This window comes from Sphingopyxis sp. JAI128 (assembly GCF_014207235.1).
In the GTDB taxonomy this organism is placed as follows: Bacteria; Pseudomonadota; Alphaproteobacteria; order Sphingomonadales; family Sphingomonadaceae; genus Sphingopyxis.
The window spans coordinates 228,808-453,971 of record NZ_JACHDA010000001.1; the positions used below are offsets into that span (position 1 = coordinate 228,808).

Consider the following 225,164-nt stretch of genomic DNA (forward strand, 5'->3'; position numbering starts at 1 on the left):
GCGCCGACTGTATCCGCCTGATGCCCTTTGGCCTCGCGATGGTCGGTCCGGTCATCTACACTTTCGGCACGCCCGAGCAGAAAGCCCATTTCCTGCCGCGCATCCTGTCGGGCGAGGACTGGTGGTGCCAGGGCTATTCGGAACCGGGTTCGGGGTCGGATCTTGCCAGCCTGCGCACCACGGCCGTTTCGGATGGCGACGATTATATCGTCAACGGGCAGAAAACCTGGACGACGCTGGCGCAGCACGCCGACTGGGGCTTCTTCCTCGTCCGCACCGACAAGGACGCCAAGCAACAGGAAGGCATTTCCTTCCTGCTTATCGATATGAAATCGCCCGGCATCACCGTGCGCCCGATCATCACGCTGGGCGGCGAGCATGAAGTCAACGAAGTGTGGCTGGAGGACGTCCGCGTTCCCAAGTCGCAGCGCGTCTATGAAGAAAACAAGGGCTGGACCTGCGCCAAGTTCCTACTCGCGCACGAACGCACCGGCATCGCCGGCGTCGCCGCGTCGAAGCGCGGGATCGAGAAGGTGAAGCAAATCGCGCGCACCGAACTCGACGGCGACAAGCCGCTGATCGCCAACGCTTTCTTCAAGCGCAAGCTCGCCGACCTCGAGGTCGACCTGACCGCGCTCGAATTTACCGAACTGCGCAGCCTTGCCGGCGCCAATGCGGGCAAGGGACCGGGACCCGAATCGAGCCTGCTCAAGATCAAGGGGTCGGAAATCCAGCAGCGGTTGACAGAACTGACGCTCGAAGCCGTCGGCCATTATGGCGCCCCCTATTTCCGCGGATTCGGAGAGGGCGACAACGAGCATCCGATCGGGCCCGATTATGCGCACCGCGCCGCGCCGACCTATTTCAACATGCGCAAGACGACGATCTATGGCGGATCGAACGAGATCCAGCGCAACATCATCGCGAAGATGGTTTTGGGGCTCTGACCCGAAACCACCCCGGACCCGGTCCGGGGTCTCCATCGGCCCTGAGGGCCGTGTGCGGCAATGGGCCCCGGCTTGCGCCCGGGAACACGGAAAAGAGATAGACGAAATGGATTTCACCTACACCGAAACGCAGGACATGATCCGCGACACGCTCGCCCGCTTTCTGGGCGACACCTATGATTTCGAAATGCGCCAGAAGTTCATCAATTCCGACAGCGGTCGCGATCCGGCGATCTGGACCGCGCTGGCGCAGGAACTCGGCATGCTGGGTGCCTCCTTTGCCGAGGAGCATGGCGGGCTGGGCGGCGGCGCGCTCGAAAATGCCATCGTGATGGAAGAACTGGGCAAGGTTATCGGGATCGAGCCCTACCTGCCGACCGTGGTGATAGCGGGCGGCGCGCTGAAGGCCGTCGGCGGCGCGCAGGCCGACGCGATGATCCCCGAGATTATCGCGGGCAATGCGATTATCGCCTTTGCCTATGCCGAGCCGCAGGGGCGCTACGACCTCGGGAATTTGCGCACCACGGCGAAAAAGGACGGCGCCGGTTATGTGCTGAACGGCCACAAGGGCGTCGTTTATGCCGCGCCTTGGGCGACGCACCTGCTCGTCACCGCGCGCACCGGCGGAGACCAGCGTGATCGCGACGGCGTTTCGCTGTTCCTGATCGACGCCAACCTGCCGGGTATCGTTCGCCGCGACTATCCGACTGTCGACGGGAACCGCGCGTCCGAAATCTATTTCGAGAATGTCGCGATCCCCGGCGACGCGTTGCTGGGCGGCGAGGGTGCCGGCCTCCCCATCATTGAACAGACCGTCGACGAGGCAACCGTCGCGGTGTGCGCCGAAGCGACCGGCGTGATGCAGAAACTGCACGAAGGCACGCTGGAATATACGCAGCAGCGCAAGCAGTTCGGCGTGCCGATCGCGAAATTCCAGGTGTTGCAGCACCGCATGGTCGATATGTTCATGGAGGTCGAGCAGGCGCGGTCGATGACGATCATGGGCACGCTGAAGCTGGGCCTGCCCGCGAACGAACGCATGGCGGCGGTTTCGGCGGCCAAGGCAAAGGTCGGACGCGGCGCCAATTTCGTCGGACAGAATGCCATCCAGACGCACGGCGGCATCGGCATCACGCAGGAACTGGCGATCGGCCATTATTTCAAGCGCGCCACGATAATCGAAGGCCAGTTCGGCAGCGTCGATCATCATATGGACCGGTACGAACGGATCGTGCTGGCGGACTGACGGCGCGCGCGATCGGGTGGCGTGCTCGGATCGCGTTGCGACGCGGTATCCGTTGACGACGGCACACGATCGATAGTTGCCATAAATCCTCCCTGTGGCGAAGCCATGGGGAGGTGGCAGCGCGAAGCGCTGACGGAGGGGCAAATGGCGCGACGTTGCAGCCCCTCCACCACGCCCTGGGGGCGCGGTCCCCCTCCCCACCGCGTCGCGACATGGAGGACTTTATCGTCCGCTAACCACCCCAAAGCCGGCGCCGGCAAAAAGGCCTTTCCTACAATATTCGGCTATGCCAGCGTTCATACCGGCTCTTTCAAGCGGTAGATAAAGGCGGTTGCTGGCTCGCTTGCGCATGCGGTCGCGGCTGACGCGTCCCGTACCCCTGCGACGTCAAATCGGGCGGCGCACAAGGCTGACCTTTACTGACCTTTGGATCGAGATGCGGTCCTCACGCCGCACCGATCCTGGACAAATCCCGCTGACGCGTGTCGGCTCCGCAGTCACCAGCCGTGCTATTGCCCCGCCAGTCGCACGAAGCGCATTGCGCCTTCGGCGCGGTGGAGCGTCAGGCCATGGTCCGTTCTTTCGGCGCAGGCGTCGGAAAAATCGACCACGCCGATATCATTGGGCTCGATGATCACGCGCAGCTTGCCGCCGTCGGCCTCGGTCAGTTCGTAGCGCGGAGCGGTGATGCCATAGATCGGCTCGCGCAGTTCGGCCCAGCGCGGGATTCGCTTGTCGCCCTCGGGCATCGTCCAGCCATCGTCCTGCGTATAGCCTTCGGCCGTTTCGCCGCTGTCGAAGCCGATCACGAAATCGACGCCGGCGACGCCGCGGCCGTTGGGCCAGGTGACAAGCAAGGTGGGAACGGCGCCGTCGATTGCGAGCGGCATCCCCTTGCGCATCGCGGGCGGCACCGGCCTGGGATCGGTGGTCAGGCAAATCATTTCGCCGCGCGCTTGCCAGCGGCCCTCGGCGCGCTCGTCGAGCGCGCCCGCGGCGAGGACATATTGGAAGCGTCCGTCGGTCCGGATCAGCAGGCCGCCGCCGACATCGGGCCCCTCCGCCAGCGCATATTCGCCGACAAAGGGCGAGTCCTGCGCGGCGGCGGGTGTCGTGATCAGCGCGAGGGCGAAAAGGAGCGTTCGCATTCGGCGACCATGCGGCGGCGAGCGCGCAGATGCCAGCCCCTTTCCACAATTGCCGCCACCTGCTAGGCGCCCGCGCCATGTCCAAGCATTCCGACCGCCGCACCTTTGCCATCATCTCGCACCCCGACGCGGGCAAGACGACGCTGACCGAGAAATTGCTCGTCGCGGGCGGCGCTATTCATATGGCGGGCGAGGTGAAGGCGCGCGGGGCCGCGCGGCGCGCGCGTTCGGACTGGATGAAGATCGAGCAGCAGCGCGGCATTTCGGTGACGTCGTCGGTGATGACATTCGAACATGCGGGGCTGGTGTTCAACCTGCTCGACACGCCGGGGCACGAAGATTTCTCGGAAGACACCTACCGCACACTGACCGCCGTCGACAGTGCAGTGATGGTGATCGACGCCGCGAAGGGCATCGAGCCGCAGACGCTGAAGCTGTTCGAGGTGTGCCGCCTGCGCTCGGTGCCGATCATCACCTTTATCAACAAGGTCGATCGCGAGGGCCTGCCGCCGTTCGAGCTGCTCGACGAGGTGGCCGACCGGCTCGCGCTCGACGTTTGCCCGATGAACTGGCCCGCGGGCATGGGCGGGCAGTTCGAAGGGATTTACGACCTGGTCGATCCGGCGATCATGAAGCCCGGCGGCGATGCCTCGCGCATGTATGAGGGCGATCGTTTCAGCGTGTCGGGTCTCGACGACGACGCGCTCGCGGCACGGCTCAGCGCCGACGCGCTTTCGCAGCTCAGGGAAGAAACCGAACTCGCCTCGGCCTGCTATGCGTCTTTCGATGCGGCGGCCTACCGCAGCGGCGACCTGACGCCGGTCTATTTCGGCTCGGCGCTCAAGGAGTTCGGCGTCGTCGACCTGCTCAATGCCCTTGCGTCGCATGCTCCGGGCCCGCAGCCGCAGCCCGCCGAACCGGCGCCCGTCCAGCCGGATGACGAGGCCGTGACCGGCTTCGTGTTCAAGGTGCAGGCAAATATGAATCCCGCGCACCGCGACCGCATCGCCTTCATGCGCCTCTGTTCGGGCAAGTTCGAACGCGGGATGCGGCTGATGCAGGGCGGCACGGGCAAGGCGATCGCGATCAGCCGCCCGATGCTGTTCCTGGCGCAGGACCGCGAAATGGCCGAAGAGGCCTATCCCGGCGATATCATCGGCATCCCGAACCACGGCACGCTGCGCGTCGGCGATACACTGTCGGAGCGGAGCTATGTGACGATCACCGGCCTGCCGAATTTCGCGCCCGAAATCCTGCGCCGCGTCGCGCTGGTCGACCCGACCAAGACCAAGCAGTTGAGAAAAGCGCTCGACGACATGGCGGAGGAGGGGATCATTCAGGTCTTCTATCCAGAAATCGGCGCGAACATGATCGTCGGAGTCGTCGGCCAGTTACAATTGGAGGTGCTGATCAGCCGGTTGGAGGCCGAATATAAGGTCGAGGCCAAGCTGGAACAGTCGCCGTGGGACACCGCGCGCTGGATCGCGAGCGACGATCCGGCGGCGCTGAAAGCCTTCCAGGCCGACCATCGCGGGGCCTCGGCGACCGACCGCGACGGCGCGCCGGTGTTCATGGCGAAGGACGCATGGGAAGTCGGCTATGTAACGCAGCGCCACCCCGCGATCCGCTTTACAGCGACGAAAGAGCGGGTGTTCGCCGACGCGGGTTGATCGATCCGGCCAGTTCCGCCACCATGCTCCCACTGTCGGCAGAGGTGGGGGTATCGATGCACAGAGGGATTTTGACGCTTGCACTGGCGGCGCTGGGGGCGCCGGCGGGGGCCCAGGCGCCCGTCGAACTGCCGATCGCGCCGGGTTTCTGGACCAACGACGATCAGGCGTGCGCCACGGCGCGCTATGGCTATATTTTCGACGGCACGCGCTGGGGCTCGGTCTATTATTACGGGCCGACCGGCAATCTGGGACCGGCGGCTGAATTGCAGCCGATCACGCAGACGCGCGCCGTAGGCGATGGTTTTATCCAGATGCAGTTTGGCGGCTTCGACGGAGCGGGCTATTTCCGGCTGAAAGCGACAGGGAAAGGCCGAGCGCTCTATCGCGTCGGTGCACCCTTTCGCGAAGAGATACAGGTTTCGGACGAGGCGCTGATTCACTGCTCCTATCAGGCGATGTCGCCGAAGATGAAGGCGGCAATGCGCCGCTTCGCGCCCGCGCTCGCTAAATAAGGCTGAGCAGGTCGGTGGGGGGCGGGGCCGCGCCCTCCGCCTCTTCCTCCTCGCCCTCAAACTTGCTGAGGGTAATGCCGAGCAGACGGATGCCCTGTCCGGTCGGAAGCAGCGGAGCGAGGATCGCTTCGCCCGCCGCGAGCAGCGAAGTGCCGTCGGCGATGGGGAAGGGGACGGTCCTTGCACGGGTGATCGTCTGGAAATCGGCGTAGCGCAGCTTCAGCGTCACGGTACGGCCGCGCGCGCCCTTTTTTGCTGCGCGGTCCCACACCACCGTACAGACATGCGCGAGCGCCTCGCGGATTTCGGCGTCGGCAATCAGGTCGTTGAAGAAGGTGCGCTCGCCCCCCAGCGATTTGAGCGGGCGGTTCGACTTGACCCGGCGATGGTCGATCCCGCGCGCGAGATTATAGAGCCATTCGGCGCTGTTGCCGAAATGCGTCGCGAGCCACAATGCGTCCTTCGCCGCGAGGTCGGCGCCCGAAAAGACGCCGAGCCCCTCCATCTTTGCCGCGGTGACCGGGCCAATGCCGTGAAAGCGGCGGATCGATAGTGTCTGGACGAAGGCGGCCCCCTTGCCGGGCGGAATCACGGTCAGCCCGTCGGGCTTGTTCTGGTCCGACGCGAGCTTGGCGATGAACTTGTTATAGGACACGCCGGCCGAGGCGGTGAGGCCCGTTTCCTGGGCAATGCGCCGGCGGATCAGCCGCGCGGTGGCGGTGGCGCTGCCGAGTCCCGCCTTGTCGGCGCTGACGTCGAGATAGGCTTCGTCGAGCGACAGCGGCTCGACCTCGTCGGCATAGTCGCGAAAGATCGCGCGGATCCGGTGCGAAACCTCGCGATAGACCTCGAACCGCGGCGGCACGAAGATTAGAGCGGGGCATTGGCGCTTCGCGGTGATGCTGGGCATTGCCGAGCGGACGCCGAACTTGCGCGCCTCGTAACTCGCCGCCGCGACGACGCCGCGCCGTGACGAGCCGCCGACCGCGACGGGCTGCCCCCGCAGCGCCGGATCGTCTCGCTGCTCGACCGAGGCGTAAAAGGCATCCATGTCGACATGGATGATCTTGCGGACCGGGGCGTCCGCACCGTCGCCGGGGTTCTGATCGTCGCTGTCGTGCACGGCGCATCTTTTAACATGTTGCCAACATGTTCTCAATGCCACGCTTGACGCGAGCCGATCAAAATGGCAATCGCCGCCGACCTTGGCAATGCGGGTATAGCATAGTGGTAATGCTCTAGCCTTCCAAGCTAGCTAGGCGGGTTCGATTCCCGCTACCCGCTCCAAGCCCCCTTTCATCGCTACCGCCGACTTCAGGCTACCGGCCGCGCGTTAATAGGCGACGTCGACGGCGATGCGCAGGGTGCGCGGGCGCAGAGGGGTAAGGAAGCCTTCGTTACCCTCGACGAACGGCGTTCCCAGCGAGAAGCGGTTGCCGCGCGAGTCGAAAAGATTGGTCAGCGTCAGCGACAGGCCGCGACGTTCGTTGCCGACACGCATCGCGATGCCCGTATCGACATAGTCGCCCTGGCTTTCGCCCAGCACGGGGCCGATGCCGAGGCGCGACGGCCCGATGTAGCTCGCCCAGCCGTTGACGCGAAAACCCTCGTTGCCGAGCATCGTCGCATAATTGACCGAGCCGCGGACGGCATGTTTCGCAACGTTCGGAATACGGCCAAGCCGGATCGGCGCGGTGTCGTAGACCGGCAGGATCTGCGGCGCGAAATCGTCGACGCGGCTATGGTTGTAGACCGCGCCCAGTTCGAAAGTCAGCGCGTCGGTCGGCCGCATCGCTATCGTGCCCGACAGGCTGGTGATCCGCCCGTCGCCGATATTGGCCGTGGTCGGAAAGCCGTTGCTATCGATGAAATCGGCCTGGATGTTGCGCCAGCGGCTGTAAGAGAGCGCGAGGCTCGCATCGAGCAGGCTGTGCCCCTTGTCGCCGAACCGCATCCCGGCCTCCCACGTTCGCACCTGGTCGTTAAGGAAGCGGCGAACGAAATTGCCGTCGACCGCGAGCCCGCCGGGTCGGAAGCCCTCCTGATAACGGGCGTAGAGCCGGACATTGTCGAGCGGGGTAGCGAGCAGCGAGAAGGAGGGGAGCAGGTCGGTTTCGTTGCGCGAAGCGGTGGTCGCACGCTGCGCCGGATCGAGCGCAAGGAAGAAGCCTTCCGCCGTGCCGCCGAGCCGTGCGTGCGACAAACGAAGCCCGCCCGTCGCGACGAGATTCGGCATCAATTCGACCGTCGCCTCGGCATAGCCGGTGACTTCGGTGATCCGGTTGGTGACGCCCGGCAGGATCGCGCTGATCCCCCTGAGAGTCACCTCTGTCGGCGCCAATTCGGCTGGCGGCGCCGCCTCGGCCCGGGCGGGCAGGTTGGCGCTGAACCCTGCCGTCCCGAAACCGGCGATCCCGAAATCGCGCGTCTGCCGCGCACGATTGTCGATGAAACTGACGCCTACTACCCAACCAAGCCCATCGTGATAAGGCCGCGAAAGGCGGTTTTCGCTGACGAACATGCGCGTTGCATTGCGCTGGTCGAGCACGCGCGGCCGGTTGCTGATCAGGCTGACGTCATAAGGCGAGAACAGGCGCTCGATATCGACTGCACCCGCCTGCACGCCGTCGGGGACGGTGGCGTCGAACCGTTCGAACAGCCGGTGTTCGATATAGGCGTTCGACGACTGGAAACGGAGGTCGCCCCAATCCTTCATCACAACAACCGTGCCGAGCCCATAGCGCGCCTTCGCATTCTGCTGAACGAGCGAATTGCGTACGAGCGGCGGCGCGTCCTTATCGGCATATTGCGCGTCGTCCGATGTAATGACCTGATAAATGCCACCCAGATCGATCGTCCAGCCGTCGCCGGCCTCGAACCGGAAAGTGCCGCGACCCCCGCGAACATGGACGCGATTGACGTCATTCTGCCCCAGCATCGGGTTGTCGATATAGCCGCCATCGGTCAGCATATAGCCGACAAGGCGCAGCGCATGGCCATTTTCGCCGACGGGCAGGTTCGCGATCGCTGCGATATCGCCGCCGGGGTCGCCATGCTGTGTAACCGAGACGCCGGCGATCGCCTGTACCGACATGGCGCGCGGATCGGGCGCCTTCGGCACGACGCGAATGATCCCACCGAGCGAGCCGGCGCCGTAGAGGGTGCCCTGCGGCCCTTCCAGGATTTCGACATTATCGACGTCGTAGAGCCTGAGGTCGGGATCGGGCGCATTATAGCTGAGACGGATATCGCCGAGATATTGGCCTACGGTGGATTGCGTCGGACCGGTAAAGCTCGAGTCGGCGATGCCGCGAATGAACAGCTTGTTGCGCCCCGAACCCAGATGGGTCGAGGATACGGTCGCGGTGCGCGACAGGATCGAATCCATCCCGCGCTCGCCGCCAAACGCCAAATCGCCGCCATCCAGCTGGGTGGCGACGCCCGCGAAGTGCGAATAGGGAAGGTCGGTCTTGGACGCGGTGACGATGATCTCGTCGTGCGCCGCCGCGACCATGTCGTTCGACGGCTCTCGCGCACGCGGCTGCGGCGCCTGCCGCGGCGGCGGCGTGGCGCGATGGGCAGCGCGGGGCGGTGGCGGGCGGCGTTCGATCCGCCAACTCGTCGCACTGACACGCACGGCCCGCGCATCGGACCCCGCCAGCAGGCGACGGATCGCTTCGTCGACGCTCATCCGCCCGCGAACCGGTTTGACGCGCGCGCCCCACAGTTTCGCATCGACGACGCTGATACTGACCCCCGCCTGCCGGCTCACGACGGGCAGCACGCTCGACAAATTGCCCTTGGGGATATCGAACGCACGTTCCTCAGCCGCCTGCGCCTGTACAGGCAAGGCCAGCAGGATCGCCATCGTGGCAGCGAAGAGGCAAGGGCAAAGGCGCGACGTCATGGTCAGCGGGTCAAAATCCAGCCATCGCCCTGCCGCTCGGCCTTCGTCCCCGACAGCGCGGCGAGATCGGCGATCGTGCGGCCGCGGTCGTTGTCGACGATCAGCGCGCCGCGGAACGACAGATCGGCCGCTTCGGGCGCGATGCTGACCTGCATCCCGGCGGTGCGTTTCAGATCCTCCGCCACCACCGACAGCGGCGTACCGTTATAGACGAGCAGGCCGGTGCGCCAGCCGCCGACGCTGGCGATATCGACGTCCTTGACTGCGGGGGCGTTGTTGTCGTCGTCGCGCGCGTCGAGTCCCTTGCCCGCGACCACGCGCACATTGTCGCGATCGGGGTTGTAGAGGACGACGCCTTCGGACACCGCAACGCTCGTCTGGCGGGCGCGCCGGACGACGTTGAACGCGGTGCCGAGGTCGACGATCCGATTGGCGCCCGCCTCTACGACGAAGGGATCGCCTTCGCGGTGGACGACGTGGAACATCGCTTCGCCCGATTCGAGCCGGGCGAAACGCGGACGATCCTTGTCGACCTCCACCACGGAACCGCCGTTGATCTCGATCCTCGACCCGTCGGCGAGCGTCACGGTGCGATGTTCGCCCGCCGCGGTTTCGATCCGGTTCGGGTCGCCGAACAGCCCCAGGCTCGAGACGCCGATCACGCCGACAAAGGCGGCTGCGATCGCGCCGCCGAACCAGGCGCGGCGCGACGGGCGGCGCGGCTGTTCGCCCCGCAGAGGCATCCCCGGCGCAGCGGGCGTCCGCGGCAGGGCGTCCAGATCCTGATCGAAGCTCGCAATCGCATCGTAGATCGCGGCATGACCGGAATCCTCGGACAGCCAGTCGGAGAAGCCGTCCCAATCGGCAAAGTCCGGGTCGCGCTGCCGGATCAGCCAGTCGATCGCGCGGGCTTCCGCGGCGGCGTTGGTCGCGTCAGCCTGCATCGAACTGCCTCCGTATCGCGGTGAGCGTGGCATATACTTTCCGCAGATCGGCTTCGACCGTACTCAGGCTGACCCCCAATTCGTTCGCGATATCGCGCTGGTGGATGCCGTCGACACGAAAACGGCGAAAGATACGCGCTGGACGCTCGCCGATGGCGGCGATCGCGGTTTCGACGAGCGCGAGCTGCTCGCGCGAGATCAGCGACGCCTCGGTCGAAGGGCTGTGCTGGGCGGAGGCTTCGCCCCAAGCCTTGTCGCGGAGTTCGCTCTGACGCGCCGAACGGTAGCGATCGAGCATCAGATTGTTCGCGGCGCGCATGACATAGGATAAGGGCTCGGCGATCGGGCCCGTGCGCCGGTCAGTCAGGCGCATCCACAGATCCTGGAACAGGTCCTCGGCAGCATCGCCTGCCCCGCGCACCTCGAGGAAACGGATGATCCGGTCCCGATTGGCGAGCAAGACGCCTTCGATGCCCTGGGCGGCGTCGGTTCGATCGTGCGAACTGGTCATGGATTGCTTGCTTTGGAACGCCATCTCTTGCCGGTCGGCGCCATCCCGCTGTGCGCCATACGTCCCCCTGACCACGCAATCATATAGCGCCAACGCCCCACTGCGCAACTGCGGTGAAGGAGAGGAAGAGATGGCAAGTGCAAACATCGGTTTCTGCGTTCGTTGCTGAGCAAGGGGGAAGCGAGGGTAGGGGAAGCCGCTTCCCCCTTGCATGCGGGTCGGGCCGGGGGGCTAGAGGCCGACCCGCAAACTGGCACGGAACGCCCAGCCGACATGGCTCTGCTGTTCTTCCGCGGACACTTCTCCGGCGACCTGGAACGCCGAGTTGCCGGCGATGCCGCGGAAACGGCCGACCCAGCCACTGGTGCGATCATCGGGCGTGAGCGTGAACGGCGTGCCGTCCTTGAACGAGGCGGTTGTCGCGCCCAGCGTCCCGCTCACGATCTGGCGGCGCCCGCCTTCGATCTCGAAGCGCGTCCAGCCGTCATATTCGTCGGCTCCGCCAAATTCCATCCCGAGGGCGACCGTACCTGAAACGGCAAGTTCGTCGCTGTCGCGGCTGAGCACATTCAGGTCGAGCGCGTCGCCGCCGCCGGTTTCCTGATAGCCGTCTTCCTTCAGCTTGTAATAATCGACCGCGACCATCGGGCGGATGGTCAGCCCGCCGGCGTGCGCGTCATAGGCGAGTGAGCCCGACGCCGACCACAAGGTGCCGTCCCATTTGCCCTTCATCGTCTTTTCGATGTCCTCGGCGCCCGCTTCGGCGCGGAAGATGCGGGTGCCCTTGAAGCTGATGGGCGCGCCCGAAACACGGGCGTTTGCCATGAAGCCGTCCGAACGCAGGCGCCAGTGCAGCGCACCTTCGAACTGGCTGCTGCTCACTTCGTTGGCGTTGCTGCCGTTTCCGTCCTTGCCGCTGAGATAGGCGATCGAACCGCCGAAATTGCCGAGATCGCTCTCGATTTCGGCACCGAGCGAAATACCCCAACCGCTGACGTCGTAACTCGCAGTCTCGCCGACGCTCTTCGAGGTGCCCCAGACGGCCTGGTTGACCCAATAGCCCCATTTGCCCTCGTCCTGGAACGGGGCGTTAGGGTCTTGCAGGTAGCGCGCCAGCGCGCGCGAACCGGAAGTCACGGTTTCGAAAACGCCGCCTTCATGTTCGGGCAACATCTGGCCGAGCTGCGCCTTGAACTGTTCGCCGTCGCGGATGCCAAGGAATACATCCTCGATCTTCTGGTCGGCGACCACCGCGTCGATGACAGCATTAAACGCGCCCGATTCTGAGCGGTTGAGCCCGAGCTCGCTCGTGCTCTTGCGCGACACATCGACGATGAGCTGCGTCGCGTTCGACGACAGCGTGCCCTTGTAGAGGAAAGGCAGCAGCGCCTGCGACGCCGTGAGGTTGCTTGCGCCGGTCAGCGAACCCGCGCTCAGCACGACATGCTGGCCCTCGGCCTCTTCGATGCTCGACAGTTTGAGCAGCAGATTGGATTCGGCGCCGAAGCTGGCGTTGCCGGTGACCTGAAGCGCGGTGCCCGTGTCGCCACTGTCGAGCATGACGCCAAGGGTACCCTTGTCGGTGACCGCCAGCGACGCGATGGTCGCCGCGCCGCCGATGTCGAAGATGCCGCCGGCGACCGTTACGGCAGTGCCTTGCGAATTGCGCAGACTGCCCGAGAAGATCGACGTGCCGCCGATGCTGAGCGTGTCGCTGCCGCCGCCGAAATCGATCACGCCGCCGAATTTCGAGGTGCCGACGAGCGTCACGCTGTCGCTGCCCGCGCCGAACTGAGCCGTGCCGTCATAGGTAGCGTCCCCCGACAGGGCGAGCTTGTTATCGCCTGCGCCAAAGAAGCTGTCGCCCTTTACCGAACCGTCGGCGATGTCGAAGGTGTCGTTGCCGCCGCCGAAGCGAACGTCGCCAACGATGCTGGGAGCGGTGACGCCCGACGCCACGGCTGTCTGTTTGACCGTCGTGCCGGCACCGTTCGCCGACAGGTCAATTGCAATATTGCGATCCGACGCAGCGGCGGCGCCAGTCGCGCTGATCGCGCCGCTGTTCTCGACCGTCGTCACTTTGCCCGACAGGTCGACGACGGCGCGTGCCGTGCCATTGTCCCCGCCCGTTTTCGCGATGATGGAACCGCTGTTGCGGATCATTCCGACATCGCCGCCAGCATCTATCAGCACCGCGGTTGCGATCGACCCGGCCGCGTTGCCGCCGGTGATCGCCTCGACCTTGCCCGCATTGCGGATTTCGGGGGTCGTCGCGCCGTTGCCGAAGCGGATAGCCGTCGCCGCGCTGTCCTTCGACTGCGCCGATACGCTGCCCGTGCTGCCGATGCCGAGCCCGCCGGCGATCGTCACCGCGCCGCCGAGACCGCCGACCTGGATCGCATTGCCGTCCTTGCCGGCGTAGACGCCGTTCCCGAGAACCGACCCGTCGATGATCATGCCGAAGCCGGTTCCGGTGCCCGCGACCGGACCGATCGTCACGGCCTGTGTCGCCGATCCGATGCGGATCGCGGCGGCCGAACCGAAGGAGCGAACCGAAGCGGCCCCTTCCTTCGAATCCTCGATGCCGTCCTTGTCTTCGTCATTATCGGTCGTGCTGCTGTCCTTGGGCGGCACGGCTAGGACGATGCCGCCGCCGACATTGCCCTCGATCGACAGCGCCGGACCGCCGATCAGCAGGTCGTCGGCGTCGAGCTTCGACGGGTCGGCGGGCGGAGTGACGGTGCGATAGCCCGTCGCAGTGAGGTTGCCCTGAACGACGAGCGCGCCGGAGATATTGCCCGAAAGCCGCGCGGCCATCGCATCGACGCCGGTTCCGCTGATCTCGCCCGCGAGGCGGACGTTGCCGGTCACGTCCTGAAGCCCGATGCCGAGCGCGCGGTCGCCGAGGACCTGCACCGTGCCATTGTTGACGAAATTGCCCGTGAGCGGCCCTCCGAGGCGGATACCCGCCGAATCATTGCCCTTGACGGTGATCACGCCGCCATTCGTGATATTGCCGGTGAAGGCGCCGCCAGTCGCGATCCCGACGCGATTGCTGCCCACCGCAAACGGGCCGTCGAGGTCGCCGTCCTTGTCGATGTCGGTCGGTGCATAGGTTTCGCCGAGGTTGATCTTGCCGCCGGTCGCGACCGTGATGCCGCTCGTCACGCCGTCGTTCGCGAAGATGCCCGTTGCGCCGTCGATATTAATGAACTCGATCGTGCCTTCGTTGACGACCTTGTGATTGCTGTCGATCGTGATCGCCGGACCAGAGGTGGTGGGCTTGATCGAACCCGAGGCGGCAAGGCGCGCATCGTCCGCGGCAGTGCCGCCCTTGACCGTCGAAGTGCGGATCGGCGCGGTCAACGCGTTGCCGATCACGGTTTCGGCGGCGGCGGGCGCCGCCAACATGGCGGCCAGGCTGGTGGACGCTAGCAAAATCTTACGCATCGGATTCCTCTTGTGATCTGGGGCCGGATTTTTTCCGGCGACAACCACAAGACGGAGCCGGCGCGGCGCGGCCTTGGAAAAAATTTTCCGACCGGACGGATCAGTGCCGCCCCGGCAACTCGATCAGCTTCAGGCCGAGCGTCGAGGCATTTTGCACGGCCTCTTCGCGGCTGTTTGCGCGCAATTTGCGCATCACATTCTTGAGGTGCCACTTTACCGTTTCGGGCGCCAGTTGCAGCGTCCGCGCGATTTCCTTGTTCGATTCGCCCGCGTTCAGCGCGCTCAATATTTCGATCTCGCGCTCGGTAAGGAAAGAAAAGGCCTCGCCCGGTGCGGCGGGACGGGCCCCCTCCAGCGCCGGGTTGCGGCGCGACGGTTCGGCGAGTTTCAGGAGCGCGAGGAAGGATCCCGACGAATAGGCCTCGCTGCAGAAATTCTGGACCGCGCGAACACCGGTGACGTCGAGGATATCGACGATCGTTCGGCGAAATCCGGCGCTGGCGGCGTGGTTGAGGAAGCGCACGATCTCGAGCTCAACCATCTTGTCGCAGCGGCCGCTGAGCTGGGGCAGGATGTTGAGTAGTGTCGCGGTCGCGCGCAGTTCGGCGTCGTCGGCATTGGACGCGAGGCGCAGCAGCCGTTCGGCCGCCGCCGTCAGGCGGGGGCGGTCGCCACTGGCAATCGCCTCATAGGCGCGCATTTCGGATAGAATGGCAAAGGCGCGCGCGGGTGCCGACAGCGGATCGAGCACCGCGGCCTCTTCGTCACCCATGGCGACGATCGATTCGGCGTCGATCGTTGGCGGCAGGCGGAGCCGCGCGCGCTCGACGACGCACATTGCCTTCATCGGAATCCAGTCGCGTGCGAACGCCAGGGCTTCCGCCCGGTCGATGAGGGACGCCGCCGTACGCGCCTGTTCCAGATGGACCGCGGCACGGATCGCAACGAGGAACGCCGGAATCGTCGCATCCTGAAATGCGCTGCCTTCCAGCGCGGGCAGCGCATTTGCCGCCAGTCCGGCCGCCGCCGCCATGTCGTCGCGTTCATAATGGCAGCGTGCCAACGCGGCGTCGACCAGCGCCGGCGCGAGGCCAACCCCCGCGGTAAGCTGCCGGGCGTCGAAAAGCAGGCGTTCGGCATCGTCGAGCTGCCCCTGCGCGCGCGACAGCGAGGCCTTGGCACATATGGCGAGCGCCAGGGGCAGGTCGAGCGAACAGTCGGCATTGTGCGGCGTCAAGGGGCGAAGCACATCGTGAACGAGGCCGAATAGCCCTCGTTTGAGCGCGCCATGCGCCAGGAGGGTGCGGATCATGGCGACAGCGAAGTCGGATAGTCCGTGCGGCGCCGCGAGCAGTTGGTCGCACGTCTCGACGATTTCGGCGAGCCCGTCGCCCGCATAGGCACGGTGGACGAGCCCGATCGCGCGCGCCTCCGGAACGACATCCTTCGCTTCGAGCGCGGCAATCGCCGCTTGCGCCGCCGGATGCGCGGTCAGGGCGTATAGCCAGGCTCGGGCCTCGCGCAGCGCCGGGACCGCCGCCACTTCGGCAGGCGGCAACCGATCGATCCACCCAGAAAGCGCTGAAAGATCGCCCTGTCGCAGCATCGGCATGGCGATTCGGGCGAGCAGCGCCGCCGCCCGTCCAGTGTCGCCTGCAAGCATCGCCTGTTCCGCGGCGGGCTCCTCCATGCCCTGCGTCGCGAAATAGCGCGCGGCAGCGCGGTGCAATTCTACGCGCGTATCGGCCTCCGGAGCGCCCGGATACCGCGCAAGCGCCGTGCGAAAGGCCGAATGGATGCGATACCAGCCCCCGCGTCCCGCGAGCGGTTCGACGAAGAGCCCCCGCGCCGCAAAGTCGCGCAGCATGGCGGCTCCATTCTCTTCGCCGCCGAGCAACCGCGCGAGGTCGCCGCAGAGGTGCGGGACCGCCGCGCAGCGTTGTGCAAAGCGTCGCTCTGCGTCGGTCAGGCTGCCGATCACGGGGGCGAGGTGAAGGTCGATCTGCTGCGGAAGCGCGGCGCCGCCGTGACGCGCGGTCAGCCGCAGTCCCGCCGGCCAGCCTTGCAGCACCGCATTGATTGCGGCCGCTTCTTGAGGCGACAGGGCTTTGCCCGTGGCGCGCAGGAAGGACCGAACTTCATCGTCGGTCAAGCCGACATCGGCGCCGTCCATGGCGAGTGCCATGCCGCGCCGTTCGACGTCGCCCGTGTCGGTCGCGGGGACGGCCCGGCTCGTCAGGACCAGCCGCAACTGAGCAGGGGGATGGCGGAGCAGTCCGTTCAAAACATCGATCACGCGCGCATCGGACAGGCGGTCGATATCGTCGAGGACGAGCAGAAGCGGCCGGTCGGCATCGTCGATCAGGTCGGCAAGCGCTGCCGACAGGATGGCCGCGGGCACCGAGGCCGCCGAAATGTCGCGCGAACCAGCGCTGCGGAGCCCGCCGCTCGCCAGCCGCACCGCTTCGAACAGATGGCCGATCGCGGCCGGTTCATTGTCGTCGCGCTCGAACGAGACCCAGCCGGCGAACCAGCCCGCAGCACGCGCTGCAGCGAACAGCGTCGCCGCAAAGGCCGTCTTGCCGTAGCCTGCGGGCGCGCGCACGAGGCAGATTTCATGATCTGCAAGGGCCGCGAGCGTGGCTTGCCAGCGCTTGGTCCCGACCAGGTCGGCGGGGAAGCGAGGCGGGGCGAATTTGCCCCTGGCAACCACCCGCGTGCGGCCCGTCGTCGTTGCGCGATCCTGCGCGCTTGCCTCGATCCTCAAACCCGGCTGGATGGTCATATCGTCGCCCTCCATGTGTCCGTCATGGCTATAGCCATGCGAGCCCCGCGGCAAGCGTCCCCCCCATCGGTCCCCCCGCCGCGCGGCCTGTGCATGGCAGGATCGGCGCCATAGCCTCGCCAACTATCGAAGGGCCCACACAGAATGGTCCGAACCATGGGAGAAGAGGCGTGACGAATAGAGCGATTCTGGCTGGTTTCCTGTCCACAACCATGTTCGGATGGCAGGGCGTGGCCTTTGCGCAGGGGGCGGAAGCCGCTTCCGAAGCCGACAGCGGCGGCATCGCCGAAATCGTCGTCACCGCGCAGAAACGCGCGCAGAATTTGCAGGACGTTCCCGCCGCGGTGTCGGCGATCGGCGGCGATGCGCTCGCGGCGCGGGGAATCAACGAAACCTCCGACCTGATGGGCGCGGTGCCGAGTCTCCAGATCTCGACCCCCTATGGCAAGACCCAGCCCAATTTTTCGCTGCGCGGGATTTCGGTCGCGAATGAATTTTCGGCGTCCACGGCATCGCCGGTCGGCGTCTATGTCGACGAAGTCTATCAGAGCTTCCGCGCCAGCCACGGCGGACAGTTATACGATATCGACCGCGTCGAGGTGCTGCGCGGCCCGCAGGGCACGCTGTACGGACGCAACACGACCGGCGGTGCGATCAGTTTCTTCACCCGCAAGCCGGAGCTGGGCGCGGACGAAGGCTATTTCACGATCGGTTACGCCAATTACGACACCAAGACGGTAGAGGGCGGTTTCGAAAAGACGCTGATCCCCGACGTTCTCGGCATTCGCATGGCGGGGACGGTCGCGAAAGGGGACGGCTGGCAGTATAATCCGGTGCAAGGCCGGGACGCCGCCACGACCGACTCGATGGCCGGCCGCATTTCGCTCCGCTGGAAGCCGAGCGACACGCTCGACATCAACTTGAAGGTCTATGCCGCAAAGGACGATCCTTGGACCGCCAACGCCTATTCGATCGGCCAGTTCGCGAACGGCGAGGATATCGTCGGCTATTCACGCTTCAATCCCGCCCAGAACGGCGGCCGCGCGCTGGGCAAGAACGAGGTGTCCGCCGATCAGGGCGGCAAGTCGCTTTCCTCGTCGAAGGGCGTCGCGCTCAACATCGCGCTTGAACTGAACGATTATTTCACGCTGACCTCGATCACCGGCTATGACACGGGCAAGTACAGCATTTCGCCTAACGACTGCGACGGATCGCCGCTCAATGTCTGCTCGATCCGGTTCAACAGCCGCAGCAAGAATTTCAACCAGGATCTGCGCCTGAACTATTCCGACGACAATATCGATTTCGTCGGCGGCCTCTATTACGGCAAGGATACCATCAAGACGCGCAACGAGCCCGACTTCTTCGGCGAATTGCGACCGCTGCTGCTGGGGCTGGGTGTCCCCGGCAGTTACAACAACGCCCCGATCGGAACGCCCGATTCCATCCGCGTGCTGCCGGCGTTCGCGCTCGATCCGACGCTGACGCCGGGCTCGGCGGGCTTTTGCGACCCCGTCGTCGTCAACCCCAACGGCTTTTTCGATGCGCGGACGCTGGTCGCGTACCAGACCGATGCCGCGATCAACAACAGTGGCAATTTCCCGGCGGGCGGCGCCTATTATCAGGGGTGCCTTGCCGCCGGTGCGGGCCCGTTCGGCCCGATCATGGGCGAGCAAAGGTTCGACATCCAGCGGCCGTCGAAAGCGATCTACGGCGACCTTACATGGAAGGCCACAGACAAGCTCACTTTGGCTGTCGGCCTCCGCTACACGATGGACAAGGTAAAGTTCCGCAATGGCAGCACGATCATTTACGCGCTTGATGGGGTGACGCCGGTGGTCAATTTGATTCCCTATGCCTTCCCCTATGATCCCGACCTGCCGACGATGAATCTGCAGGAGAAGGCAAACCGCCTGACCGGTCGGGCCAATATCAGCTATCAGCTCGCCGACGATGTCATGGCCTATCTGCAATATAGCCGCGGCTATCGCAGCGGCAGCTACAACGGCCTCGCCTATCAAGGCACGAACCAGGTCTATTATATCAAGCCCGAAAAGGTGAACGCCTATGAAGGCGGCCTGAAAACCCAGTTCCTCGATCGTCGCGTCCAGCTTAACCTCGCCGGTTTCTATTACGATTATTCGAACCAGCAGACGACACAGGTCGTCGGCGCCACCACCTTCACCCGCAGCGCCAACGGCCGCGTGTGGGGCGGCGAGGCCGAACTGACCGTCGCGCCGGTCAATGGGCTGCAACTCAATGCCTCGTTCGGCTATCTCAACAGCAAATATAAGGGCAATGTCGTCGACCCGAACGATCCGGCGACGCAGTTCACGCGCAACGTCAACGGCAATCCCTTCCCCAACGCGCCGAAGGTCACTTTCAACGCCGGGTTCGACTGGGATATCTTCGACAAGGGCGACAGCAAGCTGACGCTGCGCGGCGACGCCAGCTATATGGGCAAATATTATTTCGATGCGTTCGGGGATTACGGGCTCGATCCGTGCGACAAGCCCGGCGCGCCCGGCGCGGTCCGGCCCGCGGGCGTTGCCTTCACCTGCGGCAATCCGGGTTACTGGCTGCTCAACAGCCGCCTGACTTACAAGGCCAACGACAATCTGTCGGTCAGCGCGTGGGTCAAGAACCTGACCAACAAATATTATTACACCTACGGTCTCAACATCGACGTCTTCGGGCTCGATTATCTGAACCGCGGGACACCGCGCACCTACGGCGTCGAAGCGACGTTCAGCTTCTGAACCTCCCGAGCAGGGAACGGCGGCTCCCCCGCCCGTCCCTCGTTTCCCGAAATTAGACAGAGGAGCGTCGTATGATGCGATTTAAGGGCAAGAGCGTATTGATCACGGGGGCGGCGAGAGGCATCGGGCTCGCCGCCGCACGGGAATTTGCGCGCGAAGGCGCTTCGGTGACGATCACCGATATCGACGGTGACGAAGCCGAAGTTGCCGCCGCAGCAATCCGAGCGGACGGACTGAAAGCCGCAGCGCGGCGGCAGGACGTCGCCGACGAAGCGGGATGGACGGGGCTGATCGCCGACGTCGTGGCGCGCGAGGGCAAGCTCGACATCCTCGTCAACAATGCCGGCATGGGTTTCCTGAAATCGGTCGTCGATACCAACCTTGCCGAATGGCAACGGCTGATGGCGGTCAATCTGGAGAGCGTCTTCCTCGGCGTGCGCGCCGGCATCGGGGCGATGAAGGAGAGGGGCGGGGTGATCGTCAACGTCGCCTCGATCGCCGCGAACGTCGCCGAGCCGCTCTTCCCCGCATATAATGCCAGCAAGGCGGGGGTTGCGATGCTGACCAAGGCGGTCGCGGTCGATTGCGCGCGCAAGGGCTGGCCGGTGCGGATCAATTCGCTGCATCCCGGCTATTGCGAGACCAAACTGGTCGCCGATGCAGTCGGCGCGCTGGGCGACGAAGCGGCGGGTTTTGCCGCCGCGACCGCCGCCGCCATTCCATTGGGCCGGATGGCGACGACGCGCGAGATCGCGCGTCCGCTGCTGTTCCTCGCCAGCGACGACGCCGCCTACATGTGCGGCAGCGAGTTGATCGTCGACGGCGGCTACACCGCGGTCTGACTGAACACATTATCCAGAGAAGGATTGGGGTATCATGAGCAAGAAACCGGTTATCGTCTATGGTGCCTCCGGCTACACCGGCCGCCTCGTCTGCGAATATCTGCGCGAGCTGGGCATTCCCTTCATCGCCGCCGGACGCGACAAGAAACGCGTGCAGGAGGTAATGGACAAGGTCCCCGGCATCGAGACCGCCGACTATGAGGTCGCCGAAGTCGAACATGGCGTCGAGGCGCTGACCAAACTGTTCAAGGGAGCGAAGGTCGTGTGCAACATGGTCGGCCCCTTCATCAAATATGGTCCCGAAACGGTCGAGGCGTGCCTGGCCGCCGGCGTCCATTATCTCGACACGACCGGCGAGCAGGACTGGATGCTGGCGGCTCAAGAGAAATGGAGCGAGGCCTTTGCGAAGAAGGGACTGCTGCTGTCGCCGTGCATCGCGCAAATGTATACGACAGGCGAGATCGCGGCGAACATCGCGCTCGAACAGGCGCCAGGGCTCGACACGCTCGACATGCTCGTTTTGTGGAAGGGGTTTCCGACCTATGCCTCGGTCCAGACGATCTTCACGATCCTGAAGGCCGACTGGTACTATCTTGAAAATAATCAATATGTCCAATGGCCGACGATGACCGCGACCGAGTGCCATGTCCCTGGCCAGCACGCGACTGCGCTGACGCTGCCGTGGGGCGGGACGTCGCACCCGATCTGGTTCAAGCAGGATCCGCGCGTGTCGACGGTGAAAGTTTATGGCGGCGTCTTCGCCCGCGAGGTGATGGACAATGTCGTCAATATGACGAAGATGATCGATACCGACATCAAGCCGCTGCCCTTTGCCGAGCAGGAGGCGGCGCTGTCGAAGATGGCGGAGACCGTGCAGGGCGACATGCCGCCGCGCGAAAATCCGCGGCTCAACACCAGCATCGATTCGGTCCACGCATCGGGCCCGCTCGGCCGCGCGCATGTACTGATCCACGGCAATTGCAATTACAAGCAGACGGGGTTGATGCAGGCCTGGTGCGCGATGAACCTGCTCCAGCAACCCCCGCGCCGCACCGGCTTCGCCTCCGCCTGTCAGGCGTTCGGGCATCACGAGCTGCTCGGCGTGCTGCGCCAGTTCGGTCTGGTGCTGAAACCGATCGTCACGGTCCACGACTGAGGGGGGGGGCAATGCGGCTCGTTGACTGGCTCGACAAGGGGGCCTCGCTGGGGCCTGACGCACCCTGCCTGACGATGGACGGCAAGAGCCTGTCCTACGCCGAGGTACGGGCGCTGACGCACCGCGTCGCACGCGGGCTGAACGGCGCCGGGATTACACCCGGCAAGCATGTCGCGATCCTGTCGGGCAACGATCCAATTGCTTTCGCCTGCGTCTTCGCCATCTCGCGCGCCGCCGCCGTGTGGTGCCCGATCAACCCGCGCAACGAGGCGGCCGAGAACGCCTATGTGCTCGACAATTTCGACTGCGCAGCGCTGCTTTTTCACAGCAAATTTGCAGATCTTGTCGATGCGCTGCGCAAGGAACTGCCGAAGCTCGAGCAACTCGTCTGCCTCGATGCCGAGCAGAGCTTCGCCCCTTCGCTCGACCAGTGGCTGGCGGGCGTTGCCGAAGTCCCGTTCGCCGCGACGCCCGTCAGCGACCTTGCGATGCTGCCCGGCACCGGCGGCACGACGGGGCACCCCAAGGGGGTGATGCTAACCAATCGCAACCTCGAGGCGATGACCGCACTGACGCTGATGGGCTATCCGTTCGAGGGGCGGCCGGTCTATCTTGCGATGGCCCCGCTCACCCATGCTGCGGGGGTGCTGGCCTTTCCGATCATGGCGCATGGCGGCGAGATCGTGATCATGCCCACTCCCGACATCGGCGAATTCCTGACATTGGCGTCAAGGCACCGCGCGACGCACGCCTTCCTGCCGCCTACGCTGGTCTATATGCTGCTCGACCATCCGGCGCTGCCCGCGACCGATCTGTCGGCTTTGCAATGTTTCTGGTACGGAGCGGCGCCGATTTCGGCGGCGCGGCTCGAAGAGGCGATCGGCAAGATCGGGCCCGTTATGGCGCAATTGTTCGGCCAGACCGAGGCGCCGATGATGATATCGATGATGGCGCCCAGGGATCATTTCAACCCCGACGGATCGGTCGCGCGCCATCGCCTGTCGTCGGCGGGCAAGCCCGGCCCGCTCGTCCGCGTGGCGATTGTCGACGCCGAGGGCGAGGAATTGCCACACGGCGAGCGCGGCGAGATCGTCGTGCGCGGCAGCCTCGTCATGGAAGGCTATTACAAAAATCCCGAGGCGACCGCCGAGGCGACGGTGAACGGATGGCACCGCACCGGCGACATCGGCTATCTCGACCCCGACAATTTCCTCTTCATCGTCGACCGCGCCAAAGACATGATCATCACCGGTGGCTTCAACGTCTATTCGGCCGAAGTCGAACAGGCGCTGCTCGCGCAGCCCGCCGTGCAGGACGGCGCAGTGTTCGGCCTGCCCGACGACAAATGGGGCGAACGCGTGTGCGCGGTGGTGCAATTACGGGCAGGGCATCGGGCCGACCCCGACGAACTAATCGCCGCGGTCAAGGCTACGATCGGCAGCGTCAAGGCGCCGAAAGAGCTCGAAATCTGGGACGACCTGCCGCGATCGAAGGTAGGAAAGGTGCTGAAGAAGGATATCCGGGCGGCGAAGTTGGCGGAGATGTCTTGAACCATCGAGAAAAGGCGGCCGATGCCACTCACCAGTTTTTCCATACCACACAGAGCACCACCGCTAGCGCTGACCCCAATAGCAATTTGACAATAACATAGGTGATGACTTCTCGGCTTTGGGTTGGGTTGGCTCCCATCCATTATTCTTTTTCCCGGAAGATCAAAAATGAGGCTATTTGGCGGACAGGGTGGGATTCGAACCCACGGTGAGCTTGCGCCCACGGCGGTTTTCAAGACCGCTGCCTTAAACCACTCGGCCACCTGTCCTATGCCCGCCGCCATAGCGGCCGCGCGCCGGGCGGCAAGCAAAAGATGACGGCATTCCGTCCATCGCGCGAATGACTCCGCCCGTCTCGCGCCGGGGTGGCCAAGCCGCTCGCATCTGTGCGAGACACGCCTTATGGGTGGGGACATCATGCACGCTATCATTTTCAGAATCAGACGCCTTTTTGCCTTTGCCATCGCCTTTCTTTCGGCGTGGCTGCTCACCGCGTCGGTACCGCTGCACGCGCAGGGCGGCGACAGCGGCTTCGACGCCTATGTCCAATCGCTGTGGCCGAAGGCGCAGGCGCGCGGCGTGTCGCGCGCGACATTCGACCGGGTGACCGCGGGACTGAGCTACAACGCCCGCGTCGTTGCGCTCGACCGTGACAATTTGGGCAGTCCGCCGAGCCCGAATACGCCGATCCCGGCCTTTACGCCGTACCGGATCAAACATGTCGATGCCGCGCGCATCGGCGGCGGACGCCGTGTCCACGACCGGCTGCTCCCGCTCTTGTCGCGCATCGAGCAACGCACCGGCGTGCCGACGAGCATCATGATCGCGATTTACGGCCATGAAACCGCCTATGGGCAGGTAACGGGCAATTTCGACCTGCCCGAGGCGCTGGCGACGCTTGCCTATGAAGGGCGCCGCCGGTCGCTGTTCGAACCCGAATTGATCGCGACGATGGTGATGGTCGAACGCGGCGTGCCGCGCAGCGCGCTAAAAGGCAGCTGGGCGGGAGCGTTCGGCTATCCGCAATTCTTGCCGTCGGTCTATCTGCGCGTCGCCGAGGACGGCGACGGCGACGGCGTCGCGCGCATCTGGTCGAGCGAGGCCGACGCGATCGAATCGATCGGATCCTATCTCCGCAACGCCGGCTGGCGCGCCGGCCAGCCGTGGGGCGTCGCGGTGACCGTTCCCGCGGGCTTCGATCGCGCGCGCTATGCCAACCGGTTGACGCCCACGCGCTGCCCGCGCGTTTTCGAACGCCACAGCCGCTGGCGCTCGATGGCCGAATGGCGCGCGGCGGGCATCCAGCCGGTGACCGGACGCTGGCCAGACGGCCAAATCCAGGCAACCTTGCTCGAACCCGACGGCCCGGGCCGGACCGCTTATTTGCTCACTGGTAATTATCGTGCGATATTGGACTATAATTGTTCCAATTTTTACGCACTATCTGTGGGGTTGCTGGCGGATGAAATCGATCGTTAGGGGCGGGGGCCTTTTGGCCGGAGCGATGTTGACGCTCGCGGGCTGTGGCAGTTTCGATGGCAAGCGCGAAGGCGGACTGGCGCCGGTATCGAGCGCGCCGGGCGTCGTCGACGGGCCGGTCAAGATCGGCGATCCGTACAAGGTCGGCGACAAGACCTATACCCCCGCCGACATCGCCGATTATGACGAGGTCGGCTATGCGGGCTGGTATGGCGAGGAGCTTGCCGGGCAGCCGACCGCGAATGGCGAGACTTTCGATCCCGCCGGAGTCAGTGCGGCGCACAAGACGCTGCCGTTACCGAGCTATGTCGAGGTCACTGCGCTCGATACCGGACGTACGATCCTGGTACGCGTCAACGACCGGGGACCGATGGCGAACGACCGGCTGATCGACCTGTCGCGCGGCGCCGCCGAACAGTTGGGCCTCAGCGAAGGTGTGAGCGCGGTGCGCGTGCGCCGGACCAGCCCACCCGCCGCCGAACGTGCGCAGCTTCGCGCCGGACAGCCGGCTCGCGAGCGCATCGCGACGCCCGGCTCGCTGCTGGCGATCCTCCGCGGCAAGATGAAGGACCTGCCCGTTCCCAAGGGCGTGGCGGCCCCCGCAACACCCGTCGCGACGCAGCCCGCGGCGCCGATCGCCTCGGGCAAAGCCAAGCCTGGCGACGACCGGTTCATTGTCGAGGGGCCCGGAGCAAAGAAGCCAGACACCAGGCCCGCGCCGGCCAAGCCCGCAGACGCCAAAGCCGCCCCCGGTGGCTTTTACGTCCAGGTCGGCGCCTTCAGCAACGAAGCGCGCGCCAATAGCGCGGCCAAGTCGGTTGGCGGATCCGTATCGAAGGCCGGCAGATACTGGCGCGTGCGTATGGGCCCCTTTGCCGGAGAAGCCGAAGCGCAGGGTGCGCTCGGCAAGGCGAAGGCCAAGGGTTTTCGCGACGCAGTGGTCCAGCGCGACCGGTGACGCGCCGACCGATGCGGCAACGGCGATTACGGACGAAAGGCGGGAAGGCGGTGCTGACACTCGCCGCGCTGGCGGTCGCCCTTCCGGCGGCGTCGGCTGGCGACGCGCGGTCCGAAAATGGCCCGGTCCATAACGCCCCTGCCAAAAATGGTCCGGTCAGCCGGCCGCTTTACGTCACGCAGGCGCCGATCGTGATGCTGAAGGATCTCGATTCAGGCGCGATCCTCTTTTCGCGCGGCGCCGACAAGCGCTTTGCCCCCGCGTCGATGGCGAAGGTGATGACCGCTTATGTCGTGCTCGACCTGATCAAGAAGGGCGAACTCGACCGCGACCGGCAATTCACGGTCAGCGAGGCGACGTGGAAGAAATGGAACGGCAGCAACGGCGGATCGACGATGTTCCTGCGGCCCAACGAAAAAATCTCGGTCGATGCGTTGCTGAAGGGGCTAATCACCGTTTCGGGTAATGACGCCGCGGCGGCGCTGGCGGTCGGGATCGACGGAAGCGAAGAAGAATTCGTAAAAAGAATGAACGTAGTAGCGACCGAAATTGGAATGAAGTCGAGTCGGTTCGGGACGCCTAATGGCTGGCCTGATGGCGGCGTAACCAAGGTCAGTGCCGCCGACCTGATCACGCTCGCCGACCGGCTGATCCGCGACCATCCGGGCGGCTATGCACGCTATTTTTCGCTGCCGAAGCTCCAGCATGGCACGTCGCCCGACGGCAAGCCGATCGTCCAGCCCAACCGCAACCCGATCCTCGGCCGCTTCGAGGGCGCCGACGGGCTGAAAACGGGGCATACGAGTGAGGCGGGCTATTGCTTCCTCGGCTCGGCGAAGCGCGGCGGCCGGCGGCTGATCATGGTCGTCGCTGGAATGCGCAGCGAAAAGGCGCGACGCGACGAAGCCGAACGGCTGATGACATGGGGTTTCGAAGCGTGGGAGGGCAGGGAATTGCTCCCCGCCGGCGCAAGCGTCGGGCGCCTCGATGTCGGCAGCGGCGCCAAGCCCGCGGTCGCAACCGAAACCGGCATGGCAGTGCGGATGACGGTTCCCAAAGGCTATGCGGGCGGCTACCGCGCGATCATGCGCTCCCATGCTCCCCTGACCGCGCCCGTCGCGCGCGGCGCGCGGGTGGCCGACCTTGTCGTCCGGCCCGATGGCCTGCCGCCGCAGACGACACCGCTGCTCGCCGCCGCGGACGTTGGCGAAGGCGGCGGATGGTGGGCGCGCGCGCGGACGGGATTCTACCGGCTGACCGGGCTGTGACCGGGCGTTTCATCACGCTGGAGGGCGGCGAGGGGGTCGGCAAATCGACGCAGATCGATGCGCTCACCGCCGAAATCGAAGCGCACGGGATCGAGGTCGTGGCGACTCGCGAGCCGGGTGGCAGCGCAGGCGCCGAAGCGATCCGGTCGCTGCTGATGGAAGGCGCCGACGACCGCTGGGACGCGCGGAGCGAGGCGCTGCTCTTCGCCGCAGCGCGGGCCGACCATGTCGCGCGGTCGATCCGCCCGGCGTTGGCACGCGGCGCGTGGGTCTTGTGCGACCGCTTCGTCGATTCGAGCCGCGCCTATCAGGGCGGCGGCGGCGGGATCACCGACGCCGACCTGATGATGCTGCACCGCTTCGGATCCGAAGGACTGATGCCTGACCGCACTTTCCTGCTCACCGTGAGCGCGGACGAGGCGGCGCGGCGGCTGGCCGAACGTGGCGGCAACGATCGTATGGGGAGCAAGCCCGCCGATTATCAAGCACGCCTTGCCGCGCGTTTCGTCGACATGGCGCACGCCGAACCCGCGCGCTGGCGGATAATCGATGCCGACGCGCCCGCGCGGCAGGTAACGGCGGCAATCCTCGCTCAACTGGCCGGGTGGCTGCCATGATCGGGCACGGCGACGCCCAAAAGGCATTCCTCGAAGCGTGGCAGAGCGGCCGGCTGCACCACGCTTGGCTTCTTGCCGGTCCACAGGGGATGGGCAAAGGCGCCTTTGCCGATCACGTCGCACGGTTCCTCGTAACGCATGGCGCCTCGGGCGAGGCGGACTCGCTCGACGACCGCGGCGACGAAGCGGCGGCGCGGTTGGTCGATGCGGGAAACCATCCCGAAATTCTGCGTCTCGTTCGGCAGGCGAAAGAGAAAGCGAAGGATCTCGCACGCAACATCACGATCGAGCAGGTTCGCGAACTCAAGGCGCGGCTTCATTTTTCGCTCTCGCTTGGCGAATGGCGCGTGATCATCGTCGATGCGATCGACGATCTCGAAGCCTCGGCATCGAACGCGCTGCTCAAGACGCTCGAGGAGCCACCGGCCAAGACGCTGTTTCTACTTGTCAGCCATTCCCCCGGACGCTTGCTGCCGACCATCCGATCGCGGTGTAGAAACCTTCGTTTTCAACCGGTTGATCATGACGTCATGACGGCGTGGCTGCACGAAATACGGCCGATGCTCGAAATGGCCGAGGTGCGCGCGATCGTCGCTGCGTCGGGCGGGGTCCCAGGCAAGGCGCTGGCGCTGATCGACAGCGACGTGGCGACGATGGAAAAGAAGCTGCTGGCTATTGCCAATTCGGGAGATCCCGAAAACCGGCTTCGCGAAGCGCTCGCCCGCGAAGTCGGCGGAACGAGCAATCGTGCGCGGCTCGAACTGGTGATCGATATCGTTCCCGGGCTTCTCGCGCGTCTCGCGCGCGAGAAGCCCGTTGCCGAGCTCTCGCCGGTCCTTGCGCAATGGGACCGCGTCCAGCGCACCGTGCGCGATGCGATCCGTGGCTCCTACGACGGATCGATGGTGGGGTTCGAAATCGGCAATTGCCTTGCCGAACTCGCACCGCGGCACGCGCGCCCGCCGCAGTAGCCGGCACGCTGACGCTTTCCCTCACGCGCGCCAGCGGCTAAGGCGCGCGCATGTCCGAAAACAACGCCCCCTTCTATATCACCACCGCGATCAGCTATCCCAATGGCCGTCCGCATATCGGCCACGCCTATGAAGCAATTGCTACCGATGTCATGGCGCGGTTCGAGCGCGCGCGCGGCCGCGACGTGCGGTTGACCACCGGCACCGACGAACATGGCCTCAAAATGTATCAGACGGCGCGCGACCAGGGCCGCGCCACCATCGAACTCGCCGATGAAATGTCGGGATATTTCCGTGAGATGTACGGCAAGCTGAATATCAGTTTCGATCATTTCATGCGCACGTCGGACCCCGCGCATCATGCCGCATCGCAGGCGCTGTGGCGCGCGATGGAGGCCAATGGCGATCTGTATCTCGACCGCTACGAAGGCTGGTATTCGGTTCGCGACGAGGCTTTCTACGACGAAAGCGAACTGGTGCAGGGGGAAGGGGAGGCCAAGCTCTCGCCGCAGGGCACGCCCGTCGAATGGACCGTCGAGGAAAGCTGGTTCTTCCGCTTGTCAGCCTACCAGGACAGGCTGCTCGCGCTCTACAACGAGAACCCCGATTTCATCCGCCCCGAAAGCCGCCGGAACGAGGTGATGCGCTTCGTCGAGGGCGGGCTCAAGGACCTCAGCGTCTCGCGCACCAGTTTCGACTGGGGGGTGCCGGTGCCGGACTCGCCCGGCCATGTCATGTATGTTTGGGTCGACGCGCTCACCACCTATATGTCGGCGCTCGGTTTTCCCGATCAGGACGGCGAATGGGGCCAGTTCTGGCCTGCAGACATCCACATGATCGGCAAGGATATCGTTCGTTTTCATGCCGTTTACTGGCCAGCTTTCCTGATGAGCGCGAAGCTTCCGCTGCCCAAGCAGGTGTTCGGCCACGGCTTCCTGCTCAACCGCGGCGAAAAAATGTCGAAGTCGCTCGGCAATGTCGTCGATCCAATGGAACTCGCGGAGCGTTTCGGCGTCGATGCGTTGCGCTATTATCTTCTCCGCGAAGTGAGCTTCGGACAGGACGGCAGCTATTCCGCCGAGGCGATCGTGCGCACCGCCAACGCCGATCTTGCGAACAGCTTCGGCAATCTAGCCCAGCGCAGTTTGTCTATGATTTTCAAGAATTTAGATGGTAATCTTTCGGCAGATCATGCGCCTGCGCAGGCGGACAGCGACCTCCTCGCCGATCTCGCCGCAATGGCGACCGAACGCCTGCCGCGCGAATTCGAACAGCTCGCTTTCTCGGTGGGGATAGAGGACTGGATCCGCGCCGTTTTCGCGTGCAACCAATATGTCGACACGCAAGCACCCTGGGCGCTGCGAAAGACCGATCCCGACCGCATGCGCGCGGTGCTGATGACGCTGTTCCAGGCGGTGCGCACGCTGGCAATCGCGATCCGTCCGGTCGTGCCGGCCGCCGCCGACAAGTTACTCGACCAGATGGGCATCGCAGAAAATGCGCGCGATTTTGCAGCGCTCGCCGACGCCGACTGGTTTGCGAATCTCGCCGCCAGCGGCTTCACCGTCGGCCAGCCGGTTCCGGTCTTCCCGCGCCTCGAACTTCCCGAAGGAGAGGGGGAGGCGTAATGCTCGTCGATTCGCACTGCCACCTCAATTACAAAGGGCTCGCCGAACAGCAGGGCGACGTGCTGGCGCGCGCGCGCGCCAGAGGCGTCACCGCGATGCTCAACATCGCGACGCGCGAAAGCGAGTGGGACGACGTGCTCGCCGCCGCCGAAGCCAATGCCGATGTCTGGGCCAGCGTCGGCATCCATCCACACGATGCCGACAATCATCCCGATATCGACACCGCGAAGCTGGTCGAGCGCGCCGCGCATCCCCGGGTCATCGGGATCGGCGAGACCGGGCTCGATTATTATTACGACAAGAGCGATCGCGTGCGGCAGCAGGACAGTTTCCGCCGCCATATCCGCGCATCGCAGGCAACCGGATTGCCGGTCATCGTCCACACCCGCGACGCCGAGGCCGACACGCTAGCGCTGCTGGGCGAGGAGATGGGCAGGGCGATCTTCCCCGGCGTGATTCACTGCTTCACCGCCAGCGACGATTTCGCGCGCAAGGCGCTCGACCTCGGCCTGTTCATTTCGATCTCGGGCATCGTGACCTTCAAAAATGCCGCGGAGCTTCAGGCGACCGCCAAATGGCTGCCGCAGGATCGGCTGCTCATCGAAACCGATTCCCCTTTCCTTGCTCCCGTCCCGCACCGCGGCAAGACTGGCGAGCCGGCGTTCGTCGCCGACACGCTCGCCTTCCTCGCCGACCTGCGCGGCGATGACGAGGAGGCGCTTTCGGCGGCAACAAGCGCCAATTTCTATGCGCTTTTCAACAAGGCGGCGCCATGACGCCAGGCGCGATATGAAGGTCCGGATCCTGGGCTGTGGCACGTCTTCGGGCGTCCCGCGCATTGGTAATGATTGGGGGCAGTGCGACTCCGACAATGTGCGCAACCTGCGTAGCCGCGCGTCGATCATGGTCTCGCTCGGCGGCTTTCGTATCCTCGTCGACACTAGCCCCGACATGCGGCTCCAACTGCTCGACGCCGGGGTCGGCGAACTCGACGCCGTCATCTGGACGCACGAACATGCCGATCACACGCACGGTCTCGACGACCTGCGGCAGGTCATGCACCTGCGCCGCTCGCCGGTCCCGGTTTATGCCCGCAACCATGTTCTCGACATCCTCAAATGGCGCTTCACTTATGCCTTTGCGGGAAATGCGGGTTATCCCGCGTCGGTCGATCCGATCGATCTGCACGATCACCAGTCGATCGGCCCGATCGAAGTGTCGGCGATCGAAATGCCGCATGGTCCGATCAAGGCAACCGGCCTGATCTTCAGCGACGGCGCGCACAAGGTCGCCTATGCTACTGATTTCTCTAAATTTACTGACGAGATGGTCGAATTTTTCCAGGGCGTGGACCTGTTCGTGATCGACGCGCTGCGCCGCTATCCGCATCCGACGCATCCGCATCTCGCCATGACGCTCGAAGGGCTTGCGAAGGTCGGTCATCCACGCGCGATCATCACGCATATGGACAACACGATGGATTATGACGACCTTGCGGCCGAATTGCCGCCGGGCGTCGAGCCCGGGTACGACGGATTGGAGGTGCAGCTATGACCGGTGACACGACCGTCCAGATCCTGTGGTTCGCCGGCGCGTTCGCGCTGGTGCTGAGTTCGCTGCTCGCGCGGCGCTTGCCGATGGCCGACTGGGTCAAAATGGCGCTCGCGTGGGTCGCGATCTTTGGACTGGTATTCCTCGTCATCCGGGCGTGGCAGGCGGCGACGTAACGCTTGAGGGCCTCCTCCCTCGTTCACCATTCAATTTAACATAATATATATTATCGGATAATTATATGGCCGACGCCGAAATGCTGCCCCCCGTCGATCGCCTCCTCGCGATCATGCGCCAACTGCGCAATCCCGAGGGCGGATGCGAATGGGATCTGGCGCAAAGCTTCGCGACGATCGCGCCTTATACGATCGAGGAAGCCTATGAGGTTTCCGACGCGATTGCCGACGGCGATCCGGCGGCGATTTGCGACGAGCTTGGCGACTTGTTGTTGCAGGTCGTCTTTCACAGCCAGATCGCAACCGACGAAGGCCTGTTCGGTTTCGACGACGTCGCCAACGCGATCAGCGACAAGATGGAGCGCCGCCACCCGCATATTTTCGGCGATGGCAAGACCGACGATGTTCGCCAGCAATGGGAACAGATCAAGGCGGCCGAGCGATCGGCCGATGGTGCTGCGGGCGCGCTCGCGGGCGTCGCGTCATCCCTGCCCGCGCTGCTGCGCGCGCAAAAACTCCAGGGCCGCGCCGCGCGCGTCGGCTTCGACTGGCCCGACACCGACGGACCGCGCGCGAAGATCGACGAGGAACTCGCCGAGGTCGCCAAGGCCGCCGACGATGCCGAGCGTCATGAGGAGATCGGCGACCTGCTGTTCGCGGTGGTCAACTATGCCCGCAAACTCGGCATCGACGCCGAAGGTGCGCTGCGCGATGCCAATCTGAAATTCGCGCGGCGCTTTGCCGCCATGGAAGATCGCGCCGGCGGAAGCATCGCCGGACTATCGCTCGACGATCAGGAAGAGCATTGGGTTGCGGTCAAGGCCGCGGAGCGTCCTTAGCCGGCCATAGCCGCTCGAACCGTGCGCTGTCGGCGGGATCGAGGCGGACGGTCAGGACATGACCTTCGCCCTGCTGTTCATCGGCGAGAACTTCGCCGCGTGCGTGAAGCCACGCCGCCGCCTCGCCCTCGCCATAGCCCAGATAAATGCGGCGTAGCTGATGCTGCGCGGTCAGTTGCGACGCCATCAGAACGCGCGCGGCTTCGACGCCTTCTCCCGTTACCGCAGAGATGACCGCGACGTCGGGCCGCCGCGCCGCCATCTCCTCGATCGCCGCGCGCTCATCGGCACCGGCGGTGTCGATCTTGTTCCAGATTTCGATCTGCGGAACCGCGACGGGGGCATCCCCCTCCCCGTCGTCCTGCGGGCCGTTTACGCCGAGCGAGTCAAGAATGGCGCGCACATCGTCATATTGTGCCTCGCTGTCGGGATGGACGATGTCGCGGACGTGGACGATCAGATCTGCGGTCGTCACCTCTTCTAGCGTCGCGCGGAAAGCGGCAACCAGCTGCGTGGGCAGGTCGGACACGAAACCGACCGTGTCCGACAGGATCGCCTTTTCGATGCCGGGCAGCCCGATTTCGCGCATCGTCGGGTCAAGCGTGGCAAAGAGCATGTCTTCCGCCATGACGTCACTTCCCGTCAAGCGGTTGAAGAAGGTCGATTTTCCGGCATTGGTATATCCGACCAGCGCGACGACGGGCCAAGGTGCGCGCTGGCGTTTCGATCGCTGCAGTTGGCGGGTGCGCCGTGCATCATCGAGACTGCGGCGGATACGCGCCATGCGGTTTCGGATCATCCGCCGGTCGGCCTCGATCTGCGTTTCGCCGGGGCCGCCGAGGAAACCGAAGCCGCCGCGCTGGCGTTCGAGGTGCGTCCAACTACGCACGAGCCGCCCCGCCTGATAGTCGAGATGCGCCAGTTCAACCTGCAACCGTCCTTCGGCCGTCGCAGCGCGCTCACCGAAGATTTCGAGGATCAGTCCGGTGCGGTCGATGACCTTGGTACCGAAGGCGGTCTCGAGATTGCGCTGCTGGATCGGGGTAAGCGCAGCATCGACGACGACAAGTTGGACGCCCTTCGCCGCAATTTCGGGCGCGATCGCATCGATCTGGCCGACGCCGAGCAGCGTCGCGGCGCGCGTCTGGCGCAATCGCAGCGTATGAACCGCAACGACATCGAGCCCGATCGCTAGCGCCAGTCCCCGCGCCTCCTCGGCGCGCGCGTCAAGGTCGCGCGCCAGGCGCTGGCTATGCCATTCGGGCACCACGACGAGTGCGGCAGCGCCGCGGGTTACCTCGTCTTCATTGTCGATTGTCGGGTCGATCAGGCGTCGTCCGCTTCGCCGTCAGCCTCGCCGCTGTCGGTCAGGTTGATCGGACCGTTCGGCTGAACCGTCGAAATCGCGTGTTTGTAGACGAGCTGAACCTGCCGCTCGCGCTCGAGCAGCATGCAGAACAGGTCGAACGCCACGATATCGCCTTGCAGCATCACGCCGTTGACGAGGAACATCGTCACCGATTCGTCGGACCTGCGCACGGCGTTCAGGAAAACATCCTGAAGTGCCTTGCCCTTGCCGGCGGGCGCATCGCGCAGATTGTCGCCGAGCAGCGCAAGATCGAAGTCGTGCGACGGCATCACGGTCGAGATCGCATGCTTGTAAACAAGCTGCGACTGCCCGTCGCGACGAAGCAGCAACGAAAAATTGTCAAACCAGGTGATGATGCCCTGCAATTTGACGCCCTTGACCAGGAACATGGTCACCGGCGTCTTGCTGCGACGCACCGCATTGAGGAAGAGATCCTGGAGATTCTGATTCTTATCGGACATATTTGCCTCCTGTTCTTGGCGGCGGAGCCGCGTTTCGATGCTCGGTAGCCCCGGCATCTTTGACCTTCTTTGCCGCGTCACTATGCGGCAAACCATAAAGGACGTCTAGCGCAAAGCCGTCAGCCTTCACCGTCCGAACTCTCGGTAAGCCCCAAAAGTTTCAGTTTTCGGTGCAGCGCGGATCTTTCCATCCCGATGAAGCTCGCGGTGCGCGAGATATTGCCCGAAAAGCGGTTGATCTGGATGCGTAGATATTCGCGCTCGAAATTCTCGCGCGCCTCCTTGAGCGGGATGGCCGTGATCGATTCCGAATTAGGAAGGATATCGGCCCCTCCGCGCACCAGTTCGGCGGGCAGCATGTCGGCGTCGATCCGGTTCAGTCGGTCGCTGGGTGCAAGGATCATCACGCGTTCGATGACGTTTCTGAGTTCGCGGACGTTACCAGGCCATTCATGCGCCTGGAGCGCTGCCATTGCTTCCGAGCTGATCTCGGGTGGCGGGACGCGGCGATCGGCAGCGTAGCGGCGAATATAATGGTCGCAAAGACTCGCGATATCATCGCGCCGTTCGCGCAACGGCGGAATATGCACCGGGACGACGTTGAGCCGGTAATAAAGATCCTCGCGAAACCGGCTTTCGGCGATTTCGGTCATCAAGTCGCGCGCCGACCCCGAAATGATGCGTACATCGACGCGGATCATCGTGCGCCCCCCGACGCGCGTGAAGCTCTGATCGGTGAGGACACGCAGGACCTTTCCCTGCGTCGTGAGGGGCATGTCGGCAACCTCGTCGAGGAACAGCGTGCCGCCGTGCGCCTGTTCGAGCAACCCGACGCGGATCGAGCCGTCCTCAGCCTCCGACCCGAATAATTCGATCTCGACCGTTTCAGGGTCCATGCGCGCCGAGGAAATGACGCGGAATGGCGCATTCTGCCGCCCGCTCCAGCCGTGCAGGACGCGCGCGGCGACCTCCTTGCCGACGCCGGGCGCGCCGGTGATCAGCACGCGGCTACCCGTCCCCGCCACGCGCTTTAGCGTCGCGCGGACATTGTTGATCGCGGCGCTCGTCCCGGTGAGTTCGTCCGACGGCCCCGCTTTTTCGCGGAGTTGCTCATATTCGAATTTCAGCCGTTCGCTTTCGGTAGCGCGTGCGACGAGATGGAGCAGACGCGACGCCTCGAACGGCTTTTCGATAAAGTCGAACGCGCCGCGGCGGATCGCCGCCACCGCGGTGTCGAGCCCGCCGTGCCCTGAGATGACGATGATCGGCAGCGTCGGATCGAACGCCTTGATCGCCTCGACAAGACCCAGCCCGTCGAGTCGCGACCCCTGCAGCCAGACGTCGATCAGCGCCAGCGAGGGACGTCGCTGGCGGATCGCTTCGAGCGCCGAATCGCTGTCGGAGGCGGTGCGCGCCTCATAGCCTTCGTCTTCCATGACCCCGGCGACGAGGTCGCAGATGTCGCGTTCGTCGTCGACGATCAGAATATCAAGCGCCATGTTCTTCTCTGTCCTGCCGGTTCCGGATGCGTCCGGGAACCGATTCACCCTGTCCCATGCCAGCCTCGCCGCCGCTTCCGGCCAGCGGTCGCAGGCGATCGGGATGGAGCGTCAGCGTAACGCGCGTTCCCTGCCCCGCCGGATTGTCGGAAAATTCGAGTTCGCCATAATGTTGCTCGACAATCTTCTTCACGATCGCCAGGCCGAGCCCGGTACCACCCTGCCGCGTCGTCATATAAGGTTCGGCGATGGCATCGCGCGCCTCGGGAAGACCGATGCCGTCGTCGCTGATCCGGATGACCAACGCGCCGCTCGCGGAGATAGCCAATTCGGCATCGACATGACCCATGGGTATCTCGTCTGAGTTTTTCGATTTTTCTTCAATTGCTTCCACCGCATTTTTTACGATATTCGTCAGCGCTTGCGAGAGGAGGCGGCGGTCGCAGACGAGCGGTTCGATTTCGTCAGGGATGCGGATCGCGAAAAGAATGTCCGGCTTGGCGACTTCGAACAGGAACACCGCCTGGCGCAGGATATCGCGGACATCCTCTACGCCGAACGTCGGTTTCGGCATCCGCGCGAAGCTCGAAAATTCGTCGACCATCCGGCGCATGTCGTGCACCTGGCGGATCACCGTGTCGGTGAGCTTGCGAAAGGTCGCGGCGTCGCCCTCAAGCTTGTCGCCAAAGCGGCGTTGGAGCCGCTCGGCAGCGAGCTGGATCGGGGTGAGCGGGTTCTTGATCTCATGCGCGATGCGGCGCGCGACATCGGACCAGGCGGCGCGGCGCTGGTCGAGCAATTGCTGCGTAATATCTTCGAAACTCAGCACGAAACCATCGCCCTGCGCCACTGCCTTGGCCGCCAGTGTCGCGGGTTCGGCATCCTTGCGCGCGAGTTGGACGATTGCCTCGCGCTCGTCGCTAATCAGCAGTTGCGCCAGTTCGGGCGCGACATCGGCCAGCGGACGTCCAGTGAGGCATTCGGCCGACTGGCAGATCAGACGCTCGGCCGCGGAATTGGCGAGCAGGATGCGGTGATCGGCATCGACCGAAACCACGGCCGACGACACACCGCTCAGCACCGCTTCGATAAAGCTGCGCCGCGCCTCCAGCTGTTCGTTGACGTTAACGAGCGCGCCGGTCTGCCCTTCCAACTGCTCGGTCATCCGGTTGAAGGCGCGCGTCAGCACCGAAATCTCGTCGTCCCGCGCCGGCGGCGTTACGCGGACCGACAAGTCGCCCCCCGCCGCGGTTTGCGTCGCACCGATCAATGTTCCAAGCGGCCGAACGATCCGGTCCGCCACGACGATCGCGGCGATGACAGCGAGCGCAAGCAACAGCAGCGAACCGAGGTAGAGTGCGCCATTGAACTGCAATTGCAAAAGCTGCGAACGCTGGAACAGGGCATTATAATCGGCAAGCACCGCGCCTGCACGGATCGATTGTTGAAAGCCCGGAACATTGAAGTCGCGCGCAGCATAAAGATAAGCGCGAGGGACGCCTGGCAATCGCGTCACCGCTTCGATACGATCGGCTTCCCGCACGACCACGACATCTTCGCCATCTTCCAGTCGCGCCATCATCGTCGGAGTGAGGCGCTTCTCCACCGACCGCCCATCGGGATCGATGGCGGCGGCCGTTCGTCCCACGCCGTCAGCGCCAATTTCGATGATCGCCGTTTCGTTCAGGCTTCGAACTACGACTTGCTGGAAATAATAGTTCGAGAAAGACGGATCATTTATCGGCACACGGCGGAGGAAGCTCGCGAGATCAGAGGCCATTGCGATCGTGTTGTCGCCGACATTGCGTTGATTTTCCTGGTAATAGCCCTCGGCAAGGTTTGCCGCATTCTCGAACATGCCACGCGAGCGATCGGAGAACCAGAAATCGACCCCGAACTGGAACAGCAATGAGGCGAAGATCACGACAAGTAGCGTCGGCGCCGCAGCGATCAGTGAAAAGAGCGCGACAAGCCGGACGTGGAGACGACCATTGCCGCCTGACATCGACCGGACCGCGCGGGCACGGGCAATACGGCTGCCAATGAGTACGATCAGCGCCATCGCCGGCACGAGATTGGCGACCATGATCGCCGCAACGAGCGCAGGGGTCAGCAGTCGTTCGCTCTGCGCATCGCCGGTGACGAATATATAGGTCGCGATTGCAACGCTGATGATGAGCGCAAGCGTATAATATTCGGGGGCGGCAAAGCGCCAAAAGCCCGTGCGCACGTCGCCGCTCTCTGAATCCGCTTCGAAAGTCAGGGAAGACGATTGCGCCATTGTTGCTGCGTTACGACAATCCTGTTGCATAGAAAACACACAACTTGCGCATGTGTCGCCCAAATGCCCCGATTTTGCGGTCAGGGATGTGCCGGGTCGATATCGAGCTGTCCCAACCGCTTGCGGAGCGTATTGCGATTGATCCCAAGACGCCGCGCGGCTTCGAGCTGGTTCCCGCGCACATCGCGCAGTACGCGCCGGAAAAGCGCCGCCTCGACGATCGCTTCCAACTTCTCGTGGATCGCTCCGTCGATTGCCGCGCTCGCCATTTCTTCGCGCGTCCAATCGTCCACCGCGCGGGCGATGAGCGCCGCCGGCTCCACCGCGCCGCCGTCCCCTCCGCCTTCCTGCAGGACCGTTTCGACGTCGCGCACGGTAACGACCGTGTCGCGCGACAGCACCGCGAGCCGCTGCACGACATTACCCAGTTCGCGCACATTGCCCGGCCAGTCATATCGTTCGAGCCATTGCATCGCGGCGGGGGCGAATTGCCGGTCGGGAAGCCCCGAACGGCGCCCGGCATCGACGAAATGGCGGACGAGCGCAGCGATGTCGCTGCGCCGGTCGCGAAGCGGCGGCAAGGTGACCGGGATGACGTTGAGCCGGTAGAACAGATCCTCGCGGAAGCGCCCGTCGGCGACGAGCGTGCGCATGTCGCGATGCGTCGCCGCGATGACGCGCACATCGGCGCGTAGCGCCTGGCTGCCGCCGACGGTCGAATATTCGTTACTTTGCAGCACGCGGAGCAGGCGCGTCTGCGCCTCGAGCGGCATGTCGCCGATCTCGTCGAGGAACAGCGTCCCGCCCGCCGCCTGTTCGAAGCGTCCGGCATTACGGCTGTGCGCGCCGGTAAAGGCGCCCTTTTCGTGACCGAATAATTCGGCCTCAATCAATTCGCGCGGGATCGCGGCCATGTTGATCGCGACGAAAGGCCCCGCACGGCGCAGCCCGGTCGCGTGGATCGCGCGCGCGACCACCTCCTTGCCGGTGCCCGATTCGCCGAGGATCAGCACGGCAAGATCGTTCGATGCAAGTCGCGCGATCGTGCGATAGACGGCCTGCATTGCGGGCGCCCGCCCGACGAGGCCGTGGCTGTCAGCCTGCCCCGGATCAGTGCGGATCGCCGGTTCGGCCTGCCGCTGAAGCGCCGCACGGACGCTCGCGGTCAGTTCGTCGAGGTCGAACGGCTTGGGCAGATAATCATAGCTGCCGATCCCTGTCGCGCGCACAGCGGTGTCGAGCGTATTCTGCGCCGACAGGACGATCACCGGTGTGTCCGCATCGACGCCCGCCCCGGGCAAGGAATCGATGCCGTCGCCGTCGGGCAGGACGACGTCCGAAATGACAAGGTCGGGCCGATTGTCGGCAAGCCACGCATTACGCTCGGCGATACTGGCGACCGATGCGAAATGCGCGCATTCGCCAACCAGCGTTTCGCGGATGATCATCGCGATCGCGGGATCGTCCTCGACCAGCAGGATGGTCTTGCCCTTGCTCATTCCGATCGTCCCTTTTGCGCGACGGGAAGGTGGACGCGAAAGCGCGTCCAGTCGCCGTCGCGGATATGCTGGACCGTGCCGCCCATGTCGCGCGCCAGCTTGGCGACGAGCGCGAGGCCAAGCCCCCGCCCTTCGCGCTTCGTCGTGACGAACGGGTCGAACAGGTCGCCGCGAATATCGGCTGGAACGCCGGGACCATTGTCGCTGACGCTGACTTCGATCGGCAGCGCGATCCGCCCGCGGCCGTCGCCATTGTCGATCGACAGGCCATGCCGATAGGCTGTCGTCAGGCGTACGACGCCATCGTCGCGTCCGGTCAGCGCTTCGCAGCCATTGGTCACGAGATTGAGCAGGATCTGCACCAAGGCGTCATGGTTTCCATAGACCAGCGGCAATGACGGGTCGAAATCTTCGGCAAAGCGCACGCCGGGGAACTGGCGCGCGCGCGCCGTCTCCATCGCCTGATGGATCGGTTGATAGAGGTTGATCGGGCCGCAAGCGATCGGCTGTCCACGCGAAAAATGCTCCATCTGGTCGATCAGCGTCGCGATCCGGTCGACTTCGGCGCAAATCAGTGTCGTAAAGCGTTCGCCCGCGGCGTCGGTCTTGCGCGCGAGCAACTGCGCCGCGCCCTTGATTCCGGCGAGCGGATTCTTGATTTCGTGCGCCAGCATCGACGCCGCCGCCCCTGCAGCGCGCCCCGAGCGCCCGATTGCGCCGCCCATCAGTTCGGAATCGCTATGCGACGCCACCAGCGCGAGGATGCGATGCCCACTATTCCCAAAGGGGACCATCTGCATATCGACGAAGATCGACTTGCGTCCGCCCGCCGAAATCTCGGTCCGATGCGCAAACAGCGCCGACGTCGACGCGTCGCTCATCCGTTGACGATAGCTCCGGTCCATCCGGATCACGTCATAGATGACGCGTCCGACCATGGCCGACCGGCTGATATTGCACAGTTGTTCGGCAGCCGCATTCACGAACAGCACCACCCCGCCGCCGTCGATCAGCAGCGTGGGAACGGGGTGCGACTGGATCAGTTCGTCATGGTCGAAGCTCGGGATGCTCGAAGTGAGCGCGGTCACGCGGCCGCCCTGACCAGATGCCCCTCGCGAAGATGCGGGCCGTAAAAGGCTTCGAGCGCGTCGAGCACGCCCTTGCTGTCGGGGATCTGGTTGACCTTGTTGCGGAACTCGGCTGACCCGTGAAGCCCTTTGACATACCAGCCGAGATGCTTGCGCGCCATATTGACCCCGGTCACCTCGCCATAATGATCGATCATCGCGCGGTAATGCGATGTAATGACGTCATATTGTTCGTCGAGGTCGGGGTCGGGCCGTTCGGCCTCGCCGCGCAATGCAGCCATCACCTGCCCGAGCAGCCAGGGCCGGCCATAGGCACCGCGCCCGATCATCACGCCGTCGGCACCGCTCTGTGCGAGCGCGGTCCGGGCGTCGTCAGCCGAACAAATGTCGCCGTTCACGATCACCGGGATCGAAACCGCATCCTTGACCTTGCGCACGAAGCTCCAGTCGGCCTCGCCACGATACATCTGGTTGCGCGTGCGGCCATGAACGGTGACCAGCTTTGCTCCCAGGTCCTCGGCGATATGCGCCAGTTCGGGAGCGTTGAGGCTGTCGTGGCACCATCCCATGCGCATCTTGACCGTCACCGGCACCGAAACTGCCTTCACGCAGCTATCGATCAGCGCGGCAGCGAGCTTCAGATCGCGCATCAGCGCCGAACCCGCGTCGCCGTTCGTCACCTTGCGCACGGGGCAGCCCATGTTGATGTCGATGATCGATGCGCCGCGATCTTCGTTGAGTTTCGCCGCCTCGCCCATTTCATAGGGGGTGCAGCCGACGAGTTGCATCGACACGGGCTCTTCGACCGGATCCCACGCAGCCTTCTGAATCGACTGGCGCGTTTCGCGGATCGCCGCCTGACTCGCGATCATCTCGGTCACATTGAGCCCCGACCCGTAATAGCGCACGAGTTTGCGGAACGGCAGGTCGGTGACGCCCGTCATCGGCGCGAGGATCACGGGATCCGCGATGGTGATGTTACCGATCTGGATGGGCCGGAGCGGCGCCATGGCGGGGAGCTTTCGTCGAAATTGCCTAAATTTTGAGCAGCCCCTACACGCTAAGCCGCTTTCCCGCAAGGCGCCGCTGCGCTAACCGGCGCGGCTGATGACCGATTCCGCGCCTTCCCCCGCCCCACGCGTCGCGTCGATCCTGCTGGCCGGCGGCCGGGGAACCCGCGCCGGTTTCGCGCAGCCGAAGCAGCTGGCGCGGCTCGGCGACCGGCCGGTGCTGCGCTGGAGCCTCGATGCGCTGGCCGGGCATCGCGCCATCTCGGGCGGGGTGCTGGTGGCGGACCATGACGTCATGGCGGCGATCGCGCCCCTGCCCGACGGGTGGATTTCCGCCGATCCCGGCGCGGAACGACAGCAGTCGGTGAGCAATGCGCTCGCCGTCCTCGTCGGCTGGGAGGACGACGCCCTCGTCTTGGTCCACGACGCCGCCCGTCCTGGCTTGACCCCGGAGGTTATCGACCGCTTGCTCGCGGCGCTGACGGATTCCGATGCCGCAATCCCGACCCTGCCGGTGCCGGACACTCTCGTCGAGCAGTCGGACGATTGCGCGGGCGGGGCCGTCGACCGCGCCGCGCTCGCCCGCGTCCAGACGCCGCAGGCCTTCCGCCTCGGCACGCTGCGGCGCGCGCATGCCGAAGCTGCGGAATCGGCGGTCACCGACGATGCGCAGCTCGTGCGGCGACTGGGGGTTGCCGTGACGACGGTTGCGGGCGACGCGCGTCTCCACAAACTGACATATGCCGAGGATATGGCGATCCTTCGGGGACTATTGGGAATGGACACGATGACACGAACCGCGGTTGGCATGGGATATGACGTCCATCGCCTCGTGGCGGGCAAGCCGCTGTGGATCGGCGGGATAGAAATCGCGCATAGTCATGGGCTTGAAGGCCATAGCGACGCCGACGTCGCACTTCATGCGCTGACCGACGCGATCCTCGGTGCGCTTGCCGATGGCGACATCGGCGATCATTTCCCGCCCAGTGATCCGCAATGGCGCGGCGCCGCCTCGCACCGCTTCCTGGCATTTGCCGGGGATCGTGTTGCGGCGCGTGGCGGTCGGATCGACCATGTCGACCTGACGATCATCGCCGAGGCGCCCAAAATCGGTCCGCATCGGCCGGCTATCCGGGCGCGTATTGCCGAAATCCTTGCCATTCCGATCGAACGGATTAGTGTGAAGGCGACAACGACAGAGCGGCTGGGCTTTACCGGTCGCCGTGAGGGGATAGCGGCCCAGGCCCTCGCGACCTTGCAACTTCCGGAGAATTGAACCTTGCAGTCTGTCGAACAAACGCGCCTCGCGGCGCGCGACGATCTCGCTACGAGCGTGCTCGCTAACAATCGCACCGCAGGGCGGCGAGTCGCCGTGGCCGAAAGCTGCACGGGCGGCATGGTCAGTGCCGCGCTGACCGACATTGCGGGCAGCTCGGATGTTTTCTCGGCCGGGTTCATCACCTATTCGGGACACGCCAAGCAGACACAGCTCGACGTCAGCAGCGAGATTATCGAAACCTTCGGCGAAGTCTCGCTTGCGACCGCGTGGGCCATGGCGGCAGGTGCGCTGGCAAACAGCGATGCCGACGTCGCGGTCGCGATCACCGGCATCGCGGGCCCGGGCGGCGGCTCCGAAAAGAAACCCGTTGGCTTGGTCGTTTTCGCGCGCGCCCTGCGCGGACAGGATCCCGACGATTATTTCACCCAGCGCATCCAGTTCGATTCGACCGACCGCGCCACGATCCGCCATCACGCGACGCTCTTTGCGCTCAGCCTGCTTCAGCCCGAAAAGGACGGACTGCGGCCGTCGGAGGATGTCGTGTTGCCGGCCCCGTAGAGATCGTCGGCGCGCGTTTCGAACGCCGCGATCATCTTTCTGAGCGCCTTGTCGAACATCTGCCCGGCGAGCGCCTCGAACATCCGGCTGCGGAACGAGAAATCGACCATGAAGTCGACACGGCAACCGCCACCCTCGACAGGCCGGAAGTGCCATTCATTACCGAGATGCTTCATCGGGCCGTCGATGTAGCTGACGATGACCTCGTGCGGGCGCTGTTTGTGGACGCGGCACGAGAAGCTTTCGCGCAGCCCCTTGAAGCCGACGATCATGTCGGCGACCGTCTCATGCTCGCTGTCGTCGCGGATGCGCAGCGCGACGACCCACGGCAGGAATTCGGGATAGCGCGCGATGTCGGTGACGAGCGCGAACATCTGTTCGTCGCTATACGGCAGCTCGCGCGTTTCGTGATGCCTTGGCAACGGGCGCTCAGTCCGCCTTGACGCGCGCCAACTGCGCCTCGCGCGCGGCGCGCATCCGTTCGAAATCGTCGCCGGCGTGATAGCTCGACCGGGTCAGGGGCGACGAAGCGACCTGCAGGAACCCCTTGGCGCGCGCGATCTGCGCATAGGCGTCGAAGGCCTGCGGCGTAACGAATTCGGCGACCTTCGCATGTTTCGGCGTCGGCTGGAGATATTGGCCCATCGTCATGAAATCGATGTCGGCGCTGCGCATGTCGTCCATCACCTGATGGACCTCCATCCGTTCCTCGCCAAGGCCGAGCATGATACCCGACTTGGTGAAAATCGACGGATCGCGACGCTTGACGCTTTCGAGCAAGCGCAACGACGCATAATAGCGCGCGCCGGGGCGGATCGTCGGATAGAGCCGCGGGACGGTTTCGAGATTATGGTTATAAACGTCGGGGCGCGCATCGACGATCGCGGCGACCGCGCTTTCGGGCTTGTTGCGAAAATCGGGGGTCAGGATCTCGATCGTCGTCTGCGGCGTTTCGCGGCGCAGCGCGTTGATGACTTTCACGAACTGGCTGGCGCCGCCGTCGGGCAGATCGTCGCGATCGACCGAGGTGATGACGATATGCGTCAGCCCCATCTTCGCCGCCGCGATCGCCGTATGTTCGGGCTCGAGCAGGTCGACCGGGCGCGGCATCCCGGTCTTGACGTTGCAGAAGGCGCAGGCGCGCGTGCAGGTGTCGCCGAGGATCATCACCGTGGCATGCTTTTTGGTCCAGCATTCGCCGATGTTCGGACACGCCGCTTCCTCGCACACCGTATGCAGGTTCAGCTCGCGCATCAGCTTGCGCGTTTCGGCGTAGCCGGGGCTCGTCGGCGCCTTGACGCGGATCCAGTCGGGCTTGCGCGCGCGCTGGCTGGGAGTCGACGCGGGCTGTACGGGCGATGCGGGAGCGTTCATGGCGCCCACATAGTCTTGCACGCGCCTCTTCTCAACCTCTCTACCTATGCTAAGGCGCGTCCATGACTCACTTTACCGACATGATCGACGGCTACCGGCGTTTCCGTAACGGCGGCTGGCAACAGCAACGCGAACGCTGGGACGAACTCGCCGTGGGCCAATCGCCCAAGGTGATGGTCATCGCCTGCTCCGACAGCCGCGTCGAACCCTCGCAGATCTTCGACACCAATCCGGGCGAAATCTTTGTCGTGCGCAACGTCGCGGCGCTGGTGCCGCCGTTCGAAACCACACCGGGCCGTCACGGCGTGTCGGCGGCGCTCGAATTCGCCGTCCAGTTCCTGAAGGTCGAGGAAATCGTCGTGATGGGCCACGGCCTGTGCGGCGGTTGCCACGCCGCGCTTCACAAGTCGATGGAGGGCGCCGAACCGGGCCGCGGCGGCTTCATCGCCGACTGGATCGCGATGCTCGACGAGGCAAGCGAAGAGGTGCGGAATACCCATGCCGACCTCGACACCCGCGACGCCGGCCGCGCCATGGAAATGGCAGCGGTGCGGGTAAGTATTGACAACCTAAGAACTTTTCCCTGCATTCAGGAAAAGGAACGGCGCGGGACGCTGACGCTGCGTGGAGCGTTTTTCGCGATCAGCGACGGCGTCTTGCATCTGATGGACGACGCGACGGGAGATTTTTCTCCCGCCTGATCAGGAGGGCGATATGAGCAAGAATGCATTTTGGGTTGCGGTCATCATTGTCGCGGCGATCGTCGGCGCGCTTCTGGGGCCCACTCTTGCGCAATCGCTCTCGCCCGGCGCGATGTTGATTTTTTCGATAGTGACGCTGGTCGCGATCGTCGGGCTGATCGCCTGGTCGCTGTCGGCCAATAAATCGGGAATAAAGGCGGGCCCCGAGGCGCTCGCCGATGCGCGCGCGATGCGGGTGCCCGACGGCAAGGCGCGCATCTATGTCACGCGCCGCGGTTTCGTCGCCGCTTTGCAAGGAATGAATATCGTCCTCGACGATAGCGCAAGGGCCCAGATCAAGTCGGGCCAGATGTTGATGGCCGACGTGGCGCCGGGCACCCACCGGCTGCACGCCGCGATGGCGAAAGGCATCATGGCGCACGCCGGCGCGATGGAGATCGAGGTTGCCGCCGGCGACGTCGTCGTCGTCGACGCGATGTTCGAAATGAGCGCGCTCAAGGGCGATGCGAAGCTGACCCGGCTCGACGGCGCGAAAGCGCGCGAAAATGTCCATGCGACCAAACTGGTCCTGTGGGAAGTCGCGCCGGACTGAAATCGGCCCGCGGGGTTGCGCCGCGCGGCGCCGCGGTCCATGCGGCCCCATGCCCATCAAACCGACTCTCCCCCGCTGGGTCCGGCTCTGGCGGTTGCGGATCAACCGCCGCGCGCGCAGCGAGGTTGTCGATATTCGCCGGCGCGTGGCGATGGTCGGCGGCGCCGTGTTGCTTGGCCTCGTCGCGCTCGCCTTTGCGACGGCGGGCGACCATGCACAGCGGTTGATCTTTCGCGTCACCGACCGGGTCTGGTGGCTGCCGCTCCTGATCACGCCGACGGCCTTTGCCTTGATCGTCTGGACCGCGGCACGCTTTTTTCCCGAATCGCGCGGGTCGGGGATTCCGCAGATCATCGCCGCCGGACGCCGCCCCGACGAGTCCGTAAAAGGCCCGCTCGTCTCGTTGCGCACTGCGATCGCCAAGCTGGGCCTGACGCTGGCGACGCTTGCGGCGGGCGGTTCGGTCGGGCGCGAGGGGCCGACGGTCCAGGTCAGCGCCGCGATCATGGTCGCGGTCCACCGGTTGCTGAAGGTGCGCATCACCGCGGGCGTGTTCATTGCCGGCGGCGCCGCGGGCGTGGCGGCCGCGTTTAACACCCCGCTCGCCGGCATTGCCTTTGCCATCGAGGAACTCGCCTCGGCCTATGAACAGCGCGTCGCTGTGCTGACGATGGGCGCGGTCATGATCGCCGGCCTCGTCAGCCTCGCCATCGCGGGCGACTATGTCTATTTTGGTGTGATGCGTGAGACGTTGCCGGTGGCGGACGTGCTGATCATCGCGCCGGTCGCGGGGGTCGGCGGCGGGCTCGCGGGCGGCCTGTTCGCGCGGATCGTCCTTGCAGCGAGCGCGCGGACCGCGGGTTGGGCGCGCTATGCCGCGCGGCGCCCCGTCGTGTTCGCGGCGGGATGCGGCCTCGTCGTCGCCATGGTCGGGGTCGCGACGAGCGGCGGCACCTGGGGCACGGGCTATGACGTCACCAAATTCCTCGTCGAAGGCAATCAGGGCAAGCTGTGGTTCTTCCCCGCCAAATTTGCCGCGGCGCTCGCCTCGACGCTGAGCGGCGCCCCCGGCGGCATCTTCGCCCCGTCGCTCGCCGTCGGCGCGGGCTTCGGCAATCTCCTTACCCCCGCCTTTCCCGAGAGCCCGGCGGGCGCGGTCGTGATGATGGGGATGGTCGCCTATTTTGTCGGAGTCGTGCGGGCGCCGCTCACCGCCGTCATCATTCTGATCGAAGCGACCGCGGCGCGCGGCGTGATCCTGCCGCTGTTCATGACCGCGCTGATCGCCGACTGGACGAGTGCGCAAATTTGCCCGACGCGCCTCTATCACGGGCTCGCGATGCGGATGCTGCCGGGGAAGACCTCTGCGGCCTAAGGAATAGCGTAGGTGACGTTCGCCTGACCGACGGGCTTATCGGCGGCGTCGGTCCAGATGCGGATATCCATTACCGCCAGCCGCTTGCCGAGGCGCAGCATATGCGCGTCGGCGAACAGCGGGCCCGGGCGGCACGGACGCAGAAATTGATAATTGAGCGCGCTCGTCACCGCCATCGCGACGGGGCCGATATGGGCCAGGACGAGCGCATAGGCCGCCATGTCGGCAAAGCCCATCTGCGTCGGCCCCGAAATCAGCCCGCCAGGGCGGAGCGCCTGTTCATTGGGAACGAGGCGCGCCTGAACATGGCCCGGAACCGCCGAGACCACGCGCCCGCGCGAGCCCGGCTGCGAATGCGGGAAGGCCTCCGCCATGAAGGCGTTGAGCGCGTCCGCGTCCATGCGGATCGCGCCCGACGAGATCGGAGCCGCCGCCTCCGCCATCGCCTTTAGCGCGACAGCTTCTTGTACGTCGTCGCGTGCGGGCGCGTCGCGCCTTCGCCGAGGCGACGGATCTTGTCTTCCTCATAGGATTCGAAGTTTCCTTCGAACCATTCGACGTGGCTGTCGCCTTCAAACGCCAGGATATGCGTCGCAAGGCGATCGAGGAAGAAGCGGTCGTGGCTGATGACCACGGCGCAGCCGGCGAAATTTTCGAGCGCTTCTTCGAGCGCGGCGAGCGTTTCGGTGTCGAGGTCGTTGGTCGGTTCGTCGAGCAGCAGGACGTTGCCGCCCTGCTTCAGCATCTTCGCCATATGGACGCGGTTGCGTTCGCCGCCCGACAACTGGCCAACCTTTTTCTGCTGGTCGGTGCCCTTGAAATTGAATGCGCCGACATAGGCACGCGTCTGCATCTCGTGCTTGCCGATATTCATCAGATCGTGGCCGCCCGAAATTTCTTCCCAGACATTCTTGTTCGGGTCGAGCGCGTCGCGGCTCTGGTCGACATAGCCCAGGCGGACGGTGTCGCCGATGCTGACGCTCCCGCTGTCGGGCTGTTCCTGCCCGGTGATCAGCTTGAACAGCGTCGACTTGCCCGCGCCGTTCGGGCCGATCACGCCGACGATGCCGCCCGGCGGCAGCGTGAAGGACAGGTCCTCGAACAACAGCTTGTCGCCATAAGCCTTAGATATATTGTTGACCTCGATCACCTTGCCGCCGAGGCGTTCGGGGACTTGGATGACGATCTGCGCCTTGCCCGGCGCACGGTTTTCCTGCGCCTCGACGAGCTGGTCGAACGATTTGATACGCGCTTTCGACTTGGCCTGCCGTGCCTTTGGCGACTGCCGGATCCACTCGAGCTCGTCCTTGATCGCCTTCTGGCGACCCTGGTCTTCGCGCGCTTCCTGTTCGAGGCGCTTACCCTTCTTTTCAAGATAGGTCGAATAATTGCCCTCGTAGACGAAATAGCGGCCGCGATCGAGTTCGAGGATCCAGTTCACGACATTGTCGAGGAAATAGCGGTCGTGGGTGACGAGGATAACGTTGCCAGGATAGTCGACGAGATGTTTTTCCAGCCACGCGACGCTTTCGGCGTCCAAATGGTTGGTCGGTTCGTCGAGCAGCAGAATCGATGGCTTTTCGAGCAACAGACGCGTCAGCGCGATGCGGCGCTTTTCACCGCCCGACAGATTCTCGACGCTCCAGTCGCCCGGCGGACAGCGCAGCGCCTCCATTGCGATTTCGAGCTGGTTGTCGAGCGTCCAGCCGTCGACCGCGTCGATCTTTTCCTGGAGCGTGCCCATTTCCTCCATCAGCGCGTCGAAATCGGCGTCAGCGGGCGGGTCCGCCATCAGCGCGCTGATCTCGTTGAAACGGTCCATCATGTCGGCGACGGGGCGCACGCCGTCCATGACATTTTCCTTGACCGTCTTGGTCGGGTCGAGCTGCGGCTCCTGCGCCAGATAGCCGACGGTGATGCCTTCGCCGGGCCAGGCTTCGCCAGTAAAATCCTTGTCGATGCCGCCCATGATCTTCATCAGCGTCGATTTACCCGTGCCGTTCGGGCCGACGATGCCGATCTTGGCGTCAGGATAGAATTGCAGGCTCAGATTGTTGAGCGTCGGCTTTTGTGCGCCAGGATAGGTCTTGGTCAGACCCTTCATCACGAAACTATATTGGGCGGCCATGAAATGCTCCGGTATGGGCTGGGCCGCGGTGCGCGGCCGGGAGAGATGTTGCGCGCCGGTTAGCGAATGGGGGCGCGATTGGCAATCGACGCTTGCGCGGGCGAGGCGCGGCGTTACGACGACGGCATGCCCCTTTTCCTTCCCCTGCCCCGCCTTGCCGGGATCGCCGCCCTCATCCTTTCGACCACCGGCGCGTCGGCGTCGATTCCACCGCCGCCGGGCGCGGCCGAACTGGCCCAGCGCGGCGACGATATCGCCTGGACGATCACCGAAGGCCTGACCACGGAAGTGGGGCCGCGCATGGCGGGGACCGAAGCCGAGGCGGCGGCGCGGCGCTGGGCTGTGGCGCGGCTGCAATCGATGGGTTTTGCCAATGTGCGCGAAGAACCGTTCGACATGCCCGTCTGGGTACGCGGCGAGGAAGCGGCTTGGCTGACGAGCCCGTTCCAGCCGCAAAAGCTGGCGATCGCCGCGCTCGGCAATTCGGCATCGACGGGTACGAAAGGCATCGAGGGCGATATCGCCTATTTCAACAGCTTCGACGCGCTCGCCGCGGCGCCCGACCATCGCGTGAAGGGCCGGATCGTCTTTATCGACCACAAGATGCAGCCGACACAGGACGGCAGCGGATACGGCTATTATGGCCGCGGGCGCTTCACCGGGCCCAATGTCGCGGCAAAGAAGGGCGCCGCCGGGATCGTCATCCGCTCGATCGGCACTGACGCGCACCGCAATCCGCATACCGGCGTGACCAATTTCGAGGCGGGGGTAAAGCCGATCCCGGCGGGCGCGATCTCGAATCCGGACGCCGATCAGCTGGTGCGCCAGTGGAAGCGCGCGCAGCAGATGCGCGCGAAGGAAACGCCGCTCGGCTATATCGCCGAACCGCTGCGGATGAAGCTGGTCCTGACGCCGCAGGACACAGGAATCCGCAAATCGGGCAACGTCATTGCCGAAGTGCCGGGTAGCGATCCGGCCGCCAGCCCCATTATCGTCGCCTGCCACCTCGACAGCTGGGACCTCGGCACCGGCGCCATCGACGATGCGGCGGGCTGCGGCATCGTCACCGCCGCCGCGAAACATGTCATGAGCGCGGGCCAGCCGCGTCGCACGATCCGCATTCTGTGGGCCGGCGCCGAAGAGGTCGGCGTGTTCGGCGGCGAGGCCTATTTTGAAAAACATGGGACGGAAAAACATGCCGTTGCGCTCGAATCCGATTTCGGCGCCGACCGCGTGTGGCGGATCGATTTCAAACTGCCCGACAGCGCGAAAGCGCTTGCCGACCAGCTGGCGGCGGCGGTGATGCCGCTCGGAGTCGTGCGCGGAAAACAGCCGGCAAACGGCGGCGCCGATATCGGCGCGCTGGTGCAAGCGGGGGTCCCCGCGATCGACCTTGTGCAAGATGGCACACGCTATTTTGACATCCACCACACGCCCGACGATACGCTGGACAAGATCGATCCCGCGCAGTTGCGGCAAAATGTTGTCGTTTGGTCGGCGGTGCTGGCGATTCTCGCGAACAGCGGAGCGGCCGAACTTCCATAATCGTTACGGGGAAATGACAGATTTCGGAGCACCGCCCCTCCATCTCAATTATTTTTGTTGACGATTCACGCGGAACAGCTAAATCCCGCCGCTCGCGGAACGGGAAAGTTTCCGGGACGCGAAAGGCATTTTAGGGAGCCCACACATCATGAAGAAGTTTGCTGCTATCGCCGTTGCTGCCAGCATGTTCGCCCTCGCCGCTTGCGGTGAAAAGGCTGCTGAAGAAGCTACCACCGAAGCTCCGGCCGCTGAAGCGGTTGCCGAAGAAGGCGCCGACGCCGCTGCTGCTGGCGCCGAAGCCGCTGCCGCTGGTGCCGACGCTGCCGCTGCTGGCGCCGAAGCCGCTGCTCCGGCCGACGCCGCTGCCGCTCCGGCCGCTGCTGCTCCGGCCGACGCCGCTGCCGCTCCGGCTGAAGAAAAGAAGTAAGTCTCAGCCCTTCGGGGCGATGACTGAAACGAAAAGGGCGGCCTTCCCTCGGGAAGGCCGCTTTTTTTGTGTCCGCTTCCGGTATAGGCCGATCCCCCGTCTTGCAGGCCGCGCCGGGCTGTGAGACACCGCCGCGAAGCGATCGGAGTGCGCCGCGCGATGGGAAAAAGGCCTGAAACCGCTCGCGGAAAACGCCTCATTCTGTTGCTCGACGGCACCTGGAACAGTTCGGCGGACAACACCAGCGTGTGGCGCCTCAGCCAGCTCGTCGCGCCGAGGGACGGCGCAGGGATCGAACAGCTTTGCTATTATACCGCCGGGGTCGGCACGCCGCGGGGCGAAGCAATCCGCGGCGGCATCTTCGGTCATGGGCTCGATCGCGATGTCATCGGCGCCTATCGCTGGCTGATGGGCCATTACGACCGGGGCGACCAGATCTTTCTCTTCGGTTTCAGCCGGGGCGCCTTCACAGCGCGCAGCGTCGCGGGGATGATTGCCAGGTGCGGATTGCTGCGCCCCGGCTCGCCACTGTCGGTCGAGGAGCTTTACCAACGATATCGTCTCGATGCGAAGGCCGCCTCTTTCGTCGAGCTTCACCAGACGAAGGACCTGCCCCCGCAGGAAAAGCGCTTGCTGCGCCATTCGCGCCGTGTGCCGTTCAAAATGATCGGCGTATGGGATACCGTCGGGGCGCTCGGCGTCCCGTTCGGCAATATCCGCGGTATCAGCCGGCGGCGCTTCGGCTTCCACAATACGCGGCTTTCGGCGATTTTCGAACATGCCTATCACGCGCTCGCGCTCGACGAGCATCGCGCCGCCTTTGCCCCGACGCTGTGGACGCGTTTCACCCCCGCGCGTCCCGATCCGCCCGGCAAACGCCGCATTCGCCAGACGATCGTCGAACAACGGTGGTTCGCGGGCGCCCACGCCAACGTTGGCGGCGGCATCGCCGGCGACGACATGCCGCAATTGCCGCTGGCCTGGCTGATGGCAAAGGCCGGCGCGCTCGGCCTTGCCTACCGCGGCGACGTCGTCCCCACCGGCTATGAAGTCACCGCGCCGATTCACGACAGTTTTCGTCGCTTCCTGCACGGGCTTTACCGGATATTGAAGCTCGGACGGCGGTTCCAGCGCCGTATCGCGGCGCCCGCGACGCCGGGTAACAAGGGATATTGGCTGACCGCCAACGAAACGATCGACGCCAGCGTCTTCGACCGCTGGCGCAAGATCCCCGCCTATCGCCCCGCCGGCCTGATCCGATGGGCGACAGCGCTGGGGATCGATCCCGGGACATTGCACGGTGCCGTCGATGCGCGCACCGGGTCGGCGATCGCACCCCCTGCCCCACCCCAGGCTCGACCACGGCGCGGAAGGGCAGTGACAAAGAAGTTGAATTAGCGGGGAGATGGTCGGGGAGACAGGATTCGAACCTGCGACATCTTGCTCCCAAAGCAAGCGCGCTACCGGGCTGCGCCACTCCCCGACGCTGCGGGCGCCTTAGGTTTGGCCCTGCAAAAGGGCAAGCGGAAACGATGGCGCGGACGCCTTTGTGATGCTTAACGGAAATTTTGCGCTCGCGATCTAAAGTCCCGGCATGGGGGGTCGATTGACAGGGCTGGACGGGCTGCGCGGTGTCGCGGCATTCGCCGTGCTCGGCTATCACCTCCACATACTGGTGTTCGAGGCGTCGCGCGGCACCGCTTTTCTCGCGGTCGATTTCTTCTTCATGCTCAGCGGCTATGTCATGGCGCGCACTTATGAAGCACGTTGGGAAAGCCCTTCTCCGGCGGCGTATTTCATGACGAGCCGCTTGCAACGGCTTTGGCCCACCATGGCGGTTGGCGGCGCGATCGGCGCCGTCGCGGCCTTCATCCAATTGCCCGTCAGCGACGTCCTGCCGATGCTGCTCAACCTCCTGCTTATCCCGTGGTTCGTCGGCATTCTTGCCTTTCCGCTCAACGTACCGGCCTGGTCGATCCTTTTCGAGCTTGCGGCCAATCTGGCCCATGTTTTTGTCCTGCGGCGCTTGCGAATGCGAAGCCTCGTCGCGATCGCGGCGCTCGCGGGTCTCGTCTTTGTAGTCGGTGGCCGGAGTCAGGGCCTCGACGTCGGCTCGCGGCCCGATAACTTCCTGCTCGGTCTGCCGCGTGTCCTGATGTCCTATACGATCGGGATCATCCTGTGGCGCAGCTGGCGCGACAAGCCGGCGATCACCGGCTCGCCCAGCTTCGCATTTCTGGCCATGCCGCTCATTTTCGGGACATCGCTGGTGATCCCCAATGCTTCCTGGATTGCCAATCTCCTCTTCATCACGATCGTCTGTCCGATGATCATGGCCGGCGGCCTCCGCTTTCCGGCCGCTTCGCGCTGGTCGCCGGTCCTGTCGGTCGCGGGCGCGATGTCCTTCCCGCTTTACGCGGTGCATGTTCCCGCGATGGTGCTCGTCAAATATCTCGGCGGGCACTGGACGCTGAGCCTGGCCACTGCGATCGCCACGGCCGCGCTATTCCCGTCGGTCCGCCGTGCGATCAGCGCGGCGATGACCCGACGCCGACCGATCGAAGCGGTCGCCTGACCGGAATATCATCCCGCAGACGTCGCAATCAGCCGCGCATAGAAGACAATCATGCGTCGAAAGCTGTCGATCGTCATATGCTCGTTGGTGCCGTGAATCATCGCCGTCTCTTTCAGCGTGAAATGCATCGGCATGAAACGATAGACGTCGGCCGATACCGGCTCCATGCTGCGGCTGTCGGTCGCCGCGACGACCAGATAGGGGGCGACGACCGCATCGGGCGCGTCGGCGCGCGCGGCAGCCGCGACATATTTCCATCCCAGCGAATTGCTCGACGAGACGTGCGACGGTTCGTTCGGCGGCTTCACCCAGCTCAGCTTGACGGGCGCGTCGCCGACCGCGGCCCTGGCGCGCGCCATCACGTCGGCCGAGCGGTTCCACGGCGCGATGCGATAGTTGATGAGTGCGCTCGCCGATTGCGGGAGGACATTTTCTTTGGGGCTACCCTGCAGCATCGTCGGCGCGATCGTCGTGTGGAAGGCGGCGGCGGCGGACGGCGAAGCCGACAATTGTCCTTGCAGAACCGGGCCGAGAAGCCACTGGTTGGCAACCGCGACCTTGGTCGCCCCGCCCTTGTGCGCGGCCAACGCCTCGACCATCGCCGCGCCGGGACCGCGCATTTCGATCGGAAACGGCTTGTCGGCGATCGCGAGCACCGCGCGCGCGAGCGTGGTGACCCCGGTCTCCGCGGGCGGCATCGAGCTGTGCCCCCCGGGCGCATCGGCGGTGACCTTCAGCGTCGCGTAGCCTTTTTCGGCGACCCCGATCAGGATCGCCGGGCCGTCGATGACCGGCGTGTCGCGCAGCACGACGCTGCCCTCGTCGAGCGTGAACAATGCCTTGACGCCGGCGGCCTTCAGCGTCGCGGCAGCCGCGACCGCGCCCGAGCCGCCAGCCTCTTCGTCGTGGCCCGATACCAGATAGATACCGCGTTTCGGCCGGAATCCCTGCACCGCCAGCGCCTCGATCGCCTCGAACAGTCCGACCAGCGAACCCTTGTCGTCGATCGTACCGCGCCCCCACACCGCCTGCTCCGCGATTGTTCCGGAAAAGGGCGGATATTTCCAGTCGCCTTCGGTACCTTCGGTGACGGGCACGACATCCTGATGCGCCATGAGGATGATCGGCGCCAGCGAAGCATCGCTCCCCGGCCAGTGAAAGACGAGCGTCCGGTTCGGCAGGATGGTCCGCGCCATCGCGCGGTGCGTTGCGGGATAGGTGGCGGCAAGCCAAGCGTGAAGACGATCCCATTCCGCGATGTCATTCTCCGCCGGGTCCTGATGCGATATTGTCCGGAACTGCGCCGCGACGCTCAGATGCGCGGTCGCGGCGTCAAGATCGAACGGCGGCGGCGCAGCGAGGCGGATATCGCTGCCATCGGCGATATCGCCGGGAGCAAAGGTCGCCGTGCGTACTCCCACCACGCCTGCCGCAACCGCCACGATCGCCAAACCGCCCAGCAGGATCGTCCGCCGCTTCCCCATATCCCTCTCCCTTTTCCTGGCGCCGCAATGGATCGTCACCGGTTGCATTTTGCAAGGGAAATCCGGGCCAGCCACGGCCAATCGCAGGCAGGCGGTGGAGCGATGTCGCTACTGTTGAAAATGGTGGGCCCGGCAGGACTCGAACCCGCAACCTAGCCGTTATGAGCGGCCAGCTCTAACCATTGAGCTACAGGCCCCCCGTTGCAATCCCGGCGGGGATGTGCGGGCGATAGCGGAGGCCGAGCCGCATTGGCAAGCCCAACGATCAGGACGCGGCCTTGCGTTCCGCCATCGCCAAAATCGCTTCCGCCGTCGTCGCCTCGACGCCGCGGCGCGCGAGATGATCGAGCACCACGTCCCACCAGCGATAGAAGAGGGCCAGATCGGCATCACTGCGCACATAGGGCGTGTTGCCCGGTTGCAGCGACGATGTGCGGGCGATAGCGGAGGCCGAGCCGCATTGGCAAGCCCAACGATCAGGACGCGGCCTTGCGTTCCGCCATCGCCAAAATCGCTTCCGCCGTCGTCGCCTCGACGCCGCGGCGCGCGAGATGATCGAGCACCACGTCCCACCAGCGATAGAAGAGGGCCAGATCGGCATCACTGCGCACATAGGGCGTGTTGCCCGGTTGCAGCGACGGCGAATGAAAGGAGAAGGTCAGGACGGGCAAGCGCGCCTCGATCGCGATGTCGATCGCTTGGCACGCCTTTTCGGCCGGTATGCCTTCGGGGGTCAGCGCGATCCGCTCGACCAGGCCGAGCCGCGCGAGCGCCGCATGGCTGTTCGACGAGGTGCGATGGTAGAGCCAGCGGCCCGCACGCCCGAAAAGACCGGCAAAGACCGTCGTGACGGGCATTTCGAGCACCGCGCCCTGTCCGGTGCGGACCCACCAGGGGTGTAAAGGAGCATCGCGATAATTGGGACCATGTCCTGCGCGATAATCGAAACCGGCGCGCACCGACGTGTCGCAGCGGAAGCCCAGCTCGGCGAGCATCGTCCCCGTTTCGGGGCCAAGTCCGTAACGCCCGGCGCGATACGCTGTCGGCGCGACGCCGAAGCGATCGCGGATCGCGTCGCGCAGCGCGGTCATTTTCGCGCGCTGCAACGCGATGGGCAGATTGCCGGTATAGCTGTTGCGCGCGTTGACGTCTTCGTCGTGCGGCGGCGTCACCCACGGATGGAGCTGGGCGCCGATTTCGCAATATCCGGCCTGCTGCGCCGCGCCAAGAATTTCCACGGCGCGGTCGTCGGCAACGATCGGCCAGTCGACAAGGTAGATCGGGCGAACCGCAGCGCGTTCGAAATAGCGCTGACAATCGCCGAGCGCCGGGACCGACCCCAACCCATAGCCCGTTTGCGAAAAGGGGGCGTCCCAATCGAAATCCTCTTCGGTATCGATCGTCACCCAGAAACGCGGACGCTCGTCCCCTTCCAGCTGGATCAGGTCCGGTGCAGCCGGATACGCAAAGAAATCGCCCGCAGGCTGCACATGCTCCCCTTCGCCCGCCCCGGGCTATTCGCCTTGCTGGACTTCCAGCTCGACCTCGGCCTTCGAGTTGGCCGACGGCACATGCAAGGTCAAGGCGTTATGCCCGATATCGAGCCGTCCGCCCCCGGCGCGCGCCAGGCTGTCGACGAGCCGCAGCGAAAAACCGAGGCTGAGAACCGCGGCTCCCGGCGCCTCCCCTTCGGGGCTGAAGCCCGGGTCGAGCAGCTCGGAGGCGGTCGCGAAACGAATCGGTGCGGGACGGACGATACGCAGTTGCAGCATGTCGTCATGCGGCGATTCGGTCACCAATTGGCCGACGAGGATTGCACCCGGTTCGGATATATCGACCAGCGCGGTCAGCATGCGGCCGACCATCCGCCGCGCGTTGGCATCGTCGGCCACCGCGACAAAGGGCCCCCCGACGCGCGAAATGCTGAGGTCGATCCGGCGTTCGGCGAGAAGCGCTCCCAGATCGCTTTCGACCTGCGCGACGATGGCGCCGACGTCGACGACGCTGTTCGAGGACGGGTCCGCAGCCACCGCATTGCTGCGTGCTGCGGTTTCCAGATCGTCGATGATCGACTGTACCGAAGCCGCATCGGCGACGATGGTTTCGGCCATCGCGCGGTAATCCTGGCTGACCGGCCCGAACATCTGCCCCGAAATAATCTGTGCAAAGCCCGAAATGGCATTCAGCGGGCTGCGCAATTCATGGATCAGCTGGCGGATTGAGTCACCCGAATCTCCGGACGCCTGCCGCCCATAAGGCGTTTCGTTGCGGTACGGACGGCGCGCGCTGGCGCGATAGCCGCGGAACTGCCCCGTCGCGGGATCGAACCAGGGCAAGGCCGAGAACCGCCACTCGCCCGCGTCTGCCTGTGTTCCTTCGAGGATCATCCGGGCGTTGATGATCTCCGCGCGCTGGCGGAAAGCGCCGGCGGCGACACCGTCGGTCCCCGGTTCGCCGGCAAAAGCCGCCTCGGCGATCGACAGGCCGATGACGGCGCCACGCGTAACGCCCTCGACCCAGTGAATCACCCCGTCGGGCCCGGTTTCGAACAGAAAGGCCGCGCGGGGCGGGCGCCCGGCAGGCGACTGGCCGCGCGAGGACTGATATTTGTCGATCCGGCGGACCAGCTCGCTGATCTGGCTTGGCCCGCTTTCGATCATAGGTTCGGTTTCTGGCTCGCCCCCGGCTTCGGCGGGTGCCAATGGCAAATCCTCCGCAGCGTTCGCGACCTCGGGCTGCGGCAACGCGACCGATGCGCTGCCAAGGCTGGCGAGCGCGCGATACACGCCCTCCGGCAAGTCGCCGCGCCCCGCCAGCACCGATCGCGCCATCGCGTTTGTCGCGGGGAGCAGCGCCAGCCAGTCGGCCTCGCTGAGGCGAGTATCGCGCAGCATGATCGCGGAAACTGCCGGAACATCGTTGGCGTAAAAGGCGACAAGCGGCGCAAACCGGCCGTGCCGCGCCAGCGCACGCGCGCTGTCGCGCCGGACCGATTCGGGCACTTGCGGCCGCAGGACGGCAAGCGCGTGAAGGCTGCGGCGAATATCCTCATCGTCCAGTTGATTGCCGCGCTGCGCCAGAATATCGGAGAGCTGACGCCACGCCGCGATGCTCGCGCGGCGATCCGCGGGCGCCTGGCGCAAGATGGTGGCGATCATCGAGTCAGCAGTCACGCGAAGCCAGCCCCACATCTTCGGTCGTTGGTTACAATATGCTTACCGGCTAGCGTGAATCATCCGGTCATGAAAGTGCCTTAACCATCCGCGTCGCATTGTGGGACAATTGCAATCGGCTGAAATAATATTATGGTCATCGCAGTTTTAGAAAGCGGATGTTTCAACGATGGCTAGTCAGAAATTCGATCAAATCGATTTGCAGATATTGGGCGAACTGCAGAAAAATGGGCGAATGACGAATGTCGAACTGGCGCAGATGGTGGGACTGACCGCGCCGCCCTGCCTCCGCCGCGTCCGCGCCCTCGAGGAAGCCGGCGTCATCCGCTCATACCACGCCGACCTCGACGCGGCGAAGCTCGGCTATGGCATCACCGTCTTCGCGATGGTCAGCCTGCGCAGCCAAGCCGAATCGGATTTGAAAGCATTTGAAGATTATGTCGGCGGACTTCCCGAAGTGCGCGAATGCTACATGCTGAACGGCGAGATCGACTTCCTGCTCAAGGTGGTCGCGCGCGACCTGCAGAGCTTCCAGTCCTTCCTGACCGCGCACCTGACCTCGGCGCCGAATGTGACCAGCGTCAAGACCTCGCTGACGATCCGTACCGCAAAGCAACTGGCGGGAATCCCGGTCGAAACCTGATCATCCCCGCCCCTCCCCATCTTCGTTGACCTGTTTCCATAAAAAGGGCGCCGTTCCAACCGGAACGGCGCCCGGATTATTTATAAGAGCCCGAAAGGCTCAGTTGCTCGTGGCCGGCGCCGCCGCTGCTTCCGTCGTCGGTGCGGTGGGCGCGGCGCCGGCCTTGGCACGAATGGTCCACAGCTGGGCGAGGCGCTGGCGGTTGCCCTGCACCTTCGCGAAGCTGGCGGCCGCGGCGTCGGCCTGCCCTGCGAGCGCCTGGGCGACGCCAAGGCGATACTGGACAAGGCCATCACCCGGAGCAGCGTTCAGCGCCGCTTCGTAAAGCGGGATCGCCTTTGCCGGCTCGCCGTTGCCGACGAGCGCATCGCCGGTCGCGCGCGCGGCCTTCGGATTGGCGAGCGTCGCGGGCTTGCTGGCGTCCGCGGCGACGGCCGACGCGTCCGCGGCGGCCCGCGGTTCCTGCGATTCGAGAATCTTGTCGAAATGCGGGTCTTTCGCGGGGATCACGCCGGCCTTCTGGCCATGTCTGATGACCCCCACGACTTCGCCGGGGAATCCGGCCTCGACCGCCAGCGCCGAATATTCGAGATATTCGGGGCGCTGCAACATCGAATTGGTCGCCTTCATCAGGCGCAGGATGTCGAGCGTCAGATCCTTGTCGCCGGCCGCCTGCTGGAGCACGATGTACAGCGTGTTGCGCCAGGTCGCCGGGGTTGGATAATCCTGCACGCGCATCGCCAGCACATCCAGCATCTCGTTCGTGCGGTTCGCCTTTTGGAAAGCCTGCGCCGGGCGCACATAAAGCTCTTCCGACGGGCGTGTGCCCGCGGCACGCGCCGCATCGATACCGGCCTTGGCGATTTCCCAGCCCTTGTCGATCTGTCCGGCGCTGAGATAGCTGTCCATCAGCATCGCCGACAGGCTCGCTTCGGTCGAACCCGCCGCCTTCGCGGCCTCGAGCCGCTGGATCGCCTTGGCGTAATCCTTGGCGCCATAAGCGAAATTACCCGAGTAGAAATTATAGATGGCTACGCTTTCGGCCGGCGTCTTGCCGCTTTCGAGCATCGCGTCGAGCCCCTGCGCCTGCAATCCTTGGTCCTTGTTCAGCAAACCGAGCTGGAGCTGGTAGAAGCCGACCAGATATTTGTCGTCGGGCGTGGTCGCGGTCGACTGGCCTTCGGCGAGCGCCGCCTGCATCGCCGCGGCGTCTTTCGCCTTGCCCGCATCTTCCAGCTTCTTGGCCGCCGGCATGAAACCCTTGCTGACGGAAATCCCGCCGCCCTTGGCCTCTTCCTTCTTCTTTTCCTTTTTCGGCTTGTCCTGGGCGGCAACCGGGGCCGGCGTCATCAGCGCGCAGCCCAACAGTGCGGCCATCGCCGTCAAGGGCATCGAGCGGAAACGGGTGAACATCGAAATCTCTCCTCAGAATCGGTTGCCTCGCCCCGCCTGCACCAACGCAAAGGGGCTCGGCCGCGCGTCGTAAACGCGGCTAAACCCGTCGCGTTGCCAAGGCAAGACAGCCGGCATCGATATTTCATCTGGCGGAGGACGGCTGAACCGGAATTGAACCCGGCCCGGCCTTCAGATTTCGTCGATCGCCCGGTTGATCTGGCGGAGCACCGCAGGATCGCCGGGTGCTCCCGCCATCGCTTCTTCGGCGAGCTGGATCAGCGATATAATACCGAACGTTGCGGCCAGCCCCTTCAGGCGAAGCGCCGCGACGTCCCAATTGGCGTCGCAGCGCGCGCGCCGCATCAAGTCGGCAAGGTCGCGGGCGCTGCCGGTGAAGGCGCTGCGCAGGTCGAGCGCCATCGCCCGATCGTCGCCGATCGCGGCGCTGAGGTAACGATCGAGAGGACCACTATCGAACGACATTCCACAGCTTTGGCAGCGCGTGGTTAAGTTTCCGTTTCAAGACGGTCATTTGATGCTAAGATGGCCCGATGACGGGGGAAAAGAAAATCGTCGGATTGTGGCGGGATTCCGCGGCAAACCCGGAAACAGACAGCGCCGCACAGACCGATGTCACAGCGGCGGAAACCGCGCGTGCGCCCGATGCGGAGGCCGCCGAACGCGATTGGCTCGACATGTCCCCGTTGACCGAGGCCGAACCGGACGAGGATATCGCGCATCGGTCGCCGACCTGGCGTGACCGCATCGCCCCGACCCTCCTCCTCCTTCTCGCGATCGGCTGGACAGCTTTCGCTCTCTTCGTTGCCACCGGCGGCTTTGCGCGCAGCCCGGTGCTTGCAGACTGGCCGGGGCTGATTGCGACGGTCGCGATGCCGCTGACCCTGCTTGCGGTGCTCTGGATGAGCCTGCTGCGGTCGAGCCGGTCCGAACAGGCGCGCTTCGCCCGCATAACCGACGCTCTTCGCGAGGAAAATCTGGCGCTGAACCAGTCGATGCACTCGCTCGGCCTGCACCTCGCCGATGCGCAAAAGCAGCTCGGCGAACAGGCGCGAATCGTCCAGCAGCTCGGCCTCGACACCGTGCTCAGGCTCAATGAAAGCAGCGACAAGCTCGCCAGCAACGCATCGGTGATCGCCAACGCGCACGACCAGCTCGCGCGGTCGGGCGACGTCGCGATGCAGCGGATGGACGGGCTGCTCGCCGGATTGCCTCGCATCGACGACGTGGCGCAGCGGCTGGCGGTGAACTTCCGTGAAGCCGGGCTTGTCGCGCATCAGCAGGGCGCCAATCTCGAAGCCCGGCTGGCCGCACTCGGCGAAGAAGCGGCAAAGACCGCACAAGCAGGCGAGGCTTCGACCGCGAGCATCCTCGAGGCGATCGTCGCCTTGCAGGGACAGACGAAGGAAACCGAAGCCGATCTTCTGGCGGCATCGGCGCAAGTTGTCGACGCGCATGGCGCGGCGCTGGCACGGATGACCGAAGTTGCCGCGGCGGCGCATAACGACATGACTTCGACCATCGCCGCGGTGACCGGTCAGATGGATCAGAGCTGGCAACAGTTTCGCGACGGGGTCGACAACGCCGCGGCGCAGATGGACCGGAAACTCGCGGCGGCGCGCGAAGCTGGCGATGCGATGGGCGCGCAACTTGCCGCGCACGCCGACGCCAGCGACGCGCTGGCCACGCGCATCACGTCGCATGTCGCCGAAGTCAGCAAGCAACTCGAGATCCTCGACGTCGGCGTCGGTGCCAGCACCGGCGTCATCGGCCGCGCGATCGACGACACCAAGGCCCAGCTCGCCGCCTTCATGCAGGAAGTGCAAAACGGCAATGCTTCGGCGCACCAGCTGATCACCCACGCCGAATCGCTGCTCCTCGCGCTCGACGCGGTGACCCGCGAACTCGACGAAACCCTGCCGCACGCGCTCGACCGCATCGCCGCGCACGGCAAGACGACGCAGGGCTCGTTGTCGCAGCTGCGCCCCCTGCTCGATGCGTCCGAACTCGTTGCGCAGTCAACGGTGTCGCACGTCAACGCCGTCCAGGCGACGCTCAAATCGAATGAGGAGCAGATGGCGGGCCATGCGGCGAGCCAGCAGGAGTTGGTCGACCGCCTCAACGCATCGCTCGCCGCAGCCGAGACAGCACTTGCCAAGCTGCGCAACGGCGCCGACGAATTTGCCGAACAGGGCGGCGCGCGCATGATCGCGACGCTGGACGAAGTCCGCGCCACTGCCGATTCGGCCGCCGACGAAGCGCGGCTGACGCTCGAAAAGCTGGTGTCGGGTGCGCGCGACGCGATGCAGGCGACCGCGACGGGCGCCATCGATGCCGCGTTCAAGAATGAGGTGATGGCGCAGCTGGCGGCGATCGAAGAGGCATCGGCGCGCGCGGTTGCCGCCGCCAATGGCGCCGCCGACCGGCTGATGCGCCAGCTGATCACGATCATGGACACCAGCGCCAGCGTCGAACAGCGCGTAAGCGAAGCCGAGCAGGCGATCGCCGCTTCGGATCGCGATTCGCTCGCGAAACAGGTCGGCCTGCTCACCGAAGCGCTCAAATCGACGGCGATCGACGTCACCAAGATCATGTCGAGCGAAGTCAGCGACACCGCGTGGGATGCTTACCTCAAGGGCGACCGCGGCGTCTTTGCCCGGCGCGCGGTCAAGCTGATCGAGAACAGCGAGGCCAAGGAAATCCTGCGCCTCTATCAGGCCGACGACACCTTCCACGCGTCGGTGAACCAGTTCATCCACGATTTCGAAGCGATGCTGCGTCTGCTCATCGGCGCGCGCGACGGGTCGGCGATCAGCGTCACATTGCTCTCCTCCGATATCGGAAAGCTTTATGTCGCGCTCGCCCAGGCGATCGACCGCCTGCGGAATTGATCGACCAACGACGGTCGAGGCCGTGGACCCGCGTGGCCGGTTGCGGACTCTCCCGCCTCCCTGACCCGTTCGCATCGAGCCCTTCGACTGTCCGCCGGGCGGGCGCTCAGGATAAACTTCGGCTTCGCCCGAAGTCGAGACACCCATCGGGCCAGGCATCGCGTCGATGGGTGTCTCGACTTCGCTCGACACGAACGGGAAAAGGGGTTCGTCGGCTAGCGAGCGGTTGTTGCCGTTCGCTCATCCCTGTCGCGAAGCGATGGGGAGGTGGCAGCGCACAGCGCTGACGGAAGGGCTGGCAGGAAGCCACCGCTAGAGATTGTGCACCAGGCGAAAGTCGGGGCCCAGAATTTCGACACGAACACAACAGGTTGCCACACTGGGCGGTGGCCCGAGTCACGTGCCTCCGGACACCTTTCGCCGGGGTTCAGGAGAAGAGCTCTCCACCCCAAAGTCGGCGCCTGCAAAAAGGCCTTTCCTACATTATCCGGCTATGCCAGCCTTCGTCCCGGCTCTTTCATCCGGTAGATAAATGCGCTTGTCCGCCGATTGGCGCAAGCGATCGCGGACAGACGCGTTCCCGCATCCCCGCCGTCCAAATCGCGCAGCGCACAAGGCTGACTTTTACTGACCTTTGGATAATGTCGCTGGCCGTGGCAGCAGACCGGCGATCGGGCCCGCCCCTACTCAGGCCCGCCCGGTCAGCACGTCGGGATCGGCCCAGCCGGTCACATAGGCGATGTAATAGAGCACGAACGCTACCGTCGCGGCGATCGTCATCTGGAACAATATGCGCCCGGGGCGGAAGGTCGCGGGGGCGCCCGGTTCCTGTCCGCGCACCAACGGCGTTGCGTCATCGCCCGCGCGCCGGCCATGGAAGGGCAGCACGAAAAAGGCGCTGAACGCCCAGAAAAGCAGATAGATGGCGAGCGCCGAAGTCCACTTCATCGCGTTCGTCTCCGGCTCAGATATCGACCAGCATCACGTCGACCACCGGCTTCTTGCCCGTCCAGTCGGTCGCGATGCGGCGCACGCCGAGGCGGATCGCTTCGCGCAGCTTTTCCTCGTCGCGCGCGGGCCCCGTCGCCGCCTGTTCGGCGGCTTCGCGCATCTCGTCGATAAAGGCCTCGCGCTCGTCCTCGACGGGCACGCCGCGATAACTGATCGCGCTTTCGACGAAACGCTTGCCGGAAAAGATGACCGCGACGGTGATATGGCCGTTCAGCGACAGTTTGCGCCGTTCGCCCATCGTCTCTCCGTCGGCGGGCAGGATGACGTCGCCGTCGAGGATCAGGCGTCCCGCGCGGACGCGCTCGACGATCTTCGCAGGGCCGGGTGCGAGCCGCACCAGATCGCCATTTTCCTGCACCAAAATGTCCGGCACACCCTTTTCGAGCGCGAAGCGCGCCTGTTCGTGCATATGGCGGATCTCGCCATGCACCGGGACGACCAGCTTCGGCCGCAGCCAGCCGTAAAGCGCCGCGAGCTCGGGCTGCCCCGGATGGCCGCTGACGTGGATATGCGCCTGCTTTTCGGTGACGGTCAGCACGTCCTTTGCGGCGAGCTGGTTCATGATCCGCCCGATCGCGACTTCGTTGCCGGGGATCTGCTTCGATGAAAAGACGACGGTGTCGCCCGCCTCGAGCTTGATCTGGTGCATGTCGGCCGCCATGCGCGCGAGCGCGGCGCGCGGTTCGCCCTGCCCGCCCGTCGCGATCACCATCACCCTGTCGCGCGGCAGGCGCATCGCCTCGTCGAAATCGACCGTTGGCGGAAAATCCTTGAGGTAGCCCACCGAACGCGCGACGCCGAGGATGCGGTCGAGCGACCGCCCCGCAACGCAAAGCGTGCGCCCGGTCGCCTTCGCCACCGCGCCCAATGTCGCAAGCCGCGCGGCGTTCGAGGCAAAGGTGGTGACGACCACCCTCCCCTTCGCCGCGCCGACGGCTTGCTCGAGTCCCTTGCGCAGTCCGCCTTCGCTGCCCGATGCGTCGGGGTTGAAGGCATTGGTCGAATCGCAAACGAGCACATCGATGCCCTCGTCGCCGATCGCGGTCAGCGCCGCTGCGGTCGCGGGCTGCCCCAGGATCGGCTCCTCGTCGAGTTTCCAGTCGCCGGTGTGAAAAACCCGGCCATAGGGCGTGTCGATCACCACTGCGCTCATTTCGAGGATCGAGTGCGCAAGCGGAACAAGGTGGATGCCGAACGGCCCCAGCTGGAAACTGTCGTCGATATCGACGACCTTGATTTCGACTTCCTTTTCCAGCCCCTCTTCGGCCAGCTTGTGGGCGATCAGCCCCGCGGTGAAGCGGTTGGCATAGAGCGGCACGCCAAGATCGGCGGCGAGATAGGGAATCGCACCGATATGATCCTCATGCCCATGCGTCAGGACGATGCCAAGCAGGTCTCGCTTGCGATCCTCGATGAATTCAAGGTCGGGCATGACGATGTCGATGCCCGGATAATCATGGCTACCGAAGGTCACGCCCAGATCGGCCATGATCCATTTGCCGTCGCAGCCATAGAGATTGGCGTTCATGCCGATCTCGCCCGACCCGCCCAGCGCGAGGAAAAGCAGCTCCTTGCCCGGAGTCGTCATATGTTTCCATTCCGTTGATGATAAAGGTGCATCAGCCCGTTCAACGTCAGGTCGGGCTCGATGCGGTCGAACAGATGCGCCTGTTCCTGGAAAAGCGTTGCAAGGCCGCCCGTTGCGATGACCGTCAGCGGCTTGACTATTTCGGCTTTCATGCGCGCGATCAGCCCCTCGATCATCGCGACATAGCCCCAATAGACCCCGATCAGCATCTGGCTTTCGGTCGTGCGGCCGATGACGCTCGCCGTCGCGGGCGCCTCGATCGCAATACGCGGCAGCTTTGCCGCGGCGGCGACCAGCGCTTCGAGCGACAGGTTGACTCCCGGCGCGATGATGCCGCCCAGATAGGCGCCGTCTGGCCCGATATGGTCGAGCGTCGTCGCGGTACCGAAGCTGATGACCAGCTTGTCCCGGCCTGGTTCGACCGCCTGCGCCGAGATGGCGTTGACCGCGCGATCGGCGCCGACCGATTGCGGCTCTGCGACCTTGAGCGCGATGCCCCAGGTTACCGGATCGCGCCCCGCGACGAGCGCATCGACGCCGAAATAGCGGTGGGCGAGCAGCTGGAGATTATGCAGCGCGCGCGGCACGACCGTCGAAATGATCACCGCTTCGACGTGGGTGCGATCATAGCCCTCGATCCGCATCAGCTGGTCGAGCCAGACGATATATTCGTCGGCAGTGCGGCGGTCGTCGGTTGCGATGCGCCAGCGTGCGAGCAGGTCGGTACCGTGGAACAGGGCGAATTTGGCGTTGGTGTTGCCGACGTCGATGGCGAGCAGCATCTGATTGGACATCCTAAATCCCCTCCTCGACCGGACGCCGCAATTCCACGTCTCCTGCGTGGATTACCATGGTCTCACCGCTCTCGCGGCGCAAGCGCAGCGCGCCATCCTCTGCAAGACCGTCGAAATAACCGTCGATGTCCTGTTCGGACACGCGAAGCGGTGTGCCGAGGGGGTGCGCCTGCGGCAGCCACGCGCGGACGATGCTCGCGACCCCTTCCTGCCGCCAGGTCCAGAGCGCGTCGATCATCGCAATTCCGAGCGCGTTGGCGAAATGGTCGCGGTCGATCGCGGCCCCCTTGCCCGCCAGCGTCGCGGTCGGCCGATCGGGCAATGGGGGGGCCGCGACCAAGTTGACGCCGATGCCGATGACCACCGAATTGCCCGTGCGCTCCATCAATATGCCCGCGCATTTGGCACCATCGACAAGCAGATCGTTCGGCCATTTGAGTTGCGCGCCGACGTTCGGGGCCAGCGCTGCCACGGTCTTTGCGAGCGCAACCCCGGCAACGAGCGCGAGCGTCGCTGCCAGCGGATCGCCGATGGTCAGGTGGACGACGGTCGAGCCCATGAAATTGCCCTGCCCGTCGTTCCAGCCACGCCCCAAGCGACCACGACCCGCCGTCTGGCGGTCGGCGACGAGCCAGTGGCCCTCGCCGACATGCTCGCCGCCTGCCAGCCGCGCCAGCAGGTCGGCGTTGGTCGAACCTGTCTGCGCTATCCGCTCGATCGGCGGTATCAGAACAGCACCGCCGCGGCGCTGGCCGAAAGGACCGCCAGCACGGGGATGAAGAGATAGCCGACCACCGACAGCCACAGCGCGCTTGCGGTAATCACCGCATCTTCCACGATCGCGCGGCCACCCGAAAACTCGGTTTCCGATTTATCGTCGAAGTACATCGTCTTGATGATCGCGATGTAATAGAACGCACCGATCACCGAAGCGACGATACCCGCAACCGCCAGCGGCATGAGGTTCGCATTTACCGCCGCCTCGAACACCAGATATTTCGGCCAGAAGCCGAACAGCGGCGGGATACCGGCCAGGCTGAACAGGAAAACCGACATGGCTGCGGCAAGGCCCGGGCGGCGCTGCGACAGGCCGGCCATGGCGGGAATGCTTTCGACCTGGTTGCCGTCGGCATCGCGCAGCTGGAGCACGACGAGGAAAGCGCCCAATGTGGTCAGCATATAGACGAGCAGATAGGTCAGCACGGCTTCGACGCCCTGCTGCGTGCCTGCAGCAAGACCGACGAGCATGAAGCCGACATTGTTGATCGACGAATAGGCAAGCAGGCGCTTGATATTCTTCTGCCCGATCGCGCCGACCGCGCCGAGGATGATCGAGGCGAGCGACAGGAAGATGACGATCTGCTGCCACGCTCCAATCGCGGGCCCCATCGCGTCGATCACAACGCGCGTCATCAGCGCCATCGCAGCGACTTTCGGCGCGGTTGCGAAAAAGGTCGTTACGGGAGTCGGCGCGCCTTCATAAACGTCGGGCGTCCACATATGGAACGGCACAGCGCTGATCTTGAAGCCAAGCCCCGCAAGCACAAAGACGATCCCGAAGATCAGGCCGATGCCCGGCTCGCCGCCCATGACCTTTGCGATGCCCGCAAAATCGGTGGTGCCCGAAAAGCCGTAGAGCAGCGAAATGCCATAGAGCAGCATGCCCGACGCGAGCGCGCCGAGAACGAAATATTTGAGGCCGGCTTCGCTCGACCGCTCATCGGTGCGCATGAAGCTGGCGAGCACATAGGCGGCAAGGCTGTTGAGCTCGAGCCCGACATAGAGCGTCATCAGATCGCGTGCCGAGGCCATGATCCCCATGCCGAGGGCAGCAAACAGGATCAGCGTCGGATATTCGGCGCGCATCCCGCCGCTGAAGAAGCGCGGCGCGATGACGATGCAGACGAAGCTCGCGGCATAGATCAGCAGTTTGGCGAAGCCGCCGAAGCTGTCGACCGAGAGCGTGCCTGAAAAGACCGTGGTCTCGACCCCGAACAGCGCGACCACGGCAGCCGCCGCCGCAGCGAGCGTCAGCAGAGCGCTGAGCTGATAGATGCCGACCTGCCGGTCACCCATGAAGGTGCCGAGCATCAGGGTGATCAGCCCGCCGATCGTCAGGATCAGTTCGGGCCAGATAAGGGCGAGATCCGCGGTCATTGGGCGCCTCCCGCATGGGCGGAGCCGTGGGCGGCTTCACCATGGGCCCGGGCGGGCTTCGGCTTGCCGGCGGCAAGATGCGCGTCGCCGGCAGGTTTCGCCGGAGCGAGACGCGCAACCACGGTGGTCACGTCGCCGCGCATCGGCGCAAGGAAGCTTTCGGGATAGACGCCCATCCACAGCGCCACAGCGGCGAGCGGCACCATGATCGTCCATTCGCGTGCGTTGAGATCGGGCATCGCCTTCACATCGTCCTTGGTGAGTTCGCCGAACACGACGCGGCGGTAGAGATAGAGCATGTACGCGGCGCCGAGAATGATGCCCGTCGTGCACACGAAGGCGACCCAGCTTGAAGCTTCGTAGATGCCCGCGAGGCTCAGGAACTCGCCGACGAACCCGCTGGTGCCCGGCAGCCCGATCGACGCCATGGTGAACAGCATGAAAAACAGCGCATAGGCCGGCATGTTTACCGCGAGCCCCCCATAACGGTCGATCTCACGCGTGTGGAGCCGATCGTAGATCACGCCGACGCAGAAGAAGAGCGCGGCCGAAACGACGCCATGGCTAAGCATGATGATCAGCGCGCCTTCGATCCCCTGCTGGTTGAACGCGAAGAGGCCCGCGGTGACGATCGCCATATGCGCGACCGACGAGTAAGCAATGAGCTTCTTCATGTCGTTCTGCACCAGCGCGACGAGGCTGGTGTAGACCACCGCGATCATCGACAGCGCGAAGACGATCCACATCAGCTGCCCCGACGCATCGGGGAACATCGGCATCATGAAGCGCAGGAAGCCATAGGCGCCGAGCTTCAGCAGCACGCCCGCAAGAATCATCGAGCCTGCGGTTGGCGCCTGCACGTGCGCGTCGGGAAGCCAGGTGTGAACGGGCCACATCGGCATCTTGACGGCAAGGCTGGCGAAGAAGGCGAGCCAGAGCCACGTCTGCATTGCAGGCGGGAAATTATAGTTGAGCAGCGTGGGGATATCGGTCGTGCCGGCTTCCATGATCATCACGATCATCGCGATCAGCATCAGTACCGAACCAAGCAGCGTGTAGAGGAAGAATTTGAACGCCGCATATTTGCGGTTCGCACCGCCCCAGATGCCGATGATGAAATACATCGGGATGAGGCCCGCCTCGAAGAAGATGTAAAAGAGCAGCAGGTCCTGCGCCATGAAGACGCCGATCATCACGACTTCCATGATCAGGAACATCGCCATGTAGAGGCCGACACGGCTCTTGATCGCGTCCCAGCTCGCAAGGATGCACAGCGGCATCAGGAAGACGCTGAGCATGATCAGCATCAAGGCCATGCCGTCGATCCCGAGTGCCCATTGGAAGCGGCCGAACAGGTCGGCGCGTTCGGTGAACTGCCACTGCGCGCCGCCAATGTCGAAATTGGCCCAGAGGACGACCCCTAGCGCAAAATCGACCAAGGTCGCGACGAGCGCGATGACGCGCGCGTTGCGGTCGCCCGCATAGATACACAGGATGGCAGCGATCAGCGGGACCGCCAGCATCAGCGAAAGAATGGGAAAGCCACTCACAGGAAATTCACCATGGCCCAGCTGGCGAGGCCTACAAGACCGAGCAGCATCACAAACGCATATCCATAAACATAACCCGATTGCAGCCGGACCGCGAGACGGGTCCCCCCAGCGACGAGCGCGGCGGCGCCATCGGGACCGAAGCGGTCGATGGTGCCTTCATCGCCTTTCTTCCAGAAGAAGCGGCCGATCCAAAAGGCGGGCTTCACGAAGAGGACGTTATACAGCTCGTCGAAATACCATTTGTTGTACAGGAACTGGTGGAGCAGCTTGAACTGCGCCACGAAGCGCGCCGGCAACGTCGTGTTGCGAATATAGCTGTTCCACGCGAGGAACAGGCCGATAGCCATCACCGTGAACGGCGTCCATTTCACCCACAACGGCACTTCATGCGCGGCGTGCATCAGATGCTCGTCGAACGCGAGGCTGCCGTTCCAGAACGCCAAACCCTCTTCGGGGTAAATGAACGGATGGTGGAAGGCGATGCCCGCGAACACCGCGCCGATCGACAATATGGCCAGCGGGATCAGCATCGTGATCGGGCTTTCGTGCGGGTGATACCCCGCTGTGCCGTCGCTGGGCGCGTCGTGGCCGTGGTCGGCGTGCGCATGACCATCATGCCCGTGACCATGATCGTCGTGCACCGCATGCTGGATATGCTCGCTCTGTTCCCAGCGCGGCTTGCCGTGGAAGGTCAGGAAGACGAGGCGCCACGAATAGAAGCTGGTGAGGAAGGCGACGAAGACGCCGACCCAGAAAGCGATGACGCCGCCTCCGCCGCTCGCATAAGCCGCCTCGAGGATGCCGTCCTTCGAATAGAAGCCGGCAAAGCCCGCGACGCCTGCGATACCGACGCCGGTGATCGCCAGCGTGCCGAGCATCATCGCCCAATAGGTGATCGGGATCCGCTTCCGCAGCGCGCCATAATAACGCATGTCCTGCTCATGGTGCATGGCATGGATGACCGAACCGGCGCCAAGAAACAGCAGCGCCTTGAAGAAGGCGTGCGTGAACAGGTGGAACATCGCGGCGCCATAAGCGCCCGCACCCGCGGCGAAGAACATGTAGCCGAGCTGCGAACAGGTCGAATAAGCGATGACGCGCTTGATGTCCCACTGCGTCGTCGCGACCGTCGCGGCGAAGAAACAGGTCGCGGCGCCGACAAACATCACGACGCCCTGCGCAACGTCCGAGGTTTCGAACATCGGCGACAGGCGGCACACCATGAACACGCCCGCGGTGACCATCGTCGCGGCGTGGATCAGCGCCGACACGGGGGTCGGGCCTTCCATCGCGTCGGGAAGCCATGTGTGCAGGCCAAGCTGCGCCGACTTGCCCATCGCGCCGATGAACAGCAGTAGGCAGAGGATCGTCATCGTATCGAGACGGAGCCCCAAGAAGCTGATCGTCGAACCCGCCATGCCCGGTGCGGCTGCAAGGATTTCGGGGATCGAGACGGTGCCGAAGACAAGGAAGGTGCCGAAAATGCCAAGCATGAAGCCCAAGTCACCCACACGGTTGACGACGAATGCCTTGATCGCCGCGGCATTGGCGCTCGGCTTCTTATACCAGAAACCGATGAGGAGGTACGACGCGAGACCGACGCCTTCCCAACCGAAGAACATCTGGACGAGATTGTTCGCAGTCACGAGCATCAGCATCGCGAAGGTGAAGAGCGAGAGATAGGCGAAGAAGCGCGGCTGATCCGGGTCTTCCTCCATATAGCCCCAGCTATAGAGGTGGACGAGCGCCGACACCGTCGTGATCACGACGAGCATCACCGCGGTCAGCGTATCGACGCGCAGTTCCCAATTGAATTGGAGCGCGCCCGAACTGACCCAATGCAGCACGGTCATGACTTCCGCCTGCCCCGTCCCGAACACGAACGACAGGAAGATCGGCCAGCTCAGCGCGCAGCTGGTGAACAGCGCGCCCGTGGTGACCAGCTTCGATGCGAAGGGGCCGATGGCGCGCTGGCCAAGCCCTGCAACAAGCGCCGCCAGCAGCGGCAGGAAAACGATCGCCTGGATCACCGGTTTACCCCTTCATCCGGTTGGCATCGTCGACGGCAATGGTGCCGCGGCCGCGGAAGTAAATGACGAGAATGGCAAGACCGATCGCGGCTTCACCCGCGGCGACGGTCAGCACGAACATCGAGAAGACCTGCCCAACAAGATCGTTCAGCGCCGCGCTGAACGCGACGAGGTTGATGTTTACTGCCAGCAGGATCAGCTCGATCGCCATCAGGATGACGATGATATTCTTGCGGTTGATAAAGATGCCAAGCACGCCGAGCGTGAACAGCACCGCCGAAACGGCGAGATAGTGGCCGACCGAAATCACAATTCCATCCCCTGCCCGACGCCCGGATCGACAAGACGCGTCGCGTCCTGCGGACGGCGCTGGTTCTGCTTCGAGATATTCTGGGTGCGCACGCCGCCGCGCTGGCGATGCGTCAGCACGATCGCGCCGATCATCGCGACGAGCAGGACGATACCTGCCGCCTCGAACAGAAAGATATAGCGCGTGTAAAGCAGCTCGCCGATCTGCTGGATATTGCTCTTGTCGCTGACCACCGGCGCGGCGCGCGCGGCGAGGTCGACTCCGCCCGCGCTCCATGCGCCAACCGCGAACACCAGTTCGGCGGCAAGGATGATCGCAACGAGCGCGCCCAGCGGCAGGTAACGCACGAAACCCGCGCGCAATTCGGCGAAATCGATGTCGAGCATCATCACGACGAACAGAAACAGCACCGCGACCGCGCCGACATAGACGATGACGAGCAGCATCGCGATGAACTCGGCGCCCGCGAGCAGCATCAGCCCCGCCGCGTTGAAGAAGGCGAGGATCAGCCACATGACGCTGTGGACCGGATTGCGCGCGAAAATCACCATGGCCGCGGAGGCGATGACGATCGTCGCGAACAGGTAAAAGGCAAAGAGCTGGATCATGTGCGCGCGCCCTTATCGATAGGGCGCGTCGGCGGCAAGATTCGCCGCGATCGCGCGTTCCCATTTGTCGCCATTGGCGAGCAGCTTGGCCTTGTCATAGAGCAGTTCTTCGCGCGTTTCGGTCGCAAACTCGAAGTTCGGCCCCTCGACCACCGCATCGACCGGGCAGGCTTCCTGACAGAAACCGCAATAGATGCATTTGGTCATGTCGATGTCGTAGCGCGTCGTGCGGCGGCTGCCGTCGTCGCGCGGCTCGGCCTCGATCGTGATCGCCTGCGCCGGGCACACCGCTTCGCACAGCTTACACGCGATGCAGCGTTCCTCGCCGTTCGGATAGCGACGCAGCGCATGCTCGCCACGGAAGCGCGGCGACAGCGGGTTCTTCTCGAACGGATAGTTGATCGTCGCCTTGGGCTTGAAGAAATATTTGAGCGTGAGGGCGTGCGCCTTCACAAATTCCCACAAGGTGAAGCTTTTGACGAGATGGGCGATGGTCATTGCACGCTCTCCTGCGGAGTCCTTTCGGATTCCTTCAATTGGCAAGTGCCCTTCGAGGTTTCAGTGAAGGTGTTCAACCCATCATCCTGGACATCGACCCAACCGATACGAATTCCGTACGCGAGCAAATCATCGGACAGACGAGCGATCATGAATCTACTTTCGGATTCCTTCTTCAGCCCCACGACCCATTCAGGCTCCGCATTTGGTTCGCCGACAAATAACATCGTCGGTCGAGACGTAACTCGTGTTGCCAAACTCGTTGTCAACTCGTTGGGGATTGGCACGTTGATCATAGCCACAGAGTCCTGCGGTACTGGAGTGCCATCAGGCGCAGCTGTAAGCCCACACGATAAGATGGCAGCGGCAATCGACAGGCTCATGCCCCATACCTCGTCAGCATCAGCCAGCCGGAAATCAGGAAGATCCAGATCAGCGAGATCGGCAGGAACACCTTCCAACCCAGCCGCATCAGTTGGTCATAGCGGTAGCGCGGGACGGTCGCCTTGACCCAGCTGAAGACGAAGAAGAAGAACAGGATCTTCGCGAACAGCCAGATGATGCCGGGAACGGCATAAAGCGGCGCCCAGTCGATCGGCGGCAGCCAGCCGCCCCAGAACAGCACCGCATTCAGCGTCGCCATCAGCAGCACATTGGCATATTCGCCGAGCCAGAACAGCGCGAAGCTCATCGACGAATATTCGGTCTGATAGCCCGCGACGAGCTCCGATTCCGCTTCGGTCAAGTCGAACGGCGCGCGCGCGGTTTCGGCGAGCGACGAGATCAGGAACATCACCGCGAGCGGGAAAAGCAGCAGGTTGAATCCAAAGGCGTTGACGAAGCCGAGGCCATGGCCCTGCTGCGCTTTCACGATCTCGTTCATGTTGAAGCTGTCGGCGAAGAGCACGACGCCGATCAGGATGAACCCGATCGACACTTCATAGCTGATCATCTGTGCTGAGGCGCGCATCGCCGAAAAGAAGGGATATTTCGAGTTCGACGCCCAGCCCGACAGGATCACGCCATAGACGCCAAGCGACGAGATCGCGAGAATGTAGAGCAATCCGACATTGATGTCGGCGAGCACCGCGCCCGAATTGAACGGGATCACCGCCCAGGCGAGCAGCGCGACGGTGAAGGTGATGATCGGCGCGATCAGAAACAGGCCCCTGTTGGCGCCCGACGGGATGATCGTTTCCTGCAGGAACACCTTCAGACCGTCGGCGAACGACTGCAGCAGGCCAAAGGGGCCGACGACGTTCGGGCCGCGGCGCAGTGCGATCGCCGCCCAGATCTTGCGGTCGGCATAGATGATCATCGCGACCGCGAGCATCAGCGGCAGCGCGATGAGCAGGATGCCTGCAATCGTCGCGACACCCCACGCCCAGTTCGGGTCCATGCCCCACGAGATAAAGGTCTCGGTCATTTCCGCGCCCCGTCCTCGTTGCGCCAGCCATTATGCGGGCCGGGCTTTTCGGACTTGCGCGGATTGAACCCGCGCCACACCGAATAGCCCATCCCGACCAGCAACACGCTGGCAATCGCATGCACCGGGGTCATTCCCCTGCTCCTCTAATTGGCAGTCGAGCGTCGAGAAGCCACAAAAGCGCCGCACCGAAGAAGGGCCAAGCAGCCGACGAAAGACCCGACGCCAGCGCCGTAAGCACCATCAAAATTGCGCTCGGACTATGTGATTCATAGGGCGAAGCAACGCCGCTGGACACCATGTCCCACTGGCTGCCAAGCACGCCAGCGAAGGTCATCACGGCAACGATAATCGCTACCCAAAACAGGATCAGCGACCCATTTTGCATGGATTTTACGTAGAGGCTCATTCCGCGGCCTCCGCAAAATCGACGCCATGGATCAGCTCTTCCGAGCAGCGCTGCATCGTCGGCGACGCGCGGCAGATGGCGTTGGTGAGGTAGAAATCCTTGATCGGCGACGGAATTGCGCGCGCCTCGGGCTTCGCGGGCAGCTTCGGCACCGTCCAGCCATAGTCGGCAATCCCCTCGACACCGAGCGCCGGCACCGCCGCGATCATCGCCGCGCGGCATTCGTCGAAGCTATCGAAGCCGACCGACACGCCGAGCGCATCGGCGAGGGCGCGGAAAATGCTCCAGTCCTCGCGCGCGTCGCCGGGCGCAAACACCGCCTTTTCGCTGCGCTGGACGCGGCCTTCGGTATTGACCGTCGTGAAGTCCTTTTCGGTCCACGCGGCCGCCGGCAGGATGACGTCGGCGGCATGCGCGCCCTTGTCGCCGTGGTGGCCGACATAGACTTTGAACGTATCGGGCAGCGCCGCGAAATCGACTTCGTCGGCGCCGAGGAAGAAGGCGAGCTTCGGCTTCGCTGCGATCACATCCTTGATCCCGCGCGGCAGGCCATAGCCGAGCATCAGCGATCCCATGCGCGCGGCCGAGAAATGCACGACATTGTAGCCGTTCCAGCCGTCCCGGACCGCATTCACGGCCTTGGCGAGCGCGAGGCCCGCGCCATGGACGCCGGGAACCGACAAGGCGCCGCCGCCGAAGACCAGCATCGGCCGCTCGGCGCCCTTCAGCGCGTCGGTCACATGCTGCGGCAACTTCGCGACGAGCGAGGCGTCGTCGCCCAGCCATTCGGTCCTGTAGGTAAGATCGGTTTCAGGGCCGATCGCAAAGACCTTCGCGCCCTTCTTCCACACCGCCTTGCGGACGCGCGTATTGATCAGCGGCGCTTCCCACCGCAGGTTCGTACCGACGAGCAGGATCACGTCGGCATTTTCCGCCTCGGCAATCGTCGTGTTGAAATTGACCGCCGACAGGCTGGTGACGTCATAATCGAGCCCCGTCTGGCGCCCCTCAAGCAGGGTGCCACCGAGCGCGTTGACGAGCGATTTCGCCGCGAACATCGTCTCGCAATCGACCAGATCGCCCGCGATCGCCGCGACCGACGATCCGGCGTTCACCGCCTTGATCGCCTCGAACGCCTCGGCCCATGTCGCTTCGACCATCTGGCCGCTCTTGCGCACATAGGGCCGGTCGAGGCGGCGGCGGACCAGGCCGTCGACATGGTGGCGCGTCTTGTCGCTCGCCCATTCCTCATTCACATCATCGTTGACGCGCGGCAGCACGCGCAGCACCTGCCGCCCGCGGCTGTCGATGCGGACATTGGTGCCGACCGCATCCATCATGTCGATGCCCAGCGTCTTGGTCAGCTCCCACGGACGCGCTTCAAACGCATAGGGCTTCGACGTCAGCGCGCCAACGGGGCAGAGGTCGACGACATTGCCCGAAAGCTCGCTCTGGATGGCATGCTCCAGATACGACGTAATCTGCATATTCTCGCCGCGATAGATCGCGCCGATATCCTCGACGCCCGCGACTTCCTCCGCGAAGCGGACGCAGCGCGTGCACTGGATACAGCGGGTCATCACCGTCTTGACGATCGGTCCCATATATTTTTCGGTGACGGCGCGCTTGTTCTCGTCATAGCGCGTCGCGCCGCGGCCATAGGCGACCGACTGGTCCTGCAGGTCGCACTCGCCGCCCTGATCGCAGATCGGGCAGTCGAGCGGGTGGTTGATGAGCAGAAACTCCATCACCCCTTCGCGCGCCTTTTTGACCATCGGGCTGTCGGTGCGGATCACCTGCCCCTCGGCGGTCGGCAGCGCGCACGACGCTTGCGGTTTCGGCGGGCCCGGTGCGACCTCGACAAGGCACATGCGGCAATTGCCGGCGATCGACAGGCGCTCATGGTAACAGAAGCGCGGAATTTCCTTCCCCGCCATCTCGCACGCCTGCAGGACGGTCGCGCCCTGCGGAACATCGAGTTCTACGCCATCTACGGTTACTTTAGGCATTATTCGGCTGCCTCCAGCGCGCCGCCATTCTCGCGGATGCGGCGTTCGATTTCGGGGCGGAAATGCTTGATCAGGCCCTGGATCGGCCATGCCGCGGCATCGCCGAGCGCGCAGATGGTGTGGCCTTCGACCTGTTTGGTCACGTCGAACAAAGTGTCGATCTCGCTGATGTCGGCGTCGCCGGTGCGCAGCCGTTCCATCACGCGCCACATCCAGCCGGTGCCTTCGCGGCACGGCGTGCACTGGCCGCAGCTTTCATGCTTGTAGAAATAGCTGATGCGGCTGATCGCCTGGACGACGTCGGTCGACTTGTCCATCACGATCGCGGCGGCGGTGCCCAGCCCCGACCCGACGGCCTTCAGCCCGTCGAAGTCCATCGGCGCGTCCATGATCTCGGCTGCGGGCACCAGCGGCACCGACGATCCGCCGGGGATCACCGCGAGCAGATTATCCCAGCCGCCGCGAATCCCGCCGCAATGCGTGTCGATCAGCTCGCGGAAGGTGATGCCCATCTCTTCCTCGACGACGCAGGGCTTGTTCACATGGCCGCTGATCTGGAAGAGCTTGGTGCCCTTGTTATTCTCGCGCCCAAAGCTCGCGAACCACGGCGCGCCGCGGCGCAGGATCGTCGGGACGACCGCGATGCTCTCGACATTGTTCACCGTCGTCGGGCAGCCATAGAGGCCCGCCCCCGCCGGGAACGGCGGTTTCAGGCGCGGCTGGCCCTTCTTGCCCTCGAGGCTTTCGATCATCGCGGTTTCTTCGCCGCAGATATAGGCGCCCGCGCCGCGGTGGACGAAGACGTCGAAATCATAACCCGACTTCGCCGCATTCTTGCCGAGCAGCCCGGCGTCATACGCCTCTTGCACCGCCGCGAACAACGTCTCGGCCTCGCGGATGAACTCGCCGCGGATATAGATATAGGCAGCGCGTGCGCGCATCGCGAAGCCCGCGATCAGTGCGCCTTCGATCAGCTTGTGCGGATCGTGGCGGATGATTTCGCGGTCCTTGCACGAACCGGGTTCGGATTCGTCGGCGTTGATGACGAGGAAGCTCGGGCGGTCGGCGCGCGGCTCCTTCGGCATGAACGACCATTTGAGGCCGGTCGGGAAGCCCGCGCCGCCACGGCCGCGCAGCCCCGACGCCTTGATCTCCTCGATGATCGCGTCCTGGCCGCGGCTCATCAGATCCTTGGTATTGTCCCAATCGCCGCGCGCCTGCGCGCTTTTCAGGTTCCACGGCTGAAAGCCATAGAGATTGGTGAAGATGCGATCCTTGTCGGCGAGGCTCATGCGACCTCTCCCAACTCGTCACCCCGGACTTGATCCGGGGTCCAAGCAACGCACGTGGTCATGGATGCCGGATCAAGTCCGGCATGACGAAGAGTTGGAACATGGATCATGCCTCCCACTCCTTCCGATAGTCGTGGTTGGCCTTCACCATTTCCTTTAACGTCGTCGGGCCGCCCTCGGGCTCGCTCGTATGACGCCCGGCAATCTGCGTCCCCGCCTTCGGCGCATCACCGGCGGCGAGCGCGTCAAGGATGCGCGTCATGCTATCGTAGTCGAGATCTTCGTAATTATCGTCGTTGATCTGGACCATCGGCGCGTTGGTGCAGGTGCCCATGCATTCGACCTCGGTCAGCGTGAACAGGCCGTCGGGCGTCGTCTTGCCCTTGGTCATGCCGCGGTTCTTGCACGCGGCCATGACATCGTCCGACCCGCGCAGCAGGCACGGCGTCGTGCCGCACACCTGCACATGATAACGGCCGACGGGCACGAGATTGTACATCGTGTAGAAGGTCGCGACCTCATAGGCGCGCATGAACGGCATATCGAGCTGCGCCGCGACGAACTCGATAACCGGCACGGGCAGCCAGCCCTGCGTCTGCGTCTCGGCGCCGACCTGGCGCTGCGCGAGGTCGAGCAACGGCATTACCGCCGAACGCTGGCGTCCCGCGGGATAGCGTGCGATCACGGCCTTCGCCTTCTCGGCATTCTCCGCCGTCCACGCAAAATTGCCCCAGCGGGCGCGGGTTTCGGCTTCGTCAGGAATTTGGGGTGCATCAGCCATTCGCTGTAATCTTTCCCGCGTAGAATGTCTTTTCGGCTCTGAGCAAACGCTGCCTCCGCTTACGCAGATAAAAGCCTGCGGCGGTCAGGAACAGGATTGCGGCCGAGTTTTGAAGGGCAGTGTTCATCGGCATCTGACCCAGTGCGTACAATTGCCAAATAGCCGTTGCAGCCACCACGGCAGCGCCGAGGAACAAATAGCGCTCCCAAAAAGCCGAAGGCGCCTGCTTTGGGGCGCGTCCGAATTTCACGTCCTGCGCGTGAACCTGATTCCAGAAGCGGGGGAGATCGCTCACCGATCACACTCCCCGAACACGACGTCGATCGCGCCGATGATTGCAGTGGTATCGGCGAGCATGTGTCCCTTCGACATCATGTCCATCGCCTGAAGATGGCTGAACGCCGTTGGGCGGATCTTGCAACGGTACGGCTTGTTGGTGCCGTCGCTGACCAGATAGACGCCGAATTCGCCCTTCGGGCTTTCAGTCGCCACATAGACTTCGCCCGCGGGGACGTGGAAGCCCTCGGTGTAGAGTTTGAAGTGATGGATCAGCGATTCCATCGACTGCTTCATCTCGCCGCGCTTCGGCGGCACGACCTTGCGGTCGAGGCTGGCGATCGGGCCGGTCGGCATGTCGCGCAGGCACTGCTTGATGATCTTCGCGGACTGATAGACTTCCTCGACGCGCACCATGAAGCGGTCGTAGCAGTCGCCGCGCGTCCCCACAGGAATGTCGAACTCCATCGCGGCATAGGCGTCATAGGGCTGCGACTTGCGCAGATCCCATGCGATGCCGCTGCCGCGGATCATCGGGCCCGAGAAGCCCCACGCCAGCGCGTCTTCCTTGCTCACCGTCGCGATGTCGACGTTGCGCTGTTTGAAGATGCGGTTGTCGATAACGAGGCTCATCGCGTCGCCGAACAGCTTCGGCAGGCGCTTTTCGACCCATTCGCCAATGTCGTAGAGCAGCCGTTCGGGGACATCCTGATGGACACCGCCGGGACGGAAGTATGCACTGTGCATCCGTGCGCCCGAGGCGCGCTCGAAGAAGTTCAGGCAATCCTCGCGCAGCTCGAACACCCACAGGTTCGGCGTCATCGCGCCGACGTCCATGACGTGCGACCCGATGTTGAGCATATGATTGCAGATGCGCGTCAGCTCGGCGAACAGCACGCGAAGATATTGCGCGCGCTCGGGCACCTCGAGGTCGAGCAGCTTTTCGATAGCCAGCACATAGCTGTGCTCCATTCCGAGCGGCGAGCAATAGTCGAGCCGGTCGAAATAAGGCAACGCCTGCAGATAGGTCTTGTACTCGATCAGCTTTTCGGTGCCGCGGTGGAGCAGCCCGACGTGCGGGTCGACGCGCTCGATGATTTCGCCGTCAAGCTCCATCACCATGCGCAGCACGCCGTGCGCCGCGGGGTGCTGCGGGCCGAAGTTGATCGTGTAATTGGTGACGACCTGATCGCCCGCGGTATTGGCGGTATCCACCGGATAGCCTTCGAACATGTCGCTGCCGTGGTGCTTGACCTGAGGAGCGTCGGTCATGCGTCACCTCCTGTTTTCCGCTTGCGCGGCGCGCGCGGCTTGGCCGGGGCTTTTGCGTTGGGGCTCGCCTTTTCTGCCTTCTTGGTCGCAGGCGTTTTGGATTCGCCGTCGGCCTTGGCCTTCGCGCCATCCTCGCTCGGCTTGGCCGCTTCCTTGTTCGCCTTGTTGCCGGCGCCGGTCTCCGCAGGCTTTTCGGTCGTTTTTGGCGTCGGCGGCGGCGGTGCCTTGGCCTTTTCGTCGGCCGCCTTCACTTCTTTCGACGTCATCGGCGTCGGGGCGCCCTTGCCCGGACCTTCACCCGTCCCGCCGGCCTTTTCATCGCCCGGCAGCACATAGTCGGCGCCTTCCCACGGGGACAGGAAATCGAAATTGCGGAAATCCTGCGCGAGCTTGACCGGCTCGTAAACGACGCGCTTGTCCTCTTCCGAATAACGCAACTCGATATAGCCGGTCAGCGGGAAATCCTTGCGCTGCGGATGCCCCTGGAAACCATAATCGGTCAGGATGCGGCGCAGGTCGGGATTGCCCGCGAACAGCACACCATACATGTCGAACACTTCGCGCTCGAGCCAGCCGGCCACGGGCCAGACGGGAACGATGCTAGGCACCGGCGTCGCCTCGTCGGTCGATACCCGCACGCGCAGACGATGGTTCTTCGTCACGCTAAGCAGGTGATAGACGACCTCGAACCGTTCGGCGCGGTCGGGATAGTCCACCCCGGCGATTTCCATCAGCTGCTGATATTCGAGGCTGTCGCGCAGCGCGACCATCACCCCGGCAACGGCTTCGCGGCGCACGGTGATGCTGTCTTCGTCGGCCGCGAAGTCATGCGCGAGCAGGTCGCTGCCGAGCAGCTTTTCGAGTGCCGTCGCAAGCGAGGGCTGCGGCGCGACGAGGGGAGCGGGATGGGCCATCAGCGTTCGATCGTCCCGGTGCGGCGGATTTTCCGCTGCAACTGCATCACGCCGTAAAGCAGGGCTTCAGCGGTCGGAGGGCAACCGGGAACATAGATATCGACCGGCACGATGCGATCGCAGCCGCGCACCACCGAATAACTATAATGATAGTAGCCGCCGCCATTGGCGCAACTGCCCATCGAGATCACATATTTGGGATTCGACATCTGGTCGTACACGCGGCGCAGCGCGGGCGCCATCTTGTTGCACAGCGTGCCCGCGACGATCATCACGTCAGACTGGCGCGGGGACGCGCGTGGCGCGGCGCCGAAACGTTCCATATCGTAACGCGGCATGTTGACGTGAATCATCTCGACCGCACAGCAGGCAAGGCCAAAGGTCATCCACCACAGCGAACCCGTGCGCGCCCAGTTGAACAAATCCTCGGTCGAGGTGACGAGAAAGCCCTTGTCGCCGACCTCCGAGTTGAGATCGTCGAAGAAACCCTGATCGGGGTTCGTCCCGGGGGCGACCGGCATCTGGCCGGGCATGATGATGCTGGAAGTGCTCATTCCCAATCCAACGCGCCTTTTTTCCACGCGTACACAAGGCCGAGCGTGAGTTCGGCGAGGAATACCATCATCGTCGCCCAGCCGGCCCAGCCGATTTCCTCGAGGCTCACCGCCCAGGGAAAGAGAAAGGCCGCTTCGAGGTCGAAGATGATGAAAAGGATGGCGACGAGGTAGAAACGCACGTCGAACTGGCTTCGCGCATCCTCAAAAGCGGGAAAACCGCATTCATACTCGGTCAGCTTCGCCGGATCGGGCTTGTGCGCCCCGGTCAGCCGGGCGACGCCCATCGGAAGGAACACGAAGGCGGATGACAGGCCGAGGGCAATGACCAGAAAGATCAGAATCGGCAAATATTGCGTCAGATCGACCATGGGAGCTCGCAGTTCTGTTGTTTTGGGGCGTCGCGCACCCGTTTATCGGGGGCGCTTTAGGCCAGCGCGACGCGTGTCGCAAGCGCTGCGGGCAGGATTTTCGGTTCGCGTGTGACCAAAAGCATATTGGGCGCTGGCGAGCGGCCCTATCGCTGTGATACCGCAGGCAAAAACGGGTCGCTGGGTCACGCCTTTCATGGGCGCAGGATGACAAAGGGAGCTTATATGGGACCAATCACCGCTCGCGCCGTCGCCGTCGCGCCGCTGGCGCTTTTCCTCGCGACTCCGGCGCATGCCGAGCTAGTCAACGCCGCGAACCCGGAAGCGATCAAGGCGATCGTCGAATCGCAGGGCTGGCCCGCGACGCTCGTCGCCAAGGAAGGCGACGCACCCTATATCGAAAGCAATCGCAACGGCCTGAAATTCCTCGTGCTCTTCATGAACTGCGACGGAAGCGAAAGGTGCAAGACGCTGCAATATTATATGGGGTTCAGCGACGCCAAGGAGGTGACGCTCGACCGGCTCAACCAGTGGAACAAGGAAAAGCGCTTCGCGCGCGCTTATAAGGACGACGCGGGCGACCCGGTGCTCGAAATGGACGTCGACCTCGATTTCGCGGGCATTCCGCGCGAGAATGTCGGCGAAACCTTCAACACCTGGGCGTCACTGATGGACAGCTTTCGCGAATATGTGTTCGAGAAGTGAGCTGACTCTTTCGTCGCCCCGGACTTGATCCGGCGTCCATAGCGTCGCCGCTGGAATGGATGCCGGACCAGTCGGCGTGACGATCAACAAGTGGTACGCGTTACGCGTTACGCAACGCGCCCGCGACCAGTTTTTGCAACTTGGAATGCACCGCGGCACTGCCAGCGATGAATTCGCTGCGCTCAATTGCGCGGTCCCCGCCCCGGAAATCGCTGACGAAGCCGCCGGCTTCGCGCACGAGCAGCATGCCCGCCGCGACGTCCCATACCTGCAAATCGCTTTCCCAGAAGCCGTCGTAGCGGCCCGCGGCGACCCATGCGAGGTCGAGGCTGGCGGCGCCGAAGCGGCGAATGCCGGCTACTTCGGGCGCCACCGCGCCAAAAATTCGGCTCCACTGCGCCATGTTCCCGTGGCCCATGTACGGAATGCCGGTCGAGATCAGGCATTCGTTGAGGTTGCGACGCGACGCGACGCGCAAACGCCGGTCGTGCAGCCAGGCACCGCGACCGCGCTCGGCCCAATAGCTTTCGTCGGTGATCGGCTGGTAGATCAGCGCTGCCGTCACATCGCCCCAGCCGCCGCCCGGCTTCGGTTCCTGTACCGCGATCGAGATCGCGAAATGCGGGACGGCATGGAGAAAGTTCGAGGTGCCGTCGAGCGGGTCGATGATGAAGCGCGGTTTGCCCGGCTCGCCCTCGATGATCCCGCCTTCTTCGAGAACGAAACCCCAGCCAGGACGGTCACGGCCAAGTTCGTCATACAAGGTACGCTCGGCCGCTTGGTCGGCTTTCGACACGAAATCGGCCGGCCCCTTCTGCGAGACCTGCAGATGCTCGATCTCGCCAAAGTCGCGGCGCAACTTTGCACCGGCCTTGCGCGCGGCGCGTTCCATGACGGTGATGATGCCGGATACGGCCATGATATCTACTCCCCCCTCCCGCTTGCGGGAGGGGTCGGGGAGGGAATGCTTCCTATCGAGAAAGGCCCGTCCCTCGACAGGCTCTCCCCCAGCCCCTCCCGCAAGCGGGAGGGGAACTAATCAGTCTGCGCGGCGGACATATTCGCGGTCATACACATGCACGACGATGCGGGTGCCGCTGGTGATGTGCGGCGGCACCATCACGCGCACGCCATTGTCGAGGATCGCGGGCTTGTACGACGACGAGGCGGTCTGCCCCTTCACCACCGCGTCGGCCTCGACGATCGTCGCTTCGATCGTTTCGGGGAGTTCGACCGAGATCGGACGGTCTTCCCAGAGTTCGAGCACGACGTCCATGCCGTCCTGCAGGAATTCATGCGCTTCGCCGACGACTTCCTTCGAGATGTTGATCTGTTCGAAGCTGTCCTTGTCCATGAACACCAAGTCGTCGCCCTCGGCATAGAGGAACTGGAAATCCTTGGTGTCGAGGCGCACCTTTTCAACCGTGTCGGCGCTGCGGAACCGGTTGTTGAGCTTGCGCCCGTCGATCAGATTCTTGGCTTCGACCTGCATATAGGCGCCGCCCTTGCCCGGCTGGGTGTGCTGAATCTTGGTGACCTTCCAGATGCCGCCTTCATATTCGATAATATTGCCGGGACGGATTTCAACGCCGGTGATCTTCATCGCGCACACTCACAGTTCAAGGATGGAAAGAGCAAGGCCGGCGGCCCTTGCGGGCACCGGTATCAGGTGCGCGCCTTTAGCCGCGCCGGCGCCGAAGGGCAAGCGGCGTGTCGGAGCGACGCAGCCACCTTCGCCGCGGAGCAAATCAAAAGGCGACGAACCGAAACCGATTTGACGCATCGATCCAATATGCGGCGCGACATCCATGGCAGATCGGCGGCCATGACGAACATCGACCTTTCCGATTTGAAGCTCCCCCTTGGGCGGGGAACTGCTAAGTCCTTGCGGCGCGGCGCCCCTTGCGCCGGCCTTTTTGGCTGGCGCAAGGACGGCGCGCCGCCGCCCAAATCCCGAAAGGAACCGCCCGCGCCCGGACGCGACTATCCCGCCGGCTGATCGGAAACGATTGCGGTAAAGGCCCGGACTGCCGCCGCCGGCCCTTCGGGATGCGCCCAGATGCCGCTCGATACCGCAAGGAAATCTGCACCCGCGTCGACAAGCACCTTCGCATTATCGATGGTGATCCCGCCGATCGCGACGCACGGCAGTTCGAACAGACCCTGCCACCAGGTCAGGATTTCGGGCTCGGGACGATGCCGGGTTTCCTTGGTAGTCGTCGGGAAAAAAGCCCCGAAGGCGACATAATCGGCACCGGCCTCGCCGGCTTCCATCGCCAGGTGGCGGCTGTCGTGGCAGGTGACGCCGATCTGCGCTTCCGGTCCGAGCTGGCGGCGCGCGTCCTTGGGGTCGCCATCGCCCTGCCCCAAATGAACGCCGTCGGCCGCCAGCCGCTTTGCGAGCGCGATATCGTCGTTGACGATGAACGCGACCTCATGTGCGGCGCAAATCGCCTGCAGCGGCTCGGCGAGCCGCGCCGCCTCATGCTGTTCGACATTCTTCACCCGAAACTGGAAGGCTGCGACCGGCCCGGCGGACAGGGCTTCCTCCAGCCGAGCGGGAAAATCGCCCCCGGCGTCGAGCGGTGAAATGAGGTAAAGCTGGCAGGTGGGTGTTTTCATGGCGCGTTCATAGCGATCCCGCCAGACGCGGGCAAATGCAGAACATCGCTCGTCTCGCCACCATCGCCCTCCCCACGGCGCTCCTCCTTTGCGCCTGCGCGACGACCGCGAGTGCACCGCTTCCCGAGGGCAGCGACGTCGCGTTGGAGCAGAAGGCCTATGTCGACGGCCCGCTGGTCCAGCCGGTTGAGGTGATCGAGGACAGCCGCTGCCCGATGAACGCGCGCTGCGTCTGGGCGGGGCGCGTGCGCCTGAAGATGGTCTGGTTCCGCGGCAATGGCAAAATGCACGCGTTCGAGGCGACGCTGGGCGAGCCGGTTCAGCTTGCCGATGGGCAATTCACGCTCGAATCGGTGCGGCCGGAGAAACACAGCGATGTAATGATCAAACCGTCCGATTACCGCTTTTCGTTTCGTTTCGCGGGCGGCCTCTAAAGCACCCGCGCCAGTAGGAAACCGTCCCACTTTTTCGTGCCAACCGTTTGCACTGCGGTTGCGTCGAGCCGCGGATCAGCGGCGATTCTATCGAACAACGCGCGCGTGCCGATGATGCGTTCATCGTGGCTTTTCGAATCGAGCACCCCGCCTTCGCGTACGACATTATCGACGATGATCGTCGTGCCGGGGCGCCCAAGCCGGATAGCTTCTGCGACATAACGCGCGTTGTTCTGCTTGTCGGCGTCGATGAAGACGAAATCGAATGGCGCTTCGCCCTTGATCGTCGCAAGGCTTTCTGCGGCTGGACCGATGCGGATATCGACCTTATCCGAAAGACCCGCGCGCTCGAGATTTTCGCGTGCCACACGGGCATGATGCGGGTCGAGTTCGAGCGTCACCAACTGGCCGCCCTCGGGCAGCGCCCGCGCCAGCCAAATCGTCGAATATCCGCCGAGCGTGCCGACTTCGAGAATGCGCTTTGCGCCTGCCGTCTGCGCAAGCAGGAACAGCATCTTGCCCTGCGTCGGCGACACATCGATCGGCGGAAGGCCTTGGGCGCTGTTATTTGCGAGGGTGGCGGCAAGCGTGTCGTCGGCGCCGAGCAATTTGCCGACGATATAGTCGTCGACGGCTTGCCACCCCTCTCCCATCACATCAGGCCACGGAGGCCGCGTGAATTTCGTCGATCGCGCCGCCTAGCGAACGGTTGAACTCGTCGTCGCTCATCTGATGGCGCAGATCCTCGAGCAGCGCGCGGCTGAAACTTGCGATGATGCCGGGATTCATTGCCAATTCGACGCACGCCTCGGGACGCGCGAAGCCGCCCGACAGCGCGACGACGCGCAACACCTTGGGATGATCGACCAGCGGTTGGAACAGCCCCGCCTCGGTCGGCAGCGACAGTTTCAGCATAACAGGCGCGCCGGTCCAGGCGTCGAGCGCCGCGAGCGTTTCCTTGAGCAGCAGGCGGTCCGCGGCGTCGCGTTCGGCGCTCTTGATGTTCACTTCGGGTTCGATGATCGGCACCAGGCCGTGCGCGGCGATGCGCGCGGCTTCGGCGAACTGCTGCGCGACGATCGCCTTGATGCCCGCTTCGTTGGCGAGGTTGACGACGCTGCGCATCTTGGTGCCGAACACGCCCTTGGCCACCGCGCGCTCGCACAGGTCGTCGAGGCCGGGGTTCGCCTTCATCAGCTGGACGCCGTCGGCTTCGTCTTCCAGACCCTTGTCGACCTTCAGGAACGGCACCACGCCGCGCTCCCAGAGCAGCGCGGGGACCGACTTGCCGCCCGCTTCGCCGTCCATCGTGCGTTCGAACAGGATTGCGCCGATCACCTTTTCGCCGTTGAAGCAGGGTGCGGTGACGATGCGGCTGCGCATGTCGTGGATCAGCGCGAACATCTCTTCATCGTTGGAAAAGGCGTCCGCTTCGATGCCATAGCCCTTCAATGCCTTGGGCGTCGAACCGCCGCTCTGGTCGAGCGCGGCGATGAAACCCTGCCCCGATTTGATCTGGTCGAGCATGACGGCATTGGCGGTGGTCATAGGATCTCCGGTCATTTGCATACGTATGTGGCGGTGCGCATAGCGACCCCGCGACCGGGATGCAATGCGCGGGAAAAACTAGGCTTTGAGCGCGTCCACGCCGGGAAGCGGCTTGCCTTCCATCCATTCGAGGAAAGCCCCGCCAGCGGTGGAAACGAAGGTGAAGTCCCTTCCGACGCCGGCGTGGTTGAGCGCGGCGACCGTATCGCCCCCGCCCGCGACCGAAATCAGCGAGCCTTCGCGCGTCAACGCCGCAGCCGTCTTCGCCAGCGCAACGGTCGCCGTGTCGAACGGCGGCGTCTCGAACGCGCCGAGCGGGCCGTTCCAGACGAGCGTGCGGCAGTTCTTGAGGACGTCGGCGAGCGCCTCGACCGCGGCGGGGCCGATATCGAGGATCATCTCGTCGGCCGCGACTTCATGGACATTGACGGTGCGCGTGGGCGGGTTGGGCGCGAATTCTTTCGCCACCACGACGTCATACGGCAGATGGATCGTGCAGCCCGCAGCATCGGCGGCGTCGAAGATCGCGTTCGCGGTGTCGATCAGGTCATGCTCGCAAAGCGACCTGCCGACGTCGACCCCGCGCGCGGCAAGGAAGGTGTTCGCCATGCCGCCGCCGATGATCAGATGATCGACCCTGGCGACCAGATTGCGCAGTACGTCGATCTTGCTTGACACCTTTGCGCCGCCAACGACCGCCGCAACGGGGTGCACGGGATTGCCGAGCGCCGCGTCGAGCGCTTTCAGTTCGGCTTCCATCGCGCGGCCGGCATAGGCGGGCAGCCGGTGCGCGACGCCCTCGGTCGAGCCATGCGCGCGGTGCGCCGCCGAAAAAGCGTCGTTGACGTACAGGTCGCCGATCTCCGCAAGCCCGTCGGCGAACACCGGGTCGTTCTTTTCCTCGCCGGGATAGAAACGCGTGTTTTCGAGCACTGCGACGTCGCCCGGCGCAAGTACCGCAATCCCCGCCTTTGCGCCCTCGCCGACGGCTTCGGAAATGAACATCACCGAATGGCCCAGCACATCCTCTACCCCGCCCATCACGAGGCTGAGCGATTGCGTCGGGTTCTTCGCGCCCTTCGGACGCCCGAAATGCGCGAGCAGCAGCACGATCGCGCCCTTGTCGGACAATTCGCGGATCGTCGGCATGGCCGCCTCGATCCGCGTCTTGTCGCCGACCGCGCCGTCGATCATCGGGACATTGAGGTCAACGCGGACCAGCACTTTTTTGCCGGTGACGTCGCCGATATCGTCGAGGGTTTTGAACGCGGTCATCGACATTTCCCTTTGGTTCAGAGGAACTTGGCGATCACACCTGCGGTGTCGATCATGCGGTTCGAGAAGCCCCATTCATTGTCGTACCAGCTGAGCACGCGTACCAGCTTGCCGTCGATCACAGCGGTTTCGAGGCTGTCGATCGTCGAGCTGTGCGCATCATGGTTGAAATCGATCGAGACCAGCGGCTCGTCGGTGAAGCCGAGCACGCCCTTGAGTTCGCCCTCTGCGGCTTCCTTCAGCAGCTTGTTGACCTCTTCTGCGGTCGTGTCGCGGCTCGGCGTGAAGGTCAGGTCGACGACCGAGACGTTCGGGGTCGGGACGCGGATCGACGAGCCGTCGAGCTTGCCCTTGAGTTCGGGCAGGACGAGGCCGACGGCAACCGCAGCGCCGGTGCTGGTCGGGATCATCGACATCGCGGCGGCGCGGGCGCGGCGCGGGTCCGAGTGGATCTGGTCGAGGATCTTCTGGTCGTTGGTGTAAGCGTGGATCGTGGTCATCAGGCCGCGTTCGATGCCGATCTTCTCGTGCAGCACCTTGGCCAGCGGCGCGAGGCAGTTGGTGGTGCACGACGCGTTCGACACGATTACGTGCTCGGCGCCGATCTTGTCGTGGTTGACACCATAAACGACGGTCAGGTCGACTTCTTTGGCGGGGGCCGAGATCAGGACGCGCTTGGCGCCGGCGTCGAGATGCGCTTGGCCGCCCTTGCGGTCGGTGAAAAAGCCCGTGCATTCCAGCGCGATGTCGATGCCATTGGCGGCATGGGGCAGCTTGGCGGGGTCGCGTTCGGCGGTCACCTGGATGCGCTTGCCGTTGATGATCAGGTCGTTGCCATCGACTTCGACGGTGCCGTTGAACGGACCATGGACCGAATCGCGCTGGAACAGGCGGGCGTTCGCCTTGGCGTCCGCCAGATCGTTGATCGACACCAGGTCGAGATCGTGGTCGGTGCGCTCCAATATGGCGCGCGCCACATTGCGGCCGATGCGTCCGAAACCGTTGATTGCGACTTTCACTGCCATGTCGAGGGGTCCTTTCTGCGTGGGGTAAGCCGGTCCTTAATTGCCGAGCTTTGCCAGAATTTGGGGTGCGATTGCGTCGGCGGTAAGGCCGAAATGCATGAATAGGTCTTCGATCGGTGCCGAAGCGCCGAAGCTGTCGATTCCAAAGCGAAGGCCATGGCGGCCGGTATACCGCTCCCACCCAAAGGTCGTGCCAGCCTCGATCGAGACGATCAACGCGTCTTCCGGCAGGACATCGGCCTGATAGGCGGCGCTCTGTTCGTCGAAGAGTTCGGTCGAGACCATCGAGATGACGTCGGCGCCATGACCTGCGGCCTCGAGCTTGTCGGCCACTTCGATCGCGAGCGAGACTTCCGAGCCGGTCGCGACAAGCACGACCTTGCGCGCCGCCGAAGCGCCACGCAGACGATAGCCACCTTTCGCGCAAAGATTTTCGGTGACGTCATGACGCAGCGGCGGGAGGTTCTGACGCGTCAGTGCGAGCAGCGACGGCCGACTTTTTTGGGCAAGCGCGAGCGCCCAGCATTCGGCGGTCTCGACCGCATCGGCGGGGCGCATCACGAGCAGGTTCGGCATCGCGCGCAGCGACTGGAGATGCTCGATCGGCTGGTGCGTCGGACCGTCTTCGCCGAGCCCGATGCTGTCGTGCGTCATCACATATACGACGCGCTGCTGCTGCAGCGCCGACAGGCGGATCGCAGCGCGGCAATAATCGGCGAACACGAGGAAAGTTCCACCATAGGGCACCACGCCGCCATGCAGCGCCATGCCGTTCATCGCCGCGGCCATGCCGAACTCGCGGATGCCATAATAAATATAGCGCCCCGAATAGTCGTTCTTGGTCAGTGGCTTGGTCGACGATGTTTTGGTGTTGTTCGAACCGGTAAGGTCGGCGCTGCCGCCGACGAGCGATGCGATATCGGCGGTGAGCGCGGTCAGCGTATTTTCGGATGCCTTTCGCGTGGCGACCTTCGGCGGCTCTGCAACGAGACCGTCGAGATAGGCCTTGAACGCGTCGCCCGGAACGATCTTGCCGCTCAGGCGCGCTTCGAAATCGCTTTTCTTTTCGCTGGTTGCGAGGCGATGATTCCATTCGGCATGAAGTTTCTTGCCCTTCTCGCCGAAGGCGGCCCAGGCCGAAGCGATGTCGGCGGGAATGACGAAGGGCTCGGCGGTCCAGCCCAGTTCCTTGCGCGCCGCCGCGATCTCGTCGGCGCCCAGCGGGGCGCCGTGCGTTGCCGACGTGCCCTGCTTGTTCGGCGCGCCGAAGCCGATGATCGTCCGGCATGCGATCAGCGACGGGCGATTGTCGGCCAGCGCGGCGTCGATCGCGCGGCGGATATCCGCGGGATCATGGCCGTCGCAGCTTTCGACGTGCCAGCCGGTCGCGGCATAGCGCGCGCCGATATCCTCGCTCGTCGACAGGTCGGTCGATCCGTCGATCGTGATATTGTTGTCGTCCCACAACACGGTTAAACGGCCAAGGCCGAGGTGGCCGGCGAGCCCGATCGCTTCGTGGTTGATGCCTTCCATGAGGCATCCGTCCCCCGCGATCACCCAAGTGCGATGATCGACCAGATCGTCACCATAGATCGCGTTCAGATGCCGCTCGGCGATCGCCATGCCGACTGCGGTCGCAAGCCCCTGCCCCAGCGGTCCGGTCGTCGTCTCGATTCCTTCGAGCTCGAAATTTTCGGGATGACCCGCACAGGGGCTGTGCAACTGACGGAAACTGCGAATGTCATCGATCGTCGGCCGCGCATATCCCGCCAGATGCAGCGTCGCATAGGCAAGCATCGACCCATGACCGGCCGACAGCACAAATCGGTCGCGATCGGCCCATTTCGGGTCCGCCGGGTCGAATTTCAGATAATCCGAATATAGGACTGTCGCGACGTCGGCCATGCCCATCGGCATCCCCGGATGACCGCTGTTCGCGGCCTGTACGGCGTCCATCGCTAGCGCACGGATCGCGTTGGCGAGTTGACGTTCGGGCAGTGTCATAAGTCCCCCGGGAAAGGATGTGAAGGTGACCGGATTCGGTGGGGACAGCCCTTCGCGGGGGTGGGGTCAGGAGTCAACCGCCCGTAACACGAAAGCGGGCATATTCAGGCGTATTTATACTGCGCAGAGGCGATTGCACCCCCCTCGCGGCGCTGCTACCTCTTTGCCATGGAACTCGATCTCGACGAATCCAGCCTGGCCATCGGTCGTATCGAACGCGCGTTGAGTCGTATCGAAAAGGCACTCGCCGATCGCGCCAGCCGACCTGCAACTGCGGTCGCGGCGCCGGCCGCCGATCAAGCGGCCCTCAAAGCGGAGGTCGCGGCGGTCATTGGCGAACTCGACCTTCTGATCGCCGAGGCCACACGTGGCTGACGTTAAGCTGACCATCGCCGGGCGTCCTTACGACGTGCATTGCGCCGATGGTGAGGAAGCGCAACTGATCCGGCTCGCCGCGGTCGTCGACGAAAAAGCGCGCGCCATGCCGGGCGTGACCGAGGTGCGGCAGCTGCTTTTCGCGGCGCTGATGCTGGCCGACGAAACCCAGGAGGCGCGCACCAAGGTCGAAAAGGCCGAACCGCAGTCCGACTCGCTCCGCGCCGCAGTTGCGCTGGCCGAAAGCCGCGAAGCGGCGGCACGCGACGAACTGAAAGCCGCGGTATCTCGCGAGCAGGCCGCATTGAAGGAGTTGGAGATGGCGCGCCGGAATGCTCAGGCCGCCGCGTCCTCCAGCAACCCGGCGCACGATCGCGCACTACTGCAGATCGCCGACCGCATCGAAACGCTGGCGTCGAAAGTCGAGCAACTCCCTTGAGCCGGGCCGCGTACGCTCCTACATAGGGATTGGCGGGTACTGCCCTGCACGAGCCGTTGCGAATATCCCTGAGGCGATACATCATCCAAGGGAGCTGTCCCTGCCCGGACCCTGGTTCGAGGTACATGGTTCCCACCTGACGTTACTGGCGTCAGAGGATTTTCCGGCAAACGACTACGGCGGTCCCGTCAACCCGCCCATTATGTTACCGAGGAGGCGATGACCGACCTGTCCGCCGACCTCGCCCAAGAGAAACGGAAATTGCGCGAAAGGCTGCGCTTTCGACGCCGGCATTTCGTGGCAAATCTTGGCGGCATGGCGCAGCTTGCAGCCTTTCGTGCGCTGCCCGCGCCCCTTTCGGACCGGCTCGCCGGTGATGGCGTCGTCGGCGCTTATGTCGCTTGGGGCGACGAACCCGATATCCTTACGATGTTCGAGGAACTTGCAGCGGCCGGGGGACTCGCGCTGCCCCATCATATCGCACGTTTCGACTCGATGGACTTTCGACGCTGGCGGCCTGCAGATCCGCTTGAAAAGGGACCATGGGGGACGCAGCAACCGTTGGGAGACGCTTCGGCGGCGATTCCCGATATCATTTTCTGCCCCCTCGTGGGATTCGATCGTCGCGGCGGTCGCATCGGCCAAGGCGGCGGCCATTATGACCGCTATTTCGCGGCCCACCCCGACGCGCTTCGCATCGGTATCGGCTGGTCGGTGCAGGAAATCGACGCTACGCCGCGCGAATCGACCGACATCGCGCTCGACGCGATTTTGACCGAACAGGAATTCATCCTTTGCGGAGACCGTCTGTGAACCAAGATCCAGCCAATCCGCAGCCGAGCTGGCGCAAACCTGCGGGAATGTTCCTGATCCTCGTGCTGATCGCCGGCTGGACCGCGATCGTCGTCAGCCTGTCGCCATGGGTTGGAACCTGGCCGGTGCTGGTGCAGGCGATCTTTTATCTTGCCGCCGGAATCGTCTGGATCGCGCCGCTGAAGCCGCTGCTGCGCTGGATGGAACTCGGGCGATGGCGCGCCTGAGGCGCCGCTCGCAATCCCGATTCAAGAGGAGAGAAATGTCCCAAGCGGCGGGGGCCATTCCGTTCGAAAATCGAAGGAATGGCGCGAGTGACGGGGCTCGAACCCGCGACCTCCGGCGTGACAGGCCGGCACTCTAACCAACTGAGCTACACCCGCGTGCGCTTGGGAGCCGCGCCAATATGGCCCCTGTCCCGACCTGTCAACCGTCGCTTTCATCCTGTGTGCGATTTAATCGATCGCGCACCTCGTCGGTGGTCGTCAGCGTGCCATGTTCGAAAAGGAAACCCGCCAGATCCGGCGTACCTGTCGACGCAAGAACGGTCTGCAGGATCAACAGCAGCGGAACGGCGAGCAACGCGCCGGGCGTTCCCCACACCCAGCCCCAGAAGCTCAGCGATACGAGAATCAGCAGCGGATTGATCGTCAGTCGCTTTCCCAACACCAGCGGCGTTATCAGATTCGCCTCGACAAGATGCACGCCGATGAAGATCAGCGCGGGCAGCAGGGCGAGCCCCACCGCGTCGAAGGTCATCAGGCCACCGAGCCCCAACAGCACAGCTGCAACGATCGGCCCCAGATAGGGCACGAAATTGCAGATGCTGACAATCCCACCCCACATGAAGGGCGATGGCATGCCCAGCGCCCACAGCAGCAGGCCGACGGTCAGCCCCAATATCGCGTTGATCATCGTGATCGTCGCGAGATAGTCGGCCGTCGCATCGACGACATTCTGGATCACGCGCGCGGTCTGCATTGCCCCGTCGAAGCTCCCGCGTCGCCGAATCGTCCCCTTACGCAGCCGCGTCCAGCTGGACAGGAAAAAAAAGATCACGAGCACGGCAAAGAAGAGCTGGATCGCGGCGGCCGGCGCCGACGAGATGAAATAGTCGACGACCGAGGTCGGCGTGGTCGCCGCTACTGCCTGTGCCGTTGCTTCGGTCCCGCTCGCCACCGACGTGAGCGTGCGGTCGACGAAACGTTGGAGCGTCGAATAAAAGTCGATCAACGGCGCCAGGTTGCTCTGGATGCGCGGTATCGATTCGGGAACCCGCGCAAACCACCCCGTCGCGGGCACGACGATGATCGCAAGCGCCGCATTGATGATGGCGAGGAACGCCACAAGCGCAAAAAACGCAGCCAGCGCCGACGGCATGCCACGGCGTTCGAGCCATTCGAGCAGCGGAACCAGCGCGATGGCGATCACGATCGCGGCGGTCAGCGGCAGGAAGAATTCCGCCCCCGCCTGCAAGGCGAAGGGAAGTCCGAGACAAAACGCGGCGCCCAGGATGAGCGCGAGGGCCGCGAGCAGTCGATCGCGGCGGAAATCATCGATCTCGATCTGACGCAGCGGGTTCGAGCGTAGCGAACGCGGCTCTTTGCTCCCCCTGTCCTCGGCCACCCCAAATCTCCTCGCTAACCGCCTCGTCTTACGCGAGCTTCGTTTGCCGCGCCAGTCGCCCCGTTTTGCGATGAAACAGACGGGGACCTGTCCCTCTTTGGATCACAACGCTTCTTTCTTCCTGCTTTTTAACCAGAAATTACCCTTTTTCCACGACTGAGGGCTCCAAGGACCAATCTTTCGGAGTATCAGCGATGATGAAAGCGCCTGTGGGGGGCGCGAAGCATCAGCTTCTTCCCTCTTGTTCCATGCTCGCGCTTCTGGCGGCGCTGCCGATGCAGGCCGAGGCCGCCGGTACGCGTGCCGGTTCGACGATCAGCAATACCGCATCGGCCAGCTTCGATACCGGCGGCGGCACGACGACCGTCGATTCTAACCGCGTCGACCTGCTGGTAGATGAGTTGCTCGACGTCACTGTCGATTCGAGCGACCCCGCCGACGTTCCCACGACCCCGGGTGCAACCGCCCAGGTGCTTACCTTTTCGATCACCAATAGCGGCAATGGCGTCGAAGCCTTTGCCCTGACCACGGTCGCCAACGCCGGCGGCGACGATTACGACCCCATCGTCACCCAAATCTATATCGACAATGGCGACGGCGTCTTCGATGCCGGCACCGACACGCTCTATACAGCCGGCGCCAACGATCCCTCGCTCGATCCCGACCAGAGCCGTACCGTCTTCGTCCTCGCGACGACACCCGGAACGGCGGTTGACGGAAATCGCGGGATCGTCAGCCTCGTCGCGGCGGCGAAAACCGGGACGGGCAATCCTGGCGACAGCTTTGCCGGTCAGGGTGAAGGTGGCGGCGATGCCGTTGTCGGGTCGACCGGCGCCGACGGTCAGGATGCTGGCGCATTCGTCGTGTCTGCCGCAACCGTCACGCTCGTCAAGTCGGCCGTGGTGACCAATTCGCTGAATACCGCCGATCCGATCCCCGGCGCGACGATCACTTATACCATCGTGGCGACCGTCGCGGGCAGCGGATCGGTCAGCGGCCTCGCGATCACCGACAATATTCCTGCCGACACAAGCTACGTTCCCGGCTCGATAACGCTCGGCGGTGCCGGGCTATCCGATGCCGCTGACGGCGATGCCGGCGATTATAACGGAACGCGGATCAACGTCGCGCTCGGCACTGTCGCCGGCGGCCAGACCCGCACCGTGACCTTCCGAACCACGATCGACTGATGGAGATGCGCATGCGCACCGCACTTTTGTTCCTGCTCGCCGCGCTGATGCCAGCGCAGGCCCTAGCCGCCAATCAGGTCGCGCTCGACAACAGCGTGTTCGTCGAACGCGTCACGACCGACGCCGCCGGCAAGCAGCGGGTCCTGCTCGAAGAGCCCAAGGTCGTTGTTCCCGGCGACCGGCTTGTCTTCGTGCTCGCCTATCGCAACGCCGGCGCACAGGCGGCCGACAAGTTCGTCGTCACCAATCCGATGCCCGCCGCCGTCCGCTTTGCCGACGCCGGCGACGCCCGCGCACTCGTTTCGATCGATGGCGGAAAGCAGTGGGGACTGCTTTCCGACCTCGCCGTCTCGATGAGCGACGGCACGCGGCGCGCGGCGCAACCCGCCGACGTTACGCACATCCGCTGGGCGTTCCAGAATCCGATCCCGGTCGGCGGGACGGGCAAGCTCATGTTTCGGGGGGTTGTCAAATAACCATTTAGAATAAACCGCTTAACGGTTGCCAGCGGTGGGGAAACGGCAGCCACATAAAGCCTAGGAGCTCAGCTATGACCAGCAAGCTGACTTACATAGGTATCATCGGTCTGGCGGCGTTTTCGAGCGTCGCCGCAGCCCCGGCATTTGCCGCGGGTACGACCGCAGGTACCACGATCACCAATACCGCCACCGTCGACTTTCAGGTCGGGGGCGTCAGCCAGGCTCAGCAAAGCGCGTCGAACAATTTCGTCGTCGACCGCAAGATCAACCTGCTCGTCGAAGAAGTCGGTACCGTTACGACCAATGTCGTGCCGGGCCAGGCGAACGCCGTTACGACCTTCCAGCTGACGAACAGTTCGAACGAGGTGCTCGACTTCGCCCTCGCCGCGACACAGATCGTCGGCGGCACGGCCGCGCACGGCGGGACCGACACCTTCAATGCCAACAATGTCCGGATTTACCGCGACAACACGGTGACGGGCACTGTCGGCAGCTGGGACGCGGGCGATACGCTCGTCACCTATATCGACGAACTGGTGACCGACACGGCGATCCGGCTGTTCGTCGTCGCAGATATCCCGGCCGCCCTCGCCAACAATGCCGTTGCGGGCGTCGCACTGCGCGCGACGGCGCGCGAAGGTGGCCTCGCCGGCACGCAGGGCGGCGCGATCACCGAAACGACCGGCGCAAATACGGCCGGGAAGGATACGGTCTTTGCCGACACGGCGGGCGTGGCCGGGGACATCGCGCGCGATGCCTCGCACAGCGACGACGACGATTATACCGTCCAGACCGCGACGCTCGCCGTCACCAAGACCAGCCGCGTCATTTCGGATCCGTTCAACAATACGTCGAACCCGAAACTGATCCCCGGCGCCGTCGTCGAATATTGCATCGCGGTCGCCAATACCGGCAGCGCCGATGCGACGTCGGTCTTGATCAACGACCCGGTCCCCGGCCAGCTGACGTTCAACGCCGGTACGATCCTGCTGAACGGCACTGTCACCGCGGGCACCTGCAACGCCGACGGCGCCGCGGGTGGCAGCTATGCCGCGCCGAACGTATCGGGCGCGATCGCCACCGTGGCAGCGGGCGCGACGCGCACGCTCCTATTCCGCGCCACCGTCAACTGATCGGGTAACGGACGGGGCGGCGGACGGCCCGGCGAAAGCCGGATCTGCCGCTGCCCCCTTCGGGGCTTGTATGGCACGCATCAGAACATATTTCGGCTTCGTGACCGCCTTGGTCGCGGCAGCACTGCTGCCCGCGACGCCAGCGGCGAACGCGCAAGTCATTACCAACACAGCCGCTGCGCAGTGGACGCGCGAAGGCCAGCTCGGTCAAGCGTTGTCGAATCGCGTCGACGTAACGGTGGCCCCGCGTCCGCCCGAACGACCGACGATTGCAACCTATCGCCTGACCAGCGGCAGTGGCGATAAATCCGTGCCCCTAGCGCCGACCCAATGTGCTCGCACGGTCGGCCGCAGCATCAGCACGACGATCCCGCTTAGCGGCGTCTATGAAGGCATTTCGACGGCGCCCGCCTCACTGCAAGGCACCGACAATTTTCGCGCCGGCGAAGTGCTGGTCGTCGGCGTCACGCTCGCATCGGCAAATGTCGATCCGCAGATGCGTGACACGCTGGCCGTCGTGATAGAGCTGGAAAATGGCGATCGCGAAGCGATCACGTTGACCGAAACGGCCAACAGCAGCGGCGAATTCGTCGGCATCATCAACACGATTGGCGTCCCTCCCGCCGTCGCCCAAGGTGACTGCCGCCTGTCGGTCGATCCGGGGGCGCCACTGACGCTGCGTGTCTCCGACCAGGCGAATGCCAGCCTTCTCGCGCTGGCGACGATCAACTTCCTCGTCGATCCGTTCGGTATCGTCTTCGACAGCGGCGATGGCACGCCCGTTCCGGGCAGCCGCGTAACGATCGTCGATGCCACAACGGGCCAGCCGGCGCAGGTGTTTGGCGATGACGGTGTCTCCACCTATCCATCGAGCGTCGTCACCGGCCAAAGCGTGACCGACGCGGGCGGCAAGACTTATACTTTCCCCACCGGTGACTATCGTTTCCCCTTTGTCGCGCCGGGCAGCTATCGTCTTGTGGTCGAACCGCCGGCACCTTTCACTGCGCCGTCGAAATCGAACTCTGCCGACCTCGCCGGCCTGCGCCGTCCCGACGACGGTTTGCCGTTCGAAATTACCGGGGCAAGCTATGGCGAAATCTTCACGCTGAACAGCCCGGCGCCCGTTCGCGTCGATATCCCGGTCGACCAGCCCGGCCTGCCGCTTCTCCTGCGCAAGACAACGTCGACGCAGGTCGCGGTGCCAGGCGACGTCATCCAGTATCGCATCGAAGTCGCCAACCACGACACCCGCCGCAACACCGGCGTCGTCACCGTGCGCGACGTGCTGCCTGCGGGCATGCGCTTGCGCCCCGACACCGTTCGCGTCGACGGCGTGCGCGTGACCGCCGATGTCGCCGGGAACGGGCGTGAATTTGCCGTCACGATGCCGACCATCGCCGCGTCGCGTTCGGCGCTTCTCACCTATCTTGCCGAAGTCATCGTTTCGGCGCAGCCGGGCAACGCCCTCAATCGCGCAACCGCAACCGACAATCGCGGATCGACGAGCAACGTCGCCGAAGCGACGATTTCGATCAAGCGTGATCAGCTTGGCGACCGGATGACGATCATCGGCCGGATCACCGATGGCGGCTGCCGCGTCGATGCGGGCAAGGCCGACGGCATCATGGGCGTGCGCGTCATGCTGCAGGACGGCAGCTACACCGTCACCGACGAGGATGGGCGCTATCATTTCGAAGGCGTGCGCCCCGGCATCCACGTCGTCCAGATCGATCCGTCGACGCTGCCGCTCGACCGCGAAGCCATCGATTGCGCGCGTTCGACGCAGAGCGCCGGCAGCGCCATCTCGCGCTTCGTCGAAGGCCGCGGCGGGTCGCTGAAGCGCACCGACTTCAGGGCCGTCGGCGCTACGCCGCGCGCCGCGCCCGAAAAGGCGGCCATCGAGGCATCCAAGGTGCTGAGCGATCCCGAAGCCGCCGGCGCCGGCCGCGACTGGCCTGCCGGCCAGGCGCCTGGCATCGCGTGGCTGTTCCCTGAAATCGATCATAATCCGCGCGCCAAGGCGATCCGCGCGGCGGTAAAGCACGCACCGGGGCAGACCGTGTGGCTGCGCGTTAACGACAAGCCCGCCGGCGAGCTCACGTTCGAAGGCACGAGCAAGTCCACCGACGGCCGCGTCGCCGTCAGCCTGTGGCGCGGTCTCGAAATCCGCGAGGGGGAAAACCGGCTGGTCGCCGAAGTTAAGGACGGCAACAGCGTGACGGTCGAAACGCTCGAACGCACCGTCCATTATTCGATCACACCGATGCGCGCGTCGCTGATCCGCGAAAAATCGGTACTCGTCGCCGACGGCGTGACGCGCCCTCTGATAGCGGTGCGCCTGACCGATCGCGACGGCAAACCGGTTCGCTCTGGCCTGACAGGCGAATTCAGCGTCCCCGCACCCTATTACCCGGCGGCCGAGGCCGATGCACAGCAGGCGCGCCAGCTCGTTGGACTCGAGCGCGCGCAGCCGGTGTGGAAGATCGATGGCGACGACGGCGTCGCCTATATCGAGTTGGAGCCGACCACCGCGTCGGGCACATTGTCGGTCGAATTCAATTTCCGCGACGACAAGGTGACGCGCAAGCAGACGATCGAAACCTGGCTCGATCCGGGCAATCGGCCATGGACGGTCGTCGGCTTCGCGGCGGGTACGCTCGGCTACAATACGCTCGACGACCGCATGGAGCCCGTCGCCGAGACGACGGGCGATCTCAACGCCGACGCCCGTCTCGCGCTCTATGCCAAGGGCCGCGTGCGCGGAAAATGGCTGATGACGCTGGCTTATGACAGCGACAAGGACAAGGACGACGCGCGGTTCGGCGGAGTGATCGACCCGCGTGCTTATTATACCATCTATGCCGACCGCAACGAGACGCGCTACGACGCCGCTTCGGTGCGCAAACTCTACCTGCGGCTCGAACGCCCGCAATTCTACGCGATGTTCGGCGATATCGAGACAGGCATTTCGGAACCCGAACTCGCCCGTTACCAGCGCGCGCTCAACGGCGGCAAGGCCGAATATCGCGGCCGCAATGTCGCAGCGACGGCGTTTGCCGCCGACACGCCCTACCGCTTCCGCCGCGACGAGATCCAGGGCAACGGCCTGACCGGGCCTTACCAGCTCGGTGCAAAAGACATCCTGCCGAACAGCGAGCGGATCGTCATCGAGACGCGCGACCGGCTGCACAGCGAGCGCGTCATCGACAGCGTCAGCCTGTCGCGCCATGTCGATTACGACATCGACTATCTGTCGGGCACGATCCGTTTCCGCGAACCCGTGCTCAGCCGCTCGTCGAACCTCGACCCGCAATTCATCGTCGCCGAATATGAAGTCGATGGCGTCGGCCAGCGCGTGCTCAACGCGGGCGGTCGCGTGAGCTATCGCTCGGACGACGAGAAAATTCGCGTCGGCGCGACCTTCATCCATGACGAGGACGGCAACGCCAGAACCAACCTCGGCGGCGTCGACGCCCGCTATCGACCCAATATCGATACCGAAGTCCGGGCGGAACTGGCGATCAGCGATGGCAAGGCTCAGAACAGCAGTGCCGCTGCCTCCACCGGCACCGCAAAGGCATGGCTGATCGAGGCCGAGCATCACAGCGGCAATATCGATTTCCTGGCGTATGTCCGCGAGCGCGAAACTGGCTTTGGCGCCGGGCAGCTCAATCATGGCGAGGACGGTACGCGCAAATTCGGTTTCGACGCGCGGCTGCGGGCCACCCGCACGCTTTCGCTGACAGGCAGCGCGTGGCAGGAAGATTATCTCGACCTCGGATCGCGCCGCCGCGCCGCGCGGATGCTCGCCGAATATGACAATGGAACCTCGGTCGCTCGCGCCGGCCTGACCCATGCCGACGATCGCCTGACCGACGGCACGCGCAACCGGTCAAACATCGTCCAGCTGGGCGCAACGCAGCGCATGTTGGGCAAGCGCCTCGAACTCGACGCGCAGACCGAATTTGCGCTCGGCGGCGAGGATGCCAGCGCCGATTTCCCGACTCGTCATCGTCTCGGAGCGCGCTTTGCGGTCACCCGCGACGTCAATCTTGTCGGCAGCTACGAAATTGCCGAAGGCAACACGATCAAGTCCCGCATCGCGCGGCTCGGGTTCGATCTGACTCCCTGGGCGGGTACGCGCTTCCTCGCCACCGCAAACCGGCAAGAGAACGGGGAATATGGACCGCGCAGCTTTGCCGCCTATGGCCTGTCGCAATCGCTGAAACTGGCCGAACGCTGGTCGGTCGACGTATCGATCGATGGCAACCGCACCATCGGTGGAGTGCGCGCAAAGGACGTGCTCAACGTCGATCATCCGGTCGCGTCGGGCGGCTTCCTCGGCCACGGCGGCACGCTCACCGAAGATTTCTTCGCGATCAGCACCGGCGCGACCTATCGCGCAGACCGCTGGACCCTGACCGGCCGTGCCGAGTATCGCAACGGCGAACTCGCCAACCGGTACGGGCTGACGCTCGGAGGTCTCCGCCAACTCGGCGAAGGCCGCGCGCTGGGCGCGCTCTTCACTTACGCCAAGGCCAGCGGCAGCGGAACGACGCCAACGACCGAGGTGATCAATTTCGAAATGAGCTGGGCGCATCGCCCCGCGGATTCGCGCGTGTCGTGGCTAAACAAGAGCGAGTTCCGTTCGGACAAGGTTCGCGATGCGATCGCCGGTCAGCCCGGCCCGACCGGTGGCGGTGCGCTGACGATCGACGGTGACGCAACGAGCCGCCGCCTGCTCAACAGCCTGTCGATGAACTGGACCCCGCTTGGCGAACGCGGTGTAGACGGCATGGGGTTCGAACGTGCCGAATTCGGCGTCTTCTGGGGAACGCGCTATAACTTCGACCGTTTTGGCGCCGACGACGTCAAGGGCTGGTCGAACCTCATCGGCGCCGACTTTCGCTTCAATTTGGGTGAGCATGTCGACGTCGGTGCGTCGGGCACGGTGCGCGTCGGTACCGACGCCGATACCGTCAGCTGGGCCGGCGGGCCCACGGTGACGCTGGCGCCGATGAAGAATGCCAACTTGACCTTCGGCTATAATTTCGCAGGTTTCCATGACCGCGATTTCGAGCACGCGCGCTTCTCGCGTTCGGGTGTCTATGTGACCTTCAAACTGAAGTTCGACCAAACGAGTTTTGCCGGGTTGGGGCTCTAGCCCCAACCCCATTCCGTTCGGGCCGGCCTTAATCCGCGAACAGCAGGACCGGCGTCTCGATCAGCTTCTTCAGCGCCTGAACATAGCTGGCAGCGTCCCAGCCATCGACGACACGGTGGTCGCAACTGATCGAAAGGTTCATCAGCTTGGCGCGGCGGATGTCGTCGCCATCGAATACCGGGCGCTCGACAATCTTGTTCGGGCCGATGATCGCCACTTCGGGACGGTTGATCACCGGCGTCGTCGCAATGCCGCCGAGCGGGCCGAGCGAGGTGACGGTCAGCGTCCCGCCGGTCAGTTCCTCGACCTTCGCCTTGCCAGTGCGCGCGGCTTCGGCGAGGCGACTGATCTCGCTGGCAAGCTGCCAGACATTCTTGTCCTGCGCGTCGCGGATCACCGGAACCATCAGCCCCGCGTCGGTCTGCGTCGCCATGCCCAGATGCACGGCGCCGTGGCGCGTCACGACGCCGCCCTCGTCGTCGTAGCGCGCGTTGATCATCGGGAACTCAGGGATCGTGCGGCAAATCGCAACGATCAGGAAGGGTAGCATCGTCAGCTTTGGACGGCCGCCGCGGTTGGCGTTCAAATCGGCGCGCATATCTTCCAGCGCGGTGACGTCCATTTCTTCGACATAGGTGAAATGCGGAATTGCGCGCTTCGATGCTGCCATATTCTCCGCGATCTTGCGGCGCATGCCGATGACCTTGACCGGCTCGTCGGCGCGGGCGCGGCTGGCCCCGGGCGCGTGATAGCCCTGTCCGCCGCTGTAGCGGAGGAATGCGTCGAGATCGGCGTGGCGGATGCGGTCGCCTTCGGCCTGGACTTGGCCCAGATCGACGCCGAGATCCTTGGCGCGCGCACGGACCGCGGGCGATGCGAGGACTTGGCGGTCATGCGCCGGAGCAGCCATTCGAGCGGGCGCAGGTGCAGGGGTGGCGACGGGCGCGGGGGCAGCAACCTCGGCCACAGAAACTTCTTCGGCGCCCGGCGTTTCGGCGACGATTTCTTCCTCGACGGGCGTATCGGCGGGCGGCGCTTCGACCTCGCCATCGCCATCCCCGTCTGTCTCGATCACCGCAAGCGTCGATCCGATCGGAATCAAGTCGCCGACCTCGCCCGCCAGTTCGACGACGATGCCCGACACGGGCGATTCCATCTCGACCGTCGCTTTGTCGGTCATCATGTCGGCGAGCTGCGCATCTTCCTCGACGCGCTCGCCGATCTTCACGTGCCAGGCGACAATTTCGGCTTCGGCAATGCCTTCGCCGATGTCGGGCAGACGGAATGAATAGCGGGCCATGGCGTCAGTCCTTCAGGATTTTCGTGAGCGCAGTTGCAATGCGCACCGGGCCGGGAAAATAGGCCCATTCGAGGCTATGCGGATAGGGCGTGTCGAAGCCGGTGACGCGTTCGACCGGCGCTTCGAGGTGATAGAAACAGCGTTCCTGCACAAGCGCCGCGAGTTCCGCGCCGAAGCCCGAGGTCCGCGTCGCTTCGTGAACGATCAGGCAGCGGCCGGTCTTCTTCACCGAGGCTTCGATCGCGTCGATGTCCAGCGGCAGCAGCGTGCGCAGGTCGAGGATTTCGGCGTCGATGCCCATTTCCTCGACGATCGTCTTGGTGACGTGCACCATCGTGCCATAGGCAAGGATCGTGAGCGCCTCGCCCTCGCGCACCGTCGCCGCCTTGCCCAGGTCGATGCGGTAATAGCCTTCGGGCACCGCGCTTGCATCGTGCTTCGACCAGGGCTCGACCGGGCGGTCGTAATAGCCGCTGAACGGGCCGTTGTAGATGCGCTTGGGTTCGAGGAAAACGACGGGGTCGTTATCCTCGATCGCGGCGATCAGCAGGCCTTTGGCATCATAGGGGTTCGACGGAATCACCGTCTTTACGCCGCAGATATGCGTCATGATGCTCTCGGGCGACTGGCTGTGCGTCTGCCCGCCAAAAATGCCGCCCCCGAACGGGGTGCGCACCGTCATCGGGCAGATATAGTCGTTCGCCGAGCGGTAACGCAGCCGCGCCGCTTCGCTGACGAGCTGGTCGAGTCCCGGATAGATATAGTCCGCAAACTGGATCTCGGGGACGGGACGCAGGCCATATGCGCCCATGCCGACCGCGACGCCGATGATGCCGCATTCGTTGATCGGCGTGTCGAACACGCGCGTCTTGCCATGCTTCCTCTGCAACCCCGCCGTCGCGCGGAACACGCCGCCGAAAAAGCCGACGTCCTCGCCCATCACGACGGTTGCGGGATCGCGTTCGAGCATGACGTCCATGGCGCTGTTGATCGCCTCGATCATATTCATGGTTTTCGTGTCGCTGCTCATCATTCGGGCTTCCAATCGGGGCCGAACTTGGCTTCTTGCTCGGCGAGCATCTGCGCGCATTGTTCCTTGAGGTGCCAAGGCATTTCCTCGAACACATCTTGGAACATCGTCTCGAACGGCTGGTGCATACCGTGGCCGAGAATACCCAGCTTTTCTGACTGCTTCTGGGTCGTCTTGACCAGATCGTCGAGCTCCCTCGCCTGCGCATCGTGACGGTCGGCATCCCATTCGCCGAGTATTTCAAGATGCTGGCGAAGACGCGCGATCGGATCGCCAAACGGCCAGGCGGTCGCCTCGTCGGCGGCGCGATAGGCACTTGGATCGTCCGAGGTGCTGTGCCCTTCGCTACGATAGGTGAAATGCTCGATCAGCGTCGGGCCATTGTTCGTGCGGGCGCGATCGGCAGCCCATTGCGTCGCGGCATAGACCGCGAGCGGATCGTTGCCGTCGATGCGAAGCCCCGCGATGCCATAGCCGACCGCGCGTGCGGCAAAGGTCGTGCGTTCGCCCCCGGCGAAGCCCGAAAAGCTCGAGATCGCCCATTGGTTGTTGACGACGTTGAAGATGACCGGCGCATTATAGACGGTCGCAAAGGTCAGCGCCGAATGGAAATCCCCCTCGGCCGACGAGCCCTCGCCGCACCAGACGGTCGCGATGCGGCTGTCGCCCTTCGACGCCGAGGCCATCGCCCAGCCCACCGCTTGGGGATATTGCGTCGCAAGATTGCCCGAAACGCTGAAGAAACCATGCTCGGGCGCCGAATACATGATCGGCAGCTGACGACCGAGCAGATGGTCGCCGCGGTTCGAATAAATCTGGTTCATCATCTGGATCAGCGGATAGTCGCGCGCGATCAGGATGCCCTGCTGGCGGTAGCTGGGAAAGCACATGTCCGCCCGGTCGATCGCCATTGTAGAGGCGACCGAGGTCGCCTCTTCGCCGGTGCACTTCATGTAAAAGCTTGTCTTGCCCTGCCGCTGCGCACGGAACATGCGATCGTCGAACGCCCGCGTCAGCATCATGTAGCGCAGCATCGTGCGCAGCCGTTCGGGCGAGAGCTTCGGATCCCACTGCCCCTTTGCATGCCCGTCGAAATCGAGCACGCGGACAAGACCATAGCAAAGCTCGCGCATCGCGTCGGGTTTGGTTGCTTCGCCCGGCCGCGGTGTCGCGTCGACCGCCGGAACCTCGATGTCGCCGAAATCGGGATTATCGCCCGGGCGGTAACGCGGCTCGGGAATATGCAGCGATAGCGGCGGCAGATTGCTCGCCGGACGCCCCAGATTCATTTCGGGGTCCGTTTCGGCCATGTCCTCGTCCTTCGAGGCGCGAATCGCGCCTAGTTATATTTCAACGTGGCGACATATTATTACTGTCGCCATACGAATGCAACTGCGGTGGTCAGACCGCGACAGGCGCTGAAATATGCGCTTGCGGCGCATAATCCTCCACAGCGAAATCATCGAACCGGTAATCGAAAATGCTCTCTGCCTGGCGAAGGATGCGAAGCTTTGGATCGCCGCCGGGCACCCGCGCCAGTTGCTGTTCGACCAGCGCTGCGTGGTTCAGGTACAAATGAACGTCGCCGCCGGTCCAAACGAGTTCGTGCGCGCGCAAGCCAGTCTGCTCGGCGACCATGCGCGTCAGCAACGCGGCCTCGAAGACATTGAAGGCGAAGCCCAGCCCCAGATCGCACGACCGCTGGAACAACAGGCACGACAGCCCGCCATCGCTGCGAACGTGGAACTGGTAGGTCATGTGGCACGGCGGCAGCGCCATGCGATGAAGATCGGCAACGTTCCAGCCGGTGAAGATATGCCGCCGCGATCCCGGATTGTTCTTCAGCGAATCGATTAGCGCGGCAATCTGATTGTGCCCTTGTTCGGCGCGGCGGAATAGCCCGTCGTCCGCCGGCTCGTAAATTGGCCAGTTGACCCATTGATGACCATAGACCGGGCCCAGGTCACCCCACGCTGCCGCAAAATCATCGTCGGCGATGATCCGTGCCTCAAAAGCTTCGGCGTCGATCGCGTCGCCGGTCTCGCTGCGATATTTGTCGAGCGGCCAATCGGTCCAGATTTTAACGCCCTGCGCGACGAGTGGCTGGATATTGGTGTTGCCGGTCAGGAACCAGAGCAACTCGCGCAGCGCCGTCTTCCAATAAACGCGCTTTGTCGTCAGCAGCGGGATCGCGTCGTCTTTCAACGAGAATCGCATCGTCTCGCCGAACAGCGATCTCGTGCCGACGCCGGTCCGGTCGATGCGCTCGTCGCCCTCGACCCAGATACGCCGCATCAGGTCGAGGTATTGAAGTTCATAATGGATGGAATCAGGCAAGACTCACTCCCGGTTTTCTCGCATCGTTGCTAGGCCTCGCGCCGCATGCGGACAAGGGAGCAGCGGGTGTGACGTCACAATGCGTCCGATGCGGGGCAGTCGTGGATTGGGGATCCTTCGACCAGCGCGCATGCTGCGCCAATGACCAAATTCGAACCCGTCGGCAGAGCGCCGGAGCCGCCGGCGCGCGCCGGTTTTGTACCGTGTCAGTTCGAGGATCCGGTCGCTGCCCAACTGCTGCGGCCCCTGTTCGGCGACGACCGCGAGACATTGGTCCTTGCGGGGTTCGACGCATTCGAACGGCTGGTAGGGCTGATCCGGATCGACGGCGACAGAAGCGGACGCTGCATTATCCCCCCGCAATGCTGGCGCAGCTTTATCGACGACCGGATCGTCACCGTCGTCATGGCCCACAACCACCCGTCGGGCAACCCGGAACCAAGCGCGGCCGATACCGGGACGACGCAGGAGGCCGCAATTTTCCTGCGGACATTGGGCGTCGAACTGGTCGACCATCTGATTTTCGTCGCTGGCGGTCATTTCAGTTTTCGAACTGCCGAAATGCTATAGTTCCAGCAATCATCTTCGTTGTGCCGATTGGCGCTTGAAGTTCGCAGATTGCGCGTCTAGAGGACCGCCCTGCCTTCGCGGCGACCCCGGTCGGCGCGCAGATCGGTCGGGGAGTAGCTCAGCCTGGTAGAGCACTGTCTTCGGGAGGCAGGGGCCGGAGGTTCGAATCCTCTCTCCCCGACCAATTTCTTGCATATGCACATTTTGCACCGTCTCTTCTTGTAAGTCGGCGCACAAACCCCTAAATTCGAATTACGTCGCCATGGTTTTCCCCCTTTCCATCGCGGCGAGTGTCCCGTCGTCATTGACGTGGATGCGTCCTCCCTGGACCCTGGCCACCTCGTACTTCGGTACGAGGTGGTTTTTTATTCAGCGGCTTGCGGGAATATTTCGGATTCCGGTCCATTCGCTCCGACCTCTTGTACCAGATTCGAAAACCAGGCGACCAATCGCGCCACCGACACAGGATCGGGCAAGCGATCGGGGGTAAGATAGAGGCTGCGGTCGATCTCGATCTGGATAGCATGAACTGCCTGCCCCGGCTTGCCATGCGTACGGACGATATGCCCGCCGGCATAGGGCTGGTTTCGCGATACGGCGACACCCAGTTCCTCCGCCAGCGCCATGACCCGGTCGACCACCCCCTCACCCGCCGTCGCGCCGAAATGATCGCCGACGACGATCCGGGCGCCATGACCGGACAGGCCGGGAGGAATCGGCGGCATCGAATGCAGGTCGAGCAATATCGCATGGCCGAATCGGTCGCGCGCGGCGGACAATTCTCCGGCCAATGCGGCATGATAGGGCCGGTGAAAGGATTCGAGCCGCCAGTGCAGTGCCGCATGATCGATCGGCCGCTTCCACAACGGGCCGCAATCGGCAAGCCGCGTTGGCACCACGCCCAGCCCCGCGCGCTCCTTTCGGCCGGGGGCCGAAAATTGCGCGCGCAGCGGTATGGCGACTTCGCCGGGCGCCATCTGCCCTTCCCCGCGATTAAGATCGGCAACGGCGCGCGCCCACATCGCCTGGACGACCGTCGCGCCGGCTTCGGCGGCTTCGGTGGCGATCAGGTCGCACCAGCTGTCTTCAAGCCGTTCAAGAAGCGTACGGTCGACCCGCGTAGCGGCAAGTATCTCGGGCGGGTAGATGCGTCCGGCGTGCGGTATCGATACGACGACCGGGCCCCCCGCCGCGGGGCGGTTGACAGCGATGGCGGCAGGCAGGATGCTGTGCGACAACATGATGGATGGGTGGCAAAAAAAGCCCGATGAATCCAGCGCTGCGTTAATTTGTTAAATCTCTGGCGCTATGACGGACTTCTCGATGAGGGCGCGACGACCGGAACCGCCGCGCCGCGGGACCTGGGGACAGTTTTTCAAAATGATTCGTATCTTGCTGGCAGAAGACGATGACGTAATGCGCGAATATCTCGCGCGGGCGCTGACCAGCGCCGGTTATCATGTCACGGCGGTCGACCGGGGAACCGAAGCGGTGCCTTATATCGATTCGGGTACTTTCGACCTGTTGCTGTCCGATATCGTGATGCCCGAAATGGACGGGATCGAACTCGCGCAGCACACGGCGAAGGCGGCGCCGCAAACACAGGTCATGTTCATCACCGGTTTTGCGGCAGTTTCGCTCCGCGCCGAGGAAAATGTACCGCAGGCGAAGCTGCTGTCCAAACCATTCCACCTCAAGGACCTGGTCCGCGAAGTCGACAATCTGTTCGGCCGCGCCGACCGGTCGAGCCAACAATAACGACGCGACCTCGCGCGAAGGGCTTGCCAAGCCGCGCGGAGGCCTTTAGGGGGCGCGTCACCCCAAGGGATGGGCGTGTAGCTCAGTGGTAGAGCACTGTGTTGACATCGCAGGGGTCGCAAGTTCAATCCTTGCCACGCCCACCATTAAAAACGCCGCCGCCCACCGGGTGGGCGGCGTTTTTGCTTTCAGGCCATTCCGCGCGCCAGGTCCCCGCGCGAGGCATCGCCGATCTGGCTGCCGCCATCGCAGTCGAGAATCGTGCCGGTGATATAGCCCGCCGCGGGGCTACACAGGAACACTGCCGATTCGGCGACCTCCTCGATCCTGCCCCAGCGTTTCATGGCAATCCGGTCGTAATGCGACTGGCGCGTCTCGGCATCGGGAGCGAGCCGCTTCATCCCCTCGGTATCGGCGATCGGACCGGGCGAGATGCCGTTCACGCGCACCTCGGGGCCCCACTCGAGCGCAAGCACACGAATCAGCTGGTTGATCCCCGCTTTGGCGGCGCAGGCGTGCGCCTGCAACGCCGACGCATTGACCGCCTGCCCCGCCGTGATCGCGATCAGCGAGGCTCCCGGGCGGTTCAGCAGATCGTGGCTGCCGCGAAACACGTTAAAGGTGCCGTTGAGGTCGATATCGACCACGGTGCGAAACGCATTTGCAGACATGCCGAGCGCGGGTGCAAGGAAATTTCCCGCCGCGCCCGAAATGACGATGTCCATCGGTCCCAGTTCGCCTGCGACCCGTTCCATCACTCCGCGGATCGCAGCGTAATCGCGAACGTCGCCGGAAAGGCCGAGTGCGCCGCCCCCTATTTCATCAGCCGCACGCGCGGCCTTGTCGGGGTCACGCCCGGCCACTGCGACCTTCGCACCGAGCTGGGCAAAGCGTTTCGCGATACCAAGATTGATGCCGCTCGTTCCGCCGGCGACGAAGGCAGTCTTTCCGGCCAACAGATTATCGCGAAACGTCGACATGGCGGTCATCCTCTCTTTCACTCTGGGCGGCGACCGCGCGATGCGGGGTTGACGTATCGAGACCAGTCGCCTTTTGAAACTGGAACAGACAGCAAGGATGATCCGATGGCAAGTGCCGGCCCGACCTCGAACAGCTTCATCTCGCAGCGGCTGAAGCTGCATTATGTCGATTGGGGCAATCCGGACGCGCCGCCGCTCCTCCTCCTTCACGGGGGCCGCGACCATTGCCGCAATTGGGACTGGGTCGCCGAAAAGCTGCGCGATCGCTATCACATCATCGCCCCCGATCTGCGCGGTCATGGCGACAGCGCCTGGTCACCCGACGGCAATTACGCGATGGACATTTTTGTATATGACCTTGCCCAACTGATCCACCAACTCGATCTCGGCCCGCTGTCGATCGTCGCGCATTCGATGGGCGGCAATATTGCGTTGCGCTATACCGGCCTCTATCCCGAAAATGTGTGCAAACTCGTCGCGATCGAAGGCCTCGGCCCCTCGCCAAAGGTAATAGGCGAGCGCGCGAAGACGGGCTATCCCGAACGTTTCCGCAAATGGATCGAGGATAAGCGCCAGGCGGCCGGGCGCACGCCGCGCCGCTATGCGACGCTGGAAGACGCACTGGCGCGGATGATGGATGAGAACGCCTATCTCACCGAGGCACAGGCCCGCCACCTGACCATCCACGGGATCAGCCGCAACGAGGACGGAACATGGAGTTGGAAGTTCGACAATTATCTCAACGTCTGGCCCGCTTTCGACATGCCGCAGGACGATATCGCCGCGCTGTGGGGCGCGATCACCTGCCCGACCCTGCTCCTTTATGGCGCGAACAGCTGGGCCTCGAACCCCGAACGGGACGGCCGGTTGCAGCATTTCAAGACCGCGAAGGTCATCGAGTTCGAAAATGCCGGCCACTGGCTGCACCACGATCAGTTCGACCGGTTCATGTCCACGCTATACGAATTCCTCTAAACGGTTCGCTGGTTGCGCGTGGCTGCGCGCGATAAGAGGCGGCGCGATGGCCTATACGGGGCAGATATCGACAAAACAGCGAGCCTTTGCCGGCGGCAGCGCCCTGACGATCGCCGCCGTCATCGGTTTCAGCCTCGCGGGCGGACTCGCCCCGGAATTCGTTCGCAAGGCTAGCGAAGCGATTACGGCAATCGCGATCCCTGCGCCGCAGCCGCCCCGCGAGGAAATAGCGCCGTCCAAGGCGCCGAGCGAAAAGGCGAACGGTCCTGCATCGGCCGCCAACAAATTCGCAAAGGCCGCGGCCGTCGCCGCGCCTCCGCCAAAACTTCCGCCCATCGCACCGCCCATGACCGCAGCACCGCGTCCCGGCGAGGGAAGCGCACCCTCGGCCGGCGCCACCCCTGATCCGGGACCGGGATCGGGTGCGGGCGGGCGCGGCGACGGGACCGGTGCGGGCGGCGCGGGAAGCGGGACCGGCGGCGGCACGAAAGCCGTCTGGCGAAGCGGAACCATCGGCGATCGCGACTATCCGCGCGAAGCGAGCCGGGCGAAGATTGGCGGCGACGTCGAGGTGCGGTTTACGATCGAAGCGAGCGGCCGCGTGACCCGCTGCCGCGTCACTCGGTCGAGCGGCGACGCCTCGCTCGACGAGACGACTTGCCGGCTTATCGAACAGCGGTTCCGATTTCGGCCTGCAACCAACGCAATGGGAGAGCCCGTTGCGAGCCAATATGGTTGGCGGCAGGCCTGGTGGCTCGAGAAACGACGATAGGCAACAGGTCAATCCTCAACCCTGCCACCACGAATTCGCGACAGTGTTGCGAATAATTCGCATTATAATTGACATTGCAACCGACTCGCAATAGCGGCGCTCCGTTCACAACAACAGGGGTAAAGCCGTGAAGCCTACGACGTCCGCCACTTTCTTGGCGCTTTCCTGCGTCGGCAGCCTGATCAGCACCGCGGCCATGGCGGCCGACGCAAGTGCAGATACATCGTCCGAACAGCAGTCCGAACGCGAACGCCGCGAAGAACGCGAGCAGATCATCGTCACCGGACAACATTATCAGACGCAGCAGGAATCGCCGAAATCGACGCGCCCCGTGCGCGACACGCCACAGACGGTGACCGTCATCACGGCCGAGACCATCGAACAGCAGAATTTACTGACGCTGCGGGACATGCTCTCGACCGTCCCCGGCATCACCTTCGGCGCCGCGGAAGGCGGCTCGCCTCCGGCCGACTCGATCAACTTTCGCGGCTATTCGGCAAGCAGCGACATCACGCAGGACGGCGTGCGCGACAGCGCGGCTTATAACCGCTCGGATTCGTTCAACCTCGAACAGCTGGAAATCGTCAACGGCGCGAATTCGGTGCAGAGCGGTGCGGGATCGGTCGGCGGATCGATCAACATCGTCACCAAGCGTCCACTCGACGAGACGCGTATCATCGCGACCGGCGGCATCGGCACCGACGAATATTACCGCGGCACCGTCGATGCCAACATCCGTGCGAGCGACCTGATCGCCGTCCGTCTCAACGCCATGATGCATCGGAACGACATTCCCGGCCGCGACGTCGAAAACTATGAACGGTGGGGGGTCGCCCCGTCGGTCAGTATCGGCATGAACGGCCCGAACAAGCTGACGCTGCAATATCTCCATCAGGAGGACGACAATATTCCGCAATATGGCGTGCCCTATTATGACGGGCCGATCCCGGGCGCCCATCGCAGCGACTATTTCGGTTATCGCAACATCGACCGGCAGGAGATTACCGTCGATCAGGCGACTGCGATCTTCGAGCATGATTTCAGCGACAGCTGGTCGATCCGCAACCTCGCGCGCTGGCAAAAGGTCAGCCAGCTGACCGTGGTCGGCCCGCCGCAGGGCACCTATTGCCTGGCGACCGGCGTAACCCCGGCGGGCGGCAGTTGCACGATCACTGTATCGGATGCGCCGTTCACGGTTCCCAACGGCTATTATTATATCGGCGGACCGCGCGGAAACCTGCGTGATTCGACCAACGAACTGATGTACGATCAGATCGACCTGCGCGGCACGTTCAATACGGGCGCGATCGAACATACGCTAGTCATCGGCGCATCCGCCTTGTGGGAAAAATATCTGCTCAACAGCGGCAATGCGCTCCGCAACGCCGACGGAACGCCCTTCTACACCCGCTATCCGCTGGTCAATATCGCCAACCCGAACGAGGTCGTTGTCGGCCCCGCGCTGCCGACGGGCTTCAGCTACGGCAGCAATGTCTACGACGGCCCGGTCAACTTCACCTTCACCAGCCGCCAGCGCGGCGAGGTCGATAATTATGCCGTCTATCTGTTCGACGCGATGAAGCTCGGCAAGGTCGAGATCAACGGCGGCGTCCGCTATGAAAAGAGCAGCGGGTCGCGCCATACCGGGCTGGGTGCGACGATCCCTGCCGAATATAGCGACAATCTCTTCTCCTATCGCATCGGTCTCGTCTACAAGCCCGTAGAGGCCGTTACCCTCTATGCCGCCTACGGGAATTCCAAGACCCCGTCGCAATCGTCAGTCAACGGCGCCTGCTCCGATGCAGCGGTCAACGGCAATTGCAACGTCAAGCCCGAGAGCGCGAAAAACTACGAGATCGGCGTCAAGGCCGAGGTCGCGGGCGGCCGCCTGTTGCTCAGCGCCGCAGCGTTCCGCAACGAACGCGACAGCTATCGCGTCAATTCGGGCGATCCGACGCTCCCCGACCAGGTGCTCGACGGCCACTCGCGCGTCGATGGCATCGCGCTGAGCGCGGTCGGGCAAATCCTGCCCGGCTGGTCGATCACCGCCAACTACACCTATCTCGACAGCGAGATATTGCAGTCGGTGTCCGATTTCTGTCTCGCCAACCCAGGCGAGGGCGATTGCACGAACAGCGTCGCCTTCCCAGACCCCGTCGCGGGCGCGCAGCTCCAGAACACCCCGAAACATTCGGGCAGTCTGTTCACGACCTATGAACTGCCGTTCGGGCTGAAGATCGGATATGGCGCGACCTACCAGGGCAGATTCACGTTCAACCTGCCGACCGCGACCGCCGAACCGATATTGTTCCGGTCCGACGATTACTGGGTTCATAACGCCTATCTGGCCTATGATTTCAACGACCGGATCAGCGCGCAGCTCAATGTGAAGAATTTCACCGACAAGCTGTATTTCACCCGCATTCGCAACAATGGCTGGGCAACCCCCGGCGACGCGCGGTCGGCGGTGCTGACCCTGACGGTCGGCCTCTGATCCCCGATGCCGGGAGCGGCGCGGCGCCGTTCCCGGCATTGATCATGGTTCCGACCTGTGGCAGCGCCGGTCGGTAGCGCCGAAGGACCAGACCGCCGATGTTGATTGCCGTTCCCGATTTGCTGTCCGTTGCCGAGGTGGCAGAGGTCCGAACGATCATCGACGCCGCCGAGTGGATCGACGGCAACGCGACGTCGGGCCACCAGGCGGCGCTGGCCAAGAATAACGAGCAACTGCCCGAAGATGGTAAGGCCGCGCGGCAAGCGGGCCGGTTGATCCTCGAGGCGCTCGGCCGTTCGCCGATCTTCTTTGCCTCGGCGCTGCCGTTGCGCATCTATCCGCCGCTGTTCAATCGATACGGGCCGGGGCAGGAATTCGACACCCATGTCGATAATGCGATCCGCATCAAGCGCGGCAGCGAATTCCGTATCCGCAGCGACCTGTCGATCACCGTCTTTCTCGAAGCGCCGGACGCCTATGACGGCGGCGAATTACTGGTCGAGGATCATTATGGCGTCCAGCGGGTCAAGCTACCCGCGGGGCACGCCGTCGTTTATCCCTCGTCGAGCCTGCACCGCGTCACCCCGATCACGCGCGGGCGGCGCGTCGCATCCTTTTTCTGGCTCCAGTCGATGGTCCGCAACGCCGAAGAACGACGCACCTTGTTCGACCTCGATCGCGCGGTGCAGCGGCTCACCGGCGAGCTGGGCGGCAAGGACCGGTCGGTGATCGAGCTGACCGGCGTGTATCACAATTTGCTGCGGCTCTGGGCAGATAGTTGAGCCCTGTTTACTCTTTGATCTAATCCAACATCGCGCGCCACGCGCGAGAGACATGCTCGCGGTCGCCAGCGACGACGCACGCCGCAAGCCCCTGCGCGTCGGCGAGCGCAACCGCCGCCTGCGGACCGAGCACCGTCAGCGCGGTCGCCCAGCCGTCGGCCATCATGCATCGGCGGTGAAGCACCGTCACCGACGTCACGCCGTTGACGATCGGCCGCCCGGTGCGGGGGTCGAAGCTGTGCGAATAATGCCGTCCGCCGGCAGCGAAGCCGCGCCGGTAGTTGCCCGACGTCGCGACCGACAGGTCGTGGAGCGCGATACGCCAGGGCGCGACCGACGACAGAGGCGGCGGTTCGACATCGACCCACCACGGATGGCCGTCCGGGCGCAATCCCTCGCCGCGTAATTCACCGCCCACTTCGAGCAGGAAATGGCGCACGCCGACACCGAGCAGCCAATCGGCGGCCAGATCGACCGCATAGCCCTTGGCAATACCCGACAGGTCGAGCGCCGCCCCCTCGCCGCGCCGGAGTCGCCGCGCTGCGGCCTCCAATTCGATCGATCGATCGGCGGCGACATCGACATCGCGCGGGACCCGATCGACGGGCCCGGCGCGGCCGAAACCCCATGCGTCCGTCAGGCGGCCCATACCCGCGTCGAACGCGCCATTGCTCGCCTGCGCGATGCCAAGCGCCGCTTCCACAACCTGCGCGAGATCACGGGGCACCTCGTGCCACACGCCCGGCTCGGCGCGGTTGAAGCGCGAAAGGTCGGAGCCGCTTTCCCACTGGCTCATTTGCCGCACGACGCGATCGAACGCCGCCCGAACCTCGCAAGCGGCAGTTGCGGGCGGCGACACTGCCTGCAAAGACCAACTCGTCCCCATCGTCTCGCCAGCGAAGGTTTCGATTGCCCGCGCGGCATCGCGTCCCGCGAACGCCGCAGGGGTCAGCGCGCGGGGAATCAGGATGCGATCGGTCAGGGCGCCAGCACTTCCAGCGTCGTGACGTAGCTTGCCCGGCGCTGCGGCACTGGGGGCGCCGTATCGCCTTCGTCGCGTGCCGCCCGCGGCGTCGTGACATTCAGCCAATAAAGGCCGGGGCCGGTCCAGTTGACCTCGACCTTGCCGTCGGCGCCGGTCTGGAGATCCATCTGGCCCAGCTGGTCGCGATAGCGGATGCCGCCCGGGATCACGGTGACGGGCAGCCCCGCCGCGGGCTTGCCGTCCATTAGGAACTGGAAGGTCGCCGCCTCGCCCGCGATCAGATCATTGGGATGCGTGACAGGAACCAGCTCGATCCCCTTTCCCGTCGGCTGGAACAGGGTCGTTGTCGGCTCGCCGACGGTCACGAAAATCTCGTTGCGATTGCTCGCCTCGGCGGTGCGGACATTGGTCGCGCCGGCGGGGATGCGCTCGGCCAGATTGGCGGTCGTGGTGCCCCGCGGCAGCCGCTCGGTCTTGCCGTTCAGATCATAACTGCCCATCACGCCGTCGGACACCGATGCGATGCGCCAGGTGCCCTTTTTCGTGAGATGGACGTCGAAGGTACTGCGATAGCGCCCCGTGGCCTTGTTTTCGATCGCCGCCTCGCTGCCGTCGGGCGCCCATGCCTTCAGCGCGTCGAGGCGCATCGCATTATGTTCGAAATAGAAAAGATCGTTCGAAATCGCGGCATCGACGGTCACCCAGACATCGTCGCCCGACAGCACGGTCGACGACGGCAGCATCCACTGGCGATGCGCCGAAGCCGGAACGGCAACGACGGCCGCCAGCGCCGCCGCGGCCGCAAAACCCAAAATATGCGTCTTCATATCCCTGTCCTTTCAAGCTTTAACGGAAGGCAACCGAAACGGCGCCCAATTCGCTCGTCCCGGTAACGCGCCCACCCGCCCCCGGTTTTGCCGGCCAGGCGAAGGGAATGCGCAGAAGCTCGCGGCCGCCGACCTCGCGCGCGGCCTCGATCACCAGCACATATTGGCCAGGCGTCGCCGCGCCGAGTTGCGCGCGCGTGAAGGAGATTTTGTGCGCGCCCGGCGCGCGCGTCGCGCCAGTGATGCCGTTGGCGGGAAAGCTCATCGAGCGGCCCGCCGCCCGCCACCATTGGCGAACGTCGCGCAGCCATTTGGTGCCCTCGTTCGCCTTCATATCGTAATCGTACCACACGGCGACCGTCTTTGCCCGCGCCCCGGCCTTTTCCACCCATATCGCGACATAGGGCTTGTGATATTCGGCGACCTTCAATCGCGGAATGGTGACGGTCACGTCCATCGTGCCGGGATTCGCGAGCGCTATCGCGGGCGCGCCGAGGACGGCACCGAGGCCGATCGTGCCGCCGAGGATACGCGCCGGGGTGGAAAGCTGCATGAACGGTCTCCCTAGTGAATGAAGATGACGGCGATCGCGGCGGGAATAGCCAACCCCAGCCCGACGAGCGGCCAAGTGCTTTTTCGCTTCGCCGAATGAAGCTGGAGCAGGAACAGGCCGGTGACCGCGAAAACGACGCAGGCGAAGGCGAAGATGTCGATGAACAAGCTCCACGCGTCCCCCGAGTTCCGCCCTTTATGCAGGTCATTGAGGTAGGATATCCAACCGCGACTGGTGATTTCGCCCGACGCTTCCCCGGTCGCAAGGTCGATCGCGACCCAGGCGTCGCCGCCCGGACGCGGCGCTGGAAGATAGACTTCACCGTCGGACCATTCGGCCTCGTTCGACGCCTTGACCGGAAAGCTGGCCTCGACCCATTCGGCAACGGCCGGCGGCAATGGCGCCTTATCGGCAGCGGGGATCGAACGATTCAGCCGAGCAAGCAACGCCGGCGGCATCTGTACCGTCTTTTGGGTGACGATGGGCGAACCCTCGATATCGGCGGCGTGGTTGAGCGTGAATCCCGTGATCGCAAAGAGCAGGAGGCCGATCAGGCTGATGGCCGAACTCATCCAGTGCCACATGTGCAGCTGTTTCAGCCAAAAGGCTTTCCGGCTCTTCCTGGTCGCCGGTCGTGAAGATGGGGGTGCGTGCATGGATGGATTCTGAGGAGGATGATGCACGCGGCATTATCGAGAACGATTCGCAATTACAATAATGAATCCTGTTTTGAGCCGGTTCGAGGATTAATCGGTTTCGGCCATCGAATTAGCGCCGGTCCGAAGCGGGAAGACGCCACTCCGGATATCCGGCCTGTTGCCGCAAGATGCAGTTCAGCCAACCGTGGCGTTAGGGCTTTTCCTTTCATAATTCGATATTTCTGGAATTATAAATTGACACAGCGATGGATATCGATATTTCGACATCTCTAGAAAGGTCGTCGCAAATGAGCGCAGTTAATATTCAGGTCTGGGCCGTCGACGCGTTGGGAGCCCTCGCGCACGAGACACGGCTCGCCGTTTTCCGTATGTTGGTAACCGCTGGTCCGGACGGGATGATCGCAGGTACGATTGCCGAGCAGGCCAAGGTTCCACCATCGACGATGTCGCATCATCTTGCCACGCTCGAACGGGCGGGTCTGATCCAGGCCGAACGCGAGAGCCGCCTGATCCACTATCGGGCCGACTATGAAGGGATGAGCAAGCTGCTTACCTTTCTCATGAAGGATTGCTGCCAGGGTGCGCCCGATATGTGCGCGGACATATTCACCAACCTCACTTGCAATGGTTGAGAGGCTGTGACCCAACACATTAAGAATGTTCTCTTCCTGTGCACCGGGAACAGCGCGCGCTCGATCCTCGGCGAGGCACTACTGAATCGCCAGGGCGGAGGACGTTTTCGGGCCTTCAGCGCGGGCAGTTTCCCGAAGGGCGACGTCCACCCCGCTGCGCTCGAACTGCTAGGCGACCTTGGGTTCGACACCGTCGGCCTTCGCTCGAAGAGCTGGGGCGAATTCTCGCAGCCCGGCGCTCCGAAGCTCGATTTCATTTTCACCGTTTGCCAAGGTGCTGCAGACGAAACCTGCCCGATCTGGCCGGGAAACCCGGTCACGGCACATTGGGGGATCGAAGACCCCGCCGCAGTGGAAGGCGCAGGCCAGCGCGAGGCGTTCGAACGTGCGCTGCACTATCTGTCGAACCGGGTCGCGCAGTTCCTCGTTCTTCCGCATGAAAGCATCGATGCGATGGCAATGGAGCGCGAGCTCAAGGAAATTGGTCGCGGTCGTGGCGCGACGCAAGCTGGGGAAGCAAACCCGTGATCACCGACATCATCCTCTATCACAATCCCGACTGCGGCACGTCGCGCAACACATTGGCGATGATCCGCAATGCCGGCATCGAACCGCATGTCGTCGAATATCTGAAATCGCCGCCAACGCGCGTCCTGCTCGAACAAATGATCGCACGTGCCGGCATCAGCCCACGCGACTTGCTTCGCGAGAAAGGCACACCTTATGCGGAGCTCGGTCTCGACAACCCGGCGCTCAGCGACGAGGCGCTTATCGACGCGATGATGGAGCATCCGGTACTCATCAACCGGCCGCTCGTCGTTTCTCCGCTCGGCGTAAAACTCTGCCGGCCGTCCGAACTCGTCCTCGACCTGTTGCCCACCCCGCAGCGCGGTGCCTTCACGAAGGAGGACGGCGAGAAGGTCATCGACGCCGCCGGCCAACCCATCGGGAACTGAGAAGATCGGCATGACCGCAACAGCCAAACGCGAACGCCTGTCGTTTCTCGACCGCTATCTCACCCTGTGGATATTCCTTGCGATGGCGCTTGGCGTCCTTCTGGGGACCTTGTTCAAAGGCCTTCCGCGCGCCATCGACGCATTGTCGATAGGTACGACCAACATCCCGATCGCGATCGGGCTCATTTTGATGATGTATCCGCCGCTGGCCCGGGTCCGTTACGACGAGCTGCCGCGGGTATTCGAGGACCGACGCGTCCTGGCGATATCGCTTGTTCAGAACTGGGTTATCGGCCCCGTGCTCATGTTCGCACTCGCGGTCCTGTTTTTGTCCGACAAGCCGGAATATATGACCGGTCTCATCCTGATCGGCCTCGCGCGCTGCATCGCGATGGTGATCGTGTGGAACCAGCTCGCCAGGGGCGACAATCAATATGTCGCGGCGCTCGTCGCCTTCAATTCGGTTTTCCAGATCCTGTTTTTCAGCGTCTACGCATGGCTTTTCCTCACCGTCCTGCCACCCGTGTTCGGGCTCGAAGGCAGCGTCATCGACGTAAGTTTCTGGACGATAGCGGAGGCCGTACTCATCTATCTCGGCATCCCCTTTCTCGCAGGCTTTCTGACGCGCAGATATCTGGCGCAGGCAAAGGGCGATGATTGGTACGAGACGCGCTTCCTGCCGCGGATCGCCCCGATCACTCTCGTCGCGCTTCTGTTCACGATCGTCGCAATGTTCAGCCTCAAGGGCGGAGAGATCGTGACCATCCCCGGCGACGTCGTGCATATCGCGATCCCGCTTACCATCTACTTCATCGTGCAGTTTCTCATCAGCTTCTGGATGGGCAAGCTCATCGCCGCCGATTATCCGCGCACGACCGCGGTCGCCTTTACCGCGGCGGGCAACAATTTCGAGCTGGCGATCGCGGTGGCGATCGCAGCCTTCGGGCTTGCCTCTCCTGTCGCTTTCGCGGCCGTGATCGGACCGCTCGTCGAAGTTCCGGTTCTCATCCTCCTCGTCGGCGTAGCCTTCCGCCTCGGCCGCCGCTGGTTCCCTGCCTCAACCCCTTTGGAAATCTGATCAATGCCTGCACCCACTTACGCGCGTCTGCGCCCGCTCGCCGATCCGGACCATTTCCCGGCGCTAAGCCCCGAATATCTCCATGCTCAACCTGCGCTGGGGCTGGGTCCTCTTGACCCGGCTCCGCGCATTCTCCTCCTTTATGGCTCTCTGCGCGAGCGATCCTATTCGCGCCTCGTCGTCGAAGAGACCGCCAGATTGCTCCGGCTCTTCGGGTGTGAAACGCGCATATTCGATCCATCCGACCTGCCTCTCCCCGATCAGGTCGCAGGCGACGATCATCCGGCGGTCGAGGAATTGCGCCAGCATTCCATCTGGTCCGAAGGCCAGGTCTGGTGCAGCCCCGAAAGGCATGGCCAGATCACGGGGATCATGAAGGCGCAGGTCGATCACCTTCCGCTCGCCTACAAGGGACTGCGCCCGACGCAGGGCCGCACGCTCGCCGTGATGCAGGTTTCGGCCGGGTCACAGTCCTTCAACAGCGTAAACACGCTGCGCATCCTTGGCCGCTGGATGCGGATGATCACCATTCCGAACCAGTCGAGCGTCGCCAAGGCCTATCAGGAGTTCGACGAGGCCGGGCGGATGCTGCCGTCGAGCTATTATGACCGCATCGTCGATGTGGCGGAAGAACTTGTGCGCTTCACCGTGCTCACCCGCCGCCATTCCGATCAGCTCGTCGATCGCTACTCGGAACGCAAGGAGCGGAGCGAATCGGTCGCAACTCCCGCCGAGCTTGCCGGCATTCCGGGAACGTGAAAACCTTTTAGAGGAAGACCGGTGGAGGGGACCTGCCGCACAACTTTGCTACGAAAGCAACGCGCTCCGCTGAATGATCGAACAGATGTGGGTCCGTCGACGATTGCCCCTCCCCTGTTGAGAAATGTCGAGGTGCGCCCCGATTGAGCGCCGCCGATAAGTCGCCCGGCGATCCAAACGCGACAAGCACTCCAAAGCATCCTGCCGGGGGCTTCGATTGCGGCAGCCGCTCGCCGTATTGAACGGAAGGGTACGCGCGTCACTTATCGGGGAACGGCTACAGGAACCCGCGCACCACCTTCAAAAAATTTCGATTAAATCAATGCGAGGTGGCGGAGACGGAGACCGCCGCCCCGATGACTATGGACGGCTACCGATGGCTATTTTTCCCACGATATAATAGATGGTTAACATAGGCCGTTGACTACGGAAGGCTCTTGACGGCTACCCGAAGCCATGATTCTATGTGGTAGTTCATGTGGTAGGAATATCGAAGATGCCGAAGACTGTCTCGTCGTTGACCGTAAAGCAGGTCGAAGCGTTCAAAACAGATGGCCGTTACGCGGTCGGCGGCGCCACCGGATTGTATCTTTTGATTGCGGGCGAAGGCCGGTCGTGGATTCTGCGCATAAAGGTCGGCGACCATCGGACTGACGTCGGCCTAGGTTCGTGCGAAGACGTGTCCCTCGCGGACGCTCGCGAAAAAGCCAGCGCCCTTCGAAAGCAGTTTCTTGAAACCGGCGTCGTCGTTTCGCCTAGGGCCGAACGTCGCCAAAAGGCTGAAGCGCAACGCGCCGCAAGCGCGAAGCATCGCACCTTCAAGCAATGCGCTGAAGAAACCATCGCGCTTCGAACGAAGGGGTTGAAGAATCCGAAGCATATCGCCCAATGGCGCGCGACGCTCGAAACCTACGCCTACCCGACCCTTGGCGACAAACATGTGGGCAGCATCACCGAAGATGACGTCGAAGCCGTATTGACCCCCATTTGGGACACGAAGCATGAAACGGCTAGCCGCCTTCGCGGTCGCATCGAAGCCGTCTTCGATTATGCGAAGTCGAAGAAGTTCCGCGAAGGCGACAATCCCGCCGCGCTCAAAGGCAACATGCGCGAACGCTTGGGCAAGGTGAAGCGCGCGCCGAAGCATCACGCCGCCGTAGACTACACCGACATTGGCGCGTTCGTCGCGACCCTGCGTAAACGCCCCGGCATGTCGGCGCGTGCTTTGGAGTTCGGCATTTTGACCGCCACGCGTTCCGGCGAAGTTCGCGGCGCGACTTGGGATGAAATCGACTTCGCAAAGAAGCTTTGGACGATACCGGCGGAACGGATGAAGGCAGGCAAAGAGCATCGCGTTCCATTGTCCGACCCGGCCATCGAACTGTTGAAGGCGTTGCCGCGAGTGAAGGGCGTAAACCTCGTATTCCCCGCCGAACAAGGTCGCGAAATGTCGGTCAACGTGTTTCGCCAATTGTTCGTTCGCATGGGTCGGGCGGGGCTAACGACACATGGCTTCCGTTCGACATTTCGCGATTGGGCCGGTGAGACGACGGCATACCCACGCGAGGTCATCGAACACGCCTTGGCGCACTTGCTGAAGGACAAGGCCGAAGCGGCATATGCTCGCGGCGACCTACTCGCGAAACGCACCCGGCTAATGTCGGATTGGGCAACGTACTGCGGCACGGTGCAAAAGCCGAACGCGAACGTCGTCGCTATCAAGGGGGCCGCGTGACCCGTCTCCCCATCATCGACGGCGCGACGTTCGACCCCGCGAAGGCGGGGCGTCCGTTCGACGAACGACTAGCCGCGCTCGATGATGAAGCCGCTCGCGCCGTCATCGCGAACACCTTCGCGAATAGCCGCGAAGCAGCCAAACATTTCGTCGGTCGCTACGCCGGGCGGGCTTACGAAGACGCCGATCCCGAAGCGCGTAAGGTCAAGATTCGCGACGTCGAACGTCGTATTGAAAAGCGTCGATTAGCGTTGGTTTCGACGTAGAATTATTCCCCCTGCCCGCCTTGGCTGGGCCGTGCTTCCCAATGGCTATCAACCGCTATGGGAAGCTACCGATGACTACACTTCTTCGAATGCCCGACGTGATCGCGACGACCGCGCTCGCCCGGCAAACGCTTTACCGTGACATGCGGCGAGGGCTGTTCCCCCGGCCGGTGAAGCTAGGCCGCGCGTCGGCATGGCCTAGCGACGCCGTTGACGCCGTGATAGCGGCCCGCGTGGCCGGGAAGACCGACGACGAGATACGCGCCCTTGTGGCCGACCTTCAGCGCCAGCGCGCCGTCGCGGCCTGATGCTGGTATGCCGCAATTCCTTGACGTGCCGCCGGGCGTCGTTCGCGACGTCGCCAGCTATATCTATCACGCCGCCCCCTACCCCAACGAAACCATCGCCACGGTAGCCGCCGTAGGCTTCGTCGCAGCAATTGTCGGCCGCTCGCACAATGTCAGCGGAACCGGCTTGAACCAGTATCTATTGACGGTCGCGCCGACGGGCACCGGCAAAGAGCAAGGGCCGGATGGCATCGGACGTTTGCTCGCACCCTTGGAAGCGGCGTTTCCAGCATTAAGCGAGATACGCGGCCCCGGCGAAATCGTATCGGCGCCCGGTCTTCACAAGGCGCTCGCGATCCGTCGCAACCCGTCCATGCTTTGCATCATAGGTGAAGCAGGGTTGATGCTCGCACAACTCGCGTCGCCGAAGCGTGACACGAACAAGGCGGGCATCGAACGCTTCATGTTGCACGTCTACACAAAGAGCGGCTTTGGCGCCGTTCTTGACGACGCAGCTTACAGCGACAAGCAGAACAACCCCGGCGTCGTCAATTCGCCCGCGCTAAGCATCGTCGGCGATACCACGCCCGAAACGTTCTATTCCGCGCTCGACCGTCGCATGATTCTATCGGGGCTGTTGCCCCGTTTCACCATATTCGAAACGACGGCACCGCGACCCTATCAGAACAAAGATCGCGTCTTCGCCCCCTGCCCACATTTGATCGAACGCTTGAAACGCCTGTCGCAAATCGCGCTCGAACTTCAGGGGTCGAAGCGGGTTTGCGAAGTCGGCATGACCGAAGACGCCGCCGTTACCTTCGATCAATTCGAACATTGGACGACCGACAAGGTCAATGACGCGGCGAACGAACTGACACGTCACCTATGGACGCGCGTCTATCTGAAGGCTTTGAAGCTGGCAGCGTTGAACGCGGTCGGCGTCGATCCCCTCTCCCCTCGCATTACCTACGCCGAAAGCATGTGGGCAACGAACGTCATTGTCGATCAAACCAACGCGCTGATAGCGAAGTTCGACAGCGGCGAAATCGGCGAAGCCGCTGGCAACGAACTGCTTCAGCAAGATCGCGTTCGCATGGTCATGCGTGAATGCGCGCAACGCCCGTTCGATGAAATCAAAGGCCAGTTTGGCGGCACCCCGGAAATGCACGGCTACGGCCTCGTCACGCATCAATATCTTCAGCGCCGTCTATTGAACCTACCGCTATTCAAAGACGACCCGATCAAAGCCACGCCCGCGCTGAAGCGGACAATCCAAAGCCTTTGCGACAACGCTGAAATAGAAGTTTTGAGCGGCCCGAAGGCGAAGACCACATTCGGTCACGGCTTCCTGTCGTATCGCTTCGCCGAATACAATCCGAACAACGAGGTCGAGCGAGCGAAGAATGCCGTCTTCTTCGTCCCCAACGTCGGCGGTGTGTTGCAGGGGAATATGAAGTGACCCTGCTCCATATGAACGGGAAAGCCGCAGAAAACTGCCAAATACTGAAATATGAAAATATGAAGCGAAGGGGACAAAGCGTCCTAGATCAATGGTCGAACAGCTACCCGTTCATATCTTCATATATTCATATATCTTCATTTTATGACGTAATTGCATGGCTTTGCCATCATTCGGCGCTTCATAGATTTTGCATAGCGATCATATCGCGCTGCGGCGTCGTCGCCCGGCGGCTTAGTCGCAGATCGCGACGAGTGACGGAGTATTTATCCGTCATGTCGCAGCCATTTCGAAGCGTCACCGATGATGACGCCACGACTTACCACATAGATTCCCACATAAGGTCGAAAGGACCGTCGCAATGAATGCGCAAAAATGGTCGCCGCCGCCGACGCTGCAAAACTTCCTGCCGGTCGTCAACGTGATCGACGGAGCAACGAAGGCCGTAGCGCAGATGACGTTCGCATATGGACTGTTCATCGCAGCCAGAGAACTTCGCATCAACGAACCATTGCAGCGTGTCGTACTTCAGGCCGCGCGAACGACCGTGCTCATGTTGAAGCACGTCGCCGAACGCGGCTGGGACGAAAAGGGCTTTCCCGTCAGTTGGTCGGAAGCGGACTACGAAGCCATCGCGGACCAAATGGCGAAGGCATTCCCACGCGACAAGGCAGTCGCCGTCGTTGTGGAAGGCCACTTAGAGCGCGAACGCGAGCGCGTATTTTTCGACACGTCTTTGACGCACGGCGACGAACACTTCGCTATCTTTCGCGCAACATTTCCGCAAGACTGCCTATTCAGCAACGAAGAATACGTCGAACCGCCAATTTCAACAATAGGTAGATCGCTAGACTATATTGAAGACATGATGAAGATTAAGCAAGGAAAACTATTCATTATGCTTAGACGAGAACTATATATACTTTTTCGTGTCTATACTGTAGTTATTGCGCCCTAGTCGGATGATGAGAGGCGCTAAGCCGCAGTTTTATGCAGGATCGAGATACCGCAACCCAAGGCGACGCGCCGACGTCGGCATCTACCCCCCGCAAGAAGGCGTTCAGGGCAAAGCTGACGACGACGCGGGAAGTTGCCGCTCAAGCCGCCCGGCTGTTCAGGGAAGCGCGCGCCGGGCTGATCGACGTTCAGGACGCGAGCCGCCTCGCGAACATTCTCGCGATTGTGGGCAGACTGTTGAGCGACGCCGAAATCGAAACCTTGAACGCTCGCATCGACGCATTGGAAGCGCGGTCGTGACATGCGGACAAGTCTCGCCCGTCGCATCGCCCGACTTGAAAACGGTAGCGCCGCAGCCGTGCCGAATGTCGTCGAAGTGGCGCACGGCGAAACTGACGAAGACGCCATCGGACGCTTCATCGCGCGGCACGGCGCGGCGCCGAAATCTTGCATCGTCGTCCCAATGCGCGTCGCGGCCGAACACGCCGACGAACGCGAAGCCGCATGGGCGGCAATGCAACGAAGGCTGATCGCGGACGCCCGCGACAGACGATTGAAGGAAAGGAACGAAAATGAATACGACCCCCGGTTTCACTCCGGTTCAAACGGCAAAAGCCGTCGAATTTTGTCAACAGCTTCGGCTACCGACGCAACGCTTGCCGATGCTTGGCGACCCCGCCAGCTTCGAAAATGACAACGTCGTCTACAACGCAATCAAGGAAGTTCACACGACCGCCGAAAGCAGCGCGGAACTGCTCGGCCGTATCTCGCAAGATTTGACGGTGACGGAGCCGGTGCGACACGAAAAGGCCGCGAAGGTCGCGAATAAGCTGGCGGCGACCGCCGAAGCGACACAACGCACGTTGGAAGCGCGGGCGAAGGAACTCGTCAGTTCGAGCGGCGAAATTATGGGAACGCGTTTCGTCGCTGATCCCGCCCGCAACGCGATCTACACCCGCGCCCTCGACTGGATTGCTCGCGAAGCGAAAAACGGGGACGGCGGCTACACCAATATTCGCGAAGCCATCTTGGACGATCCCGACTTCGCGCTGACGATGTATAATCATTCGTGGCGCCTGTTGGGCCTTCCCGAAGACGTCGTCTTGGATTTCAAAGAGAAAATCGTCGCGAAGTTTGCGCCGGAATCGCTCGAATATATCGAGACGTCCGTAAAGCTGAACAGGATCGCGAAACGCTATCCCGGCTTCATCGCCAACGTCCATGCGTCGTTCTATTCGCCGATTGAAATCGCGAAGCTTCAGACCCGCGTCGAAGTATGACCGTCGCATCGTCACGCCTTGCCCGGCTAGCCGCATGGTTGGACGTGTCGAGCGCCAGCCAGCCTAGTCCGATGGGGGATACGATGGTCGTCGGTCGTTATGCCGAAATCCTGCCTTGGGACTTCGACGAAGCGCCGACCGAAGACTTCGCCGAACACGCGTTGCCGCTGTTCGTACCCTATGCCCAAGCGGCTGGCGTAGCGTTACCCGAAGCGGCCGACCTTAGCGCGCCGCCGGGGCAGCAACGGGCGTTCTTCAGATTGCACCATTTGCTGTTCCGCATGGAAGACGCCGCGCTCGCGCTACCGTGGCGCGGGAAGGCCCAGGGCGATCAATTGCCCCTATGCGCGGTCATCGGCCTGACGGACCCCGCGCAACCCATTGCCGACGCCGTCAGCGCGTCAGGGGCCGGTGCGATCGATCTAGACGTCATCCCGCTGCTCGCGGCCCCACTGTGGGAATTGGCGCCCAAAGAGCGCGACGAAATCGCCGGTCGGCTTCCCTTCGTACCGCCCGGCTAGTTGGGGGCGCGTTCCCTTTTCCTTCCGCACCCCCGACTGCCCCGGCCACGTTATGCCATGCGTGGTCGGGGCCTTTATTCCTTGATAAAGTTTTCGTCGTAATTCTCTCGCTACCGTCGCGATATGTATCGGAGAACGAAGTGCTGAAGTGGTGGGCGAACGCGTCGGGCTTAGCACGTATCGGCGTCGCATGGGTTGGGCTTTCCATGTCATCCTTTGCCGCAATCTTTTTGCTAAGCTTGGCTGGCATCGACGTGGGCGAATATCTGCCTTCACAACCACGTTCTACCTTTTCGCGAAAGGCGTGCTTGGAACGAGAACAAACGTATTATCTCGACAGAAATCCAGATATGCTCGAACTGGACGACGACTTGCGCGACCGCGTCGCATGGAAATGCGCGCGTGAAGAAGTGGACGCATTATACGGGCGAACATAAACGCGTACATTAGCCGAATGGCAACTTCTTCGTGGCTAATTGAGTCCACGGAGAACGAAAATGAACTTTGAAGTGAGCGAACGAATTGCAACTGACAAGTCGGAGAGTGAAATCCTCGACCATGCCTTCATTCAATTCAAGAAGGTGTCGGACAGCGCAAAAATGAAGGGCGACGAAATCGTCGCCAAGTCCATTGAAGCCACGTTCGGCTCTATAAATCGCGCCGACACGACGGTCGTTTCGGCTCGCCGGATCGACGACGGAATTTTGGTCGTTGCCGACGTCCACTATCGCCCATCCTTCGCATTTTGGATTCTCCTGATACTGTTGGCATTCACATGGATTGGCTGGATTCTACCAATCGTGTTTTACCTCGCGCACAAGTCCACAGTCCGTAAGGCGGTCGAATCCTGCCTACAGCGCGTGAACAATGAATGCAGTCGCTCCCAACGTCAGACCTTCGCCGCACCGGCCGAGGCCCAACCGTCGGCGATGGATGAACTCGCGAAGCTTGCGGAACTCAAAGAGCGAGGCTTCGTCACTGACGAAGAATTTGCAGCAAAAAAACTTCAACTTCTACGAGCACGATAATGGCGAAACAGGAAAGTTTAGCGAGGAATGTAACCTGCTCGTGCGGCGCGTCGGGTAAGGCGACGTGGACAGAGAACGAAAACCCGGCTCATGCAAACTGGCAGACGGGCGCGAGCGCCCCCAATGTCAGCGGCCCTTTTGAAGCTATCGACGAAGCGCCGGGCGAAGCCGCGCGTTTCCGTTGCAACTCTTGCGGCGAACTTGCCGAGTTAGGTCGCGTTCAACTGGTTCGCGACTAACCCTAGGGCCACCATCGGCGTCGAATCGTCAGAGAATCGCAACAACCGCAAGCGGTTGAAGAAAACGACGAAAAACCGTCGGCCAGCAAAATCCGCATGTGGTAGGTAATGAGGTAGCTGGCGCCGCAGCGCGGATAAGCTACTGAAAAATAAGGAAATGTGGCGGAGACGGAGGGATTCGAACCCTCGGTACCGGATTTACCAGTACGACGGTTTAGCAAACCGTTGGTTTCAGCCACTCACCCACGTCTCCGCATGGCCTGTCGGGCTAACGACAGTCTGGCCTAGGCGGGTCGCTATAGCCATGCACTTCGCGGCTCGCAACGGCAAAGATTGTACATTTTTCGTAGGACCGCGCGCATTTTGTCGTGCAGATGATTCGGCTCGGCGCAAATTCGACTCGGGTCATCGCCCGTTCATTGCCCGACCGCCAAAGCGGGTCATGGTAAAAAGAGATTTCACCTCGGCGGCGCGCTTCGACTTTTGGGGGTCCAATATGCGGAAAATGTTCACCAGCCTCGCCTTTTCGGGCTTGGCATCGATCGGCCTTGCGCTGACGCCACTACCGGCGGCCGCACAGATGCGCGAGATCGACCCTAGCAACATGCAGATCGATTCCGATCTCGACAATCCCTCACCACCGGCGACGTCGAGCGAGCCGACGACCAGCGATTCTTACGACAGCGACCTCGCGACCGGCGATCAGCAAACGAGCGAAGTCCCGGTCGATGGGACGACGGCGGGCGCCGATACCCCCGTCGACATCACCGCCACCGACGTTTCCCCCGACGATGGCTCGACCTACAAGAAGGACGACCTGATCGGCGCGGCCGAAGGCATTTTCGGCAAAGGCGCGCAAGGTCTGGCGGGGTTGATCGAAGATATACTGAAAAAGCAGGGCGAACCCAATGCCTATATCGTCGGCCGTGAAGCCGGCGGCGCACTGGTACTGGGCGTCCGCTATGGTTCGGGTACGCTCCATCACAAGATCGAGGGCGAGTTGCCGGCCTATTGGACCGGCCCGTCGGTCGGGTTCGACGCCGGCGCAAATGCCGGGAACACCTTCGTCCTTGTCTACAATCTCTTCGACAGCGAAGACCTGTACAAGCGCTATCCCGCGGGCGAAGGCGCCGCCTATCTCGTCGGCGGTTTCAACGCGAGCTATCTGCGTCGCGGCGACGTCGTCCTGATCCCCATCCGCGTCGGCGTCGGCGCGCGTCTTGGCGCCAATGTCGGTTATATGAAGTTCCGCAAGAAGCAGAACTGGGTACCCTTTTAAGATCAACCGTTTTGCCACGGGGGCGACGGCCCGCGCTTCGGCGCGGGCTTTTTCTTTGGGCGCGACGAACCGGGCCCCGCATCGGTCGTATGCAATCCGTTGTTACCGAGCGTTAATCCTATCCAAATAGGATCGGGGAATGGAACGATCGGATCCCCACACCCCGATCGAGCCGCGGTCGCGCTTGCAGATTTTCCCAAGCCCCGCGACTCTGCCGTTGCCGGTGTATCGCGACTTCGTCGCCATGCTGTTCGGCATGTGGCTCCCGATATTCGGGCTTGGTATCGTGTTCGTCGCGATATGCCTTCTTGTCGGCCGCGCGCTCGACAACGGCTTCATCCTCCTTCTCGCGGCACTCGGCGCTTTGACCACGGCCCTGCGCCTCACCACCCTTCGTGCCTATTGTCGCTCGGCTCCAGTCGCCGATTTCGCGAATCTGAAGCGCTGGGAGCGGCGTTATGCGGTCGGCAATTATGTGTCGGCTGCGCTTATCGCGCTTCTCAACGTCGATACGATCACCGCCCACGCCCCCCTGCTGCACCTGATTACGGTCAGCCTCGTCTTCAGCTTCGGCGCCGGGATCGTCTCGCGCACCTCGGTCCGTCCGGCGATTTGCGTTATCAGCCTGTTGATCGCAACGCTGCCGACGATTGCGGCCTTGGGCTGGCACGCCCTCGAACCGCATCCCATCCCGCTGCATGCGGAACTGTTCGGGATCGAGGCGCTGATCGTCGCGATGATCACCGCGCTGAGCCTCCAGACCGTCGCCCACCTTTACCGCACCTCGGTCGAACACCACACGGCGCGGCATGATATGGCAAAGCTCGCGCGCACCGATGCCCTGACCGGCCTGTCGAACCGGCTGCTGCTCCGCGAACTGTTCCAGCACCACACCGCGGCCGCCATGCGTATGAAAAACCAGGTGGCGTTGCACTTTCTCGATCTCGACGGTTTCAAAGCCGTCAACGACCGCTTTGGCCACCCGGCAGGCGACGCCCTACTGGAACAGGTCGCGCGGCGGCTCGAAGACATGGTCCGCAGCGACGATGTCGTCTCGCGGCTGGGCGGCGACGAATTCATCGTGCTGCAGGTCGGCTTGCGGGCCGATAGTGAAGCAGAGTTGCTTGCGCGCCGGTTTATCCGCGAAATCGGCAAACCCTATGTCGTCGACGGGATATCGATGTCGATATCGGTCAGCGTCGGAATCGCTACTGCGCCGAGGCTGGGTATCGAACTGGAACGGCTTCTCGCTTGTGCCGACGCCGCGCTATATCGCGCCAAGGCCGGGGGCAAAGCGCGCGCGATCTTCTGTATCGAGGCCGACGCCGCGGCGGCCGACCTCGCGGCATAAACTGTCCGGCCCTAACGCCTCGCTCGCCCTAATCGCTGTCGAATGCGATCAGCGTTCAAGTCCAGTCCCGTCGCCCTTTTCAGGCCGATGGGCGATCATGTCGTCATGATCGCCCAGCCCTTCTTTTCTCAATGCTTCTTGTCGGCCCAGATGTTCCGGTACGACAAATAGGTCAGCACGGTGAAAATCAGCAGAAAGCCGAAGACCGCATAACCCACCATGATGCGCTTGATCAGCTTCGGTTCGGCAGTCCAGACGAGGAACGCGGTGACGTCCTTCGACATCTGGTCGACCGTCGCCTTGGTGCCGTCGGCATAAGTGACCTGACCTTCGGTAAGCGGCGGCGCCATCGCAAGGTTGAGGTTCGCGAAATAGGGGTTGTAGTGCAGCCCCGTTCCCGGCTTCAGCTCGGCCGGCAGGTTTGCCGGCGGGTTCTGGAACCCGGTCAGCAGCGAATAGACATAGTCCTTGCCGCCTTCGCGCGCCTTGGTGATCAGCGACAGGTCGGGCGGCAGCGCATTGTTGTTCGCGGCGCGCGCAGCTGTTTCGTTGGCGTAGGGCGACGGGAAATAATCCGACGGCAGGCCGTCACGCGTCGCGGGCTCACCCGTGTCGGGGTTGATCGACGGGACCTGGAAACCCTTGGCGAAGGTTTTGATCTGGCCTTCGGTGTAGCCGAGGTCCTTGATGTCGCGGAACGCGACATGGTGCAGGCTGTGGCAGGCCGAGCAGACTTCCTTGTACACCTGCATCCCGCGCTGCAGCTGCGCCTGATCCCAGTGCGGCAGCAAAATGCCGTCGCTGGCCAGCTTCAGATGCTTTGGATGTTTGTGAAACTCGTGCGCGACATTGGGTTCATTGCTGAGCGGCGTCGTGAGGATCGCGAGCACCAGCGCGGTAATGAAACCGAGACCGACGAGAAAACCGAGCGGACGAACCATGGCTGTATCAGCTCCTATTAAAGTCCGGCGCTCAGGCCGTTGCCGAAGCCGACGACGCGTCGGTGGCGTGTTTGGCGAGGACCGCTTCGGTGATCGAATTCGGCATCGGAAGCGGGCGTTCGATCCGCGACACGATCGGCAGGATCACCAGGAAGTGAGCGAAATAATAGATCGCGCCCAGCTGGCTCAGGATCACCCACGGCTGTTCGGCGGGCTGCATACCGCACAAGCCGAGGAGCAGCACGTCGAAGACGAGGATCCAGAAGAAGATGCGGTACAGCGGGCGATAGTTCGACGACTTGATCGGCGAGCTGTCGAGCCAGGGCAGGAAGAACAGCAGCGCGATCGACGCGAACATCGCGATGACGCCCCACAGCTTTGCGTCGATCCACAGGAAATTGAAGGTGAAGGCCTTCAAAATCGCGTAGAACGGCAGGAAATACCATTCGGGAACGATATGCGCCGGGGTCGAAAGCGAATTCGCCGGGATATAATTGTCGGCGTGACCGAGCGTGTTCGGGCTGAAGAAGGTCAGCGCGACGAAGACCAGCAGGAAAACGCCGACGCCGAAACCGTCCTTCGCGGTGTAATAGGGGTGGAACGGGACGGTGTCCTGTTCGTCCTTCACCTCGATGCCGGTGGGGTTCGACGAACCCGGGATGTGCAGTGCCCAGATGTGCAGGATGATGACACCCAGGATCACGAATGGCAGCAGATAATGCAGCGAGAAGAAGCGGTTGAGCGTGGCATTGTCGGGGACGAAGCCGCCGAGCAGCCATTCGCGCACCGGCTCGCCGACGACGGGTATCGCCGAGAAGAAGCCGGTGATCACCTGCGCGCCCCAGAAGCTCATCTGGCCCCACGGCAGCACATAGCCCATAAAGGCGGTCGCCATCATGAGGAGGAAGATCACGACACCGAGCAGCCACACCATTTCGCGCGGCGCCTTGTACGAACCGTAATAAAGGCCGCGGAAGATGTGCAGGTAAACCACGATGAAGAACATGCTCGCGCCGTTCATATGCGCGTAGCGGATGAACCAGCCGGCGTTCACGTCGCGCATGATATGCTCGACCGAGTTGAACGCGACGCCGGCATTCGCCGCATAGTGCATCGCGAGCACGATACCGGTGATGATCTGTATCATCAGCGCGGCGCCGGCGAGGACGCCGAAGTTCCAGAAATAGTTGAGGTTGCGCGGAACCGGATAGCCGGGACCGGTAGCATTGTAGACGAGGCGCGGAATCGGCAGCTTCTCGTCCATCCATTTCATCAACGGATGCTGGGGTTCATAGGGTTTGGCCCAGGGAAAGCTCATCTTATCTCGCTCCTCAGCCGATCGTCACGACGGTGTCGCTGGTGAATTCATAGGGCGGCACGACCAGATTCTTGGGTGCCGGGCCCTTACGGATGCGCGCCGCGGTGTCGTAGTGCGAACCGTGGCACGGACAGAAATAACCGCCGAAATCGCCCTTGTTCTCGCCTTCTGCGGCACCGAGCGGCACGCAGCCGAGGTGGGTGCAGACGCCAAGCGTGATCAGCCAGTTTTCCTTGCCGGGCTTGGTGCGCTGGTCGATCGTTTCGGGATCGCGCAGGTCGCCGAGCGGAACCGCCTTGGCTTCGGCAATTTCCTTGGCGACGAGGTTGCGCACGAACACCGGCTGCTTGCGCCAGCTGGTCTTGATCGCCTGCCCCGGCTGGATCGCCGAAATGTCGATTTCAGTGGTCGACAGCGCGAGCACGTCGGCCGACGGGTTCATCTGGTTGAGCAGCGGCAGCACGACCGCGACCGCACCGACACCAGCGAAACTCACTGCCGCAATATTGATGAAATCCCGGCGGCGTACGCCATCCTCGATACCGGCGTTGAGTTCAGATTCACTGGCCATTCGACTGCCCTTGCATGGGTGAACTACAAAAGTTCTCGAAGGATTGGCCGCCCTTGTTGCACGCGCACGAATGCGCACAACCCGGCGGCCCCTCCGGGAATTGCGGGCCTGATAGCCGCACAGTCCGGGCTTGCCAACAGGCAATTTCCGCAGCGCGCACCGCATCGGGCCGCCATGCCGTAACCACTCGATTCCATCGCCGGCCGCAGCTATGGGCTGATTATGGAAATCGCTATGTTTCAACCGGATATCGCGGGCAATGTCGGCACGACTTTGCGCACCGCAGCCTGTTTCGGCGTGCCGGCGCATATCATCGAACCGTGCGGTTTTCCCTTTTCCGACGGCGCGCTGAAACGCGCCGGGATGGATTATGCAACGCGGGCGAATGTGCGCCGCCACGCCGACTGGGAAGGCTTTTTCGAATGGAGCGTGGATGCCGGGCGGCGCGTTGTGCTGCTGACGACGGCGGGCGCGACGCCTCTGCCCGCCTTTGCGTTCGGACCCGCCGACATATTGCTGCTCGGCGCCGAATCTTCCGGCGCGCCGTCCCACGTTCATGACGCGGCCGCGGCGCGGGTCGCGATTCCGATGCGGCCCGGCTTTCGCTCCTTGAATGTCGCCGTCGCGGCTGGCATCGCGCTCGCCGAAGCGCTCAGGCAAACGAAAGGCTTTCCGGCATGATCTCGCTCGATCCGCAGCAACAGACGGCACGCGACTGGTTCGAATCGCTTCGCGACCGGATTTGCGCCGAATTCGAAGCGATCGAGGCCGAGGCCGGCAGCGACGCACGCTTTGCCTATACGCCATGGGATCGCGAGGCCGATGGTGTCGAACCCGGCGAAGGCGGCGGCGGCGTGCGCGGCGTGATGACGGGAAAGGTTTTCGAGAAGGTCGGGGTCAATGTTTCGACCGTCGGCGGCCAGTTCGCACCCGATTTTGCCGCATCGATCCACGGAGCCGGCGAGGATCCGAGCTTTTTCGCGACGGGAATCAGCCTGGTTGCCCATATGGCCAATCCGCATGTTCCCGCGGTGCATATGAACACGCGCTTCCTTGCGACGACAAAGCGCTGGTTCGGCGGCGGCGCCGACCTGAACCCGCCGATCCCGTACAAGGAAGACACCGACGCCTTTCACGCGCGGCTGCGCGCGGCCTGCGCACCCTTTGGTCCCGACGTCTATGAACGCTACGCCAAATGGGCCGACGATTATTTCTATATCCCGCATCGCGGGGTGCATCGCGGTGTCGGCGGAATTTTCTACGACCATCTCGAATGCGGCGACGATGCGGAGTTCGACCGCAATTTCCAGCTGACGCAATCGGTGGGCGAGGCCTTTCTCGACATTTTCCCCCAGATCGTGCGCCGCCGCATGGGCCTGTCCTTCACCGAAGCCGAGCGCGAGGAACAGCTGGTATGGCGCGGTCGCTATGCCGAGTTCAACCTCGTCTACGATCGCGGCACATTGTTCGGGCTCAAGACCGGCGGCAATATCGACGCGATCCTGATGAGCCTGCCGCCGCTGGCGAAATGGAGCTGACGCAGCAAAAAGGGCGCCCCCGACAGCAAGGGCGCCCTGATTGACGTGATCGGCGAACCGATCAGGCGAAAACGTCGGCCTTGCTACCTTCGCCCAGCGCCCGATAGATGCCGGCCGGTACCCCGACCTGAAGATAGGCCATTGGAATACTCAGCAGCAGCGCACCGATGAGGATCGCCACAATCGAACCGCCGCCGGGCATACCGCCGCCCGCGAACATCGACACGCCGACGATCATCCCGAGGATCAGAAACACGACGAAAAGCGCGATGCCGAGCAGGATGAAATAGCCGAAAATCTTCCATTGCGATGCGGCGGTCATTTTCCACGATTCGCCGAGCCCCGTCAGGACGTTGAACGTCCGCCGGTCCGCCATCACCGGTCCGGTGCAGCAGAAGCGCGCGGCGAGCCAGATCAGGAACAGGAAGAACAACAGCATGAGCAGCAGCATGATCGCACTGGTTCCCGCCCCCGGTGCACCACCGCCCATCGCCAGCGGCGCCAGCGCGCTGCCGAAGACGACGAAGCCGATCAGGACGAGCACCAATATGACCGCGATCATCAGCAGCAGCGTCGGGAGCGCGGCGACAAAGCCGAAGCCGAGCGCCGAGCCCAAAGGTTCGCTGCCGTTGGAGAGCCCCATGCGCCACGACGCAAAATAGCTCCCCGTCTGAAGAACATAATTGATCAGGCTGGTAAGGATGGCGAGCCCGCCCATCGCCGCCATGCCGCCGGCCGCGAGGCTCATCGGATCCGCCATCATCGCGCCGCCACCCAGCGCAAACTGAATAACGAGCGGTACGACGATGCCGACGCCGATGAGGGCGATGGCGTGATTGGCGCCCTGCCCCGCGAAAAAGCTGGTCGCATAGGACCAGGCTTGGCCGATACTAAACCGATTCATTCCTTTTCTCCCCCTGAACGATGCTATCGATATGCGACCCGGATCATGCGAACACCCCGCCCTCGGCTCGAATGGTCAACTGGCGATAGATCGAAGCGATCACTGCGGTGTTGAGCAGTCCGAATGCCGCCGACACCGCCGAGTTGATCGCACTGCCGATCAGGTGTCCGAACGAGCCCTGCGTGCCGAACACGCTCGTGATGCCGCCGGTGATTGCCGAAACGACGAGCAGGACGACCATGAACAGGATGACGAACAGCGCGATCCGCCAGCCATTGCCCTGCGTGAGCTGCCAGCTGCCGTGCAACGCCGCGACCGGGCTCTTGAGTTCGCGGTCGGCGAGCAACGGATAGACCGCCGCAAATCGGCCGATAAGATAGATCATCGGAATAATCAGCAGCAGAAAGGCCAGACCGAAAAGGATCGACTGGATCACGAATATCCCGATCAAGGTCGGGATCATCACCATCGCGAAGGTCAGCGCTTCCCCCACGCTGGTACCGGCGCGGGCCAGCCACAATCGCAAAATCGCCACCGAACCGAGGGTCGAAGCGACCGCCACGAACAGCAACCATGGCAACTGCTGGCGCATATCGGCGATCAGCAACGTCAAGAGTTGGTCGGGCGTGGTGTCGTTGGGCGGTGTCAAGGGAACGGGGCCAAGCAGCGCCAGCGCCATTCCGGGCAAAAAGAGAAAAATACCCGCAAGGATGCTGGTCAGGGGCAGATGCGCCTTCACGAGCGCCATCGCATCGTCCCACGCCGCACCCATATCGAATTTTGCCATTGATACCCCGTCACTTTTTCATTTACCGGTCGGGATGAAAGTGACGATCTTCGGCGCCGATGTCCAGCCCCGTCGCCAATCGCCCGCCGCCCCCTTGCATCGGGCTTCGCGGCGGGCCAGATAGCCCGCGAAATGGATCCCCTTCCCCTACCCGAATGGACGATCGAGTCCGCCCTTACCGACTATGCCGCCGCGCTTGCCGACATGGAAGCACGCGCCGCGGCGATCCATGCCCGTGAAGCAAATGAGCGCATCTGGCTGCTCGAACATCCGCCGCTCTATACCGCCGGGACCAGCGCCGATCCGGCCGAACTGCTCGATCCGCGCTTTCCGGTTTACGATGCCGGTCGCGGCGGGCGTTACACCTATCACGGGCCGGGTCAGCGCGTCGGCTATGTCCAGCTCGACCTTGCGAAGCGCGGACGCGACGTGCGCGCTTATGTCTCGGCGCTCGAAGGCTGGGTGATCGATGCGCTTGCGCTGTTCGGTGTCGGAGCCCGGCGCGCCGAGGGGCGCATCGGCATCTGGACCGACGATGCCGAAGGCCGCGAGGCAAAGATTGGCGCGATCGGGGTGCGCGTGAAACGTTGGGTGACAATGCACGGTTTTTCGTTGAACGTTGCGCCCGACCTCACGCATTTCGGCGGTATCGTGCCGTGCGGTATCGCCGAGTTTCCGGTCACCAGTCTCACCGCACTGGGAAAGCCCGCAACCTTCGCGGAGGTCGATGCGGCGCTGGCCCGGACCTTGCCTGCCTTTCTCGACAAGCTCGGACCGACAGACTAGGGAGCTTGGCATGACCCGCATTTTCCTCGCCACGCTTCCGATGCTCGCTCTAGCCGCCTGCGGCGGCGGCGGCAGCACGGACAAATCGACGACCAAGCTCGACGCGGTCGAGGTTCAGCCCGGATCGATCAGCGATTCGATGATCATCCTCGACGATGTCGCGGGCGACGGCACCGCGGTCGACAACAGCGTTCCCGACGACGGCACGAAAAAGGATTCCGCCAAGGCGGACGACGAACGCGCCGGAGAGGATGCGGCGGAGGGCGATGACGAGGCGGCCAACCCTGAGGCCGTTCCCGCGCCCGAAGCAAAAAAATCGCTCAGCGCCGAGCCCGCGACCAAAAAAGGCGAATAATCGACGCCTCAACGCAGGCCCAGATTCTTGTGCGTCTGGAGCGAGAGGCGCCAACGCGGATCGGCCATCACCAGATCGATGCACGCTTGCACATTGGCGGCGGCGTTCGGATCGTCGAGCGGCTGCACGAGCAGATGGCCGAAATCGAGGCCGGCGAGCTGCTCGACATCGCTACCCGGCTGCGGCCAGACGAGCTTGAGCTCGTCGCCGCTCGTCTGCACCAGTTCGCTGCCCGCCTTCGGGCTGACGCAGATCCAGTCGATACTGCGCGGGATCGGAAATGTGCCGTTGCTCTCGATGGCGATGCTGAAGCCGCGCTCGTGAAGCGCGTCGATCAGCGCCGTGTCGACCTGCAACATCGGCTCGCCGCCGGTCAGCACGACATAGCGGTCTTCGTTTCCTTCGCCCCAACTTTGGGCAACAACGTCAGCCAGCGCGGCGGCATCGGAATATTTGCCGCCAAGCGTCCCGTCGGTGCCGACGAAATCGGTGTCGCAGAACCGGCAGATCGCTTTCGCGCGATCCTTCTCCCGCCCCGTCCACAGGTTGCAGCCGGCAAAGCGGCAGAAAACCGCGCGGCGCCCCGCCTGCGCGCCCTCGCCCTGCAAGGTCAGGAAAATCTCTTTAACCGCATAAACCATCGGTCAGGCGTATCGCGTCGGATCGGTGATTCCCGCATCGGCGAAGCCCTTGCTGCGCAGACGGCAACTGTCGCATTCGCCGCAGTGCAGACCGTCAGGGGTCGGGTCGTAGCACGACCAGCTCATGCCCGCATCCATGCCGAGGCGCGCTGCCTCGGCCGCGATATCGGCTTTGGTCATATGCTGGAGCGGCGCGTGGATGCGGAACGCCACGCCCTGGTCGCCATCGCGCGTGGCAAGCGCGGCGAGATTTTCAAACCCTTGGATGAATTCGGGACGGCAGTCGGGATAGCCCGAATAGTCGAGCGCATTGACGCCGATCACGATATCCTCAGCTCGCCGCGCTTCTGCCAGACCGAGGGTCAGCGACAGGAAAATGAGGTTGCGCGCAGGGACGTAGGTGACGGGAATGTCGATGCCCCCCTCAACGCTGCCCGCGCCGTCCTTCGGCACGTCGATATCGGCGGTCAGCGCCGACCCCCCAAAGCGGCGAAGGTCGAGCGGCAGCACGATATGCTCGGCGGCGCCGACATAGTCCGCGATCCGCCCGGCGGATTCGAGTTCGACGCGGTGGCGCTGGTTATAATCGATCGTGAGCGCTACGACGCGCGCGCCAGCTTCGCGCGCGAGGCCCGCACAGACCATCGAGTCGAGCCCGCCCGACAGGAGGACGATCACCGTTTTTCCGGAAACTTGCTGCATCGGCGCCAGATAGGCCTGTGCCGCGGGGCGTGCAAGGGCTGAGCAGCGCCAAAAGAAACGGGCCGCGTGACGCTGTCCCACGGCCCAGTTCGGCATGAAAGCCGTTAGGGAGAAGACACACAACAGTATGTCATGACACGGTCTAGCCCTATATGGTTAACAAGCCGTTAGCGGCTGCCGGATTTCAGCAAGCGCCGGCGCGGCGGGCCTCGATCGCCTGCGAGAAGGGCTTGCCATCGGCGATCCCCTGCGTATCGATCTGGACAAGCCGGTTCGTCTCGCTGCGAATGGTGGTGCGCCCGTGCCCGGCGCCGGGACAAGTGTAATGTACGGTCACCGACTGCGGGGTATCTTCGATGATATAGCGCGAGCAGGTCGCGCGAGGGTGATATATCTGGATCATCCGCCGCGCGTCGCCCACACAAATCGTTTGAAGAAGCGTGCTCTCGCCGCGCTCCCGAAGCTGCCAGCTTCCCTTTTCAAGCCGGTCCAGCATCGCCAGCGACGGCGCCTGCGCCGGCACCGCCGTCGCGCCGGCGAGGGCGCACGCCGCAATAGAACATCGAAACAGGGGAGAGAAGATCGCCATTTTTACCTATCCATTGGCTGCCCGCGCACAGGCTGAATTTGCGACCCCGTTGTGTCCGAGGTAGCAAGCCGACAGAGGGATTTCAACCGACTGGCGCCAAATCGCGTCGCTTCGCCGCGCGTCCGTCAATGATCGTGCATCGAAATGTCGCTCAGCGGGATTGGAAAGAAGCGCGAGCAAAAGGCGCAATCGACGACGATATTCCCTGCCTCGTCCGCCATTTCGGCGCGTTCGCTCTCGGGGAACTGCGCCAGCACTCCCGCGAAATAGTCCGTGTTGCACCGGCAACCGCGCGAGACCGCGATGCCGGGCTCGACCCGCACCTCGTCTTCGTGGAACAAGCGCCATGCCAGCGTCTCGAGCGAGGTGGCGGGATCGGTCAACTCCTCGGCCTTCAGCGTCGCTGCGATCGTCTTGGCATGTTCCCATTCGGGATTGTCGTGACGGACATGCAGCCGGTCGCGGCCAACCTCGCCTTCGGGAAGATGCTGGAGCAGCAACCCGCCCGCAAGGCATCCCGCCTCGGGATCGTGGCGCGCCGCGAGTTTGATCAGGCTGGGGATTTGTTCGGATTGTTCAAAATAATGTTCGGCCGCTTCGCCGATCGACGTGCCTTCCAGCGGCACGACGCCTTGGTAGCGTTCGCCGGTCGTCGCTTGATCGAAGGTGATAGCAAGGAACCCTTCGCCGAACAGCGCGAACAAGGTGGGATCGGCACCGACCTCGGCCAGCCGTTCCGCGTCGAATTTGAGATAACCGCGCAGTTCGCCGCCGCGATAATCGCAGACGAGCAGTTCCACCGGGCCGCCGCCGGTCTGCGCCTGCAACGTCATCTGGCCATTCTCGTCCTTCAGCGTCGAGCCGAGCAGAACCGTAAGCACAAGCGCTTCGGCCAGCAGTTTTTCGGCAACCGGAGGATAATGGTGCGCGCCGATGATAGTCCGGAGAGTCGGTCCCAGCCGCACCAGCCGTCCCCGCACATGGCGTTCGGCGATGGTGAACAGCAGCGGTTGGTCGAACCAGGTTTCGATGATGTCACTCACGGTTTCGAACTCACAATTTCCCAAGCGCCCAAAGAAGGATCGACTTCTGCGCGTGGACACGGTTCTCTGCTTCGTCCCACACACGCGACTGCGTCCCGTCCATCACCGCATCGACGACCTCCTCTCCGCGATGCGCGGGAAGGCAATGAAGGAAGATCGCATCACCCTTGGCGCCCGTCATCAGCCGCTCGTCGACTTGGTAGGGTGCCATGGCCGCGAGCTTGTTATGCGCATGATCCTGCCCCATCGACACCCAGGTATCGGTGACCACGAGATCGGCGCCCGCCGCGGCTTCGCGTGCATCGCGCACGATGTCGATGCGCGATCCGTTAGCGCGCGCGGCATCGACGAAGCCGGCGTCGGGCTCATAGCCCTGCGGCACGCCCACGCGGACGTGGAAGCCGAAAAGGCCCGCCGCCTCGATCAGCGAGGCGAGGACATTGTTGCCGTCGCCGAGCCATGCGAGTTCAAGTCCGGGCAGCGCCTTGCCGCTTTCGACTACGGTGAGCAGGTCAGCGACGATCTGGCACGGGTGCGAGAGGTCGGTGAGCCCATTGATCACCGGGACGCTGGCATATTCGGCCAGTTCCTCGGCCTTCGCGTGGTCGTCGGTACGGATCATGATCGCATCGGCATAACGCGACAGCACGCGCGCGGTGTCGGCGATCGTCTCGCCGCGCCCGAGCTGGGTCACGCCCGCGTCCATGATCATCGGGACGCCGCCGAGCTGGCGGATCGCGATGTCGAATGAGGCGCGCGTGCGCGTCGAATTCTTCTCGAACACCATCGCAAGAACATGGTCCGCAAGCGGCCTGTCGGCGTCGGGCTTCGCTTTCGGCCAGCCCGCGCGCGCTGCCTTGCGGTCGATCGCATCGGCGAGCATCGCGGCGACCGCATCCCCGCCCGCGTCGGACAGGTTCAGGAAGCGCCGCATCACGCTTCCGGCGGCGTGTAGCTCGCCGCGCCCGCCGACAGTTTTTCAATGAATTCCGCAATATGACTGTCGTCGATGTTGAGCGGCGGCAGCACGCGCACGACATTCTCGCCCGCCGCGACGGTCAGCAGCCCGTGATTGTCGCGCAGGTGCGCGACGAAGGCGCGGCTGTCCGAGTTGAGCTTGACCCCCAGCATCAGCCCAACGCCCCGCACACTGTCGAACAGCTGGTCGTGGTTCGGAATCAGCTGTTCGAGCGCGCCGCGCAGGCGCTCACCGGTTGCCTTGACCTGATCGAGGAAGCCGTCTTCGAGCACGACGTCGAGCACCGCCTGTCCGGCAGCACAAGCGAGCGGGTTGCCGCCGTAGGTCGACCCGTGCGTGCCGATGACCATGCCGCGCGCAGCCTTTTCCGTCGCGAGGCACGCGCCCATCGGGAAGCCGCCGCCGATGCCCTTGGCGCTGGCCAGGATGTCGGGAGTCACGCCGAAATGCTCATAGGCATAAAGATGCCCGGTCCGCGCGACGCCGCACTGGACCTCGTCGAATACCAGCATCAGGTCGCGCTTGTCGCAAATGTCGCGCAGGGCCTGCAGGAAGGGCTGCGACGCCGGACGGATGCCGCCTTCGCCCTGGATCGGCTCGACCAGGAAGCCCGCCGTGCTATCGTCGACCAGGTCGAGCGCGGCGTTGATGTCATCGAACGGCGCATAGGCGAAGCCAGGCAGCAGCGGGTCGAACCCCTTGCGCAGCTTTTCCTGATTGGTGGCCGAGATCGTTCCCAGCGTGCGTCCATGGAAGGCGTTGTTGAAGGTGATGAGCGTATGCTTTTCGGCGTTGCCCGCACTCGAATGATAGGCGCGCGCGGTCTTGATCGAACATTCGACCGCCTCGGCGCCCGAGTTGGTCAGGAACACCGTATCGGCGAACGTATGTTCGACGAGCCGCGCGGCATAGGCTTCGCCCTGCGGGCTGCCATAGAGGTTCGACACGTGCATCAGCGTCGCGGCCTGATCCTGGATTGCCTTCGTCAGGTGCGGGTGGCCGTGACCGAGCAGGTTGACCGCTATGCCGCTCGCGAAATCGAGGTAGCGCTCGCCGCGCTCGCCGATCAGATACGCGCCCTCGCCTCGCACCGGACGCACACCGCACCGGGGGTATACGGGCATCAGCGGCGTGATCGTCATGGCAGGCACCTTTCAGTCAAAAGTAAAAAGGCGACCCCAAAACGGGCCGCCCTTGGTCGGACCGCCCCTATACTGCCGCTGCCGGAGCCGCGTCAACACGGGGGGCGCCGACGCGGCGCAACCAAGCGGCCGGAGCCGCGTTCCCAGCGATGATGTGGCGCGCCTCCCTTCTTCCCCTGTTGCTGGCCCTTGGCGCCTGCGGCGCCTTGCCGCGCGATGCTGCGGGAACGACCGAGCGGATCGCGCGCGAGCATGTAATGCGCGTGGCGGTTCTGCCCGGGACCCCGGATGCCGCACCTGCCGTCGCGCTGCTCGACGCCTATGCAGCCAAGCATCGCGCACGCCTGATGCTGGTCGCAGCGCACGGCGAGCACGCGGCGCGCCAGCTGGAGGAGGGTCGTATCGACGCGCTTGTTGGCCATTTCGCGAAAGCTTCGCCATGGATGACCGATATTTCGCTGTCGAAAGCCGTGGGACGCCGTGAGCCCGACGACAGCCGGCAGCCCGTGCTACGCATCGCCCGCCGGAATGGCGAGAATGCCCTGATCCTTGCAACCGACCGGGCCATTGCGGCGATGGCGCAATGAGCCTTCACAGCGGCATTCCAAGCGCGATCGCCGCCGATGTCGGGCGCGGCGAACGGCTCGAACATTGGACGCTCGGCTGGATGGCGAGCGTGGTGCTGGTGATGTGGCTCGTGATGGGCGCGAGCCAGGCGATGAAGGCGGCGGTAATCGAAGATTTGCTCAGCCTCGTTCCGGCATTCGTCTTCCTGCTGTCGGTGCATTGGGAACGGCGTGGGCCGAACCGGCGCTTTCCCTTTGGCTATCGCCGCGCGAACAGCCTTGCGTTCCTCGTCGCCGCGACCGCCTTGCTCTCGGTCGGGGGCTTCCTCGCCTATGAAAGCGTCTCGACGCTGATAAAGCAGGAGCATCCCAGCGTTGGCGGCATCACCCTGTTCGGGCACACGATCTGGCTCGGCTGGCTGATGATTGCGGCACTCGTCTATTCGGTCGTCCCGCCGATGATCCTCGGCCGCATGAAACATCCGGTCGCCGAACGCATCAAGGATAAGGTGCTGCATACCGACGCGCTGATGCAGAAAGCCGACTGGCAGACAGGGCTTGCCGGTATCGCGGGAATCATCGGCATCGGCATCGGTTGGTGGTGGGCCGACGCGACCGCTGCGCTTTTCATTTCGCTGTCGATCATCAAGGACGCGGTCGGCGCGCTGCAACAGGCGGTTGCCGAGTTGCTCGACGGCACACCGCGCGCGCTCGATTCGAACGCGCTTTCCGACGATGCGAAGTCCCTGGCAACCACGCTGAAAGCGCGGTTCGGCGATGTCGACATACGGCTGCGCGAAACGGGGCGCTATATTGCTGCCGAGGTCGATTGCGCGTCGCCGGCGGATATTCCGACGGCGGCGGATTTGATGGGCGACGATCTCGCCTGGCGCCTAGCGAGCCTGAGTTTCCGCCCTGAACCCGTCGAGGCGAACCCCTAAAGCGTCTTCGCCGCCTCCATCGCAAGCGCGACCGAATGCTTGCGCGCATCATGATCGTACATCGACGATGCCACAATGATCTCGTCGACGCCGGTTCGCGATCGAAATGCCTTGAGACCCGCCGCGACATCGTCGACCGTCCCGACCGCCGAGCATTGCAGCACATGGTCGAGGATGGCGCGCGCGTTGGGCGGCAGACTGTCCTTGTAGCCCGCGAGCGGCGGCTTCATTTTCCCGGGATTGCCGGTGCGCAAAGCGACGAACGCCTGCTGCTGCGACGAGGCAAGCAGTTCGGCCTCGTCGCGCGTGTCGGCGGCGAAGACGTTGAACGCCGCCGCGGCATAGGGTTCGGACAATTGCTCCGACGGCTTGAACTGCCGGCGATAGATGTCGAGCGCCTCGTCGAGCGCGTCGGGCGCGAAATGGCTGGCGAAGGCATAGGGCAGGCCCAGCATCGCTGCAAGCTGCGCGCCGAACAGGCTCGACCCCAAAATCCACAGCGGAACATTCGTGCCCTCGCCCGGCACCGCACGGATGCCCAGCCGGTCGTCGCCGGCGAGAAAGGCCTGCAATTCGACGACATCCTGCGGAAATTGCCGCTCGTCGCTCGCAAGGTTGCGGCGCAGCGCCCGCGCCACAACGCCGTCGGAGCCGGGCGCGCGGCCGAGCCCCAGGTCGACGCGGCCGGGGAACAGCGCCTCCAATGTTCCGAACTGCTCGGCAATCACCATCGGCGCGTGGTTCGGCAGCATGATCCCGCCCGCGCCGATCCGGATTGTCGAGGTCGCCTGCCCGATATGCGCGAGCACGACCGAGGTCGCGGCGCTTGCGATCCCCGCCATGCCGTGATGCTCGGCAACCCAGTAGCGTTCGTAGCCGAGCGTCTCGGCGTGCCTTGCTAGATCGGCTGCGTTGGCGAGCGACTGGGCGATCGTGCCGCTATCGGTGACGGGCACGAGGTCGAGGAAAGAGAGTTTCGTCATGAAACCGATATGCGGTGGGCGCGACGCAGGTTCAAGCGCACCCCTTCACGGGCAGCGCGAAGAAAAACTACGCCCGCTCGTCCTTCGGCGAGTCCATCAGCACATACGTGGTGATCGAATGAACCTGCGGCAGCACCCCCAGCACCTCGGTATGGAAATGCTTGTAGGATACGAGATCCTCGGTCTCGACACGCAGCAGATATTCGATCGTGCCGGTGATATTATGGCATTCGCGCACCTCGGGCGCCTCCGCCATCGCCGCCTCGAAATCGGCCTGCGACTTCTTCGTATGCGATGACAGGCCAACGGTCACATAAGCAAGGAAGGTCAGCCCGAGCTTCGCAGGGTCGATCACCGCCCGATAGCCCTTGATCACACCGCTGCGTTCGAGCTCCTGCACGCGGCGCAGGCAGGCAGATGGGGAGAGGCCGACGCGATCGGCGAGTTCGAGATTCGAGATTCGCCCGTCGCGCGACAATTCTTGCAATATCTTGCGGCCAATTGCGTCGATCTTGATCATGGATTGCATAATCTAGCCGAATGCGGTCCATTTTTGCAATCCGCTGGGCATCGAAACGCATTATGTTGCGCGAATGAACCATACCACCCTCGCCGCGCTCTCCGCTTTCGCGCTCGTCTCGTCGATCACACCGGGGCCGAACAATATGATGCTGATGGCGTCGGGCGCCAATTTCGGGCTGCGCCGCACGGTGCCGCACGCACTCGGCGTCGGCATCGGTTTCACGCTGATGATCATCCTCGTCGGCGTCGGGCTGATGGGGCTGTTCGACCTGGTCCCGGTGCTGAATATCATATTGAAGGTGGTGAGCGTCGCCTATCTGCTCTGGCTCGCGTGGAAGATTGCGAACGCCGCGGCACCCGATACGTCAGGCAGCCTGCGCGGCAAGCCGATGAGCTTTCTCCAGGCGGTGCTGTTCCAGTGGGTGAACCCCAAGGCCTGGTCGATGGCGCTCACCGCGATCGCGCTTTACGCGCCCGACCGCAATTTCGCCGCGGTGCTGCTCGTCGCGGTGATCTTCGGCCTCATCAACCTGCCCTCGACCAGCCTGTGGGCGGTGATGGGCATGTCGCTGCGCGGCTGGCTGTCGAGCCCGGCGCGGCTCAGGGCGTTCAACTGGACGATGGCGGCGCTGCTCGTCGGATCGCTCGCGCTGCTGATCTGATTGCAAGGTTTCATCGCGCAACCTAAAGACGGGCTCCCCTCCCCCTGACCGGAGAACGAGCCATGCAAAGCCGCCGCCTTGGACGAAGCGCCATCCATGTATCCGACATCTGCATGGGGACGATGACCTTCGGCAGCCAGACCGACGAGGCCGAGGCGTTCCGCATCCTCGACCGCTGTTTCGACGAAGGAATCAATTTCTACGACACCGCCGAAGGCTATCCGGTGCCGCCCGATGTCAAATGGGTCGGCCGCACCGAGGAGATCGTCGGGCGCTGGATGAAGACCAAGCCGCGCGACGCGATCATCATGGCGACCAAGGTATCGGGGCCGAGCCATGTCTGGTTCAAGTCGCCGTGCCGCGGCGGCATGACCGCGCTCGACCGCCACAATATCATGCAGGCGGTCGACGACAGCCTGACGCGGCTCCAGACCGATTATATCGATCTCTACCAGACACACTGGCCCGACCATGACGCGCCTTATGACGAGATGATGGATGCGCTCGACGAACTCGTCCGCGTCGGCAAAGTTCGCATCCTTGGCTGCTCGAACGAAACGAGCTGGGGGCTGATGAAATCGCTCGCGGCGTCGGAAAAAATCGGCGGTGCGCGCTATCACACGATCCAGAATAATTTCAGCCTCAACAACCGCCGCTTCGAGGACGAACTGGCGCAGGTGTGCCGGCAGGAGGGCTTCAGCCTGATCCCCTACTCGCCGCTGGCAGGCGGCGTGCTGTCCGGGAAATATCAGGGCGGCGCAACCCCCGAGGGAGCGCGCTTCTCGCGCTACCTCCAGATGGAAGGGCGCCAGGCGGCGATGGGTCGCCGCTTCGTCAACGAAAAGAGCCTTGCCGCGACCGAACGCTATCTCAAGATCGCGGCAGAGGCCGGGCTGCATCCGGTCACGATGGCGACCGCGTGGTCGAAACAACATGATTTCGTCGCGTCGACGATCGTCGGCGTCAGCACCTATGATCAGGTCCAGCCGATCCTCGATGCGATGGAATTGGTGCTGGAGGGCGATTTGATGAAGGCGCTGCACAAGGTGAGCAAGGACATCCTCTACCCGATGGGGTGACCGCTCGGCCATTGGAGGATCAACACATCTCCGACCTGCAGCGCACGCCACGCCTGCGACAGCCGCTCGAAATCGGCAAACACGCGCGATTGCGCGGCGTCGATCCGCGCTCGCTCGTCGGCGCTGAGCGAGGAGCGTGTCCGTTCCGCCTCGCCGAGCGCCGCGCGCTGTGCTGCGCTGTCGGGGCGCGTGCTGCTGCGCCAGCCGATATCGAAGAGGAAGGCGGCAAGTTCGGACAATTCGCCCTCGCGGCCCTGCGCCTTGATCAGCTTCGCGCCCTTTGCGACCTGTTTGCGCGCCGCGCGCTGGCGCTGCTTTGCCGACAGGGCGCCGTCCGCCTCGACATGGAAGGCACCCGCGTCGCCGCCCGCCGCGATCTGGCCGAACACGCCGGTCTGGAGCCCCAGCGCCGCTTCGACGACGAAATGCACCATGTCGTGCGGTAGGTCGGGATCGAAGCCCGGTGCGGGGTCCATCACCAATACCGGTAGCCCGGCGCGCTCGATGCGCATGCTGTAGCGGCGTTCGCCCGACCGGATGAAATGGACTTTCATGGCCCCCGCCTATAGGCTCCGCGGTGCTTCCACCAAAAGGATTTGCGATGACTTCTGCCCGCCGCGCGTTTTTCGCCCTCGCCGCCTTTTCCGCCATCATAGGCACCGCGCACGCGGCAAACCCGGTGATGTTCCGCGATGCGGGCTGCGGCTGCTGTCTCAAATGGCTCGAACAGGTGAAGGCGTCGTTCGGGACGAAGGCGACCATCGTCAATTCGAAGGATATGGGCGCGGTCAAGGACAAACAGGGCGTGCCGCAGGCGCTCAGAAGCTGCCACACGGTGCTTGTCGGCGGCTATGTGATCGAAGGGCATGTCCCGGCAAAGGAGATCGCCCGCCTGCTCCGTGAAAATCCGAAGGGCGTGAAGGGTCTTGCAGTTGCCGGCATGCCGATAGGGTCGCCCGGCATGGAACATGGCGACCACCGCGAAGCCTATAAGGTCATGACCTTCGGCCCCGGCAGCCAGCGCGTCTATGCGAGCTATGCCGCGAGCGGCGGCGCGCACGCGCACTGACCAAGGGCGCCGCGCATCAGCCCAGCTCGGCCTTGAACAACTCGAGCATTCGCCCCCACGCCTTTTCGGCCGCCGCTTCGTTGTAGGCGCGGCCGTCGGGCGGGCACCAGCCGTGCATAGCGCCTTCATAAACCTCGACCTCGTGCCAGTGCGGCGACGGCGCGAGGGCTCCCTTAAGCAAAACCTTCTCGTTGGGCGCTTCCTTGTCGTCATTTTCGGCGATCGCGAACAGATAACCCGCGTTGGTATCGCCGATCAGCAGGTGCGGACTGTCCGGCTTGTCCGTCGCAACGCCGCCACCGTGAAAGCTCGCCGCGGCGCCGACGCGGTTCGGGCGCAGCGCCGCGGTATAGATCGTCATCGCGCCGCCCATGCAATAACCGGTGGTGCCGATCCGCCGCTTCGTATCGACTTCGGGCTGCGCATCGAGAAACGCAAGATGCGCTTTCGCGTCGACCTCGACCGGCGCCCGCGTGAGCTGTTTCAGATAACCGAACAGTTTCTCGCGCACCTCGGGATTGCCCCAGTCGTTCGCGGCATCGACGACCGGCGATTGCTGCCAGCGGTAGAAGGGATTGACGGTCAGCACCGCATAGCCCTCGCCCGCCAGCCGGTCGGCCATCTGGCGAAAGGCTGGACGCAGCCCGCGAATGTCGGGCCACACCAGCACGCCGGGATACTTGCCCTCGGCGGGCGCGACGAAATAGGCGTCGCATGTGCCGTCTTCGGTCCTGATCGCGACGTCGCGCCCCTTCACGGGCTTACCCGCCATCGCGCGCGCCGGCAGCGCCGCGATCAACGCGCCGGCCCCCGCCAGCGCGGTAAAGCTGCGCCGCGCAACGGGCATTCCGGCACGGTCGAGGTCGGCTTCGGTATTTTCGGTGCACATCGCTTCTCTCCTTGGGGCGCTTTTCGAAAGCCGCAGAAAACTACTTATCTTCCTTATAGTTACTATCTTTTGGCCGGTTCGCTAACCGGGTTTCCGACCCGAAGCTAATCCAGCGCTCCAGGGTAAAACAGCAAAATTTTGGAAGAGCGACGATGGGCAGCATCGCTGTGTGCTAGCGAACGGAGGGCGCTTCTATGTTGATCGTCGCCGACGGGATCTCGGCGCGAGAGATTATTTTCCCCACGAACGCACCTATTACTTCCTGTCGGGCAATCCCGAAAAACAGCAGCAAGCGCCGGGATATTATCTCGACACGCGCGGCGGCTCGCCCACGCCCCCAACGGGCGAGCGCGCGCTTCCCGCCGGCTATGAAGGGGCGGTATTCGACCGCATCCTGCATGCGCGCGCAGCGGAATTTTCGAGTTCCGCATCGACCAGGCCAACCGACTGCGCGAGCGCGACGAGAGGAATAATATGCTGCGAATGCGATATGCGACCGTCCGGCCCTAGGTTTCGTGCGATGTCGGCGTCGTCAGGCGCGGTGGAACGCGAGCGCGCGCACGGCTTCGTAATCCGGGGCAACATGATGCACCCCGACGCCGCGCAGCATCTCGCCATGGCCTGCGCGATCGACGATATGCCCCGCGCCGCAGAAGCCGACGACGGTCATCCCCGCCGCAAGCGCCGCGCGCGCGCCGGTCGGCGAATCCTCGATCGCGAGGCACCCGGCGGGATCGACGCCGAGCCCCCTTGCCGCTGCAAGATAGATGTCGGGATGGGGCTTGCCGCGCTCCCAGCCGTCGGCGCTGTAGATATGCATCCCGAAATGATGGCGGAGGCCGAACAACCCAAGCGCCCAATCGATATATTCGGCGCGGCTGGAAGATGCGATTGCGCGCGGCAGCGCGCCCAGCGTGTCGAGAAAGGCGGGAGCCCCGGGGACGGCATCGAACCCTTCCATGAAGCGCGCCCGCGCGCGGGTGCGGTGCGTCTCGCGAAAATCGGCGGGTAGCGGCCGCCCGAAGCGCGCCTCGATCCGCCGCTGCGTCTCCTGCCAATTATGACCGTAATAGTCGCGCAGGCATTCCTCATAGGTCGCGGGCATCCCCGCCGCGGTCAGGCTTTCGGCGAGCGACAGGTTCGCTCGCACCTCGCTGTCGGCGATCACGCCGTCGAAATCGAAGATGATGGCCGCAGGGGTCATAGGAATCGCAGTATATTCATATTTGGCGCTTACGGCTTCACCGTGTCAGGAGACAACATCATGAAATTCATTTCCTTGCATTCGCGCGGCGGCAATTATCTCGTCGTCGCCCAAAATGTCGCCTGGCTCCGCGCCGCCGAAAATGGGCAAACGCAGGTCGGGATGGTTGGCAGTTCCCCACTGCTCGTATCGGGCGAAATCGACGATGTCGCTGCGTCGATTCTGGCCCAGGCGAACGCGGCAGTATAGCGCGCCCGTAACCGGCGTCTCACGATCGCATGACGCCGGCATCGCGCGCATACTCCCACGCCCCCTCACCCGACCAGCCACGCCCGTCGGGAAAAACGAGCCGGAGTCCGTGGAGCCGCGCGGGCGCGAAGAGGCGCATGTTGACGCCCATCAGGTCGATAGCCCCACCCGTGCGCTCGATCAGCCCCTCGGTCGCTGACCAATGGGTCGAGCATCCGCAATTGGCGCAGAAATGCAGGTCCGAATTGGGATTCGCCCGGTCGGCACGATTATAGGTACGGGTCGGCCCTTCGATCACCACATCTTTGGGCGAATAATAGGCCCAGAGGATGCCGTGCGAAAAACAGAGCGAGCAATTGCATTCGGCAAGCTCCTCTGGTGCCTTGGCAAGGCGAACCGAGACGGCGCCGCAGTGACAGGACGCTTCCCAGATCACTCCACCGTCACCGATTTCGCGAGGTTCCGCGGCTGGTCGACGTCGGTTCCCTTGGCGACCGCGACATGATAAGCCAAGAGCTGCACCGGCACCGCGTATACCAACGGTGCGATCAGCGGGTGGACCTTGGGCATTTCGATGGTCGCCATGCAGCCGTCGCCGGCGTCGGCGAGTCCTTCGGCGTCGCTGATCAGCACCACCTTGCCGCCGCGTGCCATGACTTCCTGCATGTTGCTGACGGTCTTTTCAAACAGCGGCCCGCTGGGCGCGAGAACGATTACCGGCACCGCCTCGTCGATCAGCGCGATCGGGCCGTGCTTCATCTCGCCCGAGGCATAGCCTTCGGCGTGGATGTAGGAGATTTCCTTGAGTTTGAGCGCGCCCTCGAGCGCCAGTGGATAATCGGGGCCGCGGCCGAGGTAGAGCACGTCGCGCGCGGGGGCGACGAGGTGCGCCATCGCGGCGATGTCCTCGTCATGGCCGAGCGCGGCATTGAGCGCAGCAGGCGCCTCGATCAGATGCTTGACGATCTCGCGCTCATCCTCTGCGCTGAGCTTGCCCTTTTTGAGCGCGAGGTGCGCGGCGAGCGCGGCGAGCACTGCGAGCTGGCAGGTGAAGGCCTTGGTCGAGGCGACGCCGATTTCGGGGCCCGCGTGCGTCGGGAGCAACAGGTCGGCCTCGCGCGCCATGCTGCTCGTCGGAACATTGACGACGACTGCGATCGTCTGCCCGTTCGCCTTGCAGTGGCGAAGTGCCGCGAGCGTGTCCGCAGTCTCGCCCGACTGCGAGATGAAGAGCGCGAGTCCGCCGGGTTGCAGCACCGGGTCGCGATAACGGAACTCCGACGCGACATCGATGTCAACGGGCACGCGCGCAAAGGTCTCGAACCAATATTTGGCGACCATGCCGGCATAGAAGCTGGTGCCGCACGCGACGATGGTGATACGGTCGATGGTCGACAGGTCAAAGTCCATCTGCGGCAGCGCGACCGTCTGTTCGAGCGGGCGGATGTAGGAGGAGAGCGTCTGCGCGACCACCGTCGGCTGCTCGAAAATCTCCTTCTGCATGAAGTGGCGGTAATTGCCCTTCTCGACCGCCGCGGCGGTCACGCCCGAGGTGGTGATCTCGCGGATCACTTCCTGGTTTTCGGCATCGTAGATCTGCGCGCCTTCGCGGGTGATGACGACCCAGTCGCCTTCGTCGAGATAGGCGATCTTCTGCGTCAGCGGCGCAAGCGCCAAGGCGTCGCTACCGAGATAGGTCTCCCCCTCGCCATAGCCGACGACGAGCGGCGAGCCAAGGCGGGCACCGATGAGGAGTCCGGGCTGCTCGCGGAAAGCAATGGCGAGCGCGAAGGCGCCGCGCAGTTGCGGCAGCACCGCCTTCACCGCATCCTGCGGCGACAGGCCCGCTTCGACCTGTTCGGATACGAGATGCGCGACGACCTCGGTGTCGGTCTCGCTCTCGAATTTGCGCCCGCGCGCTTGCAGCGCCTCGCGCAGGGGCTTGAAATTCTCGATGATACCGTTGTGAACGAGCGCAACCTCGTTCGTCGCATGCGGATGCGCATTGCTCGTCGTCGGCGCGCCGTGGGTCGCCCAGCGCGTGTGCGCGATGCCGACGGTGCCGGGCGCGGGATTGCCGGCGAGTTCCTTGACCAAATTGTGGAGCTTGCCCTCGGCGCGGCGGCGGATCAGCCGGTCGCCCTCGACCGTGCATACGCCCGCCGAGTCATAGCCGCGATATTCCATACGCCTGAGGCCATCGACCAGCCGGTCTGCCACCTGATCCTCGCCGATGATTCCGATAATTCCGCACATGGGGCCTATGCCTTCTTCTAGAGCGTGTAAGGAACGCGGATACCCGGCATTGCCGCCGGAAAATCCTTGATATTTCGGGTCACGAGAACGCGTCCGCGCGTCAGCGCGGTCGCCAATATGACGGCGTCCATCGCCTTCAACCGTGGCCTTTCCCGCCTCAACGCGGCAGCGCGCTCGCCGATTTCGGCATCGATTTCGTCGACGCCGAACCCCGCCAAAAGCATTTCGACCCGGCGAAGACCGTTGCCTTCGCCTTTGGACATGACCTCGATCCACACGGCGCGACTAATCCATACACGACCTCTTTGCGCTGCACGCTCAAGCTCCGCACGCGCTTGCGGAAACCCCCTGAGCAGGTCGATCAGGATATTGCTGTCGAAAGCGAAGCCGCTCACTTCTTCCGACGCTTCTTCGGCTTCATTTTCGGACTGCTGTCGGAGAATAGCTCGAGGGCCCTGTCCAGCCCGGGATAGCCTTCACCCAATTTCATGCCTTGCGTGGCCAGCCACGCTTTATGAAGTTCGTGCTCGCGATCGTCCTGCTCGTCGAATAGATCGGGAAACTCGGCACGAACTTCGGGATAATCCGGGTCCCAGGGGCGGGTGGACCCCGCCCGCTCGCGGCGCTGCCATTCGACAGAATCACCGATATCCGTCCGATCCTTCCACGCCCCGAATCCCGCCTCGATCCAATCCAATGGCGCCTGGGGACGATAGGCAGATACGGCATCGCGCAGAACCGCCGCGCGTGACTTGCCTTGTTCGACCGCAAGCTGGTCGAGCCATTTGATGTCCTCGTCGGGCAGGTCGGCCAATATTCGTGTCATTGATATACTGATATCATATCATGATATCATGTCAATCCTCACGCCCGCCCGAAATTGCGGTCTACGAAGATCATGGCGAACTGCACGGGATCGGCGGGTTCGCCATTACCCGCTTCGAAGCGCGCCTTGCCCTCGTCCCAGATGCGCCGGATCTGCGCGGCCAGGTCGGCCGGGAATTTCATCTGCTGCTCGACGATCTGCGGCCAGCTGCCCTTGATGCCGAAGCTTTTTTCGAGGCTGGGGACCATCGCCTTGCAATATGTATCGGTCGCCTCGTCGAGATGGCCGATCGCGCGCAGAACCCACGCATCGACGAAGCGCAGGAAGGGCTTCTCGGTGTAGCGGTCGCTCATTTCTTCTGCTCGGCCTTCTTCTTGCGCATCGTGTCGTGGAAGCGGTCGGCCCAGCCGGGCTTCACCGACTGTTCGGCGCGAACGAGGCGAAGTTCGCCGTCCATCACGTCGCGCGTCACCGTGCTGCCCGCCGCGACGATCGCGTCGGCGCCGATCTTCACCGGCGCGACCAGCGCGCTGTTCGATCCGATGAAGGCGCGCGGGCCGATCACCGTCTGATATTTGAAATAGCCGTCATAATTGCAGGTAATCGTCCCCGCGCCGATGTTCGCGCCCGCGCCGACCGTGGCATCGCCGATATAGGACAGATGGTTCGCCTTCGCGCCCTTGCCGAGGGTGGCCTTCTTCACCTCGACGAAATTGCCGACCTTGGCCTTTTCCTCTAGCACCGCGCCGGGGCGCAGCCGGGCATAGGGGCCGACCTCGCAGCCCGCGCCGACGCGGGCGCCCTCGATATGGCTGAAGCCGCGGATCGTCGCGCCTTCGCCGACGATTACGCCGGGGCCGAAAAACACGTGGGGTTCGACCGTCACGTCGCGGCCGAGCGCGGTATCCCACGAGAACCAGACCGTTTCGGGCGCCTTCAGCGACACGCCCTCGGCCATCGCCTCCTCGCGCCTGAACGCCTGCCACTGCGCCTCGGCGGCGGCGAGTTCGGCTCGGCTGTTGATCCCAGCGACTTCGGCGGCGCCGGTCTCGATTACGGCGACGCGCCCGCCTTCGGCAATCGCGCCCGTCGCCACGTCGGGGAGATAATATTCGCCCTGCGCATTGTCGTTGCCGACCGCTTCGAGCAGACGCCACATGTCCGCCGCTCCAGCGACGATGACGCCCGAATTGCAAAGGTCCACCGCACGCTCGGCCGCCGACGCATCCTTATACTCGACCATTTTGCGGACGGTGCCGTCGGCATCGGCGATGATCCGGCCATAGGCCCCCGCGTTGGCCGGCCGAAAGCCGAGCACGGCGACCGATGCGCCACCCTCGAGCGCGCCGCAGAGACGCAATATGGTGTCGGCGGTGAGCATCGGGCAGTCGCCGAAGCAAACGAGGACGATCCCGTCGAAACCGGCCAAAGCGCCCTTCGCCTGGAGCGCTGCGTGCGCGGTTCCGAGCTGCGGATCCTGCACCGCAACGACCGCGCCGGTGCCGGCGAGCGCCGCTTCGACCTGTTCGCGCTTGTCGCCGACGACGACCACCGTCGCGGCGGGGCGCAGTTGCCCAAGCCCCCCCAGCAAATGCAACAGCATCGGCCGCCCGGCGATCGGGTGCAGGACCTTGTGCAGGTCGGACTTCATGCGGGTTCCCTTGCCCGCGGCAAGGACGATGGCGGCAATCGGACTGGTCATGCGCGATCCCATGCCAGCAAATCATTGCAGTTGCCAGCACATCGCGCCATGCGGAGCCGATGGACGGATTTCCTTTCGCGACCGTTGGCTTCGACCTGGACGGCACGTTGCTCGACACGCTCGGCGACCTTGCGGCCGCGGTGAACCATGTGCTGGCGACGATCGACCGCGCGCCGCTGAGTGCGGACGCGGTTCGCCCGCTGGTGGGCCTCGGCACGACGCACCTGCTTGAAGGCGCGCTCGCCGCAACGGGAGGCATCCCGCAGGACGATGTGCCCCGGCTCCTGCACGAATTGCTTGCCTATTATGAAGCGCATATCGCCGTGCGCAGCCGGCCCTTTCCCGGCCTCATCGCCGCGCTCGACCGGCTTGATACGATGGGGGTGCGCACTGCGGTCGTCACGAACAAGCTCGAGCGCCTCGCGCGCCAGCTTCTGGGCGAATTGGGGCTCGCCGACCGGATGGCGACGATCATCGGCGGCGATACGTTGGGACCGGGAAAGGCCAAGCCGTCGCCCGCGCCCGTCCGCGCGATGATCGAGCGGTGCGGCGGCGGTCGCGCAGCGCTGATCGGCGACAGCATCTTCGACGTCGAAGCCGCGCGCGGTGCGGGGGCGACGAGCGTGCTGGTCAGTTTCGGCTTCCTGCATCGCCCCGCGGCCGAGCATGGCGCCGATCATATCATCGATCATTTCGACGAACTGGTCCCGTTGCTCGCGACATTGTGACCCTTGGCGAAAGCCAGGGTCAGGACCCTTTCCGCCACTTCGTCCACAAATGCCGCGCGAGCATCGCGGGCGGCATGCGCAGCCAGTGCGAGCGGATGTAAAAGGCCTGTTCCAGCAGCGGATTCGTGACGCGGCCCCAATCGTCGCGCGCGAACAGACGGCGGCGAAACCAGAGGTCGACCGGATCGTGCCTGTCCCAGCCTTGGGGCAATCGCGCGCCATAAAGGTCGCGCGACAGCCGCGCGGCGCGATGCACCGCGCCGCGCAAACCGTGCAGCGCGGCACGCCCGTCGAGCTTGCCCCAGAAGCCCGGATCGGTCGCCACGAAATCGCGCGTCATCGTGTGGAAATCCCACAGGTTGCGCAACCCGCCCTGCAAATCGCCGTCCGCAAGCATGTGCGCCGCGCAATGAACCGCCATGTCCGCAGGGCAAAGCACGGCGTAACCATCGGCGCTGCGGACCGCGTCGCTCATCAACGCGAGCGCGTCGGGCGTGATACGGTGCGTGCGGGGCAGGATCGTGTGATGAACGTCGATCATCCGATCGCGCGCCTTGTGAATCAGTGGCGGCAGTTCATGCATATGCGCACGGTAATAATGATCGTCATAGGGATCGGACTTCACCCATTCCCAGCCCGCCTTGAGCAACAAATTCTCGGCGCGGCGGATGTCGGAGGCAAGGACGAGGATATCGAGATCGCCGATCTGTCGCCCTTCGGCGCAGGCCATGCCGGCGACGGCATAGGCGGCCCCCTTCAGGAGCACGAACTCGACGCCGGCGGGCGCAAGCGCGCGTCGGGCCATTTCGGCCTCCCATAGTGCCTGCGTCTGTGCGACTTTTGCCGCCATGCGCTGATCGGCAAAGAGCGCCGCGACGGTCGGGGGAAGGGCGGCACCTTCGAGGAGGAAGGCGAGCGTGGCGAGCATGGCTTCGCTGCGCGCGACGCCGATGATACCGTCCCAGTCGGGCCGCGCCAGCTTGGCCGGATCGCGGCGACCGGCCAGCAGGTCGACCAAGGCGACCACCGCGCTCACCGCTACGCCTCGGCCCAGAGATGTTCGACCAGGCCGATGCCCGCCTCGCTGTCGGGATAGGAAATGGCGAACGCCGGCGTTTCGCGCACCAGTCGCGTCAGCGCGGCAAAGCCCGCTTCGCCGAGCGCGACATAGTTGGTCGATGCCTCGGTCAGCCGGACGAAGGCTTCGCCCTCGCCCATCGGCTCGACAGCCGATTCGCCTCCGAAGCGGGGGAAGAGCAACAACGCCGGGCGCGCGGGTTCGTGCATCGCGGCGATCGCATCGGCGCGCGGGACAAGGTGGCGGATATCGCCCTTCGGCGTTCCCGCGAGCAGCGGCCCGAGGCGCGCCGCATCCACGCGCGCCGCGACCTCGGCGATCGCCTCGTTCTTGAGGCTGACTGCGCGCGGAAAAGCCAAAGCGTCGCCGTCCGCCGGGTCGATCAGCGTGAACTCGTCGCCCATCAGCCGCCAGTCGCCTCCTTCCCCCAGCAGCGCGGCAAGCGTCGATTTACCCGACCCCGATTCGCCCGACATGATCAGCGCGCGGCCATCGCGTGCAACAGCGCTCGCATGAAGCAACATATGTCGCCGCCAGCCGAGCGCGACCTGCAAATTCATCGCCATTTCGGCAGCAAGCAGGCCCATCGGCAGTGGCAGCGGCAGCGCGTCCGGGACCACGAAATCACCGCCGATATGAACCGAGGGACGCAACCAGCGCCGCCACGGCCGCGCGGCGAACAACCGCACCGTTGCATCGGCGGGGCGCATGCCGTCCTTTGGATAGACCGCGTACAGACGCTCAAGCGCTGCGATCGGCTCCGCCCAGTCGCTGCCGATACGGAATTGCACCGGACCAACAGCAATGCGGGTCTCGTGCCTCACGCGCGCTCCACCAGCCCCATGGCGGCAAGTTCGGCAAGGCGTTCGGCAAGGACCGGTATGGCATCGCCCTCGCTTTCGAGATCGAACGACGCGGCAAGGCGTCTGGCGAGCGCGGTCGCGTTCGAGGCATCGTCGCCCATTGTTTCCAAGATCTCGGGCATCGGCGAAACGACGAGGTGTGTCTGCATCGAACGGCGATCGAATAGCGCGGTCAGCTCGCCTAGCGGCTCGATGCGCAGCGCGTCCGCCCGCGCGGCGCGATAGGCCCGGTCAGTCATAGGTTTCGGCGGCAGCGGTCAACTTTGCCAGGATCGCCATCAACGTCGCGCGTTCGCTTGCGCTGATGTTCGATTCGAGCCGCGTCTCACTGGCAAGCGCGGCGGGCACGATGGCATCGTAGAGCGAACGTCCGGTATCGGTGAGGTCGAGATGATGCGAACGCCCGTCGGCCTGATGCGCCTCGCGCGCAATGAGCTGGCGATCGGCGAGCGCCTTTGCCGCCCTGTTTACGGTCACCTTGTCCATGCGAGTCGCCTCTACCAGTTCGCGCTGCGTTTTCGGCGTCCCTTCGCCAAGGACCGCCATCAGCCGCCATTCGGGAATTTTCAGCCCGAAGCGGTTCTGATATTCAGCAGCAATCCGGCTCGACAGGGCGTTCGACGCGATGGACAGGCGGTACGGCAGGAAATTGTCTAGATTCAGCTTCTTCGTGGCCATGCTTGTCAAAATCCCCAACTATCCCGGCGCGGGAAGCCTAAACGGCCCTTTATCGGTGCGCAATCCCGGTCGGCGGGGATTTCCTATTGGGAGGAAATTGATGCTGAGAACTGATTTCCCCTTCCGCTTGCGGGAGGGGCAGCGTGGCTAGCTCGCTAGCCGTAGCGGGGTGGGCTGATCGCAGCGGCGCTGCCTACCCCGCCCCCTCCCGCAAGCGAGAGGGGAGATCAACGTCCGCTTCCGGTCGAAACCGGCCGCCGTCTCGCAAAACATGCGTCTCTCTGTCAGAACCTCGTCCGAACGCCGACCCACAGCGTGCGCGGGGTCGCGCGTTCCACGATGCCCGCCGAGGAGATCGCGGCCGGTACCAGTTCGTCGAACAGATTTTCGCCCCGCGCCTCGATGCTGACCGCATCGCTGAATTTCCACCACAGCCCGGCGTCGAGCGTCAACGCGTCGCCCAACGCGAGCAGCCCCAGATCGTCCTCATTCTGCTTGCCGATATAGCGCAGCGTCGCGAAGCCACCGAAAGGGCCATCGTCATTGCTACGCAGCGACAGGCTGCCGCCATGCTTGGCAATCTGCGCGGGACGGCGGCCGTCGAGCCGCGCCGCGCCGCCCGAGGCGTCGACCTTCGCATCGGTTAAGGCATAGGTCGCACGCAATGTTGCGGGGCCGATCCGCTGTTCGGCGCTGACCTCGATCCCCTTGCTGTCGATCGCACCCAGATTCTGCCGCTGGTTGAGGTTCGGCGCGAGCGTGACGTTGGCGATCGCGTTGGTCAGATGGTTTGCAAACAGCGTCGCCGAAAGCTTTGTATCGCCATTGTCCCAGTCCATCCCGACCTCGCCGCCCCACAACCGTTCGGGTTTCAGCATCTCGTTCGCCATCGTGGTCTCGGAACCGACGCGGAACGGGCGATAAAGCTCGTTGAGCGTCGGCAGTCGCCAGCCGCGATAGGCGGCGGCGCGCAGCGAAAACGCATCCGACGTCCAGCGCACGCCCGCACGGCCGCTGCCTTCCCAGCCCTGCCGCGACGCGAACCGCAGGTCGCTAATGACCGGTCCGCCGTCGCGATTGCGCTCGGTTCGATAGCCGGTGCCAAGCCACCAGCGATCGACCCGCCCGCTCAGCGTCCAGAGGAAGCCGTCATCCGGGTCGCCCGACGTCCATCCGGCAAAAGCTCCGATGGTATCGCTGCTGCCCCCGGCGGAGCGGTGGCGGCCAGGAACGCCGGCGGTGAAAAAATAATCCTCTTCGGTGCGGCCGGTGGTGCGCCGCCAGTCGGCGCCGACGCGGAGCGGGTTCGCGCCGCCGACCGCCGGGCGCAGTTCGAAGCGCGCGCCGAGACCCGTTGCAGGGACACGCTGGAACAACGCAGGAGCGGCGCTGTTCCGCCCCGCCGCGACGCTCGCGAACCCGCTCTCGAAATCACGAAGTTGGATATAGGTAAGCGCGAGCCATTGCGTCCCGCCCGCGGGGTCATGGACGACGCGCAGGCTGGCATCGAGCCCGTCGACCTTGCTCTCGGTAAAGTCGGTGCCGCGGTCGCGCCGGTCGGAAAAGCCGCGCACGCTCGCCTCGATGCGGCTGTTGTCGCCGGCATCCAAGCGCAACCGCACGCCGAGCCCGCCCTGTTCGTAGGGCGCGGCACGGTCGACTGCGCCGCGCTGGCCCTTCGCGACGGGCACAAAGCCGTCACCGCGGCTGTAGCGGCCATCGATCGCGACCTGCCCATTACCGAGTTCGGTCCCGGCGCTCGCCGACGCATCGAAGCTGTCACGGCTGCCATAAGCGGCGCTCGCGGTGACGCCCTCGGTCATTTCAGAGTAGAGGCCGACCGTGCCCGCCAGCGCGCCGGGTCCATCGGCCCCGCTCCCGCCGCCGCGGGTAATCGAGATGCCGCCGAGGTTGATCGCATCATAGGCGCTCCACGCCACCCAGCCGCCGAACGGATCGGCCTGCGGCACGCCGTCGAGCGTCACCAGCGCGCGGCTCGACGCATTGCCGCCCAGCCCGCGGAGCGTCACGCCCTGGCTCGTCGGATGCGCGCTGCGTCCGTCGGAGCGGCGGAACTGCACGATGCCCGCTTCGTCGCGCAGGCGGTTTTCGACGCGGGCGCCGAGGCCGGCATCGACATCGGTCAAAAGCTGACTGCTCTGGACGGTGTCGCCATCGGAACGGGTCAGCACGCCGCTGCCGACAACCACAATCTCTTCAGATGGACCCTTGAGTATCGGAATGACGATGGGTTCCAAGTCGTCCTGCGCCATCGCCGCCGCCGGCATGGCCAGCGCGGCGACCCCCGTCAGCCAGCGGATCACGCCGGCTTTACCGCGTCGGGATGCGCATTCCGGAACGCGTCCAGCTCCATGCACGCCGCGTCGATCGCGATCAGCCGCGGATAATCGTCTAGCGGCACTTCGAAACGCCGCGCATTATACATTTGCGGGACGAGGCAGCAGTCGGCGATTCCCGGTGTCTCTCCGCCAAGGTAAGTCCCCTCACCCGCCATCGCCTCGAGCGCCTCGAACCCCTGCGCGATCCAGGTGGCGATCCAGCGGCCCTTGGTCTGTTCGTTGAGCCCCAAATCCTTCGTCAGATATTTGAGCACGCGCAGATTGTTGAGCGGATGGATATCGCTCGCGATGACCTGCGCCTGGGCCAGCGCGACCGCGCGCGGCATCGCCTCTTCGGGGATCAGCCGCGGCTCGGGATAAGCGCGGTCGAGCCAGTCGATGATCGCCATGCTCTGGATGATCGGCTCGCCATCGACCACGAGCATCGGGACGAACCCCTGCGCATTCTGCTCGAGATAGGCGTCGCTGCGTTGCTCGCCCGCGATCAGGCTGATTTCGACGCGTTCGTAGGCGGGCCCTTTCAGGTTCATCGCGATGCGGACGCGAAAGCTGGCCGAGGAGCGGAAATAATCGTGGAGGACGAGGCTTGTCATGCGCCGCCTAATGCGCGTCTTTCGGCATCTCGGCAATCCATTGCCTGAGCAGCGCCGCGCCTTCCTTGTGCACCGTAGAGCGCCCGACCTCGGGCATCGCGATGCCGGGATCGGTGCTTTCGAGGCGATAGATGAGGAAGCTGTGCGCCGGGTCGCCCGGTGCGATGGCGAAATCCATGCCGCCGCTGCCGCGTCCCGCCGCGGTCGGGCGCTTGCCGATGCCGTAATTCACCCCCTTCGGATCGTCGGTCCAGCGCAGAAACAGGCCGCTGTTCGACGCGCTGCCTGCCGGATTATGGCAATGCGCGCAATTGACGTCGAGATAGGCGCGCGCGCGGTCGGCGACGGTTCCAGCTTTCGGGTCGTCCCATTGCGGCATCGTCGGTTTCAGCGCCGCCGGGTTGTCGAAATAGAGGGCTCGCAGCGTCGCGGATGCTGCGGGATCGGGAACGAAGTTCCGCGCCTTGGGCCCGATCGGCACGATCGCGCCGTTCAGGCTATGGCATTCCTTGCACTGATTCTTGTTCGGCACCGCATAGCGGATGCTGTGCATCTCCCCGTCGGGACTTTTGAACGTCACCGGCACGCGGCGTCCGCCGAGCGCCAGCGTCGCATCTTTACCGTCGGCATCCCATATATAGGGCAGGGCGACCCACCCCGACGCGCGGTGGATCAGCAGGCGCGTTTCGACCGGGCGCCCGCCGTTGACGTCGGCCCAGCCGAAGCTTTTGACGAGCACGGTACCGACCGGAAATTCGATGACCCCGTCGGCGGCGACCGTCGCCTTTTTCCCTGCCGGGATCGATATGAAGCGATGCTTGTCGGTAGAGTCGCTGAACAGCGGCGCGCGCAGCGTATAGCCGAGGCCGGTCGCCGGCTGCGCCGGGTAGTTACCGCGGAACAGGCCGAACGCCGACAGTTTCGCTGGCATCGCGTCGCTGTCGACGACGGCCTGATCGACCCCGGGCAGCGATCCCGCCGCCCCGCCGCTCGTGCACAGAAGCGCCGCCGCGAGGGCGGCTAATACGCGCCTCACCGGACCTTCGCCTCCATGCTGTCGGGAAGCTTGATCGTCGGCAGCGCGGCGGGGGGCGTGCCCGTCGACAGGTCGGCCGGCGCCGGCTTCGCCTCGCTCTGCGGCGTCGCCACATCGGGCAGGTTCAGCGACAGCACGCCGACCTCGTCGAGGACGACCGCATCGCCCGACCCATCCCACAGCACCGGCGGAATGCTGCCGCCCATCGCTGCCGCGATCGCGTCGCCGCCGGGAAAGGCCGGGGCATAGCCCGCCTTGCCATGCTGGTTGCCGCGCACGACGATCGCCTTCGGCAGCGGCTGGTATTTCGGGTCCTTATGTTCGTAGCGATAACCGACGATCATCACATTGGCGGTGCCGTTGTCGGCGAAGACATTGTCGAAAATCTCGACATTGCGGTTCGCCATGATCAGCACGCCGGTACCCGTCGGCACGCTCGCGACGATATTGCCCTTGGGCGCGAAGTTCGGCGTGCTGTTGTCGTTCACGATATTGTCGAACACGCGGACGTTGTGCCCCCCCTGCATCGGCAGGCTCGGCAGGTCGAACACCAGGATTCCGCCGGTATTCTTCGTCGCGATATTGTCGTGGACGTCGGCGTCATGGCTGTTCTCGATCTCGATCCCCGCGACATTTTCGGTCGTGATCGAGTCGCGGACGACGATATTCTTCGACTGGCCGACGTAAATGCCCGCATCCGATGCCCCGCGAACATAGACGCTGTCGACCAGCACGTCGCTGCTTTCGACAGGATAGATGCCGTATGCCCCGTTGGTTTCCTTTGGCCCCGCGGTCCATTCGACGCGCAGCTTGTGATAGACGATGCGGTCGGCGCCCTTCGATTTGATGCCGTCGCCCTTGGTGTTGAGAACCGCGAAGTCGGCGAGCAAGACATCGTCGGAGGTGACGAGAAGCCCCTCGCCCGCGCCCTGCTGGCCCGTAAAGTCCAGGATCGATCCGCCCTCGCCGGCTCCCGCCCCGCGCACCGTGACATTGGCGACGTCGAGCGACAGGCCATCGGTCAGCTTCCACACACCCGCGTCCAATTGCACCGTATCGCCCGGTTCGGCGAGGATCAGCGCCTCCTGCAACTTCTCATTGGCGTCGGCAGTACCGGCGGCGACGCTGATCGTCTTGGCCGACACGGGCGTTGTAACAGCCAGCACCGCGCAAAAAGGTGCGACGAGATGATGGAATCGCATCAGACTCTCCCTTGTTTTTTGGCAGCATGGTGCAAGACTGGCGTAATGCCAAGCCGGTTACTGACAGGCTTGTGACTAATCGGGGAGAGGTCGCATTGTTCCACAGATTTACCCTGGCGCTTGTCGCTTGCACCGCCGCGCCATCGCTGGCCGCGGCCCCCGCCTCGATCGCGGGGCGCTGGAAAACCGATGACGGCAAGGGAATCGTCGTGATGACCCCTTGCGGCGCAAAGATGTGCGGGCACATCGACCGGCTGCTCATCAAGCAGCCCGCAGGGGGCCAGCTCGACGCGCGCAACCCCGACAAGGCCAAGCGCGGCCGCCAGGTGACGGGCCTGCGCATCTATTGGGATCTTGCCCCGGAGGGGGAGGTCTGGAAGGGTCAGGGCTACAGCCCCGAAGACGGCCGCTATTACAAGGCGCACCTCAGCGTGAAGGGCGACAGGATGACCATGAAGGGCTGCGTTGCGGTCTTTTGCCGCACAGTGACGTGGACGCGGGTGGGGTAACGCCTAACCTCCCTGTCGCGACGCGATGCGGAGGTGGCAGCGCGAAGCGCTGCCGGAGGGGCATTCATACAACGTCGCGGCGGTCCCGTCCCCATGCCTGCGGCACAGGGAGGGTTTTCCAGGACCAGGACCCATTAATTCCGTGCCCGAGGTGTGAAGCGATTTTGCTCAGGACGACGAGAAAAGGGGCAGGAATATGTCGATATTTCGAGACTTTTTGACGAAGCCATGGGCAAATCGGTCAAATCCCGAAGCGACGCCGAAATGGCTTCGATCTCAGGCTCGCGCGGCCTTGCGGGTAGCGATGCTACCCGCTGCACTCACCCAAGTCCGATATCTTCGCCATTTCGACGCCTCGAACCTGGAATTAATGGGTCCTGACCCTAAGCTCCCTCGCCTAAAATCCAGTCGACGCCCGCCGCGACGTGGATGCGCGTCGTGTCATAAATCGGCACGACATTGGCGTCGGTGTCGACCAGCATCACCAGTTCGGTGCAGGCGAGCACGACCGCCTGGATATCCTGCTTTGCAATGTCGGTCAGGAAGGTCTTCATCGTCCGGCGCGAACTTTCGTTCACCTTGCCAAGCATAAGCTCTTCATAGATGATCCGGTCGATCTCGTCGGCGCGGCTTGCGTCGAAGGGCGCAAGCGTCAGCCCGTGGCGGACGAGGCGCTGGCGGAACCAGGGCTCGGTCATCACGCCCCGCGTGCCGATCACCGCCGCTGCCTTGATCCCGTCGGCCTTCATCTTCTCGCCGGTCTCGTCGACGATATGGAGCAAGGGAATGGAAATGGCCGCGGCGACGTCTCCGGCGACCTTGTGCATCGAATTGGCCGCGATCATCAGCGCGGTCGCTCCGGCATCCTCTAGCCGCTTGGCCGAGGCGATAAGCACCTCTTTCGCACGCGCCCATTGCTCCGCCGTCGTGATGCGCGACAGCTCGCAATAATTCAGGCTCTCCATCAGGATCGGCGCCGAACAGGCTGTGCCGAGGCGCTTTTGCACCCCCTTGTTGAGATGGCGGTAATAAAGCTCGGTCGATGCCCAGCTCATTCCCCCGATCAGGCCGATCTTGCGCATATGTGACATGTACCCCTTTGTCGTCACCCCGGCGAAGGCCGGAGTCTCTCCGTCAATTGCTGACGCGAGGTTGAACTCCCGGCCTTCGCCGGGATGACGATTCGGGTCAATGCCGTTGCGATTAATGCCCGCTGCCGCTCAGCGCCTTAACGATGTCGTCGGCCATCTTCTTCGCATCGCCGAGCAGCATCATCGTCTGGTCCATGTAAAAGACGTCGTTGTCGACGCCGGCATAACCGACCCCGCCCATCGAGCGTTTCACGAACAGCACGGTCTTGGCATTGGCGACATCGAGGATCGGCATGCCATAGATCGGCGAGGTCTTGTCGGTCTTTGCCGCCGGGTTCGTCACGTCGTTCGCGCCGATGACGAAGGCGACATCGCATTGCGCGAACTCGCCGTTGATGTCCTCGAGTTCGAACACCTCGTCATAGGGCACGTTCGCTTCGGCAAGCAGCACGTTCATATGGCCGGGCATACGTCCCGCGACGGGATGGATCGCATATTTGACGTTCACGCCCTCTTTTTTCAGCTGGTCAGCCATTTCGCGGAGCGCGTGCTGCGCCTGCGCCACCGCCATGCCATAGCCGGGGACGATAATGACATTTTCGGCCTGGCTCATCAGGAAGGCGGCGTCGTCGGCGCTGCCCGGCTTCCACGGGCGCTGTTCCTTCGCCCCGCCGCCGGAACCCGCTTCGGCATCGGCGCCGAAGCCGCCCGCGATCACGCTGATGAAGCTGCGGTTCATCGCGCGGCACATGATGTACGACAGGATCGCACCCGACGAACCGACGAGCGCGCCGGTGATGATCATCGCCGTGTTGCCGAGCGTGAAGCCCATCGCCGCCGCGGCCCATCCCGAATAGCTGTTGAGCATCGACACGACGACGGGCATGTCGGCGCCGCCGATCGGGATGATCAACAGGAAGCCGATCGCGAAGCTCAGTCCCGTGATCGTCCAGAACACCCACGGCGACTGGTCCTGCGTGAAATAAGCGGTCAGCGCGACGATCGCCGCGAGCGTGCCGAGGTTGATGATGTGCCGTCCGGGCAGCATGATCGGCGAACCCGACATATTGCCGTTGAGCTTCAGGAAGGCGATGACCGATCCCGAAAAGGTGATCGCGCCGATTGCAATGCCAAGGCCCATCTCGACGCGGCTGACGACATGGATCTGCCCGGCGGCATCGGCAATGCCGAACGCTTGCGGATTGAGATAAGCGGCTGCGGCCACCGCGACCGCGGCAAGGCCGACGAGGCTATGGAAGGCCGCGACAAGCTGCGGCATCGCCGTCATCGCGATGCGGCGCGCCATGGCGATACCGATCACCGCGCCGATGCCGATCGCCGCGAGGATTTCGATGAATGCCGTGCTGTCGAAACGCCATACGTAGGAATCGGGACCGAAGCTGTCGGTCGCTCCGGGCAAGTGGGTGACCAGCGTGGTGACGACCGCAATCGTCATGCCCGCCATGCCGAAGCGGTTACCGCTCTGCGCCGTGGCGGGGCTCGAAAGCCCGCGCAGCGCAAGAATGAACAGGATGCCCGACACCAGATAGGCAATGGCTGCGTAAGGATTTACCGCGCCATGGCCGCCGGTCGCGGCAGAAAGGATCGACTGAAATTCCATCTCAGCGCTCCTTCTTCTTGTACATCGCAAGCATGCGCGACGTCACGGCAAAGCCGCCGAAGATATTGATGCTCGCCATAACCACCGCGGCGAGGCCCAGCCATTTCGAGGTCGCCGACCCCGCGGCCGCGCTGGCGATCAGCGCGCCGACGATGATCACCGACGAAATGGCGTTGGTGACGCTCATCAGCGGCGTGTGCAGCGCCGGGGTCACCGACCACACGACAAAATAGCCGACGAAGCACGCCAGGACGAAAATCGAAAAAATCGCGATAAAATCCACGGGTTCGCTCCCCTGCTGATTCCGTTTCGCGCACCTCTTGCCGCGCGCGGTGCAGCCTGTCGACTCCTAAACCGGCCCAAAAAGGGCGCGCGCATTCCCCCACGTGAGAAAAGCGCGCGCCTTGTGAAATAAAATATCGCTTTACCGGCCTTGCGGGCGATCGATTTTACATTTGCGGGATGAGCACCGCGTCGATCACGTGGATGACGCCGTTCGACTGCCCGATATCCGCGGCGGTGACCGTCGCCTTGTTGCCGCTCGCGCTGGTCAGCAGGATCCTGTCGCCGCTTTTCGTGGCGGTCAGATCCTGCCCGTCGACGGTCTTGAGCACGGCCTTGCCCCCGCCCTCGGCGACCTTGGCGGCAAGGTCGGCAGCGGTCAGCGCACCGGACACGACATGATATTTCAGCACCCCCGCGAGCACATCCTTTTGCGCGGGGCGCATCCAGCCGTCGCGGGTCACCGGTGCGACCTGAACGAAAGCCGCGTCGGACGGCGCGAACATGGTGAAGGGTCCAGCTCCCGAAAGCATTTCCGCAAGACCGGCCGCATTGATGGCGCTGGCAAGGCTCGTGAGGGTCGGCGCGCCTTTTATGCCGGCCGCAATATTCGTCGTCGCATCCGCCCCCATGGCCTTGCCCGTTGCGGAAGCAGCCTGGCGGTCGGCGGCGGGCGCATCGCCGGGCTTTCCGTTACACGCCGAAAGTGTCAGCGTGGCCGCTGCGATCGTCAGAATAAGCGGGCTTTTCATGTTCCGTCCTTCAAAAATGGCGACCGCAGCGGAGCGAATCGACAGCCGAAGACGGGCATCAACACGCTGTTGATGACATGAATGTTACGATGGTGCGATACGCGAGCGCCAAGGCTATAGGCGTTCCATGAACAGCAAGCGCACCGTCGTCATATCGTCCGAATTTGCCAGTTTCGTCGGGCGCGGCCCATGCGACCCGGGCGCGCTCCCCGACGATGCGCTGATCCTCGGCTTTGGCGACATCGGCGAGCCAGCCGTCATGATGCTTGGCAAAGCCGATCTGACCGACCAGGCGATCGACCACCTCGTCGTGCTCGCCATTGGCCGCGCGGAGTGCCTGCGGCTGTTCGCTATTCTACCCAAGGCCGAGGGCCGCTGGTTTTTGCCCGCCGACCTGCGCGGGCTCGGGCGCGCGCTGGTCGCGGTCGAGGGTGACAGCGCCGCATCGACGATGCTCCGCACGGCGCGCAGCATGGAATTGCTCTGCCAGCTCTTCGCGGCGCTCCAAGCCGGGCGCATGGTCGAAGTCGGCGGTGCCACGACGCTGAACGAACAGGATATCACGCGGGTCGCCGCCGCGCACCAGATCGTGAACGAATGCTGGCACGAGAAACTGACGGTCGGCATCGTCGCACGGCGGTGCGGCCTCAGCAAGGCGAAGCTCACGCACGGGTTTCGGCAGCTTTATCAATGCACCGTTCCCGAGGCGATCAGCGCGCGCCGGCTGGAACAGGCGAAACAATTGCTCGCGCAGAGCGATCTGCCGATTTCGAGCATCGGATATCGGTGCGGTTATCTGAGCAACGCCAGCTTCACGCGCGCGTTCGCGCGTCGCTTCGGCATGGCGCCAACCGAAATGCGGCGGCTGGAGATGACCCCGTAGATGCCGCGGTCCGCCGATCGCGGCGAACGCGCCCGACGATCAGGCCGGCAGCGCGGCCGTCGAAATAGGGCTGCGCCTCCGAAACCAGGTCCCGCACATAATCGAGCGCATTCTTCGCCACCCCCGAAACCGTGCCGTGGTAGGCCGGCGATGCGACGATGATGCCGTCGGCGGCGCGGAGCGCGGCCATCAGGGCCTGCGCTCAACGTCTTTTTCAACATGCAGGCGTCGATCTGAACAGCTCGCTCGGCTATCAGAGAGCGCTACCCCGATCTGCCCGCGCGGATCGCGGAATTGTGCGAGCGCGGCATCCGCGTCCTCGGCTATGTGAATCCCTATCTGGCAGGACTTCACGGTGATGCGCCTCGACACGGACGAACCCGGGCTCGGGCTCGGCCGCTCGGCGTTGGCGCGGTCAGCGATTTCCTCTCCGAGCCAATGGGGCTAAGGTCGGCTGAGGGCGTGCGCTCATCGCTGCTGATCTTCATCCTGGTCGGCGCGCTCACCTCGGCGCTGTTCTGGATAGCGCGCAAAACGATCCGCGAGGAGATGGTCAGTTGAGTATTGCCAGTATCGCCCTGCCCCGCATCCTGCGTATCGGCGGCGGGGCGTCGAAGCAATTGCCCGAGGTGCTGGCGTCGCTGGGATTGTCGCGGCCATTGGTCGTGACCGATAATTATCTGTTGAGCAGCGGGCGCGTGGCCGAAATGGTGGACGGGCTGGGGGCCGCCGGCATCGCGGCGCGCGTGTTCGCCGAGACGGTGCCTGACCCGACTGTCGCTTCGATCGACGCAGGGCTCGCATTTCTGCTCGAGGGTGAGCATGACTGCGTCGTCGGTTTCGGCGGCGGCAGTCCGCTCGACAGCGCGAAGGCGATTGCTCTGCTCGGTCAGCACGGCGGGGTGATGGCCGATTACAAGGCGCCGCATGTACAGGACGCGCCCGGCCTGCCGGTGATCGCGATCCCGACGACCGCGGGAACGGGGTCGGAGGCGACGCGCTTCACGATCATCACCGACGAGGCGACCGACGAGAAGATGCTGTGCCCAGGGCTGGCTTACCTGCCCGTCGCGGCGCTCGTCGATTATGAGCTGACCTTCACCAAGCCCAAAAGGCTGACCGCCGACACCGGCATCGACTCGCTCGTCCACGCGATCGAGGCCTATGTATCGACGCGCGCCAACCCGTTCAGCGACGGCGTGGCGCTGCTCGCGATGCGCGCGATCGCCCCGAACCTGCGCCGCGTGTGCAGCGACCCGACGGACGCCGCAGCGCGCGAGGCGATGATGCTGGGCGCGACGCAGGCAGGGATCGCCTTCTCGAACAGCTCGGTCGCGCTGGTGCACGGAATGAGCCGGCCGATCGGCGCGCATTTCCATGTGCCGCACGGGCTGTCGAACGCGATGCTACTGCCGGCGGTGACCGCGTGGTCGGCGCCCGCCGCGCTGCACCGCTATGGCGATTGCGCGCGGGCAATGGGGGTGGCGGACGAAGCCGAGGGCGACCAGTCGGCTGTGGCGCGATTGCTGGACGAGTTGGCAGCGCTTAACCGCGAGCTGGAAGTGCCGGGGCCGGCAGCGTGGGGCATCGACGCGGCGCGCTGGGAGGCGCTGGTTCCGACGATGTGCGCGCAGGCGGCGGCGTCGGGCTCGCCCGCAAATAACCCGCGCGTGCCGGATGCCGAGGAAATGGCGATGCTGTACGCGCAGGTTTGGGCGGGACAGGTCTAGATCGTGGAGATCAGGCGCTATCGACCAACCGATTTCGACGGGGTGCAGTCGCTTTGGGAAGAGGCGTTCCCGAACGATCCGCCGTGGAACCGTGCCGAGATTGCGGTCCCGGCGAAGCTCGCCTTCCAGCCAGACCTGCTGTTCGTCGCGATCGACGGCGGCGGGGTGATCGGGTCGGTCATGGCGGGATATGACGGGCATCGCGGTTGGCTTTATGCCGTAGCGGTGCAGGAGGATTGCCAGCGGGGCGGCGTCGGCGCCGCGCTTGTCCGTAAAGCCGAAAGCGCGCTGGCGGCGCTGGGGTGCGAAAAGGTGAACCTGCAGGTGCGCGCGTCGAATGAAGCGGTCGCGCGCTTCTATACAAAGCTGGGTTATGCCGTCGAGGATCGCATCAGTCTGGGCCGGCGTCTTTCGGCGGAGCCTTGACGGGATTTCGCGCATGTTCGACCAGCGGCAGGTCGAGCCAGGCGTGACGCTGCTCGGCCCATACCGCCTGTTCGGGCATGGGAAAGCCCGGATCCTCGAATGTCCCCGCCGCGACCCCGGCCAGGTGCGGCATGCGTGCCGGTTCCCACCACAGCGACGAGCCGCATTCGGGGCAGAAGTGGAACGCAACGTCGAAACCGCTCGCCGAAGGGCGCGCGAAGACTTTCGCCGTCCCCTCGATCAATGTCACGCATTCGCGCGGAAAGAAGGCCGCGACGCTGAACAGCGAGCCCGTCCGCCGCTGGCAGTCGAAGCAATGGCAGAGCGAGACCTTGGAAGGTTCACCGGTGCAGCGGAGCACGAGCTGACCGCAATGGCATGTGGCGCATCGTTCCATGGGAGAACGGGATAGCATCGTCCAGCCCGGGAGCAAGGGCTCCAGAATAGGGCTGGAATTCAATTTCGTTCATCATTTGGCAAGCCGCGCCCTGCTTAAGCGCGCTCGCCCCGCTTCCCTCTCTCCTACGTCTCAACGAGGAGGCGGGGCATCCCCCTTGCTACCATCGTCATCCCGGACTTGATCCGGGGTCCATGACTTCGGCGCTGCTGCCCCCCCCCACCCTTGAGTTCCCAAACAAAGTGCAACACCCCGGGCAGGTGCCGCGATGTCCCACTACCGCGAGGTATCGATCGAGGAGCGATGTTCGATTGCGGCAAATCGCTTCAGCTCTGGATCGCCAGCCGTTGACCATCGCGCGCGAGTTGAAGCGCAACTCGGGCGCCAAGGTCGGCTATCAGCCGCTTATGCGCAGGCAAAGACCGAGGCTCGGCGCCGGACCGGAGCGCGATCGTGATGATGTCTTGCGCGAAGCAGTACTCGATCGGCTCGCGCAGGGCTGGATCTGGTCGATCGTCGCGATCTGGCGCGCGCGTTGCGGCGGCCAGCTTTCGCCGATGCGCCCCGCCATCAGCCAACGGATCCGCTTCACCATTGTCGCGATCGCCGCGGCAAAGGCGGTGGTGTCGATGCCGAGTGTATAGCCCGAGGGGAGCAGGATATCGTCGAACCCTTGAGCGTCGGCCTGCAGCACGATGTCGCGGCAATGTTCCAAGCTCGATTTGGGCATCGGGTCGGGAACGCCGAGAAAGTCGTCGTCGCACAGCGCCGAAAACCGGCTGACCTCGCAACCGCGGTCGGTCATGGCAGTTTCTCCCCCATCGATGTTTGCAGCACCGCATACCATTCGGCGCGCGTCCAGCGCGGGGCGAAGGCCTGCGGGATTTCCTTGATCCGTTCGACATTCTGGGTGCCGACGATCGGGATCGGGCGCGCGGGATGCGCCATCACCCAGCTGTAGGTCGCAGCGGCGCGCGAGACGCCGTATTCGGTCGCCTTCGTATCGAGCAACGCGGCGACGGCGCGTCCGCGCTCGTCCGCCGGATCGCCAAGCCGGCCGCCGCCGAGCGGTGACCAGGCGAGGAAGCCCATGCCCTCCGCCATCGACTGGTCGAAGATGCCGTCGAACAGGGGGGCGAGGTGGAGCGGCGAAAATTCGCTCTGATGACTGACCACCGGAACGGGCAGGAATTTGGCGAGCGCCGATGTTTGCGAAGGCGTGAAGTTCGACACACCGATCGCGCCGACCTTGCCTGCCTTGTGCGCCTCCTCGAGCGCGCGCGCGATTTCCTGCGGGTGGGTAAGCAGGTCGGGGCGATGAATCTGCCACAGCTCGACCTGATCGGTGCGCAAACGCCTCAGCGAGATGTCGATCGCCGAGGTCAGATAGGCCGCGCTGCTGTCATAGGGCACGCCGAGGATGATCCCGCCCTTGGTCGCCAGCACCATCTTGTCGCGCAGGCCCGGCGCTTCGGCGAAGACGTCGCCGAGCAGGGCTTCGGCCGAACCGAAGCCGCCCGGCGTGTCGCATCCGTAGATGTCGGCAGTGTCGAACAGCGTGACGCCGGCCTCGAACGCAGCGTCGATGCGCGCGCGCGCAACCGAAACATCGACGCCCGCGAAGCGCCACATGCCCCACGCAATCGGTGAAATGTCATGACCGGCGAGGGTCACATGGGCGGGCGCGGAAAGAAAATCTGACATCGTTGTCATATACTCCAAAATGCGGGAAGAGGAAAGCGGGTTTTATGCGCGGTTCGTTAGATGCCGCCCCTCGTGCTCCCCCGGGCGAAAGCCGGGGTCCATTCAGCGGCAGGATATGGACCCCGGCTTTCGCGCGGGGAACACAAATATGATCCGTCTTTCCTGTCAATGCGCCGGCACCTGCACTTCGCCATCTTCGTCCTGGGTCGCCTGCCAGCCCCGCATCGTCGCCATCAGCGGGATGAACAACGGCGTGAGGATCGCGCCGACATTTGGGGCGATGCCACCAAGACCGAGAACGAAACTTCGCTCCTTCGCGTTGAAATAGGTCGCGGCGGTCTTCACCGCAGCCGGAGTGCCGATCGATTCCGCGACGCCGGGGCACGGCGCGCGAGACGCCGAAGCCCGATACGGTCGTCGCGAAGGCATGCACCATGCGCCGCAGGCGGGCCGCCGGTCATGTAAAGTGGAGACCGATGGCCCGCGCGGCCGGATTATGCGTCGAGCAGCATCGCATCCCCATCATCGGCGTTGACGATATTGCCCGACTGCCGGTCGAAAAGCCGGCGATACTGGCCATTGGCGTTGGCAAGCAGCGCATCGTGATTGCCATCCTCGATCACTTTCCCCTGATCGAAGACGAGGATGCGGTCGAGCGTGCGCACCGTCGACAGCCGGTGCGCGATGACGATCGCGGTGCGGCCCTTCATCAACCGGTCCATCGCTTGCTGGATCAGCGCCTCGCTCTCCGAATCGAGGCTCGACGTCGCCTCGTCGAGGATCAGGATCGGCGCGTCGGCGAGGAAGGCGCGCGCGAGCGCGACGCGCTGACGCTCGCCGCCCGACAGCTTGACCCCGCGTTCGCCGACAAGCGTCGCATAGCCGCGCGGCAGCCGGACGATGAAGTCGTGCGCGTTGGCGAGCCGCGCCGCCGCCTCGACCTCGGTCCGGCTCGCATCGGGGCGGGCATAGGCGATATTGTCGGCGAGGCTGCGGTGGAACAGGATCGGCTCCTGTTGGACGATCGCGATCTGCGCCCGCAGCGACTGCTGTGTCGCGTGCGACACATCCTGCCCGTCGATCGTCACCCTGCCCTCGTCCACGTCGTAGAGACGCTGGATCAGCTTGACGAAGCTGGTCTTGCCCGAACCCGAATGGCCGACAAGCCCGACCCGCTCGCCGCCACCGATCACGACATCGAGATGCTCGTAGAGCGGCGTGTCGTGCCCGCCATAACGGAAGGTGACGTCGTCGAAGCGCACCTCGCCCGCCCCGATGCGGATCGGTGCGGCGTCGGCGCGATCCTCGATCCCCAGCGACTGGTCGTGGAGATCGACCAGTTCCTCCATCTCGTTCACCGAGCGTTGCAGGTGATGGATGTGAAAGCCGATGTCGACGAGATAGCCATGGACGACGAAGTAGCTGGTCAGCACGAAAGTGACGTCGCCCGGCGTCGCGGCACCGCGCCACCACAGCCAGATCGCCACGCCGGTGATCGCGCTGCGCACGCCCCAGAGGAGCAGAATCTGGGCACTGCCCGACCAGGTGTAGCGCATCCAGGTGCGCCGCGTACGCTTCGCCCATTTGACGAGCAGCGTTTCGACGCGCGCTTCTTCACGATCCTCGGCGCCGAATGCCTTGACGACGGCGTTGGAGCCGATCGCGTCGGAGAGAAGTCCGCCGAGTTTCGTGTCCCACGCGTTCGACAGCGTCGCCGCCGGTGAAGCCCAGCGCGCGGCCAGCAGGACGGTCATCGTAACATAGAGCGCTGCGCCGACCGCCATGACAAGCCCGAGCACGGGCCAGTGCAAGCCAAGGAGGAGCATCGTGCCGAAAAGCACGACGGCAGACGGCAGCAGTTGCAGCAGCAACACGTCGTTGAGCGTATCGAACGCCCACATGCCGCGCGTGATCTTGCGCACCGTCGAACCGGCGAAGGCGTTGGCGTGCCAGTCGGTCGAGAAGCGCTGGACGCGGTGAAAGCTGTCCTGCGTCACGCCTCGCATCATGCGCAGCGTGAAGGGAACTATACCGGCCCAGGCGAAATGGCGGAGTACCACCATCGCGAGGCCGAGCGCCGCCATCGCTGCGAACAGCGCGAGCGCGCCGTCGCGCCGACCAGCCGCGAGCGCGTCGATCAGGCGTCCCGCGTACAGCGGCACGAAAATTTCGGTGACGGTCGCAACGGTGATAAACAGGGCGATGAAGGCCACGCGCCGGCGCTGCCCCGCCCAGTGACGGAATGTGAAGTCGAGGACGCGGCGGATCGAATCCGCGCGGCCGGTGTCGGGTGTCGATGTCATATCATGAACCGGCGCCAAGGCGCCGTCTCCAAAGCGTTATGTCAGGGGATAATCCGGTCGAAAAACCGAATCAGGGAGGCTTCAGGACCTAGTGGTCGAAGCGCTCGAAGGCTCGAAACCTTCCGGGAGGGCATGCTGCGATCGAAAAATTCATTACGCCCTCCTTCCTGCGCATTGGAACGCAAGCTGTGTACCGCCCCGCCATATGCTTGGCAAGCCTTGGTTTTCCGGGCCGCGACGGGACGAAGCCCGCCTTCCCGCTCAGCCCTTCGGTGCCGCCGTCGATCCGCGCACGATCAGTTCGTGCGGCAATTGCCGGCGCTCGATTGTCTCGCCGAATTCGAGCAGCAGGTCGGCGGCGGCGTAGCCCAGGTCACGGATCGGCTGGCGGATCGTCGTCAGCGCGGGCCAGACGACCTGCGCCAGGTCGGTGTCGTCGAAACCCGCGACCGAGAGCTGGTCCGGCACCGATATGCCCATGCGGTGCGCCGCTGTGAGCACGCCCGCCGCCATTTCGTCGCTGCTCGCGAAGATCGCGGTCGGCGGTTCGGGCAGTGCCAGCAGCGCCTTGGCGGCGGCGATGCCCGACCGGAAATCGAACTGGCCGGGATGGACGAGCGCCGCGTCGAAACCGATTCCGGCGCGCTGAAGCGCCTGCCGGTAGCCGGTCAGGCGCTGGCCGCTCGCAAAATAATTGGCGTGGCCGGTGACCAGACCGATGCGGCGATGGCCGAGCGAGACGAGGTGGGCCGTCATGTCGTCGGCGGCCTGGACGTTGTCGATATAAACCGCCGACGTTGCGGTCAGGTCGGTGCCCGGCTGGACGCGTACGACGGGAATCTTGCGGCGGAACAATTCGGCGAGTGCGGTGCCGACATCGGTCACCGGCGGGGTCATGATGATGCCATCGAGCTGCGCCTGGTCGATCAGCGCGCCGATATCGTCGACGAGACCGGGCGAGGCGATATCGCACGGCTGGATGATCATCCGGAAATTCGCTTCGCGACACCGCAGTCCGACACCTGCCTGCATGTTGAAGATGTAATAGGGATTGGGATTGTCGTGGACCAGCCCAATCTGGAACGAGCGCCGGCCCGCTAGCGTGCGCGCGGCCAGGCTGGGGTGATAGTTGAGGCGCGCAACCGCCTCCTCGACCTTTTTCCGCATGTCTTCACTGACATAGCGCTCCTTGTTGAGAACGCGCGATACCGTCTTGATCGACACGCCCGCGATACGCGAGACATCCTTGATCGTCGCCCGGGTCATGCGCACGAGCGCTCCGCACCCGGGTGGCAAATTGGTGTCACGATCGTGCGTCTCCCGCTCGGCCTTGCTGACCATCGTTGTCTGCTTAGGCCGGTCGCCCTACCCTTCGCAAGCGAAGCCTTGCGCGGCCGCCCGTACTGACGATTGGCGCGATCTCATGACAGCGTTGGACAGCGCGCCCGTGGTCGCCCCTGGTTCATCACCGCCTTCTTTGCGAGGGTGACGCTGAACAGCGTGGCGCCGATCCCCGAAACGGTACGCTGCGTCGCGCTCACCGGGTCGAAGGCCTTGTTGCTGCTCGCGGTGACGGCGACCGCGATGCGCACGCGCATGGACCTGTTGCTCGAAATGGCGTGGCGCGCCGGGATCCCCGTCGTGACAGCGATGGCGACGAGTTTTGCCGCCGCGCTGCTGTTTGCTTTCACCATCGTCCGACCGTCAGCCGGGAAAGGCGGGCGCCTTGCTGACCATCGCCGGCAGGGGGCGGTCCATCACTCCGGCGAGCCAGCCTGCGGCCTCGGCGATGCGCGGCAACGCGAGGCCGGTACGGACGCCGCTGCGTTCGAGCATATAGGCGACATCCTCGGTCGCGACATTGCCTGCCGCGCCCGGTGCAAAGGGGCAGCCACCGAGCCCGCCGAGCGACGCATCGACCGTCGCGGCGCCTTCCTGCACCGCGGCCCAGACATTGGCAATGCCCGTGCCGCGCGTGTTGTGGAAATGGACGCGTATGGGAAGATCGCCCACCGCTTCGCGCACGCGGCCGACCATTTCGGCGATCTGCGCGGGCACCCCGACGCCGATCGTGTCGGCGAGCGCGATTTCGCGCGGGGCCGCATCGGCGGCGCGCTTTGCCATTTCGACGACGCGGTCGATCGCGACCTCACCCTCGAAGGGGCAGCCAAAGGCGGTCGCGATGGTGATCTGCCCGCTGCGCCCCGCCGCCTTCGCCAGCGAAACAATCTCCGCCGCGGCGGCGATCGATTCGGCGGAGCTTTGCCCCTGATTGCGGATGCCGAACGTATCGCTGGTCACGCAGACCGCGCCCAGTTCGTCGATGCGGCCGGTGGCGAGCGCGCGTTCGGCGCCGCGGCGATTGAGGACGAGGCCGACCCAGGTCACATCGTCGCGGTCGGGCAGCATCGCGACCAGGTCTTCGGCGTCGGCAAGCTGCGGAACCTTCTTCGGGTTGACGAAGCTCGTCACCTCGATACGCCGGACGCCATAGTCGATCGCACGGCGGACGAGTTCGAGCTTGTCGGCGGTCGAGACGATCGCATTTTCATTTTGCAGCCCGTCGCGTGGGCCGACCTCGACGATTTCCACGACATGATTTTTCAACATCTTGCGTCCTGATCATCCTCAGTCATTTAGCAGGTTGAAAATTACATAGCATTCTAAGTATACAAAGGCCATGGGCGAGGCAGGTCCTCTTATCAGAGTCGGCCGCGAAAGGAATGACATGAGCGAGACGGGCAGCGGGGGCGCGCTGGAAGGCATCAAGGTCGTCGAAATGGGGCAGCTGATCGCGGGCCCCTTCTGCGGCCAGCTCCTCGGCGATATGGGCGCCGAGATCGTCAAGCTCGAACCCCCGGTGACGGGCGACCAGATGCGCAACTGGGGTCAAGGCGACAAGCCGAGCTGGTGGCGCGTGATCGCGCGCAACAAATATTCGGTCGCGGTCGACCTGCGGTCCGAAGAGGGTCAGGCGCTCGCGCGCGAACTGATCGCCAAGGCCGATATCCTGATCGAAAATTTCCGTCCCGGCACGCTCGAGAAATGGAACCTCGATCCCACGGAGTTGCGCAAGACCAACCCTGGGCTGATCGTCGTGCGCGTGTCGGGTTACGGCCAGACGGGTCCCTATTCGGCGCGCGCCGGTTTCGGCGGCATCGGCGAGGCGATGGGCGGCTGGCGCGGCATCGTCGGCTATCCCGACCTGCCGCCGGCGCGCATGGGCGTGTCGATCGGCGACACGCTCGCCGCGACTTACGGCTGCATGGGCGCGCTCGCCGCGCTCCACCACCGCGGCAAGACGGGCGAAGGCCAGATCGTCGACTCGGCGCTCTACGAGGCGGTGTTACAGGTCATGGAATCGACCGTATCGGACTATTCGGCGAGCGGTACCAAACGCCGCCGCACCGGATCGACCCTCCCCGCAATTGCCCCCTCGAACGTCTATCCGTGCAAGGATGGCGAATATCTGATCGGCGCCAATCAGGACGGCGTCTTCGCAAGGCTCGCCGCCGCGATGGGCCGCCCCGAACTCGCCAGCGACGAACGTTATGCGACGCACCGCGCACGCGGCGCGCGGCAGGAAGAGCTCGACGCGATAATCGGCGAATGGACGAAAACGCTGACGATCGCCGAGCTGGAAGCGAAGATGGTCGCTGCCGGCGTTCCGGCCGGCCGCGTCTATGATGCCGAGGATATGCTGGCGGACCCGCATTTCGCCGCGCGCGAGGCGCTGATCACGGTAGCCGACGAGGAACTGGGCGAAATCCGGATGCAGGGCATCTTTCCGAAACTGTCGGCGACGCCAGGAAGCGTGCGCCGACCTGCCCCGCTCAGCGTCGGGCAGGACACGGCGGACGTCCTGAAACGCTGGCTCGGGCGAGAGGTTTGAGGCGATGATCACCCTCTATGGCGGCCCGACCCCCAATGCGCGCAAGATCGCGATCGCGCTGTTCGAAATGGGGCTCGACTGGCGGCTCGAATATATCGATATCCTTGCGGGCGATCAGCTCACCCCCGAATTTCTCGCGCTCAACCCGAACAACAAGACGCCGGTGATCGTCGATGACGAAGGGCCCGATGGCGAACGCTTCGTGCTGTGGGAAACCGGCGCGATTCTGCTCTATCTTGCCGAAAAAACGGGGCGCTTCTTGCCGACCGATCCGGCAAAACGCGCAATCTGCTGGCAATGGCTGATGTTCCAAATATCAGGGGTCGGCCCGATGTTCGGGCAGGAAGCGCATTTCACCCATTATGCCAAGGATCGGCACGACTATGCCATCGCGCGTTACAGCCGCGAGGTCGACCGCCTGATGATGGTGATCGACAAGAGGCTGGGCGAGGCCGAATGGCTCGGCGGCGACGATTATACGATCGCCGACATGGCGACCCTGCCCTATCTTCGCCGCCAGCTGATCGAAAAGGCCGGGCGTTTCTCCAATGTCGATCGCTGGGGCGCCGCGATGCTCGAACGCCCCGCAGTCGCCGAGGGCCTGAAAGTCGGCGTCGCGCGCGCGGAGACGATCGAGGGCGGGCTGACCGGCTTCACCGACGAGCATCGCGCAATCCTGTGGGGGGACAGGCAGCACGCAAAGCGGTGATGCGGCGAACGCCGGTTGTGGTGTGGTGAGCGACATTCGACGGCGAACCGGCCGCAACCGGCCGCCTTCGCCCTATCCCTCACTCTCGCTGATATCTTCGAGCATCTCGGCGTCGAGCACGCGAACGCGGCCTTGTTCGAGCGAGATCACGCCCGATTCCTCCCAGCTCCTGAGCTGGCGGTTGATATGCTCCCGGCTCATGCCGGCGAAATTGCCGAGTTCGGTCTGGCTGAGTTCGACGCGCTGCGACGCCTCGACATCCTTGCGGATCAACCGTTTGAGATAGCGCGCGAGCCGCGGTCCCGAGGCATAGGCGCGATCGCTTTCGATCGTCTGGTCGGCGGTCCGCAGCCGCCGCGCGAGTTGCTGCATCAGCGACCAGGCGAATTCGGGATGGCTCGCGGCAAAATCCTTGAGCGCGTTGCGCCCGAGTTGCAGCGCGCTGCCCGCGCTCGTCGCGGTGACCGATGCCGTGCGTTCGCCGCCGTCGAGCAACGCGATTTCGCCGAGCACCGCGCCGGGTTCGGCATAAGCGAGCACGATCTCGCGCCCGCCGGCGGTCAGCATCGACACGCGCGCCGTGCCTTCGGTCAATATCAGCATCATGTCGCCCGGGTCGCCCTGGACGAGCAATTCCCTGCCCTTGGCGAAATTGACCTGAACCGCGCGGCTCGCAATCTCGGCCCAATCCTCGATCGAAAGCCCGGAAAAGATGCTGTCGGGGCCCTGCAACTCGGCGAGCTTTGCGTGATCCATGCCCCTAAACCCCTTTTATCCCGCCGGTGCGTCGGTCAGACCAGTCGGCTCTGTTTCACCGCCGCTTCGATGAAACCCGCGAACAAGGGATGCGGGTCGAACGGCTTCGATTTGAGTTCCGGGTGGAACTGCACCCCGATAAACCACGGATGGTCGGGGCGCTCAACGATTTCCGGCAACATGCCGTCGGGCGACATGCCCGAAAAGACAAGCCCACCCTTTTCCAGCCGGTCGCGATAGGCGCCGTTGACCTCGTAACGGTGGCGGTGCCGCTCGCTGATGTCGTTCGCGCCATAGACGCTCGCGACATGGCTGTTCGGCGACAGCTTCGCTTCATAGGCGCCGAGCCGCATCGTGCCGCCGAGATCGGTATCGGCGCCACGCTTCTGCAAGCCCTCGGCGCTCATCCATTCGGTGATCATGCCGACGACGGGCTCGTTCGTCGGACCAAATTCGGTGCTCGACGCCTCGGCGATCCCGCTCGTGTTGCGGGCGGCCTCGATGCAAGCCATCTGCATGCCAAGGCAGATGCCGAAAAAAGGCACGCCGCGTTCGCGGGCGAAGCGCACGCTCGAAATCTTGCCTTCGGACCCGCGCTCGCCAAAGCCGCCGGGGACGAGGATGCCGTGCATCGGTTCGAGATTCGCCGCCAGATCCTCGTCGCGCTCGAACATTTCGGCGTCGAGCCAGCGGATATTGACCTTGACCCGGTGCGCCATGCCGCCGTGAACCAGCGCCTCGTTCAGCGACTTATAGGCATCGGGCAATGACACATATTTGCCGACGACGCCGATCGTGACCTCGCCCTCGGGGTGCTGCTTGCGGTCCATGATGTCGTACCAGCGCGACAGGTCGGGTGCGGGCGCGTCGTGGATGCCGAAGGCGCGCAGGACTTCGCTGTCCAGCCCTTCGCCATGATATTGGACAGGCACCGAATAGATGCTGTCGGCGTCGAGCGCCGGGATCACCGCTTCCTTGCGGACGTTGCAAAACAGCGCGATCTTCGCGCGCTCGCTCTCGGGCAGCGGCTTTTCGCACCGGCAAAGCAATATGTCGGGCTGGACGCCGAGCGACGCCAGTTCGCGCACGCTGTGCTGCGTCGGCTTGGTCTTCAGCTCGCCCGCGGCGGCGATATAGGGCACCAGCGTGACGTGGACCGAAATGGCGTTTTCGCGCCCCTCCTCGTTCTTGAGCTGGCGGATCGCCTCGATGAAGGGCAGCGATTCGATGTCGCCGACGGTGCCGCCGATTTCGCACAGCACAAAATCCAGATCGTCGGTTTCGGCGCGCGCAAATTCCTTGATCGCGTCGGTGACGTGCGGGACGACCTGTACCGTTGCGCCGAGATAGTCGCCGCGGCGTTCCTTGGCGATGATGCCCTGATAGATGCGGCCCGAGGTGACATTGTCGCTCTGGCGCGCGGCAACCCCCGTAAAGCGCTCGTAATGGCCCAGGTCGAGGTCGGTTTCCGCCCCGTCGTCGGTCACATAGACCTCGCCGTGCTGATAGGGCGACATCGTCCCCGGATCGACGTTGAGGTAAGGATCGAACTTGCGAATACGGACACGATAGCCACGCGCCTGCAACAAGGCCGCGAGGCTAGCCGCCATCAAACCTTTGCCAAGCGAGGAGACCACGCCGCCGGTGATAAAAATGAACCGCGCCATGGGAGGAAAGACTTACTCAACGGGAGGGGGACGGCGCAAGCCGTCGAATCGCACGCACGGAAATTATTTCCGCGCGCCGGGCTTATGCGGAGGCCGAAGCCGCCGGTTATTTCTTGGTGGGGGGCGCCTGCGCGGGAGCCGGGGCGGCTTCCTTGCTTGCCGCCGCTGCGGCGGCGGCCGCCAACGGATCGTCGCGCGCCGGGATGGCGGGCGCCGCGTCGGCGGGAGCCTCAGGCTGCGCCGGACCGGTCAGCGACGACGCGGGTGCCGCGCCGCTGGTCTGCGCCGCCTTCGACAGCGACGTGTCGATCGTCGAACCGCCGCGGCCGACCGAGGCCATCGCCGCGAGCAGGATCGAAAGCGCGACGAACGTCGTCGCGAGGACCGTCGTCGCACGGGTCATGAAATCCGCGGCGCCGCGCGCCGAAAGCAGGCCTGCCGGGCTGCCGCCGACGCCCAGGCCGCCACCTTCCGATTTCTGCATCAGGATGACGCCGATCATCGTCGCGGCAACGAGCGCCTGGACGACGAGCAGGAAGGTGAACAGATTCGACATTGGATTTTCCCGAACTTGCGCGACATCACACGGGCCGCGCCCGCGGCGCACATAGAGACGAAGCGGCTGCGCTTCAACCCATACATCGCCGCGCGATGGTCCTCCCTGTCGCGGAGCGACGGGGCCAGGTTAGCCGAACGCCGCCGCCGCTTCGACGATCGGGAGGAATTTCGCCGCCGTCAGGCTCGCCCCTCCGACCAGCGCGCCGTCGACATCGGCGGCGGCCAGCAATTCGGCCGCATTGTCGCCATTGACCGACCCGCCATAAAGGATGCGCATCGCATCCGCCGCTGCACCGAAGCGATCGGCCAGCGCGCCGCGGATCGCGCCGTGCATCGCGGCGACGTCGCCTAGCGTGGGCACCAGGCCGGTGCCGATCGCCCAGATCGGTTCATAGGCGATGGCAAGCCGCTGCGGGTCGAAATTGTCCGGCACCGATCCCGCGATCTGCCCCAGCACATAGTCGATCGCGCCGCCCGATTCGCGCACTTCGCGGGACTCACCGACGCACAGGATGACCGACAATCCCGCGGTCAGGCCCGCCTCGGCCTTTGCCCGAACATCGCCGTCGCTCTCGCCGAAGCCTTCGCGCCGTTCGCTGTGTCCGACGATAACAACGCTGGCGCCCGCGTCTGCGAGCATCGGCGCGGCGATCGAGCCGGTGAAGGCGCCCGATGCGGCGCGATGGCAATCCTGCCCGCCGACCACGGCCCCCGGCACCACGGCCATCGCGCCCAGCAGCGTGAACGGCGGGCAAAGCGCGACATCGACGGCGGGATGCCCGGCAGCGCCCGCAAAAATCGCCCGCGCGTCGACGATCGCTGCCGACAGGCCGTTCATCTTCCAATTGCCCACCACATATTTGCGCCGTGCCATTGCCCCGTCTCTCCCGCTGTCTGAACCGATGCCCCGTGCCCTAGCGGCCCGCGGGGGCGATAGGCAAGCCGCGTCGGTCGGCACGAAAAGCCCCTTTCCAGCCTTGATGCAGCCCCGCCTCCCGCCTAAAGCAACGCCCGAACGCGCCCGAACAAGCGCCTTGCCGAAAGAACGCCCGTTTCATGATTACCGCCATTCGCGCCATGTTTTCCTCGACGATCGGCAAATTCCTTGCCCTCGCCTTCGTCGTCCTTGTCGGGCTTGCCTTTGCGCTCAGCGACGTGACCGGCAATTCCACCTTTGGCGGGCTCGGCGGCGCCAATGTCGCCGAAGTCGGCAGCGAGGCCATCGGGGTCGGCGAACTGCGCGACCGCGCGCGTCTCGCCTACGACCAGGCGCGGCAGCAACAGCCAGGGCTGACGATGGCGGCCTTCGTCGAATCGGGGGGCCTCGACCAGGTGCTCGACCAGCTCGTCGAGGGGCTCGCCTTCGAACAGTTCGCCAGAGAGATGGGCTTCGGCGTCAGCAAGCGCCTCGTCGATGGTCGCATCGCCGACGTGCCCGCCTTCGCCGGCGTCGCGGGGTCCTTCGACCAAAAGGTGTTCGAGAACTCCCTGCGCCAGAACGGCATCAACGAAGCCCAGTTCCGCCGCGAAATGCGCCAGCAGCTGCTGCTCGAACAACTCGCCGCGCCGATCGCATCGATGCCGCGGATCGCGCCGGGTATGGCGCGGCCCTATGCCGCGCTTCTGCTCGAACAGCGCCGCGGGCAGGCCGCCTTCATCCCGTCCAGCCCCTTTGCACCGACTGCCGACCCCGGCGATGCCGCGCTCCGGACATATCTGTCGCAGAACAAGGCCAAATTCACCGTGCCCGAGCGCCGCGTGATCCAATATGCAGTGTTCGATCGCGACGCGGTTCCCGTTCCTGCCGTCACCGACGCCGAAATCGCAAAGATATACAAGGACAATGCCGCGCAGTTCGCCGCCAGCGAGACACGCCGCTTCGCGCAGGTGATCGTCCCCGATCAGGCGGCTGCCAACGCCCTCGCCGCCAAGGTTCGCGGCGGGACGTCGCTCGCCGCCGCCGCGCAGGCGGCAGGCCTCTCGGCTTCGACCACCGGCGACCTCACCCAGTCGGCCTATGCCGCGACCAGCAGCGCCGCCGCGGCCAAGGCGGCCTTCGCCGCGAAACGCGGCGACGTCGTCGGGCCCTTGCAGACCGGGCTCGGCTGGACCGTCACGCGCGTCGATGACGTTACCGCAAAGCCCGCGCGCGACCTCGCCGCGGCGACTCCCGAAATCCGCGCCGAACTCGCCAAGAACAAGGCGAACGAGGCGATCGTCGATTATTACAACAGCCTGCAGGACGCGGTGAACGGCGGCGCGTCGATCGAGGAGATCGCCGCCGACCGCAAGCTGCAGATCGTCGAAACGCCGGCGATCCTGCCGAGTGGCCGCGCGCCTGGCCAGCCCGGCTACACGATGGCGCCCGAACTCGCGCCGCTCGTCGCGCAGGCCTTCCAGGCGGCGGGCGAAGGCGAAAGTCATATCGCGACGCTCGTCGAGAATGAAAAATTCGCCGTCTATGCGGTGAAATCGATCGCCGAAGCCGCGCCGCCGCCCTTCGCGCAGATCCGCGGCGACCTGCTTTCCGAATGGCGCTTTGCCGAGGGGCAAAAGGTCGCCCGCGACAAGGCGCGCGCGATTACCAAGGCGGTCGAGGGCGGCAAGAGCCTTGCCGCGGCGGTCGCCGCCGCCGGCCCGAACATCGGCAGCGTCCAGTCGATCGGCGGGCGACGTGCCGAGCTCGGCGCCAACGGCCAGCCGGTCCCGCCCGAACTCGCGCTCCTCTTCTCGATGGCGGAGGGCAGCGTGAAAACGCTCGAAATCCCGGGCAATCGCGGCTGGATGGTCATCGCGCTGGGCGAGGTGCAGCGTCCCGATCCGAAATCGATCGACCCGGCCCGCGTCGCCGCGATCGCGCAGCCGCTCGCCCCCGCCTTCGGTAACGAACTCGTCGGACAGCTCGCCGCCGAGGCGAAGCGCCGCGCCGGGGTGAAGATCAACAAAAAGCTCGTCGACCAGCTCCGCGCCGAACTCACCGGCAACGCGCCGGTCGTCGAATAGTCCTCCGGTGACGCTCGAGGGCAAGGCCGCCGCGCTCGAAGCGCTGGCCGGGGGGCGCGGCGCGGTCGTCTGGCAACGGCTGATTGCCGATGTCGAAACCCCCGTTTCGGCGGCGCTCAAGCTGATCGAACCGGGGCGCGGCGACTGGGTGCTCGAATCGGTCGAAAGCGGCGAGACACGCGGACGCTACAGCCTGATCGGGCTCGACCCCGATTTGCTCTTCGAGGTGAAGGGCGAGGCCGCGCGCATCAACCGCGACTGGCGCCGCGACCGCGAGGCATTTCGGCCGCTCGAAACCGGCGCGCTCCAGGCGCTGCGCGACCTTGTCGCCGAATGCCGCTTCGATGTTCCCGAAGGCCTGCCCAAGGCGCTCGCGACGCTCGTCGGCTTCTTCGCCTATGAAACGATCGGCCTCGTCGAACGCATCGCGCGGGCGCCGGGCGCGGGTCTCGGCTTGCCCGACATGATCTTCGTGCGCCCGACGACGATCCTCGTCTTCGACCGGCTGGCCGACGAACTCTTCCTCATCGCGCCGATCTGGCCCGATGCGGCCGGCGCGATTGACCGGATGATCGAGGCGGCGCAGGACCGGATCGAAAGCATCGCCGCGCGCCTGTCGAGCGCCAGCGCGCACGCCGACCGCGCCGCGACCGACGCGCTGCCCGTCGATATCGCGGCCAACCCCGCGACGCCTCCCGAGCGCTTCGCCGAAATGGTGGGGGCGGCAAAGGACTATATCGCCGCGGGCGACATTTTTCAGGTCGTGCTCTCGCAGCGCTTCTCGACCCCGTTCGGCCTGCCCCCCTTCGACCTTTATCGCGCGCTACGCCGCGTGAACCCCTCGCCCTTCCTCTATTTCCTCGACCTTCCGGGCTTCGCGCTGATCGGCTCGTCGCCCGAAATCCTCGTCCGGGTGCGCGACGGCGAAATCACGATCCGCCCCATCGCCGGCACGCGCCCGCGCGGCCGCACGAGCGCCGAGGATGTCGAAAATCGCGACAGCCTGCTCGCCGATCCGAAGGAACGCGCCGAGCATCTGATGCTGCTCGACCTCGGCCGCAACGACGTCGGGCGCGCGGCCATCGGCGGAAGCGTGACCGTCACCGACAGCTATACGGTCGAATTTTACAGCCACGTCATGCACATCGTGTCCAACGTCATCGGCCGCGTCGCGCCGGGCAAGGACGCGATCGACGCCCTGTTCGCGGGTTTCCCGGCGGGGACGGTCAGCGGCGCCCCGAAAGTGCGCGCGTGCCAGATCATCGCCGAACTCGAAGCCGACGCACGCGGGCCTTATGCGGGCGGCGTCGGCTATTTCGCCCCCGACGGCAATATGGATAGCTGCATCGTGCTGCGCACCGCGATCGTCAAGGATGGCGAAATGCACGTCCAGGCCGGCGCGGGCATCGTCGCCGACAGCGACCCCGCCTATGAACAACGCGAATGCGAAGCCAAGGCCGGCGCGCTCTTCGCCGCCGCGCGCGAAGCCGTCCGGCTCGCGGGCACGCCGGGATATGGGCAGTAACAGCTGCGCTTGGCGGGCGAAAAGCTTCTATCCCTTCCCCCACTGCACCAAAATCGTTACGGCCCGATCATGATCCTCGTCATCGACAATTATGACAGCTTCACCTTCAACCTCGTTCATTATCTGATCGAGCTGGGCGCCGATGTGCGCGTCGAACGCAACGATGCGCTCACTGCCGCCGAAGCCCTCGCGACCGGCGCCGATGCGATCCTCATCTCGCCCGGTCCCTGCACCCCCAACGAAGCGGGCATCAGCCTCGACCTCGTCGCCGCATGCGCCGACGCGCGCCGCCCGCTGCTCGGCGTGTGCCTCGGCCATCAGGCGATCGGGCAGCATTTCGGCGGCACCGTCCAGCGTGGGCATTTGATGCACGGCAAGACCTCGCCGGTCTGTCATGACAATAGCGGGCTCTATGCCGGCCTGCCCTCGCCCTTCCAGGCGACGCGCTATCACAGCTTGGAAGTCGTCGACATTCCCGCGCATCTCGTGATCAACGCAACCAGCGACGACGGTGCGGTGATGGGCTTCCGCCACGCGGACCTTCCGATCCACGGCGTGCAATTCCATCCCGAAAGCATCGCGACCGAACATGGCCATGCGATGCTCGCCAATTTCCTGGAAATCGCGGGGTTGCCGGTCGGCGAACGGAAGGCGGCATGAGCCGTTTCGGCCCGTTTCCCGACCCGTCCGACCTGCTCGCGGACGACGAGGCGGCGCATGCCTTTGCGACGATGCTCGACGGCGGCGCCGACGACGAACAGATTGCGGCCTTTCTCGCGGCCCTGTCCGATCGCGGCGAAACGATGGTCGAAATCGCCGCCGCGGCGCAGGCGATGCGCGACCGGCTGATCCCCATCGACGCCCCCGCGGGCGCGATCGACGTCTGCGGGACCGGCGGCGACGGCCACCACACGCTCAACGTCTCGACCGCCGTCTCGATCGTCGTCGCGGCGTGCGAGGTTCCGGTCGCAAAGCATGGAAATCGGGCGGCTTCGTCCAAATCGGGTGCCGCCGATACGCTCGAAGTGCTCGGGCTCGATCTCGATCGCGCGTCGCACATGGCCGAGGCGCAGCTCGCCGACCTCGGCATCTGCTTCCTCTTCGCCGCGCATCATCATCCGGCGATGAAGCGCATCATGCCGATCCGCAAGGCGCTCGGTCGCCGCACGATCTTCAACTTGATGGGTCCGCTCGCCAATCCCGCACGCGTCACGCGCCAGCTGATCGGCATCGCGCGTCCCGCCTATGTCCCCGTCTATGCCGAGGCGCTGCACCGGCTCGGCACCGACCATTCGCGCGTTATTTCGGGCGACGAAGGGCTCGACGAGCTGTCGCTCGCCGGCGGTAACGAGGTTGCGATCGTCATGCCCGAGGGCGTCCGTATGCAGCGCAGTCACGCCGCCGACGCCGGTCTCCCGACGCGGCCGCTCGAGGAAATCCGTGGCGGCGATGCGGCCTATAACGCCAAGGCGCTGCGCGCGCTCCTCCAGGGCGAACCCGGCGCCTATCGCGACGCCGTGCTCTACAACGCCGGCGAAGCGCTTGTCGTAGCCGGCGCCGCCGGCACGCTCGTCGAAGGCGTCGAGGAAGCCGCCGAAGCGATCGACAAGGGCCTTGCCAACGCGCTGCTCGATTGCTGGATCGCCTATAAATGAACAAGCTCACGCAAATCCTCGCCACCAAGGCCGAAGAGGTCGCCGCGCGCCGGACGATCCGCTCGCTGTCCGAGCTCGATGCGATCGACGCCGGCCCGGCGCGCGGTTTCCACAAGGCGCTTCGGGCGAAGATCGACGCCGGCCAGTTTGCGCTGATCGCCGAAATCAAGAAAGCATCGCCTTCCAAGGGACTGATTCGCGACGTTTTTGATCCCGCAGACCATGCCCGCGCTTACACCGCGGGCGGCGCGGCCTGCCTGTCGGTCCTGACAGACGCGCCCTATTTCCAGGGGCATGAGGACTATCTCGTCGCCGCACGCGCGGCGTGCCCGCTCCCCGCGCTGCGCAAGGATTTCATGGTCGACCCCTGGCAGGTCGCCGAAGCGCGCGCGATCGGCGCCGACGCGATCCTGATCATCGTCGCCGCACTCGAAGACGGCGCGATGCGCGAGATCGAGGCCGCCGCCTTCGAACGCGGCATGGACGTGCTCGTCGAAGTGCATGACGAAGCCGAACTCGACCGCGCGCTCACGCAGCTCCAATCGCGCCTGATCGGCGTCAACAACCGCGATTTGCGCACCTTCGAAACCGACCTAGCGGTCACCGAACGCCTCGCGAAGCTGGTCCCGCCGGGCACATTGCTCGTCGGCGAAAGCGGCATCGCCACCCACGCCGACTGCCTGCGACTGGCCGAAAGCGGCGTCAAAACCTTCCTCGTCGGCGAAAGCCTGATGCGCCAGGACGACGTCACGGCGGCAACGAAAGCACTGCTGGAGGGCTGACGGCGGGTTTTAGGGTGATGGGCTGCCATCTCGTGAACCCCGGCGAAAGCCGGGGTCCAGTGCGGAAAAATGCAAACTTGGTATGGGAGTTCTGGGCCCCGGCTTTCGCCGGGGTTCACATTTCTACCGGCCGCCTTCGGTCGGACGACGAACCTCTCTGTCCGTTCGTGTCGAGCAAAGTCGAGACACCCGCCGACGCGACGCCTGACCCGAGGGGCATCTCGACTTCGCGCGATGTGAACGGGTCCGCCGCGCAGCGGTGGCGGAGGGGCCGCGAGCTCGCGCGATCGGCCCCTCCGTCAGCCCTTCGTGATGCCACCTCCCCAATGCTGCGCCACAGGGAAGATCGAACGGCAGCTTCCGGTCACCGAACCACCATCCCCCTTGCCTTTCCCGCCCCGCATTGCTTCCCTGCCCGCGCATGACATTCAAACCGACTCACCTCGACGAAACCGGCGCCGCACATATGGTCGATGTCGGCGCCAAACCCGCGACGCAGCGCCGCGCGGTCGCCGCCGGCCGCATCATCATGTCGCCCGAAGCGCTCGACGCGATCCGCAGCGGCAATGCGCCCAAGGGCGACGTCCTTTCGACCGCACGCATTGCGGGCATCATGGGCGCCAAGCGTACCGCCGACCTCATCCCGCTCTGTCACCCGCTCGCGCTGACCAAGGTCAGCGTCGACTTTACCTGGGAAGACAATGGCATATCGGTCGAGGCCGTCGCGCAGACGACGGGGCAGACCGGGGTAGAGATGGAGGCACTCACCGCCGCCTCGGTCGCGCTCCTCACCCTCTATGACATGGCGAAAGCGCTCGACCGCGCGATGATCCTTGGCGACATCCGCCTCCTCGAAAAGAGCGGCGGGCGCTCGGGCGACTGGCGCGCCCAATGAACGGCCTGCTGCCGGTCGAGGACGCGCAGGCGCGGCTGCTTGCGCTTCGCCAACCGCTTGGAAGCGAGAATATCGCCTTTTCCGAATCGCTTGGCCGTCATCTTTCGCGCGATCTCGTCGCGCTGCGCGACCAGCCCGCCGCGCCTCTCTCCGCAATGGACGGTTATGCGATCCGCTTCGACGACCTGCCCGGCCCGTGGACGGTTACCGGCGAAAGCGCCGCCGGCGCGGCGCCCGACCGCAGCGTGGGACCCGGCGAGGCGATGCGTATCTTCACCGGCGCGCTGCTTCCCCCCGGCGCCGACACGGTTGTCGTTCAGGAGGATGTCGCGCGCGAGGGCGACAGGGTGACGCTGACGCGGGATGCCCCCGGCGCGCGCGGCCGCCACATCCGGGCCTGCGCGGCCGATTTCGCCGCCGGCGACCGCCTTCTCGCCGCGGGCACGCGCCTGACGCCCGGTGCCATCGCCGCCGCGGCGATGAGCGGTGCGGGCGAACTTGCCGTCGGGCGCCGGCCGCGCGTCGCGATCGTCACGACCGGCGACGAACTTGTGCCGCCCGGGCACCCGCTCGCACCCGGCCAGATCCCCGAGAGCAACGGCGCCATGCTCGCAGCGATACTCGCGGGCGAGGCCGAAGCGCCGGTCCTCGCGCATCACCTTCCCGACGATCGCGCAAAACTTGCCAGCGCATTCAAGGAGTTGGCGCGACGTCACGACGTCATCGTCACCGTCGGCGGCGCCTCGGTCGGCGATCACGACCATGTCCGCGGTGCGCTGGACGATGCCGGCGGGCGGCTCGATTTCTGGAAGATCGCGATGAAGCCCGGCAAGCCGCTGATCGCCGGCACGCTCGGCCACGCGGTGCTGCTCGGCCTGCCCGGCAACCCCTCGTCGGCGTTCGTCACCGCGACCCTGTTCCTGCTGCCGCTCGTCCGCCATCTCGGGGGGGCAAGCGGTCCTTTACCCCCCGTACACCAAGCCCCCCTCGCCTCGCCGCTCGACGCAGGCGGGACGCGCCGCGACTATCTCCGCGCGCGCTTGGAAAATGGCAGGCTGGTGCCGATGATCGGGCAGGAGAGCGGACGCACCCTTCCGCTGGCCTCGGCCAACGCCCTCTTGATCCGCGATATCGGGGCCTCCGCGCGCGATCGTGGCGAAATGGCGGATTATATCGTCGTCGCTTGACAAGTTCCGCTTTGTTCCACTATCGTTCTCTCTATGTCCGGTAATGGCATCATGGAGAATGACCGATGTTGACCGCAAAGCAGCATGAACTGCTCCACTTCATCCAGCAAAAGCTTGACGCCAGCGGCATCTCGCCCTCGTTCGAAGAGATGAAGGAGGCGCTGGGGCTCAAGTCGAAATCGGGCATACATCGCCTGATAAGCGCCTTGGAAGAAAGGGGTTTTCTCCGCCGCCTGCCCAATCGTGCCCGCGCGCTGGAAGTGCTGAAGCTGCCCGACGCGGCGAAGCCCGCCGTGCGCAATGATCGCGACAATGTGGTCCCGCTCCGCAAGCCCGAGCCGGCACTGAAGCCGATCGCCGCGAACGACGTCATCGAAATCCCGCTGCACGGCAAGATCGCGGCGGGTGTCCCGATCGAGGCGTTCGAGGATCACAACAATCTCGCCGTCCCCGCCGCCTTGCTCGGCTCGGGCGAACATTATGCGCTCGAAGTGTCGGGCGACTCGATGGTCGAGGCGGGCATTTTCGACGGCGACTATGCGTTGATTCAGAAAGCAAACACCGCACGCGAGGGCGATATTGTCGTCGCGCTCGTCGACGGGCAGGACGCGACGCTCAAATATTTCCGCCGCGAAGGCCCGATGATCCGGCTCGATCCCGCCAACAGCGCCTATGAACCGCAACGATATCCCGCCGAGCGCGTCATCGTGCAAGGTCGGCTGTCGGGACTGCTTCGTCGTTACCACTAAGCTGCTGCGGCAATCGCCACGGATGCTCGTCGCCCGCGCGCTTTGCGGAGACGGCGTCGGGCGCTTCGCCCAGATAAATTGCCAGTCCGCCCGTTTCGGCCAGGCTGTCGCGGTCGATCGTCATCCAACGCCCCACGCATTCGCGCGGTAGCCAGCGGTCGCTGATCACGACATCGGCGGCAGCGCAGGCGGCGGCCATCTCGGCGCCCTCGATCCGGTCGCGCCCGTGCGATGCCAGGATGACGCGCCGCGTTCCGCCCTCGCCCTGCGTCCAGCGGCAGAAATCGCGGTTGCATTCGACGTGGTCGAGTTCGGCGAGCGCGAGGAGCGGCGCATCGACCCCGGCCGCTTCGGCGACCATGCCGCGAACATAATCGCCCGCGCGGCCGCGAAGCAGCGCATAGCCGCCGTCGGGCAGCGCGGCGGCGATATGGCGCCCGTCGCCGGTGACGAGCAAGTCGGGACGCGGCGCGGACAGTAGCGCCGCCATGCCGATTGCCAGCGGCACCGTGCCGGCGGCGCGCCAGCGCGTCTGCCATAACAATATCCACAACCCGCCGGATATCGCGAGGGCAAAACCCCACGGCGGAAAACTCGGCATCGTCGCGACCGCGCCGGGCGCGTCGGCGACGCCATGCGCCAGCACGATCAGCGCGCGCAGCGCCTGCTCGGCCACCCACCAGAAGGGCGCGCCGAGCCCGACGCTGTCGAACCCCAGCGCCAGCGCCTCGGCGGGCATGATGACAAAGGTGGTCAGCGGGATCGCGACGACGTTGGCGAGCGCGCCGTAGAGCCCCGCCTTGTGAAAATGGAACAGCGCGATCGGCGCCAGCGCGACCTCTACGACCAGCCCGGTGATCAGCAGCCCGACGACGCCCCGGCCCAGCCGGAACAACCGAGGCTCCTCGCGACGCGCCAGAAAGGCCCGCATCGGGCCACTTTCATGCAGCGCGATGATCGCGGTGACCGCAGCAAAACTCAGCTGGAAGCTCGGGCCCGTCAGCGATTCGGGACGCCAGATCAGCACGATCAAAGCCCCCGCCGCAACGAGCCGCAAGGTCAGCGCCTCGCGCCCCATCAGGAACGCCACCAGCACCAGCAGCGCCGCGATGAACGAGCGCAGCGTCGGCACCTCGGCCCCCGCGAGCAATGTGTACCCGCCGCCGGCAAGCGCGCCCGCCGCCGCCGCAAGCGGCAGCACATAGCCAGCAAGCGCGAGCCGCCGGCTCAGCGCGAACAGCCGCAGCGTCAGCAGCATCGCAAAACCGACCACCGCGGTGACGTGCAGCCCGCTGATCGACAGCAGATGCGCCAGCCCGCTGCGGCGCATTGCTTCCGCATCTGCGTCGCTGATCGCGCCGCGATCGCCCGTGACCAGCGCCGCCGCTATGCCACCCGCCGATCCGTCGACCTGCTCATGGATATGCGCGCTCAGGCGCGCGCGCAGCGGCGGCGCCGCGCCGGCGCGGCCTGGCGCGCGCGAAACCTCGCCCAGCACTGTTCCGACCGCCCCGATGCGGTCGAACCAGGCGCGCTGCGCGAAATCATAGCCGCCGGGCAGGCTCGCCGTCGGCGGCGGCATCAACCGCGCGCGCACTCCGATCGTTTCACCGTCGCCGAGGTCGCCGGCCTGTTCGCTCCGCAAGGTCAGCCGAATTCGCGGCGGCAGGTCGGCGCGGCGCAGCGGCTGTGCCAAAATCCGTACCTGCCCCCTCGCCGGCAGCGGTTCGACACGTTCGACCGTCGCGGAAAATTGCGTCGTAACGGGCGCGCCAAGCACCGGCGCTGCGACCCACAGCGCGCGCGCCCAGATGAGCAGCAGTCCCGCCGCCATCGCACCGCATCCGACCATAACCGCCCGTCCGAACCGGCTTTGCCAGCCGATCAACAGACCCGCGAACAGGCCGGCCGCCATCAGCAACAGCGCGCCGATCCAGTGCATCTCGGCGGGCAGCGCAAACCATATCGCGATGCCCGCCCCGAAAGCGACGGGCAGCCACAGCCCGATCCGCTCGCGCTCGGTCTCCAGCCGCGCTTCGATGCTGCGCGACAGCCCGCGCCACATCATTGCGCGGCGCGCGGCAATGGGCGTTTGAAGCGGACTTGTCGCCATGCTAGGGGCACCCCCGATCCCCGTCCAACAGGGCGGCAAAGTGAGTGAAAGAGGCCATGGTGGCAATCGAAAACCAAACCAATGTGGCAGAAGCGACCGGCGCCGCCGTCGTCACCCGTTTCGCCCCGTCGCCGACCGGCTATTTGCACATCGGCGGCGCGCGCACTGCGCTGTTCAACTGGCTGTTCGCGCGCCACCACGGCGGCAAATTCCTGCTGCGGATCGAGGATACCGACCGCGCGCGCTCGACCGATGCCGCGATCGACGCAATTCTCGACGGGATGCAGTGGCTCGACCTCGATTGGGATGGCGAGACCGTCTATCAGTTCGCGCGCGCGCCGCGCCATGCCGAGGTCGCGCACGAACTGCTCGCCAAGGGCGACGCCTATCGCTGTTACCTCACGCAGGACGAACTCGCCGCGATGCGCGCCGAAGCGCAGGAAAAGCGCCAGCCCTTCCGCGTGCGCAGCCCGTGGCGCGACCGCGACGACGGCGACCCGTCGGCGCCGCACGTATTACGCCTGCGCGCGCCGCAAGACGGCGAGGTCACCATCGCCGACAAGGTTCAGGGCGACGTTACCGTCCAGAACGGCGAGCTTGACGATTTCGTGCTGCTCCGTAGCGACGGCACGCCCACCTATATGCTCAGCGTCGTCGTCGACGACAACGACATGGGCGTCACGCATGTCATCCGCGGCGACGACCATCTCAACAACGCCTTCCGCCAGCTTGCGCTCATCCGCGCAATGGACTGGCGCGAGCCCGTCTACGCGCATGTGCCGCTGATCCACGGCGCCGACGGCGCGAAGCTGTCGAAACGCCACGGCGCGCTGGGTGTCGATGCCTATCGCGACGAGATGGGCTATCTGCCCGAAGCAGTGAACAATTACCTCCTCCGCCTCGGCTGGGGACACGGCGACGACGAGATTATCAGCCGCGAACAGGCGACCGAGTGGTTCGATCTCGACCATGTCGGCCGCTCGCCCTCGCGCTTCGATTTCAAGAAGCTCGAAAATCTCAACGGGCATTATCTGCGCGAAGCCGATGACGCGCGCCTCGCCGCGCTTGCCGCCCCGCGCGTCGAAAAGCGCGTCGGCCGCGCGCTGGGCGACGCCGACCGCGATTTGCTGACGCGCGCGATGGAGTCGCTGAAACCGCGTGCCAAGACGCTGGACGAGATTGCCGACGGCGCGTTTTTCCTGTTCCAGGGCGACCCGTTGCCGATGGACGAAAAGGCCGCCGAGGTGCTAAAGGCCTCGCCCGAAGGCCTGCTCGCCGCGGTGACAGCGCGGCTGCGCGGGCTGGACGATTGGACGACAGAAGAGCTGGATGCCGCCGTGCGCGCCGAAGCCGAAGCCGCCGAACTGGGGCTCGGTAAACTCGCGCAGCCATTGCGTGCGGCGCTAACCGGCCGAACCGTTTCCCCGGGAATTTTCGACGTGCTGCTGTTGCTCGGACGCGATGTGAGTCTGGCGCGACTTGACGCAGCGCAACATTATCCGGCAGGGGCGTAGCCACTCACTCTCCCCGCCGTCAGAACAGGGAAAAAATATATGACCGACACCGCGAAAATCACGCTGGGCGACCAGACCGTCGACAGCCCTGTCCTGTCGGGCACCGTCGGCCCCGAAGTGGTCGATATCCGCAAATTCTACGCCCAGACGGGCGCCTTCACCTACGACCCGGGCTTCACCTCGACCGCGAGCTGCGAATCGCAGATCACCTATATCGACGGCGATGAAGGCGTGTTGCTCCACCGCGGCTATGCGATCGGCGACCTCGCCGAAAATTCGAGCTTCATGGAGGTCTGCTACCTCCTCCTCAATGGCGAGCTACCGAACGCCGACGAACTGGCGAAATTCGACAACACCATCACGCGCCACACGATGCTGCACGAACAGCTCGCGACCTTCTATCGCGGTTTCCGCCGCGACGCGCACCCGATGGCGGTGATGTGCGGCGTCGTCGGCGCCTTGAGCGCCTTCTATCACGACTCGACCGAGATCCACGATCCGCACCAGCGCATGATCGCCAGCCACCGGCTGATCGCGAAAATGCCGACGATCGCGGCAATGGCGTATAAATATTCGGTCGGCCAGCCCTTCGTCTATCCCGACAACAAGCTCAGCTACACCGGCAATTTCCTGCGCATGACCTTCGGCGTCCCCGCCGAGGAATATGAGGTCGTTCCTGCCGTCGAACGCGCACTCGACCGCATCTTCATCCTCCACGCCGATCACGAACAGAATGCGTCGACCTCGACCGTCCGCCTCGCGGGTTCGTCGGGCGCGAACCCCTTTGCGTGCATCGCGGCGGGTATCGCCTGCCTGTGGGGCCCCGCGCACGGCGGCGCGAACGAGGCTGCGCTCAACATGCTGCGCGAAATCGGCCGTCCCGAACGCATCCCCGAATATATCGCACGCGCAAAGGACAAGGACGATCCGTTCCGCCTGATGGGCTTCGGCCACCGCGTGTACAAGAATTACGACCCGCGCGCGACCGTGATGCAGAAGACGGTGCGCGAAGTGTTCGACGCGCTGAAGGTCAACGACCCGGTCTTCGAGGTCGCGCTGCAGCTCGAGGAAATGGCGCTGAGCGATCCCTATTTCATCGAAAAGAAGCTGTTCCCCAACGTCGACTTCTATTCGGGCGTGATCCTGTCAGCGATCGGTTTCCCGACGACGATGTTCACCGCGCTCTTCGCGCTCGCGCGCACCGTCGGCTGGGTCGCGCAGTGGAATGAAATGATCTCCGACCCCGCGCAGAAAATCGGCCGCCCGCGCCAGCTCTACACCGGCCCGACGCACCGCCCGTTCGTCCCGGTCGACCAGCGCTGAACGCGGCGCAAGGAAACAGGAAAGGGGCCGTTTCGCGGCCCCTTTCTCTTTGCGCAGACGGCGGCCGTTCAGGTGGGGCAGGTTCGATCGAAGACGATCCTTAATCCTCGCTGTGTCGAAGCCATGGGGAGGTGGCAGCGCGAAGCGCTGACGGAGGGGCTTTAACGAGACCCCTCCACCCCTGGTCCCCCTCCCCATCGCTTCGCGACAGGGAAGATATTAGTGTCCGCTCACCACTCCAAAGCCGCCTTCTCCTCCGCGCTCAATCCCGCGCAGGCAAACTCAGCGTAAACCTCGCACCCTGCCCCGGCGCGCTCTCGACGGTCAGGTCGCCCTCCATCGCGCGCGCCAGCCGCCGCGCGATATAGAGGCCCAGCCCCGAACCGCCGCTGTCGGTGCGGCCGAGCCGCTCGAATTTCTCGAACACGACCGCCTGCTGGTCGGCATCGATCCCCTGCCCCTGGTCGGCGACGGTGATCATCGCACGGTCGTCGGCGCGATCGACGCGGATCCATATCTGCGAATTTTCCGGCGAATAGCGGATCGCATTGCCGAGCAGGTTGAGCAGCACCTGCAGCACGCGGCGAAACTCGCCGGTCGCGGGCATCTTGTCGTCGACCCGGGGCGCGTCGATCCGAATCCCCTTTTCCTCGGCCTTCATGCCGAGCAGGCCGACCGCGCGCCGCGCCAGATCGCCCAGGTCGATTTCGTCGGCCGCCGCCTTAAACCCCGGCCGCTCGATATTCTGGAGGTCGGCCAGATCGTCGACCAGCCCCAAAAGATGCCGCCCGGCATGCGCGATATCGCCGGCATAGCGGGCGTAATCGGCGCGGATCGGCCCGTCGAACTGCCCTGAAATCGTCTCGGCCGTCGCGATGATGCGGCTCAGCGGCCCGCGCAGCGCGCCGTCGATACGCCGACCGAACTGCGGATCGGACAGCGGCAACGATCCGAACGCTGGATCGGTCAGCACCGCGCCCGGAAGCGGCGCCGCCTGCGCCTGCGCCTGCGGCTCGGCGAGCTCCGCCGACCCGCGAAAGCCGACAAACACGCCCGCCGCATCGAACTGCGGTTCGCCCGTCAGCGTCATGGCGATACGCCCCGCCGGACCGTCGGCCTGTACACGCTGGCCGTCGAAGCGCGATTGGCGCCCCAGCGCGCGCAGCACCGGGAAGCGCCCGTCTTCGTCGGGTTGCAGTTCGAACAATTCGGACAGCGACCGTCCCTCCCAGCCGGCCGGGACGGACGGCGCATCGGATGCCGCGCGCAACGCGACGACGCGCAATTGCTGGTCGCACTCCCACGTCCAGCCCTGCCGGGTCAACGCGCTGTCGGCGATGACGGGTATCTGCGGGTGGATCGTCGGGCCGGTTCGCCAGTCGCTAATCTCGAGGCTGGCGCCGTCGGCATCGGGTGCGATACGGACGAGCGCGTGGATGTTACTATGATCGTCGGCCGTGTACATGGGCCGGCTGATGTCGCGGTGCAGCCGCTGCGCCAGCGCGACCAGCCGGGCCAGATGCGGCAGCGCCAGCGGCTTGCCGAGCCCCGAACCCGCCCGCTGCTGCAGGCGGAGCAAGGGCGTATCGGCGCTGACCAGCACGCCCGACCGGTCGATCCGGCCCCGGATGATGCGTTCGTTCATCGCCCGTCCTGCCCGGATGGCGCGGGGCCGTCGTGATCGTCGTCGCCGCCGTCGGCTACGGCACGCGAGGGCAGCATCACCAGCGAGGCTTCGAGCGGCGCGAGCGCCATAGGGTCGAGCTGCAGCGGCGCCAGAAGCGACGGCAGCGCCGCGGCTTGCGCCGTCAGCAGCGACAGCGCCATGTCGCCATAGCTCCGGCGGTGCGCCGCGGCCGCTAGCGCGATCAGCACCGGCCAATTGTGCCGCGCGATAGCGTCCGCCGCCACCTGTGGCACCCTGTCGCCCAATATCGCGTGATAGGCGTTCGCCGCGTCGGCGATGCCCGGCTCTTCGGCCTGCCGGTCAACGAGAGCCCGCACCGCGTCGCCAAGCTGCGCGGCACGGCCCGTATCCCGGCTGATCTCGGCCAGCCGCCACGCCGCGATGTCGATCAACAGCGCACGAAAAAGCTCGGCGTCGAGGTCGCCCACCGCGAGCGCGGGGTTGCCCAGCGCGTCGAACCGGCGCCGATCGGCGATCTGGAGCGCCAGATAGGCGCGGTCGACATCGGAAAGCGCCGTATCGACCCCTGGCGCATCGGTCGTCGCGTCGTCGGGATGGACCGGCGCCGGCGATACGTTCCGGTGCGCCGATTGCTCGCGCCAGCGATGTTCCTCCGCGCGTGCGAAACAATGGTCGACCAGCCGCTCGGCGCCCGGCACGCCGCCGCGCAGCCAATCGGCCCACAGCGCATTGGCGTCGATGGCGGGGTCGAGCCGGGCCGCGACGTCGGCGACCAGTCGCCGGGCGATACCCAGCGACAGCGCGCGCTGCTCCTCGGTCAGCCTGCCGGCGGCGGGCGCGGCCAGATAATCCGCCAGCTCGCGCAGGCGCGCCGACAGCGTCGACGACGGCGGATCGATGCCGGGAGAGGAGACGGATTCAATCATGCGCATCGGCCAATAACAGCATAGCGTTAAAAGGCGTTAAACCTTCGAGAGCTTTGTTTTACCGCGCTTCGGGGCGCGTCGCGAGCCGCAGCCAGAGCAGAATCTGCAGCAAGGCGAGCAGCGGCAGGATCGCGAACATCAACGGCGCAAAGCCGAAGACAAGCGCGGGCGCGAGCATGATCCACGCCTGATCGGCGTCGGGAAGCAACCAGTGGAAACGCCGCCGGTCGCCCGAATCTTCGTACAGCCATCGCGCCAGCAGGATGGCCGCGGCCAGGCACGGTGCCAGCGCGGCCTCGGAAAAGGGCGGCATCCGATGGTCCGGCCCCGCCAGCGACAGCAACCAGGGAAAGATCGCCAGCAGCACCCAGGCGAAGGTGCGGATGACGTCGCGCGTCCGGTCCTGCGCGGCGCTTTCGGCGCGAAAGGCCGACAGAAAGCGCATCGCGGCCAGTGCGAAGCCACCGAGGATCGCGACAAGCGCGCCCGCCGCCGCCAGCCCGCTGGCCGCGAGCAGCGCAACGATGACCCACAATAGAGCGGCAATATAGGGCAGGTAGCGGGCGGTCGTCGGCGACTTGACGAGCAGCGGCCCCGCCAGCCGGATCAACGGCATCATGATCGCCGAACGGCCGAGCCCCATACCGCCATATTCGACCTGTTGCAGGCTCGATTGCTCGATCAGCGCCGCGGTCGGGCGATCGGCAACGATCGCGATCTCGCCCTGTTCGAACAGCGCCGGCTCGCAGTAGAGCCGGCGCGCGCCCGACTGGACCGCGATCCGCAACAGCGTCAGCATCATGTCCCACTCGCCCGGCATCGCGGCGAGTTCGGCCGCCATCGCATCGGAAATACACGCCAGCCCGCCCCAGCGGCGCGTCGCATCGATCCGCTCGAACCCCTGCGTCAGCATCGTGTCGCCGGTAACGAGGATCGCGGGCGATCCGGGCTTGGCGATCGCAGCATAATGCGTCCCGCCTGCGCGCAGGCCGTCGGCGACAAGGATGATCCGGTCGTCGCCCTCGACCAGCCCCATCAGGTCGGCGGCGGAGCGCACCGGCGTCACCTTGACCCTGCGGCGGCGGATGCGGTCGCAGGTTGCGAGCAGATCGGCGGGAACCGCGCCGACGGCCACGGCGATGTGGGTCACGCCGACATCGGCGAGCCGCGCCGCCTGCCGCTCGATCAGCGTCTCGCCCGCGACGGTCACCAGCGCGCGCAGCCCGCCGTCGGGCAGGACTTCGCTGGCACCGACCAGCGCAATCAGCGCCACCGGCGCCCCCCAGGCAGGCTGTTGGTCATCGCCGCGCAGCTTTAGGGGCAGAGCCGCGATTGGCAAGCCGCTTCCATGCGCTTTCACCCTGCTTTCCCGGGCAGGAGTCCGGGCGCACACGAGCGGTTTGGGATGATATCCGGACCATGCGCGCCCATCCAGCGGATTCACCGCCATGACGCCATTGCAACCTGCGGAAAAGACGTCTCTTTTCCCACTCCCTCCGCCCTGCCCGACCGGACAAAAAGATCTGCCCGAAAGCGACCGAATCGCTGGCCTTTCCCGCCCCCATGGGCTAGGCCCGAGGCTGCTCCCGATAAGCAGAAAAAAGGCCGGGTCTTGACCGAAGAAAATACGCCTATGCAGCCGTCCGAGGACGGCGTTTCGCCGATCAACATCGTCGACGAAATGAAGACATCCTACCTCGATTACGCGATGAGCGTGATCGTCAGCCGCGCGCTCCCCGATGTGCGCGATGGCCTGAAACCCGTGCATCGCCGTATCCTCTATGCGGCGCAGGAAGGCGGGTTCGTCCCCGGCCGCCCGTACAAGAAATCGGCGAAGATCGTCGGTGACGTCATGGGTAACTACCACCCGCACGGCGACAGCGCGATCTACGACGCGCTCGCGCGCATGACGCAGGACTGGTCGCTGCGCGTGCCCTTGATCGACGGCCAAGGCAATTTCGGCTCGATGGATCCCGATCCGCCGGCGTCGATGCGCTACACCGAGGCGCGCCTTGCCAAGACCGCGATGGTGTTGCTGAACGATCTCGACAAAGACACCGTCGATTTCCAGCCCAATTATGACGCGAGCCGCGAAGAACCGACCGTGCTCCCGGCGCGTTTCCCCAACCTGCTCGTCAACGGCGCGGGCGGCATCGCGGTCGGCATGGCGACCAACATCCCGCCGCACAATCTCGGCGAAGTCGTCGACGCGACGCTCGCGATGATCGACCGCCAGCTCGACGGCGGCCCGGCGATCACGCTCGAAGAGCTGATGGCGATCGTCCCCGGCCCCGATTTCCCGACCGGCGCGATGATGCTCGGCCAAGGCGGCGCACGCAACGCCTACGCCACCGGCCGCGGTTCGATCATGATGCGCTCGACGCATATCATCGAAGAAGGCAGGAACGACCGTCAAACGATTGTTTTGACGTCCATTCCTTTTCAGGTTGGCAAGTCCGGCCTCGTCGAGAAGATCGCCGAGGCGGCGCGCGACAAGCGCATCGAGGGCGTTGCCGACATCCGCGACGAATCGAACCGCGAGGGCGTTCGCGTCGTCATCGAGCTGAAGCGCGACGCGACCGCCGAGGTCGTCCTCAACCAGCTCTGGCGCCACACCCCGGCGCAGTCGAGCTTCCCCGCGAACATGCTCGCGATCCGTGGCGGTCGCCCCGAGATGCTCGGGCTGAAGGACATCCTCACCGCCTTCATCGCCTTCCGCGAGGAAGTGATCACGCGCCGCTGCAAGTTCGAGCTCGCGAAGGCGCGCGACCGCGCGCATATCTTGCTCGGCCTTGTCGTCGCGGTCAGCAATCTCGACGAAGTCGTCCGTATCATTCGCGGCTCGAACTCGCCCGCCGCCGCGCGCGAGGCACTGCTTGCGCGCGAATGGCCGATCGGCGAGATCGCGCCCTACATCCGCCTCGTCGAAGCGATCGAGGGCGAGATGGAGGAGAGCGCAACCTATCGCCTGTCCGAAATCCAGGTAAAGGCGATCCTTGACCTCCGTCTCCACCGCCTCACGGCGCTCGGCCGCGACGAAATCGGCAAGGAACTCGGTGAGTTGGCAGCCGAGATTGAGGAACTGCTTTCGATTCTCGCCGACCGCGTCAAACTTTATGGCGTCATGCGCGAAGAGCTGGTTGCGGTGCGCGACGAATTTGCCACTCCCCGAAAGACGCTCGTCGCCCCCGCCGCCGATGGCATCGACGACGAGGATCTGATCGAGCGCGAGGAGATGGTCGTGACCGTCACCCTCGACGGCTATATCAAGCGTACCCCGCTCGACACATTCCGCGCCCAGCGCCGCGGCGGCAAGGGGCGCGCCGGCATGGCGACGAAGGACGAGGATGTCGTCACCGAGCTGTTCGTTACCTCCACCCACACCCCCGTCCTCTTCTTCTCGACCGCGGGCAAGGTCTACCGCATGAAAGTGTGGCGCCTGCCCGAAGGTGGGCCTGCGACGCGCGGGCGTCCGATGATCAACCTGCTTCCGCTCGCGCAGGGCGAGACGATCTCGACCGTGCTGCCGCTGCCCGAGGACGAGGGCGAATGGGGCAAGCTGCACGTCATGTTCGCCACCGCAAAGGGCAGCGTGCGCCGCAACAGCATGGACGCCTTCACCAACGTCCCCTCGAACGGCAAGATCGCGATGAAGTTTGAGGGCGAGGACGAGGACGACCGGCTGATCGGCGTCGCGCTGCTCGACCAAAGCGACGATGTGCTGCTCGCGACGCGCCAGGGCAAGGCGATCCGCTTCGCCGGCGACGACGTCCGTGAGTTCCAGAGCCGCAATTCGACCGGGGTGCGCGGGATGCGACTGGCGGGCGGCGACGAGGTGATCTCGCTCTCGATCCTCCACCGCGTCGGCACAACGATGGACGAACGCGAAGCCTATCTGCGCGCCGCGCCATGGAAGGACAATGAGAACGAACCGACGCTGCCGGGCGAACGCATGGCCGAACTCGCGGCGAGCGAGCAATTCATCCTCACCGTCTGCGCCAACGGCTATGGCAAGCTGTCGTCGGCCTATGAATATCGCCGCACCGGTCGCGGCGGCCAGGGGATCACCAACATCGACAATATCGGGCGCAACGGCCCCGTCGTCGCCAGCTTCCCCGCAACCAAGGCGCACCAGCTGATGCTCGTCACCGACCAGGCGAAGCTGATTCGCATGGGGCTCGATACGATGCGCGTCATCGGGCGCGGATCGGCGGGCGTACGCCTGTTCGACGTCGCAAAGGACGAGCATGTCGTCTCGGCGGCGCTGATCGAGGAAGGCGATGAGGAAGAGGGTGAAGGCGTGGAAGCCGAAGCGGCGGCCGAAACCCCCGCGACCGAGGCTCCTTCCGAATGACGACGCCCGCGTCGGCCTTGCCAGCCACGGCCTTCAAGGTGCTGACCGCCCAGCAATGGACCGATTTCGAGCGCGAACGCGTGTTCCGCGGCGCCCCGGTGGACATCGCCGACGGCTATATCCACCTGTCGACCGCCGGGCAGCTGGAGGCGACGATCGCCAAATATTTCGCCGGCCACACCGACCTGATGATCGCCGAGGTGGACCTTGTCCAGCTCGGCGACGCGGTCCGCTGGGAACCGGCGCGTGGTGGCGACCTCTTCCCGCATATCTACGCCGAACTGCCGATCCATGCGGTCGTGAGCCTGCAGAAGCGCAGCTGACGCCCTGCTCTCCTGATCTCGTCATGCTGAACTTGTGTCAGCGTCCGTGGCTGGATTTTTCATGCATTGCGGCGCCGAAGGAACCGGCAGACCATGGATGCTGAAACAGGGTCGCGAGGACGATGGAATAGGACCTGCGTTGAACGAACATTTCCGGCCATTGGTCGTATCTTGCTTCGCGCGCGCCAATCGCCCTACCATCGTTGCATTTTGCGACTGGGGAGATTTGACACGATGCGCTTGATTTTGATCGCCGCCCTGCTGGCGTCCGCCGCACCCGCCGCCGTCCACGCGCACGAAGCACCCGCTCCATCCACGGAAGCAAAACCCGTTGCCAAGGGCGAGCTGCTGAAGCCCCCCGCCGACGCGGCGCATTATGTCGTCGTGTCCGAAGCCGGCAAACATGGTGACCAGTGGCGTTGGCGGCTTCCCGACGGCCGCACCGCCTATCGCTGGTCGCAGGAATTGCGCGGCTGGATCACCGAGATGGACCAGGTCACGACCCTTGCCCCCGACGGCACGGTCGCGGCGCTCACCGTCCGCGGCGTCACCATGTCGGGCGACTCCGCCGAGGATTATCGCGTCGCTAACGGCCGCGCGACCTGGAAAACGGCGACCGATTCGGGCGAAGCGCCCGCGCGCGGCTGGTATATCCCGGCGGGCGGGGTAAGCATCGCGAACGCTCCTTTGATCGACGCGCTCGCCGCCGCCGGCGAGGCCGGGCTCGATTTCCTGCCCAGCGGCAAGGGCCGCATGACCTTCGGCCCGACGCAGGTGATCGAGGGCCCCGGCGGCCCCAAGACGGTCCAGCTCGCCTTTATCAGCGGCCTCCTGCCCTCGCCGCTCCCCGTCTGGCTCGATGAGAACAAGCGCCATTTTGCTGACAGCAGCTATATCTCGGTCATCCCTGCGGGCTATGAAGGCGCGCTCAAGCAGCTGCGCGACGCGCAGGAAAAGGCAACGGCCGATGCCGTTGCGGACGTCGCCAAACGCTTCCTGACTCCAGCGGCAAAGGCGCCCGTACTGTTCGACAATGTCCGGCTGTTCGACGCCGACAAGGGCGAATTCCTGCCCGCGCGCGCCGTGCTCGCACAGGACGGCAAGATCGCCGCCATCGGCGCCGCTGGCTCGCTCGAAGCGCCCGCAGGCGCGCGGCGAATCGACGGCAGCGGCAAGACGCTGGTTCCCGGTATCTGGGACAGCCACCTCCACATCGGCGACGATTGGGACGTGCTCGCCAACATGGCGAACGGCATCACCAGCTTCCGCAGCCCCGGTACCACCTTCGACCGCGCCGTCGATGCGACGAAGCGCCGCGCCGAAGGCAGTTTGCTGATGGGCGAACCCTTTATTTCGGTGATCGTCGACAAGAAGGATCCGCTCGCGGCGCAGGGCGCCGAAGTCGTCAGCAGCCCCGGCGAAGCCATCGCCGCGGTGCGCCGCGTCAAGGACGCGGGCCTGTGGGGCGTCAAATTCTATACCTCGATGAACCCGGCGTGGATCGCCCCCGCCGCCGCCGAGGCGCATAAGCTTGGCCTCCACGTCCACGGCCATGTCCCCGCGGGCATGAAGCCGAGCGAGGCGGTCGCGGCGGGTTATGACGAACTCACCCACCTCAATTTCGTCGTCATGGAATCGATGCCGCGCGAGGTGATCGACAAGGCGAACACGCGCCAGCGGATGGAAGGCCCGGCGCGCTTCTTCAAGGACGTCGATCTCGACGCGCCGCTGATGAAAGGCTTTGTCGCCAACCTCGCGAAAACACAGACCATCGTCGACCCGACCATCGTGATCTTCGAAGGCATGCTGACGCAGGACGGGGGCAAGCCGCATCCCGCCTATGCCCCCTATATGGGCATCATTTCCCCCGTCATCGAACGCTCGGCCTTCACCGCGGGGGGTTATCCGCTCGTCGAGGGTTATACGCGCGACGATTACCGCAAAAGCTATGCGAAGATGGTGGACCTCGTCGGCCGGCTGCACAAGGCGGGCGTGCCGATCGTCGCGGGCACCGATGGTTGGGGGATCGAACTGGTCCGCGAGCTCGAAATCTACCGCCAGGCGGGCTTCACGCCCGCCGAGGCGATCCAGAGCGCGACCATCCTCCCCGCGCGCATCGTCGGCGCCGACAAACGCACGGGCTCGATCGCGGTCGGCAAGGAAGCCGACATGGTCCTCGTCGACGGCGACCCCGCAACCGACCTTGGCGCGCTCCGCCGCGTCGTGACCGTGGTCAGCGACGGCTATGTCATGGACGCCGACGAGCTGCGCAAGGCGGCAGGATATGGCGGCCGGCCGAAGTAAAGCGCCGCTGGCTGATAAAACCCCACCTCGATCGCGGCCATCATGCCCGCGACCGCCTGGTCGATATTCGCCAGCGCACGGACGTCGTTATCAGCCTGAACGCGCCGCTCGCGGTTCTCGCGGTTGATCTGTGCCGCCTACGCCTGCGCATATCGGGCTGGACGAGCGAGACGGCGCGCGAGACCGAGAACGGCCGCCCGGTCGAGCGATGGCGGCGCCCGGTACCGATCTCTCGATCGCCGGCAGGTGGCGCGTCGGCGACAGGGTCACGCTCAGCCTACCCTCCCGGGCGACGTTCGGGCAGCGCGCTTGCACGATCAAGGTCCGGCTTTGGACAAGACGCCACCGCCAGTAGGCGCCCTGCACCTGCCCGCCGGATTGCGGCCGGTCGCCGGCAAGCCGCTGCACTTTGTCGCCGGTCTCGGCGCTCGAACGGTCGACTGCGCCTACGGGCCGACAGCGACGAGCGGTTCGCAGCCTATTCGGAAGCCGTTTGGCCATGGTCGCCGCGGCCTGCGTGATCGGGTTGCGGAAGGCAACGAAAACGGACTCGTCAGCCTGTAGATCGAGCGACCCGATAGCCGCATCCCCCTCGATCCGGCAGGAGACCGGCCCGGTCCTATTTGCGGCACATGTCCGTGATCGGATTTGATCCTTCGGCTGTCAGAAGGCCGAGTCGGTACGGAATCTGGATATATTCGGACGTGTGTACCGACGGGTCGTTGCCTTGGAACAGGAACTCAAGCGGCTTGCAGGGGTCGATGACTTGGGTCTGATCGGCCGTATCCCGGATCAGTTCGCCATGCGAAACGCCCTCGGACCAGATGTTCTCCACGTTGTCGGCATTCGCCATGACATTCTTGTCCGCCGTGCCCAGCGGCACCCAGGCGCCTTCCAGACCGTCGCTTTTCCATATCCGGAAATAGCGCCCCTTCGGACCGATCGCCTCAACGACCGTAAGATATGTATTGGTTCCTTTGACCCGATAATGGCTGCTTCCCTCGAATGCGTCATCACGGGGCTCGTCGATGACAATCACGGTATTGTGGAAGCCATTGGGGAATTGATCGATCGACGTCTCCGACCGCATGACATGGCCGTTATCGTCGGTGTTGAAGAGGTAGCACTTGGTGTCGTTGCAGATAATGTAGAAATCCAGCCAACCCGTCCCCGCCGGCGGCTTGATTATGTCCGGCCTGGCGGCAAAGAACGGGCGAGCGGGGCTCCATGACATCGGATCATCGATGTTGGTGGTCGTGGAATAATAGGGATCGCTGCCTTGGAATATCAGATACCAGAGCTTTTGCGGAGCAAAGTAGAATACTTCAGGCGCCGCGCGGTACCCAGGGCCTATCGGGGATTTGTCGAGGGGAATTATCGGCGCCCTCGATGCGGACGACCAATCGGCGAAGCTCGTGTAGGCGATGCCCCATCCCTTTGACCCGACCGTGGTCATAAAGAGATGGTATTTTCCGTTCGCAAATACGACGGATGGGTCCTTTACGCCGTAAACGGTTTGGGAAGGGTCAGCTTGCGGTGCGATCAGCGGAGCGCTTGATTTCCAGTAAAAGGTCCCATCGGGCGTCGCCAAGGATGACGGAGATAAGCCGGCAGGCGCCCCGCCGCCGGCGCATCCGGCCAGCATGGCAACGCTCGTCAGGCTCACCGACCATAGGCAGCGGGCGGCAAAAAATGCTTCTGGAATCTTCATTTTTCCTCCCAGTGTTTAACGAAATCGCGGTCTTGGTTGGTTATGGATCTGTATCGGATCACTCTTGGGCGCTTCGACTATTCTAAGCCGAGCACCGTCACCGATGCCGGTGCGACGGTGATGGTCATCTTACCGTCCGCGACCTTGGCGGATACGGCCTTGGGGGCGACGGTATTGGGTGCGGCGAAGGTATTGACGCTATCGACCTTCGGCGCCGAAAGGGTTTGGCCCGAAGCCGTCTTGGCTTTCACACCGGCGAGTGACACATGGAATGTGGCGGGCGACTTCGGGTCGATATTGGTGACGGCGATCCATATCTTGCCGGCCTTGTCCTTGGCCGCAATAGCGTCGACGCGCGGAAGGGTGACCCCATTCGTCGTATAGGTGCCGGCGTCGAAGGTCAGCGGTACGAAGGTCGCGTCCTGGAACGGCACGTACATGTGGAAGACATGATAGGTCGGCGTCAGCAGCATCTTGTCCTTGTCGGTCAGGATCATGGCCTGCAGGACGTTGACCATCTGTGCGATATTGGCCATGCGGACGCGGTCGGCGTGGCGCGCGAAGATGTTGAGGCCGAGCGCGGCCACCATGGCGTCGCGCTGGCTGTTCTGCTGCGCCAGGGCGCCCGGGTTCGAGCCCGGCGTCGGCGCCAGCCACGAACCCCATTCATCAACAACCAGGGCAACCTTCTTTTCGGGATCATATTTGTCCATGATCGCCGAATGCGTCTTGATCATGCCGTCCAGGCGGATCGAGTCTTTCAGCAGGACGGCATAGTCCTTTTCGCCAAAGCCCGTGTCCGACAAATGCGGCGGCCAGCCGCCCGTCGCATAGAAATGCAGCGACAGACCTTCGATATTCCAGGAGAAGGAACGTGCGCTCCACGCCTTCATGACGGCCTCGGTATAGCTGGGGTCGTCGCCATTCGGGCCGACGGCCACGCGCTTCATCGGCTGGTTGGCGGTGGGGTTGAAGTTATGAACGAAGTGCGAAAAGCGCTTCATTTCGTTGACGTAAAAGTCCGCCGACATCGAGCCGCCGCAGTCCCAGGATTCGTTGCCGAGGCCAAGGACGGCGACCTTATACGGCTCAGGATGACCGTTTTTGGCGCGCTCGGCACCCAAGCCTTCGGTCGGAGACGTCATATATTCGAACCATTCGGCGGCCTCCATTGCAGTGCCCGAGCCAAGATTGACCGAGACAAAGGCGTCAGCACCAATCTGATGGGCGAAGTCCATGAATTCGTCGGTGCCAAAGGTGTTGGGCTCGCCGACGGCCGGCTTGCGCTCAGGACCCACTCCACGGCGCCAGTTATATTGATCGGCGAAGCAGCCGCCCGGCCAGCGGACGTTGGGGACCTTGAGCGCCTTCAAGGCCACTACGACGTCCTTGCGGATGCCGCGCGTATTCGGGATCGTGGAATCCCTGCCGACCCAGATGCCGCCATAGATGCCGCTGCCCAGGTGCTCGGCAAACTGGCCGAAGATATTGCGGTCGATTACAGTGCCGGGCTTGGACGCATCAAGCGTTAGCTGAACCGGGGCATCGGCGGCATGTGTCGCGACAGGCAGGATCAGGGCAGCGGCGATCGCGGCCGCTGAGCTTAGAAGGCGCATTGATAATCTCCCATGAACGACGGCATGCCGTATGAAACGCGTGAGGCGGGTCGCCTGCGGAACTGAATGCGCCACATGTGCAGGGTCAGCGCACATCGTGTGCGTACAGTGCGAATGCGATGTCGGCGGTGCGGCCCTGCGGGTCCTTCAGCGGCCGGTCGTCGATGCTGGCCTCGCCGTCGGCATAGACATCGTCGCGGCTGGCGCGCAGATAGAGCGTCAGCGCCCCCTTTTCGCCCTGAAGCGCCAGCGCGTAGCGGCGACCGGCCCGCAGGACGATCGGCGGATGCGCGCTGAAATCGAAGCTCAGCAGGCCCGCCCCTTGCGGCCGATAGGCGATGGCGACGCCCTGACCTGTGCCAAGCAGTTCGGTGCCGGTCTCCACGTCGCGTAGCGACAGAAGCAAGCGGTGCGCGGCGTCCGTGCCGAGGCCGTCGCCAGCGTAGAGGCTGAGCCGGCCCAGTGTAAGGTCGGCGCGCGGCACGAAGGTTTGGGCCAGACGACTGCCGCCGTTCCCCTCGTTAAAACCCAAAGGCTCGGGCGCCTGATCGAAAGGCCGGGTGACCGACGCCAGAGCCGGACGGCCCGGCCAGGTGTCGGGATAGCCCTGGGTGAACTGCTCCACGGTTACGCGAGGGTCGGACTGGCCGGGGTCTGCGGGTGCGGGCACCTTGCCAGCGGGCGGGTGGGGTGGCGTGCTGACGCCCGCCGCGGACTGGGTGACGGGCCACATGCGGCCATCGGCGCCATAGTAAAGATAGTCGATCGTGACGGAGCGGCGGTTACCGGCGCCGGTCTGGCCGTCGGGCATGGTCAACCCGCCATTGTGATAGAACAGGTAGGACTGCCCCTTGAAGCCGTCGATGACGCCGGGGTGGATGGTGTAGCTATTTGGGGTCTGGCCGGTCAGCTCGCCCTGATAGGTCCAGGGCCCGCGAGGGCTGCGCGCGGTGGCATAGGACAGGCGTTCCCAGACATTCTGGTGCGCCATCGATGCATAGGTCATATAGTAGATGCCCTTGCGCTTCGACAGCCACGGCCCTTCGGTGTAGTTGGGCAGCGCGATCTTTTCGATTGGGCCGTCCAGATCGGTCATGTTCGGCTTGAGCCGGGCCAGATAGAGTACCGTATTGCCCCAAGCCATCCAGGCGGTGCCGTCGTCATCGATGAAGACGGTGGGGTCGATGTCGTTCCAGCCATAAGGGCTGGGCGTCATGGCATCGGTGACCAGTGCTGAGCCGCGCGCATCCTTGAACGGGCCCGACGGGTTGTCGGACACCGCAACCCCAATCGACATGCCGGGCCGTGTGTCGTCGTGCTTTACGGTGGCGTAGAGGTAATAGCGACCGTTATTCCGCACCACCTGTGCGGCCCAAGCGGAACTCACGGCCCATTTGAAGTCGGTGGGCTTCATGATGGGGCCATGCGCGGTCCAGTGGCGCAGATCCTTGGACGAATAGCTCAGCCACTCCTTCATGAGGAAGAAGTCGTCGCCCTTGGCCTCGTCATGGCCAACGTAGAGATAGACCGTGTCGTCGACGACCAGCGGCGCGGGGTCGGCGGTGAAGACATCGCGCAGCACCGGGTTGGCGCCGGGTTCAGGGTCCGCAGCCAGCAGGGCGGCAGGCATCGCGGTGCATAGCAGCAGGGCGCTGCGGGCACCCCATGTCAGGAGGAACGGGCGTCGCGCCGCCTGGACCCCCGAAACCGAGATACCGGTCATGCGCAGAGGCAGGCGCGGAATCATTCAAATTCCTCCTTCTGCATTAGCCATGGTGGAAGCCGATAGGCCGCCAGGAATCCCAGGCGCGCATCATCTGCCGACCGTCACGGCGTGGCGAAAATTGCGGCAATCGTCGACGGATTAAAGTCGGCGCCCGTGGTGCGGTTGAACAGCCCGCAGGTGTGATTGGGGTAGGAGCCGGTGTCCCAATAATAGGGTGCAAAGCCATGCCGGATCGCGGATGCGGTGACGTACTGGGTCCAATAGTCCCTATACTTCAGCGAGGGATCATATTCGGTCCTCGAGATGGCACAATATTCGCCGATGATGACGGGGATGCCCTTGTCGGTATAGGCGGCCTTCGCCTTGGCGAATTGGCTGTCGACACGCGCTTCATTGTCCCACGCTTCCCGTGCTGCGGGATCGGTCGCGATCGAACCCCACTGCCAGATGGCGCTGTCGGCATTGAGAGTGAAGTTATAACCATCGTAGTAATGGAACTCCATCATCAGCCGGCCGCTCGCGGTATCGGTTGGGATGGGCGCTCCGCACACGCTGATGGTGTGGTCGATGTTGGTGTTATACCCCTGAAATACCAGCGTTCGCGAGGCATTGTTGCCTCCGGTTGCGCGGACCGCATTGACGAAGGCCTGGTTGAAGCCCGCCTGGACCGTGCAGTTTTCCTGCGACGGCACACCATAGTCGACATGGATTTCGTTGGTGCCGGCGAACAGCAAATGGTTGTCGTAATCTTTGAATTGATTCGCGATTTGGGTCCACAGATTGGTGTAGGCTGCGTTGCCGGCGGCCTGGTTCGCGGCCGTCGGCGTGTACCAATTGCTGTGGTGCTGGTTGATGATGACGTAAAGCCCGGCGTTGCGGGCCATGTCGACGACTTCCTTGACCCGGGCGAGCCAGGTCGGGGCGACCTCCCCGGATGCGTCCATATACTGGGCCCATTCGACGGGAATGCGCACGCTCTTGAATCCAGCCGCGGCGACGGAGTTCAGCAATTGCTGATTTACCGCGGGGTTGCCGAACACAGTTTCCTGAGAAGTCGTGTAGTACTTGGCATAATTGTTGAGCGACTCAAGCGTATTGCCGATGTTCCAGCCCTTGCCGAGATCCGCCGTGGTGACCGCCGCAAGCGTCGGCGTCGGCGTCGGCGTTGGTGTGGGACTTGGTGTCGGCGCGGGTGCGGAAATCACCGTGGGCGTCGGGGCTCCACTTCCTTCTCCACCTCCGCAAGCCGTAAGGCCGAGCACGACCAGCCCGGACAACGGCACACGCCTGTGTAATCCATCACGAAATTTCATTTATCCGCCCCCAAGCATGTCGGTCGCTACCGTTGCGCACTAACGTGCGAGTTCTTCCCGGGGCTATACCTGAACAAATACACGCTGCCGGGAATTGTTTCGGACTGGAGAATGATGGACATGAAATGGAGCCGGTGAGCGGGAACGGGGCTACTCCGTCCGCTCAGTCGGCCGAATCACTACATCATTATTAGAGGTTCTGCCCCAGCCTCGCTTCAACCTCGGTACGATAGCTCCGGCTCAACATGAGATGAGCACCGTTCTTGAGCAAAACTGCGACATCTCCGTGCGAACGACGTTCGAGGAGCTCGATCGATCTGAGATTGACAATGCTCGAGCGATGAATCCGGACGAATCGGAACGGATCAAGCCGGCTCGCGACCGCGGTCAAGCTTGAACGGTAAAGGAATTCTTCGCCCCCGACATGCACCTTCACATATACCCCAGCCGCTTCGACCCAGTCGATATCCTGTGTCATGATAAGGCGGGAATTTTCGCCGGATTTGATGACAATCCAGTCCCAGATCTCCCCCGGCCTCGAGCGCATCGCGACCAGTTTGAGCAATTCCGGACCGAACGAGCCAGAGCCGTCGGAATTGCTCGATCGCACCTCATGCAAACGTTTCTTGACCCGCTCCATCGTCCTTTCATAGCGCTTGTTGCCGAATGGCTTGAGCAGATAGTCGGCCGCGTCGGCTTCGAACGCCTTGAGCGCAAACTGGTCATAGGCCGTGACGAACACCGTCAACGGCATCTCATCCAGCCCCACCGCATCGATGACGCCCAAGCCGTCAATCTCGGGCATCTGCACGTCGAGGAATACCATGTCGGGCTTGGCCTGCTGGATCAGCGTAATCGCCTCTAGGCCATTTTCGGCCTCCAATATCTGACCGATGTCGCAATCCTTCGCGAGCCGGTCGGTAAGCCGCCGCCGCGCTGGCGCTTCATCATCCACGACCAGTGCGCAGATCGGCTTAAGTTGCGCTTTCATCGATCTCGGCTCCGATCGTGTGCAGGGGAATTTGGATGGCCACGTGCGTGCCGACGCCCTGGCGCGGCGAGACGTTGAAGTGATGTGCGCCGGCTTCGGAATAAAGCATTTCCAGCCGTTCGCGTGTCACCCGTAGGCCTAGCCCCGATGACGTCTCGATCCGCCAATCGGGGGGAAGCCCGACCCCGTCGTCCTGCACGTCGATCTGCAACCTGTCATTCGCGAGACGTGCCGAAATCGCGATCGTCCCGCCCGACATCCGGCGCTCGATTCCGTGCCGGATCGCATTTTCGACGAGCGGCTGGAGCAGCAGCGAGGGGACCATGGCCGAAAGCGTTGCCGGGTCGGCATCGATCCGGATGTCGATCCTGTCGCCGAAGCGGAGCTTTTGAATCGCGAGATAATGATCGAGCAGCGCCAATTCCTGTGCGAGCGTAATCTCCGCACTGCTTTGGCAATCGAGCGACCCCCTGAGTAGCGCGCCCAGATCCTCGATCATCTCCTGGCCCAACTCCGGATTGGCGACGACCTGCGACGATATGGCGTTGAGCGCGTTGAACAGGAAATGCGGTTCGAGCTGGAGGCGGAGCATGTTCAGGCGAGCTTCGATAAGTCGCTTTTCGACTCTTTCCAGTTTGAGCTGGCTGGTCAGGAGCCGGTTATAGAAGTTGAACGCCTGCAAAATGCCCACGAAGGCGCAATAGGTCACCCAGCCCCCCATAAAGAAATAGATCGCGAACCCCGGGTCCCGGAGCGGGTTCCAATATATGTCCGGGATCGGATAGAGAATCAGGCCGGTGAGGTACGTATGGACCAGGGTGAATGGAATGCTCAGCGGCAGATAGATCAGGAGCAGCTTCGCCGCGTTTTGCTGCGACGATTTCAATTTACGATCGATCAGCAGAACCGCCGGCGTGAGCAACGCCCAGGTCCAGGCATCAATTATATGCGAGATAAAGGGGAGCCATTCAAAACCATCGAACACCTCCGGCACGGCCTGAAAAAGACCCACCACAGTCCAGATCGATATCGTCACGATCATCGATAGAATCATCGTGCGCCGGGTGCCTCTCCAAGGCGGCGCGAACTGGGCGTCTGGCTGCGCCATGGAACGCAGTTTAGTCGCGGCTGAGGCGCGATCGTGCATGGCCTGTTTCATCTGCGGCTAAAGGGCCTCTCGGTCGGCAGCGGCATGATAGAGCATCCCCGCCGGTTCCCCAACCAATTCAACGTCGATCCGTGCGAGCTACGCTTCACATGCCGTCCCTGCTCAACCAATCCACTCCCGCGATTCTCGATCCATCATTGACCCATCCGTCGCCAGGCCATGTCGACGCGACGGCGAATGAAATGATCTGCTGCGCGCGCTTGCGCCGCCTGACCAAGCTCCGCCATTTGCAGCCGGAGGCCAAGGCGCCTCGCGCGCATTTTTTCAAAAATGTTAGGATCTGGATTTTTCCGTCGTAGTCGGGATTCCGGCAAAGATGAGTTGGGGCGTTAGCGCTACGATCCCGTTAAAACCACGAGTGTGGCGCCAATCCACCCTCGACGAATCGTGGACTTGCCGGCAAATTTATGGAACTTGTCTGAGTTATTGGATGCGAATCGGTCGTTATCGATAGCTGATGTCTCGGGTCGATGTTCACAAAGCGTCGCCCGCAAGATCAAAGTTCCAAGGGAGAAGGTCAGGTGGTCACGTTCAGCAAGCGCGGGATACTGGTCGCGCCGATCGCAGCCGCGCTCCGTGTGCATTCCACAGCGCGAGCGCAGGGGCCAGCCTCCAATGGCTCACGACAACTGGACGCCGTTCAACCCTACCGCGAAGGACATCCGGTTCATGAAGGTCATGGAGGCGCTCTACGCCCTCACGCTCGGCGAGCCTTACGGCACAGGCGAGATACGCTCGCTGGCTTTGGACAATCCGCACGAACGCCGACGGGTGCGTCAGGCTCGGTTGCTCGGGCATCCCGGCTCCATGCGCTTTCTCCGGTCCGATCAGGCGCTCGTGATCCAGCTTCCCGAGAAGCTGCCCACACGGCACTCCAGCGTGTTCAAGGTCGACTTTGCCTCATGGCCGGGGTCGGCCTCTTGCCTGGACGCCTCCGCCCCAATCACTCGGATAAGCCGCAGACGGGATTACACTGATGAACCACGATATTGTCCCGGAGGGCGGGCATCGCGCTGACGCTGACGCTTGCCACCATTATCACCCCTTCGCTGCAACTCCCCAGGGGCAGATGCGGAACCAAGCTACAAAAAAGGCAAGCACCATGCGGCATCGGTCGAAACCATCCGGAATTATTCAATCCGCGCTGGTGTCATGCTTGGCCTTGACGCTGGCTTCGTGCGCAACCCCGGCATCTGCGCGGAATCGGAGCGCTCCAGTGGCGAGCGCCTCCCACGGCATGTGGACTGCGACCTGGACGCCGGATAACGGTAACGGAACCTTCACCAACCCCTTGTTTTATGATGAATTTTCTGATCCGGATATGATCCGCGTTGGCGACTGGTTCTATCTGACCGGCACCACCATGCACAGCATGCCGGGGCTGCCAATCTTGCGCTCGAAAGACCTGGTTAACTGGGAATTCGTCGCCTATGCCATGGACAAGATCGACCTCGGCCCGGCTTTCCGGCTGGAGGACGGCAAAAGCGTCTACGGCCAGGGTATCTGGGCGCCGTGCTTCCGCTACCATGAAGGCAAATTCTACATCTTCTCGAACATCAACGGGCAGATGACCCAGATGTTCACGGCCACCGATCCGAAGGGGCCGTGGACCCGCACGCCGATGAAGCGCGGCTTTCATGACCTGTCCGTCCTGTTCGACGACGATGGCAAGGCCTATGTCGTCTGGGGGCACAAGGATATGCGCCTGGCGCAGCTTACCGATGACCTGACCGACATCGTTCCCGGCACCGAGCGCACCCTGTTCACCACCGATGCCGGCATGGGTGAGGGCGCGCATTTCTATAAGATCGATGGCAAATATTACATCATCAGCGCCAATTATTCCGGCGGTTTTCGCATGCCGGCGGCGCGGGCGGATCACGTTCTGGGGCCCTATGAGGTCCATCGCTCGATCAGCCAGCACGAGGATTTCGGCATGGCGTCAAGCATTCGCCTGGCGACCTCCAAGCCGCCGTTCAAGACCTGGGGGCCCGACCCCGTCACCAAACATAGTTTGGCGATGCACCAAGGGGGCATCGTTCATACGCCTGCGGGCGAATGGTGGGGCTTTTCAATGATGGATTTCAATTCCATCGGGCGCTTGCTCAGCCTGTCTCCGATCACCTGGAAGGACGGCTGGCCCTATTTCGGCCTACCGGGTAATCTGACGCGCACGCCGCGGACCTGGGTGAAGCCAAAAACCGCCAAGCGACAGCCGGTACGCGTGCCTTATCAGCGCAGCGATGATTTTTCGGCACGGCAACTCCAGCCTCTATGGCAGTGGAACCACGTCCCGGTCGACGGCAAATGGTCGTTGTCGGAACGGCCTGGCTTCCTGCGGCTTCACGCCCTGCCGGCGACCAGCTTCTATGACGCGCGCAACACACTGACACAGCGGGCGATCGGACCGATGTCGACGCCCACCGTTCTGCTCGATGCGTCGGGCCTGAAGTCAGGCGACACAGCCGGGCTGGGCCTGCTCAATCTGCCCTATGCGACCTTGGGCGTCGAAAAGCGCGCCGATGGCCTCGACATCGTCTTTTATGATCAGCGCCGCGACCAGTCGGCGCGGGTGAAGATGACCGGGACGCGCATCTGGCTGCGGGCCGATTGCGATTATCTCACCGAAAAGGCTCGCTTCAGCTATTCGTTGGACGGCGTCACCTTTGTCCCGATCGGTGACGAGGTGGCGCTGATCTACCAGACCTTCACCTTCCAGGGTGTTCGCTATGGATTGTTCAACTACAACAAAGCCGGTGCCGAGGGCGGCTATGCCGATTTCGACAGTATCGACATTTATCAGCCGCATACCCGCGGGCTGATGCGGCCCATTCCCTATGGCCGATCGATCCGGCTGGCATCGTTTCGCGCGACGACCGGGCTGGCGGCTAGTGGCGAGCGCTTGGCTTCGGCTGACCCGACGCGGTTCGAGGTCGTCGACCGCCGGTTGGGCCGCGTCGCCCTGCGATCGGGCCGTCGCTATGTCACGGTCGATAAGGATGGCGAGGTGACGATTGCGGCCAGCCAGTCCGGCACGGCGCAAACCTTCCAATGGATTGAAACGCCCACTGGGGAACTGGTCCTTATGTCGCTGGCCACCAACCGCTTCCTGCGTATCGATCCGCAGACCCGGGACATCCGAGCCGACAGTCCCGGCCCCATGCCGGACGACAGCGACGGCGCGCGCTTTATCTGGTCGGAATAATATTTCTAACAGGCCTGCCTCATCCAGTTCCGCGCCGACGCCCGACTAATTGAAACTGCGAAACGGCAAGACCGGGTCGATTGCAAGATTCTGATCGACCCAGACCGTTCCGCTGTCGATCTGCCGAGCATCCGCCAAGGCGCGATCGACATCCCATAGGGTCCCTGCGAGCCCGAATTGGGAATCATTGGCATGCGCGATAACCTGGACGACAGAGTGTATTGAACTGATGCGGTGGATGCCTCCCTTCAGTTCGCTGAACCATAGAAGTGCCGTTCTGCTCGCTGGATTGGTACTTGAATCGCATTATAATAATGGTGTTCCCCCGAAAGCGGGAACACGGAGCGTGCGTCGGCTTACCCCACACGGGGTTCCCGCTTTCGCGGGAATGACGAAGCCATAAGAACCAAAACGGCAGCTTCCGGTCGCTTCCCGCCAATCCTCCCCGTCGCGAAGCCAGGGGGAGGAGGAATTTCCGCAATCGCTCGCCAGCCGACGAACCTCTTTTCCTGCTCGTATCGAGCGAAGTCGAGACACTCATCGGCGTCCGGCCCGGGGGCATTTCGACGAACGGTAGGGGTAGGCCAGATCGTTCAACCAGCGGAAACCCGCCGCTTCAGATCAAGAACATCATCGTCGCGGTAAAGAAGATCGCGAAACTCTGGAGGAACAGCCGGAAATCATTGTTCGAAAAGATGGTCGACGGTTCGCGGTGCGCCGCCAGCGCCGTGCGCAACTCGCCCTGCCAACTTTCGGGCGCGTTCAACCGCGCGATCGTTACCTGGCGCGCGCCATGCTCGCGGATAAGGCGGCGAATATCGACATGACTTTCCGAGTCCATGCCGCAAGCTAGGAATTTCTTAACGGCTCGGTAAGGTTAAAAGATCGTTAACATCTGTCCCGTGCCAAAGCGGGACGTCAGCCGCCCGCCATCGGTCGCACGCGCACCGCCTTCCGATCGGCCGCCCCCGCCTGAAACGGCTTGCACCGCTGCGGCCGCATTCGCGGGCCGAGGCACAGCCGCACTTCCTTCAACCACCCCTGCCGGTCGGTCGATACCGCGATCATCGGCTCCGAAATCCCGCGATTGGCAGCGGCGAAAGCGCGGCGGATGCCGCCCGCGGTCTGCGGCCTCGCCGCCAGCGCCTTCATGTCGGGAAAGCGCACCGCGCCGAACAATATCGCCGCCGACCGGAAATAGGCGGCCGGGTTCGGGCTCATGCACGTCCCATGCTTCGCCCATTCATGTTGCAGC

Annotated in this window: 217 protein-coding genes, 8 tRNA genes and 2 pseudogenes (2 of these 227 only partly in view); 97 read left to right on the plus strand and 130 right to left on the minus strand. The window is 64.1% G+C overall.

Features of this window, described 5'->3' with window-relative positions:
- Together HDC35_RS01050 and HDC35_RS01055 are read left to right on the plus strand one after the other, a co-directional pair.
- On the plus strand, positions 1-947 hold the 3' portion of the coding sequence (locus HDC35_RS01050) for an acyl-CoA dehydrogenase family protein (RefSeq protein ID WP_184643025.1). 247 nt of this gene lie to the left of the window's left edge; only the last 947 of its 1,194 coding nucleotides appear in the window; the start codon falls outside the window, past its left edge; it ends in the stop codon at positions 945-947.
- Positions 948-1,053: 106 nt separating this feature from the next.
- The gene (locus HDC35_RS01055) at positions 1,054-2,193 is read left to right on the plus strand and encodes an acyl-CoA dehydrogenase family protein (RefSeq protein ID WP_184643026.1); all 1,140 of its coding nucleotides are present in this window, start codon (positions 1,054-1,056) and stop codon (positions 2,191-2,193) included.
- A gap of 509 nt (positions 2,194-2,702) precedes the next feature.
- Here the strand turns inward: HDC35_RS01055 and HDC35_RS01060 are convergent.
- Entirely contained in the window at positions 2,703-3,341 is a 639-nt protein-coding gene (locus HDC35_RS01060) for a hypothetical protein (RefSeq protein WP_184643027.1), read from the minus strand.
- A 77-nt stretch (positions 3,342-3,418) separates the two neighbouring features.
- Here HDC35_RS01060 and HDC35_RS01065 point away from each other — a divergent pair, with 77 nt between their 5' ends.
- Together HDC35_RS01065 and HDC35_RS01070 are read left to right on the plus strand one after the other, a co-directional pair.
- Positions 3,419-5,011: a peptide chain release factor 3 gene (locus HDC35_RS01065; protein ID WP_184643028.1), complete on the plus strand. Its 1,593-nt coding sequence runs from the start codon at positions 3,419-3,421 to the stop codon at positions 5,009-5,011.
- A 71-nt stretch (positions 5,012-5,082) separates the two neighbouring features.
- A complete protein-coding gene (locus HDC35_RS01070) occupies positions 5,083-5,526 on the plus strand; it encodes a hypothetical protein (RefSeq protein ID WP_184643029.1) in 444 nt (147 codons plus the stop codon).
- Here the strand turns inward: HDC35_RS01070 and dinB are convergent.
- Complete coding sequence (dinB, locus tag HDC35_RS01075) at positions 5,519-6,649, minus strand: DNA polymerase IV (RefSeq protein ID WP_184643030.1); 1,131 nt, start codon at positions 6,647-6,649, stop codon at positions 5,519-5,521. The two genes, HDC35_RS01070 and dinB, sit on opposite strands and share 8 nt — an antisense overlap.
- A 90-nt stretch (positions 6,650-6,739) precedes the next feature.
- Here dinB and HDC35_RS01080 point away from each other — a divergent pair.
- Positions 6,740-6,813 (plus strand) — tRNA-Gly (locus HDC35_RS01080).
- Between the two features lie 46 nt (positions 6,814-6,859).
- On the opposite strand, the gene HDC35_RS01085 is transcribed toward HDC35_RS01080, so the two are convergent.
- The 5 genes from HDC35_RS01085 to HDC35_RS01105 form a co-directional block, all read right to left on the minus strand.
- A complete protein-coding gene (locus HDC35_RS01085) occupies positions 6,860-9,394 on the minus strand; it encodes a TonB-dependent receptor domain-containing protein (protein WP_260397409.1) in 2,535 nt (844 codons plus the stop codon).
- 41 nt (positions 9,395-9,435) lie between these two features.
- Entirely contained in the window at positions 9,436-10,377 is a 942-nt protein-coding gene (locus tag HDC35_RS01090; RefSeq protein ID WP_184643032.1) for a FecR domain-containing protein, read from the minus strand.
- Entirely contained in the window at positions 10,367-10,888 is a 522-nt protein-coding gene (locus HDC35_RS01095; protein ID WP_184643033.1) for a sigma-70 family RNA polymerase sigma factor, read from the minus strand. Before HDC35_RS01095 ends, HDC35_RS01090 begins: the two co-directional genes overlap by 11 nt.
- 231 nt (positions 10,889-11,119) lie before the next feature.
- Positions 11,120-14,338 (minus strand): autotransporter domain-containing protein, encoded by a 3,219-nt coding sequence (locus tag HDC35_RS01100; protein ID WP_184643034.1) that lies wholly within the window; start codon positions 14,336-14,338, stop codon positions 11,120-11,122.
- A 100-nt stretch (positions 14,339-14,438) separates the two neighbouring features.
- Positions 14,439-17,123 carry a LuxR C-terminal-related transcriptional regulator gene (locus HDC35_RS01105; RefSeq protein ID WP_184643035.1) on the minus strand — a complete coding sequence of 895 codons (2,685 nt, stop codon included), beginning with the start codon at positions 17,121-17,123 and terminating at the stop codon, positions 14,439-14,441.
- Positions 17,124-17,293: 170 nt separating this feature from the next.
- Here HDC35_RS01105 and HDC35_RS01110 point away from each other — a divergent pair, with 170 nt between their 5' ends.
- From HDC35_RS01110 to HDC35_RS01125, 4 genes are all read left to right on the plus strand, one after another.
- Entirely contained in the window at positions 17,294-19,882 is a 2,589-nt protein-coding gene (locus tag HDC35_RS01110; RefSeq protein WP_311770696.1) for a TonB-dependent receptor, read from the plus strand.
- A gap of 71 nt (positions 19,883-19,953) precedes the next feature.
- The gene (locus HDC35_RS01115; protein ID WP_184643036.1) at positions 19,954-20,724 is read left to right on the plus strand and encodes a glucose 1-dehydrogenase; all 771 of its coding nucleotides are present in this window, start codon (positions 19,954-19,956) and stop codon (positions 20,722-20,724) included.
- A 34-nt stretch (positions 20,725-20,758) separates the two neighbouring features.
- A complete protein-coding gene (locus HDC35_RS01120) occupies positions 20,759-21,880 on the plus strand; it encodes a DUF5938 domain-containing protein (protein WP_221438064.1) in 1,122 nt (373 codons plus the stop codon).
- Positions 21,881-21,891: 11 nt separating this feature from the next.
- Entirely contained in the window at positions 21,892-23,430 is a 1,539-nt protein-coding gene (locus tag HDC35_RS01125) for an AMP-binding protein (RefSeq protein ID WP_184643037.1), read from the plus strand.
- Between the two features lie 179 nt (positions 23,431-23,609).
- Here the strand turns inward: HDC35_RS01125 and HDC35_RS01130 are convergent.
- Positions 23,610-23,699, minus strand: a tRNA-Ser gene (locus HDC35_RS01130).
- A 148-nt stretch (positions 23,700-23,847) separates the two neighbouring features.
- Between HDC35_RS01130 and HDC35_RS01135 the strand changes: the two genes are divergently transcribed.
- The 10 genes from HDC35_RS01135 (at position 23,848) to mazG (ending at position 32,917) form a co-directional block, all read left to right on the plus strand.
- Positions 23,848-24,909 carry a lytic transglycosylase domain-containing protein gene (locus HDC35_RS01135; protein ID WP_184643038.1) on the plus strand — a complete coding sequence of 354 codons (1,062 nt, stop codon included), beginning with the start codon at positions 23,848-23,850 and terminating at the stop codon, positions 24,907-24,909.
- Between the two features lie 25 nt (positions 24,910-24,934).
- Positions 24,935-25,867 carry a septal ring lytic transglycosylase RlpA family protein gene (locus tag HDC35_RS01140; protein WP_260397410.1) on the plus strand — a complete coding sequence of 311 codons (933 nt, stop codon included), beginning with the start codon at positions 24,935-24,937 and terminating at the stop codon, positions 25,865-25,867.
- 50 nt (positions 25,868-25,917) lie between these two features.
- Entirely contained in the window at positions 25,918-27,135 is a 1,218-nt protein-coding gene (locus HDC35_RS01145; protein WP_184643040.1) for a D-alanyl-D-alanine carboxypeptidase family protein, read from the plus strand.
- Positions 27,087-27,752 (plus strand): dTMP kinase, encoded by a 666-nt coding sequence (gene tmk / locus HDC35_RS01150; protein ID WP_184643041.1) that lies wholly within the window; start codon positions 27,087-27,089, stop codon positions 27,750-27,752. Before HDC35_RS01145 ends, tmk begins: the two co-directional genes overlap by 49 nt.
- Positions 27,749-28,723 (plus strand): DNA polymerase III subunit delta', encoded by a 975-nt coding sequence (locus HDC35_RS01155; protein ID WP_221438065.1) that lies wholly within the window; start codon positions 27,749-27,751, stop codon positions 28,721-28,723. Before tmk ends, HDC35_RS01155 begins: the two co-directional genes overlap by 4 nt.
- Positions 28,724-28,773: 50 nt before the next feature.
- Positions 28,774-30,351: a methionine--tRNA ligase gene (gene metG, locus HDC35_RS01160; RefSeq protein ID WP_184643043.1), complete on the plus strand. Its 1,578-nt coding sequence runs from the start codon at positions 28,774-28,776 to the stop codon at positions 30,349-30,351.
- Entirely contained in the window at positions 30,351-31,127 is a 777-nt protein-coding gene (locus tag HDC35_RS01165; RefSeq protein WP_184643044.1) for a TatD family hydrolase, read from the plus strand. Before metG ends, HDC35_RS01165 begins: the two co-directional genes overlap by 1 nt.
- A 13-nt stretch (positions 31,128-31,140) precedes the next feature.
- Complete coding sequence (locus HDC35_RS01170; protein WP_184643045.1) at positions 31,141-31,905, plus strand: MBL fold metallo-hydrolase; 765 nt, start codon at positions 31,141-31,143, stop codon at positions 31,903-31,905.
- Positions 31,902-32,078 carry a hypothetical protein gene (locus HDC35_RS01175; protein ID WP_184643046.1) on the plus strand — a complete coding sequence of 59 codons (177 nt, stop codon included), beginning with the start codon at positions 31,902-31,904 and terminating at the stop codon, positions 32,076-32,078. Before HDC35_RS01170 ends, HDC35_RS01175 begins: the two co-directional genes overlap by 4 nt.
- Positions 32,079-32,143: 65 nt before the next feature.
- Positions 32,144-32,917, plus strand: coding sequence for a nucleoside triphosphate pyrophosphohydrolase (mazG, locus tag HDC35_RS01180; RefSeq protein ID WP_260397411.1), 774 nt, complete (start codon positions 32,144-32,146; stop codon positions 32,915-32,917).
- Here the strand turns inward: mazG and hflX are convergent.
- The 7 genes from hflX to dusB form a co-directional block, all read right to left on the minus strand.
- Positions 32,895-34,187 carry a GTPase HflX gene (hflX, locus tag HDC35_RS01185; protein WP_311770697.1) on the minus strand — a complete coding sequence of 431 codons (1,293 nt, stop codon included), beginning with the start codon at positions 34,185-34,187 and terminating at the stop codon, positions 32,895-32,897. The two genes, mazG and hflX, sit on opposite strands and share 23 nt — an antisense overlap.
- 56 nt (positions 34,188-34,243) lie before the next feature.
- Entirely contained in the window at positions 34,244-34,804 is a 561-nt protein-coding gene (gene hfq, locus HDC35_RS01190) for an RNA chaperone Hfq (RefSeq protein ID WP_184643047.1), read from the minus strand.
- A 62-nt stretch (positions 34,805-34,866) separates the two neighbouring features.
- On the minus strand, positions 34,867-36,246 hold the full coding sequence (locus tag HDC35_RS01195; RefSeq protein WP_184643048.1) for a sigma-54 dependent transcriptional regulator: 1,380 nt from the start codon (positions 36,244-36,246) through the stop codon (positions 34,867-34,869).
- Entirely contained in the window at positions 36,236-38,476 is a 2,241-nt protein-coding gene (locus tag HDC35_RS01200) for an ATP-binding protein (protein ID WP_311770698.1), read from the minus strand. Before HDC35_RS01200 ends, HDC35_RS01195 begins: the two co-directional genes overlap by 11 nt.
- A gap of 131 nt (positions 38,477-38,607) precedes the next feature.
- Positions 38,608-40,026 (minus strand): sigma-54 dependent transcriptional regulator, encoded by a 1,419-nt coding sequence (locus HDC35_RS01205; RefSeq protein WP_184643050.1) that lies wholly within the window; start codon positions 40,024-40,026, stop codon positions 38,608-38,610.
- Positions 40,023-41,114 carry an ATP-binding protein gene (locus tag HDC35_RS01210; RefSeq protein ID WP_184643051.1) on the minus strand — a complete coding sequence of 364 codons (1,092 nt, stop codon included), beginning with the start codon at positions 41,112-41,114 and terminating at the stop codon, positions 40,023-40,025. Before HDC35_RS01210 ends, HDC35_RS01205 begins: the two co-directional genes overlap by 4 nt.
- Complete coding sequence (dusB, locus tag HDC35_RS01215; protein ID WP_184643052.1) at positions 41,111-42,124, minus strand: tRNA dihydrouridine synthase DusB; 1,014 nt, start codon at positions 42,122-42,124, stop codon at positions 41,111-41,113. Before dusB ends, HDC35_RS01210 begins: the two co-directional genes overlap by 4 nt.
- A 97-nt stretch (positions 42,125-42,221) precedes the next feature.
- Here dusB and HDC35_RS01220 point away from each other — a divergent pair, with 97 nt between their 5' ends.
- Complete coding sequence (locus tag HDC35_RS01220; RefSeq protein ID WP_184643053.1) at positions 42,222-43,400, plus strand: bifunctional 2-C-methyl-D-erythritol 4-phosphate cytidylyltransferase/2-C-methyl-D-erythritol 2,4-cyclodiphosphate synthase; 1,179 nt, start codon at positions 42,222-42,224, stop codon at positions 43,398-43,400.
- A gap of 3 nt (positions 43,401-43,403) precedes the next feature.
- Positions 43,404-43,961: a CinA family protein gene (locus HDC35_RS01225; protein WP_184643054.1), complete on the plus strand. Its 558-nt coding sequence runs from the start codon at positions 43,404-43,406 to the stop codon at positions 43,959-43,961.
- On the opposite strand, the gene HDC35_RS01230 is transcribed toward HDC35_RS01225, so the two are convergent.
- Together HDC35_RS01230 and lipA are read right to left on the minus strand one after the other, a co-directional pair.
- A complete protein-coding gene (locus HDC35_RS01230; RefSeq protein WP_184643055.1) occupies positions 43,904-44,383 on the minus strand; it encodes a type II toxin-antitoxin system RatA family toxin in 480 nt (159 codons plus the stop codon). The genes HDC35_RS01225 and HDC35_RS01230 overlap by 58 nt on opposite strands.
- Before the next feature lie 7 nt (positions 44,384-44,390).
- Entirely contained in the window at positions 44,391-45,335 is a 945-nt protein-coding gene (lipA, locus tag HDC35_RS01235; RefSeq protein ID WP_184643056.1) for a lipoyl synthase, read from the minus strand.
- Positions 45,336-45,397: 62 nt separating this feature from the next.
- Here lipA and HDC35_RS01240 point away from each other — a divergent pair, with 62 nt between their 5' ends.
- The 3 genes from HDC35_RS01240 to HDC35_RS01250 are packed head-to-tail and all read left to right on the plus strand — an operon-like array spanning position 45,398 to position 48,003.
- Positions 45,398-46,036 carry a carbonic anhydrase gene (locus tag HDC35_RS01240; protein ID WP_184643057.1) on the plus strand — a complete coding sequence of 213 codons (639 nt, stop codon included), beginning with the start codon at positions 45,398-45,400 and terminating at the stop codon, positions 46,034-46,036.
- 13 nt (positions 46,037-46,049) lie between these two features.
- Positions 46,050-46,628: a hypothetical protein gene (locus tag HDC35_RS01245; protein WP_184643058.1), complete on the plus strand. Its 579-nt coding sequence runs from the start codon at positions 46,050-46,052 to the stop codon at positions 46,626-46,628.
- Positions 46,629-46,677: 49 nt separating this feature from the next.
- Positions 46,678-48,003 carry a chloride channel protein gene (locus tag HDC35_RS01250; RefSeq protein ID WP_184643059.1) on the plus strand — a complete coding sequence of 442 codons (1,326 nt, stop codon included), beginning with the start codon at positions 46,678-46,680 and terminating at the stop codon, positions 48,001-48,003.
- On the opposite strand, the gene HDC35_RS01255 is transcribed toward HDC35_RS01250, so the two are convergent.
- Both HDC35_RS01255 and ettA read right to left on the minus strand, forming a co-directional pair.
- Positions 48,000-48,404: a PaaI family thioesterase gene (locus HDC35_RS01255; RefSeq protein WP_184643060.1), complete on the minus strand. Its 405-nt coding sequence runs from the start codon at positions 48,402-48,404 to the stop codon at positions 48,000-48,002. The genes HDC35_RS01250 and HDC35_RS01255 overlap by 4 nt on opposite strands.
- Before the next feature lie 47 nt (positions 48,405-48,451).
- Complete coding sequence (gene ettA / locus HDC35_RS01260) at positions 48,452-50,131, minus strand: energy-dependent translational throttle protein EttA (RefSeq protein ID WP_184643061.1); 1,680 nt, start codon at positions 50,129-50,131, stop codon at positions 48,452-48,454.
- Between the two features lie 126 nt (positions 50,132-50,257).
- Between ettA and HDC35_RS01265 the strand changes: the two genes are divergently transcribed.
- From HDC35_RS01265 to HDC35_RS01275, 3 genes are all read left to right on the plus strand, one after another.
- Positions 50,258-51,676: a M20/M25/M40 family metallo-hydrolase gene (locus tag HDC35_RS01265; RefSeq protein WP_184643898.1), complete on the plus strand. Its 1,419-nt coding sequence runs from the start codon at positions 50,258-50,260 to the stop codon at positions 51,674-51,676.
- 148 nt (positions 51,677-51,824) lie between these two features.
- Positions 51,825-52,103: a hypothetical protein gene (locus HDC35_RS01270; RefSeq protein WP_184643062.1), complete on the plus strand. Its 279-nt coding sequence runs from the start codon at positions 51,825-51,827 to the stop codon at positions 52,101-52,103.
- 120 nt (positions 52,104-52,223) lie between these two features.
- Complete coding sequence (locus tag HDC35_RS01275) at positions 52,224-53,501, plus strand: DUF2235 domain-containing protein (protein ID WP_184643063.1); 1,278 nt, start codon at positions 52,224-52,226, stop codon at positions 53,499-53,501.
- 8 nt (positions 53,502-53,509) lie between these two features.
- Here HDC35_RS01275 and HDC35_RS01280 read toward each other — a convergent pair.
- Positions 53,510-53,586: transfer RNA gene (locus HDC35_RS01280), tRNA-Pro, on the minus strand.
- A 123-nt stretch (positions 53,587-53,709) separates the two neighbouring features.
- Between HDC35_RS01280 and HDC35_RS01285 the strand changes: the two genes are divergently transcribed.
- Positions 53,710-54,678 (plus strand): acyltransferase, encoded by a 969-nt coding sequence (locus HDC35_RS01285; RefSeq protein ID WP_184643064.1) that lies wholly within the window; start codon positions 53,710-53,712, stop codon positions 54,676-54,678.
- Positions 54,679-54,686: 8 nt separating this feature from the next.
- Here the strand turns inward: HDC35_RS01285 and HDC35_RS01290 are convergent, their stop codons facing one another.
- The 5 genes from HDC35_RS01290 to HDC35_RS01310 all read right to left on the minus strand — a co-directional run bounded on the left by HDC35_RS01290 (position 54,687) and on the right by HDC35_RS01310 (position 59,320).
- Complete coding sequence (locus tag HDC35_RS01290) at positions 54,687-56,162, minus strand: M20 family peptidase (protein WP_184643065.1); 1,476 nt, start codon at positions 56,160-56,162, stop codon at positions 54,687-54,689.
- Positions 56,163-56,283: 121 nt separating this feature from the next.
- Positions 56,284-56,359, minus strand: a tRNA-Ile gene (locus HDC35_RS01295).
- A 68-nt stretch (positions 56,360-56,427) separates the two neighbouring features.
- Positions 56,428-56,562, minus strand: coding sequence for a hypothetical protein (locus HDC35_RS01300; RefSeq protein WP_260397414.1), 135 nt, complete (start codon positions 56,560-56,562; stop codon positions 56,428-56,430).
- Positions 56,563-56,638: 76 nt separating this feature from the next.
- Entirely contained in the window at positions 56,639-57,652 is a 1,014-nt protein-coding gene (locus tag HDC35_RS01305; RefSeq protein WP_184643066.1) for a polysaccharide deacetylase family protein, read from the minus strand.
- Positions 57,653-57,676: 24 nt separating this feature from the next.
- Positions 57,677-59,320, minus strand: coding sequence for a HAMP domain-containing histidine kinase (locus HDC35_RS01310; RefSeq protein WP_184643067.1), 1,644 nt, complete (start codon positions 59,318-59,320; stop codon positions 57,677-57,679).
- Between the two features lie 184 nt (positions 59,321-59,504).
- Here HDC35_RS01310 and HDC35_RS01315 point away from each other — a divergent pair, with 184 nt between their 5' ends.
- Positions 59,505-59,978 (plus strand): Lrp/AsnC family transcriptional regulator, encoded by a 474-nt coding sequence (locus HDC35_RS01315; protein WP_184643068.1) that lies wholly within the window; start codon positions 59,505-59,507, stop codon positions 59,976-59,978.
- 99 nt (positions 59,979-60,077) lie between these two features.
- Here the strand turns inward: HDC35_RS01315 and HDC35_RS01320 are convergent, their stop codons facing one another.
- Together HDC35_RS01320 and HDC35_RS01325 are read right to left on the minus strand one after the other, a co-directional pair.
- Positions 60,078-61,391, minus strand: coding sequence for a tetratricopeptide repeat protein (locus HDC35_RS01320; protein ID WP_184643069.1), 1,314 nt, complete (start codon positions 61,389-61,391; stop codon positions 60,078-60,080).
- Between the two features lie 171 nt (positions 61,392-61,562).
- The gene (locus tag HDC35_RS01325) at positions 61,563-61,856 is read right to left on the minus strand and encodes an Hpt domain-containing protein (protein WP_184643070.1); all 294 of its coding nucleotides are present in this window, start codon (positions 61,854-61,856) and stop codon (positions 61,563-61,565) included.
- Positions 61,857-61,924: 68 nt separating this feature from the next.
- Between HDC35_RS01325 and HDC35_RS01330 the strand changes: the two genes are divergently transcribed.
- Positions 61,925-64,282, plus strand: coding sequence for a hypothetical protein (locus HDC35_RS01330; protein WP_184643071.1), 2,358 nt, complete (start codon positions 61,925-61,927; stop codon positions 64,280-64,282).
- Between the two features lie 687 nt (positions 64,283-64,969).
- On the opposite strand, the gene HDC35_RS01335 is transcribed toward HDC35_RS01330, so the two are convergent.
- The 22 genes from HDC35_RS01335 to HDC35_RS01440 all read right to left on the minus strand — a co-directional run bounded on the left by HDC35_RS01335 (position 64,970) and on the right by HDC35_RS01440 (position 84,135).
- Positions 64,970-65,230, minus strand: coding sequence for a DUF1467 family protein (locus tag HDC35_RS01335; protein WP_184643072.1), 261 nt, complete (start codon positions 65,228-65,230; stop codon positions 64,970-64,972).
- A gap of 16 nt (positions 65,231-65,246) precedes the next feature.
- The gene (locus tag HDC35_RS01340; protein WP_184643073.1) at positions 65,247-66,881 is read right to left on the minus strand and encodes a ribonuclease J; all 1,635 of its coding nucleotides are present in this window, start codon (positions 66,879-66,881) and stop codon (positions 65,247-65,249) included.
- Entirely contained in the window at positions 66,878-67,663 is a 786-nt protein-coding gene (locus HDC35_RS01345; protein ID WP_184643900.1) for a type III pantothenate kinase, read from the minus strand. The genes HDC35_RS01340 and HDC35_RS01345 overlap by 4 nt, the downstream gene beginning before the upstream one ends.
- A gap of 13 nt (positions 67,664-67,676) precedes the next feature.
- Complete coding sequence (locus tag HDC35_RS01350) at positions 67,677-68,480, minus strand: biotin--[acetyl-CoA-carboxylase] ligase (protein ID WP_184643074.1); 804 nt, start codon at positions 68,478-68,480, stop codon at positions 67,677-67,679.
- A complete protein-coding gene (gene nuoN / locus HDC35_RS01355; protein WP_184643075.1) occupies positions 68,402-69,832 on the minus strand; it encodes an NADH-quinone oxidoreductase subunit NuoN in 1,431 nt (476 codons plus the stop codon). The genes HDC35_RS01350 and nuoN overlap by 79 nt, the downstream gene beginning before the upstream one ends.
- Positions 69,829-71,382, minus strand: a complete 1,554-nt coding sequence (locus HDC35_RS01360; protein WP_184643076.1) for an NADH-quinone oxidoreductase subunit M — start codon at positions 71,380-71,382, stop codon at positions 69,829-69,831. Before HDC35_RS01360 ends, nuoN begins: the two co-directional genes overlap by 4 nt.
- On the minus strand, positions 71,379-73,415 hold the full coding sequence (nuoL, locus tag HDC35_RS01365; RefSeq protein ID WP_184643077.1) for an NADH-quinone oxidoreductase subunit L: 2,037 nt from the start codon (positions 73,413-73,415) through the stop codon (positions 71,379-71,381). Before nuoL ends, HDC35_RS01360 begins: the two co-directional genes overlap by 4 nt.
- A gap of 4 nt (positions 73,416-73,419) precedes the next feature.
- Positions 73,420-73,725 carry an NADH-quinone oxidoreductase subunit NuoK gene (gene nuoK, locus HDC35_RS01370; RefSeq protein ID WP_058456728.1) on the minus strand — a complete coding sequence of 102 codons (306 nt, stop codon included), beginning with the start codon at positions 73,723-73,725 and terminating at the stop codon, positions 73,420-73,422.
- Positions 73,722-74,333, minus strand: a complete 612-nt coding sequence (locus HDC35_RS01375; RefSeq protein ID WP_039573819.1) for an NADH-quinone oxidoreductase subunit J — start codon at positions 74,331-74,333, stop codon at positions 73,722-73,724. The genes nuoK and HDC35_RS01375 overlap by 4 nt, the downstream gene beginning before the upstream one ends.
- A gap of 12 nt (positions 74,334-74,345) precedes the next feature.
- Entirely contained in the window at positions 74,346-74,831 is a 486-nt protein-coding gene (gene nuoI / locus HDC35_RS01380) for an NADH-quinone oxidoreductase subunit NuoI (protein WP_184643078.1), read from the minus strand.
- Positions 74,828-75,214, minus strand: coding sequence for a hypothetical protein (locus HDC35_RS01385; protein ID WP_184643079.1), 387 nt, complete (start codon positions 75,212-75,214; stop codon positions 74,828-74,830). Before HDC35_RS01385 ends, nuoI begins: the two co-directional genes overlap by 4 nt.
- Positions 75,211-76,257 (minus strand): NADH-quinone oxidoreductase subunit NuoH, encoded by a 1,047-nt coding sequence (gene nuoH, locus HDC35_RS01390; protein WP_184643080.1) that lies wholly within the window; start codon positions 76,255-76,257, stop codon positions 75,211-75,213. The genes HDC35_RS01385 and nuoH overlap by 4 nt, the downstream gene beginning before the upstream one ends.
- On the minus strand, positions 76,254-76,391 hold the full coding sequence (locus HDC35_RS01395) for a hypothetical protein (RefSeq protein WP_184643081.1): 138 nt from the start codon (positions 76,389-76,391) through the stop codon (positions 76,254-76,256). Before HDC35_RS01395 ends, nuoH begins: the two co-directional genes overlap by 4 nt.
- Entirely contained in the window at positions 76,388-76,666 is a 279-nt protein-coding gene (locus HDC35_RS01400) for a hypothetical protein (protein WP_184643082.1), read from the minus strand. The genes HDC35_RS01395 and HDC35_RS01400 overlap by 4 nt, the downstream gene beginning before the upstream one ends.
- Positions 76,663-78,675 carry an NADH-quinone oxidoreductase subunit NuoG gene (gene nuoG / locus HDC35_RS01405; RefSeq protein ID WP_184643083.1) on the minus strand — a complete coding sequence of 671 codons (2,013 nt, stop codon included), beginning with the start codon at positions 78,673-78,675 and terminating at the stop codon, positions 76,663-76,665. The genes HDC35_RS01400 and nuoG overlap by 4 nt, the downstream gene beginning before the upstream one ends.
- Entirely contained in the window at positions 78,675-79,967 is a 1,293-nt protein-coding gene (gene nuoF, locus HDC35_RS01410; protein ID WP_184643084.1) for an NADH-quinone oxidoreductase subunit NuoF, read from the minus strand. Before nuoF ends, nuoG begins: the two co-directional genes overlap by 1 nt.
- Before the next feature lie 106 nt (positions 79,968-80,073).
- Positions 80,074-80,748, minus strand: coding sequence for an NAD(P)H-dependent oxidoreductase subunit E (locus HDC35_RS01415; protein ID WP_184643085.1), 675 nt, complete (start codon positions 80,746-80,748; stop codon positions 80,074-80,076).
- Entirely contained in the window at positions 80,741-81,043 is a 303-nt protein-coding gene (locus HDC35_RS01420; protein WP_184643086.1) for a hypothetical protein, read from the minus strand. The genes HDC35_RS01415 and HDC35_RS01420 overlap by 8 nt, the downstream gene beginning before the upstream one ends.
- Positions 81,040-82,257 (minus strand): NADH-quinone oxidoreductase subunit D, encoded by a 1,218-nt coding sequence (locus HDC35_RS01425; protein WP_184643902.1) that lies wholly within the window; start codon positions 82,255-82,257, stop codon positions 81,040-81,042. Before HDC35_RS01425 ends, HDC35_RS01420 begins: the two co-directional genes overlap by 4 nt.
- Before the next feature lie 35 nt (positions 82,258-82,292).
- Positions 82,293-83,210: an NADH-quinone oxidoreductase subunit C gene (locus tag HDC35_RS01430; protein WP_184643087.1), complete on the minus strand. Its 918-nt coding sequence runs from the start codon at positions 83,208-83,210 to the stop codon at positions 82,293-82,295.
- Positions 83,210-83,764, minus strand: coding sequence for a NuoB/complex I 20 kDa subunit family protein (locus HDC35_RS01435; RefSeq protein ID WP_409437928.1), 555 nt, complete (start codon positions 83,762-83,764; stop codon positions 83,210-83,212). Before HDC35_RS01435 ends, HDC35_RS01430 begins: the two co-directional genes overlap by 1 nt.
- On the minus strand, positions 83,761-84,135 hold the full coding sequence (locus HDC35_RS01440; RefSeq protein ID WP_184643088.1) for an NADH-quinone oxidoreductase subunit A: 375 nt from the start codon (positions 84,133-84,135) through the stop codon (positions 83,761-83,763). Before HDC35_RS01440 ends, HDC35_RS01435 begins: the two co-directional genes overlap by 4 nt.
- Positions 84,136-84,360: 225 nt before the next feature.
- Between HDC35_RS01440 and HDC35_RS01445 the strand changes: the two genes are divergently transcribed.
- Positions 84,361-84,840 carry a YbjN domain-containing protein gene (locus HDC35_RS01445; protein ID WP_184643089.1) on the plus strand — a complete coding sequence of 160 codons (480 nt, stop codon included), beginning with the start codon at positions 84,361-84,363 and terminating at the stop codon, positions 84,838-84,840.
- A 100-nt stretch (positions 84,841-84,940) separates the two neighbouring features.
- Here HDC35_RS01445 and HDC35_RS01450 read toward each other — a convergent pair whose 3' ends face one another.
- From HDC35_RS01450 to thiE, 3 genes are all read right to left on the minus strand, one after another.
- The gene (locus HDC35_RS01450) at positions 84,941-85,759 is read right to left on the minus strand and encodes an inositol monophosphatase family protein (protein ID WP_260397415.1); all 819 of its coding nucleotides are present in this window, start codon (positions 85,757-85,759) and stop codon (positions 84,941-84,943) included.
- 120 nt (positions 85,760-85,879) lie between these two features.
- Positions 85,880-86,443 (minus strand): elongation factor P, encoded by a 564-nt coding sequence (gene efp, locus HDC35_RS01455; RefSeq protein WP_184643090.1) that lies wholly within the window; start codon positions 86,441-86,443, stop codon positions 85,880-85,882.
- Positions 86,444-86,823: 380 nt separating this feature from the next.
- Positions 86,824-87,462: a thiamine phosphate synthase gene (thiE, locus tag HDC35_RS01460; RefSeq protein ID WP_184643091.1), complete on the minus strand. Its 639-nt coding sequence runs from the start codon at positions 87,460-87,462 to the stop codon at positions 86,824-86,826.
- A gap of 35 nt (positions 87,463-87,497) precedes the next feature.
- On the opposite strand from thiE, the gene HDC35_RS01465 reads away from it, so the two are divergent.
- Positions 87,498-87,896: a hypothetical protein gene (locus HDC35_RS01465; RefSeq protein ID WP_260397417.1), complete on the plus strand. Its 399-nt coding sequence runs from the start codon at positions 87,498-87,500 to the stop codon at positions 87,894-87,896.
- On the opposite strand, the gene HDC35_RS01470 is transcribed toward HDC35_RS01465, so the two are convergent.
- The 5 genes from HDC35_RS01470 to tkt form a co-directional block, all read right to left on the minus strand.
- Positions 87,893-88,549: an O-methyltransferase gene (locus HDC35_RS01470; protein WP_184643092.1), complete on the minus strand. Its 657-nt coding sequence runs from the start codon at positions 88,547-88,549 to the stop codon at positions 87,893-87,895. The genes HDC35_RS01465 and HDC35_RS01470 overlap by 4 nt on opposite strands.
- 4 nt (positions 88,550-88,553) lie before the next feature.
- Positions 88,554-89,423: a fructose bisphosphate aldolase gene (locus HDC35_RS01475; protein ID WP_184643909.1), complete on the minus strand. Its 870-nt coding sequence runs from the start codon at positions 89,421-89,423 to the stop codon at positions 88,554-88,556.
- Positions 89,424-89,522: 99 nt separating this feature from the next.
- On the minus strand, positions 89,523-90,719 hold the full coding sequence (locus HDC35_RS01480) for a phosphoglycerate kinase (protein ID WP_184643093.1): 1,197 nt from the start codon (positions 90,717-90,719) through the stop codon (positions 89,523-89,525).
- A gap of 17 nt (positions 90,720-90,736) precedes the next feature.
- On the minus strand, positions 90,737-91,744 hold the full coding sequence (gap, locus tag HDC35_RS01485) for a type I glyceraldehyde-3-phosphate dehydrogenase (RefSeq protein WP_184643094.1): 1,008 nt from the start codon (positions 91,742-91,744) through the stop codon (positions 90,737-90,739).
- 36 nt (positions 91,745-91,780) lie between these two features.
- Complete coding sequence (tkt, locus tag HDC35_RS01490; RefSeq protein ID WP_184643095.1) at positions 91,781-93,748, minus strand: transketolase; 1,968 nt, start codon at positions 93,746-93,748, stop codon at positions 91,781-91,783.
- A gap of 168 nt (positions 93,749-93,916) precedes the next feature.
- On the opposite strand from tkt, the gene HDC35_RS01495 reads away from it, so the two are divergent.
- The 4 genes from HDC35_RS01495 (at position 93,917) to HDC35_RS01510 (ending at position 95,602) form a co-directional block, all read left to right on the plus strand.
- Positions 93,917-94,123: a hypothetical protein gene (locus HDC35_RS01495; RefSeq protein ID WP_184643096.1), complete on the plus strand. Its 207-nt coding sequence runs from the start codon at positions 93,917-93,919 to the stop codon at positions 94,121-94,123.
- Positions 94,116-94,562, plus strand: a complete 447-nt coding sequence (locus tag HDC35_RS01500) for a cell division protein ZapA (protein WP_184643097.1) — start codon at positions 94,116-94,118, stop codon at positions 94,560-94,562. Before HDC35_RS01495 ends, HDC35_RS01500 begins: the two co-directional genes overlap by 8 nt.
- 219 nt (positions 94,563-94,781) lie before the next feature.
- Entirely contained in the window at positions 94,782-95,375 is a 594-nt protein-coding gene (locus HDC35_RS01505) for a 5-formyltetrahydrofolate cyclo-ligase (RefSeq protein WP_184643098.1), read from the plus strand.
- On the plus strand, positions 95,372-95,602 hold the full coding sequence (locus tag HDC35_RS01510; RefSeq protein WP_311770700.1) for a DUF2842 domain-containing protein: 231 nt from the start codon (positions 95,372-95,374) through the stop codon (positions 95,600-95,602). The genes HDC35_RS01505 and HDC35_RS01510 overlap by 4 nt, the downstream gene beginning before the upstream one ends.
- Before the next feature lie 79 nt (positions 95,603-95,681).
- Here the strand turns inward: HDC35_RS01510 and HDC35_RS01515 are convergent.
- Both HDC35_RS01515 and HDC35_RS01520 read right to left on the minus strand, forming a co-directional pair.
- Positions 95,682-95,758 (minus strand) — tRNA-Asp (locus tag HDC35_RS01515).
- A gap of 43 nt (positions 95,759-95,801) precedes the next feature.
- Positions 95,802-97,001, minus strand: coding sequence for an AI-2E family transporter (locus HDC35_RS01520; RefSeq protein ID WP_184643099.1), 1,200 nt, complete (start codon positions 96,999-97,001; stop codon positions 95,802-95,804).
- A gap of 194 nt (positions 97,002-97,195) precedes the next feature.
- Here HDC35_RS01520 and HDC35_RS01525 point away from each other — a divergent pair, with 194 nt between their 5' ends.
- The 4 genes from HDC35_RS01525 (at position 97,196) to HDC35_RS01540 (ending at position 104,967) form a co-directional block, all read left to right on the plus strand.
- The gene (locus HDC35_RS01525; RefSeq protein ID WP_184643100.1) at positions 97,196-98,191 is read left to right on the plus strand and encodes a DUF11 domain-containing protein; all 996 of its coding nucleotides are present in this window, start codon (positions 97,196-97,198) and stop codon (positions 98,189-98,191) included.
- A gap of 11 nt (positions 98,192-98,202) precedes the next feature.
- Positions 98,203-98,667, plus strand: a complete 465-nt coding sequence (locus HDC35_RS01530) for a hypothetical protein (RefSeq protein WP_260397421.1) — start codon at positions 98,203-98,205, stop codon at positions 98,665-98,667.
- Positions 98,668-98,741: 74 nt separating this feature from the next.
- Positions 98,742-99,803 carry a DUF11 domain-containing protein gene (locus HDC35_RS01535; RefSeq protein ID WP_184643102.1) on the plus strand — a complete coding sequence of 354 codons (1,062 nt, stop codon included), beginning with the start codon at positions 98,742-98,744 and terminating at the stop codon, positions 99,801-99,803.
- A 70-nt stretch (positions 99,804-99,873) separates the two neighbouring features.
- Positions 99,874-104,967 carry a DUF11 domain-containing protein gene (locus HDC35_RS01540; RefSeq protein WP_184643103.1) on the plus strand — a complete coding sequence of 1,698 codons (5,094 nt, stop codon included), beginning with the start codon at positions 99,874-99,876 and terminating at the stop codon, positions 104,965-104,967.
- A gap of 28 nt (positions 104,968-104,995) precedes the next feature.
- On the opposite strand, the gene HDC35_RS01545 is transcribed toward HDC35_RS01540, so the two are convergent.
- The 4 genes from HDC35_RS01545 to thyA all read right to left on the minus strand — a co-directional run bounded on the left by HDC35_RS01545 (position 104,996) and on the right by thyA (position 109,634).
- Positions 104,996-106,267: a dihydrolipoamide acetyltransferase family protein gene (locus HDC35_RS01545; protein WP_184643104.1), complete on the minus strand. Its 1,272-nt coding sequence runs from the start codon at positions 106,265-106,267 to the stop codon at positions 104,996-104,998.
- A gap of 4 nt (positions 106,268-106,271) precedes the next feature.
- Positions 106,272-107,276: an alpha-ketoacid dehydrogenase subunit beta gene (locus HDC35_RS01550; RefSeq protein WP_184643913.1), complete on the minus strand. Its 1,005-nt coding sequence runs from the start codon at positions 107,274-107,276 to the stop codon at positions 106,272-106,274.
- Between the two features lie 20 nt (positions 107,277-107,296).
- Entirely contained in the window at positions 107,297-108,607 is a 1,311-nt protein-coding gene (locus HDC35_RS01555; protein ID WP_260397422.1) for a 3-methyl-2-oxobutanoate dehydrogenase (2-methylpropanoyl-transferring) subunit alpha, read from the minus strand.
- Between the two features lie 91 nt (positions 108,608-108,698).
- Positions 108,699-109,634, minus strand: coding sequence for a thymidylate synthase (thyA, locus tag HDC35_RS01560; RefSeq protein ID WP_260397423.1), 936 nt, complete (start codon positions 109,632-109,634; stop codon positions 108,699-108,701).
- Between the two features lie 141 nt (positions 109,635-109,775).
- On the opposite strand from thyA, the gene HDC35_RS01565 reads away from it, so the two are divergent.
- A complete protein-coding gene (locus tag HDC35_RS01565; RefSeq protein WP_184643105.1) occupies positions 109,776-110,204 on the plus strand; it encodes a JAB domain-containing protein in 429 nt (142 codons plus the stop codon).
- Between the two features lie 107 nt (positions 110,205-110,311).
- Positions 110,312-110,388 (plus strand) — tRNA-Pro (locus HDC35_RS01570).
- Between the two features lie 181 nt (positions 110,389-110,569).
- Here HDC35_RS01570 and HDC35_RS01575 read toward each other — a convergent pair.
- Positions 110,570-111,445, minus strand: a complete 876-nt coding sequence (locus HDC35_RS01575; RefSeq protein ID WP_184643106.1) for an N-formylglutamate amidohydrolase — start codon at positions 111,443-111,445, stop codon at positions 110,570-110,572.
- Positions 111,446-111,584: 139 nt separating this feature from the next.
- Between HDC35_RS01575 and cpdR the strand changes: the two genes are divergently transcribed.
- Both cpdR and HDC35_RS01585 read left to right on the plus strand, forming a co-directional pair.
- Entirely contained in the window at positions 111,585-111,962 is a 378-nt protein-coding gene (gene cpdR, locus HDC35_RS01580) for a cell cycle two-component system response regulator CpdR (protein WP_053554171.1), read from the plus strand.
- A gap of 71 nt (positions 111,963-112,033) precedes the next feature.
- A tRNA-Val gene (locus HDC35_RS01585) sits at positions 112,034-112,108 on the plus strand.
- A gap of 42 nt (positions 112,109-112,150) precedes the next feature.
- On the opposite strand, the gene HDC35_RS01590 is transcribed toward HDC35_RS01585, so the two are convergent.
- Positions 112,151-112,942 carry an SDR family oxidoreductase gene (locus tag HDC35_RS01590; RefSeq protein ID WP_184643107.1) on the minus strand — a complete coding sequence of 264 codons (792 nt, stop codon included), beginning with the start codon at positions 112,940-112,942 and terminating at the stop codon, positions 112,151-112,153.
- A gap of 105 nt (positions 112,943-113,047) precedes the next feature.
- Here HDC35_RS01590 and HDC35_RS01595 point away from each other — a divergent pair, with 105 nt between their 5' ends.
- The 4 genes from HDC35_RS01595 (at position 113,048) to HDC35_RS01610 (ending at position 117,965) form a co-directional block, all read left to right on the plus strand.
- Entirely contained in the window at positions 113,048-113,917 is an 870-nt protein-coding gene (locus tag HDC35_RS01595) for an alpha/beta fold hydrolase (RefSeq protein ID WP_184643108.1), read from the plus strand.
- A 46-nt stretch (positions 113,918-113,963) separates the two neighbouring features.
- Positions 113,964-114,689 carry an energy transducer TonB gene (locus tag HDC35_RS01600; RefSeq protein WP_184643109.1) on the plus strand — a complete coding sequence of 242 codons (726 nt, stop codon included), beginning with the start codon at positions 113,964-113,966 and terminating at the stop codon, positions 114,687-114,689.
- Positions 114,690-114,885: 196 nt separating this feature from the next.
- A complete protein-coding gene (locus tag HDC35_RS01605; protein ID WP_184643919.1) occupies positions 114,886-117,183 on the plus strand; it encodes a TonB-dependent siderophore receptor in 2,298 nt (765 codons plus the stop codon).
- 98 nt (positions 117,184-117,281) lie between these two features.
- Positions 117,282-117,965 carry a Fe2+-dependent dioxygenase gene (locus HDC35_RS01610; protein WP_184643110.1) on the plus strand — a complete coding sequence of 228 codons (684 nt, stop codon included), beginning with the start codon at positions 117,282-117,284 and terminating at the stop codon, positions 117,963-117,965.
- A 19-nt stretch (positions 117,966-117,984) separates the two neighbouring features.
- Here HDC35_RS01610 and HDC35_RS01615 read toward each other — a convergent pair whose 3' ends face one another.
- From HDC35_RS01615 to HDC35_RS01630, 4 genes are all read right to left on the minus strand, one after another.
- On the minus strand, positions 117,985-118,851 hold the full coding sequence (locus HDC35_RS01615) for an FAD:protein FMN transferase (protein ID WP_184643111.1): 867 nt from the start codon (positions 118,849-118,851) through the stop codon (positions 117,985-117,987).
- 92 nt (positions 118,852-118,943) lie between these two features.
- On the minus strand, positions 118,944-119,777 hold the full coding sequence (locus tag HDC35_RS01620; RefSeq protein ID WP_184643112.1) for a DUF4198 domain-containing protein: 834 nt from the start codon (positions 119,775-119,777) through the stop codon (positions 118,944-118,946).
- Positions 119,778-119,796: 19 nt separating this feature from the next.
- Complete coding sequence (locus tag HDC35_RS01625) at positions 119,797-120,330, minus strand: DUF2271 domain-containing protein (protein WP_184643113.1); 534 nt, start codon at positions 120,328-120,330, stop codon at positions 119,797-119,799.
- Between the two features lie 11 nt (positions 120,331-120,341).
- On the minus strand, positions 120,342-120,986 hold the full coding sequence (locus HDC35_RS01630; RefSeq protein ID WP_184643114.1) for a PepSY-associated TM helix domain-containing protein: 645 nt from the start codon (positions 120,984-120,986) through the stop codon (positions 120,342-120,344).
- A 248-nt stretch (positions 120,987-121,234) separates the two neighbouring features.
- On the opposite strand from HDC35_RS01630, the gene HDC35_RS01635 reads away from it, so the two are divergent.
- The 15 genes from HDC35_RS01635 to HDC35_RS01705 all read left to right on the plus strand — a co-directional run bounded on the left by HDC35_RS01635 (position 121,235) and on the right by HDC35_RS01705 (position 131,947).
- Entirely contained in the window at positions 121,235-121,621 is a 387-nt protein-coding gene (locus HDC35_RS01635) for an ArsR/SmtB family transcription factor (RefSeq protein WP_409437929.1), read from the plus strand.
- 6 nt (positions 121,622-121,627) lie between these two features.
- Positions 121,628-122,149: an arsenate reductase ArsC gene (locus HDC35_RS01640; RefSeq protein ID WP_184643115.1), complete on the plus strand. Its 522-nt coding sequence runs from the start codon at positions 121,628-121,630 to the stop codon at positions 122,147-122,149.
- Positions 122,149-122,577, plus strand: a complete 429-nt coding sequence (gene arsC / locus HDC35_RS01645) for an arsenate reductase (glutaredoxin) (protein WP_184643923.1) — start codon at positions 122,149-122,151, stop codon at positions 122,575-122,577. The genes HDC35_RS01640 and arsC overlap by 1 nt, the downstream gene beginning before the upstream one ends.
- A gap of 10 nt (positions 122,578-122,587) precedes the next feature.
- On the plus strand, positions 122,588-123,655 hold the full coding sequence (gene arsB, locus HDC35_RS01650; RefSeq protein WP_184643116.1) for an ACR3 family arsenite efflux transporter: 1,068 nt from the start codon (positions 122,588-122,590) through the stop codon (positions 123,653-123,655).
- A gap of 3 nt (positions 123,656-123,658) precedes the next feature.
- Complete coding sequence (gene arsH / locus HDC35_RS01655; protein ID WP_184643117.1) at positions 123,659-124,414, plus strand: arsenical resistance protein ArsH; 756 nt, start codon at positions 123,659-123,661, stop codon at positions 124,412-124,414.
- Between the two features lie 496 nt (positions 124,415-124,910).
- Positions 124,911-126,149, plus strand: coding sequence for a site-specific integrase (locus HDC35_RS01660; RefSeq protein ID WP_184643118.1), 1,239 nt, complete (start codon positions 124,911-124,913; stop codon positions 126,147-126,149).
- The gene (locus HDC35_RS01665) at positions 126,146-126,415 is read left to right on the plus strand and encodes a hypothetical protein (RefSeq protein ID WP_184643119.1); all 270 of its coding nucleotides are present in this window, start codon (positions 126,146-126,148) and stop codon (positions 126,413-126,415) included. Before HDC35_RS01660 ends, HDC35_RS01665 begins: the two co-directional genes overlap by 4 nt.
- A gap of 71 nt (positions 126,416-126,486) precedes the next feature.
- On the plus strand, positions 126,487-126,723 hold the full coding sequence (locus tag HDC35_RS01670) for an AlpA family transcriptional regulator (protein WP_184643120.1): 237 nt from the start codon (positions 126,487-126,489) through the stop codon (positions 126,721-126,723).
- Positions 126,683-128,161 (plus strand): hypothetical protein, encoded by a 1,479-nt coding sequence (locus tag HDC35_RS01675; protein WP_184643121.1) that lies wholly within the window; start codon positions 126,683-126,685, stop codon positions 128,159-128,161. The genes HDC35_RS01670 and HDC35_RS01675 overlap by 41 nt, the downstream gene beginning before the upstream one ends.
- 361 nt (positions 128,162-128,522) lie before the next feature.
- Positions 128,523-129,119: a hypothetical protein gene (locus HDC35_RS01680; RefSeq protein ID WP_184643122.1), complete on the plus strand. Its 597-nt coding sequence runs from the start codon at positions 128,523-128,525 to the stop codon at positions 129,117-129,119.
- A gap of 32 nt (positions 129,120-129,151) precedes the next feature.
- A complete protein-coding gene (locus HDC35_RS01685) occupies positions 129,152-129,418 on the plus strand; it encodes a hypothetical protein (RefSeq protein ID WP_184643123.1) in 267 nt (88 codons plus the stop codon).
- Between the two features lie 272 nt (positions 129,419-129,690).
- Positions 129,691-130,398 carry a hypothetical protein gene (locus HDC35_RS01690; RefSeq protein ID WP_184643124.1) on the plus strand — a complete coding sequence of 236 codons (708 nt, stop codon included), beginning with the start codon at positions 129,691-129,693 and terminating at the stop codon, positions 130,396-130,398.
- A gap of 83 nt (positions 130,399-130,481) precedes the next feature.
- On the plus strand, positions 130,482-130,919 hold the full coding sequence (locus HDC35_RS01695) for a hypothetical protein (RefSeq protein ID WP_184643125.1): 438 nt from the start codon (positions 130,482-130,484) through the stop codon (positions 130,917-130,919).
- Positions 130,920-131,059: 140 nt separating this feature from the next.
- The gene (locus HDC35_RS01700; protein WP_184643126.1) at positions 131,060-131,356 is read left to right on the plus strand and encodes a hypothetical protein; all 297 of its coding nucleotides are present in this window, start codon (positions 131,060-131,062) and stop codon (positions 131,354-131,356) included.
- 60 nt (positions 131,357-131,416) lie between these two features.
- Positions 131,417-131,947: an SHOCT domain-containing protein gene (locus HDC35_RS01705; RefSeq protein ID WP_184643127.1), complete on the plus strand. Its 531-nt coding sequence runs from the start codon at positions 131,417-131,419 to the stop codon at positions 131,945-131,947.
- Positions 131,948-132,346: 399 nt separating this feature from the next.
- On the opposite strand, the gene HDC35_RS01710 is transcribed toward HDC35_RS01705, so the two are convergent.
- A tRNA-Ser gene (locus HDC35_RS01710) sits at positions 132,347-132,439 on the minus strand.
- A gap of 243 nt (positions 132,440-132,682) precedes the next feature.
- On the opposite strand from HDC35_RS01710, the gene HDC35_RS01715 reads away from it, so the two are divergent.
- Both HDC35_RS01715 and HDC35_RS01720 read left to right on the plus strand, forming a co-directional pair.
- Complete coding sequence (locus HDC35_RS01715; protein ID WP_184643128.1) at positions 132,683-133,465, plus strand: DUF1134 domain-containing protein; 783 nt, start codon at positions 132,683-132,685, stop codon at positions 133,463-133,465.
- A 139-nt stretch (positions 133,466-133,604) separates the two neighbouring features.
- Entirely contained in the window at positions 133,605-134,816 is a 1,212-nt protein-coding gene (locus HDC35_RS01720; RefSeq protein WP_260397426.1) for a GGDEF domain-containing protein, read from the plus strand.
- Positions 134,817-134,944: 128 nt separating this feature from the next.
- Here HDC35_RS01720 and HDC35_RS01725 read toward each other — a convergent pair whose 3' ends face one another.
- From HDC35_RS01725 to petA, 3 genes are read right to left on the minus strand one after another with little or no spacing between them, the layout of a single operon-like run.
- The gene (locus HDC35_RS01725; RefSeq protein ID WP_184643129.1) at positions 134,945-135,757 is read right to left on the minus strand and encodes a cytochrome c1; all 813 of its coding nucleotides are present in this window, start codon (positions 135,755-135,757) and stop codon (positions 134,945-134,947) included.
- A 31-nt stretch (positions 135,758-135,788) separates the two neighbouring features.
- Positions 135,789-137,075 carry a cytochrome b/b6 gene (locus tag HDC35_RS01730; protein ID WP_184643130.1) on the minus strand — a complete coding sequence of 429 codons (1,287 nt, stop codon included), beginning with the start codon at positions 137,073-137,075 and terminating at the stop codon, positions 135,789-135,791.
- Positions 137,076-137,088: 13 nt separating this feature from the next.
- Complete coding sequence (gene petA / locus HDC35_RS01735) at positions 137,089-137,646, minus strand: ubiquinol-cytochrome c reductase iron-sulfur subunit (protein ID WP_058803594.1); 558 nt, start codon at positions 137,644-137,646, stop codon at positions 137,089-137,091.
- Positions 137,647-137,868: 222 nt separating this feature from the next.
- Between petA and HDC35_RS01740 the strand changes: the two genes are divergently transcribed.
- The gene (locus tag HDC35_RS01740) at positions 137,869-138,327 is read left to right on the plus strand and encodes a tRNA (cytidine(34)-2'-O)-methyltransferase (protein WP_184643131.1); all 459 of its coding nucleotides are present in this window, start codon (positions 137,869-137,871) and stop codon (positions 138,325-138,327) included.
- A complete protein-coding gene (gene hemF, locus HDC35_RS01745) occupies positions 138,324-139,184 on the plus strand; it encodes an oxygen-dependent coproporphyrinogen oxidase (RefSeq protein ID WP_184643132.1) in 861 nt (286 codons plus the stop codon). Before HDC35_RS01740 ends, hemF begins: the two co-directional genes overlap by 4 nt.
- A 61-nt stretch (positions 139,185-139,245) precedes the next feature.
- On the opposite strand, the gene HDC35_RS01750 is transcribed toward hemF, so the two are convergent.
- Together HDC35_RS01750 and HDC35_RS01755 are read right to left on the minus strand one after the other, a co-directional pair.
- A complete protein-coding gene (locus HDC35_RS01750) occupies positions 139,246-140,088 on the minus strand; it encodes a glycerophosphoryl diester phosphodiesterase membrane domain-containing protein (RefSeq protein WP_184643133.1) in 843 nt (280 codons plus the stop codon).
- A gap of 43 nt (positions 140,089-140,131) precedes the next feature.
- Positions 140,132-140,875 (minus strand): hypothetical protein, encoded by a 744-nt coding sequence (locus HDC35_RS01755; RefSeq protein ID WP_184643134.1) that lies wholly within the window; start codon positions 140,873-140,875, stop codon positions 140,132-140,134.
- A gap of 132 nt (positions 140,876-141,007) precedes the next feature.
- On the opposite strand from HDC35_RS01755, the gene lipB reads away from it, so the two are divergent.
- On the plus strand, positions 141,008-141,661 hold the full coding sequence (gene lipB / locus HDC35_RS01760) for a lipoyl(octanoyl) transferase LipB (protein ID WP_184643135.1): 654 nt from the start codon (positions 141,008-141,010) through the stop codon (positions 141,659-141,661).
- A 10-nt stretch (positions 141,662-141,671) separates the two neighbouring features.
- A complete protein-coding gene (locus tag HDC35_RS01765) occupies positions 141,672-142,016 on the plus strand; it encodes a hypothetical protein (RefSeq protein WP_184643136.1) in 345 nt (114 codons plus the stop codon).
- An 8-nt stretch (positions 142,017-142,024) separates the two neighbouring features.
- On the opposite strand, the gene queE is transcribed toward HDC35_RS01765, so the two are convergent.
- From queE to HDC35_RS01795, 6 genes are all read right to left on the minus strand, one after another.
- Positions 142,025-142,657, minus strand: a complete 633-nt coding sequence (queE, locus tag HDC35_RS01770; RefSeq protein WP_184643137.1) for a 7-carboxy-7-deazaguanine synthase — start codon at positions 142,655-142,657, stop codon at positions 142,025-142,027.
- A gap of 3 nt (positions 142,658-142,660) precedes the next feature.
- Complete coding sequence (gene queC / locus HDC35_RS01775) at positions 142,661-143,359, minus strand: 7-cyano-7-deazaguanine synthase QueC (protein WP_184643138.1); 699 nt, start codon at positions 143,357-143,359, stop codon at positions 142,661-142,663.
- 184 nt (positions 143,360-143,543) lie between these two features.
- Complete coding sequence (locus HDC35_RS01780; protein ID WP_184643139.1) at positions 143,544-143,948, minus strand: hypothetical protein; 405 nt, start codon at positions 143,946-143,948, stop codon at positions 143,544-143,546.
- Between the two features lie 125 nt (positions 143,949-144,073).
- Positions 144,074-144,991 (minus strand): Hsp33 family molecular chaperone HslO, encoded by a 918-nt coding sequence (locus HDC35_RS01785; RefSeq protein WP_184643140.1) that lies wholly within the window; start codon positions 144,989-144,991, stop codon positions 144,074-144,076.
- Positions 144,992-145,001: 10 nt separating this feature from the next.
- Complete coding sequence (gene argF, locus HDC35_RS01790) at positions 145,002-145,928, minus strand: ornithine carbamoyltransferase (RefSeq protein WP_184643141.1); 927 nt, start codon at positions 145,926-145,928, stop codon at positions 145,002-145,004.
- Entirely contained in the window at positions 145,925-147,112 is a 1,188-nt protein-coding gene (locus HDC35_RS01795; RefSeq protein WP_184643142.1) for an aspartate aminotransferase family protein, read from the minus strand. Before HDC35_RS01795 ends, argF begins: the two co-directional genes overlap by 4 nt.
- Positions 147,113-147,261: 149 nt before the next feature.
- Here HDC35_RS01795 and HDC35_RS01800 point away from each other — a divergent pair, with 149 nt between their 5' ends.
- Both HDC35_RS01800 and HDC35_RS01805 read left to right on the plus strand, forming a co-directional pair.
- On the plus strand, positions 147,262-147,699 hold the full coding sequence (locus tag HDC35_RS01800; protein ID WP_184643143.1) for a hypothetical protein: 438 nt from the start codon (positions 147,262-147,264) through the stop codon (positions 147,697-147,699).
- Positions 147,696-148,619 (plus strand): cation diffusion facilitator family transporter, encoded by a 924-nt coding sequence (locus HDC35_RS01805; RefSeq protein WP_184643144.1) that lies wholly within the window; start codon positions 147,696-147,698, stop codon positions 148,617-148,619. Before HDC35_RS01800 ends, HDC35_RS01805 begins: the two co-directional genes overlap by 4 nt.
- On the opposite strand, the gene HDC35_RS01810 is transcribed toward HDC35_RS01805, so the two are convergent.
- Together HDC35_RS01810 and HDC35_RS01815 are read right to left on the minus strand one after the other, a co-directional pair.
- Positions 148,616-149,602, minus strand: a complete 987-nt coding sequence (locus HDC35_RS01810; RefSeq protein ID WP_184643145.1) for an LLM class flavin-dependent oxidoreductase — start codon at positions 149,600-149,602, stop codon at positions 148,616-148,618. The two genes, HDC35_RS01805 and HDC35_RS01810, sit on opposite strands and share 4 nt — an antisense overlap.
- A 67-nt stretch (positions 149,603-149,669) precedes the next feature.
- Complete coding sequence (locus tag HDC35_RS01815) at positions 149,670-150,122, minus strand: Lrp/AsnC family transcriptional regulator (protein WP_184643146.1); 453 nt, start codon at positions 150,120-150,122, stop codon at positions 149,670-149,672.
- A 73-nt stretch (positions 150,123-150,195) separates the two neighbouring features.
- Between HDC35_RS01815 and HDC35_RS01820 the strand changes: the two genes are divergently transcribed.
- Complete coding sequence (locus HDC35_RS01820; RefSeq protein ID WP_184643147.1) at positions 150,196-150,786, plus strand: LysE family translocator; 591 nt, start codon at positions 150,196-150,198, stop codon at positions 150,784-150,786.
- Between the two features lie 62 nt (positions 150,787-150,848).
- Positions 150,849-151,865 carry an aldo/keto reductase gene (locus HDC35_RS01825; protein ID WP_184643148.1) on the plus strand — a complete coding sequence of 339 codons (1,017 nt, stop codon included), beginning with the start codon at positions 150,849-150,851 and terminating at the stop codon, positions 151,863-151,865.
- Here HDC35_RS01825 and HDC35_RS01830 read toward each other — a convergent pair.
- Positions 151,850-152,419 (minus strand): hypothetical protein, encoded by a 570-nt coding sequence (locus HDC35_RS01830; RefSeq protein WP_184643149.1) that lies wholly within the window; start codon positions 152,417-152,419, stop codon positions 151,850-151,852. The genes HDC35_RS01825 and HDC35_RS01830 overlap by 16 nt on opposite strands.
- A gap of 47 nt (positions 152,420-152,466) precedes the next feature.
- On the opposite strand from HDC35_RS01830, the gene HDC35_RS01835 reads away from it, so the two are divergent.
- Positions 152,467-152,934 carry a DUF411 domain-containing protein gene (locus HDC35_RS01835; protein WP_184643150.1) on the plus strand — a complete coding sequence of 156 codons (468 nt, stop codon included), beginning with the start codon at positions 152,467-152,469 and terminating at the stop codon, positions 152,932-152,934.
- A gap of 16 nt (positions 152,935-152,950) precedes the next feature.
- On the opposite strand, the gene HDC35_RS01840 is transcribed toward HDC35_RS01835, so the two are convergent.
- Together HDC35_RS01840 and HDC35_RS01845 are read right to left on the minus strand one after the other, a co-directional pair.
- A complete protein-coding gene (locus tag HDC35_RS01840) occupies positions 152,951-153,823 on the minus strand; it encodes a dienelactone hydrolase family protein (RefSeq protein WP_184643151.1) in 873 nt (290 codons plus the stop codon).
- 532 nt (positions 153,824-154,355) lie between these two features.
- The gene (locus tag HDC35_RS01845; protein ID WP_184643152.1) at positions 154,356-155,027 is read right to left on the minus strand and encodes an HAD family phosphatase; all 672 of its coding nucleotides are present in this window, start codon (positions 155,025-155,027) and stop codon (positions 154,356-154,358) included.
- A 60-nt stretch (positions 155,028-155,087) separates the two neighbouring features.
- Between HDC35_RS01845 and HDC35_RS01850 the strand changes: the two genes are divergently transcribed.
- On the plus strand, positions 155,088-155,276 hold the full coding sequence (locus HDC35_RS01850; protein ID WP_184643153.1) for a hypothetical protein: 189 nt from the start codon (positions 155,088-155,090) through the stop codon (positions 155,274-155,276).
- 19 nt (positions 155,277-155,295) lie between these two features.
- On the opposite strand, the gene HDC35_RS01855 is transcribed toward HDC35_RS01850, so the two are convergent.
- Genes HDC35_RS01855 through glmU form a run of 6 tightly spaced genes read right to left on the minus strand, consistent with a single transcriptional unit; the run spans position 155,296 to position 160,060 of the window.
- Positions 155,296-155,712, minus strand: a complete 417-nt coding sequence (locus HDC35_RS01855) for a GFA family protein (RefSeq protein ID WP_184643154.1) — start codon at positions 155,710-155,712, stop codon at positions 155,296-155,298.
- Positions 155,709-157,532, minus strand: a complete 1,824-nt coding sequence (gene glmS, locus HDC35_RS01860; protein WP_184643155.1) for a glutamine--fructose-6-phosphate transaminase (isomerizing) — start codon at positions 157,530-157,532, stop codon at positions 155,709-155,711. Before glmS ends, HDC35_RS01855 begins: the two co-directional genes overlap by 4 nt.
- A gap of 17 nt (positions 157,533-157,549) precedes the next feature.
- The gene (locus tag HDC35_RS01865) at positions 157,550-157,927 is read right to left on the minus strand and encodes a type II toxin-antitoxin system VapC family toxin (RefSeq protein WP_184643156.1); all 378 of its coding nucleotides are present in this window, start codon (positions 157,925-157,927) and stop codon (positions 157,550-157,552) included.
- Positions 157,924-158,346, minus strand: coding sequence for a ribbon-helix-helix protein, CopG family (locus HDC35_RS01870; protein ID WP_311770701.1), 423 nt, complete (start codon positions 158,344-158,346; stop codon positions 157,924-157,926). The genes HDC35_RS01865 and HDC35_RS01870 overlap by 4 nt, the downstream gene beginning before the upstream one ends.
- A 50-nt stretch (positions 158,347-158,396) precedes the next feature.
- A complete protein-coding gene (locus HDC35_RS01875; RefSeq protein ID WP_184643158.1) occupies positions 158,397-158,711 on the minus strand; it encodes a hypothetical protein in 315 nt (104 codons plus the stop codon).
- The gene (gene glmU, locus HDC35_RS01880; protein ID WP_409437930.1) at positions 158,708-160,060 is read right to left on the minus strand and encodes a bifunctional UDP-N-acetylglucosamine diphosphorylase/glucosamine-1-phosphate N-acetyltransferase GlmU; all 1,353 of its coding nucleotides are present in this window, start codon (positions 160,058-160,060) and stop codon (positions 158,708-158,710) included. The genes HDC35_RS01875 and glmU overlap by 4 nt, the downstream gene beginning before the upstream one ends.
- Before the next feature lie 59 nt (positions 160,061-160,119).
- On the opposite strand from glmU, the gene HDC35_RS01885 reads away from it, so the two are divergent.
- Positions 160,120-160,788 (plus strand): HAD hydrolase-like protein, encoded by a 669-nt coding sequence (locus tag HDC35_RS01885; RefSeq protein WP_184643160.1) that lies wholly within the window; start codon positions 160,120-160,122, stop codon positions 160,786-160,788.
- Between the two features lie 19 nt (positions 160,789-160,807).
- Here the strand turns inward: HDC35_RS01885 and HDC35_RS01890 are convergent, their stop codons facing one another.
- The 8 genes from HDC35_RS01890 to HDC35_RS01925 all read right to left on the minus strand — a co-directional run bounded on the left by HDC35_RS01890 (position 160,808) and on the right by HDC35_RS01925 (position 168,598).
- Positions 160,808-161,824: a nucleotidyltransferase family protein gene (locus HDC35_RS01890; protein ID WP_184643161.1), complete on the minus strand. Its 1,017-nt coding sequence runs from the start codon at positions 161,822-161,824 to the stop codon at positions 160,808-160,810.
- Between the two features lie 2 nt (positions 161,825-161,826).
- On the minus strand, positions 161,827-162,690 hold the full coding sequence (locus tag HDC35_RS01895; protein ID WP_184643162.1) for an HprK-related kinase A: 864 nt from the start codon (positions 162,688-162,690) through the stop codon (positions 161,827-161,829).
- The gene (locus HDC35_RS19790) at positions 162,687-162,968 is read right to left on the minus strand and encodes an HPr-rel-A system PqqD family peptide chaperone (RefSeq protein WP_184643163.1); all 282 of its coding nucleotides are present in this window, start codon (positions 162,966-162,968) and stop codon (positions 162,687-162,689) included. The genes HDC35_RS01895 and HDC35_RS19790 overlap by 4 nt, the downstream gene beginning before the upstream one ends.
- Complete coding sequence (locus HDC35_RS01905) at positions 162,961-163,407, minus strand: MarR family winged helix-turn-helix transcriptional regulator (protein ID WP_184643164.1); 447 nt, start codon at positions 163,405-163,407, stop codon at positions 162,961-162,963. Before HDC35_RS01905 ends, HDC35_RS19790 begins: the two co-directional genes overlap by 8 nt.
- 284 nt (positions 163,408-163,691) lie before the next feature.
- Positions 163,692-165,731, minus strand: a complete 2,040-nt coding sequence (locus HDC35_RS01910) for a TonB-dependent receptor (RefSeq protein ID WP_184643165.1) — start codon at positions 165,729-165,731, stop codon at positions 163,692-163,694.
- On the minus strand, positions 165,728-166,360 hold the full coding sequence (gene maiA, locus HDC35_RS01915; RefSeq protein WP_184643166.1) for a maleylacetoacetate isomerase: 633 nt from the start codon (positions 166,358-166,360) through the stop codon (positions 165,728-165,730). Before maiA ends, HDC35_RS01910 begins: the two co-directional genes overlap by 4 nt.
- A gap of 7 nt (positions 166,361-166,367) precedes the next feature.
- Positions 166,368-167,396, minus strand: a complete 1,029-nt coding sequence (locus HDC35_RS01920) for an SO2930 family diheme c-type cytochrome (protein WP_184643167.1) — start codon at positions 167,394-167,396, stop codon at positions 166,368-166,370.
- Complete coding sequence (locus tag HDC35_RS01925; protein ID WP_184643168.1) at positions 167,393-168,598, minus strand: parallel beta-helix domain-containing protein; 1,206 nt, start codon at positions 168,596-168,598, stop codon at positions 167,393-167,395. Before HDC35_RS01925 ends, HDC35_RS01920 begins: the two co-directional genes overlap by 4 nt.
- Positions 168,599-168,693: 95 nt before the next feature.
- Here HDC35_RS01925 and HDC35_RS01930 point away from each other — a divergent pair, with 95 nt between their 5' ends.
- Complete coding sequence (locus HDC35_RS01930) at positions 168,694-169,107, plus strand: DUF2147 domain-containing protein (RefSeq protein WP_184643169.1); 414 nt, start codon at positions 168,694-168,696, stop codon at positions 169,105-169,107.
- Between the two features lie 383 nt (positions 169,108-169,490).
- Here HDC35_RS01930 and HDC35_RS01935 read toward each other — a convergent pair whose 3' ends face one another.
- The 4 genes from HDC35_RS01935 to HDC35_RS01950 all read right to left on the minus strand — a co-directional run bounded on the left by HDC35_RS01935 (position 169,491) and on the right by HDC35_RS01950 (position 172,853).
- Positions 169,491-170,189, minus strand: a complete 699-nt coding sequence (locus tag HDC35_RS01935; RefSeq protein ID WP_184643170.1) for an aspartate/glutamate racemase family protein — start codon at positions 170,187-170,189, stop codon at positions 169,491-169,493.
- A 121-nt stretch (positions 170,190-170,310) separates the two neighbouring features.
- Positions 170,311-171,819: an NAD(P)(+) transhydrogenase (Re/Si-specific) subunit beta gene (locus HDC35_RS01940; RefSeq protein WP_184643171.1), complete on the minus strand. Its 1,509-nt coding sequence runs from the start codon at positions 171,817-171,819 to the stop codon at positions 170,311-170,313.
- A 1-nt stretch (position 171,820) separates the two neighbouring features.
- A complete protein-coding gene (locus HDC35_RS01945) occupies positions 171,821-172,102 on the minus strand; it encodes a proton-translocating transhydrogenase family protein (RefSeq protein ID WP_058803547.1) in 282 nt (93 codons plus the stop codon).
- A 166-nt stretch (positions 172,103-172,268) separates the two neighbouring features.
- Positions 172,269-172,853: a fasciclin domain-containing protein gene (locus HDC35_RS01950; protein ID WP_184643172.1), complete on the minus strand. Its 585-nt coding sequence runs from the start codon at positions 172,851-172,853 to the stop codon at positions 172,269-172,271.
- 127 nt (positions 172,854-172,980) lie between these two features.
- Between HDC35_RS01950 and HDC35_RS01955 the strand changes: the two genes are divergently transcribed.
- Complete coding sequence (locus HDC35_RS01955; protein WP_184643173.1) at positions 172,981-173,736, plus strand: helix-turn-helix transcriptional regulator; 756 nt, start codon at positions 172,981-172,983, stop codon at positions 173,734-173,736.
- Here the strand turns inward: HDC35_RS01955 and HDC35_RS01960 are convergent.
- A complete protein-coding gene (locus HDC35_RS01960) occupies positions 173,666-173,926 on the minus strand; it encodes an NAD(P)H-dependent oxidoreductase (protein ID WP_184643174.1) in 261 nt (86 codons plus the stop codon). The genes HDC35_RS01955 and HDC35_RS01960 overlap by 71 nt on opposite strands.
- Before the next feature lie 367 nt (positions 173,927-174,293).
- Here HDC35_RS01960 and HDC35_RS01965 point away from each other — a divergent pair, with 367 nt between their 5' ends.
- Together HDC35_RS01965 and HDC35_RS01970 are read left to right on the plus strand one after the other, a co-directional pair.
- Positions 174,294-175,466 carry an iron-containing alcohol dehydrogenase gene (locus HDC35_RS01965; protein WP_221438068.1) on the plus strand — a complete coding sequence of 391 codons (1,173 nt, stop codon included), beginning with the start codon at positions 174,294-174,296 and terminating at the stop codon, positions 175,464-175,466.
- Between the two features lie 3 nt (positions 175,467-175,469).
- Positions 175,470-175,892, plus strand: coding sequence for a GNAT family acetyltransferase (locus HDC35_RS01970; RefSeq protein WP_184643175.1), 423 nt, complete (start codon positions 175,470-175,472; stop codon positions 175,890-175,892).
- Here the strand turns inward: HDC35_RS01970 and HDC35_RS01975 are convergent.
- From HDC35_RS01975 to HDC35_RS02010, 8 genes and pseudogenes are all read right to left on the minus strand, one after another.
- A complete protein-coding gene (locus HDC35_RS01975; protein ID WP_311770702.1) occupies positions 175,858-176,253 on the minus strand; it encodes a GFA family protein in 396 nt (131 codons plus the stop codon). The genes HDC35_RS01970 and HDC35_RS01975 overlap by 35 nt on opposite strands.
- Before the next feature lie 538 nt (positions 176,254-176,791).
- Positions 176,792-177,094, minus strand: a pseudogene (locus HDC35_RS01980) (alkanesulfonate monooxygenase); the annotation flags it as partial.
- The gene (locus tag HDC35_RS01985; RefSeq protein ID WP_184643177.1) at positions 177,091-178,002 is read right to left on the minus strand and encodes an aldo/keto reductase family oxidoreductase; all 912 of its coding nucleotides are present in this window, start codon (positions 178,000-178,002) and stop codon (positions 177,091-177,093) included. The pseudogene HDC35_RS01980 and the gene HDC35_RS01985, both read right to left, overlap by 4 nt.
- 156 nt (positions 178,003-178,158) lie before the next feature.
- Positions 178,159-178,338, minus strand: coding sequence for a hypothetical protein (locus HDC35_RS01990; protein WP_184643178.1), 180 nt, complete (start codon positions 178,336-178,338; stop codon positions 178,159-178,161).
- Between the two features lie 149 nt (positions 178,339-178,487).
- Positions 178,488-180,296 carry an ABC transporter ATP-binding protein gene (locus HDC35_RS01995; protein WP_184643179.1) on the minus strand — a complete coding sequence of 603 codons (1,809 nt, stop codon included), beginning with the start codon at positions 180,294-180,296 and terminating at the stop codon, positions 178,488-178,490.
- Positions 180,297-180,557: 261 nt separating this feature from the next.
- Entirely contained in the window at positions 180,558-181,637 is a 1,080-nt protein-coding gene (locus tag HDC35_RS02000; protein WP_260397432.1) for a LacI family DNA-binding transcriptional regulator, read from the minus strand.
- An 80-nt stretch (positions 181,638-181,717) separates the two neighbouring features.
- Positions 181,718-181,990 (minus strand): hypothetical protein, encoded by a 273-nt coding sequence (locus HDC35_RS02005; RefSeq protein ID WP_184643180.1) that lies wholly within the window; start codon positions 181,988-181,990, stop codon positions 181,718-181,720.
- 10 nt (positions 181,991-182,000) lie between these two features.
- Entirely contained in the window at positions 182,001-182,906 is a 906-nt protein-coding gene (locus HDC35_RS02010) for a hydroxymethylglutaryl-CoA lyase (RefSeq protein ID WP_184643181.1), read from the minus strand.
- Between the two features lie 118 nt (positions 182,907-183,024).
- On the opposite strand from HDC35_RS02010, the gene HDC35_RS02015 reads away from it, so the two are divergent.
- On the plus strand, positions 183,025-184,188 hold the full coding sequence (locus HDC35_RS02015) for a CaiB/BaiF CoA-transferase family protein (protein ID WP_184643182.1): 1,164 nt from the start codon (positions 183,025-183,027) through the stop codon (positions 184,186-184,188).
- Positions 184,189-184,192: 4 nt separating this feature from the next.
- On the plus strand, positions 184,193-184,897 hold the full coding sequence (locus HDC35_RS02020; RefSeq protein ID WP_184643183.1) for a glutathione S-transferase family protein: 705 nt from the start codon (positions 184,193-184,195) through the stop codon (positions 184,895-184,897).
- Positions 184,898-184,969: 72 nt separating this feature from the next.
- Here HDC35_RS02020 and HDC35_RS02025 read toward each other — a convergent pair whose 3' ends face one another.
- From HDC35_RS02025 to tpiA, 4 genes are all read right to left on the minus strand, one after another.
- Positions 184,970-185,653: a Crp/Fnr family transcriptional regulator gene (locus tag HDC35_RS02025; RefSeq protein ID WP_184643184.1), complete on the minus strand. Its 684-nt coding sequence runs from the start codon at positions 185,651-185,653 to the stop codon at positions 184,970-184,972.
- A 35-nt stretch (positions 185,654-185,688) separates the two neighbouring features.
- On the minus strand, positions 185,689-187,320 hold the full coding sequence (locus tag HDC35_RS02030; RefSeq protein ID WP_184643185.1) for a CTP synthase: 1,632 nt from the start codon (positions 187,318-187,320) through the stop codon (positions 185,689-185,691).
- Between the two features lie 106 nt (positions 187,321-187,426).
- On the minus strand, positions 187,427-187,867 hold the full coding sequence (gene secG / locus HDC35_RS02035) for a preprotein translocase subunit SecG (RefSeq protein WP_260397505.1): 441 nt from the start codon (positions 187,865-187,867) through the stop codon (positions 187,427-187,429).
- 138 nt (positions 187,868-188,005) lie between these two features.
- On the minus strand, positions 188,006-188,752 hold the full coding sequence (gene tpiA, locus HDC35_RS02040) for a triose-phosphate isomerase (RefSeq protein ID WP_184643187.1): 747 nt from the start codon (positions 188,750-188,752) through the stop codon (positions 188,006-188,008).
- Between the two features lie 182 nt (positions 188,753-188,934).
- Here tpiA and HDC35_RS02045 point away from each other — a divergent pair, with 182 nt between their 5' ends.
- The 8 genes from HDC35_RS02045 (at position 188,935) to lexA (ending at position 197,674) form a co-directional block, all read left to right on the plus strand.
- The gene (locus HDC35_RS02045; RefSeq protein ID WP_184643188.1) at positions 188,935-190,881 is read left to right on the plus strand and encodes a peptidylprolyl isomerase; all 1,947 of its coding nucleotides are present in this window, start codon (positions 188,935-188,937) and stop codon (positions 190,879-190,881) included.
- A gap of 7 nt (positions 190,882-190,888) precedes the next feature.
- Positions 190,889-192,406, plus strand: coding sequence for an anthranilate synthase component I family protein (locus HDC35_RS02050; protein WP_184643189.1), 1,518 nt, complete (start codon positions 190,889-190,891; stop codon positions 192,404-192,406).
- 69 nt (positions 192,407-192,475) lie between these two features.
- Entirely contained in the window at positions 192,476-193,066 is a 591-nt protein-coding gene (locus HDC35_RS02055) for an aminodeoxychorismate/anthranilate synthase component II (RefSeq protein ID WP_184643190.1), read from the plus strand.
- Positions 193,063-194,061, plus strand: coding sequence for an anthranilate phosphoribosyltransferase (gene trpD / locus HDC35_RS02060; protein ID WP_184643191.1), 999 nt, complete (start codon positions 193,063-193,065; stop codon positions 194,059-194,061). The genes HDC35_RS02055 and trpD overlap by 4 nt, the downstream gene beginning before the upstream one ends.
- Positions 194,058-194,843 carry an indole-3-glycerol phosphate synthase TrpC gene (gene trpC / locus HDC35_RS02065; protein ID WP_184643192.1) on the plus strand — a complete coding sequence of 262 codons (786 nt, stop codon included), beginning with the start codon at positions 194,058-194,060 and terminating at the stop codon, positions 194,841-194,843. Before trpD ends, trpC begins: the two co-directional genes overlap by 4 nt.
- A 421-nt stretch (positions 194,844-195,264) precedes the next feature.
- Positions 195,265-195,738, plus strand: coding sequence for a cyclic pyranopterin monophosphate synthase MoaC (gene moaC, locus HDC35_RS02070; RefSeq protein WP_184643193.1), 474 nt, complete (start codon positions 195,265-195,267; stop codon positions 195,736-195,738).
- The gene (gene glp, locus HDC35_RS02075) at positions 195,735-196,925 is read left to right on the plus strand and encodes a gephyrin-like molybdotransferase Glp (RefSeq protein ID WP_184643194.1); all 1,191 of its coding nucleotides are present in this window, start codon (positions 195,735-195,737) and stop codon (positions 196,923-196,925) included. Before moaC ends, glp begins: the two co-directional genes overlap by 4 nt.
- A gap of 65 nt (positions 196,926-196,990) precedes the next feature.
- Positions 196,991-197,674, plus strand: a complete 684-nt coding sequence (lexA, locus tag HDC35_RS02080; protein WP_184643195.1) for a transcriptional repressor LexA — start codon at positions 196,991-196,993, stop codon at positions 197,672-197,674.
- Here the strand turns inward: lexA and HDC35_RS02085 are convergent.
- Positions 197,628-199,787, minus strand: a complete 2,160-nt coding sequence (locus tag HDC35_RS02085) for a ComEC/Rec2 family competence protein (protein WP_184643196.1) — start codon at positions 199,785-199,787, stop codon at positions 197,628-197,630. The genes lexA and HDC35_RS02085 overlap by 47 nt on opposite strands.
- 56 nt (positions 199,788-199,843) lie before the next feature.
- Here HDC35_RS02085 and gltX point away from each other — a divergent pair, with 56 nt between their 5' ends.
- Positions 199,844-201,301, plus strand: a complete 1,458-nt coding sequence (gltX, locus tag HDC35_RS02090) for a glutamate--tRNA ligase (RefSeq protein WP_184643197.1) — start codon at positions 199,844-199,846, stop codon at positions 201,299-201,301.
- 39 nt (positions 201,302-201,340) lie between these two features.
- Complete coding sequence (locus HDC35_RS02095) at positions 201,341-202,624, plus strand: citrate synthase (protein ID WP_184643199.1); 1,284 nt, start codon at positions 201,341-201,343, stop codon at positions 202,622-202,624.
- A gap of 262 nt (positions 202,625-202,886) precedes the next feature.
- On the opposite strand, the gene HDC35_RS02100 is transcribed toward HDC35_RS02095, so the two are convergent.
- From HDC35_RS02100 to HDC35_RS02110, 3 genes are read right to left on the minus strand one after another with little or no spacing between them, the layout of a single operon-like run.
- Complete coding sequence (locus HDC35_RS02100; protein ID WP_184643201.1) at positions 202,887-204,269, minus strand: sensor histidine kinase KdpD; 1,383 nt, start codon at positions 204,267-204,269, stop codon at positions 202,887-202,889.
- On the minus strand, positions 204,266-205,198 hold the full coding sequence (locus tag HDC35_RS02105) for a hypothetical protein (RefSeq protein WP_184643203.1): 933 nt from the start codon (positions 205,196-205,198) through the stop codon (positions 204,266-204,268). Before HDC35_RS02105 ends, HDC35_RS02100 begins: the two co-directional genes overlap by 4 nt.
- Before the next feature lie 58 nt (positions 205,199-205,256).
- The gene (locus tag HDC35_RS02110) at positions 205,257-206,537 is read right to left on the minus strand and encodes a hypothetical protein (RefSeq protein ID WP_260397437.1); all 1,281 of its coding nucleotides are present in this window, start codon (positions 206,535-206,537) and stop codon (positions 205,257-205,259) included.
- A gap of 294 nt (positions 206,538-206,831) precedes the next feature.
- On the opposite strand from HDC35_RS02110, the gene gyrA reads away from it, so the two are divergent.
- The 3 genes from gyrA (at position 206,832) to HDC35_RS02125 (ending at position 212,179) form a co-directional block, all read left to right on the plus strand.
- Entirely contained in the window at positions 206,832-209,552 is a 2,721-nt protein-coding gene (gyrA, locus tag HDC35_RS02115) for a DNA gyrase subunit A (RefSeq protein WP_184643934.1), read from the plus strand.
- The gene (locus HDC35_RS02120) at positions 209,549-209,875 is read left to right on the plus strand and encodes a DUF952 domain-containing protein (protein WP_184643205.1); all 327 of its coding nucleotides are present in this window, start codon (positions 209,549-209,551) and stop codon (positions 209,873-209,875) included. Before gyrA ends, HDC35_RS02120 begins: the two co-directional genes overlap by 4 nt.
- Positions 209,876-210,109: 234 nt before the next feature.
- On the plus strand, positions 210,110-212,179 hold the full coding sequence (locus tag HDC35_RS02125; RefSeq protein ID WP_184643207.1) for an amidohydrolase family protein: 2,070 nt from the start codon (positions 210,110-210,112) through the stop codon (positions 212,177-212,179).
- Between the two features lie 619 nt (positions 212,180-212,798).
- On the opposite strand, the gene HDC35_RS02130 is transcribed toward HDC35_RS02125, so the two are convergent.
- The 6 genes from HDC35_RS02130 to HDC35_RS02155 all read right to left on the minus strand — a co-directional run bounded on the left by HDC35_RS02130 (position 212,799) and on the right by HDC35_RS02155 (position 220,683).
- Positions 212,799-213,890: a non-reducing end alpha-L-arabinofuranosidase family hydrolase gene (locus tag HDC35_RS02130; RefSeq protein ID WP_260397438.1), complete on the minus strand. Its 1,092-nt coding sequence runs from the start codon at positions 213,888-213,890 to the stop codon at positions 212,799-212,801.
- A 77-nt stretch (positions 213,891-213,967) separates the two neighbouring features.
- Positions 213,968-215,506 carry an alpha-N-arabinofuranosidase gene (locus HDC35_RS02135; RefSeq protein WP_184643209.1) on the minus strand — a complete coding sequence of 513 codons (1,539 nt, stop codon included), beginning with the start codon at positions 215,504-215,506 and terminating at the stop codon, positions 213,968-213,970.
- An 85-nt stretch (positions 215,507-215,591) separates the two neighbouring features.
- Positions 215,592-217,253 (minus strand): glycoside hydrolase family 43 protein, encoded by a 1,662-nt coding sequence (locus HDC35_RS02140; RefSeq protein WP_260397439.1) that lies wholly within the window; start codon positions 217,251-217,253, stop codon positions 215,592-215,594.
- An 80-nt stretch (positions 217,254-217,333) separates the two neighbouring features.
- Entirely contained in the window at positions 217,334-218,545 is a 1,212-nt protein-coding gene (locus HDC35_RS02145; protein WP_184643211.1) for a glycoside hydrolase family 5 protein, read from the minus strand.
- Positions 218,546-218,735: 190 nt separating this feature from the next.
- Positions 218,736-219,536 (minus strand): LytTR family DNA-binding domain-containing protein, encoded by an 801-nt coding sequence (locus HDC35_RS02150; RefSeq protein WP_184643213.1) that lies wholly within the window; start codon positions 219,534-219,536, stop codon positions 218,736-218,738.
- Positions 219,520-220,683: a sensor histidine kinase gene (locus HDC35_RS02155; protein ID WP_184643215.1), complete on the minus strand. Its 1,164-nt coding sequence runs from the start codon at positions 220,681-220,683 to the stop codon at positions 219,520-219,522. Before HDC35_RS02155 ends, HDC35_RS02150 begins: the two co-directional genes overlap by 17 nt.
- 636 nt (positions 220,684-221,319) lie before the next feature.
- On the opposite strand from HDC35_RS02155, the gene HDC35_RS02160 reads away from it, so the two are divergent.
- Positions 221,320-221,721 (plus strand): hypothetical protein, encoded by a 402-nt coding sequence (locus tag HDC35_RS02160; RefSeq protein WP_184643217.1) that lies wholly within the window; start codon positions 221,320-221,322, stop codon positions 221,719-221,721.
- On the plus strand, positions 221,681-223,909 hold the full coding sequence (locus HDC35_RS02165) for a glycoside hydrolase 43 family protein (RefSeq protein ID WP_221438069.1): 2,229 nt from the start codon (positions 221,681-221,683) through the stop codon (positions 223,907-223,909). Before HDC35_RS02160 ends, HDC35_RS02165 begins: the two co-directional genes overlap by 41 nt.
- A 45-nt stretch (positions 223,910-223,954) precedes the next feature.
- On the opposite strand, the pseudogene HDC35_RS02170 reads toward HDC35_RS02165, so the two are convergent.
- The 3 genes and pseudogenes from HDC35_RS02170 to HDC35_RS02180 form a co-directional block, all read right to left on the minus strand.
- Positions 223,955-224,164 (minus strand): annotated as a pseudogene (locus tag HDC35_RS02170) (aldehyde dehydrogenase family protein); the annotation flags it as partial.
- 361 nt (positions 224,165-224,525) lie between these two features.
- A complete protein-coding gene (locus tag HDC35_RS02175) occupies positions 224,526-224,750 on the minus strand; it encodes a hypothetical protein (protein ID WP_184643219.1) in 225 nt (74 codons plus the stop codon).
- Between the two features lie 77 nt (positions 224,751-224,827).
- Positions 224,828-225,164 carry the end of a ribonuclease T2 family protein gene (locus tag HDC35_RS02180; RefSeq protein ID WP_260397440.1) on the minus strand. The gene runs 386 nt beyond the window's last position, so 337 of the gene's 723 nt are visible here — the last part of the coding sequence; the start codon falls outside the window, past its right edge; its stop codon occupies positions 224,828-224,830.

What these genes read in the sequence shown, in the direction of transcription:
- glmS (WP_184643155.1), bottom strand. Translation starts at nt 157,532, where the DNA reads ATGTGCGGAATTATCGGAATCATCGGCGAGGATCAGGTGGCAGACCGG.
- HDC35_RS02145 (WP_184643211.1), bottom strand. Translation starts at nt 218,545, where the DNA reads ATGAAATTTCGTGATGGATTACACAGGCGTGTGCCGTTGTCCGGGCTG.
- HDC35_RS01205 (WP_184643050.1), bottom strand. Translation starts at nt 40,026, where the DNA reads ATGAGCAAGGGCAAGACCATCCTGCTGGTCGAGGACGATCCCGCGATC.
- HDC35_RS01815 (WP_184643146.1), bottom strand. Translation starts at nt 150,122, where the DNA reads ATGATCAAGATCGACGCAATTGGCCGCAAGATATTGCAAGAATTGTCG.
- HDC35_RS01270 (WP_184643062.1), top strand. Translation starts at nt 51,825, where the DNA reads ATGAAGAAGTTTGCTGCTATCGCCGTTGCTGCCAGCATGTTCGCCCTC.
- HDC35_RS02150 (WP_184643213.1), bottom strand. Translation starts at nt 219,536, where the DNA reads ATGAAAGCGCAACTTAAGCCGATCTGCGCACTGGTCGTGGATGATGAA.
- HDC35_RS02030 (WP_184643185.1), bottom strand. Translation starts at nt 187,320, where the DNA reads ATGGCGCGGTTCATTTTTATCACCGGCGGCGTGGTCTCCTCGCTTGGC.
- gltX (WP_184643197.1), top strand. Translation starts at nt 199,844, where the DNA reads ATGGTGGCAATCGAAAACCAAACCAATGTGGCAGAAGCGACCGGCGCC.
- HDC35_RS01385 (WP_184643079.1), bottom strand. Translation starts at nt 75,214, where the DNA reads ATGAGCCTGTCGATTGCCGCTGCCATCTTATCGTGTGGGCTTACAGCT.
- HDC35_RS02105 (WP_184643203.1), bottom strand. Translation starts at nt 205,198, where the DNA reads ATGATTGAATCCGTCTCCTCTCCCGGCATCGATCCGCCGTCGTCGACG.
- HDC35_RS01685 (WP_184643123.1), top strand. Translation starts at nt 129,152, where the DNA reads ATGCAGGATCGAGATACCGCAACCCAAGGCGACGCGCCGACGTCGGCA.
- HDC35_RS01250 (WP_184643059.1), top strand. Translation starts at nt 46,678, where the DNA reads ATGCCCATCAAACCGACTCTCCCCCGCTGGGTCCGGCTCTGGCGGTTG.
- moaC (WP_184643193.1), top strand. Translation starts at nt 195,265, where the DNA reads ATGACATTCAAACCGACTCACCTCGACGAAACCGGCGCCGCACATATG.
- HDC35_RS01345 (WP_184643900.1), bottom strand. Translation starts at nt 67,663, where the DNA reads ATGCTGCTCGCCATCGACGTCGGCAACACCAACGCCAAATTCGCCCTG.
- HDC35_RS01245 (WP_184643058.1), top strand. Translation starts at nt 46,050, where the DNA reads ATGAGCAAGAATGCATTTTGGGTTGCGGTCATCATTGTCGCGGCGATC.
- HDC35_RS01450 (WP_260397415.1), bottom strand. Translation starts at nt 85,759, where the DNA reads ATGGCCGTATCCGGCATCATCACCGTCATGGAACGCGCCGCGCGCAAG.
- dusB (WP_184643052.1), bottom strand. Translation starts at nt 42,124, where the DNA reads ATGGCGCCGCTCCGGCCCATCCAGATCGGTAACATCACCATCGCGGAT.
- HDC35_RS01530 (WP_260397421.1), top strand. Translation starts at nt 98,203, where the DNA reads ATGCGCACCGCACTTTTGTTCCTGCTCGCCGCGCTGATGCCAGCGCAG.
- HDC35_RS01740 (WP_184643131.1), top strand. Translation starts at nt 137,869, where the DNA reads ATGGAAATCGCTATGTTTCAACCGGATATCGCGGGCAATGTCGGCACG.
- HDC35_RS02100 (WP_184643201.1), bottom strand. Translation starts at nt 204,269, where the DNA reads ATGAACGAACGCATCATCCGGGGCCGGATCGACCGGTCGGGCGTGCTG.
- HDC35_RS01830 (WP_184643149.1), bottom strand. Translation starts at nt 152,419, where the DNA reads ATGAAAGTCCATTTCATCCGGTCGGGCGAACGCCGCTACAGCATGCGC.
- HDC35_RS01825 (WP_184643148.1), top strand. Translation starts at nt 150,849, where the DNA reads ATGCAAAGCCGCCGCCTTGGACGAAGCGCCATCCATGTATCCGACATC.
- HDC35_RS01100 (WP_184643034.1), bottom strand. Translation starts at nt 14,338, where the DNA reads ATGCGTAAGATTTTGCTAGCGTCCACCAGCCTGGCCGCCATGTTGGCG.
- maiA (WP_184643166.1), bottom strand. Translation starts at nt 166,360, where the DNA reads ATGACAAGCCTCGTCCTCCACGATTATTTCCGCTCCTCGGCCAGCTTT.
- arsB (WP_184643116.1), top strand. Translation starts at nt 122,588, where the DNA reads ATGACCGCAACAGCCAAACGCGAACGCCTGTCGTTTCTCGACCGCTAT.
- HDC35_RS01810 (WP_184643145.1), bottom strand. Translation starts at nt 149,602, where the DNA reads ATGACGAAACTCTCTTTCCTCGACCTCGTGCCCGTCACCGATAGCGGC.
- HDC35_RS01375 (WP_039573819.1), bottom strand. Translation starts at nt 74,333, where the DNA reads ATGATCCAGCTCTTTGCCTTTTACCTGTTCGCGACGATCGTCATCGCC.
- HDC35_RS01140 (WP_260397410.1), top strand. Translation starts at nt 24,935, where the DNA reads ATGTTGACGCTCGCGGGCTGTGGCAGTTTCGATGGCAAGCGCGAAGGC.
- HDC35_RS01255 (WP_184643060.1), bottom strand. Translation starts at nt 48,404, where the DNA reads ATGGACGCGGACGCGCTCAACGCCTTCATGGCGGAGGCCTTCCCGCAT.
- HDC35_RS01430 (WP_184643087.1), bottom strand. Translation starts at nt 83,210, where the DNA reads ATGGCCCATCCCGCTCCCCTCGTCGCGCCGCAGCCCTCGCTTGCGACG.
- nuoI (WP_184643078.1), bottom strand. Translation starts at nt 74,831, where the DNA reads ATGACCATCGCCCATCTCGTCAAAAGCTTCACCTTGTGGGAATTTGTG.
- arsH (WP_184643117.1), top strand. Translation starts at nt 123,659, where the DNA reads ATGCCTGCACCCACTTACGCGCGTCTGCGCCCGCTCGCCGATCCGGAC.
- HDC35_RS02010 (WP_184643181.1), bottom strand. Translation starts at nt 182,906, where the DNA reads ATGTTGAAAAATCATGTCGTGGAAATCGTCGAGGTCGGCCCACGCGAC.
- HDC35_RS02140 (WP_260397439.1), bottom strand. Translation starts at nt 217,253, where the DNA reads ATGATTCCGCGCCTGCCTCTGCGCATGACCGGTATCTCGGTTTCGGGG.
- HDC35_RS01495 (WP_184643096.1), top strand. Translation starts at nt 93,917, where the DNA reads ATGGAACTCGATCTCGACGAATCCAGCCTGGCCATCGGTCGTATCGAA.
- HDC35_RS02135 (WP_184643209.1), bottom strand. Translation starts at nt 215,506, where the DNA reads ATGCGCCTTCTAAGCTCAGCGGCCGCGATCGCCGCTGCCCTGATCCTG.
- HDC35_RS01545 (WP_184643104.1), bottom strand. Translation starts at nt 106,267, where the DNA reads ATGGCCCGCTATTCATTCCGTCTGCCCGACATCGGCGAAGGCATTGCC.
- HDC35_RS01165 (WP_184643044.1), top strand. Translation starts at nt 30,351, where the DNA reads ATGCTCGTCGATTCGCACTGCCACCTCAATTACAAAGGGCTCGCCGAA.
- HDC35_RS01705 (WP_184643127.1), top strand. Translation starts at nt 131,417, where the DNA reads ATGAACTTTGAAGTGAGCGAACGAATTGCAACTGACAAGTCGGAGAGT.
- HDC35_RS01470 (WP_184643092.1), bottom strand. Translation starts at nt 88,549, where the DNA reads ATGGGAGAGGGGTGGCAAGCCGTCGACGACTATATCGTCGGCAAATTG.
- HDC35_RS02015 (WP_184643182.1), top strand. Translation starts at nt 183,025, where the DNA reads ATGAGCGAGACGGGCAGCGGGGGCGCGCTGGAAGGCATCAAGGTCGTC.
- HDC35_RS01955 (WP_184643173.1), top strand. Translation starts at nt 172,981, where the DNA reads ATGAACAGCAAGCGCACCGTCGTCATATCGTCCGAATTTGCCAGTTTC.
- HDC35_RS01505 (WP_184643098.1), top strand. Translation starts at nt 94,782, where the DNA reads ATGACCGACCTGTCCGCCGACCTCGCCCAAGAGAAACGGAAATTGCGC.
- HDC35_RS01550 (WP_184643913.1), bottom strand. Translation starts at nt 107,276, where the DNA reads ATGAATATGATCGAGGCGATCAACAGCGCCATGGACGTCATGCTCGAA.
- cpdR (WP_053554171.1), top strand. Translation starts at nt 111,585, where the DNA reads ATGATTCGTATCTTGCTGGCAGAAGACGATGACGTAATGCGCGAATAT.
- HDC35_RS02005 (WP_184643180.1), bottom strand. Translation starts at nt 181,990, where the DNA reads ATGGTGAAAGCAAACAGCAGCGCGGCGGCAAAACTCGTCGCCATCGCT.
- queC (WP_184643138.1), bottom strand. Translation starts at nt 143,359, where the DNA reads ATGCAGCAAGTTTCCGGAAAAACGGTGATCGTCCTCCTGTCGGGCGGG.
- HDC35_RS01725 (WP_184643129.1), bottom strand. Translation starts at nt 135,757, where the DNA reads ATGGTTCGTCCGCTCGGTTTTCTCGTCGGTCTCGGTTTCATTACCGCG.
- HDC35_RS01060 (WP_184643027.1), bottom strand. Translation starts at nt 3,341, where the DNA reads ATGCGAACGCTCCTTTTCGCCCTCGCGCTGATCACGACACCCGCCGCC.
- HDC35_RS01540 (WP_184643103.1), top strand. Translation starts at nt 99,874, where the DNA reads ATGGCACGCATCAGAACATATTTCGGCTTCGTGACCGCCTTGGTCGCG.
- nuoN (WP_184643075.1), bottom strand. Translation starts at nt 69,832, where the DNA reads ATGACCGCGGATCTCGCCCTTATCTGGCCCGAACTGATCCTGACGATC.
- HDC35_RS01795 (WP_184643142.1), bottom strand. Translation starts at nt 147,112, where the DNA reads ATGACGATCACGCCGCTGATGCCCGTATACCCCCGGTGCGGTGTGCGT.
- hfq (WP_184643047.1), bottom strand. Translation starts at nt 34,804, where the DNA reads ATGCCGGGGCTACCGAGCATCGAAACGCGGCTCCGCCGCCAAGAACAG.
- HDC35_RS01445 (WP_184643089.1), top strand. Translation starts at nt 84,361, where the DNA reads ATGGGACCAATCACCGCTCGCGCCGTCGCCGTCGCGCCGCTGGCGCTT.
- glp (WP_184643194.1), top strand. Translation starts at nt 195,735, where the DNA reads ATGAACGGCCTGCTGCCGGTCGAGGACGCGCAGGCGCGGCTGCTTGCG.
- HDC35_RS01175 (WP_184643046.1), top strand. Translation starts at nt 31,902, where the DNA reads ATGACCGGTGACACGACCGTCCAGATCCTGTGGTTCGCCGGCGCGTTC.
- HDC35_RS01715 (WP_184643128.1), top strand. Translation starts at nt 132,683, where the DNA reads ATGCGGAAAATGTTCACCAGCCTCGCCTTTTCGGGCTTGGCATCGATC.
- HDC35_RS01800 (WP_184643143.1), top strand. Translation starts at nt 147,262, where the DNA reads ATGATGTGGCGCGCCTCCCTTCTTCCCCTGTTGCTGGCCCTTGGCGCC.
- HDC35_RS01595 (WP_184643108.1), top strand. Translation starts at nt 113,048, where the DNA reads ATGGCAAGTGCCGGCCCGACCTCGAACAGCTTCATCTCGCAGCGGCTG.
- HDC35_RS01950 (WP_184643172.1), bottom strand. Translation starts at nt 172,853, where the DNA reads ATGAAAAGCCCGCTTATTCTGACGATCGCAGCGGCCACGCTGACACTT.
- HDC35_RS01625 (WP_184643113.1), bottom strand. Translation starts at nt 120,330, where the DNA reads ATGCAGCTTTCCACCCCGGCGCGTATCCTCGGCGGCACGATCGGCCTC.
- lipB (WP_184643135.1), top strand. Translation starts at nt 141,008, where the DNA reads ATGGATCCCCTTCCCCTACCCGAATGGACGATCGAGTCCGCCCTTACC.
- HDC35_RS01135 (WP_184643038.1), top strand. Translation starts at nt 23,848, where the DNA reads ATGCACGCTATCATTTTCAGAATCAGACGCCTTTTTGCCTTTGCCATC.
- HDC35_RS01335 (WP_184643072.1), bottom strand. Translation starts at nt 65,230, where the DNA reads ATGAAGTGGACTTCGGCGCTCGCCATCTATCTGCTTTTCTGGGCGTTC.
- HDC35_RS01265 (WP_184643898.1), top strand. Translation starts at nt 50,258, where the DNA reads ATGCCCCTTTTCCTTCCCCTGCCCCGCCTTGCCGGGATCGCCGCCCTC.
- tkt (WP_184643095.1), bottom strand. Translation starts at nt 93,748, where the DNA reads ATGACACTGCCCGAACGTCAACTCGCCAACGCGATCCGTGCGCTAGCG.
- nuoG (WP_184643083.1), bottom strand. Translation starts at nt 78,675, where the DNA reads ATGCCTAAAGTAACCGTAGATGGCGTAGAACTCGATGTTCCGCAGGGC.
- HDC35_RS01750 (WP_184643133.1), bottom strand. Translation starts at nt 140,088, where the DNA reads ATGAATCGGTTTAGTATCGGCCAAGCCTGGTCCTATGCGACCAGCTTT.
- HDC35_RS01155 (WP_221438065.1), top strand. Translation starts at nt 27,749, where the DNA reads ATGATCGGGCACGGCGACGCCCAAAAGGCATTCCTCGAAGCGTGGCAG.
- HDC35_RS02025 (WP_184643184.1), bottom strand. Translation starts at nt 185,653, where the DNA reads ATGGATCACGCAAAGCTCGCCGAGTTGCAGGGCCCCGACAGCATCTTT.
- HDC35_RS01055 (WP_184643026.1), top strand. Translation starts at nt 1,054, where the DNA reads ATGGATTTCACCTACACCGAAACGCAGGACATGATCCGCGACACGCTC.
- HDC35_RS01425 (WP_184643902.1), bottom strand. Translation starts at nt 82,257, where the DNA reads ATGTTCGAAGGCTATCCGGTGGATACCGCCAATACCGCGGGCGATCAG.
- HDC35_RS01805 (WP_184643144.1), top strand. Translation starts at nt 147,696, where the DNA reads ATGAGCCTTCACAGCGGCATTCCAAGCGCGATCGCCGCCGATGTCGGG.
- gap (WP_184643094.1), bottom strand. Translation starts at nt 91,744, where the DNA reads ATGGCAGTGAAAGTCGCAATCAACGGTTTCGGACGCATCGGCCGCAAT.
- HDC35_RS01615 (WP_184643111.1), bottom strand. Translation starts at nt 118,851, where the DNA reads ATGGGGACGAGTTGGTCTTTGCAGGCAGTGTCGCCGCCCGCAACTGCC.
- HDC35_RS01875 (WP_184643158.1), bottom strand. Translation starts at nt 158,711, where the DNA reads ATGAGCGACCGCTACACCGAGAAGCCCTTCCTGCGCTTCGTCGATGCG.
- ettA (WP_184643061.1), bottom strand. Translation starts at nt 50,131, where the DNA reads ATGGCCGCCCAATATAGTTTCGTGATGAAGGGTCTGACCAAGACCTAT.
- HDC35_RS01525 (WP_184643100.1), top strand. Translation starts at nt 97,196, where the DNA reads ATGATGAAAGCGCCTGTGGGGGGCGCGAAGCATCAGCTTCTTCCCTCT.
- HDC35_RS01690 (WP_184643124.1), top strand. Translation starts at nt 129,691, where the DNA reads ATGAATACGACCCCCGGTTTCACTCCGGTTCAAACGGCAAAAGCCGTC.
- HDC35_RS02175 (WP_184643219.1), bottom strand. Translation starts at nt 224,750, where the DNA reads ATGGACTCGGAAAGTCATGTCGATATTCGCCGCCTTATCCGCGAGCAT.
- HDC35_RS02165 (WP_221438069.1), top strand. Translation starts at nt 221,681, where the DNA reads ATGAACCACGATATTGTCCCGGAGGGCGGGCATCGCGCTGACGCTGAC.
- HDC35_RS01660 (WP_184643118.1), top strand. Translation starts at nt 124,911, where the DNA reads ATGCCGAAGACTGTCTCGTCGTTGACCGTAAAGCAGGTCGAAGCGTTC.
- HDC35_RS01330 (WP_184643071.1), top strand. Translation starts at nt 61,925, where the DNA reads ATGACGGGGGAAAAGAAAATCGTCGGATTGTGGCGGGATTCCGCGGCA.
- thiE (WP_184643091.1), bottom strand. Translation starts at nt 87,462, where the DNA reads ATGAAAACACCCACCTGCCAGCTTTACCTCATTTCACCGCTCGACGCC.
- HDC35_RS01925 (WP_184643168.1), bottom strand. Translation starts at nt 168,598, where the DNA reads ATGCGATTCCATCATCTCGTCGCACCTTTTTGCGCGGTGCTGGCTGTT.
- HDC35_RS01555 (WP_260397422.1), bottom strand. Translation starts at nt 108,607, where the DNA reads ATGGCCGAAACGGACCCCGAAATGAATCTGGGGCGTCCGGCGAGCAAT.
- HDC35_RS01240 (WP_184643057.1), top strand. Translation starts at nt 45,398, where the DNA reads ATGACTCACTTTACCGACATGATCGACGGCTACCGGCGTTTCCGTAAC.
- metG (WP_184643043.1), top strand. Translation starts at nt 28,774, where the DNA reads ATGTCCGAAAACAACGCCCCCTTCTATATCACCACCGCGATCAGCTAT.
- HDC35_RS01670 (WP_184643120.1), top strand. Translation starts at nt 126,487, where the DNA reads ATGACTACACTTCTTCGAATGCCCGACGTGATCGCGACGACCGCGCTC.
- hemF (WP_184643132.1), top strand. Translation starts at nt 138,324, where the DNA reads ATGATCTCGCTCGATCCGCAGCAACAGACGGCACGCGACTGGTTCGAA.
- HDC35_RS02085 (WP_184643196.1), bottom strand. Translation starts at nt 199,787, where the DNA reads ATGGCGACAAGTCCGCTTCAAACGCCCATTGCCGCGCGCCGCGCAATG.
- HDC35_RS01120 (WP_221438064.1), top strand. Translation starts at nt 20,759, where the DNA reads ATGAGCAAGAAACCGGTTATCGTCTATGGTGCCTCCGGCTACACCGGC.
- HDC35_RS01610 (WP_184643110.1), top strand. Translation starts at nt 117,282, where the DNA reads ATGTTGATTGCCGTTCCCGATTTGCTGTCCGTTGCCGAGGTGGCAGAG.
- HDC35_RS01125 (WP_184643037.1), top strand. Translation starts at nt 21,892, where the DNA reads ATGCGGCTCGTTGACTGGCTCGACAAGGGGGCCTCGCTGGGGCCTGAC.
- HDC35_RS01840 (WP_184643151.1), bottom strand. Translation starts at nt 153,823, where the DNA reads ATGTGCACCGAAAATACCGAAGCCGACCTCGACCGTGCCGGAATGCCC.
- HDC35_RS01315 (WP_184643068.1), top strand. Translation starts at nt 59,505, where the DNA reads ATGGCTAGTCAGAAATTCGATCAAATCGATTTGCAGATATTGGGCGAA.
- HDC35_RS01435 (WP_409437928.1), bottom strand. Translation starts at nt 83,764, where the DNA reads ATGAGCACTTCCAGCATCATCATGCCCGGCCAGATGCCGGTCGCCCCC.
- tmk (WP_184643041.1), top strand. Translation starts at nt 27,087, where the DNA reads ATGGTGGGCGCGCGCGCGGACGGGATTCTACCGGCTGACCGGGCTGTG.
- tpiA (WP_184643187.1), bottom strand. Translation starts at nt 188,752, where the DNA reads ATGGCACGGCGCAAATATGTGGTGGGCAATTGGAAGATGAACGGCCTG.
- HDC35_RS01960 (WP_184643174.1), bottom strand. Translation starts at nt 173,926, where the DNA reads ATGGCCGCGCTCCGCGCCGCCGACGGCATCATCGTCGCATCGCCGGCC.
- HDC35_RS01590 (WP_184643107.1), bottom strand. Translation starts at nt 112,942, where the DNA reads ATGTCGACGTTTCGCGATAATCTGTTGGCCGGAAAGACTGCCTTCGTC.
- HDC35_RS01170 (WP_184643045.1), top strand. Translation starts at nt 31,141, where the DNA reads ATGAAGGTCCGGATCCTGGGCTGTGGCACGTCTTCGGGCGTCCCGCGC.
- HDC35_RS01820 (WP_184643147.1), top strand. Translation starts at nt 150,196, where the DNA reads ATGAACCATACCACCCTCGCCGCGCTCTCCGCTTTCGCGCTCGTCTCG.
- HDC35_RS02130 (WP_260397438.1), bottom strand. Translation starts at nt 213,890, where the DNA reads ATGAAGATTCCAGAAGCATTTTTTGCCGCCCGCTGCCTATGGTCGGTG.
- HDC35_RS01835 (WP_184643150.1), top strand. Translation starts at nt 152,467, where the DNA reads ATGACTTCTGCCCGCCGCGCGTTTTTCGCCCTCGCCGCCTTTTCCGCC.
- HDC35_RS01310 (WP_184643067.1), bottom strand. Translation starts at nt 59,320, where the DNA reads ATGATCGCCACCATCTTGCGCCAGGCGCCCGCGGATCGCCGCGCGAGC.
- HDC35_RS01635 (WP_409437929.1), top strand. Translation starts at nt 121,235, where the DNA reads ATGGATATCGATATTTCGACATCTCTAGAAAGGTCGTCGCAAATGAGC.
- HDC35_RS01220 (WP_184643053.1), top strand. Translation starts at nt 42,222, where the DNA reads ATGACCGATTCCGCGCCTTCCCCCGCCCCACGCGTCGCGTCGATCCTG.
- HDC35_RS02055 (WP_184643190.1), top strand. Translation starts at nt 192,476, where the DNA reads ATGATCCTCGTCATCGACAATTATGACAGCTTCACCTTCAACCTCGTT.
- HDC35_RS02020 (WP_184643183.1), top strand. Translation starts at nt 184,193, where the DNA reads ATGATCACCCTCTATGGCGGCCCGACCCCCAATGCGCGCAAGATCGCG.
- HDC35_RS01475 (WP_184643909.1), bottom strand. Translation starts at nt 89,423, where the DNA reads ATGCTCGACCAGATCAAATCGGGGCAGGGTTTCATCGCCGCGCTCGAC.
- HDC35_RS01415 (WP_184643085.1), bottom strand. Translation starts at nt 80,748, where the DNA reads ATGGCTGATGCACCCCAAATTCCTGACGAAGCCGAAACCCGCGCCCGC.
- HDC35_RS01695 (WP_184643125.1), top strand. Translation starts at nt 130,482, where the DNA reads ATGGTCGTCGGTCGTTATGCCGAAATCCTGCCTTGGGACTTCGACGAA.
- HDC35_RS01600 (WP_184643109.1), top strand. Translation starts at nt 113,964, where the DNA reads ATGGCCTATACGGGGCAGATATCGACAAAACAGCGAGCCTTTGCCGGC.
- HDC35_RS01065 (WP_184643028.1), top strand. Translation starts at nt 3,419, where the DNA reads ATGTCCAAGCATTCCGACCGCCGCACCTTTGCCATCATCTCGCACCCC.
- HDC35_RS02120 (WP_184643205.1), top strand. Translation starts at nt 209,549, where the DNA reads ATGACGACGCCCGCGTCGGCCTTGCCAGCCACGGCCTTCAAGGTGCTG.
- petA (WP_058803594.1), bottom strand. Translation starts at nt 137,646, where the DNA reads ATGGCCAGTGAATCTGAACTCAACGCCGGTATCGAGGATGGCGTACGC.
- HDC35_RS01850 (WP_184643153.1), top strand. Translation starts at nt 155,088, where the DNA reads ATGAAATTCATTTCCTTGCATTCGCGCGGCGGCAATTATCTCGTCGTC.
- lipA (WP_184643056.1), bottom strand. Translation starts at nt 45,335, where the DNA reads ATGAACGCTCCCGCATCGCCCGTACAGCCCGCGTCGACTCCCAGCCAG.
- HDC35_RS01395 (WP_184643081.1), bottom strand. Translation starts at nt 76,391, where the DNA reads ATGACCCCGGTGCATGCGATTGCCAGCGTGTTGCTGGTCGGGATGGGC.
- trpD (WP_184643191.1), top strand. Translation starts at nt 193,063, where the DNA reads ATGAGCCGTTTCGGCCCGTTTCCCGACCCGTCCGACCTGCTCGCGGAC.
- glmU (WP_409437930.1), bottom strand. Translation starts at nt 160,060, where the DNA reads ATGACCAGTCCGATTGCCGCCATCGTCCTTGCCGCGGGCAAGGGAACC.
- HDC35_RS01620 (WP_184643112.1), bottom strand. Translation starts at nt 119,777, where the DNA reads ATGAAGACGCATATTTTGGGTTTTGCGGCCGCGGCGGCGCTGGCGGCC.
- HDC35_RS02000 (WP_260397432.1), bottom strand. Translation starts at nt 181,637, where the DNA reads ATGGTCAGCAAGGCCGAGCGGGAGACGCACGATCGTGACACCAATTTG.
- HDC35_RS02095 (WP_184643199.1), top strand. Translation starts at nt 201,341, where the DNA reads ATGACCGACACCGCGAAAATCACGCTGGGCGACCAGACCGTCGACAGC.
- HDC35_RS01535 (WP_184643102.1), top strand. Translation starts at nt 98,742, where the DNA reads ATGACCAGCAAGCTGACTTACATAGGTATCATCGGTCTGGCGGCGTTT.
- trpC (WP_184643192.1), top strand. Translation starts at nt 194,058, where the DNA reads ATGAACAAGCTCACGCAAATCCTCGCCACCAAGGCCGAAGAGGTCGCC.
- efp (WP_184643090.1), bottom strand. Translation starts at nt 86,443, where the DNA reads ATGAAGATCACCGGCGTTGAAATCCGTCCCGGCAATATTATCGAATAT.
- nuoH (WP_184643080.1), bottom strand. Translation starts at nt 76,257, where the DNA reads ATGACCGAGACCTTTATCTCGTGGGGCATGGACCCGAACTGGGCGTGG.
- HDC35_RS01340 (WP_184643073.1), bottom strand. Translation starts at nt 66,881, where the DNA reads ATGACGACTCCGGGCAAGGAGCTGCTTTTCCTCGCGCTGGGCGGGTCG.
- HDC35_RS01780 (WP_184643139.1), bottom strand. Translation starts at nt 143,948, where the DNA reads ATGGCGATCTTCTCTCCCCTGTTTCGATGTTCTATTGCGGCGTGCGCC.
- HDC35_RS01730 (WP_184643130.1), bottom strand. Translation starts at nt 137,075, where the DNA reads ATGAGCTTTCCCTGGGCCAAACCCTATGAACCCCAGCATCCGTTGATG.
- HDC35_RS01765 (WP_184643136.1), top strand. Translation starts at nt 141,672, where the DNA reads ATGACCCGCATTTTCCTCGCCACGCTTCCGATGCTCGCTCTAGCCGCC.
- HDC35_RS19790 (WP_184643163.1), bottom strand. Translation starts at nt 162,968, where the DNA reads ATGACTGACCGGGCCTATCGCGCCGCGCGGGCGGACGCGCTGCGCATC.
- HDC35_RS01755 (WP_184643134.1), bottom strand. Translation starts at nt 140,875, where the DNA reads ATGGCAAAATTCGATATGGGTGCGGCGTGGGACGATGCGATGGCGCTC.
- HDC35_RS02045 (WP_184643188.1), top strand. Translation starts at nt 188,935, where the DNA reads ATGATTACCGCCATTCGCGCCATGTTTTCCTCGACGATCGGCAAATTC.
- HDC35_RS01320 (WP_184643069.1), bottom strand. Translation starts at nt 61,391, where the DNA reads ATGTTCACCCGTTTCCGCTCGATGCCCTTGACGGCGATGGCCGCACTG.
- HDC35_RS01935 (WP_184643170.1), bottom strand. Translation starts at nt 170,189, where the DNA reads ATGCGCAAGATCGGCCTGATCGGGGGAATGAGCTGGGCATCGACCGAG.
- nuoF (WP_184643084.1), bottom strand. Translation starts at nt 79,967, where the DNA reads ATGAGCCTCGCCGACAAGGATCGCATCTTCACCAATCTCTATGGCTTT.
- HDC35_RS01940 (WP_184643171.1), bottom strand. Translation starts at nt 171,819, where the DNA reads ATGGAATTTCAGTCGATCCTTTCTGCCGCGACCGGCGGCCATGGCGCG.
- HDC35_RS01885 (WP_184643160.1), top strand. Translation starts at nt 160,120, where the DNA reads ATGGACGGATTTCCTTTCGCGACCGTTGGCTTCGACCTGGACGGCACG.
- HDC35_RS01720 (WP_260397426.1), top strand. Translation starts at nt 133,605, where the DNA reads ATGGAACGATCGGATCCCCACACCCCGATCGAGCCGCGGTCGCGCTTG.
- HDC35_RS01575 (WP_184643106.1), bottom strand. Translation starts at nt 111,445, where the DNA reads ATGTTGTCGCACAGCATCCTGCCTGCCGCCATCGCTGTCAACCGCCCC.
- HDC35_RS01465 (WP_260397417.1), top strand. Translation starts at nt 87,498, where the DNA reads ATGCAGAACATCGCTCGTCTCGCCACCATCGCCCTCCCCACGGCGCTC.
- HDC35_RS01630 (WP_184643114.1), bottom strand. Translation starts at nt 120,986, where the DNA reads ATGCACGCACCCCCATCTTCACGACCGGCGACCAGGAAGAGCCGGAAA.
- queE (WP_184643137.1), bottom strand. Translation starts at nt 142,657, where the DNA reads ATGGTTTATGCGGTTAAAGAGATTTTCCTGACCTTGCAGGGCGAGGGC.
- HDC35_RS01565 (WP_184643105.1), top strand. Translation starts at nt 109,776, where the DNA reads ATGACCAAATTCGAACCCGTCGGCAGAGCGCCGGAGCCGCCGGCGCGC.
- HDC35_RS01115 (WP_184643036.1), top strand. Translation starts at nt 19,954, where the DNA reads ATGATGCGATTTAAGGGCAAGAGCGTATTGATCACGGGGGCGGCGAGA.
- HDC35_RS02125 (WP_184643207.1), top strand. Translation starts at nt 210,110, where the DNA reads ATGCGCTTGATTTTGATCGCCGCCCTGCTGGCGTCCGCCGCACCCGCC.
- HDC35_RS01095 (WP_184643033.1), bottom strand. Translation starts at nt 10,888, where the DNA reads ATGACCAGTTCGCACGATCGAACCGACGCCGCCCAGGGCATCGAAGGC.
- HDC35_RS01905 (WP_184643164.1), bottom strand. Translation starts at nt 163,407, where the DNA reads ATGGCCACGAAGAAGCTGAATCTAGACAATTTCCTGCCGTACCGCCTG.
- HDC35_RS01290 (WP_184643065.1), bottom strand. Translation starts at nt 56,162, where the DNA reads ATGGGGAAGCGGCGGACGATCCTGCTGGGCGGTTTGGCGATCGTGGCG.
- HDC35_RS01480 (WP_184643093.1), bottom strand. Translation starts at nt 90,719, where the DNA reads ATGACCGCGTTCAAAACCCTCGACGATATCGGCGACGTCACCGGCAAA.
- HDC35_RS01105 (WP_184643035.1), bottom strand. Translation starts at nt 17,123, where the DNA reads ATGACCATCCAGCCGGGTTTGAGGATCGAGGCAAGCGCGCAGGATCGC.
- HDC35_RS01985 (WP_184643177.1), bottom strand. Translation starts at nt 178,002, where the DNA reads ATGACAACGATGTCAGATTTTCTTTCCGCGCCCGCCCATGTGACCCTC.
- HDC35_RS01440 (WP_184643088.1), bottom strand. Translation starts at nt 84,135, where the DNA reads ATGGTCGATCTGACGCAATATTTGCCGATTCTGATCTTTCTGGTCATT.
- HDC35_RS01090 (WP_184643032.1), bottom strand. Translation starts at nt 10,377, where the DNA reads ATGCAGGCTGACGCGACCAACGCCGCCGCGGAAGCCCGCGCGATCGAC.
- HDC35_RS02160 (WP_184643217.1), top strand. Translation starts at nt 221,320, where the DNA reads ATGGCTCACGACAACTGGACGCCGTTCAACCCTACCGCGAAGGACATC.
- gyrA (WP_184643934.1), top strand. Translation starts at nt 206,832, where the DNA reads ATGCAGCCGTCCGAGGACGGCGTTTCGCCGATCAACATCGTCGACGAA.
- HDC35_RS01605 (WP_184643919.1), top strand. Translation starts at nt 114,886, where the DNA reads ATGGCGGCCGACGCAAGTGCAGATACATCGTCCGAACAGCAGTCCGAA.
- HDC35_RS01400 (WP_184643082.1), bottom strand. Translation starts at nt 76,666, where the DNA reads ATGAGCCTCTACGTAAAATCCATGCAAAATGGGTCGCTGATCCTGTTT.
- HDC35_RS01085 (WP_260397409.1), bottom strand. Translation starts at nt 9,394, where the DNA reads ATGGCGATCCTGCTGGCCTTGCCTGTACAGGCGCAGGCGGCTGAGGAA.
- HDC35_RS01195 (WP_184643048.1), bottom strand. Translation starts at nt 36,246, where the DNA reads ATGGCGCTTGATATTCTGATCGTCGACGACGAACGCGACATCTGCGAC.
- lexA (WP_184643195.1), top strand. Translation starts at nt 196,991, where the DNA reads ATGTTGACCGCAAAGCAGCATGAACTGCTCCACTTCATCCAGCAAAAG.
- mazG (WP_260397411.1), top strand. Translation starts at nt 32,144, where the DNA reads ATGGCCGACGCCGAAATGCTGCCCCCCGTCGATCGCCTCCTCGCGATC.
- HDC35_RS02155 (WP_184643215.1), bottom strand. Translation starts at nt 220,683, where the DNA reads ATGCACGATCGCGCCTCAGCCGCGACTAAACTGCGTTCCATGGCGCAG.
- HDC35_RS01680 (WP_184643122.1), top strand. Translation starts at nt 128,523, where the DNA reads ATGAATGCGCAAAAATGGTCGCCGCCGCCGACGCTGCAAAACTTCCTG.
- HDC35_RS01325 (WP_184643070.1), bottom strand. Translation starts at nt 61,856, where the DNA reads ATGTCGTTCGATAGTGGTCCTCTCGATCGTTACCTCAGCGCCGCGATC.
- HDC35_RS01995 (WP_184643179.1), bottom strand. Translation starts at nt 180,296, where the DNA reads ATGACATCGACACCCGACACCGGCCGCGCGGATTCGATCCGCCGCGTC.
- HDC35_RS01845 (WP_184643152.1), bottom strand. Translation starts at nt 155,027, where the DNA reads ATGACCCCTGCGGCCATCATCTTCGATTTCGACGGCGTGATCGCCGAC.